This window comes from Actinomadura syzygii, from assembly GCF_008085905.1.
Lineage (GTDB): Bacteria > Actinomycetota > Actinomycetes > Streptosporangiales > Streptosporangiaceae > Spirillospora > Spirillospora syzygii.
Map to the genome: position 1 here is coordinate 172,551 of NZ_VSFF01000007.1, position 225,896 is coordinate 398,446.

Annotated in this window: 213 protein-coding genes, 2 tRNA genes and 2 pseudogenes (2 of these 217 cut by a window edge); 113 read left to right on the forward strand and 104 right to left on the reverse strand. The window is 72.5% G+C overall.

The features are described 5' to 3' along the window. The 4 genes from FXF65_RS18655 to FXF65_RS18670 form a co-directional block, all read right to left on the reverse strand. A protein-coding gene (locus tag FXF65_RS18655; RefSeq protein ID WP_148351247.1) for a hypothetical protein crosses the window boundary here: on the reverse strand, window positions 1-279 show its start. The gene continues 1,200 nt to the left of window position 1, outside the view; only the first 279 of its 1,479 coding nucleotides appear in the window; the start codon lies at window positions 277-279; its stop codon lies off the left edge, out of view. 140 nt (window positions 280-419) lie between these two features. Beyond that, window positions 420-2,165, reverse strand: a complete 1,746-nt coding sequence (locus FXF65_RS18660) for a serine/threonine-protein kinase (RefSeq protein WP_187412377.1) — start codon at window positions 2,163-2,165, stop codon at window positions 420-422. Continuing rightward, the gene (locus tag FXF65_RS43810) at window positions 2,162-2,929 is read right to left on the reverse strand and encodes a hypothetical protein (RefSeq protein ID WP_187412378.1); all 768 of its coding nucleotides are present in this window, start codon (window positions 2,927-2,929) and stop codon (window positions 2,162-2,164) included. The genes FXF65_RS18660 and FXF65_RS43810 overlap by 4 nt, the downstream gene beginning before the upstream one ends. Before the next feature lie 23 nt (window positions 2,930-2,952). Beyond that, window positions 2,953-3,549 (reverse strand): hypothetical protein, encoded by a 597-nt coding sequence (locus FXF65_RS18670; protein ID WP_148351250.1) that lies wholly within the window; start codon window positions 3,547-3,549, stop codon window positions 2,953-2,955. Between the two features lie 157 nt (window positions 3,550-3,706). Here FXF65_RS18670 and FXF65_RS18675 point away from each other — a divergent pair, with 157 nt between their 5' ends. Beyond that, complete coding sequence (locus FXF65_RS18675) at window positions 3,707-4,663, forward strand: zinc-binding dehydrogenase (RefSeq protein WP_148351251.1); 957 nt, start codon at window positions 3,707-3,709, stop codon at window positions 4,661-4,663. Here FXF65_RS18675 and FXF65_RS18680 read toward each other — a convergent pair. Continuing rightward, window positions 4,647-5,747, reverse strand: a complete 1,101-nt coding sequence (locus FXF65_RS18680; RefSeq protein WP_148351252.1) for an alpha/beta hydrolase family protein — start codon at window positions 5,745-5,747, stop codon at window positions 4,647-4,649. The genes FXF65_RS18675 and FXF65_RS18680 overlap by 17 nt on opposite strands. A gap of 260 nt (window positions 5,748-6,007) precedes the next feature. Here FXF65_RS18680 and FXF65_RS18685 point away from each other — a divergent pair, with 260 nt between their 5' ends. Next, window positions 6,008-7,951: a TNT domain-containing protein gene (locus tag FXF65_RS18685; protein ID WP_246198920.1), complete on the forward strand. Its 1,944-nt coding sequence runs from the start codon at window positions 6,008-6,010 to the stop codon at window positions 7,949-7,951. On the opposite strand, the gene FXF65_RS18690 is transcribed toward FXF65_RS18685, so the two are convergent. After that, window positions 7,952-8,620, reverse strand: coding sequence for a hypothetical protein (locus FXF65_RS18690; RefSeq protein ID WP_148351253.1), 669 nt, complete (start codon window positions 8,618-8,620; stop codon window positions 7,952-7,954). 43 nt (window positions 8,621-8,663) lie between these two features. Then, entirely contained in the window at window positions 8,664-9,470 is an 807-nt protein-coding gene (locus FXF65_RS18695) for a class I SAM-dependent methyltransferase (protein ID WP_148351254.1), read from the reverse strand. 190 nt (window positions 9,471-9,660) lie between these two features. Here FXF65_RS18695 and FXF65_RS18700 point away from each other — a divergent pair, with 190 nt between their 5' ends. Together FXF65_RS18700 and FXF65_RS18705 are read left to right on the forward strand one after the other, a co-directional pair. Beyond that, on the forward strand, window positions 9,661-10,488 hold the full coding sequence (locus FXF65_RS18700; RefSeq protein ID WP_148351255.1) for a polysaccharide deacetylase family protein: 828 nt from the start codon (window positions 9,661-9,663) through the stop codon (window positions 10,486-10,488). 112 nt (window positions 10,489-10,600) lie between these two features. Then, window positions 10,601-11,401: a hypothetical protein gene (locus FXF65_RS18705; protein ID WP_148351256.1), complete on the forward strand. Its 801-nt coding sequence runs from the start codon at window positions 10,601-10,603 to the stop codon at window positions 11,399-11,401. A 24-nt stretch (window positions 11,402-11,425) separates the two neighbouring features. Here FXF65_RS18705 and FXF65_RS18710 read toward each other — a convergent pair whose 3' ends face one another. After that, window positions 11,426-11,683 carry a putative acetyltransferase gene (locus FXF65_RS18710; RefSeq protein WP_187412379.1) on the reverse strand — a complete coding sequence of 86 codons (258 nt, stop codon included), beginning with the start codon at window positions 11,681-11,683 and terminating at the stop codon, window positions 11,426-11,428. Window positions 11,684-11,792: 109 nt separating this feature from the next. On the opposite strand from FXF65_RS18710, the gene fdxA reads away from it, so the two are divergent. From fdxA to FXF65_RS18745, 7 genes are all read left to right on the forward strand, one after another. Then, window positions 11,793-12,119: a ferredoxin gene (gene fdxA, locus FXF65_RS18715; protein ID WP_067890974.1), complete on the forward strand. Its 327-nt coding sequence runs from the start codon at window positions 11,793-11,795 to the stop codon at window positions 12,117-12,119. 145 nt (window positions 12,120-12,264) lie between these two features. Further along, complete coding sequence (gene dapC / locus FXF65_RS18720) at window positions 12,265-13,350, forward strand: succinyldiaminopimelate transaminase (protein ID WP_148351257.1); 1,086 nt, start codon at window positions 12,265-12,267, stop codon at window positions 13,348-13,350. Between the two features lie 170 nt (window positions 13,351-13,520). After that, window positions 13,521-14,147 carry a DUF4178 domain-containing protein gene (locus tag FXF65_RS18725; protein ID WP_148351258.1) on the forward strand — a complete coding sequence of 209 codons (627 nt, stop codon included), beginning with the start codon at window positions 13,521-13,523 and terminating at the stop codon, window positions 14,145-14,147. Window positions 14,148-14,149: 2 nt separating this feature from the next. Next, on the forward strand, window positions 14,150-14,704 hold the full coding sequence (locus FXF65_RS18730) for a DUF2617 family protein (RefSeq protein WP_148351259.1): 555 nt from the start codon (window positions 14,150-14,152) through the stop codon (window positions 14,702-14,704). Further along, complete coding sequence (locus tag FXF65_RS18735) at window positions 14,694-15,128, forward strand: DUF4247 domain-containing protein (protein WP_148351260.1); 435 nt, start codon at window positions 14,694-14,696, stop codon at window positions 15,126-15,128. The genes FXF65_RS18730 and FXF65_RS18735 overlap by 11 nt, the downstream gene beginning before the upstream one ends. A gap of 10 nt (window positions 15,129-15,138) precedes the next feature. Next, entirely contained in the window at window positions 15,139-15,576 is a 438-nt protein-coding gene (locus FXF65_RS18740) for a DUF350 domain-containing protein (protein ID WP_148351261.1), read from the forward strand. Continuing rightward, window positions 15,573-17,189, forward strand: coding sequence for a polyamine aminopropyltransferase (locus tag FXF65_RS18745; protein ID WP_148351262.1), 1,617 nt, complete (start codon window positions 15,573-15,575; stop codon window positions 17,187-17,189). Before FXF65_RS18740 ends, FXF65_RS18745 begins: the two co-directional genes overlap by 4 nt. Before the next feature lie 12 nt (window positions 17,190-17,201). On the opposite strand, the gene FXF65_RS18750 is transcribed toward FXF65_RS18745, so the two are convergent. Further along, window positions 17,202-17,903, reverse strand: coding sequence for a MerR family transcriptional regulator (locus FXF65_RS18750; RefSeq protein ID WP_148351263.1), 702 nt, complete (start codon window positions 17,901-17,903; stop codon window positions 17,202-17,204). Between the two features lie 78 nt (window positions 17,904-17,981). On the opposite strand from FXF65_RS18750, the gene FXF65_RS18755 reads away from it, so the two are divergent. After that, window positions 17,982-19,124 carry an acyl-CoA dehydrogenase family protein gene (locus FXF65_RS18755; RefSeq protein WP_148351264.1) on the forward strand — a complete coding sequence of 381 codons (1,143 nt, stop codon included), beginning with the start codon at window positions 17,982-17,984 and terminating at the stop codon, window positions 19,122-19,124. Window positions 19,125-19,247: 123 nt separating this feature from the next. Here FXF65_RS18755 and FXF65_RS18760 read toward each other — a convergent pair whose 3' ends face one another. Continuing rightward, window positions 19,248-20,189, reverse strand: a complete 942-nt coding sequence (locus tag FXF65_RS18760) for a helix-turn-helix transcriptional regulator (protein ID WP_148351265.1) — start codon at window positions 20,187-20,189, stop codon at window positions 19,248-19,250. Window positions 20,190-20,275: 86 nt separating this feature from the next. On the opposite strand from FXF65_RS18760, the gene FXF65_RS18765 reads away from it, so the two are divergent. The 4 genes from FXF65_RS18765 (at window position 20,276) to FXF65_RS18780 (ending at window position 25,115) form a co-directional block, all read left to right on the forward strand. After that, complete coding sequence (locus FXF65_RS18765) at window positions 20,276-20,974, forward strand: alpha/beta fold hydrolase (RefSeq protein ID WP_187412380.1); 699 nt, start codon at window positions 20,276-20,278, stop codon at window positions 20,972-20,974. After that, window positions 20,971-22,038 carry an epoxide hydrolase family protein gene (locus FXF65_RS18770; protein ID WP_148351267.1) on the forward strand — a complete coding sequence of 356 codons (1,068 nt, stop codon included), beginning with the start codon at window positions 20,971-20,973 and terminating at the stop codon, window positions 22,036-22,038. Before FXF65_RS18765 ends, FXF65_RS18770 begins: the two co-directional genes overlap by 4 nt. Before the next feature lie 66 nt (window positions 22,039-22,104). Beyond that, window positions 22,105-22,821: an ABC transporter ATP-binding protein gene (locus tag FXF65_RS18775; protein WP_246198922.1), complete on the forward strand. Its 717-nt coding sequence runs from the start codon at window positions 22,105-22,107 to the stop codon at window positions 22,819-22,821. Next, window positions 22,818-25,115: an ABC transporter permease gene (locus FXF65_RS18780; RefSeq protein WP_222868633.1), complete on the forward strand. Its 2,298-nt coding sequence runs from the start codon at window positions 22,818-22,820 to the stop codon at window positions 25,113-25,115. The genes FXF65_RS18775 and FXF65_RS18780 overlap by 4 nt, the downstream gene beginning before the upstream one ends. 3 nt (window positions 25,116-25,118) lie before the next feature. Here FXF65_RS18780 and FXF65_RS18785 read toward each other — a convergent pair whose 3' ends face one another. From FXF65_RS18785 to FXF65_RS18795, 3 genes are read right to left on the reverse strand one after another with little or no spacing between them, the layout of a single operon-like run. Further along, window positions 25,119-26,390: a sensor histidine kinase gene (locus FXF65_RS18785; protein ID WP_246198924.1), complete on the reverse strand. Its 1,272-nt coding sequence runs from the start codon at window positions 26,388-26,390 to the stop codon at window positions 25,119-25,121. Further along, window positions 26,387-27,040 carry a response regulator transcription factor gene (locus tag FXF65_RS18790; RefSeq protein WP_148351269.1) on the reverse strand — a complete coding sequence of 218 codons (654 nt, stop codon included), beginning with the start codon at window positions 27,038-27,040 and terminating at the stop codon, window positions 26,387-26,389. The genes FXF65_RS18785 and FXF65_RS18790 overlap by 4 nt, the downstream gene beginning before the upstream one ends. Before the next feature lie 49 nt (window positions 27,041-27,089). Further along, window positions 27,090-27,455, reverse strand: a complete 366-nt coding sequence (locus tag FXF65_RS18795) for a glyoxalase superfamily protein (RefSeq protein WP_148351270.1) — start codon at window positions 27,453-27,455, stop codon at window positions 27,090-27,092. Window positions 27,456-27,801: 346 nt separating this feature from the next. On the opposite strand from FXF65_RS18795, the gene FXF65_RS18800 reads away from it, so the two are divergent. Genes FXF65_RS18800 through FXF65_RS18805 form a run of 3 tightly spaced genes read left to right on the forward strand, consistent with a single transcriptional unit; the run spans window position 27,802 to window position 29,472 of the window. Continuing rightward, a complete protein-coding gene (locus FXF65_RS18800; protein WP_246198925.1) occupies window positions 27,802-28,011 on the forward strand; it encodes a hypothetical protein in 210 nt (69 codons plus the stop codon). A gap of 55 nt (window positions 28,012-28,066) precedes the next feature. Beyond that, window positions 28,067-28,666 carry a DUF6879 family protein gene (locus FXF65_RS43815; RefSeq protein WP_187412381.1) on the forward strand — a complete coding sequence of 200 codons (600 nt, stop codon included), beginning with the start codon at window positions 28,067-28,069 and terminating at the stop codon, window positions 28,664-28,666. Next, entirely contained in the window at window positions 28,636-29,472 is an 837-nt protein-coding gene (locus FXF65_RS18805) for a phytanoyl-CoA dioxygenase family protein (RefSeq protein ID WP_187412382.1), read from the forward strand. The genes FXF65_RS43815 and FXF65_RS18805 overlap by 31 nt, the downstream gene beginning before the upstream one ends. A 21-nt stretch (window positions 29,473-29,493) precedes the next feature. Here the strand turns inward: FXF65_RS18805 and FXF65_RS18810 are convergent, their stop codons facing one another. Beyond that, on the reverse strand, window positions 29,494-31,935 hold the full coding sequence (locus FXF65_RS18810) for an ATP-binding protein (protein WP_222868634.1): 2,442 nt from the start codon (window positions 31,933-31,935) through the stop codon (window positions 29,494-29,496). Window positions 31,936-32,271: 336 nt separating this feature from the next. Next, the gene (locus FXF65_RS18815) at window positions 32,272-32,487 is read right to left on the reverse strand and encodes a hypothetical protein (RefSeq protein ID WP_148351272.1); all 216 of its coding nucleotides are present in this window, start codon (window positions 32,485-32,487) and stop codon (window positions 32,272-32,274) included. Window positions 32,488-32,727: 240 nt separating this feature from the next. Between FXF65_RS18815 and FXF65_RS46265 the strand changes: the two are divergent. Together FXF65_RS46265 and FXF65_RS18820 are read left to right on the forward strand one after the other, a co-directional pair. Beyond that, window positions 32,728-33,033: pseudogene (locus FXF65_RS46265) on the forward strand (Scr1 family TA system antitoxin-like transcriptional regulator); the annotation flags it as partial. After that, the gene (locus tag FXF65_RS18820; RefSeq protein WP_148351273.1) at window positions 33,030-33,236 is read left to right on the forward strand and encodes a DUF397 domain-containing protein; all 207 of its coding nucleotides are present in this window, start codon (window positions 33,030-33,032) and stop codon (window positions 33,234-33,236) included. The pseudogene FXF65_RS46265 and the gene FXF65_RS18820, both read left to right, overlap by 4 nt. Before the next feature lie 50 nt (window positions 33,237-33,286). Here FXF65_RS18820 and FXF65_RS18825 read toward each other — a convergent pair whose 3' ends face one another. From FXF65_RS18825 to FXF65_RS18840, 4 genes are all read right to left on the reverse strand, one after another. Next, entirely contained in the window at window positions 33,287-34,933 is a 1,647-nt protein-coding gene (locus tag FXF65_RS18825; RefSeq protein ID WP_148351274.1) for a serine/threonine-protein kinase, read from the reverse strand. Between the two features lie 240 nt (window positions 34,934-35,173). Beyond that, window positions 35,174-36,463, reverse strand: a complete 1,290-nt coding sequence (locus FXF65_RS18830) for an MFS transporter (RefSeq protein WP_148351275.1) — start codon at window positions 36,461-36,463, stop codon at window positions 35,174-35,176. Then, window positions 36,442-37,623 (reverse strand): glycosyltransferase family 4 protein, encoded by a 1,182-nt coding sequence (locus tag FXF65_RS18835; protein WP_222868635.1) that lies wholly within the window; start codon window positions 37,621-37,623, stop codon window positions 36,442-36,444. The genes FXF65_RS18830 and FXF65_RS18835 overlap by 22 nt, the downstream gene beginning before the upstream one ends. Window positions 37,624-37,710: 87 nt before the next feature. Then, a complete protein-coding gene (locus FXF65_RS18840) occupies window positions 37,711-39,333 on the reverse strand; it encodes a GMC oxidoreductase (protein ID WP_148351276.1) in 1,623 nt (540 codons plus the stop codon). Window positions 39,334-39,482: 149 nt separating this feature from the next. Here FXF65_RS18840 and FXF65_RS18845 point away from each other — a divergent pair, with 149 nt between their 5' ends. Both FXF65_RS18845 and FXF65_RS18850 read left to right on the forward strand, forming a co-directional pair. Beyond that, a complete protein-coding gene (locus tag FXF65_RS18845) occupies window positions 39,483-40,562 on the forward strand; it encodes an NAD(P)H-dependent amine dehydrogenase family protein (RefSeq protein ID WP_148351277.1) in 1,080 nt (359 codons plus the stop codon). Continuing rightward, window positions 40,559-41,041 (forward strand): carboxymuconolactone decarboxylase family protein, encoded by a 483-nt coding sequence (locus tag FXF65_RS18850; protein WP_148351278.1) that lies wholly within the window; start codon window positions 40,559-40,561, stop codon window positions 41,039-41,041. The genes FXF65_RS18845 and FXF65_RS18850 overlap by 4 nt, the downstream gene beginning before the upstream one ends. Window positions 41,042-41,140: 99 nt before the next feature. On the opposite strand, the gene FXF65_RS18855 is transcribed toward FXF65_RS18850, so the two are convergent. After that, a complete protein-coding gene (locus FXF65_RS18855; RefSeq protein WP_148351279.1) occupies window positions 41,141-42,049 on the reverse strand; it encodes a TauD/TfdA dioxygenase family protein in 909 nt (302 codons plus the stop codon). Window positions 42,050-42,234: 185 nt separating this feature from the next. Between FXF65_RS18855 and FXF65_RS18860 the strand changes: the two genes are divergently transcribed. Genes FXF65_RS18860 through FXF65_RS18870 form a run of 3 tightly spaced genes read left to right on the forward strand, consistent with a single transcriptional unit; the run spans window position 42,235 to window position 44,917 of the window. Continuing rightward, window positions 42,235-43,278 (forward strand): ABC transporter substrate-binding protein, encoded by a 1,044-nt coding sequence (locus tag FXF65_RS18860; protein ID WP_148351280.1) that lies wholly within the window; start codon window positions 42,235-42,237, stop codon window positions 43,276-43,278. Next, a complete protein-coding gene (locus FXF65_RS18865; protein ID WP_148351281.1) occupies window positions 43,275-44,075 on the forward strand; it encodes an ABC transporter ATP-binding protein in 801 nt (266 codons plus the stop codon). The genes FXF65_RS18860 and FXF65_RS18865 overlap by 4 nt, the downstream gene beginning before the upstream one ends. Further along, entirely contained in the window at window positions 44,072-44,917 is an 846-nt protein-coding gene (locus FXF65_RS18870; RefSeq protein WP_148351282.1) for an ABC transporter permease, read from the forward strand. The genes FXF65_RS18865 and FXF65_RS18870 overlap by 4 nt, the downstream gene beginning before the upstream one ends. 7 nt (window positions 44,918-44,924) lie before the next feature. On the opposite strand, the gene FXF65_RS44720 is transcribed toward FXF65_RS18870, so the two are convergent. Beyond that, window positions 44,925-45,140, reverse strand: a complete 216-nt coding sequence (locus FXF65_RS44720; RefSeq protein ID WP_222868636.1) for a hypothetical protein — start codon at window positions 45,138-45,140, stop codon at window positions 44,925-44,927. Window positions 45,141-45,252: 112 nt separating this feature from the next. After that, window positions 45,253-45,489: pseudogene (locus tag FXF65_RS44725) on the reverse strand (sigma factor-like helix-turn-helix DNA-binding protein); the annotation flags it as partial. A gap of 169 nt (window positions 45,490-45,658) precedes the next feature. Between FXF65_RS44725 and FXF65_RS18880 the strand changes: the two are divergent. Further along, complete coding sequence (locus FXF65_RS18880; protein ID WP_148351283.1) at window positions 45,659-47,125, forward strand: MFS transporter; 1,467 nt, start codon at window positions 45,659-45,661, stop codon at window positions 47,123-47,125. 46 nt (window positions 47,126-47,171) lie between these two features. On the opposite strand, the gene FXF65_RS18885 is transcribed toward FXF65_RS18880, so the two are convergent. From FXF65_RS18885 to FXF65_RS18900, 4 genes are all read right to left on the reverse strand, one after another. Next, complete coding sequence (locus FXF65_RS18885) at window positions 47,172-47,534, reverse strand: hypothetical protein (RefSeq protein ID WP_148351284.1); 363 nt, start codon at window positions 47,532-47,534, stop codon at window positions 47,172-47,174. Window positions 47,535-47,656: 122 nt separating this feature from the next. Continuing rightward, on the reverse strand, window positions 47,657-48,418 hold the full coding sequence (locus FXF65_RS18890; RefSeq protein WP_148351285.1) for a nucleotidyl transferase AbiEii/AbiGii toxin family protein: 762 nt from the start codon (window positions 48,416-48,418) through the stop codon (window positions 47,657-47,659). Then, the gene (locus tag FXF65_RS18895) at window positions 48,415-49,017 is read right to left on the reverse strand and encodes a type IV toxin-antitoxin system AbiEi family antitoxin domain-containing protein (RefSeq protein WP_148351286.1); all 603 of its coding nucleotides are present in this window, start codon (window positions 49,015-49,017) and stop codon (window positions 48,415-48,417) included. Before FXF65_RS18895 ends, FXF65_RS18890 begins: the two co-directional genes overlap by 4 nt. Before the next feature lie 118 nt (window positions 49,018-49,135). Continuing rightward, complete coding sequence (locus FXF65_RS18900) at window positions 49,136-50,053, reverse strand: hypothetical protein (protein ID WP_246198927.1); 918 nt, start codon at window positions 50,051-50,053, stop codon at window positions 49,136-49,138. Window positions 50,054-50,097: 44 nt separating this feature from the next. Between FXF65_RS18900 and FXF65_RS18905 the strand changes: the two genes are divergently transcribed. Continuing rightward, window positions 50,098-50,934: a 2,3,4,5-tetrahydropyridine-2,6-dicarboxylate N-succinyltransferase gene (locus FXF65_RS18905; protein WP_148351287.1), complete on the forward strand. Its 837-nt coding sequence runs from the start codon at window positions 50,098-50,100 to the stop codon at window positions 50,932-50,934. Here FXF65_RS18905 and FXF65_RS18910 read toward each other — a convergent pair. Next, window positions 50,924-51,601 carry a 4'-phosphopantetheinyl transferase family protein gene (locus FXF65_RS18910; RefSeq protein ID WP_148351582.1) on the reverse strand — a complete coding sequence of 226 codons (678 nt, stop codon included), beginning with the start codon at window positions 51,599-51,601 and terminating at the stop codon, window positions 50,924-50,926. The genes FXF65_RS18905 and FXF65_RS18910 overlap by 11 nt on opposite strands. Before the next feature lie 29 nt (window positions 51,602-51,630). On the opposite strand from FXF65_RS18910, the gene dapE reads away from it, so the two are divergent. Further along, window positions 51,631-52,707, forward strand: coding sequence for a succinyl-diaminopimelate desuccinylase (gene dapE / locus FXF65_RS18915; protein ID WP_148351288.1), 1,077 nt, complete (start codon window positions 51,631-51,633; stop codon window positions 52,705-52,707). 28 nt (window positions 52,708-52,735) lie between these two features. After that, window positions 52,736-53,539, forward strand: coding sequence for an LOG family protein (locus FXF65_RS18920; protein WP_187412383.1), 804 nt, complete (start codon window positions 52,736-52,738; stop codon window positions 53,537-53,539). A 66-nt stretch (window positions 53,540-53,605) separates the two neighbouring features. Here the strand turns inward: FXF65_RS18920 and FXF65_RS18925 are convergent, their stop codons facing one another. After that, the gene (locus FXF65_RS18925; RefSeq protein WP_148351289.1) at window positions 53,606-54,505 is read right to left on the reverse strand and encodes an NAD(P)-dependent oxidoreductase; all 900 of its coding nucleotides are present in this window, start codon (window positions 54,503-54,505) and stop codon (window positions 53,606-53,608) included. 83 nt (window positions 54,506-54,588) lie between these two features. On the opposite strand from FXF65_RS18925, the gene FXF65_RS18930 reads away from it, so the two are divergent. From FXF65_RS18930 to FXF65_RS18975, 10 genes are all read left to right on the forward strand, one after another. Continuing rightward, window positions 54,589-55,176: a TetR/AcrR family transcriptional regulator gene (locus tag FXF65_RS18930; RefSeq protein WP_222868637.1), complete on the forward strand. Its 588-nt coding sequence runs from the start codon at window positions 54,589-54,591 to the stop codon at window positions 55,174-55,176. Between the two features lie 139 nt (window positions 55,177-55,315). Next, on the forward strand, window positions 55,316-57,856 hold the full coding sequence (locus FXF65_RS18935) for a sensor histidine kinase (RefSeq protein WP_148351290.1): 2,541 nt from the start codon (window positions 55,316-55,318) through the stop codon (window positions 57,854-57,856). Continuing rightward, window positions 57,853-58,548, forward strand: coding sequence for a response regulator (locus FXF65_RS18940; RefSeq protein WP_148351291.1), 696 nt, complete (start codon window positions 57,853-57,855; stop codon window positions 58,546-58,548). Before FXF65_RS18935 ends, FXF65_RS18940 begins: the two co-directional genes overlap by 4 nt. A 69-nt stretch (window positions 58,549-58,617) precedes the next feature. Next, entirely contained in the window at window positions 58,618-59,682 is a 1,065-nt protein-coding gene (locus FXF65_RS18945; RefSeq protein ID WP_187412384.1) for a S1C family serine protease, read from the forward strand. 88 nt (window positions 59,683-59,770) lie between these two features. After that, window positions 59,771-60,433: a TetR/AcrR family transcriptional regulator gene (locus FXF65_RS18950; RefSeq protein WP_148351292.1), complete on the forward strand. Its 663-nt coding sequence runs from the start codon at window positions 59,771-59,773 to the stop codon at window positions 60,431-60,433. A gap of 2 nt (window positions 60,434-60,435) precedes the next feature. Next, the gene (locus FXF65_RS18955; protein WP_148351293.1) at window positions 60,436-61,344 is read left to right on the forward strand and encodes an ABC transporter ATP-binding protein; all 909 of its coding nucleotides are present in this window, start codon (window positions 60,436-60,438) and stop codon (window positions 61,342-61,344) included. Next, window positions 61,341-62,942 (forward strand): ABC transporter permease, encoded by a 1,602-nt coding sequence (locus FXF65_RS18960; RefSeq protein WP_148351294.1) that lies wholly within the window; start codon window positions 61,341-61,343, stop codon window positions 62,940-62,942. Before FXF65_RS18955 ends, FXF65_RS18960 begins: the two co-directional genes overlap by 4 nt. 66 nt (window positions 62,943-63,008) lie before the next feature. Then, entirely contained in the window at window positions 63,009-63,611 is a 603-nt protein-coding gene (locus FXF65_RS18965; protein WP_148351295.1) for an LOG family protein, read from the forward strand. A 44-nt stretch (window positions 63,612-63,655) separates the two neighbouring features. Next, window positions 63,656-64,507 (forward strand): inositol monophosphatase family protein, encoded by an 852-nt coding sequence (locus FXF65_RS18970; RefSeq protein WP_148351296.1) that lies wholly within the window; start codon window positions 63,656-63,658, stop codon window positions 64,505-64,507. Continuing rightward, window positions 64,504-65,322: an HAD hydrolase family protein gene (locus tag FXF65_RS18975; protein ID WP_148351297.1), complete on the forward strand. Its 819-nt coding sequence runs from the start codon at window positions 64,504-64,506 to the stop codon at window positions 65,320-65,322. The genes FXF65_RS18970 and FXF65_RS18975 overlap by 4 nt, the downstream gene beginning before the upstream one ends. A gap of 12 nt (window positions 65,323-65,334) precedes the next feature. On the opposite strand, the gene FXF65_RS18980 is transcribed toward FXF65_RS18975, so the two are convergent. Continuing rightward, entirely contained in the window at window positions 65,335-66,072 is a 738-nt protein-coding gene (locus tag FXF65_RS18980) for a GntR family transcriptional regulator (RefSeq protein WP_246198929.1), read from the reverse strand. A gap of 98 nt (window positions 66,073-66,170) precedes the next feature. On the opposite strand from FXF65_RS18980, the gene FXF65_RS18985 reads away from it, so the two are divergent. The 6 genes from FXF65_RS18985 (at window position 66,171) to FXF65_RS19010 (ending at window position 73,197) form a co-directional block, all read left to right on the forward strand. Then, complete coding sequence (locus FXF65_RS18985) at window positions 66,171-67,079, forward strand: TIM barrel protein (RefSeq protein ID WP_148351299.1); 909 nt, start codon at window positions 66,171-66,173, stop codon at window positions 67,077-67,079. Then, entirely contained in the window at window positions 67,076-68,059 is a 984-nt protein-coding gene (gene iolC / locus FXF65_RS18990) for a 5-dehydro-2-deoxygluconokinase (protein ID WP_246198930.1), read from the forward strand. Before FXF65_RS18985 ends, iolC begins: the two co-directional genes overlap by 4 nt. Continuing rightward, window positions 68,056-68,973, forward strand: coding sequence for a Cgl0159 family (beta/alpha)8-fold protein (locus FXF65_RS18995; RefSeq protein WP_342787406.1), 918 nt, complete (start codon window positions 68,056-68,058; stop codon window positions 68,971-68,973). Before iolC ends, FXF65_RS18995 begins: the two co-directional genes overlap by 4 nt. Next, entirely contained in the window at window positions 68,970-69,833 is an 864-nt protein-coding gene (gene iolB, locus FXF65_RS19000) for a 5-deoxy-glucuronate isomerase (RefSeq protein ID WP_148351300.1), read from the forward strand. The genes FXF65_RS18995 and iolB overlap by 4 nt, the downstream gene beginning before the upstream one ends. Then, window positions 69,830-71,680, forward strand: coding sequence for a 3D-(3,5/4)-trihydroxycyclohexane-1,2-dione acylhydrolase (decyclizing) (iolD, locus tag FXF65_RS19005; RefSeq protein ID WP_148351301.1), 1,851 nt, complete (start codon window positions 69,830-69,832; stop codon window positions 71,678-71,680). The genes iolB and iolD overlap by 4 nt, the downstream gene beginning before the upstream one ends. 173 nt (window positions 71,681-71,853) lie before the next feature. Continuing rightward, a complete protein-coding gene (locus tag FXF65_RS19010; RefSeq protein ID WP_148351302.1) occupies window positions 71,854-73,197 on the forward strand; it encodes an alkaline phosphatase PhoX in 1,344 nt (447 codons plus the stop codon). Between the two features lie 4 nt (window positions 73,198-73,201). Here FXF65_RS19010 and FXF65_RS19015 read toward each other — a convergent pair whose 3' ends face one another. Continuing rightward, window positions 73,202-73,519, reverse strand: a complete 318-nt coding sequence (locus FXF65_RS19015) for a hypothetical protein (RefSeq protein ID WP_148351303.1) — start codon at window positions 73,517-73,519, stop codon at window positions 73,202-73,204. A 72-nt stretch (window positions 73,520-73,591) separates the two neighbouring features. Here FXF65_RS19015 and FXF65_RS19020 point away from each other — a divergent pair, with 72 nt between their 5' ends. The 3 genes from FXF65_RS19020 to FXF65_RS19030 are packed head-to-tail and all read left to right on the forward strand — an operon-like array spanning window position 73,592 to window position 75,121. Continuing rightward, entirely contained in the window at window positions 73,592-74,077 is a 486-nt protein-coding gene (locus FXF65_RS19020) for a hypothetical protein (protein ID WP_148351304.1), read from the forward strand. After that, window positions 74,074-74,532, forward strand: a complete 459-nt coding sequence (locus FXF65_RS19025; RefSeq protein ID WP_148351305.1) for an SRPBCC family protein — start codon at window positions 74,074-74,076, stop codon at window positions 74,530-74,532. Before FXF65_RS19020 ends, FXF65_RS19025 begins: the two co-directional genes overlap by 4 nt. 10 nt (window positions 74,533-74,542) lie before the next feature. Next, window positions 74,543-75,121, forward strand: coding sequence for a DNA-3-methyladenine glycosylase I (locus FXF65_RS19030; RefSeq protein WP_148351306.1), 579 nt, complete (start codon window positions 74,543-74,545; stop codon window positions 75,119-75,121). Between the two features lie 68 nt (window positions 75,122-75,189). On the opposite strand, the gene FXF65_RS19035 is transcribed toward FXF65_RS19030, so the two are convergent. The 3 genes from FXF65_RS19035 to FXF65_RS19045 form a co-directional block, all read right to left on the reverse strand. After that, on the reverse strand, window positions 75,190-77,775 hold the full coding sequence (locus tag FXF65_RS19035) for an FtsX-like permease family protein (protein WP_148351307.1): 2,586 nt from the start codon (window positions 77,773-77,775) through the stop codon (window positions 75,190-75,192). A gap of 5 nt (window positions 77,776-77,780) precedes the next feature. Next, window positions 77,781-78,545, reverse strand: a complete 765-nt coding sequence (locus tag FXF65_RS19040) for an ABC transporter ATP-binding protein (RefSeq protein ID WP_148351308.1) — start codon at window positions 78,543-78,545, stop codon at window positions 77,781-77,783. 90 nt (window positions 78,546-78,635) lie between these two features. Continuing rightward, entirely contained in the window at window positions 78,636-79,421 is a 786-nt protein-coding gene (locus FXF65_RS19045) for an enoyl-CoA hydratase-related protein (protein WP_148351309.1), read from the reverse strand. 305 nt (window positions 79,422-79,726) lie between these two features. Here FXF65_RS19045 and FXF65_RS19050 point away from each other — a divergent pair, with 305 nt between their 5' ends. Both FXF65_RS19050 and FXF65_RS19055 read left to right on the forward strand, forming a co-directional pair. Continuing rightward, window positions 79,727-79,894, forward strand: a complete 168-nt coding sequence (locus tag FXF65_RS19050) for a DUF3117 domain-containing protein (protein ID WP_148351310.1) — start codon at window positions 79,727-79,729, stop codon at window positions 79,892-79,894. Window positions 79,895-80,078: 184 nt separating this feature from the next. Beyond that, complete coding sequence (locus FXF65_RS19055) at window positions 80,079-81,539, forward strand: leucyl aminopeptidase (protein WP_148351311.1); 1,461 nt, start codon at window positions 80,079-80,081, stop codon at window positions 81,537-81,539. A 9-nt stretch (window positions 81,540-81,548) separates the two neighbouring features. On the opposite strand, the gene FXF65_RS19060 is transcribed toward FXF65_RS19055, so the two are convergent. Both FXF65_RS19060 and FXF65_RS19065 read right to left on the reverse strand, forming a co-directional pair. Beyond that, window positions 81,549-82,133 carry a hypothetical protein gene (locus FXF65_RS19060; protein ID WP_246198931.1) on the reverse strand — a complete coding sequence of 195 codons (585 nt, stop codon included), beginning with the start codon at window positions 82,131-82,133 and terminating at the stop codon, window positions 81,549-81,551. A 41-nt stretch (window positions 82,134-82,174) separates the two neighbouring features. Further along, complete coding sequence (locus FXF65_RS19065) at window positions 82,175-82,777, reverse strand: O-methyltransferase (protein ID WP_246198932.1); 603 nt, start codon at window positions 82,775-82,777, stop codon at window positions 82,175-82,177. A gap of 252 nt (window positions 82,778-83,029) precedes the next feature. On the opposite strand from FXF65_RS19065, the gene sigE reads away from it, so the two are divergent. The 5 genes from sigE (at window position 83,030) to FXF65_RS19090 (ending at window position 88,438) form a co-directional block, all read left to right on the forward strand. After that, window positions 83,030-83,788: an RNA polymerase sigma factor SigE gene (gene sigE / locus FXF65_RS19070; RefSeq protein ID WP_378232116.1), complete on the forward strand. Its 759-nt coding sequence runs from the start codon at window positions 83,030-83,032 to the stop codon at window positions 83,786-83,788. 222 nt (window positions 83,789-84,010) lie between these two features. Next, a complete protein-coding gene (locus FXF65_RS43820; protein ID WP_222868638.1) occupies window positions 84,011-84,616 on the forward strand; it encodes an anti-sigma factor family protein in 606 nt (201 codons plus the stop codon). Then, window positions 84,613-85,770, forward strand: a complete 1,158-nt coding sequence (locus tag FXF65_RS19080; RefSeq protein WP_148351314.1) for a sigma-E factor regulatory protein RseB domain-containing protein — start codon at window positions 84,613-84,615, stop codon at window positions 85,768-85,770. The genes FXF65_RS43820 and FXF65_RS19080 overlap by 4 nt, the downstream gene beginning before the upstream one ends. A 125-nt stretch (window positions 85,771-85,895) precedes the next feature. After that, entirely contained in the window at window positions 85,896-87,803 is a 1,908-nt protein-coding gene (locus FXF65_RS19085; protein WP_148351315.1) for a trypsin-like peptidase domain-containing protein, read from the forward strand. 275 nt (window positions 87,804-88,078) lie between these two features. Next, window positions 88,079-88,438: a sec-independent translocase gene (locus tag FXF65_RS19090; RefSeq protein ID WP_148351316.1), complete on the forward strand. Its 360-nt coding sequence runs from the start codon at window positions 88,079-88,081 to the stop codon at window positions 88,436-88,438. A 168-nt stretch (window positions 88,439-88,606) separates the two neighbouring features. Here FXF65_RS19090 and FXF65_RS19095 read toward each other — a convergent pair whose 3' ends face one another. Then, on the reverse strand, window positions 88,607-89,746 hold the full coding sequence (locus FXF65_RS19095) for an Mrp/NBP35 family ATP-binding protein (protein ID WP_148351317.1): 1,140 nt from the start codon (window positions 89,744-89,746) through the stop codon (window positions 88,607-88,609). A 64-nt stretch (window positions 89,747-89,810) separates the two neighbouring features. Between FXF65_RS19095 and FXF65_RS19100 the strand changes: the two genes are divergently transcribed. Next, on the forward strand, window positions 89,811-90,272 hold the full coding sequence (locus FXF65_RS19100) for a MarR family winged helix-turn-helix transcriptional regulator (protein WP_246198933.1): 462 nt from the start codon (window positions 89,811-89,813) through the stop codon (window positions 90,270-90,272). A 38-nt stretch (window positions 90,273-90,310) separates the two neighbouring features. Here FXF65_RS19100 and FXF65_RS19105 read toward each other — a convergent pair whose 3' ends face one another. Both FXF65_RS19105 and FXF65_RS19110 read right to left on the reverse strand, forming a co-directional pair. Further along, window positions 90,311-90,808: a DUF1003 domain-containing protein gene (locus FXF65_RS19105; protein WP_148351318.1), complete on the reverse strand. Its 498-nt coding sequence runs from the start codon at window positions 90,806-90,808 to the stop codon at window positions 90,311-90,313. Beyond that, window positions 90,808-92,106 (reverse strand): magnesium transporter MgtE N-terminal domain-containing protein, encoded by a 1,299-nt coding sequence (locus FXF65_RS19110; RefSeq protein WP_148351319.1) that lies wholly within the window; start codon window positions 92,104-92,106, stop codon window positions 90,808-90,810. Before FXF65_RS19110 ends, FXF65_RS19105 begins: the two co-directional genes overlap by 1 nt. 87 nt (window positions 92,107-92,193) lie before the next feature. Here FXF65_RS19110 and FXF65_RS19115 point away from each other — a divergent pair, with 87 nt between their 5' ends. Then, complete coding sequence (locus FXF65_RS19115) at window positions 92,194-93,093, forward strand: RNA polymerase sigma-70 factor (RefSeq protein ID WP_148351320.1); 900 nt, start codon at window positions 92,194-92,196, stop codon at window positions 93,091-93,093. Between the two features lie 21 nt (window positions 93,094-93,114). Here FXF65_RS19115 and FXF65_RS19120 read toward each other — a convergent pair whose 3' ends face one another. Next, window positions 93,115-93,618, reverse strand: coding sequence for a hypothetical protein (locus FXF65_RS19120; RefSeq protein WP_148351321.1), 504 nt, complete (start codon window positions 93,616-93,618; stop codon window positions 93,115-93,117). A 39-nt stretch (window positions 93,619-93,657) separates the two neighbouring features. Here FXF65_RS19120 and FXF65_RS19125 point away from each other — a divergent pair, with 39 nt between their 5' ends. Both FXF65_RS19125 and FXF65_RS19130 read left to right on the forward strand, forming a co-directional pair. Next, complete coding sequence (locus tag FXF65_RS19125; RefSeq protein ID WP_148351322.1) at window positions 93,658-94,581, forward strand: HpcH/HpaI aldolase/citrate lyase family protein; 924 nt, start codon at window positions 93,658-93,660, stop codon at window positions 94,579-94,581. Window positions 94,582-94,681: 100 nt separating this feature from the next. Then, window positions 94,682-95,962: a CPBP family glutamic-type intramembrane protease gene (locus tag FXF65_RS19130; protein WP_148351323.1), complete on the forward strand. Its 1,281-nt coding sequence runs from the start codon at window positions 94,682-94,684 to the stop codon at window positions 95,960-95,962. 28 nt (window positions 95,963-95,990) lie between these two features. Here the strand turns inward: FXF65_RS19130 and FXF65_RS19135 are convergent, their stop codons facing one another. After that, a complete protein-coding gene (locus FXF65_RS19135) occupies window positions 95,991-96,380 on the reverse strand; it encodes an NUDIX hydrolase (protein WP_148351324.1) in 390 nt (129 codons plus the stop codon). An 84-nt stretch (window positions 96,381-96,464) separates the two neighbouring features. On the opposite strand from FXF65_RS19135, the gene FXF65_RS19140 reads away from it, so the two are divergent. The 4 genes from FXF65_RS19140 to FXF65_RS19155 are packed head-to-tail and all read left to right on the forward strand — an operon-like array spanning window position 96,465 to window position 99,590. Further along, window positions 96,465-97,112 (forward strand): DUF6758 family protein, encoded by a 648-nt coding sequence (locus tag FXF65_RS19140; RefSeq protein ID WP_148351325.1) that lies wholly within the window; start codon window positions 96,465-96,467, stop codon window positions 97,110-97,112. Between the two features lie 16 nt (window positions 97,113-97,128). Beyond that, the gene (locus tag FXF65_RS19145) at window positions 97,129-97,995 is read left to right on the forward strand and encodes a PHP domain-containing protein (protein ID WP_148351326.1); all 867 of its coding nucleotides are present in this window, start codon (window positions 97,129-97,131) and stop codon (window positions 97,993-97,995) included. Between the two features lie 10 nt (window positions 97,996-98,005). Then, window positions 98,006-98,713, forward strand: coding sequence for an MBL fold metallo-hydrolase (locus FXF65_RS19150; protein ID WP_148351327.1), 708 nt, complete (start codon window positions 98,006-98,008; stop codon window positions 98,711-98,713). Between the two features lies 1 nt (window position 98,714). Then, complete coding sequence (locus FXF65_RS19155; RefSeq protein ID WP_148351328.1) at window positions 98,715-99,590, forward strand: RecB family exonuclease; 876 nt, start codon at window positions 98,715-98,717, stop codon at window positions 99,588-99,590. A 6-nt stretch (window positions 99,591-99,596) separates the two neighbouring features. Here the strand turns inward: FXF65_RS19155 and FXF65_RS19160 are convergent, their stop codons facing one another. The 7 genes from FXF65_RS19160 to FXF65_RS19190 all read right to left on the reverse strand — a co-directional run bounded on the left by FXF65_RS19160 (window position 99,597) and on the right by FXF65_RS19190 (window position 105,520). Then, a complete protein-coding gene (locus FXF65_RS19160) occupies window positions 99,597-100,505 on the reverse strand; it encodes an oxygenase MpaB family protein (protein WP_148351329.1) in 909 nt (302 codons plus the stop codon). Window positions 100,506-100,617: 112 nt separating this feature from the next. Continuing rightward, window positions 100,618-101,436: an alpha/beta fold hydrolase gene (locus FXF65_RS19165; RefSeq protein ID WP_148351330.1), complete on the reverse strand. Its 819-nt coding sequence runs from the start codon at window positions 101,434-101,436 to the stop codon at window positions 100,618-100,620. A 130-nt stretch (window positions 101,437-101,566) separates the two neighbouring features. Beyond that, a complete protein-coding gene (locus FXF65_RS19170) occupies window positions 101,567-102,208 on the reverse strand; it encodes a class I SAM-dependent methyltransferase (RefSeq protein ID WP_148351331.1) in 642 nt (213 codons plus the stop codon). 68 nt (window positions 102,209-102,276) lie between these two features. Next, window positions 102,277-102,468, reverse strand: coding sequence for a DUF1059 domain-containing protein (locus FXF65_RS19175; protein WP_148351332.1), 192 nt, complete (start codon window positions 102,466-102,468; stop codon window positions 102,277-102,279). Window positions 102,469-102,652: 184 nt separating this feature from the next. Then, a complete protein-coding gene (locus FXF65_RS19180) occupies window positions 102,653-103,489 on the reverse strand; it encodes a S1 family peptidase (RefSeq protein WP_187412387.1) in 837 nt (278 codons plus the stop codon). Window positions 103,490-103,684: 195 nt separating this feature from the next. After that, window positions 103,685-104,515, reverse strand: coding sequence for a helix-turn-helix domain-containing protein (locus FXF65_RS19185; protein ID WP_148351334.1), 831 nt, complete (start codon window positions 104,513-104,515; stop codon window positions 103,685-103,687). Between the two features lie 123 nt (window positions 104,516-104,638). After that, complete coding sequence (locus tag FXF65_RS19190; protein WP_148351335.1) at window positions 104,639-105,520, reverse strand: alpha/beta fold hydrolase; 882 nt, start codon at window positions 105,518-105,520, stop codon at window positions 104,639-104,641. A 68-nt stretch (window positions 105,521-105,588) separates the two neighbouring features. Between FXF65_RS19190 and FXF65_RS19195 the strand changes: the two genes are divergently transcribed. Next, window positions 105,589-106,275: a glycerophosphodiester phosphodiesterase gene (locus FXF65_RS19195; RefSeq protein WP_148351336.1), complete on the forward strand. Its 687-nt coding sequence runs from the start codon at window positions 105,589-105,591 to the stop codon at window positions 106,273-106,275. Between the two features lie 146 nt (window positions 106,276-106,421). Here FXF65_RS19195 and FXF65_RS19200 read toward each other — a convergent pair whose 3' ends face one another. The 8 genes from FXF65_RS19200 to ligD (FXF65_RS19235) all read right to left on the reverse strand — a co-directional run bounded on the left by FXF65_RS19200 (window position 106,422) and on the right by ligD (FXF65_RS19235) (window position 113,723). Beyond that, window positions 106,422-108,032: a DEAD/DEAH box helicase gene (locus FXF65_RS19200; RefSeq protein ID WP_148351337.1), complete on the reverse strand. Its 1,611-nt coding sequence runs from the start codon at window positions 108,030-108,032 to the stop codon at window positions 106,422-106,424. Window positions 108,033-108,415: 383 nt separating this feature from the next. Next, on the reverse strand, window positions 108,416-108,709 hold the full coding sequence (locus tag FXF65_RS19205) for a GlsB/YeaQ/YmgE family stress response membrane protein (protein ID WP_187412388.1): 294 nt from the start codon (window positions 108,707-108,709) through the stop codon (window positions 108,416-108,418). A gap of 166 nt (window positions 108,710-108,875) precedes the next feature. Then, complete coding sequence (locus FXF65_RS19210) at window positions 108,876-109,109, reverse strand: DUF3107 domain-containing protein (RefSeq protein WP_148351338.1); 234 nt, start codon at window positions 109,107-109,109, stop codon at window positions 108,876-108,878. Between the two features lie 113 nt (window positions 109,110-109,222). Further along, window positions 109,223-109,849, reverse strand: a complete 627-nt coding sequence (locus FXF65_RS19215; RefSeq protein WP_148351339.1) for a TetR/AcrR family transcriptional regulator — start codon at window positions 109,847-109,849, stop codon at window positions 109,223-109,225. A gap of 229 nt (window positions 109,850-110,078) precedes the next feature. Next, window positions 110,079-110,303 (reverse strand): hypothetical protein, encoded by a 225-nt coding sequence (locus FXF65_RS19220; RefSeq protein WP_148351340.1) that lies wholly within the window; start codon window positions 110,301-110,303, stop codon window positions 110,079-110,081. Continuing rightward, window positions 110,303-111,667: a dihydrolipoyl dehydrogenase family protein gene (locus FXF65_RS19225; protein ID WP_246198935.1), complete on the reverse strand. Its 1,365-nt coding sequence runs from the start codon at window positions 111,665-111,667 to the stop codon at window positions 110,303-110,305. Before FXF65_RS19225 ends, FXF65_RS19220 begins: the two co-directional genes overlap by 1 nt. 109 nt (window positions 111,668-111,776) lie before the next feature. Further along, window positions 111,777-112,685 (reverse strand): non-homologous end-joining DNA ligase, encoded by a 909-nt coding sequence (gene ligD / locus FXF65_RS19230; protein ID WP_148351341.1) that lies wholly within the window; start codon window positions 112,683-112,685, stop codon window positions 111,777-111,779. Between the two features lie 63 nt (window positions 112,686-112,748). Next, the gene (ligD, locus tag FXF65_RS19235) at window positions 112,749-113,723 is read right to left on the reverse strand and encodes a non-homologous end-joining DNA ligase (protein WP_148351342.1); all 975 of its coding nucleotides are present in this window, start codon (window positions 113,721-113,723) and stop codon (window positions 112,749-112,751) included. 112 nt (window positions 113,724-113,835) lie between these two features. On the opposite strand from ligD (FXF65_RS19235), the gene ku reads away from it, so the two are divergent. Beyond that, window positions 113,836-114,714 carry a non-homologous end joining protein Ku gene (gene ku, locus FXF65_RS19240; protein ID WP_148351343.1) on the forward strand — a complete coding sequence of 293 codons (879 nt, stop codon included), beginning with the start codon at window positions 113,836-113,838 and terminating at the stop codon, window positions 114,712-114,714. 37 nt (window positions 114,715-114,751) lie between these two features. Here the strand turns inward: ku and FXF65_RS19245 are convergent, their stop codons facing one another. Both FXF65_RS19245 and FXF65_RS19250 read right to left on the reverse strand, forming a co-directional pair. Further along, window positions 114,752-115,270: a superoxide dismutase family protein gene (locus FXF65_RS19245; protein ID WP_187412389.1), complete on the reverse strand. Its 519-nt coding sequence runs from the start codon at window positions 115,268-115,270 to the stop codon at window positions 114,752-114,754. Between the two features lie 294 nt (window positions 115,271-115,564). After that, window positions 115,565-117,745, reverse strand: coding sequence for an MMPL family transporter (locus FXF65_RS19250; RefSeq protein WP_148351345.1), 2,181 nt, complete (start codon window positions 117,743-117,745; stop codon window positions 115,565-115,567). A 156-nt stretch (window positions 117,746-117,901) separates the two neighbouring features. Here FXF65_RS19250 and FXF65_RS19255 point away from each other — a divergent pair, with 156 nt between their 5' ends. After that, window positions 117,902-118,636, forward strand: a complete 735-nt coding sequence (locus tag FXF65_RS19255; RefSeq protein WP_148351346.1) for a TetR/AcrR family transcriptional regulator — start codon at window positions 117,902-117,904, stop codon at window positions 118,634-118,636. Window positions 118,637-118,647: 11 nt separating this feature from the next. Here FXF65_RS19255 and FXF65_RS19260 read toward each other — a convergent pair whose 3' ends face one another. The 7 genes from FXF65_RS19260 to FXF65_RS19290 all read right to left on the reverse strand — a co-directional run bounded on the left by FXF65_RS19260 (window position 118,648) and on the right by FXF65_RS19290 (window position 127,402). Then, window positions 118,648-119,673, reverse strand: coding sequence for a sensor histidine kinase (locus tag FXF65_RS19260; protein WP_148351347.1), 1,026 nt, complete (start codon window positions 119,671-119,673; stop codon window positions 118,648-118,650). Continuing rightward, on the reverse strand, window positions 119,670-120,356 hold the full coding sequence (locus FXF65_RS19265; RefSeq protein WP_246178703.1) for a response regulator transcription factor: 687 nt from the start codon (window positions 120,354-120,356) through the stop codon (window positions 119,670-119,672). The genes FXF65_RS19260 and FXF65_RS19265 overlap by 4 nt, the downstream gene beginning before the upstream one ends. Before the next feature lie 132 nt (window positions 120,357-120,488). Continuing rightward, window positions 120,489-121,796, reverse strand: coding sequence for a cation:proton antiporter (locus FXF65_RS19270; protein ID WP_148351348.1), 1,308 nt, complete (start codon window positions 121,794-121,796; stop codon window positions 120,489-120,491). Further along, window positions 121,768-123,150, reverse strand: coding sequence for a cytochrome P450 (locus FXF65_RS19275; protein WP_148351349.1), 1,383 nt, complete (start codon window positions 123,148-123,150; stop codon window positions 121,768-121,770). Before FXF65_RS19275 ends, FXF65_RS19270 begins: the two co-directional genes overlap by 29 nt. Continuing rightward, the gene (locus FXF65_RS19280) at window positions 123,144-124,193 is read right to left on the reverse strand and encodes an alpha-hydroxy acid oxidase (RefSeq protein ID WP_148351350.1); all 1,050 of its coding nucleotides are present in this window, start codon (window positions 124,191-124,193) and stop codon (window positions 123,144-123,146) included. Before FXF65_RS19280 ends, FXF65_RS19275 begins: the two co-directional genes overlap by 7 nt. A 1-nt stretch (window position 124,194) precedes the next feature. Continuing rightward, a complete protein-coding gene (locus FXF65_RS19285; RefSeq protein ID WP_222868639.1) occupies window positions 124,195-125,787 on the reverse strand; it encodes an NAD(P)-binding domain-containing protein in 1,593 nt (530 codons plus the stop codon). An 82-nt stretch (window positions 125,788-125,869) separates the two neighbouring features. Then, window positions 125,870-127,402: a class I adenylate-forming enzyme family protein gene (locus tag FXF65_RS19290; RefSeq protein ID WP_148351351.1), complete on the reverse strand. Its 1,533-nt coding sequence runs from the start codon at window positions 127,400-127,402 to the stop codon at window positions 125,870-125,872. 98 nt (window positions 127,403-127,500) lie between these two features. Here FXF65_RS19290 and FXF65_RS19295 point away from each other — a divergent pair, with 98 nt between their 5' ends. After that, complete coding sequence (locus FXF65_RS19295; protein WP_148351352.1) at window positions 127,501-128,190, forward strand: sulfotransferase family protein; 690 nt, start codon at window positions 127,501-127,503, stop codon at window positions 128,188-128,190. Window positions 128,191-128,196: 6 nt separating this feature from the next. Here FXF65_RS19295 and FXF65_RS19300 read toward each other — a convergent pair whose 3' ends face one another. Both FXF65_RS19300 and FXF65_RS19305 read right to left on the reverse strand, forming a co-directional pair. After that, complete coding sequence (locus FXF65_RS19300; RefSeq protein WP_148351353.1) at window positions 128,197-129,609, reverse strand: APC family permease; 1,413 nt, start codon at window positions 129,607-129,609, stop codon at window positions 128,197-128,199. Window positions 129,610-129,708: 99 nt separating this feature from the next. Then, a complete protein-coding gene (locus FXF65_RS19305) occupies window positions 129,709-130,890 on the reverse strand; it encodes an ABC transporter substrate-binding protein (RefSeq protein WP_148351354.1) in 1,182 nt (393 codons plus the stop codon). 49 nt (window positions 130,891-130,939) lie between these two features. Here FXF65_RS19305 and FXF65_RS19310 point away from each other — a divergent pair, with 49 nt between their 5' ends. Beyond that, complete coding sequence (locus tag FXF65_RS19310; RefSeq protein WP_222868640.1) at window positions 130,940-131,401, forward strand: MarR family winged helix-turn-helix transcriptional regulator; 462 nt, start codon at window positions 130,940-130,942, stop codon at window positions 131,399-131,401. Window positions 131,402-131,497: 96 nt separating this feature from the next. On the opposite strand, the gene moeZ is transcribed toward FXF65_RS19310, so the two are convergent. After that, a complete protein-coding gene (gene moeZ / locus FXF65_RS19315) occupies window positions 131,498-132,679 on the reverse strand; it encodes an adenylyltransferase/sulfurtransferase MoeZ (protein WP_148351355.1) in 1,182 nt (393 codons plus the stop codon). A 222-nt stretch (window positions 132,680-132,901) separates the two neighbouring features. Here moeZ and FXF65_RS19325 point away from each other — a divergent pair, with 222 nt between their 5' ends. From FXF65_RS19325 to FXF65_RS19335, 3 genes are read left to right on the forward strand one after another with little or no spacing between them, the layout of a single operon-like run. Next, window positions 132,902-133,825, forward strand: a complete 924-nt coding sequence (locus FXF65_RS19325; protein ID WP_187412391.1) for a hypothetical protein — start codon at window positions 132,902-132,904, stop codon at window positions 133,823-133,825. Next, complete coding sequence (locus FXF65_RS19330) at window positions 133,825-135,222, forward strand: S8 family peptidase (RefSeq protein ID WP_187412392.1); 1,398 nt, start codon at window positions 133,825-133,827, stop codon at window positions 135,220-135,222. Before FXF65_RS19325 ends, FXF65_RS19330 begins: the two co-directional genes overlap by 1 nt. Next, window positions 135,222-135,530, forward strand: coding sequence for an MGMT family protein (locus FXF65_RS19335; protein ID WP_148351357.1), 309 nt, complete (start codon window positions 135,222-135,224; stop codon window positions 135,528-135,530). The genes FXF65_RS19330 and FXF65_RS19335 overlap by 1 nt, the downstream gene beginning before the upstream one ends. An 11-nt stretch (window positions 135,531-135,541) precedes the next feature. Here FXF65_RS19335 and FXF65_RS45900 read toward each other — a convergent pair whose 3' ends face one another. Beyond that, window positions 135,542-135,667 carry a hypothetical protein gene (locus FXF65_RS45900; RefSeq protein WP_281288920.1) on the reverse strand — a complete coding sequence of 42 codons (126 nt, stop codon included), beginning with the start codon at window positions 135,665-135,667 and terminating at the stop codon, window positions 135,542-135,544. A gap of 131 nt (window positions 135,668-135,798) precedes the next feature. On the opposite strand from FXF65_RS45900, the gene FXF65_RS19340 reads away from it, so the two are divergent. From FXF65_RS19340 to FXF65_RS19355, 4 genes are all read left to right on the forward strand, one after another. Beyond that, window positions 135,799-138,972, forward strand: coding sequence for an ATP-dependent helicase (locus FXF65_RS19340; RefSeq protein ID WP_246198936.1), 3,174 nt, complete (start codon window positions 135,799-135,801; stop codon window positions 138,970-138,972). A gap of 27 nt (window positions 138,973-138,999) precedes the next feature. Continuing rightward, window positions 139,000-142,380, forward strand: coding sequence for an ATP-dependent helicase (locus FXF65_RS19345; RefSeq protein ID WP_148351359.1), 3,381 nt, complete (start codon window positions 139,000-139,002; stop codon window positions 142,378-142,380). 92 nt (window positions 142,381-142,472) lie between these two features. Then, entirely contained in the window at window positions 142,473-143,252 is a 780-nt protein-coding gene (locus FXF65_RS19350) for a class I SAM-dependent methyltransferase (RefSeq protein ID WP_148351360.1), read from the forward strand. A 111-nt stretch (window positions 143,253-143,363) separates the two neighbouring features. Next, window positions 143,364-143,669, forward strand: coding sequence for a hypothetical protein (locus FXF65_RS19355; protein WP_148351361.1), 306 nt, complete (start codon window positions 143,364-143,366; stop codon window positions 143,667-143,669). 10 nt (window positions 143,670-143,679) lie between these two features. Here the strand turns inward: FXF65_RS19355 and FXF65_RS19360 are convergent, their stop codons facing one another. Next, a complete protein-coding gene (locus FXF65_RS19360; RefSeq protein ID WP_246198937.1) occupies window positions 143,680-145,248 on the reverse strand; it encodes an AMP-binding protein in 1,569 nt (522 codons plus the stop codon). Between the two features lie 359 nt (window positions 145,249-145,607). Here FXF65_RS19360 and FXF65_RS19365 point away from each other — a divergent pair, with 359 nt between their 5' ends. Both FXF65_RS19365 and FXF65_RS19370 read left to right on the forward strand, forming a co-directional pair. Continuing rightward, a complete protein-coding gene (locus tag FXF65_RS19365) occupies window positions 145,608-146,870 on the forward strand; it encodes an HNH endonuclease signature motif containing protein (protein ID WP_281288924.1) in 1,263 nt (420 codons plus the stop codon). A gap of 169 nt (window positions 146,871-147,039) precedes the next feature. Then, entirely contained in the window at window positions 147,040-147,537 is a 498-nt protein-coding gene (locus tag FXF65_RS19370) for a hypothetical protein (protein WP_246198938.1), read from the forward strand. 30 nt (window positions 147,538-147,567) lie between these two features. On the opposite strand, the gene FXF65_RS19375 is transcribed toward FXF65_RS19370, so the two are convergent. The 6 genes from FXF65_RS19375 to FXF65_RS19400 all read right to left on the reverse strand — a co-directional run bounded on the left by FXF65_RS19375 (window position 147,568) and on the right by FXF65_RS19400 (window position 154,319). Next, a complete protein-coding gene (locus FXF65_RS19375) occupies window positions 147,568-148,425 on the reverse strand; it encodes a TIGR03620 family F420-dependent LLM class oxidoreductase (RefSeq protein ID WP_148351364.1) in 858 nt (285 codons plus the stop codon). Between the two features lie 101 nt (window positions 148,426-148,526). After that, window positions 148,527-148,856: an ArsR/SmtB family transcription factor gene (locus FXF65_RS19380; protein WP_148351365.1), complete on the reverse strand. Its 330-nt coding sequence runs from the start codon at window positions 148,854-148,856 to the stop codon at window positions 148,527-148,529. 63 nt (window positions 148,857-148,919) lie between these two features. Next, window positions 148,920-149,996: a type III PLP-dependent enzyme gene (locus FXF65_RS19385; RefSeq protein ID WP_187412394.1), complete on the reverse strand. Its 1,077-nt coding sequence runs from the start codon at window positions 149,994-149,996 to the stop codon at window positions 148,920-148,922. Further along, complete coding sequence (locus FXF65_RS19390) at window positions 149,993-151,603, reverse strand: IucA/IucC family protein (RefSeq protein ID WP_148351367.1); 1,611 nt, start codon at window positions 151,601-151,603, stop codon at window positions 149,993-149,995. The genes FXF65_RS19385 and FXF65_RS19390 overlap by 4 nt, the downstream gene beginning before the upstream one ends. Beyond that, window positions 151,594-153,177 carry an IucA/IucC family protein gene (locus FXF65_RS19395; protein ID WP_148351368.1) on the reverse strand — a complete coding sequence of 528 codons (1,584 nt, stop codon included), beginning with the start codon at window positions 153,175-153,177 and terminating at the stop codon, window positions 151,594-151,596. Before FXF65_RS19395 ends, FXF65_RS19390 begins: the two co-directional genes overlap by 10 nt. Beyond that, window positions 153,174-154,319, reverse strand: coding sequence for an ATP-grasp domain-containing protein (locus FXF65_RS19400; protein WP_148351369.1), 1,146 nt, complete (start codon window positions 154,317-154,319; stop codon window positions 153,174-153,176). The genes FXF65_RS19395 and FXF65_RS19400 overlap by 4 nt, the downstream gene beginning before the upstream one ends. 161 nt (window positions 154,320-154,480) lie before the next feature. On the opposite strand from FXF65_RS19400, the gene FXF65_RS19405 reads away from it, so the two are divergent. Beyond that, complete coding sequence (locus tag FXF65_RS19405; RefSeq protein ID WP_148351370.1) at window positions 154,481-155,089, forward strand: HD domain-containing protein; 609 nt, start codon at window positions 154,481-154,483, stop codon at window positions 155,087-155,089. Between the two features lie 25 nt (window positions 155,090-155,114). Here the strand turns inward: FXF65_RS19405 and FXF65_RS19410 are convergent, their stop codons facing one another. Beyond that, window positions 155,115-155,402 (reverse strand): DUF4031 domain-containing protein, encoded by a 288-nt coding sequence (locus FXF65_RS19410; RefSeq protein ID WP_148351371.1) that lies wholly within the window; start codon window positions 155,400-155,402, stop codon window positions 155,115-155,117. A gap of 147 nt (window positions 155,403-155,549) precedes the next feature. Between FXF65_RS19410 and FXF65_RS19415 the strand changes: the two genes are divergently transcribed. Both FXF65_RS19415 and nudC read left to right on the forward strand, forming a co-directional pair. After that, entirely contained in the window at window positions 155,550-156,935 is a 1,386-nt protein-coding gene (locus FXF65_RS19415) for a dipeptidase (RefSeq protein WP_246198939.1), read from the forward strand. A gap of 50 nt (window positions 156,936-156,985) precedes the next feature. Further along, the gene (gene nudC, locus FXF65_RS19420; protein WP_148351373.1) at window positions 156,986-157,900 is read left to right on the forward strand and encodes an NAD(+) diphosphatase; all 915 of its coding nucleotides are present in this window, start codon (window positions 156,986-156,988) and stop codon (window positions 157,898-157,900) included. Between the two features lie 23 nt (window positions 157,901-157,923). Here the strand turns inward: nudC and FXF65_RS19425 are convergent, their stop codons facing one another. Further along, the gene (locus FXF65_RS19425) at window positions 157,924-158,205 is read right to left on the reverse strand and encodes a mycoredoxin (RefSeq protein WP_148351374.1); all 282 of its coding nucleotides are present in this window, start codon (window positions 158,203-158,205) and stop codon (window positions 157,924-157,926) included. A gap of 192 nt (window positions 158,206-158,397) precedes the next feature. On the opposite strand from FXF65_RS19425, the gene FXF65_RS19430 reads away from it, so the two are divergent. The 5 genes from FXF65_RS19430 to FXF65_RS19450 all read left to right on the forward strand — a co-directional run bounded on the left by FXF65_RS19430 (window position 158,398) and on the right by FXF65_RS19450 (window position 162,653). Beyond that, on the forward strand, window positions 158,398-160,464 hold the full coding sequence (locus FXF65_RS19430; protein WP_148351375.1) for an ATP-dependent DNA helicase UvrD2: 2,067 nt from the start codon (window positions 158,398-158,400) through the stop codon (window positions 160,462-160,464). Between the two features lie 67 nt (window positions 160,465-160,531). Continuing rightward, window positions 160,532-161,416, forward strand: a complete 885-nt coding sequence (gene tesB, locus FXF65_RS19435) for an acyl-CoA thioesterase II (RefSeq protein ID WP_148351376.1) — start codon at window positions 160,532-160,534, stop codon at window positions 161,414-161,416. Between the two features lie 257 nt (window positions 161,417-161,673). Beyond that, window positions 161,674-162,033 carry a hypothetical protein gene (locus tag FXF65_RS19440; RefSeq protein WP_148351377.1) on the forward strand — a complete coding sequence of 120 codons (360 nt, stop codon included), beginning with the start codon at window positions 161,674-161,676 and terminating at the stop codon, window positions 162,031-162,033. Between the two features lie 119 nt (window positions 162,034-162,152). Beyond that, complete coding sequence (locus FXF65_RS19445) at window positions 162,153-162,431, forward strand: WhiB family transcriptional regulator (protein ID WP_067891475.1); 279 nt, start codon at window positions 162,153-162,155, stop codon at window positions 162,429-162,431. A 6-nt stretch (window positions 162,432-162,437) separates the two neighbouring features. Continuing rightward, entirely contained in the window at window positions 162,438-162,653 is a 216-nt protein-coding gene (locus FXF65_RS19450) for a hypothetical protein (RefSeq protein ID WP_148351378.1), read from the forward strand. A gap of 212 nt (window positions 162,654-162,865) precedes the next feature. On the opposite strand, the gene FXF65_RS19455 is transcribed toward FXF65_RS19450, so the two are convergent. Further along, entirely contained in the window at window positions 162,866-164,221 is a 1,356-nt protein-coding gene (locus tag FXF65_RS19455) for an ABC1 kinase family protein (protein WP_246198940.1), read from the reverse strand. A 179-nt stretch (window positions 164,222-164,400) separates the two neighbouring features. Between FXF65_RS19455 and FXF65_RS19460 the strand changes: the two genes are divergently transcribed. The 3 genes from FXF65_RS19460 (at window position 164,401) to FXF65_RS19470 (ending at window position 166,582) form a co-directional block, all read left to right on the forward strand. Next, window positions 164,401-165,201 (forward strand): enoyl-CoA hydratase/isomerase family protein, encoded by an 801-nt coding sequence (locus FXF65_RS19460; RefSeq protein ID WP_148351380.1) that lies wholly within the window; start codon window positions 164,401-164,403, stop codon window positions 165,199-165,201. A 194-nt stretch (window positions 165,202-165,395) separates the two neighbouring features. Next, a complete protein-coding gene (locus FXF65_RS19465) occupies window positions 165,396-165,929 on the forward strand; it encodes a M48 metallopeptidase family protein (protein ID WP_148351594.1) in 534 nt (177 codons plus the stop codon). After that, a complete protein-coding gene (locus tag FXF65_RS19470) occupies window positions 165,926-166,582 on the forward strand; it encodes a nucleotidyltransferase family protein (protein ID WP_246198941.1) in 657 nt (218 codons plus the stop codon). Before FXF65_RS19465 ends, FXF65_RS19470 begins: the two co-directional genes overlap by 4 nt. Here the strand turns inward: FXF65_RS19470 and FXF65_RS19475 are convergent. Genes FXF65_RS19475 through FXF65_RS19485 form a run of 3 tightly spaced genes read right to left on the reverse strand, consistent with a single transcriptional unit; the run spans window position 166,564 to window position 168,736 of the window. Further along, on the reverse strand, window positions 166,564-167,127 hold the full coding sequence (locus FXF65_RS19475; RefSeq protein ID WP_148351381.1) for an NUDIX hydrolase: 564 nt from the start codon (window positions 167,125-167,127) through the stop codon (window positions 166,564-166,566). The genes FXF65_RS19470 and FXF65_RS19475 overlap by 19 nt on opposite strands. Continuing rightward, window positions 167,124-167,309, reverse strand: a complete 186-nt coding sequence (locus FXF65_RS19480; protein WP_148351382.1) for a hypothetical protein — start codon at window positions 167,307-167,309, stop codon at window positions 167,124-167,126. The genes FXF65_RS19475 and FXF65_RS19480 overlap by 4 nt, the downstream gene beginning before the upstream one ends. Beyond that, on the reverse strand, window positions 167,306-168,736 hold the full coding sequence (locus FXF65_RS19485) for a zinc-dependent metalloprotease (protein WP_148351383.1): 1,431 nt from the start codon (window positions 168,734-168,736) through the stop codon (window positions 167,306-167,308). Before FXF65_RS19485 ends, FXF65_RS19480 begins: the two co-directional genes overlap by 4 nt. A gap of 89 nt (window positions 168,737-168,825) precedes the next feature. On the opposite strand from FXF65_RS19485, the gene FXF65_RS19490 reads away from it, so the two are divergent. Beyond that, window positions 168,826-169,908 carry an NAD-dependent epimerase/dehydratase family protein gene (locus FXF65_RS19490; RefSeq protein WP_148351384.1) on the forward strand — a complete coding sequence of 361 codons (1,083 nt, stop codon included), beginning with the start codon at window positions 168,826-168,828 and terminating at the stop codon, window positions 169,906-169,908. Between the two features lie 7 nt (window positions 169,909-169,915). Here the strand turns inward: FXF65_RS19490 and FXF65_RS19495 are convergent, their stop codons facing one another. Beyond that, window positions 169,916-172,819 (reverse strand): UPF0182 family membrane protein, encoded by a 2,904-nt coding sequence (locus tag FXF65_RS19495; protein ID WP_148351385.1) that lies wholly within the window; start codon window positions 172,817-172,819, stop codon window positions 169,916-169,918. A 112-nt stretch (window positions 172,820-172,931) separates the two neighbouring features. Here FXF65_RS19495 and FXF65_RS19500 point away from each other — a divergent pair, with 112 nt between their 5' ends. The 4 genes from FXF65_RS19500 to FXF65_RS19515 all read left to right on the forward strand — a co-directional run bounded on the left by FXF65_RS19500 (window position 172,932) and on the right by FXF65_RS19515 (window position 175,126). Then, complete coding sequence (locus tag FXF65_RS19500) at window positions 172,932-173,471, forward strand: PPA1309 family protein (protein ID WP_148351386.1); 540 nt, start codon at window positions 172,932-172,934, stop codon at window positions 173,469-173,471. Between the two features lie 10 nt (window positions 173,472-173,481). Next, on the forward strand, window positions 173,482-173,922 hold the full coding sequence (locus tag FXF65_RS19505; RefSeq protein WP_281288921.1) for a molybdenum cofactor biosynthesis protein MoaE: 441 nt from the start codon (window positions 173,482-173,484) through the stop codon (window positions 173,920-173,922). 27 nt (window positions 173,923-173,949) lie between these two features. Then, window positions 173,950-174,999 (forward strand): YlbL family protein, encoded by a 1,050-nt coding sequence (locus FXF65_RS19510; RefSeq protein WP_148351387.1) that lies wholly within the window; start codon window positions 173,950-173,952, stop codon window positions 174,997-174,999. Window positions 175,000-175,049: 50 nt separating this feature from the next. Next, window positions 175,050-175,126 (forward strand) — tRNA-Met (locus tag FXF65_RS19515). A gap of 263 nt (window positions 175,127-175,389) precedes the next feature. Here FXF65_RS19515 and FXF65_RS19520 read toward each other — a convergent pair. Then, a complete protein-coding gene (locus FXF65_RS19520; protein WP_148351388.1) occupies window positions 175,390-176,280 on the reverse strand; it encodes a hypothetical protein in 891 nt (296 codons plus the stop codon). Beyond that, window positions 176,277-177,701, reverse strand: a complete 1,425-nt coding sequence (locus FXF65_RS19525; protein ID WP_187412395.1) for an AMP-binding protein — start codon at window positions 177,699-177,701, stop codon at window positions 176,277-176,279. Before FXF65_RS19525 ends, FXF65_RS19520 begins: the two co-directional genes overlap by 4 nt. Window positions 177,702-178,507: 806 nt before the next feature. Here FXF65_RS19525 and FXF65_RS19530 point away from each other — a divergent pair. Continuing rightward, a complete protein-coding gene (locus FXF65_RS19530) occupies window positions 178,508-178,918 on the forward strand; it encodes an SgcJ/EcaC family oxidoreductase (RefSeq protein WP_148351390.1) in 411 nt (136 codons plus the stop codon). A 12-nt stretch (window positions 178,919-178,930) separates the two neighbouring features. On the opposite strand, the gene FXF65_RS19535 is transcribed toward FXF65_RS19530, so the two are convergent. From FXF65_RS19535 to FXF65_RS19550, 4 genes are all read right to left on the reverse strand, one after another. Next, entirely contained in the window at window positions 178,931-180,052 is a 1,122-nt protein-coding gene (locus tag FXF65_RS19535; RefSeq protein ID WP_222868642.1) for a sensor histidine kinase, read from the reverse strand. A 128-nt stretch (window positions 180,053-180,180) separates the two neighbouring features. Then, entirely contained in the window at window positions 180,181-181,167 is a 987-nt protein-coding gene (locus FXF65_RS19540) for a D-alanine--D-alanine ligase family protein (RefSeq protein WP_148351391.1), read from the reverse strand. Window positions 181,168-181,231: 64 nt separating this feature from the next. Next, complete coding sequence (gene alr / locus FXF65_RS19545) at window positions 181,232-182,365, reverse strand: alanine racemase (protein ID WP_148351392.1); 1,134 nt, start codon at window positions 182,363-182,365, stop codon at window positions 181,232-181,234. After that, a complete protein-coding gene (locus tag FXF65_RS19550; protein ID WP_246198943.1) occupies window positions 182,362-182,754 on the reverse strand; it encodes a M15 family metallopeptidase in 393 nt (130 codons plus the stop codon). The genes alr and FXF65_RS19550 overlap by 4 nt, the downstream gene beginning before the upstream one ends. 295 nt (window positions 182,755-183,049) lie before the next feature. Here FXF65_RS19550 and FXF65_RS19555 point away from each other — a divergent pair, with 295 nt between their 5' ends. Next, complete coding sequence (locus tag FXF65_RS19555; RefSeq protein ID WP_246198944.1) at window positions 183,050-184,621, forward strand: acyl-CoA synthetase; 1,572 nt, start codon at window positions 183,050-183,052, stop codon at window positions 184,619-184,621. Here the strand turns inward: FXF65_RS19555 and FXF65_RS19560 are convergent. Then, a complete protein-coding gene (locus FXF65_RS19560) occupies window positions 184,618-185,709 on the reverse strand; it encodes a PucR family transcriptional regulator (RefSeq protein WP_148351395.1) in 1,092 nt (363 codons plus the stop codon). The two genes, FXF65_RS19555 and FXF65_RS19560, sit on opposite strands and share 4 nt — an antisense overlap. Before the next feature lie 118 nt (window positions 185,710-185,827). On the opposite strand from FXF65_RS19560, the gene FXF65_RS19565 reads away from it, so the two are divergent. Further along, window positions 185,828-186,736 carry a proline dehydrogenase family protein gene (locus FXF65_RS19565; RefSeq protein ID WP_148351396.1) on the forward strand — a complete coding sequence of 303 codons (909 nt, stop codon included), beginning with the start codon at window positions 185,828-185,830 and terminating at the stop codon, window positions 186,734-186,736. Between the two features lie 50 nt (window positions 186,737-186,786). Beyond that, window positions 186,787-188,418, forward strand: a complete 1,632-nt coding sequence (gene pruA / locus FXF65_RS19570) for an L-glutamate gamma-semialdehyde dehydrogenase (RefSeq protein ID WP_148351397.1) — start codon at window positions 186,787-186,789, stop codon at window positions 188,416-188,418. On the opposite strand, the gene FXF65_RS43825 is transcribed toward pruA, so the two are convergent. Further along, window positions 188,400-188,564: a hypothetical protein gene (locus FXF65_RS43825; RefSeq protein ID WP_187412396.1), complete on the reverse strand. Its 165-nt coding sequence runs from the start codon at window positions 188,562-188,564 to the stop codon at window positions 188,400-188,402. The two genes, pruA and FXF65_RS43825, sit on opposite strands and share 19 nt — an antisense overlap. Window positions 188,565-188,652: 88 nt before the next feature. Between FXF65_RS43825 and FXF65_RS19575 the strand changes: the two genes are divergently transcribed. Continuing rightward, window positions 188,653-188,729 (forward strand) — tRNA-Met (locus tag FXF65_RS19575). A 127-nt stretch (window positions 188,730-188,856) separates the two neighbouring features. On the opposite strand, the gene FXF65_RS19580 is transcribed toward FXF65_RS19575, so the two are convergent. Both FXF65_RS19580 and FXF65_RS19585 read right to left on the reverse strand, forming a co-directional pair. After that, window positions 188,857-191,136: a hypothetical protein gene (locus FXF65_RS19580; protein WP_148351398.1), complete on the reverse strand. Its 2,280-nt coding sequence runs from the start codon at window positions 191,134-191,136 to the stop codon at window positions 188,857-188,859. Then, on the reverse strand, window positions 191,133-192,095 hold the full coding sequence (locus FXF65_RS19585; RefSeq protein WP_148351399.1) for an AfsR/SARP family transcriptional regulator: 963 nt from the start codon (window positions 192,093-192,095) through the stop codon (window positions 191,133-191,135). The genes FXF65_RS19580 and FXF65_RS19585 overlap by 4 nt, the downstream gene beginning before the upstream one ends. A gap of 108 nt (window positions 192,096-192,203) precedes the next feature. Between FXF65_RS19585 and FXF65_RS19590 the strand changes: the two genes are divergently transcribed. Continuing rightward, a complete protein-coding gene (locus tag FXF65_RS19590; protein WP_148351400.1) occupies window positions 192,204-192,479 on the forward strand; it encodes a DUF397 domain-containing protein in 276 nt (91 codons plus the stop codon). A gap of 70 nt (window positions 192,480-192,549) precedes the next feature. Here the strand turns inward: FXF65_RS19590 and FXF65_RS19595 are convergent, their stop codons facing one another. Continuing rightward, the gene (locus FXF65_RS19595) at window positions 192,550-193,431 is read right to left on the reverse strand and encodes a helix-turn-helix domain-containing protein (RefSeq protein WP_246198945.1); all 882 of its coding nucleotides are present in this window, start codon (window positions 193,429-193,431) and stop codon (window positions 192,550-192,552) included. 554 nt (window positions 193,432-193,985) lie between these two features. Between FXF65_RS19595 and FXF65_RS19600 the strand changes: the two genes are divergently transcribed. The 4 genes from FXF65_RS19600 to FXF65_RS19610 all read left to right on the forward strand — a co-directional run bounded on the left by FXF65_RS19600 (window position 193,986) and on the right by FXF65_RS19610 (window position 200,372). Then, window positions 193,986-195,200: a cation:proton antiporter gene (locus FXF65_RS19600; protein ID WP_148351401.1), complete on the forward strand. Its 1,215-nt coding sequence runs from the start codon at window positions 193,986-193,988 to the stop codon at window positions 195,198-195,200. A gap of 100 nt (window positions 195,201-195,300) precedes the next feature. Further along, entirely contained in the window at window positions 195,301-195,471 is a 171-nt protein-coding gene (locus FXF65_RS43830; protein ID WP_187412397.1) for a hypothetical protein, read from the forward strand. Between the two features lie 25 nt (window positions 195,472-195,496). Further along, the gene (gene fxsT / locus FXF65_RS19605) at window positions 195,497-199,372 is read left to right on the forward strand and encodes an FxSxx-COOH system tetratricopeptide repeat protein (RefSeq protein ID WP_246198969.1); all 3,876 of its coding nucleotides are present in this window, start codon (window positions 195,497-195,499) and stop codon (window positions 199,370-199,372) included. 34 nt (window positions 199,373-199,406) lie between these two features. Continuing rightward, the gene (locus FXF65_RS19610; protein WP_148351403.1) at window positions 199,407-200,372 is read left to right on the forward strand and encodes a hypothetical protein; all 966 of its coding nucleotides are present in this window, start codon (window positions 199,407-199,409) and stop codon (window positions 200,370-200,372) included. Here the strand turns inward: FXF65_RS19610 and FXF65_RS19615 are convergent. The 3 genes from FXF65_RS19615 to FXF65_RS19625 are packed head-to-tail and all read right to left on the reverse strand — an operon-like array spanning window position 200,369 to window position 204,340. Then, the gene (locus FXF65_RS19615; RefSeq protein ID WP_148351404.1) at window positions 200,369-202,792 is read right to left on the reverse strand and encodes an ATP-binding protein; all 2,424 of its coding nucleotides are present in this window, start codon (window positions 202,790-202,792) and stop codon (window positions 200,369-200,371) included. The genes FXF65_RS19610 and FXF65_RS19615 overlap by 4 nt on opposite strands. Continuing rightward, the gene (locus FXF65_RS19620) at window positions 202,782-203,792 is read right to left on the reverse strand and encodes an ATP-binding protein (protein ID WP_148351405.1); all 1,011 of its coding nucleotides are present in this window, start codon (window positions 203,790-203,792) and stop codon (window positions 202,782-202,784) included. Before FXF65_RS19620 ends, FXF65_RS19615 begins: the two co-directional genes overlap by 11 nt. Beyond that, window positions 203,789-204,340 carry a hypothetical protein gene (locus tag FXF65_RS19625; protein ID WP_148351406.1) on the reverse strand — a complete coding sequence of 184 codons (552 nt, stop codon included), beginning with the start codon at window positions 204,338-204,340 and terminating at the stop codon, window positions 203,789-203,791. The genes FXF65_RS19620 and FXF65_RS19625 overlap by 4 nt, the downstream gene beginning before the upstream one ends. 632 nt (window positions 204,341-204,972) lie before the next feature. On the opposite strand from FXF65_RS19625, the gene FXF65_RS19630 reads away from it, so the two are divergent. Both FXF65_RS19630 and FXF65_RS19635 read left to right on the forward strand, forming a co-directional pair. After that, entirely contained in the window at window positions 204,973-206,310 is a 1,338-nt protein-coding gene (locus FXF65_RS19630) for an HEXXH motif domain-containing protein (RefSeq protein ID WP_187412398.1), read from the forward strand. Beyond that, window positions 206,307-207,527: an FxsB family cyclophane-forming radical SAM/SPASM peptide maturase gene (locus FXF65_RS19635; protein WP_148351408.1), complete on the forward strand. Its 1,221-nt coding sequence runs from the start codon at window positions 206,307-206,309 to the stop codon at window positions 207,525-207,527. Before FXF65_RS19630 ends, FXF65_RS19635 begins: the two co-directional genes overlap by 4 nt. Before the next feature lie 79 nt (window positions 207,528-207,606). On the opposite strand, the gene FXF65_RS19640 is transcribed toward FXF65_RS19635, so the two are convergent. Then, complete coding sequence (locus FXF65_RS19640) at window positions 207,607-207,966, reverse strand: hypothetical protein (RefSeq protein ID WP_148351409.1); 360 nt, start codon at window positions 207,964-207,966, stop codon at window positions 207,607-207,609. A 240-nt stretch (window positions 207,967-208,206) separates the two neighbouring features. Here FXF65_RS19640 and FXF65_RS19645 point away from each other — a divergent pair, with 240 nt between their 5' ends. The 6 genes from FXF65_RS19645 to FXF65_RS19670 all read left to right on the forward strand — a co-directional run bounded on the left by FXF65_RS19645 (window position 208,207) and on the right by FXF65_RS19670 (window position 217,338). After that, window positions 208,207-208,575 (forward strand): DUF3054 domain-containing protein, encoded by a 369-nt coding sequence (locus FXF65_RS19645; RefSeq protein WP_148351410.1) that lies wholly within the window; start codon window positions 208,207-208,209, stop codon window positions 208,573-208,575. Between the two features lie 138 nt (window positions 208,576-208,713). Continuing rightward, window positions 208,714-210,366 (forward strand): AMP-binding protein, encoded by a 1,653-nt coding sequence (locus tag FXF65_RS19650; protein ID WP_148351411.1) that lies wholly within the window; start codon window positions 208,714-208,716, stop codon window positions 210,364-210,366. Window positions 210,367-210,469: 103 nt separating this feature from the next. After that, entirely contained in the window at window positions 210,470-213,424 is a 2,955-nt protein-coding gene (locus FXF65_RS19655) for an AMP-binding protein (protein WP_148351412.1), read from the forward strand. Between the two features lie 121 nt (window positions 213,425-213,545). Continuing rightward, on the forward strand, window positions 213,546-214,904 hold the full coding sequence (locus tag FXF65_RS19660; protein WP_148351413.1) for a cytochrome P450: 1,359 nt from the start codon (window positions 213,546-213,548) through the stop codon (window positions 214,902-214,904). Between the two features lie 56 nt (window positions 214,905-214,960). Next, a complete protein-coding gene (locus tag FXF65_RS19665) occupies window positions 214,961-215,773 on the forward strand; it encodes an SDR family oxidoreductase (RefSeq protein ID WP_148351414.1) in 813 nt (270 codons plus the stop codon). A gap of 98 nt (window positions 215,774-215,871) precedes the next feature. Further along, window positions 215,872-217,338, forward strand: coding sequence for a carboxylesterase/lipase family protein (locus FXF65_RS19670; RefSeq protein ID WP_148351415.1), 1,467 nt, complete (start codon window positions 215,872-215,874; stop codon window positions 217,336-217,338). Window positions 217,339-217,359: 21 nt separating this feature from the next. Here the strand turns inward: FXF65_RS19670 and lhgO are convergent, their stop codons facing one another. The 3 genes from lhgO to hisN form a co-directional block, all read right to left on the reverse strand. Further along, window positions 217,360-218,547: an L-2-hydroxyglutarate oxidase gene (gene lhgO / locus FXF65_RS19675; protein WP_187412399.1), complete on the reverse strand. Its 1,188-nt coding sequence runs from the start codon at window positions 218,545-218,547 to the stop codon at window positions 217,360-217,362. Window positions 218,548-218,592: 45 nt separating this feature from the next. Then, complete coding sequence (locus FXF65_RS19680) at window positions 218,593-218,784, reverse strand: hypothetical protein (protein ID WP_148351416.1); 192 nt, start codon at window positions 218,782-218,784, stop codon at window positions 218,593-218,595. Window positions 218,785-218,953: 169 nt separating this feature from the next. Beyond that, complete coding sequence (gene hisN, locus FXF65_RS19685) at window positions 218,954-219,757, reverse strand: histidinol-phosphatase (RefSeq protein ID WP_148351417.1); 804 nt, start codon at window positions 219,755-219,757, stop codon at window positions 218,954-218,956. Between the two features lie 133 nt (window positions 219,758-219,890). Between hisN and FXF65_RS19690 the strand changes: the two genes are divergently transcribed. Continuing rightward, window positions 219,891-220,742: a hypothetical protein gene (locus tag FXF65_RS19690; RefSeq protein ID WP_148351418.1), complete on the forward strand. Its 852-nt coding sequence runs from the start codon at window positions 219,891-219,893 to the stop codon at window positions 220,740-220,742. On the opposite strand, the gene FXF65_RS19695 is transcribed toward FXF65_RS19690, so the two are convergent. The 4 genes in view from FXF65_RS19695 to aroA are tightly spaced (at most 51 nt apart) and all read right to left on the reverse strand, a layout consistent with a single transcriptional unit that may run on beyond the window. Beyond that, window positions 220,739-222,250, reverse strand: a complete 1,512-nt coding sequence (locus tag FXF65_RS19695) for an FAD-binding oxidoreductase (RefSeq protein WP_148351419.1) — start codon at window positions 222,248-222,250, stop codon at window positions 220,739-220,741. The two genes, FXF65_RS19690 and FXF65_RS19695, sit on opposite strands and share 4 nt — an antisense overlap. Before the next feature lie 25 nt (window positions 222,251-222,275). Further along, on the reverse strand, window positions 222,276-223,817 hold the full coding sequence (locus FXF65_RS19700; protein ID WP_148351420.1) for a serine/threonine-protein kinase: 1,542 nt from the start codon (window positions 223,815-223,817) through the stop codon (window positions 222,276-222,278). Between the two features lie 51 nt (window positions 223,818-223,868). Beyond that, a complete protein-coding gene (rsgA, locus tag FXF65_RS19705) occupies window positions 223,869-224,921 on the reverse strand; it encodes a ribosome small subunit-dependent GTPase A (protein WP_148351600.1) in 1,053 nt (350 codons plus the stop codon). Window positions 224,922-224,938: 17 nt separating this feature from the next. After that, window positions 224,939-225,896 carry the 3' portion of a 3-phosphoshikimate 1-carboxyvinyltransferase gene (gene aroA, locus FXF65_RS19710; protein ID WP_148351421.1) on the reverse strand. The gene runs 317 nt beyond the window's last position, so only the last 958 of its 1,275 coding nucleotides appear in the window; its start codon lies beyond the right edge, outside the window — the gene reads right to left on this strand; its stop codon occupies window positions 224,939-224,941.

Genomic DNA, 225,896 nt, shown 5'->3' on the forward strand with positions numbered 1-225,896 from the left:
CTGCAGCGCCGTGATCAGCGCCAGGCTGTGGAACGGCTTGAGCGTCCACAGGAAGATCCCGTAACCGGACGGGCGCAGCGGGTGCGGGAACGGGTCGTCCGCGATCCGCACGAAGTCGTAGCTGTCGTTGAACCACAGGACCCCGCGGAACCCCAGCATCGTGAGGACGCGCAGCACCACGCCCGCGACGAGCACCGCGGTGAACAGCCGGTTCCCCTTGACGGCGGCCAGCACGGACCCGGCCGTGGGACGGCGGACGGCCAGCGGGAAGAACGGCACCGGGGACCCTAACTGTGGACGTGCGGGCGGACAGGATCCTGCGCCGACCTGGGATCGGCCGCGTCACGCCGGGGGCGGGGAGCGGCCACTACCACCGCCCACGCATCGGCCGCGATCCTACCAGCGCCCCACCCGCCCCCTCAGCTCTCCAACACCTGGAGCACGGGCAGCGTCCCCTCGATGACGGCCCCCGCCGACTCCGGCGGGATCGGGGTCTTCTCCCGCACCGTCGTCGTTATCTTCATGGGGACGCGCGGGGTCACCAGGTACCCGCCCGGCCGCAGGAGGCGGCGCTCCGGGAGGGTCATGACGTACGTCGTCGTCCAGCGGCTCATGATGGCGCACTCCGCCTGGACGAACGGCTGCTGCTCGCCCTTCGTCTCGCTCGTGACGGGGAGGACGGCCGCGTCCCCGGTCCGCTGCGGGAGGTCCTTCCGCTTCGTCGGAGGCATCCGGTAGAAGCCCAGGAACGCCGAGCCGTCGACGCCGAGCTGTTCGTCGTCGAGGCCGATGCCCCACTTGTACCAGTGGGTCTTGGGCGGTTTCGCCTTCTCGCCCAGGCACTGGCGTCCGCCGCCCGGCGGGTAGTAGACGCCGCCGGGCGTCCGCGCCCGGAACTCCTCGACGAGCCGCACCTCCGTCCCGGGCGTGGCCCGCGCCGGGGCGAGCGTGTACTTGAGGTCGATGTACGGGGTCTCGGCCGGGGGCAGGGCGGCCTGGCCGAGGAGGACGCCGGGCTTCGTGAAGTAGGCGTGGACGCCGGCGTGGCTCGTCCCGCCGACGCCGGAGCCGGGATCGGGCAAGAAGAACCAGGCCGCGATGGCGGCGGACCCGGCCCCGGCGGCGATGCGGGTCGCGCCCTTCGCGCCGCCGAGCTTGCCGAGGAAGCCCTTGGCCGTGTCGGCGGCCGCTCCCTGCGCGAGGCCCCCGGAGGCGTGGCCCGCCGCTCCCGCGACGGCGCCGCCCATCGCGGTGGAGGAGGCGCCGGGGGCGAGGAGCGCCGCCCCCAGCATCCCGAACGGAATCGCCGTCGCGACCGCCGCCGCGACCGCGCCGAGGGCGACCAGTCCGCGCCGCTCCCAGTCGGGGCCGTACGCGCGGACGGCGGCGGCGTCGACCTCGCTCACGAACTCGTGGGCGCTCGGCGTCCGCTCGGACGGGTTCTTGGCGAGCCCGCGCAGCACCAGCGGCCGGAGCGCGTCCGGGACGCGCTCCAACGGCGCCGGGCCCTCGGTGTGCGCGGCCCTCAACTCGGCGAGCGTCGTGCCGCGGAAGGGCTTCTCACCCGTGACGCACTCGACGAAGACGCAGGTCGCCGCGTAGAGGTCGGTGGCCGGGGTGGCGGGGCCGCCCGCCCATTGCTCGGGCGACATGTACGCGGGCGTCCCGGCCAGGCCGCCGCGACCGGCGAGGACGGCGATGCCGAAGTCGATGAGCCTGCTCCGCCCGTCGTCCTGGACGAGGACGTTCCCCGGCTTGTAGTCGCGATGGACGACGCCGACCGCGTGCGCCGCCGCCAGTCCGAGCAGCGAGCCCTTCAGCGTCGCGAGCGCGGCCTCGGGGGTGAGCGGGTCCGCGCGCTCGTCCAGGATCTTGCGGAGCGGCCGTCCCGGCACCGCCTCGAGGATGATCGCCGCGCCCCAGGGCGACTCCCGGTAGTCCAGGAAGCGCGCCACATGCGGGTCGACGACGCGGCGGAGGATCTGCGCCTCGTCCCGGAACGTCGTGCGCGCCGCCGCGTCTCCGAGTAACTCGACAGCGAGATATTTGATCGCGACCGGCGGGCCGCCCGACTCGTGCCGTGCGAGCACGACCACGCCCTGCGCGCCCGTCCCCAGCTCCGCCAACTCGACGAATCCGGGGAGCCGGCGCTTGGGCGGGATCACTGGCCGGTGTTCGTCTGGATCTCGCTCACGACGAGCGCCGAGGGAACCGAGGTCATGGTCTGGTCGTCGAGGGCGCCCCCGGCCGCGTCGCAGCCGGCGCCGTCGCACTTCCAGCTCACCGTCCACCTGATGGTCGCGGTGATCTGGTACTTGCCGCCCGGCTGGCCGGCGGACGACCGGGTGTACGCGTAGTGGCAGGTCTTGCCGTCCTCGGTGCCGCCGTCCTTGCACTGGATCTGCTTCTCGCCCAGATTCCAGACCACTTCCTGGACCTTCCCCGTCAACTGGACGGCCTGCGCGCCCTCCTTGATCGGCTCGGTCTCGACGTCGTGGTAGCCGTCCACCCACAGGGACGTCTTCAGAGCGACGTAGGTCTTGTCCTTCGGAGCGGTGTGCACGACGGGCACGGGGAACTCGGTCGCCGCGCGGGCACGCAGGACGAGGTCGGCCGTGGTGGTGGGCGCCGCCTGGAGCGGCGCGGGACCGCCGGGCGCGGGCACGAAGCCCTGCGCCTCGTCCGGGGTCAGCCCCTCGGGCGGCGGGGGCAGGACGGGACCGCCGCCGCCCGAGTTGCCGCCGGTTCCGCCGCCACCGCCGCCGCCCGAGCCGGGCACGCGGATGACCACGTTGCAGGTGCCGCCGGTGCCCGTCTTGTGGCAGGGCGCGGCCTGCGCGGGAACGGCGGTCGACAAGGGGATGGCCAACGCGGTCGCCGTGATGGTGGCGGCGGCCGCGCGGCGCCGGAAGCGGGGGTGCGGAGGCATCGCGTGTCCTTCCCTGCCGGTCGTCAGCATGGACGGTCCTTGACGTTCGCGGCGACCTTCCAGACGCCGGAGTCGTACTGGACCGTGGCCCGGTACGCATAGGTCCCGCCCGGGAGCTCGCCCGTCCGTTTGCCGGTCTTCGCGGAGAAGCGGTAGGCGGCGAGGGTGCGGACGCAGTCGATGACGTAGACCTTGGTGTTGTCCGTGGCGCGTGCGTACACGCGGGGGTTGAACGTGTTGGTGAAGCGCCAGATCTCGCCCTTGGCCTTGGTGGCCTCGACGTCCCGGGTGACCTCGCTGAGGAGGGGGTCCATGGCGACGGCGGGGAGGGCTGTGGGGTCGTTCGTCTCGTACGCCTTCTTGTAGGCGGCCTGGTACTCGCGGTAGCGCTTCAGGGCGGTCTTGAAGAGGCGTTCCGTGGGGATCGCGGACGGCGCCGCAGCCGCCTGGGACGGAGCAGCGCCCGTGTCGAAGGAGCCGTTCGGGGCGAGTTCGCCGCCGGACGACGAGTTCGACGAGCCACACCCCGCGACCGCGAGGACGCAGACGGCGAGGACGACGGGCAGCCGGGCGGCGCGGTGGGATCCCAGTCGAGGGGGGAGAACCAACCGGGCGCGCATCGCCATCCCTGAGGGGCAGCCGACAACGGGGCGGAATACGCGCGAAAGCTTACAGAGATGCGTGTGACGAGAAAAGGGATTCGTTGGGAACGGCTTGACCTCTACCAGGCTTGAGGTACCACGCTGCCCTTGGAAAGAGTGAACGAAGGGGTTCCTAATGCGTGCTGTGTGGTTGAGGGAGTTCGGCGGGCCCGAGGTGCTGGAGGCGGGCGACGCGCCCGATCCGGCGCCGGGCGAGGGGCAGGCGTTGGTGGCGGTCGAGTTCGCCAACATCACGTTCGTGGAGACGCAGGTCCGGTCGGGGACGAGCCCGATACCGATGCGGTGGGAGCCGCCGGTCGTCCCGGGCAACGGGGTCGGCGGCGTCGTCACGGCGGTCGGGCCGGGCGTGGACGAAGGGCTGGTCGGACGGCGGGTCGTGACGTCCACCGGCGGCACGGGCGGATATGCGGAGATGGCCGCCGTCGACGCGGCCGGGGTGTTCGAGGTGCCGGACGGCCTGCCGCTCGACGACGCGGTGGCCCTGCTCGCGGACGGCCGGACGGCGACGATGATGCTGCGCGCCGCCCAGCCCAAGCCAGGAGAAAGGGTGCTGGTGGAGGCCGCGGCGGGCGGGGTGGGGACGCTGCTCGTCCAGTTGGCGAAGGCGGCGGGCGCGACGGTCGTCGCGGCGGCCGGGGGACCCGGCAAGACGGAGGTGGCGGCGCGGCTGGGCGCGGACGAGACCGCCGACTACCGCGAGCCGGGCTGGGCCGGGAAGGTCGGCGCGGTGGACGTGGTGTTCGACGGCGTCGGCGGGGACGTGGCGCGCGAGGCGTTCACGCTGCTCAGGCGCGGCGGCCGGATGGTCAGCTTCGGGCTGGCGAGCGGCGAGTGGGCGGGCGTCGGGGAGGAGGACGCGGCGGAGCGCGGGGTGACGCTGGTCCGTCCGGCGGCCACGCCCGAGGAACTGCGGGAGTTCACGGAGAGCGTGCTCGCCGAGGCCGCCGCCGGGCGGCTCAAGCCGGTGATCGGGCAGCGCTTCCCGCTGGACGCCGCGGCCGCCGCGCACGCCGCCATCGAGGCGCGGACGACCGTCGGCAAGACGCTGCTGGAGGTCACCCGACCGTCTTGAGGAAGGCAGTGAGGGCGCGTTCGTAGGCGGCGGGGTCGACGTTCCACGCCTCGGTGTGGCCGCCGTCCGCCTTGACGTGGGTGACCATGCCTGGTGGGGCCGTCCTGGCGAAGGTGAAGGCGGGGCCGTTCGCGACGGTCCCGTCGTCCTTCGCGGTGTAGAGCAGGACGGGTGTCCGCAGTTTCGGCGCGTACCGGACCTGGTCGTAGTCCGACAGGTCGATCCCGATCCGCCATTGCAGGACGTGTTTCGCCACGTCCGTGAGGAAGGGCGGCAGGCTGCGCGCGGAGCCCTGCTTGTCGAGTGTGGCGTTCCAGTCCATGACGGGGGAGTCGAGGACGACACCGCGCACGAACGACGGGTCCTTGCGTAGGGCCGTCATGACCATCGCGCCGCCCATCGACCACCCGTACAGGACGACACCGGTCGCGCCGTGTGCGCGCGCGTAGCCCATCGCGGAGACGACCTCGTTCCATTCCGTGTCGCCGAGATGGTTCTTCCGGTCGGGGGACGGCGGTGCGCCCACATCGTTCCGGTACGCGATGGACAGCATGGGAAGTCCGAGTGCGTGCACTGCGCGCATGGCGCGCATCGTCTCGAGCTTGTCCGCGTTCCGTCCGTGGACGCCGATGACCCATGTGCCCTGGGTCGACCCACCCGGCACCAACCACGCGGGCATCGGGCCGAGCTTCGACTGATAGGTGACGTTCTGGAAGTCGAGACCGAGTGACTTCTTGGGGTCGTCACCCCACACCCAGTGGTCGATGTTCGCGTGCGTCCCCTTGGTCAGGGTTCCCTGCGTCACTGACGCGACCTTGCGGACGACGTGGTCGCCGTCCCGGCTGACGACGGGGCCGAGGAGGGCGCGGCCGTCCTTCCAGGCGAGCGCCCACGTCCCCGGACGCTCCGTCGACGTCTCGCGCGGCAGCGTGACGGTGCCGTTCGCGACGTCCGCCACGGTGAGCGGATACTCGTCGGAATGGTCCACCTGGGTCGCGACGCCCGCGAAATACCAGCCGATCCCGCCGACGACCGCGCACAGCAGGACCGCGATCGCGACGGCGGCCGCGATCAGGGCGCGCACGCGGCGGCGTCGGCGCCGTCGCGCCGGGGACGGCGGTTCGGGCGTCCCAGGGGCAGGTGACTCTGAGGCTACGGTCGACACGACACGAACGTTAACCCCCGCTGATCGTCGCCAACGCCCCGGTCAACCCCCAATATCTGGATTCATACGGCTAATCTGCCCGGCAGGTGCCATCGGACGGGTCACGGGACGCAGGGAGGGCGCACGGCGTGACGGGACACAGCGCGTGATGGGGCATGGCGCGTGACGGGACACAGCGCGTGACGGGGCAGAACGAGCGCATCGCGGACGCGGAGGGCCGGGTCGTCGAGTTCGCGCGGCGGACCGCGCCGCCCGGCTGGCGACGGATCGACCTGCACTGCATCGCCACCGTCGCCGTCAACGACGTCGCCCTGACCGTGCTCACCGGGGAGGGCGAGAAGGTGACGGCGGAGACCGTCCCGCAGGAGCTGACCGCCCTTCTGATGGACCTCCGCCGGGCGCACTACCTGTCCGAGCAGGGGACGTGGTTCTCGATGGTGGCCATCATCGAGCCCGATTCCGCGTGCGCGCTCTACAACTACGACTTCGACCCGATGTGGGACCCGCCCATCCCGGCGGACTGCTGGCGGCGCGACCAGATCGTCCTGCCAAGGGACGGCGCGAACATGCCGCCCTGGCTCCGCGACCGGCTGGACGGACGCGCACCCACGGAACGTCCCGCGCCCGACCCGGGACCGATGAATCCGGTCGAGCAGATGGAGTTGCTGTCCAACCAGGTCACGATCGTGGTCGCCGACCATGCGCCGCCGCTGTGGCGGAAGGTGTTCGGCTACTACCAGTCGGTCGGCGGGCACGTGGAATTCCCCGCGATGATGTGCGGCCGGGCGGACGGCACCATGACCACGTGGACGCCTCCCGCCGCCGCCGGGGCCCTCCTCGACCGGCTTCGCGCGGGCACTCACGCATTCCAAGGGTCCACCTGGTTCCGTATCGACTTCGAGGTCGTGTACGAGGACGGGGCCGTGCGGTGCAGGGCGAGTTTCACCAACGACGACGAACCGCGCTGGAATTCGGACCCGTCGCCGGACGACATCCGGCGGGAACTCGACCGGTTCCCCCGCGACGACGTCCCGGAGTGGATGACGCGGCGGCTCGGCGGCCCGCCGCCGCGCACCATCGCCGACCGCCCGCCGCCGCCCGCCACGACCGCGCAGCCGCGTACCGACCCCGGCACCGGCCTCCGGCGTGCGCGCATCTTCGACCATGCCGCACCGGACGGCGGACGTCCCGCCGTGTCGCGCCCGCCCGTCCCGCCGGGCGAGGTCGAGCGCGTCACCGAGTATCTGCGTCGAGGCCCGGTCGTCATGGCGGCACGGTCGAAAGCGCCCGACAGGCTGGACCCGGCCAGGGGCGATGCCGTCCCGCTGACATTCCACACGGACGGGACGTGGGTCTGGTCAGGCGCGGTGGCCTATTACCTGAAGGAACACGACATCCCGCCAGAGGCCGAATTGGTGGCGCACATACGCGCCAACGGGTTCGAGTTGCCCGCCGTCGACGACGACACCATGGACACCGCGAACGCCGCCGTGACGGGGCGGTCCGTCCTAGAGCGCGTCCGGACGGAAGCAGAGCCCGACTGGACGCACACCCTTCAACACCGTCTCGACCAGCTCCGCGTGGATCGAGCCACGTACCGAATCAAGGAGACGGCAGAAGGAGTCTGGTGCCTCGTCCCAGACGGCGAACGGTGGGCGGTGTTCCAGACGCGGGACGGCGAACGCCGCAAGGAGGTCGCGTTCGACGACACCGAGCAGGCCGCCGCCCACCTCCTGGGACGCCTCCTCCTCGACCCGCGCCACACCGTCGAGGACGGTCCGTTCGAGCCGCTCAAGGGCGAACCGCCGCTCGCCCTACTGCGTGACCGTCACGTCGTGGAACTCCCCGCAGGGACGGAGGTCGACCGTTACGGAGGATCGGACGGCAACGTGACCTACTCGGCGCGCACCCCGTATCCGTACCGGTCATTGCCCGCCGAGTGGCAGGACCGTCCGTACCGCGTGTACCGGCTGCTACGCCCGGTGGAGACGCTGACCGGGACGGCCGTCCCGTGGTTCGGCCAGCCCGGCGGCGGGACGGCCCACATCTTCCGCCGCTCGATCGCCGACCTGCTCGCCGAAGGCGCCGTCACCGACATCACCGAGAACCAGACCGACGTCTGATCAGGCGCTTCCGATCGCGGACACGAGCCCCAGCGCCAGCACCAGGTCGACGTGGATGAACGTCTCCAGCTTCGCGCCCGGCGGCACGTCCGGGTCGGCGGCGAGCCGGTCGAGGACGGCGAGCGCGCCCGGCGCGTCGAGATCGTCCGCCAGCGCCGCCTCCGCCTCGGTCGCGTAGGCGCGGTTCATCGGACGTCCCGGCGACGTCGCCCACTCGGCGACCTGCCCGCGCCACCGGTCGAGCCGCTCGGCGGCCCGCGCCAGCCGCGCCTCGGACAACTCCAGCGGCTCCCGATACGGGACCTCCAGCACCGCCAGCCGCACCGTCAGCGCGTCACCGAAAGATCCGCCGCCCATCGTCTCCGGCGGCACGTCCAGCCAAAGCCCCGCCTGCCCACCGGCGCCGCCCACATAGACATCGGCGTCCGGGAGCGGCACATCGACCACCTCGAACGGCGCGATGCCGTGGTCGGCCCAAAGATCCGAGACCGACGACGGAACGCTCGCCACCCGGACGCCCCGGCGCCCGGCCCGTTCCGCCACCCGGCGCAGCAGGTCGGCGATCACCGGGGCGCGGAGCCCGCCGCCGTCCAGCACCTGGACGCGCAGCCCGGGACCGCCGGGCAGCGGCTCGGCCTGCCCGGTGCGCGCGTCGTTCAGCCGCAGCATGCCTCAAACCCTAGGCGGCCGGCGCGGCGCTCAGAACGGCGGGTCAGAGCGGCGGGTCGGACGGCATCGCCCCGATCGGCATCACCGTGGCCCCGTCCGGCTTGCGGACGGCGGCGAACCGCAGCCGCACGTAGTCCGCGACCCAGCCGGACTCGCGGCGCAGCGCCGGGGCGGCCAGGTCGTTCACCCGGGAGAGCAGCGGGTCGACGAGCTCCGGCGGGACGTCCGCGAGCGCCCGCGCCGCGTACGCGCGGACCCAGTCGGCGGCGCCGTTCGGCCCCTCGGTCATCCGGGTCGGACGGTCCGCGTGCTCAAGCAGCCGCAGCGTGAACCCGGCGTCCTCCAGCTTCACCGCGTACTCGGCCGGGCTCGGGAAGTACCAGGGCAGCTCGGGCTCGCCGAGGCCGAACACGCGCCAGGCGGTCTGCATCGCGACGACCAGCTCCGCGCAGTTCCCCGCGCCGCCGAGCTCGCCGACGAACCGTCCGCCGGGACGCAGCGCGGCGTGCACGCGGCCGATCACCGCGTCCGGGTCGCGGGTCATCCAGTGCAGGGCCGCGTTCGAGGCGACCGCGTCGAAGGAGTCCCCGACGATGAAGTCGTGGGCGTCCCCGACGACGAACGACAGCCCGGGGTGCATCGTGGTCGCCTGCGCGACCATCTCGGCGCTGCCGTCGATGCCCAGCACCTCGGCGCCCCGCTCGGCTATCTCCGCGCTGAACGCCCCGGTGCCGCACCCGAGGTCGATCACCCGTTCGCCGGGCTGCGGATCGAGCAGGTCGACCAGGGGGGCGCCGTGCGCGGAGACGTACCCGAAGGCGGAGTCGTACGTCGTCACGGCCCAGTTCACTGTCACAATTTATCGGACATCTCCCTAACCCCGGCGGGCTTCCCCCGTCACTCCACGTTCCGGAATCCCATTCAGCGGACCTTCCGCCCGGGGGCGCCCGTCCGGCCGCCAACCGGACCATGACGACGTGTGTCACCACTGTTACGCAGGGTAGGAAGCCGCCCGAGGCAACACGTTTCGGGGGTGCGTGGTGCGAAACAGGAAATTCATCATCATCGGCGCGGGACTCCTGCTCATCGCCGGCTGCGGCCACGCGGACAAGAAGCAGGCGCGGACGGCCGGGCAGCACGCCGAGCTGAAGCATCGGAAACCGGCGGCTCCGGCACCGCCGCCGCCGCGCAAGATCGACTGCCTGCGGACCAGGTGCGTATCGCTGACGTTCGACGACGGTCCGGGCCCGTACACGGCGCGGCTGCTCGACACGCTCAAGGGGCGCGGCGTCCGCGCGACGTTCTTCATGCTGGGCGAGAACGTCGGCGCCCACCCTGACCTGGTGAAGCGGATGTCGCTGGAGGGCCACGAACTGGCCAACCACAGCTGGTCCCATCCCGACCTGACCTCGGTGTCGTCCGGGGAGCTGCGGTCGCAGATCCAGCGGACGCAGGCGGCGATCAAGGGCGCCTCGGGGGTGACGCCGACGCTCATGCGGCCCCCGTACGGGGCGACGAACAAGCAGGTCGGACGCGGCATCGGGATGCCGCTGATCCTCTGGAGCGTGGACACGCTCGACTGGCGGTACCGCAGCGTCGCCCGCGACACCAGGGTCGGCGTCAAGGAGCCCGCGAGCGGCGGGATCGTCCTCTTCCACGACATCCACAAGCCGAGCGTCGACTCCATCCCGAAGGTCGTGGACGGTCTGAAGAAGCGCGGCTTCACGTTCGTCACCGTGTCGGAGATGTTCCAGGGGCAGCCGCTCCAGCCCGGCCAGACCTACACCCAGCGGAGCCAACCGGCCAAGGCCGTGACGGCGCCTTCCGGCTCGCCTTCCGCGTCGCCCGCCGCTTCGGCGAGTCCGTGACATAGCGGGCCGTACGCGGACACCGGACGCCTGAATCGCGCTTTCCGGTGGAGCGTCTCAGGGGCTTTGCGCGAACCTGGCTCCCTGGCTCCCGACCCCCCTGGAGACGCGCATGGCAGCCCCGCCCGCCGACCACGGCACGACCGACCACAGCAAGACCGAGGACGAGACGGGCGGGGCCGCGCGGCCGCGGCCGCTGTCGCTGCGGCCGTCGCGCCGCCCGCTGGTGTGGGCCGTCCCGCTGGTGGTCCTCGCCGCCGTCATCGAGGTGCGCATCTTCGGCGAGTTCCACCTCTTCCTCCTCAGCAACGGCCTGGTCGTGGGGCTGCTCCTGCTCGTGGCGATGGTGCTCAAGCTGGCGCGCGGATATACCGACGCGGACGGGGGCGGCATTCAGAACCGGCTCGTGGGGAAGACGCGGCGCATCGCGTGGTCGGAGATCGACGAGATGACCGTGACGCCGACCCTGTTCGGCCGCGTCGTGACGGCGCGCGGCCGCGCCGTGAAGCGGACCATGCTGGCCGCGCCCCGCGAGGGCCTCCTCGCCCGCGACCCGTCCTTCGACGAGACGCTGCGCACGATGCGGGCCCTCGCCGCGCCCCGCGAGATGCGGTTGACCGACAACGTCCACCGCTCCGCCCGCGTCACCTACTGGGCAATGATCGCGGTGTTCGCGGGCGCCGGGGTGTTCCTCTGGCGGCCCTGGCTGGACACGTGGTGGCCGGGGGTCGACGAGGCGACCGAGCTGCCGCGCGCCTGCGCCGTCGCCGACCCCGCGACCGCGGCGCGGCTGCTGTCGTCCGCCCCCGGACGGCCCGCAGCCCGCGACCACGACCTGACGTACTCGGCCTCGTCCGAGTCGGACGCCGCCGCGCTCGCCCGCAGGGCGTTCGACCGGACCGAGTTCCGCTGAGGAGCAGAGCGTCCGCGCCGGGGGTCAGCCGTCGGCGCGCGGACGGCGGCGCGGCGGCGGCCGGGGCGGCACGACCTTCGCCGCGACCATGATCGTCTCCGGGACGTCGACCACCTCGCCGTCCCGCCGCCGGACGCGCAGCGTCCCGCCGGACCACGATTCGAGGACGCCCACGACGTCGCTGTACTCTCCCGTTGGCAGCCGGCGGCGCAGCGAGATCCGCTGACCCACGTCCGCGACGCTGATCGTCACGACCAGTCGTGCGGCGAAGCGCCCGGACAAGTGACCCCCATGTCGAATCGACGACGCCGTGGCCGCCATACTATTCACAGCGAGCTTGCGGTGAGCCGTGACGTGCGGCGGGGCCGGAAATCCGAGAGGAGTCACCGACGTGACCTACGTCATCGCGCAGCCCTGCGTGGACCTGCTCGACAAGGCATGCATCGAGGAGTGCCCGGTCGACTGCATCTACGAGGGCAAGCGCATGCTCTACATCCACCCGGACGAGTGCGTCGACTGCGGTGCGTGCGAGCCGGTCTGCCCCGTGGAGGCGATCTACTACGAGGACGACACGCCTGACCAGTGGAAGGACTTCTACAAGGCCAACGTGGAGTTCTTCGACGACCTGGGCTCGCCGGGCGGCGCCTCCAAGGTCGGCAAGATCGACAAGGACCACCCGATCGTCGCCGCGCTGCCGCCGCAGAGCCAGGACGACTGACCGGCGGGCCTGCGGGCCCGGAGCGCCCCGCGGGGCGCGTCCGTAGGGCGAAGTGCGTCGAAATCCGGGCCGTGGTCTCCATGTGGAGCCACGGCCCGGCGGGTTTCTCCGGAAGCCCGATCTCCCGGACGAAAAGGTGAGGGCTTTGTTCACGTTGCCGGACTTCCCGTGGGATCGGCTCGCCCCGTACAAGGAGCGGGCGCTCGCCCACCCGGACGGCATCGTCGACCTCTCGGTCGGGACGCCCGTCGACCCGACCCCCGAGCCGATCCGCGCCGCCCTCGCCGGAGCCGCCGACGCGCCCGGCTACCCGCAGACCTACGGGACGCCCGCGCTGCGCGAGTCGGTCGCGGGCTGGCTGCGCCGCCGCGCCGGGGTGAGCGGCGCCGACCCAGCCGCGGTGCTCCCCGTCATCGGCACGAAAGAACTGGTCGCCCTGCTGCCGACGCTGCTCGGCGCGGGCCCAGGCGACACGGTCGTGTTCCCCGAACTGGCCTACCCGACCTACGACGTGGGCACCCGGCTGTCCGGCGCCACGCCCGTCGCGACCGACGGCCTGCTCTCCCTCGGCCCCGTCGCGCCCAAGATCGTGTGGGTGAACTCGCCGTCCAACCCGACCGGCAAGGTGCTGCCCGCCGAGCACCTGCGCAAGGTCGTCGCGTGGGCGCGCGGGCGCGGCGCGCTCGTCGTCAGCGACGAGTGCTACCTGGAGTTCGGCTGGGACGCGGAGCGCCCGCCCGTCTCGATCCTGCACCCGGACGTCTGCGAGGGCTCCCACGAGGGCCTGCTCGCGGTGAACTCGCTGTCCAAGCGGTCGAACATGGCGGGCTACCGCGCCGGGTTCGTCACCGGCGACCTCGCGCTCGTCAAGCGGCTGCTGGAGGTCCGCAAGCACGCCGGGATGATCGTCCCTGCCCCGGTGCAGGCGGCGATGGCGGTGGCGTTCGCCGACGACGCGCACGTCGACGAGCAGCGCGCCCGGTACGCGCGGCGGCGCGCCGTCCTGCGCGAGGCGTTCGAGCGGCACGGGTTCCGCGTCGACCACTCCGAGGCGTCCCTGTACCTGTGGGCCACGCGGGACGAGCCGTGCTGGGACACCGTCGCCCACCTCGCGTCCCTCGGCGTCCTCGTCGGCCCCGGCGAGTTCTACGGACCCGCCGGGGCGCGGCACGTCCGGATCGCCTTCACGGCCACGGACGAGCGCGTCGCCGCCGCGTCCGCGCGCCTCTGACGCGTCTCTGACACGCCTCTGACCTGTCCCGGCCGGGCCTCGGTCCGATTTCGGTTCCGTCGTTTTCGCGTGAAACCGCTGCGCCTTTTGGTACGTCTGAACGCGGTATGGGCTTAAGAGACCACAGTCGGTAGGATCCGCAGGTCTGTGCCCGTGTCATGGACGATTCGATGGAGGTGCCCGTGGGCGGAACAGCGATCGTGATCCTGCTCGCGCTGATCCTGGTCGCCTTGGTGGTGCTGATCGTCGTCCTGCTGCGGCGTCGTTCGGGACCGGCCCCGGCCGCGCCCGCCCCGCCCCGCGACCCGTTCGCCGCCGAGGACCAGGCGGCGGGCGACCCGCGGACGCTCAAGGCGGGCGACATGGTCGAGTACCTCGGCACCCGCTATTTCGTGCGCGGCTCGCTGCGGCTCCGCGAGGGCGGCTTCACCTGGAGCGAGCACCTCCTCGACGCCGACACCGCCGAGGGCGGGAAGGTCTGGGTCTCCGTCGAGGAGGACCCCGATCTCGAAGTCGTCTGGTGGACGGAGTACGACATCGGCGACCTCACCCCCGGCGAGCGGACGGTCGTCGTCGAGGGCGTCGAGTACCGCCGCGACGAGCACGGCACCGCCGACTACACGAGCGAGGGGACGACCGGCGTCGGCGTCCAGGGCCGGGTCGAGTACGTCGACTACGAGGGCCCGCGCGGGAAGTACCTGTCGTTCGAGCAGTACGGCGGCGGGCCGTGGGAGGCGGGGCTCGGCGAGCGCGTCCCCACCGGGTCGATGACGATCTACCCGGGCAGCGGTGGCTGACGTTGCGCGCCACGCTCGACACCCCCTTCGAAGACGCGCGCGCGGACGCGCTGTCGTTCGCGCTCGGCCTGCCGCCGCTGGACGCCCTCGCCGTGCTGCCGGTCGAGCACGCCGGGCTGACCGTGGAACTGCGCCTGCTCGGCGCGTCCCACCAGGTCATCGCCGGTCCGCTGAGCGAGACGGTGGCGTGCCTGCCGGGCGTCGCCGAGCCGCTGCCCGGCCTCGCCCGCACCGACCTGCCCGGCTGGGCGTACGACTTCGCCGCGACGACCGCCGCGCACAGCGACGCGACGGCGTTCGGCCGCGCGGTGGAGGCGGTGTGCGCGCGGCTCGACGGCCGCGGCGACGCCCTGACCGGGGACTTCCCCGGCTCCCGGCACGCCGTGACGGCCCTCGCGCTGGAGCACCCGCCGGTACGGAGCGCGGGCGCCGCGAGACCCGCACTGGACCCCGCAGTGGAGGAGACCGGGATCGGCTGGCGGACATGGCACGCCTACCCGCAGACCCGGGAGATCGTGATGACGCGGAGCCGGCTGGTGAGACAACGTGAACAGTAGACACCGGGTGATCGGCGGCGCGGCGGCCGCCGTCCTGACCGTCCTGGCGCTCGGGGGCTGCGGCACCTCGCAGTCGTCCTGGATCGCCGACAAGTACAGCAGGGCGGGGGCGGGTACCTACCGCTCCCCGAAGTCGCCGCCGATCGTCGCCGGGGAGATCAACCGGAAGTTCAAGTCGATCGACCGGGTGGACGACATGGCGCTGCGCGGGGCCGCGGGCGGCATCTTCCTGCGCTACCCCAAGCTCGTCGTCGGCGTCCTGCCGGACGGGACGGGCAGCCGCATCACGGTCGACCAGCCGCGCGGCGGCTACAACCGCTACTACTCCCACGTCGGCGGACGCTGGGCCAGCCCCGGCACCAACGGCTGGACCAGCGGCGGCATCGCGTCCTTCCGCGGCGGCGGACCAGGGTCGGGGAAATAAGGAGCAACGCATGGACGGCCTCTTGGACGAGATCGGCGGCACCCTCGCCTACGGCGCGGTCGGCATCGCGCTGATGGCGCTCGGCTACCTGGTGGTGGAGGTGACGACCCCCGGCCGCCTCGGCAAGCAGATCTGGACGGACGGCAACCGCGGCGCGGCGCTGCTCCTGTCGGCGAAGCTCGTCGGCATCGCCGCGATCGTCACGACCGCGATCGTCACGAGCGACAGCGACCTCGGCGACGGACTGGTCGACACGGCGGTGTTCGGCGGCCTCGGCGTCCTGCTGATGGTCGTCGCGTTCTTCCTGCTGGACGTGATCACGCCGGGCAAGCTCGGCGCGACCCTCGTCGACGTGGAGGGGAGCGGGGCGCGCATCCACCCGGCGGGCTGGGTGGTCGCCGCGGCCGACCTGGGCGTCGCCGCGATCGTGGCCGGGGCGGTCTCCTGACAGCCCGTCCCGCCCCGCCGGACGTCGCCGAGGCGCCGTCCGACGCCGCAGACGGGCACCCGAAGCCGCCCGTCCCGGCGCGGGTCGCGCGGGCGCTGGTCCTCGCGGCCGTGTTCGCCTGCGCGGCCTGCGGCCTGGTGTACGAACTCGCGCTGGTCGCGCTCGGCAGCTACCTCGTCGGCAACTCCGTCACGCAGGCGTCGATCGTCCTGTCGGTGATGGTGTTCGCGATGGGCGTCGGGTCGCTCGCGGCGAAGCCGCTGCAGGGCCGTCCGGTCGTGGCGTTCGCCGTTGTGGAGGGCGCGCTCGCGCTGACCGGCGGCCTGTCGGTGCTGGCGCTGTACGCGGCGTTCGCGTGGCTCGACCTGTACGTCCCGGCGCTGGTCGTGGTGTCGTTCGCGGTCGGTGCGCTGATCGGCGCGGAGATCCCGCTGCTGATGACGCTGCTGCAGCGGATCCGGAAGCAGGACGCGGGCAGCGCCGTCGCCGACCTGTTCGCCGCCGACTACGTCGGGGCGCTGATCGGCGGACTGGCGTTCCCGTTCCTGCTGCTGCCCACGTTCGGGCACATCAAGGGCGCGCTGCTCGTCGGCGTCGTGAACGCGGTCGCCGGGGTCGCGGTCGTGCTGTGGCTGTTCCGCCGCCAGATAGGACGGCTGGCGCGGGTCGGGCTCGCCCTCGGAATGGTGGCCGTCCTCGCCGTCCTCGCCGGGACGTACGCGCTGGCGGACGGTTTCGAGGTGTCGGCGCGCCAAGCCCTCTACGCCGACCCGATCGCCTTCTCCAAGCGCACCAAATATCAAGAGATCGTCATCACGAGAAGGGTCGCGCTGTCGGGAGGCTCCTCCGACGTACGGCTGTTCCTGAACGGCGACCTCCAGTTCTCGTCGGCCGACGAATACCGCTATCACGAGTCGCTCGTCCATCCGCTGATGGCGGGGCCGCACCGCAAGGTGCTGATCCTCGGCGGCGGGGACGGCCTCGCCCTCCGCGAAGTGCTGCGCTACAAGGACGTCGAGAGCGCGACGCTCGTCGAACTCGACCCGGAGATGCTGCACCTAGCCCGGACGTACGCGCCGCTCTCGTCCCTCAACCGCCATTCGCTGGACGACCCGCGCGCGCACGTGAAGGCCGCCGACGCCTTCTCCTGGCTGCGCGGCCTGAAAGAGCAGTTCGACGCCATCATCGTGGACATGCCCGACCCGGACGACGTCTCCACCGCGAAGCTGTACTCGGTCGAGTTCTACGGAATGGTGAAGCGGATCCTGGCCCCGGACGGGCGGATGGTCGTCCAGTCGGGTTCGCCGTATTTCGCGCCGAAGTCGTTCTGGAGCATCGAGAAGTCGATCGCCGCCGCCGGTTTCGCCGGGACTCCGTACCACGTGGACGTCCCGAGCTTCGGCGACTGGGGCTACGTCCTCGCGTCGCCGGGCGGAAAGGCACCGGACCTGAGACTGTCGCGCGACGTTCCCGACCTCCGTTTCCTGGACGAGTCGCTGCTCCGCGCGTCCACCGTCTTCCCGAAAGACCGCCGGGAACGCGACGTCGAGGTCAACACGCTCGTCCACCCGCGCCTCGTCGAATATGAGGGCGAAGAATGGCGCGACTCGTAGTCGAGCGCGTGGTCAGTCGGGCACGGACTGCCTGATCGCCTTGTCGACGGCCCGCTGGAACGACGTCACCACCGACTGGATCATCAACGGCTTGAGCTTGCCCGCCATTTCCAGCAGCCGCTCCCGCTCTTCAGGTGATCGTCCGCCTTCCCGGTAGGGCCGGACGACGGTGTCCTGGAAGGCGCCCTGGAGTTCGGCGGCCAGCGCGGTCGTGTGCCGTTCGACGGCCTCGTGCGAGGCGACGAGCGTGTCCAGGGGGAGCGGCAGCGCGGCCATCTCGGCGCTGACGCCGAGCAGCGCCGGGCTGACGACCCGCACCCTCCCCTCGCCGAGATGCTCGACGACCCCGAGCGCCTCCAGGCGTTTGAGGAGGTCGTCGTCGAGATGGCGGCCGACGCGCCGGTCCAGCTCGTGCCGGTCGAGGTCCTCGGGACGCTCCGGCGCCCACGGCGACAGCAGCGCCCGCTGCAACACGAGGTCCTCGGCGGGCGCGTCGAGCGGGATCCGCCGCAGATGCTTTTCGATCGCGGCCAGCGTCAGCCCCAGCGACTGGAGTTCCCGGACGAGTTCCAGCCGCGCCAGGTGGTCCGGGCCGTAGAGGCCCGTCCGGCCGCGCAGCCGCGGCGGCGGGAGCAGCCCGCGCCCGGCGTAGAACCGGACGGTCCGCACGGTGACCCCGGCGCGCGCGGCCAGCTCGTCGACGGTCAGCTCCATCCCGCCTCCCTCTATGTGACAGTGCCAGTGTTACATTAATCCTGTATCAGGAGGCGCTTACCAAGGGAGACCGCCGGGATGGGACGGGACATCTACACCGACGAGCACGAGGCGTTCCGCGACATGGTGCGCTCCTTCATCGAGAAGGAGGCCGCGCCCTACCACGAGCAGTGGGAGAAGGACGGGATCGTCTCGCGCGAGGTGTGGCTGGCCGCGGGCCGCGCGGGCCTGCTCGGCATCGACATGCCCGAGGAGCACGGGGGCGGCGGCGACGACGACTACCGCTACTACGTGATCTTCAACGAGGAGCTGGCGAAGGCCGGGATCCACGGGCCGGCGTTCGCCGTCCACAACGACATCAACGGCGCCTACCTGCGCCAGTTGTGCACTCCCGAGCAGCAGGCGCGGTGGTTCCCCGGCTACTGCTCCGGCGAGCTGATCACCGGCATCGCGATGACCGAGCCCGCCGCCGGGTCCGACCTCCAGGGCATCAAGACCACCGCGGTCAGGGACGGCGACCACTACGTCCTGAACGGCTCCAAGACGTTCATCTCCAACGGCATCCTGGCCGACCTCGTCATCGTCGTCGCGAAGACCGACCCGTCCGCGGGCTCGAAGGGCGTGAGCCTCCTCGCCGTCGAGCGCGGAATGGACGGCTTCGAACGCGGCCGCAACCTCGAAAAGGTCGGCCTGCACGCGCAGGACACGGCGGAACTGTTCTTCGACAACGTCCGCGTCCCCGCGTCGAACCTCCTCGGCGAGGAGGGCATGGGCTTCGTCTACCTGATGCAGAACCTCGCTCGCGAACGCCTCTCCATCGGCGCGACCGCGCAGGCCGCCGCCGAGACCGCGTTCGAGCAGACCCTCGAATACTGCAAGACGCGCGAGGCGTTCGGCCGTCCGATCGGCAAGTTCCAGCACAACCGCTTCACGCTCGCCGAGATGAAGACCGAGCTGACCGTCGCCCGCGCCTTCACCGACGACTGCATCGTCAAGGAGAGCGAGGGCGAGCTGACCGCCGACGAGGCGGCGATGCTCAAATGGTGGAACACCGAACTGCTGAAGCGGGTCGTCGACCGCTGCGTCCAACTCCACGGCGGCTACGGCTACATGACCGAATACCCGATCGCCAAGGCGTACCAGGACGTCCGCATCCAGACCATCTTCGGCGGCACCACCGAAATCATGAAAGAAATAATCGGCCGCGGCCTCGGCGTCTAACCCCCGACCAGCGCGTCAGCGCTGTAGCGACCAACGTGTCAGCGATCGACCGACCAGCGTGTCAGCTACCCCGCGACCAGCGGGACAGCCTTATGAGCGCCCTCCGGCACTGCGCCCAACCCGCTACGGGTGGGAGCGGGAGACGGCCCGGGTGAGTGCGGCGACGTGGTCGGCGAGGGCGGTGACCAGTTCGGGTGGGCTGCGGACGGTGAAGGGCCAGGGCAGGCCGCTGAGGATGCGCGCCATGCCGGGCAGGTTCTCCGCGCCGCTCACCAGGAGCACGCCGCCGTCGGGGCAGGCGCGCAGGTCGCCGAAGGTGGACGGCAGGCGGTCGCGGGCGGTCCGCAGGTCGGTGTCGAGCCATACCTCGGTGCGGTGGGTCCAGGCGCCGAGCGTCAGCGCGCGCAGGACGTGGGTGACCGGGTCGAAGTCCTCCGGCGGGGTGAACCGGCCGGGCAGTTCGGCGGCGCCGCTGATCCTGTCCAGGCGGTACATGCGGACGGCGGCGCGGAGCCGGTCGTGTCCGACCAGGTACCAGCGGCGGGCGTGCACGACGAGCCCGTAGGGGTCCACCTCGCGCGCGCCGCGGGCGTGCTCGATCCGGACGGTGTGCCGCGTGTGGACGGCCGCCGCCAGCGTCAGCGCCAGCTGCGGTTCGGGGGTCAGCGGTCCCGCCGTCGCCGAGGTGGCGGCGATCAGCGCGGCGACCCGTCGGCGCAGGTGCGCGGGAAGGACGCGGTTGAGCTTGACCAGCGCCCGGTCGGTCGGGCCGGGCTCGCCCGCCTCTTCGCGCTGCCGGCCGGTGGCCAGCGCGACCGCGACGGCGACCGCCTCGTCGTCGGCGAGCATCAGCGGCGGGAGGCGCACGCCGCGGGCCAGCCGGTAGCCGCCGTAGCGTCCGCGGACGGACTCGACGGGGATGTCCATGTCGCGCAGTGCGGTGACGTAGCGGCGGACGGCACGGGCGTCGACGTCCAGCCGCCTGGCCAGTTCGTCGGCGGGCACCAGGCCGCGGTCTTGCAGGATCTCCAGCAGTGCGAGGACGCGGGCCGCGGGACGGGACACGACCGCCATCCTAATCAGGGCAGAAAACGTCCACAATGCTCCCTAGCCTCGGGCCGTCAGGAGATCTATCGAAAGGAGACGACCCGGTGTCGACCATCGTTCTCGTCGGCGGTTCGTTCCTCGGCGCGTGGGCCTGGGAGCGGGTCGCGCCGCCGCTGACCGCGTACGGCCACCAGGTGCATCCGCTGACGCTCACCGGTTTCGGCGACCGCGCGCACCTGGGCTCGCCGGACACGACGCTCACCACCCACGCCCGCGACATCACCGCCGCGATCGAGTACGCGGGCCTGCGCGAGGTGGTGCTCGTGGCGCACTCCTACGCCGGGGCCCCGGCCACCATCGCCGCCGGCGCGATCCCCGAGCGGATCGCCCGGCTGGTCTACCTCGCCGCGGTGCTTCCCGAGCCGGGACGGAGCCTGTTCGACGCCACGCCCGCGCCCGTCGTCGACGCGATCATGGAGACCGTCCGGGACGGGCGGATCCCCGTGATGAGCGACGAGGTCCTCGACGCGAACTTCGGCGAGCACGGGCTCACCCCCGAGGACCGGGCCTGGCTGCGCGCACGCGGCGTCGGCCAGCCGATCGGCACCTACCAGGATCCGGCGCCCGCCGACCTCGGCGCGGTGCGGGGGCTGCCCCGCACCTACATCGCCTGCGCGGGCGACCCGGGCGACCCGCCGCGTCCGCCGGGCGCCGACGTGGTCGCGCTCGACGCCGGGCACTGGCCGATGATCACCGAGCCGGAGCCGCTGGCCCGGCTGCTGGACGAGGTGGCCCGGTCATGACGCGCCCGTACCGGGTGGCGGTCCGGCAGGAGAGCCTCGACGACCTGGCGGCCCGGCTGGCCGCGACCCGCTTCACCCGCCCGCTGCCCGGTGACGGGCTCGGCGTGCCCGCCGACCGCGTCCGGCGCCTGGTCGAGTACTGGCGGGACGGCTACGACTGGCGCGCCTGGGAGCGGCGGATCAACGTCCACCCGCAGTTCGTGACGGAGATCGACGGGCTCGACGTGCACTTCCTGCACGTCAGGTCGCCCCGGCCGGACGCCCTGCCGCTCATCCTCACCCACGGCTGGCCGATGTCGGTGGTGGAGTTCCTGCCGCTGATCGACCGGCTGAACGACGCCTTCCACCTCGTCGTCCCCTCGGTGCCCGGCTTCGGGTTCTCCGGCGCGCCGCGCGAGCCGGGCTGGGACCGCCGCCGCGTCGCCGCGGCGTGGGCGGAGCTGATGCGCCGGCTCGGTTACGAGCGGTACGGCGCGCACGGCAACGACGTCGGCTCGCTGATCTCCATCGAGCTCGGCCGCCTGGTCCCGGACCGCGTCGTCGCGGTGCACGTCACCCAGGTCTTCTCGCTGCCGTCCGGCGACCCGGCCGAGCGCGCCCGGCTGGGACCGGACGACCGGGCGAGACTGGCCGTCCTGGAACGCTTCATGACGGAGCGGGGCGCCTACCTCGGCCTCCAGTCCACCCAGCCGCAGACCCTGGCGCACGCGCTCGCCGACTCCCCGGCCGGGCAGCTCGCCTGGAACCTGCAACTGTTCGGCGGCGCGGTGAGCGACGACTACATCCTCACCAACGCCACCGTCTACTGGCTGACCGACACCGCCGGCAGTTCGGCCCTGGTCGGCTACCACGGCGGCGGTCCACCCGCCGGGCCGTCATCGGCGCCGCTGGGCGTGGCCTGTTTCGCCGACGACTTCTTCCCCTCCATCCGTCCGCTCGCCGAACGCGACCACAGCGCCATCGTGCAGTGGAACACCTACGAAAAGGGCGGGCACCATTCCGCGCAGGAGGAACCCGACCTCCTCGCCGACGACCTCCGCGCGTTCTTCACCGCCCTCCGCTGACGCCCCCGCGAGCGCGACGGTCAATGGTCACCGGGGCGAAACCTCTCCGGTGTCAGGTTTGGGCGCGTGGAGATACAAGAAGCGGAAATGGTCGTGCGGCTTGAGGTCGTGCGGAAGACGTATGGCGGGGTCGCGGCGCTGGACGGGGTGTCGCTGAGCGTGCGGGCCGGGGAGGCCGTGGCCGTCATGGGGCCCTCGGGCAGTGGGAAGTCGACGCTGCTCAACATGGTCGCCGGGCTGGACAAGCCGAGTTCCGGGAAGGTCGTGGTCGGGGGCGACGACGTGTCCGGGATGGGCGAGGCGGCGCTCGCGCGGTTCCGGCGGCGCCGGGTCGGGATGGTGTTCCAGTTCTTCAACCTGCTCGACGACCTGCCCGCGCTCGACAACGTGGCGCTCGCCGGGCGGCTCGTCGGGGTCCCGGCGCGCAAGGCGCGGGCGCGGGCGGCGGAGCTGCTGGAGGAGCTCGGCCTCGCCGACCGGCGGGACGCCTACCCGGCCGTGCTGAGCGGCGGGGAGCGGCAGCGGGTCGGGGTGGCGCGGGCGCTGATGAACCGTCCGGCGCTGCTGCTCGCGGACGAGCCGACCGGCGCGCTCGACAGCGCGACCGGCGAGCAGGTCGCCGAACTGCTGCTCGACCTCAACCGCAAGGGGCAGACGCTGCTGCTCGTCACCCATGACGAGGCGCTCGCCACGCGGTGCGCGACCCGGGTCGTCGAGTTCGTGGACGGACGGATCGTCCGCGAGGCGGAGCTGGAGCGGGGCGGATCATGGGGCGTCCGGTGAGCGCGGTGTGGGCCGCCTCGCGGGCGGGCGTCCGGCGGCGCAGGATGCAGACGGGCAGCATCGGGCTGGTGGTCGCGCTGGCCACCGCGACGCTGGTGTTCGGGCTCGGCCTGCTGTCGGCGTCGCACTCGATGTTCGACGACGCCTTCGCCAAAGCGCGCGGCGCGCACGCGGCGGCGGACTTCGACGCGGCGAGGACGACGGAGGCGCAGGTCGCGGCGACGGCGCACGGCTCGGGCGTGACCGCGGCGGCGGGCCCGTTCCGGACGGTGACGCTCGCCCGTCCGGACGGCCCGTCCGAAGTCCCGATGCAGTCCGAGGGCCTCACCGTCGCGGGACGCGCCGACCCCGGCGGCCCGGTGGACCGGCTCAGCCTCACCGCCGGGCGCTGGGTCCGGGGACCGGGCGAGATCGTCCTGCGGGGCAAGCCGATGGGGCCGTTCCGGCTCGGCGGCAAGGTGACCTCGCCGGGACGTCCGGAGCTGACCGTCGTCGGGTTCGCCGTCTCGGCGACGGGCGGAGTGGACGGCTGGGTCACGCCCGCGCAGGTCGCCGCGCTGCGCCCGGACGGGTTCCTGATGGAGTACCGGTTCGCGCGGGCCGGGGACCCGGCGGAGGTGCGGCGGAGCCTGAACGCGGCGGCGGCCGGGCTGCCGGTGCGCGGCTACGACTCGTACATGACCGCCAAGCGGGAGTTCGAAGGCAGGTTCAACCAGCTCGTCCCGTTCATCACGGTGTTCGGGATCCTCGCGCTGACGGTGTCGGTGTTCATCATCGGCAACGTCGTCAGCGGGGCGGTGATCTCCGGGTTCCGGCACATCGGCGTCATGAAGGCGCTCGGCTTCACACCCGGGCAGGTGACGTCGGTGTACGTCGGGATGGTCGCCGTCCCGACGGCGGCCGGGTGCGCGGTGGGGCTCGCGGTCGGGCATCTGCTCGCCGGGAGGATGGTGGCGAACCTGTCCGAGAACTTCGAGTTGCCGTCCGCGGGGGGAGTGTCGCTGCCGCTGGAGGCGGCGGCGGGCGGCGGGGTGCTCGCGCTCGCGGCGCTCGCCGCGCTGGTCCCGGCGCTGCGGGCCGGACGGCTCCCGGCCGTCCAGGCGATCAGCGCCGGGACGGTGTCGCGCCGCGGCCGCGGGCGGCGGGTGCAGCGGTGGCTCGTCCGGACGCGGCTGCCCCTGCCGGTCGGGCTCGGCCTCGGCCTGCCGGTCGCGCGTCCGGCCAGGGCGGCGGTCACGCTCGCCGGGCTCTGCCTCGGCGTGACCGCGGTGACCATGGGGCTCGGGCTGCACCAGACCGTCACCAAGATCATGACGGCGGACACCGAGAGCCGCACGTCGGTGCGGGTCGGCGTCGACCCGCGGAACCCGGCGGGGAGCATGTCCGCCGACCGGCTGGCCGCGACGGTGCGGGCCCAGCCGGGCACCGCGCACGTGACGGCGTCCGTTCAGCGGCCGATGCGGGTGCCGGGGCTCGCCACGGGGGCGTCGGCCGAGACCTACAGCGGGGACTACCGGCCGTTCCTCGGGGACAACCTCGTTCGCGGGCGGTGGTTCACCGGTCCGGGCGAGGTCGTGCCGAGCGAGGCGTTCATGCGGCTCCAGGGCCTGCACGTCGGCGATCCCCTCTCCGTCCAGGTGGACGGGACGCGGCTCACGCTCAAGATCGTCGGCGCGTTCTCGCACCCCGACACCGACCGGTTCATGCTCGACGCCGCGTCCCTGCCCGCCGCGAAGGGCAGGCCCGAACCGCCGCTGCTTCTGGTGATCGTGAAGGACGGGACCGACCCGGCCGCGTATGCCGCGCAGCTCAACAAGACGGGGGCGTCGGCCGGGCTGTTCGCCGAGACGGCCGCGCCCGACCTCGCGGACCGCGCCCTGTTCAGCGGCCTGTTCCTGGTGTTCTCGCTGATCATCTGCACGGCGGCGGCGCTCGGCGTGCTCAACAGCGTGCTGCTCGGCGCGCGGGAGCGGGCCCGGGACCTCGGCGTGCTGAAGGCCGTCGGGATGCCGCCGCGGCGGGTCGTGCTGATGATGGTGACGTCCATGGCCGCGCTCGGGGTCGCGGGCGGCGCGATCGGCGTCCCGCTCGGGGTGCTCGCGCACCACGGCGTCGTCGAGCTGACCGGCGACCTGCTCGGCAGCGGGATGGCCGCGCCGTGGATCCACGTCTACGGCTGGGCGCTGCTGCTCCTGCCCGCCTGCGTCGGGCTCGCGGTCGCCGTCCTCGGCGCGTGGCCGCCCGCCGTGCGCGCCGCCGCCGTCCGGACCGCGACCGTCCTGCGCAGCGAGTGACCCTCACCGCGCGGGAACCGGCGCGCTGACCGGGAGGGCCACGGCGACGGTGAGGCCGCCGTCCGCACCCGCCGTGGCCCGCACGGTCCCGCCGTGCGCGTGGACGATCGCCGCGACGATCGACAGCCCCAGCCCGGCGCCGTCCGCCGACCCGGTCCGGTCGGCGTGCAGGCGGCGGAACGGCTCGAACAGCTCGTGCACCCGCTCGGGCGGGACCTGCGGCCCGGTGTTGCGGACGGTGAGCCCGCCGTCCGCCGACACCTCCACCTCGACCCGCCCGCCGGGATGGTTGTGCCGGATCGCGTTCTGCACCAGGTTCGCGGCCATCCGGGTGAGCAGCACCTCGTCGCCCGCGACCGTCACCGGCCGGACGTCCGCGGACACGGACACGGACACGCCGCCCCGCGCGGCGAGCGCCGCGTGGTCGTCGACGACCTGCTCGGCCACCGACGCGAGGTCCACGGGGGCCCGCGCGTCGAGGCCGCGCTCGCCCTGCGCGAGGACGAGCAGCCCCTCGATCAGCCGCTCCGACCGGCGCGTGTTGCGCAGCATCTCGTCCCGGACCTCGGCGAGCCGCGCCGGATCGGGGTCGGCGAGGCCGACCTCGATCGCCGTCCGCTGGATGGCGAGGGGCGTCCGCAGCTCGTGCGAGGCGTTCGCGACGAACCGGCGCTGGCTGTCGATCGCCTGTTCCAGCCGGTCGAGCATGGCGTCGAAGGTGTCGGCGAGCTCCTTCAGCTCGTCGTCGGGGCCGGTCAGCGCGATGCGCTCGTGCAGCGTCGACAGCGACAGGAGGCGGGCGGTCGCGGTGATCCGGGTCAGCGGCCGCAGCAGCCGTCCGGTGAGCCACCAGCTCACCGCGAACGCCAGCACGATGATCACCGCGATGGCGACCAGGGTGACCAGCCGCTGCGAGCCCGCCAGGCTGTCGTGGAACTCCTTCGGGCCGACGACGTCCCGCCCCGTCCCGTCCCGCGGGCCGAGCGCGTCCGGCGGGAGGGGCGCGTCCGGCGGGACGGGCCTTTTGGGCATGTCGCGGCCGACCGGATCGAAGGGGACCTCCGAGCACGGCGGCCCCGCGCCCCGCTGGTCGCACGGGACGTCCCGGGCCGGGATGATGAAGGGCCCGTCCGACACCTGGTCGTCCAGGATCCGCTTCTGGATCCACACGACGGCCCCGAGGACGCTCAGCGTGATCACGGTGAACAGCCCGCCGTAGAGCAGCGTCATCCGGGCCCGCACCGACCCGCGCACCGCCTGCCTGGGCGACCTCACAGCCGGTACCCGTGCCCGGGGACGGTCACGATCACGGCCGGTTCGCCGAGCTTCGACCGGAGCTTGCTCATGGTCACCTTCACGACGGTGGTGAACGGGTCGGTGTGCTCGTCCCAGGCCCGCTCCAGCAGCGTCTCCGTGCTGACGACCGTGCCGCGCGCCTGCATGAGCACCTCCAGCACGGCGTACTCCTTGCGGGACAGCCGCAGGTCGTGGCCGTCCCGCCGGGCCTGCCGCCGCGCCGTGTCGAGCGTGATCCCGCCGTGCTCCAGCACCGGCGGCAGCGGCGGGACGTTCCGCCGCGCAAGCGCCCCGATCCGCGCGACCAGCTCGTCGAACGCGAACGGCTTGGCCAGGTAGTCGTCCGCCCCGAGGTTCAGCCCCGAGACCCGGTCGTGCACCGCGCCCGACGCGGTCAGCATCAGGATGCGCACGTTCTCCCCGCGCTGCGCCAGCTCCCGGCAGATCTCGTCGCCGTGCACGTGCGGCAGGTCGCGGTCGAGCACGAGGACGTCGTACTCGTTGACCGCGAGCCGCTCCAGCGCCCCCGCCCCGTCGTAGGCGACGTCCACGGCCATCGCGCGCTTGCGCAGTCCCTCGGCCACCAGATCGGCGAGGAACCGCTCGTCCTCGGCCACGAGTATCCGCATCGTCCCATTGCCGCAGACCAGGGATAAGGCGGCGGTTAACGTCGGCGGGTCAGACGATCTGCTGGATGTTCCACTTGTTGCCGTCAGGGTCGGTGAAGTACACGAACCGCCCCCACGGATACTCGTGGACGTCGCTCACCTCGACCCCCCGCCCGGCCAGCTCCGCCCGCGCCGCGTCCGCGTCGGCGACGACGAGCTGCAGCCCCTTCAACGACCCGGGCGCCATGTCGGGCTCAAGCCCCGTCCCGATGGCGATCGAGCAAGCCGACCCCGGCGGCGTCAACTGCACGAACCGGATCTGCTCGTTCACCTGATGGTCGTGATCCGCATTGAACCCGACCTTGTCGACATAGAACGCCTTGGCCCGATCCACATCCGAAACCGGCACCGCCACAAGCTCCAACCTGAAATCCATGCCCCCATCCTTCCAGTCCGCTCCGCGAGGCGGTCCGGCCGGGATCATGCCCGGCGATCCGCGGGCCACTCCTCCCGCGCACCCGGACGTGCCGCTTCGGCGGCCGCCGCATTTCGATGGGTCGCGTGACGCTGATCCTTTCATGAGTAGAGATTGCCGAGCACAGATATCAAGTATGGTGATTATTGACCACTGTGTCAGATGAGATTGGACATGGCGGATTATGGCCACATGAAATCCGCGATCAGGTCAGTGGTCGCCGAGAATCTCTGATACCCCAATTCCGCTATCGCTTGACTCGTTCATGGAACTCGTTATATAACTGCGAACAAATAAAAAAGGCAAGGTGAAGGTCCACGTCATGGCGCTCAGGCTGATCGGGGGATCCGGCTGCGGGAACGGGCCGTGCCCCGCGGTGTACGAGACGGACAACGGCACGATCGTGGTGCAGGGATTCGTCGTCGACCCGGAGAGGGCGGAGCTCGTGCTGCCGCCCGGAGAAGGGGCGGTGGAGATCCCGCGCTACATCCTGGAGCGCGCGCTCGCCGCCGGATGACGGTGCCCGACGGCGGATCCGCCCTCAGTTCGGGAGATCTATCATCATTCTCAACATGGATCAGTTCGGCCGTTTATTCACCGAATTCCGGGAGTCCGCGAGCCGCATCGAGACGCTCCCCGTCTACCGCGTGGACGACGAGCGCGAGAATTTCGAACACTACCTGGCCGGGGCGCCGCTCCCGCCGGGACGGAACGAGGAATGGGCGCAGAACATCCGTGAATGCGTCGCCGGCGGGAAGTACATGGGCCGGGTCCACATCATCGACCGCGTCCTCACGCCGTACCTCCAATTCGAGATCGACTGGTACTACGCGGTCAACGGCGCCGCGGGCGAGGACATCCGGTTCATATTCCGCGACGACGTCCCCGACGGCCCGTTCACCGACACCTGGATCTTCGACGACGAGATCGTGGTCGACCTGAGCTACGACGACGACGGCCGCTTGCTGTACGTCAACCGGAACGAGGCCCCGGCGCGGCTGGAGCAGGCACGGACCGCCTGGCGGGAGTTCCACGCCCGGTCCTTCCCGCTCGCCGAGCTCCTGGCGGCGATCCGCGGCGCCGACCTGCCGGTGCCGGGCCGGACGTCCCGCCACGGTTCCGTCCCCGCGGAGGTGGACGCATGCGCCGGTCCGACGACGGGCGGCACCTGAGCACCGAGTTCGTGATCAACGACCAGGCGGCCGGGTATCCCCGCCGGACCGTCGAGACCACCGCGACCCCGGAGGAACTGGACGGTCTCGTCGGCTCCGGCTACCTGGTCCTCCGGGGCGTGCTCGACCGCGAGACCGCCGGCGCCCTCGCGGAGGCCGTGCTGCGGCTCGCCGAGTCCGAGGCCGACAGGCCCGAGGCCGAGAGCCTCCCCGGCGACAGCATCTACATCCGGTCGCTGCTCGACAAGGACCCGGTGTTCCATCCGCTGCTCCGCTTCGAGCCCCCGCTCTCCATCGCGCGGACCCTGCTCGGCCCGCAGGTCTGGATCGACCTGGAGGCCCGGCTGAACCACGCGGGCCGTCCGGGCGTCTCGGTGCCCTGGCACGCGCACCTGCCGGTGATCCCCGATCCCGTGCCCGCCCTGTTCAGCCACCCGCACCAGATCCACTGCCTCCTTTACCTTGACCACATCACCGAACGGGAAGGGGCCCTCTGCCTCATCCCCGGGTCGCACAGCAGGGGCGACCTGCGGATACCCCTCGGTGACCAGAGCGACCGGCCCGGACAGGTCGAGCTCTACTTCGAGCCGGGTGACGCGGTGCTCATCCACGCCAACTTGTGGCACCGGACCGTCCCGTCCAAGGCGGACGCCGGATATCGGCGGCTGCTGCTGCTCGGGTTCGTCCCGTCGTGGGTGAGGTCGGACGTGGGGCGTGGAGTGGCGGCCGAGCGTCCGCTGACGGTGGAACTGGCGCGTAGCGGGGACGCCGAGACCCGCGAGCTTCTCGGCGAGTTCCAGTGGTGACGGCCGTCGCGGTCGATTGATCTACTCGCCGCCCGTCGACTGCCCCAGGGCCGCGCTGAGGGCGTCCCGGAGTGCCGCCGACAGCACGTCGTCGTAGTCGGCCAGGATCGTCAGGGCCTCCCGCCGGTACCGCGCCGCCTCCTCCGCGCCGGTGCCGTCGTCGGACGCCGACGAGGCGTCCGCCAGGTGGGCGAGGCTCTTCGCGCGCTTCCACCGGTCCCCGACCTGCTGATGGACGGCGGCCGCCCGCCGGTGGAAGTCGGCGGCGTCGGACGGCCTGGCCAGCGCGAGGTAGGCGCGGCCCGTGCCGTCCAGGGCCATCGCCTCGCGGCTCGGATCGCCCTCCCGGCGGAAGATCACGGCGGCGCGCTGGGTGGAGCCGAGCGCGTCCTCGGGCAGTCCGGCGGCGAGCTGCGCCTTGCCCAGGTAGAGCAGGGCCGTGCCCTCCCACAGCGGGTTGTCCATCTCCCGCGCGATCGCCACCGCGGCGGCCGCCGCGGACAGGGCCCCGTCCGGCTCGCCCCGCCTCCGCCGCAGCAGGCTGAACCCGGTGAGGACCATCGACTCGTACAGGCGGTCGTCGAGCGCGCGGAAGGAGCCAAGCGCCTCGGTGAGGAGTCCCCGCGCCTCGTCGGGCCGGTCCAGTTGGAGGAGTGCGTAGCCGAGGCTGTAGCGGACGGTCGCCGACCATCTCGGATCGTCCAGGTACCGGACGATCGACAGCGCTTCCTCCAGCTCCGCGCGGGCCCGCTCCGGACGGTGCGCGAACAGCTCCACCCAGCCGAGCCCGTTGAGCGCCTTCACCGTGCTGAGCCGGTCGCCCAGCTCCCGGTGGATCGCGATCGCCGCCCGGTGGTGGCGGGCGGCCTCGTCCAGCCGCAGCGTCATCCGGCAGAGACGGCCGAGACCGTCGCGCAGGACCGCCTCGCCCTCCAGATCGCCGAGCCGCCGCACCGCGTCCAGACCCGCGAGGGACGTGACCTGCCAATCCTGGAAATGGTTGTAGGTCGCGTAGATCCGCTCCAGTACCGCCGTCAGCTTCCAGGCGAGGTCCAGCCGCTCGGTCTCGGACGCGGCCCGCACCGCGCCCACCAGGTTCAGCTTCTCCTCGGCATACCACCGGGCGGCCTGGTCCCGGTCGGTGAAGGGGACCGGCGGGAAGTCCGGCGACGGCTCGACCGCGAACAGCAGCGTCGTGTCATGGGAGATCAGGAGGACGCACTGGTACGCGCAGTGCAGGTACCAGGCGCACACCCGCTCGACCGCCTCCAGTTGCTCCGGCTGCGGGATCTCGGCTCCGGCCCTGTCCACCGCGTAGGCGCGCAGCAGGTCGTGGAACCGGTAGCGGCCCGGCGTCCCGCTTTCCAGCAGATACGCGCCGGTGAGGACGTCGAGGGAGGTGCGGACCCGGTCATCCTCGGGACCTGCCAGCACCATCGCCGCCGTCACGCCGAAGTCGCCCCCGGGGTGCAGGCCCAGGAGGCAGAACAGCCGGGCCGCGTCCGCCGGGAGCGCGCGGTAGGACCACGCGAAGACCGTCCGGACCGCGTCGGCCTCGCCCTCGTCGCCCGTGGACAGCGCGTCCCAGAGCGACGACTCGTCCCGCAGGTCCGCGATCAGCTCGCCGAGCGGCATGCCGGGACGGCTGGCCGCGCGCTCCGCCGCGATGCGCAGCGCCAGGGGAAGGTGGGCGCACAGCCGGGCCAGTTCGGCGATGTCCGCCGGGTCGTCACCGGTCCGGTAACCCGCCGTGGTCTCGGTGAGCAGGGCGACCGACTCCCGCTCGGTGAGCGTGCCGAGGATCGTGCGCTGCGCGCCGTCCCGGACGAGGAGGCCCGACAGCCTGCTGCGGCTCGTCACGATCGCCAGGCTGGGCCCGGTGCCCGGGACCAGCGGCCTGACCTGCGCCGTCGTTCCGGCATTGTCGAGAATGACGAGCATTCGCCGATCCGCGAGAATCGACCGGTACAGGCTGGACTTGGCCTCCACGTCGTTCGGGACGGCCGACGCGGGAACGCCGAGCGCGATCAGAAAGCGCTCCAGCGCCTGGCCGGGCAGCACGGGAAGGCCCGGATCATATCCGCGAAGATCGATATAAAGCTGCCCATCCGGGAATTCTTCGCGGACGCCGTGCGCCCAATGCAGGGCCAACGACGTCTTTCCCACTCCCGCCGTTCCGGCGATCACGTAGACGACCGTTCCGGCGCCGGTCCTCAGCCCGGTCCGCCGCGCGGCGACCAGCTCGTCCAGCCGTTCCATGTCGTCCAGGCGGTTGACGAAGACCCTGACGCCGCGGGGGAGCTGCCACGGCGCGGAATGCGTCCCGCGTCCGTAGTGGAAATGTATGTCGCCACGGATATCTCGGGCTTGTACGACGTCACCGGCTCGTCCCGACATGGTGGAGCGGATGCCTTGGGCGGCGTCATCATGCTGGTTCTCCGACATGCGATCACCCGTCGTCAACGACGACTCCACCCTACGCTTCCCGTCCATCTCGGGAAATGCGTCCCCAGGGCCAGGTAGGGCCAGCTCAGACGGCCAAAGACCCAGACTTCGCCGCTACCGTACGAGCATTCACGGGCAGGGCCGAAAAGACCCGGAGCGGCCGCCGTCCAGGGGGCGCGGCGGCCTGCTCTTCCTGGGGCGGGGGAGAGCCACCGCACGCGGCGGCCGCTCCGGGAGTTCAGCGGTGTCTGCCCACGTAGCCCGTCTCGGAGACGGCCAGGCCGACGAAGAAGACCAGTGCCCACGCCGCGATGCCGGTCAGCAGGGCCAGCCCTATGATCACGAGAGCGGAGATCACAGGTTCTCCTCGATCTTGCGCTGGGCGGCCAGCGCCTCGCTGAGCAGCTCGTACGAGTCCTCGATGAGGGTCGCCCTCATGCCGAAATACAGCTCTCTCCGCGTGAGCGGACGGCCGAGGCGAGTGGCGATGAGGCATTCCATCGTCGGCGGACGGCGGATGTGCCAACCGGGATATTGCTCCTGAAGACATGCGCGTTCTTGATCGTTCACGGGTCGGGTTCCCCTCGCCGCGGCGCTGGGCTGCACTCCGCAATGGATCGCGAAGGTCGAGACCTACGAAAAGCCGCCATCCGAGGGCCTCGCCGACGACCTCGACACCTTCTTCGAGGCTGGCGGTACGTTCCGCCGCATGTGGGACAGGCTCCAGGAGGCTCGGAAGCGCGGCCTCATCCCGACCGGTTTTCGGCCGTTGATGGACGCTGAAAAGGAGGCGGCACAGAGTCCGTTCTCCGGGACGTCCCGCCGGAGGTTCGCGCCGGGCAGTGCAAGCGCCTATTGGATTTGGCTCAACTGCCAAATATAGCGATCCAGGTACTTCCAGCTTGCGCTTGCGTCTTCGAGACCGGATTCCAAGTTCTCACCTTCGAGAAGTCGGTCGATCTCGCCTACATCGAGGGTGCGGGTGGAAATGGCCAGATGCTCGCTGACCCGGCCGCGGTCCTCAGCCTTGCCGTCCTGTTCAATGTGGCAAGATCTGAGGCGTTGTCGGCGAACGAATCCGCCGCACGGATACAGACCCTCATGGAGGGCACGTGAGCACCCCCCGCTCGTCGTCCAAAAACTGGCGCAAGAGTACGTACAGCGACTCTTCAGGGGGCAACTGCGTCGAGGTTGCCGCACTTCCCTTGGTCGTGGGCGTTCGGGACTCGAAGGATCCGGATGGTCCGGTACTGGCGTTCGGGCGCGCGGCCTTCGGGGAGTTGGTGAGCGGCATCCGGGGTGGACAGTACGACCGGTAGTACACCGGGGCCGTTGGCGGCGGCACGGTTGTGTCCGAGCCGCCGATGGATCAGTTGCCTGGGGTTGGTGGGGTGCCCTGGTAGACCGTCAGGTCGAACATGATGTAGGAGGTGGGCTCGGAGCCCGTCTCCTTTATCTTGATGAGGCCGACCAGGCCGCTATCGGTGGTGGCGCAGATCAGCTTGCCTTTGATCAAGTATTCCGAGCCGAGGCGGGAGGCGTAGCGGGTGTTGTCGAGGCAGTTCGCGTAGTTGCCGGACTGGCCCGGAGGCAGCACTGACAGTTTGTTCGCGTTGATGGCGTAGCCGTCGTAGGAAAGATCGCTCTCTCCTACCTTGTCCGTGGGGTGCTTGGGGTCGTCGGCGAAGGTCACCGAGTAGCCGCTGCTCAGGTTGATGCTGGTGTAGTGGCCGAGTTGGCTGCCTATGCCTTTGCCGTCCTCCGTGCCACCGCCGCTGTTCGTGCCACCGCCGCTGTTCGTGGCGGCGCCGGATGGGGCCGCGCCGAGTGGGGGCTGCCGCTCGCTTCTGCTTCTGTGTGCCGCGGTGACCCCGACGGTGATGATCAGCGCGAAGAGGAGCAGCGCGGCCACCCCGCCGATGACGATCTTGGTAGCGGCTGAGCCGGAGGACGCGGGCGGGCGGGGTCCCGGCGAGATTGGGGAGCCCGGAGGCGGGACGGGGAACACACGTCCAGGAGGCGGGCCGGGGTACGGGCGTGGCGGCGCGCCTATGGGCGTCGTCCCGGCCGTCGCCATGTGCGGGGCCGTGCCGGGATGGGGTGGTGGGGGAGGGGTGGTGGCGTAGGCGGGGAGGCGGCGGGTTACGTCGTCCGGGAGCCATCCGGCGGACGGCGCGTCCGCGTCGGCGTCGGCGGTCAGTTCGGCGCGGATCGCGGTGGCGTTCGGACGGGCTTCCGGGTCCTTGTCGAGGCAGCGCCGGAGCAGGTCGCGGAGCGACTCCGGGCAGCCGTCCAGGTTCGGCTCCTCGTGCGCGATGCGGAACAGGACGGCGGTGTCGGGGCCGTCGCCGAACGGGGTGCGGCCGGTGGCCGCGAAGAAGATCACGCTGCCGAGGGCGAAGTAGTCGACGGCCGTCGTGCAGTCGCGGCCGAGGGCCTGCTCGGGGGCCATGAACTGCGGTGATCCGATGCGCATCCCGGTCCGGGTGAGCGGCGTGGTGTCGGCGGCGCGGGCGATGCCGAAGTCGATGACGCGCGGGCCGTCCCCGGCGAGCAGCACGTTGGACGGCTTCAAGTCGCGATGCACGACCCGGGAGCCGTGGATCGCCTGGAGCGCCTCGGCCATGCCGGTGAGCAGCGCCCGGACGGTCTCCTCCGGCATCGGGCCGTTCGCCGTCACGGCCTGCGCGAGCGAGGGGCCGGGCACGTACGCCGTCGCCATCCACGGGCGTGGACCGTCCACCTGCGCGTCGATGACGGCCGCCGTGTAGCGGCTCTGCACCCGCTGCGCCGCGGTGACCTCCTGGCCGAACCGGCGGCGGAACTCGGGGTCGTCGGCGAACTCCGGGCGGATGACCTTGACGGCCAGCCGCCGTCCGCTCTGCGTGGTGGCCAGGTAGACGCGCCCCATCCCGCCCGCGCCCAGCCGGGCCAGCACCCGGTAGCCGCCGATGTCCGGCGGGTCGCCGGCCTCAAGGGGCGTGAACGGCGGGTCGGACCAGGCGGGGGGATGCATGCGTCCTCCTTGACCGGCACCTTCCGCCCGGATCGGCGAGCCTGCCGGAAACGTCTGTACCGTCCATGCTCGGTACCGAACTTTATCGTCGGCAGACCCGCGCGTCCCTCGCATTTGCGATCAAATCGCCAGGCGGCGGTACCGCTTCCGCCGCGATGTTTTTCAGGCGTGGGGCGATCATGCTGCGGCCTTTTGGGTGACCGTTATGGACATTCTTGCAAGCGTCTTGAGGAGAGACGATCAAGAGCTCGGAGGGTCGGCGTCGCGGGGCGAGCCGGGGACGCTTTCGTTGCGGATCAAGAATGTTCCGGCTATCACCACTAGGCCGGATAGGGCTAGGACCAGGCGGGGTGGGGTTACGCCCAGGGGGCTCACGTTCCATTCTTCGAGGGCGTCGGAGGCGGCGCCCGAGACGAGGGCGGCCAAGGCCAGGCCGAAGCGGAGGGTGGCGTGGAAGGCCGTCAAAGCCAGGTTGCGGCGGTAGCCGTCGAGGCTTTCCTGCATGTAGGTGATGCCGCCGACGAGGGCGGCGGTGGCGGCGCCGCCGAACAGGACGGCGCCGACGAACGACCAGGTCAGCGACGCGATGATGCCCATCATGGCGATCGTGACGCCCTGGATCGCGGTGGCCGTGCGGATCTGCGTCATGAGGTGCCAGTCGCCCTTGCGGACGATCACCAGCCCGCTCACCGCCCCGACCCCGAACAGGGCGACGAGGACGCCGAAGCCGATCGGGCCCGCGTGGACGACGTCCTGCACGAACACCACGCCGAGTGAGAACAGCGCGCCGAGTCCGAGCGCGACGACCGCGACGCCGGGGAGGACGCCGCGCACCACGGGCAGGCGGAGCGCGTCCAGGAATCCGCCCTGCTTCGGCTCGTCCTGCTCGGTCGACCAGCGTTCGCCGCGCCGCGGGCCGAGGTCGGGAATGGAGCGGATCGCGAAATAGGAGACGAGGTAGGTCAGCGCGTCCAGCCAGAACACGACGACGTAGCGCCAGTGGCCCTCCCAGCCGGCGTTGTTCGACAGCCAGAGGATGAGGCCGAACGCGCCCGCGCCGACCGGGATCATGCCGTAGGACGTGGCCATCGTGATGCCGTTGGCGACCTCCAGCGTGCCGGTGTCGTGCTCGTCCTGGTCGGGGCCCTCGATGAGCCAGGGGATGGCGGCGTCGCGGGCGGGCAGGAAGCACAGGCCGACGACCTCGATCGCGAACGCCCAGAAGTAGACCCACCAGAGGTGGGGCAGGACGGGCAGCGCCACCGCCATCCCGACGCGGATCAGGTCGGACGTCAGCATCACGCTCCGCCGCCGCCACCGGGTGACGACCCGCGCGGCGAGCGGGGCGCCGAGCGCGGACGGCAGCAGCCGCAGCACGAGGACGCCGCCGACCGCCGTGGTGGACTCGCTCAGTTCCAGGACGAAGTACATGAGGGCGAGCGTCCCCATCCAGTCGCCGAGGGAGGAGACGGTCTGGCCCAGCATAAGCCGCCGGAAGTCGCGGCGGTTCAGCTGGTCCTTGAGTCCCATGCGGGCTCGACCCCCCGTGCCGCGTCCCAGGGCCGTGGCGGCTCGACGGGTGGTGCGCCGCGCAGCAGGGCGGCGAGGCGGGCGGCGGCGCGGTCCCAGCTCCACTGCTCGCACACCCAGCGGCGGCCGTTCGCGCCGAGGGCGCGGGCCCGGTCCGGGTCGGAGAGCAGCTCGTGCAGGACGCCGGAGAGCGCGTCCGGCCGCGCCGCGTCGAGCAGGACGCCGGTCCGCCCGTCCTGGACGGATTCGGGGCTGCCCCCGGAGCGTCCGACGACGACCGGGAGCCCGGCCGCCGACGCCTCCAGCACCGACAGCCCGAGGCCCTCGACCTGGAGGCCGCCGCGCTCGTCCCGGCACGGCAGGACGAACACGTCGGCTGCGGCGTAGTAGCGCGGCAGGTCGGCGGGGGACACCGGGCCGGTGATCGTGACCGTGCCGGGCGCCGTGCGGGCCGCCTGGTCGGTGAGGCGGGCGCGGGTCGGGCCGTCGCCGACGATGACGAGCCGGGCGTCCGGGCGCCGTTGGACGACGTCCGGCCAGGCGTCCAGCAGCCGGTCGTGGCCCTTGCGCCGGACGAGCCGCGACACGCTCAGCACGACGGGGCCGTCCCCGAGCCCGTGCCGCCGCCGGACCGGGGCGCCGTCCAGGCCCGGCCGAAACCGGACCGGGTCGACGGCCCCGGCGAGCTGGACGAGGCGGGTCCGGTCGCCGAGGACGCGGGCCAGCTCCGCGCGCGTCCCGGCGCTGAGGAAGGTGAGGGCGTCGAACGCGGGCGCCACGGCGCGCAGCGCGGCGCGGGTCGGCGCGGCGCGGAACCAGCCGATCTCCTGCCCGTGCGTGGAGCCGATCAGACGGGGGAGCCCCGCGAGCTTCGCGAAGGGCGCGTACATGCCGAACGGCGCGGCGGCGGTGATCCAGGCGGCTTCGGCGCGGTGCCGGGCGGTGAGCCGCCGCAGTCCGCGGAACAGCAGGTAGGCGTGCCGCCGGACGACCGGGAAGTCGAGCCGGGCGTCGAACCGGGCGGCCCCCGGCCGGGCGGGCGCGATCACGAGCAGCCGGTCGGCGGGCAGCCTGCGCACGAGTTCCCAGGTGAACGTCTGCACCCCGCCCGGCTCCGGTGGGAAGTGCCCGGTGATCACGATCGTCCGGGGTATCTCCATGGGAAGCCGTTTCCCCGGCAGGCGGGAGCCATTCGCCGGGCACCGGCCGCACCCGCCCGCGACCGGTGCCCGAGCCCCCGCCCGCGGTCACAGGTCGGTGGCGATGACCTCCTCGATGTTCCGTTCGGCGAGTGCCGTGATGGTGACGAACGGGTTGACGCTGGTGTTACCGGGGATGAGCGATCCGTCGATGGCGTAGAGGCCGGGATGCCCGCGCAGGCGGCCGTAGTTGTCGGTGGCCCTGTTGAGGACGGCCCCGCCGAGCGGGTGGTAGGTGAGGTGGTCGCCCCAGATCTTGTACGCGCCGAAGAGGTCGGTGCGGTAGATCGTGCCCTCCTTCTGGTTGATCTTGTCGAAGATGGTCTTGGCCCGGTCGACGCTGGCCTGCTTCCAGGCGGTCTGCCAGTTCAGGTCGACGCGTCCGGCCGCCGCGTTCCAGGCGAACTCGGCGCGGTGCGGGGTGTTCGTGATCGACAGGTAGAACGAGGCGTAGGTCTCGATTCCGGTGGGGATCGGCGCGACCTCGGCGAACGCGCCGCCCGCGTCCCAGTTGTCGATCCCGCCGGTCGGCATGGCCGACTGGACCTTGCCGGTCGGGTCCCAGAGGTGGTTGGCCCGGCCGCACATGACGTTGCCGTTGTCGCCCCAGCCCTTGCCGATCTCGCCGTTCAGGTTGGGAAGCCCCCCGGTCGCCTTCATCTGGACGAGCAGTTTGCTGGTGCCGACGCTGCCCGCCGCGAAGAACACCCTGTCCGCGGTGACGGTCTTGGTGGCGGTGACGGCTCCGGACGTGTCGAGCTGGTCGATCACGACCGTGTACCCGCCGTTGGACGCGGGCGACACCGACGTCACCTTGTGCAGCGGCGAGATCGCGACCCGTCCGGTGGCCTTCGCCTGGGCCAGGTAAGTCTTCTGCAAGGACTTCTTGCCGTAGTTGTTGCCGTACAGGATCTCGGCCGCGAGCGCCGACTGCGGGACGGTTCCCGCCGCCTCACGCTTCATGTAGTCGAAGTCGTACACGTTCGGGACGTAGACGAACTCGAACCCGGAGCGCTGGGCGTGCTTCCGTCCGACGCGGGCGTACTGGTAGCAGTCGGTGGTGTCGAACCAGGCCCGGTCGATCTCGTTGACGCCGAGCCCGGCGTTGGCGCGCGGGTAGTAGACGCCGTACATCTCGTCCGCGTCGACGGACGGCAGGACGGCCCCGAACCGCGACCGCTTCGGCGTCACGGCCATCCCGCCGTTGACGAGCGAGCCGCCGCCGACGCCGCGCCCCTGGTAGACGAGGATGCCGCCGAAGTCCTCGGCGTCGAGGATGCCGGTGTAGCGCGGGACGTCCTTGTCGAGCGGGAAGCCCAGGAAGTTGCTGATCGGCTGCTTGGTGCGGGTGCGGAGCCAGTAGGAGCGGTAGTCGGGCGTCCGGGTGTTGGGGAAGAGCTTGCCGTCCGGGCCGGGGGCGTCCCAGGCCATGCCCATCTCGACCATGTGCACGTCGACGCCCGCCTGGGCGAGCCGGAGCGCGGCGACCGAGCCGCCGTAGCCGGTGCCGATGATCAGTGCCGGGACGCGGGCGCCGTCGCCGATCGGGCCCGCGGCGCCCGCGGCCGCCGCAGCGCGTTCCGGCAGGCCCAGCATGCCGAGCCCGACGATAGAACCGGTTCCAGCGAGGAACCTTCGCCGCGACAACCCGCCAGTGGTGGAGTCAGTCATGTGACCTCCCTCATTCGGGATGAGATTGAAACGGGTTCTACCTCCGCGCGGACGGGCGCGTCACGGGGTTACGTGAAAGTAACTCATGTCCACATGCGGCTACCAAGCATTTGCTTGGCTAGGACGCGAAACTCTGTTACGTTCCGGCCATGATCTCCGTGATCGTCTGGGGCACCGGCAATGTCGGACGGGCCGCGATCCGCGCCGTGGCGGCGCATCCGGCGCTGCGGCTCGCGGGGGTGATCGTCCATGATCCGGGCAAGGTCGGACGCGACGCGGGCGACCTCGCGGGCCTCGGCCGCGACCTCGGCGTCCCGGCGACCGGCGACGTCGGGGCGGTGCTGGCGGAGCGTCCGCAGGCCGTGGTGTACGCGGCGTCCGGCGACATCCGGCCCGACGACGCGCTCGCCGACGTCGTGTCCGCGATCCGGGTCGGGGCGGTCGTCGTCACGCCCGCCCTGTACGCGCTCTACGACCAGCGCGGCGCCCCGCCCGAGACGCGGCGGGCGGTACTGGACGCGGTCGCCGAAGGCGGCGGCTCGCTGTTCGTGTCGGGCATCGACCCGGGCTGGGGCAATGACGTCCTGCCGCTGCTGGTCAGCGGGCTCGGCGGCGTCGTGGACGCGATCCGCTGCCAGGAGATCTTCGACTACTCGGCCTACGACCAGCCGGACGCCGTCCGGTACCTGGTCGGCATGGGGCAGCCGATGGACTACGAGCCGCCGATGGTCGCGCCGTCCGTCCCGACGATGGTGTGGGGCGGGCAGATCCGGCTGATGGCGCGGGCGCTCGGCGCCGAACTGGACGAGATCCGCGAGACCGTCGAACGCCGTCCGCTGGACGCCGCCGTGGCCACCGCCGCCATGGGCGAGTTCGAGAAGGGGACGCAGGGCGCGCTCCGGTTCGAGGTGCAGGGGATCGTCGGCGGCGAACCGCGCATCGTGATCGAGCACGTCACGCGGATCGACCCGTCCTGCGCGCCCGACTGGCCGTCCCCGCCGGACGGGGACGGCGCGCACCGCGTGATCATCGGGGGCGCGCCGCGCATCGAGGTCACCGTCGAGGCGACCGACGAGGGCGGCAACCGCGCGGCGGGCGGCAACGCGACGGCGGCCGGACGGCTCGTCGGCGCGATCGACTGGCTGGTGGACGCCGAACCGGGGCTCTACGACGCGCTCGACGTCCCGTTGCGTCCCGCCGCCGGAAAGCTCGGGAGGGAGGCCGGATGAACATCGACGTCCCGGACGGCAAGGATCCGATCGGCTACGTGTGGGGCGAGATGGTGCCCGGCATCGGCCCGGCGGCGGCGAACCTGTCCCTCGCCGTGTACGAGCACACGACGCTCGGGCTGCGCGAGTTCGAGGCGGCCCGGCTGCGCGTCGCGCAGCTCAACGGGTGCCTGTTCTGCCTCGACTGGCGCACCGAGCGCGACGGGCGGAAGGTCGAGGAGGGCTTCGCGGACGCGGTGGCCGAGTGGCGTACCACTGGTGCGTTCGATGAGCGAACCCGCCTCGCCGCCGAGTACGCCGAGCGGTACGCCCTCGACCACCACGCGCTGGACGAGGAGTTCTGGGAGCGGATGACCGCGCACTACGACCAGCGCGAGATCGTGGAGCTGACGATGTGCGTCGGCTCCTGGCTCGCGTTCGGCCGGCTGAACCACGTGCTCGGCCTGGACTCCAGGTGCGTCCTTCCCCGCTCCCGGTGATCCGCGTCCTGTCCCCGGTCACGCCGTTCCGGGGGACGCCTTTCCGAACGACGCCGTTCCGGGCCCGGTGCCAGCCCAACACCAGGCCCGGATGTCTCGTCAGGCGGCCGACGCCGCCGGGGTGTAGTGGGAGGCGTCGTCGCCCTCGACGATGTAGGAGCGCCGTCCGTCCACGGCCTTCGGGACGTCGCCCGCGACGGTGACCCGGTGCAGCAGGCGGGGGAGGTCGCCGTAGTCGTCGGGCGCGTAGTGCTGGGTGATCCGGTTGTCGAACACGACGAGGTCGCCCGGCGCCCACACCCACCGCAGGACGTTCTCCGGCCGCGTCACGTACGCCTGGAGGAGGTCGAGGATCGCGCGCCCCTCGCGCGAGGACGTCAGCCCGACGACGCTCTGCGCGAACCCGCCGATGTACAGGTTCCGCTCACCCGACTCGGGGTGCACCCGCACCACCGGATGCGCGGTCTTCCACGTCTGGGACAGGAACGCGCGGCGGTGCTCGGCCGCCTTCGCGGGATCGACGCTGCCCTTCTGCGGCTTCACGTAGTCGTAGTCGTTGGAGTGGACGGCCCACAGCCGGTCGGCCAGCTCGCGCAGCTCGGCGGGCAGGTCGCGGTAGGCGGCGCCGGTGTTGGCGATCAGGGTGTTGCCGCCGTAGGGCGGGATGACGAGGCCGCGCAGGGTGCTGATCTTGGGCGGCGTCTGGATGAACGTGACGTCGGTATGCCACTGGTTCGCCCGGCCTGACTCGCTGTCGACCGGCAGGATCTCCGGATTCCCGTCCAGGGCGGGGACGGTCGGATGGGCGCCGGTGAGCGGGCCGAACCGGGACGCGAACGAGATCTGGTCGTCATCGGTCAGCTCCTGCCCGCGAAACCCCAGGACCTTGAACTCCAGCAGCGCGTCGTGCAGCTCGTCGAACAGTTTGTCGGAAAGGTCGCGCACGTCGAGGCCGACGACCTCGGCGCCGACCCGGCCGCCGATCCGGCGGATGTCGAACCCGGTCATGTGATCTACCCCTTCTCTGGTGACTCGGCTCAGGGTGGCTCGGCTCAGGCGGGTTGCGGGACGGGGAACGCGGGGCGGAACAGCACCGCTGCGCCTCAGCGAATCACGGCGTCCAGCCATAGTCAACTATTCCTACTGTTAAAGTAGGAAATCCCCCGAAACCCCAGCCACCGAAGGAGACCACGGTGAGCACACCCGCCCCCACGGGCCTGACCCGACGACGACTCATCTCCGCGCTCACGATCGCGGCGGCCGCCGGTCCCGCCGCGGCGGCCTGCGGGACCGCGGCGGGCGGCGCGCGGCGCACCGCCACCCTGCGCTACCAGGGCTGGACCGGGCAGGTCATCCTGCCGGAGCTCGCCGCCGACCTCGGCCACCTCGGCGACGTGAAGCTGAAGTGGGTCGGCAACACGATCAGCGGGCCGCAGGACGTCCAGTCCGCGGCGACCGGGCAGGTCGACTTCGGCGGCGCGTTCAACGGCGCGATCGTCAAGCTCCAGGAGGCGGGCGCGCCGATCACGTCCGTCATCGGCTACTACGGCACCGACGACAGGTACTACAACGGGTTCTTCGTCCTGAACGGCAGCCCGATCAAGAGCCCGCGCGACCTCATCGGCAAGAAGATCGGGATGAACACGCTGGGCGGGCACTCGCAGGCCGTCCTCGACCTCTACCTGCGGCGCAACGGGCTCACCTCGGCGGACATCGCGAAGGTCGAGCCGCTCGCCCTCCCGCCGGTCACCACCGAGCAGTCGCTGCGCCGGGGGCAGATCGACGTCGCCGCGCTCAGCGGGATCTTCCAGGACAAGGCGGTCGCCACGGGCGGCATCCGCCCGCTGTTCAAGGACCACGACTTCCTCGGCTCGTTCACCGCCGGGTCCTACGTCTTCCGCGACGACTTCATCAAGCGGAACCCCGACACCGTGCGGGCGTTCACGGCGGGCATCGCCAGGACCATCGAGTGGTCGCGGGGCCGGCCGCGCGCCGAGATCATCGCCCGGCTCACCAGGATCCTCCAGGCGCGCGGGCGGAACGAGAACGCCGACGCGCTCAAGTACTGGAAGTCCTGGGGCGTCGCGGAGAAGGGCGGCGTGCTGACCGACCGGGAGTTCGACACCTGGCGGACCTGGCTGGAGGACGTCGGCCAGATCCCGAAGGGCCGGATCAAGGCCGCCGACCTCTACACCAACAGGTTCAACCCGTACCGGCAGGGAGGAAGCGGACGATGACGGCGAAGATCAGCGTCTCCGGACTCGGGAAGACGTTCCCCGTCCGGGGCGGCGACGAGGTCACGGCCCTCCACGACGTCTCCCTGGACGTCGCGGAGGGCGAGTTCCTGGTGGTGGTCGGGCCGTCCGGCTGCGGCAAGTCCACGTTGCTCGACCTGATCGGCGGGCTGGCGGCGCCGACGTCCGGGCGCGTCCTGATCGACGGCGCGGAGGTGACCGGACCGGCGCTGGACCGCGGCATCGTGTTCCAGCAGTACGCCCTGCTGCCCTGGCGGACGGCGCTGCGCAACGTCGAGTTCGGCCTGGAGGCCAAGGGCCTCGGCCGCCGCGAGCGCGTCGAGACCGCCCGGCGCCACCTGGACCTGGTGGGCCTGTCGGGGTTCGCGGACCGCTACCCGCACGAGCTGTCCGGCGGCATGAAGCAGCGGGTCGCGATCGCCCGCAGCCTCGCCTACGACCCGGACGTCCTGCTCATGGACGAGCCGTTCGCCGCCCTCGACGCGCAGACCCGCGACTCCCTCCAGGAGGAGTTGCTGCGCATCTGGTCGAAGACCGGCAAGACCGTCGTGTTCATCACCCACGGCATCGACGAGGCCGTTTACCTGGGCGGGCGCGTCGCCGTCATGACCGCGCGGCCCGGCACCGTGAAGGAGGTCGTGGACATCGACCTCGGCCCCCGCGACGCCGACCGCGACCCGCGCTCCACTCCCGAGTTCGCCGCGCACCGGCACCGGGTCTGGTCCCTGCTGCGCGACGAGGTGCGCGCCGTCGCCGTCCAGAAGGGCGGGACGTCATGACGAGCACCGCTGAGGCCCCGGTCGCCGTCGAGGTCGGGCGGACGGCGGCCCCGCCGTCCGCGAAGGCGTCCCGGCGGGGGCTGGCGAAGGCGGGCGTGCTGCTGCGGCGGACCGTCGCGCTCGCCGCGTTCCTCGCCGTCTGGGAGCTGGCCCCGCGCGCGGGCCTGGTCGACCGGATCTTCCTGCCGCCGGTGTCGGAGATCGTCCCGGCGCTGTGGGACCTGGCCGGAAGCGGACGGCTGTGGCAGGACGCGGAGGCGAGCCTCGTCCGCTCGCTGTCCGGATTCGGCCTGTCGATCGTCGTCGCGGTGCCGCTCGGCCTGCTGATCGGCTGGTACCGGCCGGTCGCGGAGCTGCTGAACCCGCTGCTCGAACTGTTCCGCAACACCGCCGCGATCGCGCTGCTGCCGGTGTTCGTGCTGATCCTCGGCATCGGCGAGACGTCGAAGGTCGCGATCGTCCTGTACGCCTGCACGTGGCCGATCCTGCTCAACACGATCAGCGCGGTCGGCACCGTGGACCCGACGCTGGTGAAGTCGGCGCGGTCGCTCGGGCTGTCCGCGCCGCGGATCTTCCAGAAGGTGATCCTGCCCGCCGCGGTGCCGGCGGTGTTCACCGGGATCCGGCTGGCCGGGGCCACCGCCGTGCTGGTCGTGATCGTCGCGGAGATGGTCGGGGCCAAGGAGGGGCTCGGGTTCCTGATCAACTCGTCCCAGCAGAACTTCGCGATCGACGACATGTACGCGGGCATCATCGCGATCTCCGCGCTCGGGCTGCTGTTCAACCACCTGCTCGTGCTGGTCGAGCGGAGGTTCACCCGGTGGCGCGCCCCGGTGCGGTGACCTCCGCTCAGTCGTCGTCGACGTGGGCGAGCTTGTCCGGGTTGGTGACGGTGTAGACGCCGCGGACGAGGTCGCCCTCCGGCGCCAGGTCGAGGACCATCACGGCGAACGGGGCGTCCGCGTCGAACAGCACGGCCGACGGGTCGCCGTTGACCGTCCGGTACCTGATGTCCAGGTTCGCGGGCGCGCGGCGGCCCGTCGATGACACGATCGTCCGGGCCACCCTGCCGCTGCACCTTCGGGTCGGCCTGGTAGCGGGGCCGCCGCGCGTGCACGTGCTCGCGCGCCCGGTGCGCGAGCTGCCGCACCGCGGACGGGTTCCGGTCCAGGATCGGGGCGATCTCGGTGTGCGCGTAGCCGAACACCTCGTGCAGGACGAACACCGCCCGCTCCAGCGGCGTCAGCGTCTCCAGCACGACGAGCAGCGCCATCGAGACGGCCTCGGTCCGCTCGGCGGGATCGCTCGCGTCCGGCGGCCCGACGAGCGGCTCCGGCAGCCACGACCCGACGTAGGTCTCGCGGCGGTGGTTCGGCTCGGCCTGCCGGGCGAGGGCCGTCGCGGTCTCGGGCATGGCTCGACCTCCTCGCGCGCTCCTCCCTCAGAGGGACGCGGGACCCCCGAACGTGACATCCCGGCCGCGATTGTGATGTGAGCCTCATCCGGCCTCGCGGCTGTCACATACCGCCCCGCCGATCCGCTCATGGGACGCGACAGTTTCGGAATTCGGAGGTCATCGACCCATGACGGACACACGGCCGTCCTTCCTCGCGACCGGACGCGGCAAGCTCACCCTCACGCTGCTGTGCGCGATCGCGTTCCTGGACTTCATCGACGCCTCGATCGTCAACGTTGCGCTGCCCGCCATCCGCGCGGACCTGGACTTCTCCGTCCAGGACCTCCAGTGGGTGCCGAGCGGCTACCTGCTCACCTACGGCGGGCTCATGCTGCTCGGCGGCAGGCTCGCCGACCTGCTCGGCCGCCGCCGCGTCGTGGTGGCCGGGACGGTGCTGTTCTCGCTGTCGTCCCTCGCCGGGGGCCTCGCGGTGAACTCGGGCATGCTCGTCGGGGCGCGGCTCGCGCAGGGCGTCGGCGCCGCGATCATGCTGCCCGGCACCCTGTCCATCCTGACGACGACCTTCAAGGAGGGCGGCGACCGGGCCAAGGCGCTCGGCGTGTGGGGCGGCGTCGCGGGCGGCGCGAGCGCCGCCGGGGTCCTGCTCGGCGGGCTGCTGACCGACAGCCTCGGCTGGCGCTGGGTGATGCTGGTGAACGCGCCGGTCTGCGTCCTGGTGATCGTCGGCCTGTTCCTGCTGGTGGACGGCGACCGCCGCGCGGCCCGGCTCGCGAGCTTCGACGCCGGCGGGACCGTCCTCGTCACCGGCGGGATGCTGCTGCTCGTCTTCACGCTGGTCAAGGCCCCGGAAGTCGGCTGGGACGCGGCCCGCACCATCGGCGGGCTCGCCGGGACGGCCGCCCTGCTCGCCGCGTTCGCGGTGAACGAGCAGCGGCACCGCAGCCCGCTGCTGCCGCTGTCGATCTTCCGCGTCCGCGGGCTCGCCGTCACCGACGTCGCCTACCTCGTCGCGGTCGCCGGGGTGGCGTCGCTGTTCTTCTTCCTCAGCCTCTACATGGAGAACGTGCTGCACTACTCGCCGATGAAGACGGGCTCGGCTTATCTGCCGCTGTGCTTCGGCGTCGGCGTGGCCGCGTCCATGACCCCGAAACTGGTGGCGCGCGTCGGAACACGCCCGCTGATCGTCGCGAGCCTTCTCGTCACCGGGGCCGGGATCTTCTGGCTCTCCCGCATCCCGGTGGACGGCGCCTACCTGCCCGACCTCCTGCCGGGCCTGCTCGTCACCTCCCTCGGACTCGGCGTGGCGTTCGTCTCCATCACGACCGCCGCGAACGCGAACGTCCCGGCGGACAAGGCGGGCCTCGCCGCCGCCCTCCTCAACGCCTCGCAGCAGATCGGCGGCGCCCTCGGCCTGGCGATCTTCTCGGCGGTGGCCACGTCCCGGACGTCCCACGCCCTGGCCACCGGAAAGCCGGTCCCAGAGGCCCTGACCTCGGGCTTCGCCCGCGCCCTCCTGGTATGCGCGATCTTCGTGGCGGCCGCCGCCCTCGTCTCCGTCCGCGCCGCCCACACCCGAGGCGAAGCGACCGACGCGCACCCGGAACCCGTCCCCGAACCAATCCCGGCCAAGTAACGCCCCGCCCCCGGCCGCACCACACGCGGCCGGGGGCGGCTCATGCTCAGACGGCGACGGAGACGCTCAGCCCCGGCTTGGGCAGATAGCGCAGCGTTTCCTTGGACGAGACCGAGCCGAGGAACTCACCGGTGCAGTCCTTCTCCGAGTAGACCCACATGACGACCGGAAGCAGCCTTCCGACCGTGTTGGAGACCGAGCGGAGCGGCACCGGCGAGTTCTGGCAAGGAGTCCAGTCGAAGTCGGCCTCCACCCCTTTGAAGTCGCCTTCACTCCACCCGCACAGCCAGCGATAGTCCGTCTGGCAGGTATCCGGAGGACCGGCGGCCGCCGCAGCGGCGGCAGGCACCACGGCCAGCGCCGCGACAACGGAAGCGGTAAACGAGATGTGACCAAGCGTTCGCCACATGGGAGCACTCCTTTCCTGAGTGCCCCCCATCGACCCACGAAGCGCATTAATGATCAACAAGCAATAATTCAATCCCCACACCCGGACGCCTCACCCAGCGGCGGCCCTCGTAGCGGACTTCGTCAGGTTTCCGTTTCCGTGGTTAGGGCTTGTGCCCAAAACTTGCGCAGCAGATCGAGTGCGGTGGTGAGGTCGGGATCGGCGAGGGTCAGATCTTCGGCGAGCATCGGGTAGTCCTTCGCCCAGACGGGTGGCGGATCGAGAATGGCCGTCGGCACTGGGTGGGTGGCGCGGACGGCGAACACGTGATTCACCACGTCCAGTAAGGGTTTGTCCGCAGTGAGACCGTCCTCGATGAGCAGGACTATGTCAACGAGGTCTTTTACCCGAGTGTTCGGGCGGGAGCCGTAGTCGCGGGTGAGCGCGTGCAGTTTCTCTGCGAAGTGCTGGCGTTCGACGACGACGGCGAACGATTTGCCGGCGAGCCTGCTGTCGACGGAGAAGCGCCAGCCGGGACGTCCCGCCGCATCGGGTTCCAGGGGCGTCGGAGGCTTCACGGAGTACGCGAAGCCGTCGCCGTCGACGTCCAGAGCGAGCGTTTCGATCAGCTCCTCGCGCAGCGCCTCGCCGTCGTACGTCGGGCCGTCCGGCAGCGCAAGGTCGAGGTCTTTGGTGGCGCGTGCCCGGCCGCCCAGACGGAACTCAAGGGAAGTTCCACCCTTGAGGATCCACCGACGCTCTGCTGCCGACAGCCGGGCGGCGATCCGGTCGAACACCGCGACGCGGCGCAGGCGGCCGAGGTCCGTGCCCGTCTCGTCCGCCCGCTGCTTCAGTCGGGCCTCCAGCGCGCGGCGAAGGTCCACCGCGTTCGCGTACCGCCTCATGCGCGTTCTGTGTGGAGGGCTCGCTCCACTGCGAGTTCCGCGCGTGTGCCCAGGTGTTGCGCGGCCCGGATGAGTTGCCCCTTGGTCGCGGTTCCCCGGGCGAGCAGTTCGGCGACGGCCGAGTCGATCGCGTCCTGGTCAAGCCGGTCGGCGGCGGACTCCGCGATGGCGCGGACGGGAGTGGTCACCCGGAACCCTTCATGTTCTTCGATCTCGTCAGGGGAAAGCTCGGCGTGGTGGACGACGACCGCCGGGTCTCGTCGTCGGAACCCCGGCGGTACCGTCAGATGGATCTCGGCGGGGTTGGCGGTGCCGAGGTCGTGTACGCCGAGTGCCGTGCCGTGCGACACCACCGCCAGGTCCCGGCTCCACAGCGTCCAGCGGACGAGGTGATCGTTCTCGCCGGTCGGCAGGTCGTCGAACTCGCGAAAGCGGTAGACGCCGCGGTCGACGCGGATCCAGTTGCCGCGTCGCACGTGGAAGTGCTGCGCCTGGTAGGAGTAGCCGTCCTCCAGGGCTTGCGCGGCGGTGAAGTATCCGCGCTGACGGGCCGCCCGGCGCCACAGCCGGGCGCGTGGCTCCTCGTCCCGCTGCCGCATGCGGGGACACTACCGCCGCCCTACCTACAAGTCACTTTTAGTTTTGTGCATGCTGGGTGCTTCAAACTAAAAGTCACTTGAAGGTTGTGGTCTCGCGGACGTCGCCACAGCAGGGGCGTTACTGGATGATTACGGCGGTGGTGGGGGCTGGTTTGTCGGCCGTCCAGCCGTCGTGGCCTGCGTCGGCGCGCCAGTGGCGGCCTGCGTAGCGGATTTCGGTCAGGCCGTAGACCTGGGCGTGGGTTACGGCCCAGGCGGCCACCGCCCAGCCTGCTCGGGCGTTCGTGACCCTCACCGCGTTCCAGGCGCTGGGGCGTGACGGGGCGTTGTAGGCGAGCGGGCTCGGGCCGGTGACCTGGAGGCGGCCGCCGAAGGCGCGGCGCATCTCGCGGACGGCCTCGGGGCGGCGGGACGCGGTCCGCTTGTCGGGCGGGAACCAGCAGCGGGCGGTGCCCGGCTCGCGGCCGGTGAAGGCGCGTGCGAGGAGGACGCCGTCGTCCTCGTGCTGGGCGTAGGCGCGGCCGTCCGCGCTGCGCTGCACCCGCTGGGCGGCGTCGTGGAGGTCGCGGTCGAGGTAGTCCTTCACCTTGACCAGGGCGTCGAAGAACTTGCTGGTGGCCTGGACGGGGTCGCGCAGCTTGTCCGGCGAGCCCCAGCCCTGCGAGGGGCGCTGCTGGAACATTCCGACGGAGTCGCGGTCGCCGCCCGCCAGGTTGCGGATGTGCGACTCCTGGATCGCGGTCGCGTAGGCGATCACCGCGGCCCGCTCGGGCAGCTGCTTGCGGAACGCGACGGCCGCGATCGTGGCGGCGTTCGCGCCCTGCTCCAGGTCGAGCGGCATCTTGCCGGTGCTCGTGTTCACCTCGCAGCCCGAGCCGTGCAGGTAGGGACGGGCCTTCTGGAACAGCACGTAGGCGCCGACGCCGAGCAGCAGCACGACGACCGACACGCCCGCCGCCCAGTGCCGCCCCCGGCGGCCCCGCCCGCCGCCGCCCCCCGTCTCGGGGCGCGCCCGCAACCTCGCCCAAACAGCCACGCGAAGACGGTACCGGCAGACGGCCCCCACTAAGCTCAAGGACCATGACCGAAACGTTCACCAGCCCGATCTCCGGCGGCATCGACGAGTTGTGGGAGCGGCGCGCCGAGCTCACGCCCGACGACGCCGACGCTCGGGCCGCCATCGTCGCCGCCGTCGACCAGCTCGACACGGGCGAGGCCCGCGTCGCCCGCATCGACCCCGGCACCGACGAGGTGATCGTCGACGAGCGGGCCAAGCGGGCGATCCTGCTGAGCTTCAAGGTCCTCGGCATGGTGCGCTCGCAGGTCGGAGACTTCCGGTACCACGACCGGATCCCGCTGAAGAGCACGCTGGACGGCGTCCGCGTCGTCCCGGGCGCGATCGCCCGCTGGGGCGCCTACCTCGCGCCCGGCGTCGTGCTGATGCCGTCGTTCACCAACATCGGCGCCTACGTCGACTCGGGGACGATGGTCGACACGTGGGCGACCGTGGGCTCGTGCGCGCAGGTCGGCAAGAACGTCCACCTGTCCGGCGGGGTGGGCATCGGCGGGGTGCTGGAGCCGCCGAACGCCAAGCCGGTGATCATCGAGGACGACGCCATGATCGGCAGCCGCTCCATGATCGTGGAGGGCGCGCGGGTGGGGCGCGGCGCGGTCATCGGCTCCGGGACGAACCTGTCCGCGTCCATGCCGGTCATCGACGTCGAGACGGGCGAGGAGGTCGCGCGCGGCCGCGTCCCCGACTGGTGCGTCGCGGTCGGCGGCACCCGCACCAAGGAGTTCAAGGGCGGCACGTTCGGCCTGCCCGCCGTGCTGATCCTCAAGCGCCTCGAAGAGGGCCAGCGCCACGACAAGGCGTCCCTCAACGAGATCCTGCGCGACCACGGCATCAACACGTGACCTCGGTGATTTTCAGGGGGCGGGCGGTGCGGACGGCGGCTGCGGCGGCGTAGCCGGGGCCGGGGGTCAGGTCGGCGAGGCGGACCGGGGAGACGGCCGCCTCGCCCGTCCAGGAGACGACCTCGGCGGGCTCGTCCGGGGCGGAGACGTGGATGTCCGACATCGGCGCCGCGAGGCCGTGGCCGGTGGATTTCAGCAGGGCCTCCTTGCGGCTCCAGTAGGCGTGGAAGCCGCGGACCTTGTCGTCCATGGCGGCGAGGGCCGCGCGCTCGGCCTCGGTGAGGACCATGTCGGCGAGCCGGTCGAGGTCGCGGTCGCGCTCCTGCTCCACGTCCACGCCGACTTCCGCGCCTTCGGCGAGGACGAGCACGACCCGGTCGCCCGAGTGGGAGAGTGAGAAGTCGACCCCGGAGTCGGGCAGGCGCGGCTTGCCGTGGGGGCCGCCGCAGTGCGGGCAGTCGGTCGTGAAGCGGATGCTCTTCGGGTCGAGGCCGACCGCCTCGGCGAGGGCGGTTCGGGCGAGGAAGCGGCCGGTGACGAAGCGGGCCTTGTCCTCGGCGCGGCGGAACCGCTCGTAGCGGTCGCGCTCGGCTTCGTCCAGCAGGTCGCGCATGTCGGGATCGTCGGCGGGCAGCGCCCACCGGACGGCGCACTCCAGCACAGGCATGTCCACGATCGCAATGGTAGGACTTGAACATGGGCCTTGATCTGTTCTCGCACGTGACGGACCTGACCGCCGCCGTCGTGGACGTCGAGTCGGTGAGCGGCGGGGAGCGGGCCCTCGCTGACGCCGTCGAGGAGGCGCTGCGGGCCGTGCCGCACCTGGAGGTGGTCCGCGACGGGAACAGCGTCGTCGCCCGCACCGGGCTCGGACGCGCCGAGCGGGTCGTCCTCGCCGGGCACCTCGACACCGTCCCGCTGAACGGCAACCTGCCGTCGCGGGTCGAGGGCGACCGCCTCTACGGCTGCGGGACGACCGACATGAAGAGCGGCGTCGCGGTCGCGCTGCGGCTGGCCGCGACCGTCCCGGAGCCGACCCGCGACGTCACCTACGTCTTCTACGACTGCGAGGAGATCGAGGCGGAGCGGAACGGGCTGCGCAAGCTGGCCGTCAACCGTCCTGATCTGCTTACCGGCGACTTCGCCGTGCTGATGGAGCCGACGGGCGGGCTGATCGAGGGCGGCTGCCAGGGCACCCTGCGCGCGGAGGTCACGGCGGAGGGGGAGCGGGCGCACAGCGCGCGCGCTTGGATGGGGTCCAACGCGATCCACTCGGCCGGACGGATCCTGGACGTTCTGCGCGCGTACGAGCCGTCCCGTCCGATGGTGGACGGCTTGGAGTACCACGAGGGCCTCAACGCGGTGTTCATCAGCGGCGGCGTCGCGGGCAACGTCATCCCGGACGAGTGCGTCGTCACGGTCAACTACCGGTTCGCGCCCGACAAGTCCGTCGCCGACGCGGAGGAGTACGTCCGGGGAATCTTCGCCGGCTTCCCGGTGAAGATCACCGACAGCGCGGCGGCGGCTCGACCTGGGCTGACGCACCCGGCGGCGGCCGCGTTCGTGGCGGCCAGCGGGGCGGGCGTCCGCGCCAAGCTCGGCTGGACGGACGTCGCCCGCTTCGCGGAATTGGGCGTTCCGGCCGTCAACTACGGGCCCGGCGAGCCCACGCTCGCCCACACGAGGGACGAGTACGTCGAGATCCCGCTGATCGCCGACTGCGAGCGGCGCATGCGGACCTGGCTCGAAGGCCCCGTCACAGTGGCCCCATAACGGTCGGGGCGCGCACTAACGTGGGCCCATGACATCGGAATCCACCTCCCACTCGCGCCGGCAGGGCCCGGCGATGCTGCGGGGACGGGCCGTCCCCCCGACCACCACCGACCAGCGCCTCCTCGACGGGCGCGGCCCGGCCGACTGGGTGCACGCCGACCCGTGGCGGGTGCTGCGGATCCAGGCGGAGTTCGTGGAGGGTTTCGGGCTCCTCGCCGAGCTGCCGAAGGCGGTCAGCGTGTTCGGCAGCGCCCGCACCAAGCCGGACAGCGCCGAGTACAAGCTCGGCGTCGAGATCGGCGCGCGGCTGCACGAGGCGGGCTACGCGGTGATCACCGGCGGCGGTCCGGGGATCATGGAGGCGGCGAACAAGGGCTGCGACGAGAGCGGCGGCCTGTCGGTCGGGCTCGGCATCGAGCTGCCGTTCGAGCAGCGGCTCAACGACTACCTCGACATCGGGCTCGAGTTCCGGTACTTCTTCGTCCGCAAGACGATGTTCGTCAAGTACTCGCAGGCGTTCGTGGTGCTGCCCGGGGGGTTCGGGACGCTGGACGAGCTGTTCGAGGCGATCACCCTCGTCCAGACCAAGAAGATCACCCGGTTCCCGATCGTCCTGGTCGGCACCGAGTTCTGGGGCGGGCTGCTCGAGTGGGTCGAGAAGACCATGCTGCCCAGCGGCAAGATCTCGCCGAACGACATGGACCTCATCCACCTCACCGACGACCCGGACGAGGTCGTCCAGATCATCATCGACGGTCACACCCGCGCGGAGCAGGAGATCATCGAGCGGCGGTCCGTGGAGGCGGAGGCGCGGGAGGCCGGGACCGACTGATCCCGTTTCAGGCCGCCTCTGGGCGGTAGTGGCGGCCGCCCGTCCGTGACCGGCGCCGGGCCGGGGTCAGCCGCCGTCGGTGCGGGACTCGATCGCGTGCAGGACGGCCGCCATGTCGGCGTCGCCGTGGCCGAGCGCGAGGGTCTCGCCGTAGAGGGCGTGGCAGACGTCCAGCAGCGGCGAGGCGACGCCGGACGCGCGGGCCGCCTCCGCGACCAGGCGGTTGTTGTCCAGCACGTTGACGATCGACGCCTGGACGCCGAAGTCGCGGTCGGCGAGCTTGCCCGCCTTCGCGCGGGACACGGTGCTCGCCATCGGACCGGCGTCGAGCACGTCCCGGAGGCGGCGCTCGTCCAGGCCGTGCCGGGCGGCGAAGTGGAACGCCTCCACCAGCCCGGTCACCATCGTGATCAGGTACAGGTTGACCGACAGCTTCATGAGCAGGGCGTTCGGGACCGTCCCGCACTCGAACGTCTCGTGGCACATCGGGGCGAGCAGCGGGCGGACGGCGGCCACCGCCGCCGGGTCGCCCGCGAGCAGCGCCACCAGCCGTCCGGCCTCGGCGGGGCCGCGCGAGCCGGACACCGGGGCCTCGGCGTAGCGGCCCCCGGCGGCGCGCACGTCGGCTTCGAGGCCGCGCGAGTAGCCGGGCGACGTCGTTCCCATGTGGACGATCACGCGCCCGGCGACGTTCGCGGCGAAGGCGGCCGTGCCGCGCCCGAGGACGGCGTCGATCGCGGGGCCGTCCGCCAGCATGAGGAGCACGACGCGCGACCGGCGGCACACGTCGGCGGGGCTCGCCGCGACGTCCGCCCCGGCGGCGCGGAGCGGCTCGCAGCGCGCGGCCGTGCGGTTCCAGACGACGAGCCCGGGGTGGGCGCGGGCGAGGTTGAGGGCCATGGGCTGCCCCATGACGCCGAGTCCGATGAAACCGAGTCCGAGGGAACCAGGGTCCGATCGCACCATCGCCTCCGGCCGGGGGTCGCGGCTTGCGGGTTATGACAACGGTCATGATAATGGCCCAGGTGAAAGCCGCAAGAGGGGAATCGATGTCCTCCGAGTACGGGCCGCGGGAGCGGATGGTGTTCAGCGCGGCGCAGCTCATCCGCCGCGACGGGGTCACCGCGACGGGCCTGCGCGACGTCGCCGAGCACGCCGGGGCGCCGCGCGGCTCGCTCCAGCACTACTTCCCCGGCGGCAAGGAGCAGCTCGTCAACGAGGCCGTCGAGTGGGCCGGGCGCTACGCGAGCAAGCGCGTCGCGAAGTTCATGGCGGGGATGTCGCGCCCGACTCCGGGACGCCTGTTCGAGGCCATGGTCCGCCAGTGGACGGACGAGTTCCGCACGGCGGGCTTCGCGAAGGGCTGCCCGGTCGCGGCGGCGACGGTCGACTGCGCCGACTCGACCGGCCCGACGCGGGACGCGGCCGCCGCCGCGTTCGCGAGCTGGCGGCGCCCGGTCGCGCGGGAGCTGGCCGGGATGGGCGTCCCGGACGGGCGCGCGGACGCCCTCGCCACGCTGATGATCGGCGCGCTGGAGGGCGCGATCCTGATGGCGCGGGCGGAGCGGAGCGTCCGGCCGCTGCGGGCCGTCGCCCGCGAGCTGGCCCCCTACCTGGACTCCCGCGTCGAGACCTGATGCTCCGCCGCACGCGTATGGAAGGCGTGAAGATCGCGTGCGCGGGCGTAAGGAACCCGTCAAGAAGGGCAGGGGACGGCCGGAACGGGTGTTTTATGCAGGTGTGAACGGTGCCGCCCGGACTGGGAGGATGGGCGCCATGGCGAGGGGGCAGCTCCGCATCTACCTCGGCGCCGCGCCGGGGGTGGGGAAGACCTACGCCATGCTGTCGGAGGCGCGGCGCAGGCTGGAGCGCGGCACGGACGTCGTCGTCGGCTACGTCGAGACGCACGGCCGCGCCCGCACCGCCGCGCTCCTCGACGGGCTTGAGGTCCTCCCGCGCGCCACGCGGACCCATCGCGGCGCGGAGTTCACCGAGCTGGACGTCGAGGCCGTGCTGCGCCGCGCGCCCGACGTCGTCCTGGTGGACGAGCTGGCGCACACGAACGTCCCCGGCGGCAAGCACGCCAAGCGGTGGCGGGACGTCGAGGAGATCCTGGACGCGGGCATCGACGTGATCTCGACGGTGAACGTCCAGCACCTGGAGTCGGTCAACGACGTCGTGGAGAACATCACGGGCGTGCCGCAGCGGGAGACCGTCCCGGACGAGGTGGTCCGCAGCGCCGGGCAGGTCGAGCTGATCGACATGGCGCCGGAGGCGCTGCGCCGCCGGATGGCGCACGGCAACATCTACACGCCGGAGAAGGTCGACGCCGCCCTGTCCAACTACTTCCGCATAGGGAACCTGACCGCGCTGCGCGAGCTGGCCCTGCTGTGGCTCGCGGGCAAGGTGGACGACCAGCTCGACCGCTACCGCAGCGAGCACGGCATCGGCGGCACCTGGGAGGCGCGGGAGCGGATCGTCGTCGCGCTGACCGGCGGCCCGGAGGGCGAGACGCTGCTGCGCCGCGCGACCCGGATCGCCGCCCGCTCCAAGGGCGCCGACCTGCTCGCCGTGCACGTCACCCGCGGCGACGCGCTGCGCGGCGCGCGGCCCCGCGACCTCGCCCGGCAGCGGGAGATCGTGGAGGGCCTCGGCGGGACGTTCCACCAGGTCGTCGGCGACGACATCCCGCGCGCCCTGCTGGAGTTCGCGGGTGCCGTGAACGCGACGCAGCTCGTCCTCGGGGTGTCCCGGCGGGGACGGCTCGCGCAGCTGCTGCGGCCCGGGATCGGGGTGACGACGACCGCCCGGTCCGGCGGCATCGACGTGCACATGGTCACCCACGACCAGGCGCATCGCGGCGTCGCGCGCCCGGTGCGCGACCAGGGGCTGTCGCTCAACCGCCGGCTCGGCGGGTTCCTGCTCGCCGCGGGCGGGCTGCCGCTGCTGACGTTCGGGCTGGTGAGCGCGCGTCCGACGCTGTCGCTGCCGTCCGACATCCTGTTCTTCCTCGCCGCCGTCGTCGGGATCGCGCTGGTCGGCGGGATGTGGCCCGCGCTGTTCACGGCGGTCGCCGGGTTCCTGCTGCTCAACTGGTACTTCACGCCGCCGATCAACCGGTTCACCGTCGCCGAGCAGGAGAACCTCGTCGCGCTCGCGGTGTTCGTGCTGGTCGGCATAGGCGTCAGCGTCGTCGTGGACGACGCCGCCCGGCGCTCGCGGGAGGCGGCGAAGCTCGGCGGCGAGGCGGGCCTGCTGTCCGCGCTCGCCGGGAACGTGCTGCGCGGCGAGCGCGCCCTCGACACCCTCCTCGGCCGGATGCGGGAGACGTTCGGACTGACGTCGGTCACGCTGCTGGAGCGTCCCGTCCCGGCGACGCCGGACAGCCACGACGACCCGGCCGACTGGCGGATCGTCGCGACCGTCGGCGGGCGGCCGTGCACCGCGCCCGGCGAGGGCGACACCGAGATCCCCGCCGGGGACGGCCTCACCCTCGCGATCCGGGGCCGTCCGCTCCCGGCGGGGGACCGGCGGGTGCTGGAGGCGTTCGCCGTGCAGGCGGCGGGCGCGCTGCGGCAGCAGCGGCTGGAGGCGGAGGCCGAGCGGGCCCGCCCGCTGGAGGCCGCCGACCGGATGCGGACCGCCCTGCTCAACGCGGTCAGCCACGACCTGCGCACGCCGCTGGCCTCGGCGAAGGCGGCGGTCGACAGCCTCGGCACGACGTCCGTCGACTGGACGCCGGAGGAGCGCGCCGAACTGCTCGACACCGCCCGCCAGTCCCTCGACCGGCTCGACCGGCTGGTTGCCAACCTGCTCGACATGAGCCGGTTGCAGGCCGGGGTCCTCGGCATCGCGGCGCGGCCGCTGGCGCTGGACGAGGTCGTCCCGCGTGCGCTGGACGACGTGGGGGAGGGGGAGCGGGTGAGCGTCCGGCTGGATCCCGAGCTGCCCGAGGTGGCGGCCGACCCGGCGCTGCTGGAGCGCGTCCTCGTCAACCTGATCGGGAACGCGGTGCGGCACAGCCCGTCCGGCGAGCCCGTCCTCCTCACGGCGGGCGCCATCCAGGACAGGGTGGAGCTGCGGATCGCCGACCGCGGGCCGGGCGTCCGGCCCGCCGACCGGGAGCGGATCTTCCAGCCGTTCCAGCGGCTGGACGACCGCGACAACCACACCGGTGTCGGGCTCGGCCTCGCGCTCGCCCGCGGGCTGACCGAGGCGATGGGCGGCGAGCTCGTCCCCGAGGACACGCCGGGCGGCGGCCTCACCATGATCGTCGCCCTGCCCGTCCATTCGCCCGAGCACGGGCGGACGGCATGAGCCGGGTCCTGGTGGTGGACGACGAGCCGCAGCTCCTGCGGGCGCTGCGGATCAACCTGCGCGCCCGCGGCTACGACGTGGACGTCGCCGCCGACGGCACCGCCGCGCTCCGCCAGGCCGGGGCGACGCCGCCGGACCTCGTCGTCCTCGACCTCGGGCTGCCGGACATCCCGGGCGTGGACGTCATCCACGGGCTGCGCGGCTGGACGCGCGTCCCGATCATCGTCCTGTCCGGGCGGGCGGGCAGCCAGGACAAGGTGGAGGCGCTGGAGGCGGGCGCCGACGACTACGTGACGAAGCCGTTCGACATCGAGGAGCTGGTCGCCCGGATCCGCGCGGTGGCACGGCGCGTGTCGGTGGCGGGCGAGGTCGCGCGGGCGGACGTCGGCGAGCACGTCGTCGACCTGGTGGGCAAGACGGTGTCCGGCGGCGTCCGGCTGACGCCGACCGAGTGGCGGCTGCTGGAGATCCTCGTCCGCAACCCGGGGAAGCTGATCAGCCAGCGGCAGCTCCTCACCAGCGTGTGGGGGCCGTCCTACCAGCGCGAGACCCACTACCTGCGGCAGTACATGGCGCAGCTCCGCCGGAAGCTGGAGAAGGACCCGGCGCATCCCCGGCACCTGCTCACCGAGCCCGGAATGGGCTACCGCTTCCAACCCTGGACAGCTCTGGACAGCTCTGAACAGCCCTGAACAGCTCTGACGTGCCTTCATGCCTGATCTCCGTGAGGAGGGAAGGAATCCGTCCTGGAGGTGGGGGGAGTGGACAGGAACACCAGGCTCAGGACGGGGGCGGTGGCGGCGGCCGGGGTGCTGGCGCTCGCCGGGTGCAGCTCGGACGGCGGCGAGGCCGAGTCGACGGTCGCCCGGACGTCCGCGCCGGTCGGCGACTCGGGGACGCAGTTGCAGCAGCAGTACGAGCAGGTCGTGGACGCCGTCCTGCCGTCCGTCGTGAAGATCCAGACGGACCAGGGCGAGGGCTCGGGGGTCGTCTTCGACGGGAACGGCAACATCGTCACGAACGCGCACGTGGTGGCGGGGGCGAAGCGGATCCAGGTGACGGCCGCGAGCGGCGGGGCCACCCTGAGCGCCCAGCCGGTCGGCGCGTTCGCCGCCGACGACCTCGCCGTGGTCAGGGTAAAGGGCGGGACGCTCAAGCCCGCGTCGTGGGGCGAGTCGGGGAAGGCGGAGGTCGGGCAGATCGTCCTCGCGATGGGCAACCCGCTGGGGCTCTCCGGGAGCGTGACGAACGGGATCGTCTCCGCGCTGCACCGGACGGTCTCGACCAAGGGCGAGGGCGCGTTCCAGGGCTCGACGATCGCGGACGCCATCCAGACCAGCGCGGCGATCAACCCGGGCAACAGCGGCGGCGCGCTCGTCTCGCTGTCCGGGCAGGTGATCGGGGTGCCGACCGCCGCCGCGTCGGACCCGGCGATCGGCGGCGCGGCGGCCGGGATCGGCTTCGCGACGCCGAGCGACACGGTGAAGCGGATCGTCCCGCAGCTGATCCAGAGCGGCAAGGTCTCGAACTCGGGGCGGGCGGCGCTCGGCGTGACGGTGCGGACGCTCGTCGACCCGGAGAGCGGGCGGCGGACGGCGGTCGCCGTCGTGCAGGTCCAGCGCAACAGCGGCGCGGCCAAGGCGGGCATCGCGGAGGGCGACCTGATCCTCTCGGTGAACGGGACGGCGACCCCCGACCAGACGGCGCTGTCGTCGGTGCTCGCGGGCCTCAAGCCGGGCGACACGGTGAAGGTCGAGGTCCAGAAGTCGGACGGGTCGAAGCAGCAGGTCCAGGTCAAGCTGGGCCAACTCCCCGGCGGCTCCTGACCTCTCCCGAACCGCTGGACGCCGGTGCCTGTACGTCAGTACAGTGTACGTGTGTACAGTCCGCTGAACGCTCGTACAGGGGTCTCGGATGCCGGGGAGTGACCGCGCCGAGGACCTGACCGGCCGCGCCCGCATCCGCGACGCGGCCCTCGCCCAGTTCGCCGAGCTGGGCGAGAAGGGCGCGACGATCCGCGGCATCGCGAAGGCCGCCGGGGTGTCGCCCGCGCTCGTCCAGCACCACTACGGGACGAAGGAGGCGCTGCGGCACACCTGCGACGAGTACGTCATCCAGGTCATCCGCGAGACGAAGGAGGAGGTGCTCGCGGGCGGGATGGGCGACTCGGGGTTCCTTGCCGTCGCCATGCGGACGGCGCTGCCCGTCCAGCGCTACCTGGCCCGCGTGCTCGCCGACGACTCCCCGGCGGCGCGCACCCTGTTCGACGACGCCGTCGCCTACAGCGAGGACATCCTCGCGCGCGGCGCGCCCGGGATCGCCGCGCCGCGCACCGACGACCCGCACGCCTACGCGTCCGTGATGACCGCGATGAGCTTCGGCCTGATCGTCCTGCACGAGCACCTGTCGCGCGCCCTCGGCGGCGACGTCCTGATGGGCGACGGCTATCCGCGGATGGCGCTCGCGATGCTGGACGTCCTCGACGACCGGCTGCTCTCCCCGGAGCTGTCGGCGCAGGCCCGCGACGCCCTGAAAGCCCTCCGCGCCGCCGGAGGGCGGCCCCCTGCCGAGGAGTGACGGTGACCGAGACGAAGCCCCCCGTCCAGATATCCGGCCTGGTCAAGACATTCGGCCGGACGCGCGCCCTCGACGGCCTGGACCTCACCGTCCGGTCCGGGGAGGTGCACGGCTTCCTCGGTCCGAACGGGGCCGGGAAGTCGACCGCGATCAGAGTCCTGCTCGGCCTGCTCCGCGCCGACGCGGGCACGGCCCGGCTGCTCGGCGGCGACCCGTGGCGGGACGCGACCGAGCTGCACCGGCGGCTCGCCTACGTCCCGGGCGACGTGACGCTGTGGCCGAACCTGTCCGGCGGCGAGGTCATCGACCTGCTCGGCCGGATGCGCGGCGGGACGAACCCGCACCGCCGCGCCGAGCTGCTCGACCGCTTCGAGTTGGACCCGCGCAAGAAGGGCCGCGCCTACTCCAAGGGCAACCGGCAGAAGGTCGGGCTGATCGCCGCGCTGGCGTCCGACGCCGAGCTGCTCCTGCTGGACGAGCCGACCTCCGGCCTCGATCCGCTGATGGAGGAGGTCTTCCAGGAGTGCGTCCGGGAGGAGCGCGAGGCGGGCCGGACGGTGCTGCTGTCGAGCCACATCCTGTCCGAGGTCGAGGCGCTCTGCGACCGGGTGACGATCATCCGGAACGGCGTCGCGGTGGAGACCGGCACGCTGGACGATCTGCGCCACCTCAGCCGCACCTCGATCCGCGCGGAGCTGGCCGGGCCGCCGGACGGGCTGCCGCTGCCCGGCGCGCACGACGTCCGGATCGACGGCACGACGATCACCTTCGAGGTTGACAATCCCCGGCTGGACGACGTCCTGCGGCAGCTCGCCGAGGTGGGCGTGCGCAGCCTGACGAGCCGTCCGCCGACGCTGGAAGAGCTGTTCCTGCGGCATTACAAGGACGAGTTGCAGGAGGCCGCCAAATGAGCGGGCTCGTCGGGACGGGCGGGCTGATCAGGCTGATCCTGCGGCGGGACCGGTTCCTGCTTCCCGGCTGGGTCGTCGTGATCGCGCTGATCCCGGTCAACTTCGTCGCGGCGACCGACAAGCTCTACCCGGACGCCGTCGACCGGCTCCACTACGCGCGGACGACCGGCACGAACCCCACCTTCCTCGCCCTTTACGGGCGGCTGTTCAGCACCGACCTCGGCGGCATCGTCGCGCAGCGCTCCGGGTTCATCCCGGTCGTGGTCGGGCTGATCAGCGCGCTGACGGTCGTCCGGCACACCCGGGCCGAGGAGGAGGCCGGACGCCGCGAGCTGCTCGGCGCGACCGTGACCGGGCGAGGCGCCGGGCTCGCCGCCGCGCTGATCGTGACGATGGCGGCGAACCTCGTCCTCGCCGCGCTGCTCACCGCCGGGACGACCGCCCAGGGCCTCCCGTTCGCCGGGTCACTCGCCTTCGGCCTGCAGCTCGCGGCGGGCGGCTGCGTGTTCGCGGCGGTCGCGGGCGTCACGGCGCAGCTCGGCGAGAGCGCGGGCGCGGCGCGCGGCGCGGCGATCGCCGCGCTCGGCGGCGCGTTCGCGGTGCGGATGGCCGCCGACGTCGGCGGCGCGGGCAACTCCCTGTCCTGGCTCGGCTGGCTGTCCCCGTTCGGCTGGACCAACCGGGCACGCGCCTACGGCGGCGAGCGCTGGTGGACGTTCGCCCTGGTCGTCGCCCTGATCACCGTCCTGGTCGCGGCGGCCGGGGCGCTGTCGGCGCGGCGGGACGTGGGCGCGGGCATCCTGCCGCCCCGACTCGGCCCGGCCGAGGCCCCGGCCCGGCTGTCCGGCGCGTTCGGGCTCGGCTGGCGGCTGCAGAGCCGCGCGCTGTACGGGTGGCTCGCGGGGTTCCTCGCGCTGGGCGTCGTCTTCGGCGCCCTCGCCGGGGGCGTGGAGGACATGGTCAAGGACAACCCCGACCTCAAGGAGATATTCACCCGGCTCGGCGGCCAGTCCGCCATCACCGACGCCTACTTCGCCTCCGTGCTGAGCATCGTCGGGCTGATCGTCGCCGCGTACTCGGTGACGGCCGCGCTCCGGCTGCGCACGGAGGAGGCGGCGCAGCGCGCCGAGCCGCTGCTCGCCACCGCGACCGGACGGCTCAGATGGGCGTCGGGGCACCTGGTCTTCGCGGCGCTCGGGCCCGCCGCCGCGCTCGCCGTGGCGGGCGCCGCCGCCGGGATCACGCACGGCCTGAACAGCGGCGACGTCGGCGGCCAGCTCCCGCGCGTGCTCGGCGCCGCGATGGCGCAGCTGCCCGCCGTGTGGCTGGCCGGGGCGATCGCGGTCGCGCTGTTCGGGGCCGTCCCGCGGCTCGCGCCCGCCGCCTGGGCGGCGGTCGGGCTGTTCACGCTGATCACGATGTTCGGGGCGGGGCTCGACCTCAGCCGATGGGCGCTGGACGTGTCGCCGTTCACGCACGTCCCGAAGCTCGGGCAGGACTTCACGATCGCGCCGCTCGCGTGGCTGACGGCGATCGCCGCCGCGCTGTCCGCCGTGGGGCTGGCCGGCCTGCGCCGCCGCGACCTGGCCGGGCACTGACGCCAGGCACTGACACGGGGCACTGACGCCGGGAGGGTGCGTTCACCGGGTCGTAGAATCGGCCCGGTGAACGCACCGAAACCCCTCGCCGTCTGCGTCTTCTGCTCCTCCAGCGGGACGATCGACCGCCGCCACGTCGACCTCGCCGCCGAGGCCGGGGCCGAGCTGGCCCGCCGCGGGCACAGCCTGGTCAGCGGCGGCGCCCAGGTGTCGTGCATGGGTGCCGTCGCCCGCGCGGCGCGGGAGGGCGGGGCCCGCACCGTCGGCGTGATCCCGGAGGGCCTCGTCGCCGTCGAGATCTCCGACGAGGACAACGACGAGCTGATCGTCACCCCCGACATGCGCGCCCGCAAGGGCGAGATGGACCGCCGCAGCGACGCGTTCCTCATCCTCCCCGGCGGCATCGGCACGCTGGAGGAGCTGTTCGAGGTGTGGACGGCCCGCGTCCTCGCCATGCACGAGAAGCCCGTCGTGATCCTCGACCCGACCGGCGTGTACGACCCGCTCCGCGAGCTGATGCGCGGCCTCACCGAGCAGCACTTCGCCCGTCCGAAGATCTGGGACGCCATCGGCTGGACATCGTCCGTTCCGGAGGCGTTCGACCTGCTGGAGCGGTCCCAGCCGAGGATCGAGTTCTCCCCGGGCGACTACGCCGAAGCGGAACTCTGACCCGGGCCCCGCCCGAGGCCCGCCAACGTGACCGAAGGAGACGAATGAACGCCGACGTGCCCGCCTCGCGGGAACTCGCCGGGATCGCCGAGCTCGCCGCCCGCACCGCCGGCGGCCCGCTGCGGACCGCGTTCCGGTCCCGCCCGGAGGTCGACGTCAAGCGCGACTTCCACGACCCGGTCACCGAGCACGACCGGGCGGCGGAGGAGACCATCCGCGCGGTGCTCGCCGAGCACACGCCCGGCAGCGTCGTCGTGGGCGAGGAGGGCGGCGCTCGCGGCGGCCGGGGGGCGAACGGGCACCCGGACGTCCGCTGGTACGTCGACCCGATCGACGGCACCGCCAACTTCGCCGTCGGGCTGCCGTTCTTCTGCGTCTCGATCGCCGCCGTCGCGGACGGCGAGCTGGTCGCCGGAGTCGTCTACGACCCGGTCAGGGACGACATGTTCACCGCCTCCCTGGACGGCGCGACCTGCAACGGCGAGCCGATCCAGAGCCGGGGCGCGACCGGCGACGCGACCGCCGTCGCCGCGTCGTCCTACCCCAGCGCGGCCGACCTGAGCGGCGGCGACCGCGACGAGACGCTCCGCCGCTTCGGCCGGATGGTGGACGCGTTCGCCACCCTCCGCAGGCCCGGCAGCGCCGCGCTCACCCTCGCCCACGTGGCCGCCGGATGGACGGACGTGGCGTTCGACCCGTCCATCAACGCCTGGGACGTCGCCGCCGCGCTCCTCCTCGTCCGGCAGGCGGGCGGCACCTACCTGCCGCTCGGCGGGCGGGACGGCGACCCCGACTGGGACGCCCCCGGCTACCTGGCCTGCGTCGCCGGGTTCGACCTCGCGGGGTCGGTGATGACCGAGGTCGCCGGGCTGACCGCGATGGGCGCGGGCAGGTGACCCGCGCCGTCGACTGGATCGTCACCGACCTCGACGGCACGCTCGTCGAGCGCGACGGGACGATCGTGGCGGCGAGCCACGCCGCGCTGCGCCGGTTCATGGACGCGGGCGGCACGGTCGTCATCGCCACCGGACGCGGCGAGGAGTCCGCGCTGCCGTACTACCGGGCGCTCGGCCCCGGCACCCCGTCGATCCTCTACAACGGCGCCCGCGTCGTGGACCTCGGCACCGGGGACGTCCTGCACCGGCGGACCCTCGGCGCGGCGGCGTGGGCGAAGCTGGCGGACGGGTTCGGCGACCTGCCCGGCGGCGTCTGGCCTGTCCCGTTCAGCGGCGGCCGCGCCTACGCCCGCCCGGCGGACGTGGCGGCGGCGCCCGCGCTGCGCGACTACGCCCGCCGCGACGGCCTCGGCCTGCTGCCCGTCGGGTCCTGGGACGAGCTGCCGCCCGCCGACGTCATCAAGGTCATGCTGATCTGCGACGGCCCCGGGCTGATGGACGCGGCCGAACGCGCCGTGACCCGGACGGTCTCCGGCGTCACGCTCGTCCACTCCGAGGCCAACTACCTGGAGGTCCTCCCGGAGGGCTCGTCCAAGGGCGCGGCGCTGCGGGAGCTGGCCGCCGCGCGCGGCGTGCCGCTGGACCGGGTCGCGGCGATCGGCGACAACCCCAACGACCTGGACATGATCCGCGCGGCCGGGCTCGGCGCGGCGGTCGGCGACGCGGCGGAGGCGGTGAGGGCCGCCGCCGACGTCGTGGTCGGGACGTGCGCGGACGGCGGCGTCGCCGACCTCGTCGCCCGCGTCCTGCCCTAGCCGCCGCCGGGTTCAGCGCTCGACGAGGGTGAGCGCGAACGAGTAGCGGCTCGCGCGGTAGACGTGCGTGCCGTACTCGATCGCGGCGCCCTTGTCGTCGTAGGCGGTGCGGGTCATGGTCAGCAGCGGGACGCCGCGCCGCTCGTCCAGCAGCCGCGCCTCGGCGGCCGTCGCGCCGCGCGCCCCGATCGTCTGGTTGGCGATGCGCAGGTTGACGCCCGTGCCGCGGAGCAGCTCGTAGAGGCCGTGCTCGGTGAGGTCGTCCGCGGTGAGCGCGATCAGGTCGCGCGGCAGGTAGTTGGTGAGCAGCGCGAGCGGCTCGTCGCCGGTGCGGCGGAGCCGCCGGATCCGGACCACCTCGGCGCCCGCCGGGACCCCGAGCTCCTTCGCGACCCGCTCGTCGGCCGTCGCCGGGCCGAGTTCGAGGACGGACGTGCGCGGCTCCCGCCCGGCGGCGAGGAGGTCGTCGTGCAGGCTGGTCAGCTCGATCGGGCGGCGGATCTCCGACTGCACCACCTGCGTGCCGACGCCGCGCTTGCGGACCAGGAGCCCGCGGTCCACGAGATGCTGGATCGCCTGCCGTACCGTGGGGCGCGACAGCCCGCAGCGGTCCGCCAGCTCGACCTCGTTCTCCAGCCGGGTGCCGGGGGTCAGCTCGCCCGCCCGGATCGCCGCCTCCAACTGCTGGGCGAGCTGGTAGTACAGCGGCACGGGGCTGGTCCGGTCCACGGCCACCCGGGGTCGGTACACGCGGCGGCCTCCTCTCGTCCGGGACGATCGTACCGCCGTCCGTGTGCTTAACTTATTACCTCCTAATGTCATGACAAAGCCGCCTGGGGAGTGAGCAGATGATCAGAGATCGCGTCGCGGCCGCCCCGATCTCGTGGGGAGTGTGCGAGGTGCCCGGCTGGGGGCACCAGATGGAGCCGGGACGGGTGCTCGCGGAGATGCGCGACCTCGGCCTCGCCGCCGCCGAGTTCGGCCCCGACGGCTTCCTCCCGGCGGACGCCGCCGAGCGCGCCGCGCTGCTGGCCGCGCACGGGCTCCGTCCGGTGGGCGGCTTCGCGCCGGTCGTGCTGCACGACCCGGAGCGCGACCCGCTGCCGGAGGTGCGGCGCGTCCTGTCCGGGTTCGGCGCGGAAGGCGTGGAAAGCGCGGGAGGTGTGGAACGTTCCAATCCGGGGTTGACGCTCGTGCTGGCGGCCGCCCACGGCCTGGACGGCTACGACGAGCGCCCCGCGCTCGACGCCGCCGGATGGACGGCCCTGCTCGCCAACCTCGACCGGATCGCCGCGCTCGCCGCCGACGCGGGCGTCCGCGCCGTCCTGCACCCGCACGTCGGGACGATGGTGGAGCGCGCGGACGAGGTCGAGCGCGTCCTCGACGGCTCCGGCGTCCCGCTGTGCCTGGACACCGGGCACCTCCTGATCGGCGGCGTCGACCCGGTGGCGCTCGCCGCCCGCGCCGCCGGCCGCGTCGCGCACGTCCACCTCAAGGACGTCGACGCCGCGCTCGCCGACGAGGTGCAGCGCGGCGAGGTGCGCTACACCGACGCCGTCCGGACCGGGATCTACCGGCCGCTCGGCGCGGGCGACATCGACATCGCGGCGATCATCGGCTCGCTCGAAGGCGCCGGGTACGACGGCTGGTACGTCCTGGAGCAGGACACCGTCATCGACCACGAGCCCGCCCCCGGCGCGGGACCGGCGGGCGACGTGCGAGCCTGCGTCGACTACCTCGCCGGGATACCGGCATGAGCGACGGGAGCCGGATGAGCGCGGGAAGCACCGTGTTCGACGTCATCACGATGGGACGGGTCGGCGTCGACCTGTATCCGCTCCAGTCCGGGGTGGGGCTGGACGAGGTCGAGTCGTTCGGGAAGTTCCTCGGCGGCAGCGCGACCAACGTCGCGGTGGCCGCCGCCCGGTACGGCCGCCGCTCCGCCGTCGTCACCCGCACCGGCGCGGACCCGTTCGGACGTTTCGTCCGCCGCGCGCTCGGCGAGTTCGGGGTGGACGACCGGTTCGTCGCGGACGTCCCCGGCCTGCCGACGCCCGTCACGTTCTGCGAGCTGTTCCCGCCGGACGACTTCCCGCTGTACTTCTACCGCTTCCCGAAGGCCCCCGACCTGGAGATCCGGGCCGAGGAGCTGGACCGTCCGGCGATCGAGTCGGCCCGCGTGCTGTGGACGACGATGACCGGGCTGTGCGCCGAGCCGTCCAGGACGGCGACGCTCGCCGCCCTCGGCCTGCGCCGCGGCGCCGACATCACCGTCGTCGACCTCGACTACCGGCCCATGTTCTGGGAGTCGGCGGACGAGGCGCGGCGCTGGGCGGGCGAGGCGCTCGGGCACGCCACGGTCGCCGTCGGCAACCTCGCCGAATGCGAGGTCGCGGTCGGGGAGCGCGACCCGGAGCGGGCGGCGCGGGCGCTGCTCGACCGGGGCTTGCGGCTCGCCGTCGTCAAGCGCGGCCCGGAGGGCGTCCTCGCCGTCGCGGCGGACGGCGCGACGGCCGAGTCGCCGCCGGTGCCGGTCGAGGTCGTGAACGGGCTCGGCGCGGGCGACGCGTTCGGCGGGGCGCTGTGCCACGGGCTGCTGTCCGGCTGGGACCTGCCGCGGATCATGTCGTTCGCGAACACGGCCGGGGCGATCGTCGCGTCCCGCCTCTCCTGCGCGGACGCCATGCCGGACGAGGCCGAGGTCACCGCGCTGATGGGACGGGGGACCCCCGCGTGAACCCCGACACGAAGGCCCCCCACACGAAGACCCTCGCCAAGAACGCGGACCGGGTCGCCGGGCTCGCCGAGACCCGCGCGCTCCGTCCCGGCGCCATCGCCGAGGCGGCCGGACAACGCACGAAGCGCGCCGAGCTGCTCGGCTCGTCCGGGCGGCTCATGCTCGTCGCCGCCGACCATCCGGCCCGCGGCGCGCTCGCCGCCGGGTCCGACCCGCTGGCCATGGCCGACCGCGGCGAGCTGCTCGAACGGCTGTGCGTGGCGCTGGAGCGCCCCGGTGTGGACGGTGTGCTGGGCACGCCGGACGTGATCGAGGATCTGCTGCTGCTGGGCGTCCTGGACGGCAAGGTCGTGATCGGCTCGATGAACCGGGGCGGCCTGGCCGGGACGTCGTTCGAGATCGACGACCGCTTCACCGCCTACGACGCCGACGCGATCGCCGCGTCCCGCCTGGACGGCGGCAAGATGCTCCTCCGCGTCGACGACTCCGACCCCGCCACCGCGCGAACGCTGGAAGGCTGCGCGCGGGCCGTGACGGCGCTCGCGGGGTATGGGCTCATGGCCATGGTCGAACCGTTCATCTCGCGCCGCATCGACGGGCGCGTCCGCAACGACCTGTCGCCGGAGGCGATGATCCGGGCCGTGTCGGTCGCGTCCGGGCTCGGCGCGACGTCGGCGCGGACGTGGCTGAAGGTGCCGGTCGTCCAGGACATGGAGCGCGTGATGGCCGCGTCGACGCTTCCGGCGCTGCTGCTCGGCGGCGAGGTGTCCGCCGACCCGCGCGGGACCCTGGACGGCTGGCGCCGCGCGCTGCGGCTGCCGACCGTCCGCGGCCTGGTCGTCGGCCGCTCCCTTCTCTACCCCGCGGACGGCGACGTCGCCGCCGCCGTGGACGCCGCAGTGGAGGTGTTGTGAAGCATTATCTGCCCGCCGGGACGGCGGGCGACGACACGTACGACCTGATCGTGACGCCCGAATCGGCCGGATGGGGCTACTCGGCGCTGCGCGTCCTGACCCTGCCGGACGACGGCGGGGTCCACGAGTTCGACACGGGCGAGTTCGAGACGATCGTGCTGCCGCTGGCCGGGTCGGGGACGGTCGAGTGCGACGGCGAGCGGTTCGCGCTGGCGGGACGCGACAGCGTGTTCAGCCGGGTCACCGACTTCGCCTACGTGCCGCGCGACGCCCGCGTCCGGCTGCGCGGCCGGGGGCGGTTCGCGCTCGCCGGGGCCCGCTGCGAGACGCGCCTCCAGCCACGCCACGTCCCGGCCGAGGACGTCCCCGTCGAACTTCGCGGCGCGGGCGCGGCGAGCCGCCAGGTGAACAACTTCGGCACCCCGGACGGCTTCCCGTTCGCGGAGAAGCTGATCGCGTGCGAGGTCCTGACGCCCGGCGGGTGCTGGTCGTCGTTCCCGCCGCACAAGCACGACGAGGACCGTCCGGGCGAGTCGGTCCTGGAGGAGGTCTACTACTTCGAGGTCGCGGGCGACGCGGGCATGGCGTACCAGCGCGTCTACGGGACGGCGGAGCGCCCGATCGACGTGCTCGCCGAGGTGCGCGGCGGCGACGCCGTCCTGATCCCGCACGGCTGGCACGGCCCGTCGATGGCCGCGCCGGGGCACGACCTGTACTACCTGAACGTGATGGCCGGGCCGGGGACCGAGCGGGCGTGGCGGATCTGCGACGATCCCGCGCACGCCTGGATCCGCGGCACCTGGGACGGGCAGCCGGTCGACCCCCGGCTGCCCCTGACGTCGGCGGAGGGACGATCATGAGGTTGACGGTCGGGCAGGCCGTGGTGCGGTTCCTGGCGGCGCAGCACTCCGAACGGGACGGGGAGCGCCGCCGCTTCTTCGCGGGCTGCTTCGGGATCTTCGGGCACGGCAACGTCGCCGGGCTGGGCCAGGCGCTGCTGGAGCGCTCCGCCGACCTCCCGTACCTGATGGCGCGCAACGAGCAGGCGATGGTGCACGCCGCCGCCGGATACGCCCGCATGCACGACCGGCTGGAGACGTTCGCCTGCACGACGTCCATCGGCCCCGGCGCGACGAACATGGTCACCGGGGCGGCGCTGGCGACGATCAACCGGCTGCCCGTCCTGCTGCTGCCGGGCGACGTCTTCGCGACGCGCCGCGCCAACCCGGTGCTCCAGGAGCTGGAGGACGCCCGCTCCTACGACGTCTCGGTCAACGACTCCTTCAAGCCGGTGTCGAAGTACTGGGACCGCGTGAACCGTCCGGAGCAGCTGCCCGGCGCGCTCATGGCGGCCATGCGCGTGCTCACCGACCCGGCCGAGACCGGCGCGGTGACCCTGGCGCTGCCGCAGGACGTGCAGGCCGAGGCGTACGACTGGCCGGACGAGCTGTTCGAGCCCCGCGTGTGGCGGATCGCGCGTCCGGTCCCGGAACCGGCCGCGCTGGACGAGGCGGCCGCCGTCCTGCAGACGGCGCGGCGCCCGCTGATCGTGGCGGGCGGCGGGGTGATCTACTCGCGGGCGACCGACGAGCTGCGCGCCTTCGCCGAGCGCACCGGGATCCCGGTCGCGGAGACGCAGGCGGGCAAGGGCGCGCTGCCCTGGGACCACGACCGCGCGGTCGGCGCGGTCGGCGCGACGGGCTCCACGGCCGCGAACGCGCTGGCCCGCGACGCGGACGTCGTGATCGGCATCGGCACCCGGTACAGCGACTTCACGACCGCGTCCCACAGCCTGTTCGCCGACCCGGACGTGAAGTTCGTGAACGTGAACGTCGCCCGTCCGGACGCGGTGAAGCTCGGCGGCGTCTCCGTCGTCGCGGACGCCCGCGAGGGCATCCGGGCGCTCAACGCGGCCCTGAGCGGCTACGAGGTCCCGGTCGAGCACCGGGACAGGACCCGCGTCCTCGCGGCCGACTGGAACGCCGTCGTGGACGACGCCTACGCCCCCGGCCACGGCGTCCCGCCCGCCCAGGCGGAGATCATCGGGATCGTCAACGCCGAGTCGGGGCCCCGGGACGTGGTCGTCTGCGCCGCCGGGTCCATGCCCGGCGACCTGCACAAACTGTGGCGCGCCCGCGACCCCAAGGGCTACCACGTCGAGTACGGCTTCTCCTGCATGGGCTACGAGATCGCCGGTGGGCTCGGGGTGAAGATGGCCGCGCCCGACCGCGAGGTGTTCGTCCTGGTCGGCGACGGCTCGTACCTGATGATGGCGCAGGAGCTCGCCACCGCCGTCGCCGAGGGCGTGAAGCTCGTCGTCGTCCTGGTGCAGAACCACGGCTACGCCTCGATCGGGAACCTGTCGGAGTCGGTCGGCGCGCAGCGGTTCGGCACCCGCTACCGGGCCCGCACCGCCACCGGGCTGGACGGCGACGTCCTCCCGATCGACCTCGCCGCCAACGCCGCCAGCCTGGGCGCGGACGTCCTCCGCGCGGACGACGCCGAGAGCTTCCGCGAGGCGCTGCGGACGGCGATCGCCTCGTCCCGGACGACGGTCGTGCACGTGGAGACCGACCCGCTCGTCCCCGCGCCGGACAGCGAGGCGTGGTGGGACGTCCCCGTCGCCGAGGTCGCGGAGCTGGACGACACCCGCGCGGCCCGCGCCCGCTACGACGACGCCCGGAAGTCCCAGCGCCGCTACCTGTGAGCAGACCGCCGAGTGGACCGCGCGGGCCGTCCGAAAACGCTGGGATCGCGGTTCCATTTGTCCGTTGAATCAAGATTGTCCTGGGGGTTTGCCGCCCCGCCGGTGCTCGTTCACCGCCGGTTCAGGGGCGGCGACCAGGCTCCCGCGTGATGTCCTCACGTGAAGGAGTGCCCATGTCCGTGACCCGTCGCGGAGTCGTCAAGGGCGGCGCGGCCGGCGCGCTGTCCATCGCGCTCGCCGGAAGCCTGGACGGAATCTTCCAGACCTCCGCGGGCGCCGACACCGGAGAGGCGTACGGCTACGGCCCGCTGATCCCCGACCCGAAGGGCGTCCTGGACCTGCCCAAGGGCTTCTCGTACAAGACCCTGTCGGTGGAGGGCGACCCGATCTCCGACGGCGTGGTCGTCCCCGGGCACCACGACGGGACGGCGACGTTCCCCGTGCAGGGCGGTCACGGCCACGGGCACGGCGGCAAGCACGGGAGCTCGCTGCTCGTCCGCAACCACGAGCAGAGCAACAACGGCACCCGCGCCGTCGCGCCCGCCGCGCTGACCTACGACCCGGCCGCCAACGGCGGCACCACCACGCTGGAGGTCGACCGCGACGGCAACCTCGTCTCGCAGTACGTCAGCCTCGCCGGGACGGCCACCAACTGCGCCGGCGGCCGCACCCCCTGGGGGACGTGGCTGACCTGCGAGGAGACCGAGGGCTTCACCGGCCAGACCAAGAGCCACGGCTGGGTCTTCGAGGTCGACCCGTACGGGAAGAAGACGAAGCCGGTGCCGCTGACCGCGCTCGGCCGCTTCGCGCACGAGGCCGTCGCCGTGGACCCGCACACGCTCACCGCCTACCTCACCGAGGACGCGTCCAAGCCGTTCGGGCTGCTCTACCGGTTCACCCCGCGCGCCCACCGCGGCGCCCACCACGCCTACCAGGAGGGCGGGAAGCTGGAGGCGCTGAACGTCCAGGGCGTGCCCGACCTGTCGCTCGTCACCGAGCCCGGCACGCGGTTGCGCGCCCAGTGGCTGCCCGTCCCGGACCCGTCCGCGGCGGCGACGTCCACCCGCAAGCAGTTCGACACGGTCACGCGCAGCCAGAAGCTCGAAGGCGCCTGGTGGGGCCACGGCAAGGCGTACTTCGTGTGCAGCTACTCGAAGAAGTCCGACGGCGCGGCGGGCGACCACGCGGGCCAGGTCTGGACGTACGACCCGCGCCGCAACGAGATCGAGCTCCAGCTCATCTTCAAGCCGGGCGGCCGCTTCGACGGACCGGACAACATCACCGTCTCCCCGTACGGCGGCGGCGTGATCCTCGCCGAGGACGGCGACGGCGAGCAGTACCTCATCGGCACCACGCGGAAGAACAAGCCGTTCGCGATGGCCCGCAACGCCCTCAACGACAGCGAGTTCACCGGCGTCACGTTCTCGCCGGACGGCCGCATCCTGTTCGCCAACCGGCAGTCCGACCCGGGCGCCACGTTCGCGATCACCGGCCCCTGGCACCGCCTCCGGGGTTAGCGGGTCAGGCGAGCCCCCGGCGCGCGACGGCCGGGGGCCGCACGCCCTGGATGGACGCCACCATGTCCAGTACCTGGCGCACGCCGTCCGCCTGCGACTCCGGCACGCGGAACAGCGCCGCGCCCAGCCACGCGTAGACGGACACGGCGGCGAGCAGCCCCGGATCGGGCTCCCGCGCGTCCGTCTCCAGCGTGACGAGGACCTCCGCGCCGGTGGCGGCGAGCCGCTCCACCTCGCCCGCCGGGGGCGCCGTCCCCGCGTCCGCGACACCGTCCGGGACGGGCGCGTCCGACGCCACGACCTTCCGCTCTCGCAACCCCATGCCGCCAAGCGTGGCACGATCGGGGTCCGGGAATCGTCCTCGGGTAGGGGACACGGGGAGAAGGAGCTGATCGTGGTCGTGGTTCTCGTCCTGGCCGGCCTGGCCGTGCTGGGGGCGGTCGTCGCCCTCGCGATGGGCCGGGGCGGCGAGCTGGCCGGGACCCATCCCGACCATCCGCCGCTGCCGCTCGGCGCGGACGGCCGTCCCGTCACCGGGCCGGACGTCGTCCGGCTCCGCCTGCCCCGCACCGTCTGGGGCTACCAGCCGCAGGTGACGGACGAGGCGCTGCGGCGGCTCGCGTCCGCGCTGTCCGAGCGCGACGCCCGCGTGGCCTCGCTCGAACGGCGCCTGCACGACATGCGCCACCGCGCGGGCGGCGGCGCCGCCGAGCCGATCGGCGCCCTGCACGGCCTTGAGGACCCCGCTCCGCGCGGCCCCGCCGTCCCGAACGGCACGCAGCCCGCGCCGCACGACGAGACGCGGGACGAGACGCGCGACGAGACCTGGAACGAGACGTCCGGCGAGCAGGTCGGCGGGCCGGGGGAGGAGCGGTCTTGAGCACGGTCGCCGTCCACGCGGAGGCCGTCGCGGCGGCCCCGGCCGACCGTCTCTTCGCCGTCCTGACCGACTGGCCCCGGCACGCCGACTGGATGCCCTTCACCCGCGCCGAGGGCGGCGACCAGGTCGGGGACGAGCTGCGGGCGTTCACTGGCGTGGGCCCGGTCGGCTTCCTCGACACCATGGTGATCACCGACTGGCGGCCCGGCCGCCGGGTCGCGGTGAAGCACACCGGGCGCGTCGTGCGCGGCGAGGCGTGGTTCAAGGTCGTCCCCGAGGGGGCGGGCAGCCGCATCGTGTGGGCCGAGCGCGTCGATCTGCCGCTCGGGCCGCTCGGCCGCGCCGGATGGCTGGCGGCCGGTCCCGTCGTGCGGGCGTTCATGCGGCTCGGGCTCCGCCGCCTCGCCGCCCTGGCGGAGGAGCCGGACGCCCGTCCTGTCGGAGGCGTGGGGTAGAACGGGACGGATGAGCACCGCGATCCAGGGCGACGACGGGCTGGCCCGCTGCCCGTGGGGCCTGTCCGCCCCCGACTACGTCGCCTACCACGATGACGAGTGGGGCCGTCCCGTCCGCGACGACGCGGGCCTCTACGAGAAGCTGTGCCTGGAGGCGTTCCAGTCGGGGCTGTCCTGGCTGACGATCCTGCGCAAGCGGGAGGCGTTCCGCGCCGCCTTCCACGGGTTCGACCCGGAGAAGGTCGCCTCGTTCGGGCCCGGCGACGTCGAGCGGCTGATGGACGACGCGGGCATCGTCCGCAACCGCGCCAAGATCGACGCCACGATCGCGAACGCCCGCGCCGCCCTCGACCTGCCCGGCGGCCTCGCCGAGACCGCCTGGCGGTACGCCGACCCGGCCTCGCCCGCCTACACCGACATGGACGACGTGCCCGCCCACACCGAGGCGTCCAAGGCCCTGGCCAAGGAGCTGAAGAAGAACGGGTTCCGCTTCGTCGGCCCCACCACCGCCTACGCCCTCATGCAGGCGTGCGGCCTCGTCGACGACCACCTGACCGGCTGCCACCGCCACGGCGCCTACCGCCCCTGACCCCGCGCGGCCCGTGCTTGCGTGCCCGGCCCGGGTCTCGCCCGGGCCGGTCGCTCGGCCGACGCAGGTCACTCGGCCTTGGCCGCTTCCAGGACGGGGATCCCGGCGGCGCGCCGCGCGGGCAGCGCGGACGTCGCCAGCGTGACCGCCGCCGCGCCCGCCGTGACCAGCGCGACCAGCCACCACGGCGGGGCGACCGAGAAGAACGAGCTGCCCGTCGCGAGCTGCATCAGCAGGACGGTCCCGAGCGCCGAGCCGAACCCGAGCAGGACGCCGAGCAGCACGACCGTCGCCGCCTCCCACCGGACGATCGACCGGATCTGCGTCATCGTCGCGCCGACCGCGCCGAGCAGGCCGAACTCGCGGGTCCGCTCGCCGACGCTCATCGACACGGTCGTCGCCATCCCGAACAGGGCGAGGACGAGCGCCATCCCGATGAAGCCGTAGATGACGCGGAGGCCCTTCGTCATCCCGCTCGCGGCCGTCTTCACGTAGCCGGCCCTGTCGAGCACCTCCACGCCGGGGACGCCCGCGACCGCGCGGGTCAGGCCCGCCTTCGTCCCGCCGCTCACGAGGACCGCCTGCGTGGCCGCGCCGGGGTCGAGGCCGTCCATGGTGGCGGACGACACCAGCGCCTGGTCGGCGAACAGGTGCGACGGGTCGTGGTAGGCCCCCGCCACGGTCAGCGCGACCTTCCCGCGCGTGCCGCGCACGACGATCCGCTGCCCCTTCCTGATCTTCTGCGCCTTCATGACGGACGAGGCGAGCCCGATTTCGCCGGGCCGCAGCGGGCGCAGGTTCCCGCCGAGGTCGAGCACGGACGGCAGCGCCGCCGGGTCGGCCCCCGTCACCATCAGGTAGTACGGCTCCGGCTCCTCGTCCGGCAGCGGCTTCGGCGGCGGGTCGACGAGCCTCGTCTCGGTGGCCGTGAGCGCCATCGCGTGCGACACGCCCGGCGCGGCCGCGGCCCTGTCCGCCATGTCGCGGGGCAGCGGCGCCGGTCCGGACGCCGTCATCCCGGTCGCGGCGATCGCGTGGTCGGCCCGCATGACCTGCGTCCCCGCCTCCTCGAACCGGTCGTTCACCGACAGGACCATGAGCGCGGTCGTGGAGACCAGGGCGACGCCCACCATCAGGGACGACGCCGCCGACGACACCCGGCGCGGGCTGCGGGTGATCGTGGCGCGGGCGAGCCGCCCGGCCTCGCCGCTGACCGCCGTGCCGATCCGCCCGACGAGGCCGCCGAGCGGGCCGACGAAGAACGGGGCGAGGACGGCGAGCGCCGCCACCACCGTCATGCACCCCATCAGCACCAGCATCGACGTGCCGACGGTGCGGTCCGGTCCCGGCGGCTCCTCGGACCGGATCGCGAAGATCGCCCCGAAGAACAGCCCGGAGCACGCGAACACCGACAGCGCGCCCAGCACCCGGGGCAGGCGGCGCCCGGCCGTGTCGGCGCTCGCGGCGCGCAGCGCCTGCATCGGCGAGATCCGCGCGGCGCGGCGGGCGGCCCGCCACGCGGCGAGCTGGGTGACGAGGACACCGGCGGCCGCGGGCGCGGCGAGCGCGATCCAGCCGAACTGGACGTCGGCCGCGCTGATGTCGAAGCCGTCCTGCGCGAACAGCTTCGTGAGCAGACCCGCCACCGGGTAGCCGGCGAGCACCCCGCCCGCGGACGCGACCAGGCCGAGCGCCAGCGCCTCCAGCCGGATCAGCCGCTTGATCTGCCGCGGCGTCGCGCCGATCGCGCTGAGCAGGGCGAGCCGCCGGGTCCGCTGCCGGACGAGCGTCCCGAACGTGTTCGCCACGACGAACAGCCCGACGAACACCGCCACCGACGACATCATCCCGATCACGCCGCCCAGCGACGCCCCCGCGGACGCCAGGTCGGCGGACTGGGCGTGCCGCACGCCGGCCGCGGTCCTTACGGTGACGTCCTTCCCGCGCAGGTCGCGGGCCAGGTCGGCGCGCAGTTTCGCGGGCGCGACGCCCGGCGCGGCCTTCACCCAGACGCCCTGCCACGTCCCGGCGGGCAGCCCGGCCGCCTGCCGGACGGTCTCCGGCGGCGCGAGCAGCAGGTCCCCGCTCGCGACCGCGCTGCGGCCCTCCACGGTGGCGACGCCGACGACCTTCCACGTCCGGCTCTGCTTCGGCAGCGTCACCTGGACGGGGTCGCCCACGTCGAGCTTCCCGGCGCGGGCGACGTGCCGCGTGACGACGACCTCGCCCTCCGCGGCGGGCGCGCGTCCCGACTCCAGGTGGTAGGCGTTGAGGCGGGTGTCGGACGTCCAGGGGCGCAGGGTCGTCCCGGCCCCGGCCGGAGGCGTGATCGCCTTCCCGCCCTTCCCGGCCGCGGTGACCGGGACCATGGCGTCCCCGGCCGTCCCGGCGACGCCCGGGCGCCCGGCGACGTCGGCCAGCCGGACCCGGCCGTCCGGGACGATGCCCGCGTCGCCCCCGTCGGACGTCCCGCCGAGGACGAGCACGTCCGACCGGGCGTACTCGCTGGCGTCGCTGCCCGACACCGCCTCCTGCGCCCGCAGCGTGAACTGCAGCGAGCCCGCCATCAGGCCGATCGAGAACAGCGCCGCCAGCAGCGTGGCGAGCAGCCGGACCCAGCCCTCGGCGAACGAGCGGCGCGCGATGAGCCACATGCCGCTCAGCCCTCCATCCGCCGCATGGCGGCGTGGACCTGGTCGATGGTCGGCGCGTGCAGCTCCCGGACGATCATCCCGTCGGCGAGGAACAGCACCCGGTCGGCGTGCGCGGCGGCGACCGGGTCGTGCGTCACCATGATCACCGTCTGCCGGTAGGCGTCCACCGCGCCGCGCAGGAACCCGAGCACCTCGGCGCCCGAGCGGGAGTCGAGGTTGCCGGTCGGCTCGTCCGCGAACAGCACCTCGGGGCGCGTCAGCAGGGCCCGCGCGACCGCGACCCGCTGCTGCTGCCCGCCGGACAGCTCGCTCGGCCGGTGCGACAGGCGTTCGCGCAGGCCGAGCGCGTCGATGATCTCGTTGAACCACTGCCGGTCGGCGCGGCGGTTGCCGAGCCGTCCGGTGAGGCGGATGTTCTCCTCCGCCGTCAGCATCGGCAGCAGGTTGAACGACTGGAACACGAACCCGAGCCGGTCGCGGCGCAGCTTCGTCAGCCGCGTCCTGGACAGCTTGGTGATGTCGACGTCGCCGATGAACACCGAGCCGGAGGACACGGTGTCCAACCCGGCCAAGCAGTGCAGGAACGTCGACTTGCCGGAGCCCGACGGCCCCATGATCGCGGTGAACCGGCCCCTCGGGAACGCCGCCGAGACGCCGCGCAGCGCGGTGACCGCGCCGTCGCCCGTCCCGTACGACTTGACCACGTCGCGGGCGGCGGCCACGAGGTCGTGGACGTGCCCGGCAGGGGGTGCGGCGGTCGTGTGTGTCATGCCGTCCAGCCAACCGCCCGGCACCCCTGCTCCACACTGGCGCACGCTCCCCACCCGCTGGTGGGGAAGGCCCCACCCGGCGGCGTGGGGCTAGCGGCCCTCGAAGACCGGCTTCGCCTTGTTCAGGAAGGCGTCGGTGGCGTTGTGGTGGTCGCCGGTCTTCTCGCACTCGTCCTGGAGCTCGGCCTCCCGCTCCAGCGCGGCCGCCAGATCGTGCGTCGCCGCGAAGTCGAGCGCCGCCTTGACCGCGCCGTAGGCGGCCGTCGGACCGGCCGCGAGCCGCCGCGCCAGCTCCACCGCCGCCGGGGCCAGCTCGTCCGCCGGGACGACCCGGTTCGCGAGCCCCAGCTCCAGCGCCTGCGGAGCCGTCAGCGGCTCGCCGAGCAGGAGCAGCTCGGCGGCCTTCGCGCGGCCGACGAGGCGCTGCAGCGTCCACGACATGCCCGAGTCCGGGGCGAGGCCGATCCCGGTGAACGCGGTCGCGAACCGCGCCTTGTCCGACGCCACGACCAGGTCGCAGGCCCACGCCAGCGACGCGCCCGCGCCCGCCGCCACCCCGTTCACGGCCGCCACCACCGGCTTCCGCATCCCGGCGAGCGCCAGCACGATCGGGTTGTAGTGCCTGCGGACGGTGTCGTCCAGCCCCTTCCCGGCGGCGAGGTTCGCGGCGTGCTCGCGCAGGTCCTGCCCGGCGCAGAAGGCCCGGCCCGCGCCGGTGAGGATCACCGCGCGGGCGGCCGGGTCGGCGGCGGCGCGCACCACGGTGGCGCGCAGCAGCTCCTTCATCTCGGCCGTCAGCGAGTTCATCCCGTCGGGCCGGTTCAGGGTGATCGTCCCCACGCCGTCGGTCACGTCGTACAGCACGGTCTCAGCCATCGGCGGCCACCTTCACGCGTCGTCCCGGATCCTCTGGAGATCTTCCCAGGCGGCCGCCGCCGAACCCGGCGGCGGGGGCCTGGAGAGGGGGCGCGGCGGTGTCCCGAAAGGCCCGTGGAAAGGCGCCGAAACACGTGTCCGCGGGCCCTGTGAACGCCCCGGACTTCTGATCTGGAGGCTGATCGTTACCACTTCGCGCCCGGAAGACGAGATAATGGACCACTACTGATGACGCGGATGCGACACGCGGCCACGCGGCCAACGGTGTGCGAGGCCGCGGCCCTACCCAGGAAGGGGATGTACGCATGGCGGCGATGAAGCCGCGGACGGGAGACGGTCCGCTTGAGGTGACCAAGGAGGGACGCGGAATCGTCATGCGGGTCCCCCTCGAAGGCGGCGGCCGCCTCGTGGTCGAGCTCTCCGCCGACGAGGCGAGGGAACTGGGCGAGGCCCTCAAGGACGTCGTGGGCTGAGACGTCGCGGGGGCGACGCCCTCCGCCGTTCCCGGTCTGGTCGGCGACGGTCCCGGCGGCTCCGCCGGGGCCCTTGCCGTCCCCGGGCCCGGCCCCGCCCGCTCGCCGCCCGTTCCGAGCTTCACCCGACCACCGAGTTTCACCGACCACGGAGCTTCACCGACCACGGGGGGAATCCGCCGCCATGCCCATCGAGACCCGCATCCACGGCGCCTCCGGCACCGTGTCGCAGACCGCGGCCGACCTCGGGGCCGAGGCGGTCGCGGTACCCGTCCGGCAGGGCCCGGTCGCGCCCGCCGCCGAGGTCGCGGAGTCGCTGCCCTTCACGCTGGACGAGCTGCTCGAACTGCACCGCGCCAAGGGCGAGCCCGGCGAGATCACCGCCACCCAGGTCCGCGTCGGCGACCGGGTGCGCGAGCTGCTGCTGTACGGGGTGGGCGCCGCCTCCCCGGCCGACCTGCGCAAGGCGGGCGCCGCGCTCGCCCGCCGGGGCCGCGGCCGGACGGCGCTGGTCGCCGGGGTCCCCGCGGGCGACCTCGCCGCCTTCGTCGAGGGCGCGCTGCTCGCGTCCTACGAGTTCAAGATCGGCGCGCCGCCCGCCCGGCGGGCGCTCGGCACGCTCGCCGTGCTGACCGAGGCCGGGCCGGAGTCCGACGCGCCCGCGATCGAGCTGGGCGCCGCCCGCGCCCGCGCCGCCGGGCTCGCCCGCGACCTCGCCAACACGCCGTCCCGCGAGAAGGACCCGTCCTGGCTCGCCGCGCAGGCCGAGCGGGTCGCCGCCGACGCGGGCCTCGCCGTCCGCGTGCGCGGCGAGAAGGAGCTGCTGGACGAGGGCTTCGGCGGCATCCTCGCGGTCGGCGCCGGATCGGCCCGCCCGCCCCGGCTGATCGAGCTGTCCTACGTCCCGGACGGCACGCCCGAGCGGCACGTCGTGCTGGTCGGCAAGGGCATCACGTTCGACAGCGGCGGCCTGTCGCTCAAGCCGAACGACAACATGAAGACGATGAAGACCGACATGGCGGGCGGCGCGGCGGTCATCGCCGCGATGAGCGCGCTGCGCGGCCTCGGCGTCCGCGCCCGGGTGACGGGGCTGGTCGCCGCCGCGGAGAACATGCCGTCCGGGTCGGCGATGCGGCCGAGCGACGTGATCACGCACTACGGCGGGACGACCTCCGAGGTCCTGAACACCGACGCCGAGGGACGCCTCGTCCTCGCCGACGCGATCGCCTACGCCGCCGCCGAGCTGGCCCCGGACGCGATCGTCGACGTCGCGACGCTGACCGGCGCGGCCAAGGTCGCCCTCGGCCTCCGGCACGGCGCGCTGTTCGCCACCGACGACGACCTCGCCCGCGCGCTCACCGACGCGGGCGCGGCGGCGGGCGAGCCGGTGTGGCGGCTGCCGCTCGTCGCCGACTACCGGGCCGCGATCGACTCCGACGTCGCCGACATCAACAACATCGGACGCGGCGGCTACGGCGGCGGGGCGATCACGGCGGCGCTGTTCCTGCGCGAGTTCGCGGGCGGCGCCGCCTGGGCGCACCTCGACATCGCCGGGCCCGGCCGCGCCACGTCCGACGACGCCGAGATCAGCCGGGGCGCGACGGGCTTCGGGGCCCGGCTGCTGCTCCGCTGGCTGACCGCCTGAACCGGCCGCCTACTCGGTGCGGCGGTCGATCACCGGGACGCGGCGGAACCGCTTCGCCCGCTTGACGACCTGCGCGAGCGTCGCGTCCCAGCCCTCGTCGACCGCGAAGCACCACGGGACGGCGGCGGCCGTGGCCGGGACGTCCCGCATGGTCAGCGCCACGAGACGCGGCCGCTCCGACGTCCGCGCCAGCTCGGCCAGCTCCTCGGTGGGCAGGAAGACGAGGTAGTCCTGCTCGCCGCGGCGGGTGCCGCCGACGCCGCGCCGCAGCGCCGCGATCGCCGCCACCTCGGGCCAGGGAAGCGTGTGGCCGGACCTGCGGGGGAGCGGCCAGCGCGCCGGGCGGCGCACCCCGTCGACGGCGAGTTCCAGGACGGGACGCCGCGTCAGCATCCCCCCGGCGGACACGGCGAGCCCCGCCCCGAACATCGCGAGCCCGGCCACGCCGAGCACCGTGATCGTGACGCTGCCCACCCCGGCGCCCCGGACGATCCCGCCCGCGACCCCGCCCGCGACGAACGCCACCGACGCGAGGAACAGGATCAGGAACGCGACGAGCCGCCACGTCCCGCGCCAGGTCACCCGCTGCCGCACCGCGAAGACCTCGGCCGGCGCCGAGGCCGGGGAACGGGTGGTCAATCGCGCTTGACGGCGCACAGCAGGCCGTCGCCCACCGGGACCAGCAGCGGGACGAGCCGGTCGTCGTCCCGGATCATCCGGTGCACCTCGCGGATCGCCTCGACGTCCGGGTCGCGGTGGTCGAGGTCGGCGACCCAGCCGCCCCACAGCGCGTTGTCGAACGCGACGACGCCGCCCGGCCGCAGCAGCCGCAGCGCGTCCAGGAGGTACTCGGGGTACTCGCGCTTCTGCGCGTCGCAGAACACCATGTCGTAGGCGCCGTCGGTGAGCCGCGGCAGCACTTCGAGCGCCGGGCCGACGATCATCCGGGTGCGGAACGCGCCGAGCCCCGCCTCCCGGTACGCCTGCTTGGCGAGGCGCTGGTTCTCGGGGTCGATGTCGACGCTCGTGAGCACCGCGTCCTTCGGCATGCCGCGCATCAGCCAGACGCCGGACACGCCGCAGCCGGAGCCGACCTCCACGACCGTCCGGGCGCCGAGCAGGGTCGCGAGGAAGCGCAGCGCGGCGCCGCCCGCCGGGCCGATCGGGGACGCCCCGACCTCCTCGCCGCGGCGCCGCGCGGCGAGCAGCGGCTCGTCTTCCGGGAGGAACCCCTCCACAAAGGCCCGGGTGGCCTGATCGGCGTCGATGGCTGCCTCCTCAAGGGACCCCCGCCTGGCTCCTGCTGGAAAGACCATATCGTTGACGGGGAACCAACCGTGGGTCCAGCGCGTTGTAGCCGCTGAAGGGACCTGTCCGCCGGACGGGTCGAAGCCACGAGATCCGAGTCGGTCCAGCACCGCCCCAGCCCAGGCGAGACCGTGCCGTTCCAAGGCGAGACCTTGGCTACGAGAGAGGAACAGCCCGGCACCATGGGAGTCGCAGCACTCAGTTTCAGAAGCGCTGTGGGGGTCGGCCCCGGGCAGGGGATCGGTGGCGCCGCGCGCTCGCGCGAGAACGCGCCGGAAGCCGACTGGGCGCCGCCGTCCTGGGACGAGGTCGTCCGCGAGCACGGCGCCCGCGTGTACCGGCTCGCCTACCGGCTGACCGGCAACCAGCACGACGCGGAAGACCTCACGCAGGAGGTCTTCGTCCGCGTGTTCAGGTCCCTGTCGAACTACACGCCGGGGACGTTCGAGGGCTGGCTGCACCGGATCACCACGAACCTGTTCCTCGACATGGCGCGGCGCCGCCAGCGCATCCGCTTCGAGGGACTCGCCGACGACGCCGCCGAGCGCCTCCAGGGCCGCGAGCCGACCCCGGCGCAGGCGTTCGACGACAGCAACTTCGACGCCGACGTCCAGGCCGCGCTCGACGCGCTGGCCCCCGAGTACCGCGCGGCCGTCGTGCTGTGCGACATCGAGGGCCTGTCGTACGAGGAGATCTCGGCCACGCTCGGCGTCAAGCTCGGGACCGTGCGCAGCCGCATCCACCGCGGCCGGGCCCAGTTGCGGGCCGCCCTGGAGCACCGCGCGCCGACGCGTCGGCGCCCCGGGACGCGCAACGAGTTCCAGCCCGTGGACGCGGTGGAGGCCGTCGCCGACCTCGGCCCGGCCGAAGACGGCGAGACCTCGCATGTGGCGGGCCCGGCCCTGCCTCAGCCGGTCCGGCCACAGCCGGAGGGCGTGTAAAAAAGCTGTGCTTGCCGCGCGGGGCGGGACCGCGCGGGTGTGTTCGGACGGGAACCACGGAGGGCGGCATGACCGCAGCGAAGCGAGGATCATGGCGTCCGACCCTCGGGGGTCTGGGGGGCGTCCCCCAGAAAGGAAGGGCGGCATGACCGCAGCGAAGCGAGGATCATGGCGGCCCCCCCTCGGGGGTCTGGGGGGCGCCCCCCGGAAAGGAAGGGCCGCGTGAGTTGTCTGGGGGAGCGTCTGACCGCTCTGGTCGACGGTGAGCTGGGGCACGAGGAGCGCGACCGCGCGCTCGCCCATCTCGCGTGCTGCGACCGGTGCAGGGAAGAGGTCGCCTCGCTGCGCAGGCTCAAGGGCCGGCTGCGGGGCCTCTCGGAGACCCCGGCGACCGACGGCGCCGACGACGTGCCGTCTCCCGACTTCCTCCTCCGGCTGCAGTCGCTGCCCGCGTCCGGCGGCGTCCCGGCCGAGCCGGTGCCGCCGCCCGCGCCGTCCACGGCGCGGCACCCCGCCCGGCCCCTTCGATCATCGACCCGCCCGGCCCGGCCGCCGGCCGGCGGGCGGCCGCGCGACAACCGCCCCGGCGGGCACGCCGCCGCGCTGCGCGTCCATCCCCGGCGCCGCTACCTGGTCATGGGCGCCGCGACCCTGTTCATCGGGCTCGGCGCCGCGTCCTACGTGGCGGGCGGCGGGCAGGACGCCCCCGCCGTCACCCCCGCGTTCGACCGGTTCGCCGTCGAGCACGCGCTGACCTCCGGCGACGCGCCGATGACCGACCCGCTCACCGACCCGGTCAACCAGGTCCAGGTCTCCCCGGGGCCGTGAGCGCCCAGACCCTGACCCGGCCGGGACGGCGCACCACCGTCCTGGCCTGCGGGCTCGCCTGCGGGCTCGCGCTCGCCGGGGCCCTCGCGGGCGACCCGGCCGCGGTCCGCCGCGTGCGCAGCGACCCGGGTGCGGTCGGCCTGCTGCGCGCCGCCGCCGACGCGGCGCGGCGCGTCCCGTACGAGGGCCGCCGGTTCCTGACGACGTGGAGCCGCAACCGGTCGAGCACGTCCCTGGTCGCGGTGTCGCACACGCCCGGCGAGGGCGTCCGCTACCACCGCTCGGGGCCGAGCGGCTCCACCGGTTCGGCGAGTTCGACCGGGGAGGTGTTCCGGCCCGACCCGGCGGGCGGCGGCGACGCCGGGCTCACGTCCGCAACGCTCGCCCTGCTGACCCGCAACTACTCGGTGGTCCGCGCCGCCGACACGACGGTCTGCGGGCGGCGCGCCCGCGTCGTCGAGGCCCGCCGCGCGGACGGCACCGCCGCCGGGCGCTTCTGGCTCGACGCCCAGACCGGCCTCGTCCTGCACCGCGAGCTGATCGACGCGACCGGCCGCCCGGTGGTCGTCAGCGGCTTCACCGAGATCAGCTACACCGTCCAGGCGAAGGTCGCCGTGCCCTACGGCCTCGGCGGCACCCGCGGCGGGATCTCCCGCTTCCCCGGCACCGGCACCGACGGCTCCGCCGCGGCCCGTGGCGGCGGGCACGTCGCGGCCCTGTGGGGCGACCGGTTGGACCGCGCCGACCTCGCGGGGCTCCGCGAGCGCGGCTGGCCCGTCCCGAAGGACCTGCCCGGCCACCTCACCCTCTACGAGGCGCGCCGCGAGACGGGCGGCGACGGGCCCGTCCACCTCAGCTACTCCGACGGGCTCGCGTCGGTGTCGGTGTTCGTCCAGCGCGGACGCCTGGACGAGCGCGCCATGACCGGCTGGCGGCGCGGCGTCCGGAGCGGCCGGACGGTGTTCCGCCGCGAGGAGCTGCGGCGCTGGGCCGTCTCCGCGGGCAGGGGCTACGTCTACACCGTCCTCACCGACGCCCCGCAGAGCACCGCCGTGGCCGTCGCGGCGAGCATGCCGGGCGGCTCCACCCCGTTCTGGACGCGGGTGTCGCGGGGCGCGCACCGCCTCGCGAGCTCGGTGAACCCGTTCGACTGATTCCGCGTCGAAACGAAAGATCACGCGGGCCGGGACCGCTGCCCTAAGGTCTTATGCTCGCCACATGCCATTCGGGGCACGATGAGCACGGATGACGAGAACCATGCTCGGTAGGAGAGATGGGGATGACGGAAGACAACCGCGGGCCAGTCGGGGCGCCGTCGGGGGACGACGAGCTCGCCCCCGGCCGGGAGCCTGAACGGCAGGAGGCGGCGGCTCCTCCCGAGACGGTGACCGACCAGGAGCTCCCCCTGGACCAGCCGGTGGACGACCCCGAGCCCGGCCAGGCGCCCGGCGCGGAGGCGGCCTCCGAGCACGGTTCCGAACCGGCCTCCGCGGCCGCCGACGACGACCCGGAGCCCGGCCGCGACCGCGCGGCCGAGAACGGCTCCGACCGGCTCGTCGCGGGCGGGTTCGCCCCGCCGGACCCGGGCCCGTCCGGCCCGCCGGACACCAGCGAGGACGTCCTGTCCAACGGCTCCACCGCCTCGACCGGCTCCCGGGGACCGCAGGGTTCCCCCGGCTCCCCGTCCGACCTCGGACCGCAGGAGGTGCCGGTGCAGGACGCCCCGCCGCACGACATGCCGCAGCCCCCGCCGCCCGTCCCGCTCGACAAGCCCGTCGCCGACGCGCCCGGCGAGCGCGGGCGGCCCGGGTTCGTCCCCTACGACCAGGACCCGCGGGCCGCGCAGCACGGCCAGCCCTACGGCGGCTGGCCGCAGCAGTCCCACCACGCGCCGCCCCCGTCCGGGGGAGGGCCCGGCGGCCCGCCGATGGGCCCGCCGCCCGCTCCGATGGGCCCGCCGCCCGGACCCGGTGGTCCCGGAGGGCCGCCGCCGGGCGGTCCCGGGCCGCGTCCGATGGCCGGGTACGGGATGCCGCCCGGCGGTCCGAACTGGGCGCCGGTGCCCGCGCCTCCGTCCGCGTCGCGCGGGGGGCCGGGGCTCGGCCTGTTCGCCGTCGTCGCGCTGATCATCGCGCTGGTGGCGGGCGCGGTCGGCGCCGGGGTCGGCGTGATCGCGACCGGCGACGACGGCGGCGGCTCGGTCAGCCTCGGCGGCAGCGACAGCAACGACACGAAGGTGCAGGCCCGTCCGCCGGACTCGGTCGCCGGGGTGGCGCAGCGGGTGCTGCCGAGCGTCGTGATGATCCGCGTGCAGTCCTCGCAGGGCGAGGTCGGCGGGACGGGCTTCATCGTCAACGGCGGCTACGTCGTGACCAACAACCACGTCGTCGCGGGCGCCAACGGCGGGCAGATCCAGATGGTCTTCAACGACAAGAAGACGCTGCCCGCGACGGTCAAGGGCGCCGACCCGAGCTCGGACGTCGCCGTCCTCAAGCCCGAGGGCCAGCACTCGCTGCCCGCGCTCGCCGTCGGCGACTCCAGCCGGATCGCCGTCGGCGACCCGGTGATCGCGATCGGCTCGCCGCTCGGCCTCCAGGGCTCGGTCACGACCGGCATCGTCAGCTCGCTGAACCGCGCCGTGCCGACGCAGGGCGAGGGCGGCGGCGACGCCTCCTACCTGAACGCCATCCAGACCGACGCGGCGATCAACCCCGGCAACTCGGGCGGCCCGCTGGTGGACGCCAAGGGCCGCGTGATCGGGATCAACACCGCGATCGCGACGCTCGGCGGCCAGAGCCTCGGCGGCGAGCAGCAGAGCGGCAGCATCGGCCTCGGCTTCGCGATCCCGATCAACCAGGGCAAGCGCATCGCCGAAGAGATCATCCGGAACGGCAGCGTGAAGCAGGCCAAGCTCGGCGTGCTCCCCGACCCTCGGTACCAGGACGGCGGCGCCCGCATCATGCCGCAGCCGGTCAACAACCAGGACCCGGTCACCAAGGGCGGCCCGGCGGACAAGGCGGGCCTCAAGCCCGGCGACGTGATCACGGCCATCGACGACCGTCCGATCGAGGACGCGACCGACCTGATCGCGCAGATCCGCAGCCGCGCCCCCGGTGACAAGATCAAGGTGACGTACCAGCGAGGCGGCAAGGAGAACACCGTCGAGGTGACCCTCAGCGCCGACTGACCTGCCCATCTGGGTGGCGACCCCCAGACCCCCGAGGGGGAGATAGGTGATCCTCGCTTCGCTCCGGTCACCTACTCCCCATCTGGGTGGCGACCCCCAGACCCCCGAGGGGGAGTAGGTGATCCTCGCTTCGCTCCGGTCACCTACTCCTGGGGTGATTCGCCCCCGGAAATGGCGTGGACGTTGTTCAGATCCGGTTCATCCGGGCGCGGGATACGCTGTGGGGACCGGTGCGGCTGCGCGACCGGTCCCCTTCGGCGGTGTGTGGAGGACGCGTGTTCGACGTCGGACTCGGTGAGATGGCGGTGCTGGTCGTCCTCGCCCTGCTCATCTTCGGAGACAAGCTGCCTCAGGTCGCCGGGCAGGCGGGCCGGATGCTGCGGCAGTTCCGGGAGATGGCGAACAGCGCCAAGGCCGACCTGCAGGAAGGTCTCGGCCCGGAGTTCAAGGACTTCGACATCACCGAGCTGCATCCGAAGACGTTCGTCCGGAAGCACCTGTTCGAGGACGAGAACGACTTCGTGAACGGTAAGGACGGCGGCCTCTTCGCCAACGAGCCCTCCTACGCGGCGGCGGCGAACGGCTCGGAGCTGGACTTCGGCGAACTGCCGCCATTCGACAACGAGGCCACCTGAGCCGACCGTCAGAAGGCCAAAGCGAAGCCCCGCCGGGCGGACCCGGCGGGGCTTTCGCATTGTCGGCCTTCGCTTTGCGTGCCTTCTCTTTTGACCTTCCCTGCCCGATTCCCCGCCGATTCCCGCCCTGATTCCCGGGGCCTGATTCCGCGGGCCCGGTTCTTCGGGTCAGCGCTTCTTCGGGGCGATGCCGAGCGACATGCCGGCGAGGCCGCGGGAGCGTCCCGCGAGCTTGTCGGCGATGGTGCGCAGCTCCTTGGCCGCGCCCGCGTCCGGGTCGGACAGGACCAGCGGGACGCCCTCGTCGCCGCCCTCCCGCAGCCGCGGGTCGATCTCGACCTGGCCGAGCATCGGGACGCGGGTGCCGAGCGTCTTCGTCAGCGCGTCCGCGACCGTCTGGCCGCCGCCCTCGCCGAAGATGTTCTGCCGCTCCCCGCAGTGCGCGCAGGTCAGGTAGGCCATGTTCTCGATCACGCCGACGACCTGCTGGTGGGTCTGCGCGGCGATCGCGCCCGCCCGCTCGGCGACCTCGGCGGCCGCCGCCTGCGGAGTGGTGACGACGAGGATCTCCGCGGACGGCAGCAGCTGCGCGACGGAGATCGCGATGTCGCCGGTGCCGGGCGGCAGGTCCATCAGCAGGATGTCGAGGTCGCCCCAGTAGACGTCCGCGAGGAACTGCTGGAGCGCCCGGTGCAGCATCGGCCCGCGCCACACGACCGGCTGGTTCCCGGCGGTGAACATGCCGACGGAGATGACCTTCACGTCGTGCGCGGACGGCGGCATGATCATGTCCTGGACCTTGGTGGGCGGCGCGTCCACCCCCAGCATCCGGGGCACCGAGTGGCCGTAGATGTCGGCGTCGACGACGCCGACCTTGCGGCCCTGCGCGGCGAGCGCGGCGGCCAGGTTCACGGTGACCGACGACTTGCCGACGCCGCCCTTGCCGCTCGCCACCGCGTACACCTTGGTCAGCGAGTTCGGCTTCGCGAACGGGATCTCCTTGGCGGGCTCGCCGCCGCGGAGCTTGGTCTGCAGGTCCTTGCGCTGCTCCTCGCTCATCACGTCGAGGTCGACCCGCACGGACGTGACGCCCGCGAGCTTCGACACGGCCTCGGTGACGTTCTTCGTGATCGTGTCCTTCATCGGACACCCCGCCACGGTCAGGAAGACGCCCACGGCGACGGCGCCGTCCGCGGCGATGTCGACGTCCTTGACCATGTCGAGCTCGGTGATCGGCTTGCGGATCTCAGGATCGAGCACCGTGGCGAGCGCCGCGGTCACCTGCTCGGTCGTCAACTGGGAGGCCATGCACCCATGGTATGAACCCGGACGGCCTCCCTGTTAATCAGGGGGTCCGGCGTACGATCGACCCGTGACCAACGGCACCCTGCCCGCCACCGAGCTGACCGTCTGGCGCGCCATGCTGCGCGCCCACGCGCGGATCGCCCGCCGGCTGCAGGCCGACCTGCTGGCCCGGCACGGTCTCGCGCCGGGCTCCTACGACGTGCTCACCAACCTCGGCGAGGCCCCCGGGGGACGGCTCCGGATGAACGACCTCGCCGACCGCGTCCTGCTGTCCCGCAGCGGCCTGACCAGGCTCGTCGACCGGATGGAACGGGCCGGGCTGGTCGTCCGGCAGTCCTGCCCGAGCGACGCCCGCGGCCTCTACGCCGTGCTGACCGCCGCCGGCCGGGACCGGCTCGACGAGGCCACCCCGACCTACCGGCGGGGCGTCCGCGACTACCTGCTCAGCCACCTGGACGAACCCGACCTGCGCGCCCTCGGGCACCTCCTCGACCGGCTCACCGACGACGAGGTCCCCGCCCGCGCCTGACCGCGAAGGGCGGCGAAGCCCTGACCGCGAAGCCCGGGTCAGGGCGGCGGGTGGTCCTTGGCGTCCAGCTCGCGCATGATCTGCTGGAGCTCGGAGCGGAGGAAGTCGCGGGTGACGACCTCGTTCAGCGCCACCCGCAGCCCGGCGATCTCCCGGGTCAGGTACTCGGTGTCGGCGATGGTGCGCTCGTTCCGCGACCTGTCCTGCTCGTACTGGACGCGGTCCCGGTCGTCCTGCCGGTTCTGCGCGAGCAGGATCAGCGGCGCCGCGTAGGACGCCTGCAACGACAGCATCAGCGTCAGGAAGATGAACGGGTACGGGTCGAACCTCAGGGAGGCGGGCGCGAGGAAGTTCCAGCCGAGCCAGACGGCGACGAACACCGTCATGTAGACGAGGAAACGCGCCGTCCCGAGGAACCGCGCGATGCGCTCGGACAGCCGCCCGAACGACTCGGGGTCGTAGTGCACCTGCGGCACGAGCGTCCGGCGGACCTCCCTCGGCTGGTCCAGGCGGGACGTCAGCTGGCGTGTCGTCATCACGTCTCCCCCCGCAGGGCCTCTTCCTCGGGATCCGAGGACTCCTCGGCGGCGGCGTCCATCGCCGCCTCCCGCCAGTCCTCGGGCAGCAGGTGGTCGAGGACGTCGTCGATCGTCACCGCGCCGAGCAGGTGGCCGTTCTCGTCCACCACGGCGCCCGCGACGAGGTTGTAGGTGGCGAGGAACATCGCCACCGCCTCCAGCGACATGATCGGCCGCAGCGGGTCGAGCACGGCGTCCACGATGCCGCTGACCAGCGTCGGCGGCGGCTCGCGCAGCAGCCGCTGGAAGTGCACGGTGCCGAGGAAGCGGCCGGTCGGCGTCGCGGTCGGCGGCCGGCACACGTACACCTGCGCGGCGAGCGCCGGGTTCAGGTCGGGGCGGCGGATCAGCGCGAGCGCCTCCGCGACCGTCGCGTCCGGCGCGACGATCACCGGGTCGGTGGTCATCAGCCCGCCCGCCGACTGGTCGGGGTAGGTGAGCAGGCGGCGGACGGGCGCCGCGTCCTGCGGCTCCATCAGCATCAGCAGCCGCTCCCGCTGCTCCGTCGGCAGCTCGCCGAGCAGGTCGGCGGCGTCGTCCGGGCCCATCGCCTCCAGGACGTCGGCGGCCCGCTCCACGCCGAGCTTGCCGAGGATCTCGATCTGGTCGTCCTCGGGGAGTTCCTCCAGGATGTCGGCGAGCCGCTCGTCGTCCAGCGCCAGCGCGACCTCCGTCCGCCGCTTCTCCGGCAGCTCGTGGACGATGTTCGCGAGGTCGGCGGGCTTCATCCGCTCGAACGCGGCGATCAGCCCGGCCGCGCCCTGGCCGTGCTCGACGGCGGAGAAGCCCTCCAGCTCGTCCCAGTCGACGACCAGGCTCTCGCCGCGCTTGCGCAGGCCGCGCCCGGTGCGGCGGCGGACGGCGACCTTCCCGACCAGCCAGTCGCGGGTGCGGGTCGGCTCCATCGCCACGTCCACGACGGAGACGTCCTCGCCGCCCTCGCGGAACCGGACCGTCCGGTCGAGCATCTCGGCGAGGACGAGCGTCTCGGACTCGCGCTTCTGGAACCGCCGCACGTTCAGCCGCCCGTCGAAGATCACCGCGTCCGCCTCGATCACGGTGACCCGGGTGATCGGCAGGAACACGGTGCGGCGCGTCGCCAGCTCCACCACCAGCCCGAGCACCCGCGGCGGGCGCGGCGCGAGGCGCAGCGCGACCACGACATCGCGGACCCTGCCGACCTGGTCGCCGGACGGGTCGAACACCGCGATGCCCGCGAGCCGGGCGATGAACACCCGCGTCGGAGCTCCGCTCATGGCCTGGACACTACCCATGATCCACGCGCCGACCCGGACGCCCGGGGGTGATCGGGGACCCCGCGGGACGCATGAGAAGGTGACGTCATGACCGACGTCCTGGTGGAGGATTTCGAGGAGCATCGGGGCCTGCTGTTCGCGGTGGCGTACCGGATGCTGGGCACGGCCGCCGACGCCGAGGACGCCGTCCAGGACGCCTGGCTGCGCTGGTCCGGCGCCGACCGGTCCGGGGTCGAGGACCCGAAGGCGTACCTCGTCCGGGTCACCACCAACGTCGCGCTCGACCGGCTCAGGTCGGCGCAGAGCCGCCGCGAGACCTACGTCGGGCCGTGGCTGCCGGAACCCATGCTGACCTCCCCGGACGTCGCCGAGGACGCCGAGCTGTCGGAGTCGGTGTCGATGGCGATGCTCGTCGTCCTGGAGACGCTGAGCCCGCTGGAGCGGGCCGTGTTCGTCCTCAAGGACGTGTTCGGGTTCCCGTACGCGGAGATAGCGGCGGCGCTGGATCGGTCCGAGGTGTCCGTGCGGCAGCTCGGCACCCGCGCCCGCAAGCACGTGGAGGCGCGGCGGCCCCGCTACCAGGCCGGGGGCGCGGAGCGGCGCGCCGCCACCGAGCGGTTCCTCGACGTCGTCCTCGGCGGCGACATCAACCGGCTCATGGAGGTGCTCGCCCCCGACGTGACGCTGTGGACGGACGGCGGCGGCAAGGTCAGGGCGGCCCTGCGGACCATCACCGGCGCGGAGAAGGTCAGCCGCTGGCTGGCCGGGATCGTCGGGCGGCCGTACGTGGGCGTCGAGCCCGCCGAGATGAGCTTCCGCCGCGTGGACCTCAACGGCGAGCCCGCCCTGATCGTGGACGGCCCGCACGGCCCGATCAGCGCCGCCACCGTCGAGATCGACGACGCGGGACGGATCCACGCGATCCACCTCGTCGCGAACCCCGACAAGCTCCAGGCGATCGCGGAGGGCCGCAGCCTGCCGATGTGACGGGCGCGACCGGCCGCCGGGCTAGCGGTCGGCGGCGCGGCGCTTGCGGCCGAGCAGCCGGGGCGGCGCGCCCGCCGTCGTCGCCGGGGTCGGGACGGGACGCACCGCCGCGTACCCGTCCGCCGCCGTCACGACCTCCTCGACCGGGGTCAGCCGGACGATCCACGACTCGGCCGCCCAGCGCTCCACCTGCCCCTCGTGGGACGTCGCGTTCAGCCGCTCCTTGGCGAGCAGGGGCGCCACGGCTTCCCAGGGCTCGGAGCCCGGCTCGACCGGCTCGGCGTCGGCGCTGAACGAGATCAGCCGCCCGCCCTTGTCCTTGCTCCGCAGGATCACGGTGACCTGCGCCGACTCCGGCAGGCCGGGCAGCGGCTGCTCGCCCTCCCCGCCGGTCAGCACGTAGGCGGACCCCTCGTGCCACACGTGCCAGGCGGCCCTCGGCTGCGGCAGGCCGGGAAGATCCAGCCACATCAGCCCGGATTTCTTGGCCGCCTCCTCCACCAGCGCCGCGTTCAGCTCACCCATGCCGAAAGCGTCTCACACCAGGTCGATAGCATCCGGGCCATGCGCGTTCGACGTACCACCCTCGCCGTCCCGGCCAGCAATCCCCGTTTCGTCGAGAAGGCCCAGGGCCTTCCCGCGGATGAGATCCTCCTCGACCTGGAGGACGCGGTAGCCCCGTCCGCGAAGGAGGACGCCCGCCAGACGGTCGTCGCCGCGCTCAACGAGGGCGACTGGTCCGGCAGGACGCGGGCCGTGCGCATCAACGACCTCGACACCCACTGGGCCTACCGGGACGTGATCGACGTCGTGGAGGGCGCGGGCGCGAACCTCGACGTCGTCATGCTGCCCAAGGCGGAGAACGCGTCCTACGTCCAGTGGCTCGACCGGCTCCTCACCCAGATCGAGCGGGCGAAGGGCCTGCCGGTCGGGCGCATCGGCATCGAGGCGCAGGTCGAGACCGCCCGGAGCATGGTCGAGATCGACGCGATCGCCGCGTCGTCGCCGCGCCTGGAGTCGCTCGTCCTCGGGCCGGGCGACCTGATGGCGTCCCTGAACATGAAGACGCTCGTCGTGGGCGAGCAGCCGCCCGGATACACCGAGGGCGACGCCTACCACTACATCCTCATGAAGATCCTGACGGCGGCCCGCGCCAACGACCTCCAGGCCATCGACGGGCCGTACTTCAACGTCCGGGACGCGGAGGCGTTCACCCGGGTCGCGCGGCGCTCCGCCGCGCTCGGGTTCGACGGGAAGTGGGTGCTGCACCCGACCCAGATCGAGGCCGGGAACGCCGTCTTCTCGCCGGAGCAGGACGACTACGACCACGCCGAGCTGATCCTGGAGGCATACCAGCGCGCCGTCGACGAGGGGCGCGGCGCCGCCACCCTCGGCGACGAGATGATCGACGAGGCGTCCCGCAAGATGGCGCTCGTCGTCGCCGCGAAGGGCCGCGCCGCCGGGATGACCCGCACCCGGAAGGAGTGAGCGGCCCCGCGCGGGGGTGAGCCGCGCGACCGGCCCCTCCGGGAACTGGGGCACCGTACGATTCGTCCCACGTACGCGAAGGCTCACGGGGAGGTCGGACGTGTCAGAACCAGGGGGCTCGGACGGTTGGGCGCCGCTGGATCCCGACCTCAACGGCGCCGCGCACCGACCACAACGCCCTGAGCCGCCGCCACAGGCCCCGCACGCACCGGAGCCGCGCCCCTATCAGGGTCCGTACGCGCCGGGCCCCTACGGGCAATACGGGCAGCACGAGCAGTACGGCCAGTACGGGGAGCAGGGGCCGTACGGGCCGTACGGCCGGTACGGGCAGCCGTACGGCGGCGGGTACGCGCCGCCCGCGCCGTTCACGACGTCCCGGACGGAGGACGCGCCGCCCGGCGCCCCGTTCCACCGGCTGGCCCGCAACCCGCCGCACCGGTGGTGGCGCCCGCTGGCCGGGTCGCTGGTGATCGTCGCCGGGGGCATGGGCCTCGCCGTCGTCGTCATGATCATCGGGATGATCGTCCGGACGGTGGTCGAGGGCGGCGTGCCGGACACCGACTCCGACTCCGTCTTCGGCAACGACACGGCCGACCTCGCCTTCGACCTGGGCTCGCTCGCCCTCTTCCTGCCGGTGGCCCTGTTCGCCGCCTGGGGGTTGCAGCGGCGGCGGCCCGGCACGCTGTCGTCCGTCGCGGGCCGGCTGCGCTGGCGCTGGATGCTGGCCTGCTGCGGCCTGGCCGTCCTGTTCTGCATCGTGTCGTTCGGAGCGTCCATCGTCGCGGGCGCCGCCGTGGACGACCAGTCGTCCGGCGACGAGCACTGGGTCGGCTGGGGACGCTTCCTCGCCCCCGCGATCGTCATCCTCCTGCTGGTGCCGTTCCAGTCGGCGGCCGAGGAGTACGTGTTCCGCGGCTGGCTGCTCCAGGCCGTCGGCGCGTGCACCCTGGAGGACGTCAAGGGGCGCGTCGGACGCGCCTTCAGCGTCGTCTTCCGCACTCCGTGGCCCGGCATCGTCGTCGGGTCGGCCCTGTTCACCTCGGGGCACGGCTACACCGGCTGGGGCATCCTCGACATCTTCTTCTTCGGCGCGGTGGCGGCGTGGCTGGCGGTGAAGACGGGCGGGCTGGAGTCCAGCATCGCGCTGCACGTGTTCAACAACCTGATGGCGTTCCTCCTCCCGGCCGCGGTCGGCGAGCTGGACATCGAGCAGGGCGGCGTGCCGTGGCAGGTCGTCGCCGCCGACATCGCGCCCATGGCGCTCTACGCGGCGACCGTCGTGTGGCTGGCGCGGCGGATGAAGATCCAGACGGTCACCGCCGGCCCGGAGGACGACGACGTCCCGGTCACGCCGCCCCCGCACCCCACGCCGGTGTCATAGCAGGCCCCGTCGATTCCAGAGCGTCGGTTCAGAGCAGGCCCCACAGCACGAGGGCGTCGACGAGGCCGGGCGTGACGGGCAGCTCGGGGATGCGCTCGGGCGGGATCCAGCCCGCTTCCGCCGCGTCGTCGCCCGCGCGGAGCGTCCCTCCGGTGACCGCGGCCGTGTAGTCGTGGATCTCGTAGGTGACGCCGCCGGGGCCGGGCCGCTCCACCGTCCCGGCGAGGGCGAGGGGCTCCACGTCGAGGCCGGTCTCCTCGCGCAGCTCCCGGGCGAGGGCGGCGGCGTCGTCCTCGCCCGGCTCGACCCGTCCGCCGGGGATGGACCAGAGGCCCTCGCCGGGCGGGCGCCCGCGCCGCACCATCAGCAGCCGTCCGCGGTCGTCCCGGACGACCGCTCCCACGCAGCGCACTCGCATGACCCCATTTTGACGCCCCCTTTTCCGCGCGTCCGCCCGCCCCGGCTTGACGATCCGGGACGTGGCCGCGCAGGGTGGGTAGTCATGAGGGCGGAGCCCACCTGCCCGCGCTGCGCGGGCCCGCTGCACGATCCGGGCCTCTGGTCGAGCGACTGGACCTGCGACGTGCACGGCGCCGTCCTGCCGAGGCAGCCGGCCAGGCGACCCGGCCCGGACGGGCTGGCCGCCGTGCTGCGCGAGACGCGGGTCCCCGTCTGGACGCCCTGGCCCCTTCCGCAGGGCTGGCTCGTCACGGGGTTCGCCACGGTCGGGGACGACCGCACGGGCGCGCGCGCGACGGCCGTCGCCGTGTCCGGGCCGGGCCTGCTCAGCGGCCCCGCCGACATGGTGCTGATCGCCGAGGAGCCCGGCGTCGGGTTCGGCGCGTACTTCGCCGGGCTGGCGGGCGCCGACCCCGGCGAGGTGTTCGACGGCAGCCCGCCGCACGTGAAGCTCGACGTCAGCGGCCCGGCCGCGACCTACGGCCACTCGCTGCCGATGTGGGCGGTCGACGGCCGTCCGGACCGCGCCGTCTACGTCGGCGAGGCGATGGGGAACTGGCTGTGGGCGGTGCTCTGGCCCGCCGACGCGGGCGTCCTGATGCTCGACAAGCAGAACCTCCTCGACCTCCGGGAGCCGGGCATGGAGATCGACCTTCCCTACGGCGCGTTCAGCCCCCGGCTCGACGACTGACGGCGGGGGCCGACCGATGCGCATCGACCTGCACAGCCACAGCGCCATGTCCGACGGGACGCGCCCGCCCGCCGAGGTCGTCCGGCGGGCCCGGGAGCGGGGCCTGGACGTCCTCGCGCTCACCGACCACGACACCGTCGCCGGATGGGACGAGGCCGCCGCCGCGCTCCCGGACGGCCTGACGTTCGTCCCCGGCATCGAGCTGTCCTGCAAGCTGGACGGCCACAGCCTGCACATGCTCGGCTACCTGTTCGACCCGTCCGAGCCCGTGCTCGCCGCCGAACTGGCCCGGATCCGCGACGACCGGGTGATCCGCGCGCAGGGCATGGTCGAGCGTCTCCGCGCGCTGGGCGTGGACGTCACCTGGGACATGGTCCGCGGCCTGGCGGGCGGCGAGGCCATCGGACGCCCGCACATCGCCCGCGCCATGATCGACGCGGGCGCGGTCCGGACGGCCGACGAGGCGTTCACCGACGACTGGATCGCCCAGGGCGGCCGCGCCTACGTCGAGCGGTACGCGCTCGACCCGGACGAGGCGATCGGGCTCGTCCGCGCGGCGGGGGGAGTGTGCGTCCTCGCGCATCCGCGGGCCCGCCGCCGCGGCTACACGGTCGGGGACGACGCCGTCGAGCGCCTCGCCGCCGACGGCCTCGCCGGAATCGAGGTCGACCATCCCGACCACGCCCCGGACGACCGCGCCCGGCTGCGCGATCTCGCCGCCGCGCTCGGCCTCGCCGCGACCGGGTCCAGCGACGACCACGGCGCGCTGACCGGCGACCGGCTCGGCGCCGAGACCACCGACCCGGACGCCTTCGCGCAGCTAGCGGAGGCGGCGTCCGGTGATGATCTCCGCAACCCCTACCGGGGGCCCGAAGCACGGTAGGGTGCGAGGCGTGGAAGCGCGCATCGAACAGGTGGTGACGTCGGGCACGCTGTCCCTTGACGACACCGACCACGACGTCGAGAACAACACCTACATCGTCGGCGACGACGACGAGGTCATCGTCATCGACCCGGCGAACGACGCCGAGGCCATCCTCAAGGAGGTCGGCGACCGCGAGGTCATGGCCGTCCTCCTCACCGACGGCAACGAACACCGTCTGAGCGTGGTGCTCGAAGTCGCCGCGGCCGGGGAGGAGGACGAGGAGAACTGGGCCCCGATCGCGCTGCACCGCGCGGACCGGCTGCTCTGGCGTGACTACTTCGGCCGCCTCGCCAAGGAGGAGGAGGACGAGGACGACGCCAAGGCGCTGCGCTCCCTCGAACCCGACATCTGGCTCGAGGACGGCGGCATCTTCGAGATCGCCGACGCCCAGCTGGAGATCGTCCACACGCCGGGCCACACCCCCGGCAGCGTGTGCGTGATCAGCGAGCAGATCGGCGTGCTGTTCGCGGGCGACACGCTGCACCGGGGCCGTCCGGGCTCGGTCGGCGGCGTCTACGAGGACCTGCGCAAGCAGCTCAACTCGATCGGCGCCCTGCTCACCCCGCTGCCGAAGGACCTGCGGATCCTGCCCGCCCAGGGCGAGGAGACCACGGTCGGCGAAGAGGACTCCCGCTGGGAGACGTGGGGCGCGCTGGCGCAGGAGTCCGACGACTAGCGTGGAGCAGCTCGGCTTCGAGGGCATGCCGCGGCGGCTCTACACCTGCACGCCGTCGAGGCTGAACACCTGGCTCGACTGTCCCCGGCGGTACCGGATGACCTACCTCGATCGTCCGATGCCGCCGAAGGGCCCGCCGTGGGCGCACAACAGCGTGGGCGCGAGCGTCCACAACGCCCTGGCGGGCTGGTGGCGGCTGCCGCCGCGCGAGCGCACCCCCGAGTCGGCCGGGCGGCTCCTCGTCCGCGGCTGGCTGACCGACGGCTTCCGCGACGACGCGCAGTCCGCCGAGTGGCGGGAGCGGGCCCGCGAGATGACCGAGCGGTACGCGGCCGGGCTCGACCCGTCCGACGAGCCGCTCGGCGTGGAGCGGACCGTCGCGACCCGCACCGACCGCATCGCCGTGTCCGGGCGCATCGACCGGCTGGACGGCCGCGGCGCCGAGCTCGTCGTCGTCGACTACAAGACGGGGCGGCACGTCCTCACCGCCGACGACGCCCGCGGCTCGCTGGCCCTCGCCCTGTACGCGATCGCCGCCGCGCGGGTGCTGCGGCGCCCGTGCCACCGGGTGGAGCTGCACCACCTGCCGTCCGGCGAGGTCGCCGCGTGGGACCACACCGACGAGTCGCTGGCCCGGCACCTGCGCCGCGCCGAGTCGATCGCCGGGGAGGCCGCCGACGCCGACGAGGGGTACCGGGCCCGCGTCCCGAAGCCCCGCCCGGCGGGCGACGTCGACCACGCCCAGCACGACGACCTTTTCCCGCCGCGTCCCGGCAATCTCTGCTCGTGGTGCGACTTCGCCCGGCACTGCCCTGAAGGCCAGCGGGCGGCCCCGCGCAAGGAGCCCTGGGCGGCCCTGCCCGTGGACGCCTCCTGAGCCCGTCTAGGCCGGCGTGAGGGCCCTGCGGTCCGGCCAGCGGCGCGGGTCGCGGAGGCCGTAGAGGCCCTTGCCGACGTCGTAGCCCTCGGCGCCGAGCCGCTGCCTGGCACGTTCCAGCATGTCCCTCGTGTTCTTGGCGAAGGCGTAGTCGTGCACCCGCTCCGGCAGCGAGTTCATCGTCAGCCGGAACGACCGCAGCGCCGCCGTCACCACCGGACGGGGAAGCTCGGGCAGCGCCCCGTACATCTCGCGGGCCCAGTCCGGCAGCGAGTAGTAGCAGAGCGCGCCGAACGGGAAGTACCCGGGCTTCCCCGGCGCGAGGAATCTGAGGTTCTCCGGCATCGTCGGCCACATCAGGAACCGCACCGTGGCCGCCGCCTCCTCGGTGACCCGCAGCCTCGGCCGCGTCTCGGCGAGGTACGCCTCCATCTCGGCGACGCTGCCGGGGACGTCCTCCGCGTGCAGCCCGACGTAGGTCGCGGTGTGGCGCTGCTCGTCCAGGTAGCGGTCGGCCATGGCGGGGGTCAGCGGCAGCCCGGCCCGCCGCGCCACGTCCAGGTACGAGGACACCTCGGCGCAGTGCACCCAGCGGAGGAACTCGGGCTGGTCGAGCCGCTCCCTCCTGCCCGTGTCGTGGTTGAGGATGCGCAGGCTCCGGTGGATCTGCCGGACGCGGTAGGCCAGCTCGTCGATCTCCTCGTGCGTCCCGAACGTGGAGACGCCGACGAAGTCGGCGGTGCGCTGGAGCCGCCCGAACGGGTCCTCCTGGAAGTTCGAGTTCTGCCAGACGCCCCACATCGCCATGGGGTGCAGCGCCTGGAGCATGAGACCGCGCACACCGCCGATCCACATGGTCCGGTCGAGGTGGACGCGCCACGTGACGCTCTCGGGGGGCTGGACGGTCGCGGGCATCCTGCGGCACACCTCCATGAGACAGACTCAAGTAAGTGTGTCATTACTTGCCCGCGACCGCGACATGGGGGTCCGGTGAGGCCCGTCACCCTCCCCGGCGGACGCGGGCCGGCTAGACGGACGTCCGGTCGAGCAGCGCCCGCAGGTGGTCGGCGAACCGGCCGGGGTCGTCGGTGAAGCCGACGTGGTCGCCCGGGAACAGCGTCGGCTCGATCCCGAGGTGGGCGGCGAGCGCCCGCGACGCCCGGTCGCAGAGCTGCCCCGCCGACGCCTCGCCGATCCCGATGACCAGCCGCTCCCGGACGGCGCGCAGCGCGTCGAGGTCGGGCGTCCAGCGGACGGTCTCGAGCATCTCGTGCGCGAACCAGCGCCGCTCGTCCGCCACCTGCCGGGGGTCGCGCTCCCCGCCGAACATCTGCTCCAGCACCGGGTCGGGCAGGTCGATTCCGGACGTCGCCATGAACTTCCGCCACGCCCCGATGACGTCGCCGTCGAGGTAGGTGGCGACCAGGTCGTCCGTGGCCTTCAGCAGCGCCTCGGCGTCCGGCAGGATCTGGTCGAGCGGCGGCTCGTGCGCGATCACCGTGCTGACCCGCTCGGGGTGCGACTGCGCCAGCGCCAGGACGGTGCAGGCGCCGCCGCTCGTCCCGAAGACGGTCGCCGGGCCCGCGCCCACCTCCGCGATCAGCCGGGCCAGGTCGTCCGCGCGCAGCGGCGGCGTCGAGTCCTGCTCCGGGTCGTCGACGGGGCTGCGGCCGATGCCGCGCGGGTCGGTCGTGAGGACGGTGCGGTCGGCGGCGAGCAGGTCGGCCAGCGGCTCGAACGCCGCGGCGTCCATGGGCGCGCCGACGAGCGCGACGAGCGGGCCGCTGCCGCGCAGCTCGTAGTGCAGGCGGGCGTCGGGAACGCGCAGGGTACGGACGGACGTCATCGGGTCTCCTCCAGGCTTCGGCCGTTTGGAGGTGCAGACCTTCGGCCTGGCCGGAACTCATCGCCCGACCGGAGATCCGTTCGACCGGAGACACCGTTCGGTCGTCCCCGCTCAGCTCGGTCATCTCCGCTCAGCGGACGGCGGTTCCCGCGATGAAGGCCGTCCCGACCGTCCGGACGCGCGCCGTCCAGCCCCAGCCCGCGAGGTCGCGGACGAGCCGCTCCGGCTCGTGGAAGACCTTCACGACGCGGTGCACGCTGCCGTCGTCCAGTGTCCGCCGGACGGCGGGCACGGGCTCCCCGTCGAGGACCTCCTCGTACACGGCCTCGCCCGGCCCGTTGTCGAGGAACACGGCGGCGCCACCAGGCGCCAGGGCGTCCGCGACGGTCTGCCAGAACCCCGCGAGCCGTCCGGGCGGGACGTGCGACAGCCAGAACGCGAAGAAGACCGTGTCGTAACGCCGTTCCGGCCGCCACTCGAACAGGTCGGCGCACGCGAACGCGACTTTCGGCGACGCCGCCCGCTCCCGCGCGATGGCGAGCGCCTCGGGCGCGGCGTCGAGCGCGGTCACGGACCTCGCCCGCGCGGCGAGGGAGCCCGTCCACTGGCCGGTTCCGCAGGCCAGTTCCAGCACGTCCCCGCCGACCGGCAGTTCCTCGAACACCGGCCGCAGTTCCGCGATGTCGTCGCGCTCCTCGTACTCCCTGTCGTACTCGGGCGCGCGGGCCCGGTAGTACGCGATCTGCTCCTGGACCATGGCGTCCGCGTCCATGCCGACACGGTAACCCGATCATGGACGTCCGGCCATGGCCCCCGGGCGGACGGCGTCAGTGGGCGGCGTCAGTGGGCGCTCAGGTGCTCCTCCTTGAGCCAGCCCCGGATCTCCTCGCGGAGCTCAGGCGTGTCGGCGTGCCCGTGGACGGAGGCCGCGTGCTCGGCGGCGGCGCGGACCACCTCGTCCTCCTCGCCGCTGATCGTGAGCGTGCAGCCGGACTCGCTCGGCATGTCCCGGCAGTCGGCGACCTTCCGCATCGTTCCTCCTCCCGCACCGCATCGCCAGATTTCCCACTCTTCCTGTCAAGCGTTACATATCCCCAGGTGAGCGGGAAGCGAGGCGGGGGCACGTCCCGGCCAAGTCTCGGTCACCCGGGCAAAGGAGCGCCCCGGCGCGCTGTCGGTCGCACCGGGGCGGACGGCTCGGGTCAGGCGGCTCGGGTCAGGCGGCGGAGACCACGCTCTCGATCCAGTCCCGCTGGACGGTCACGTCCGTGTAGATGCCCTTGCCCGTGCTGCAGTCGGGCAGCTGCGGGGACGGCTTGTCCGGGTCGTACGGCAGCGCCTCGACCCGGCTGAACGCGCCGATGAGCCGCCACCCGGCCGGGGTGCCGCGCAGCAGCGGCCCGCCGGAGTCGCCGAAGCAGGCGCCGGACCTGGTGTCCGGGTTGCCGGTGCAGACCTCGAAGGCCGCGTCGATCGGCGCGACGATGTTCACGCAGGCCGACGGCTCGCGGATCGCGGAGTCGAGCTGCTGCAGGACGTCGGGCGCGTCGGCGCATCCGGTGTTCGGACCGGGCGAGGCGCATCCCCAGCCGATCAGCCGGGTCGGGGCGCCGGCGGGCTGCCGCGCGTCCAGCGGGACGGGCGCGTTCGCGACCGGCTGGTCGAGCCGGACCAGCGCCGCGTCGAACGTCGTCTCGGTGCGGTCCGGGTGGACGACGATCCGGTCGACGCCCCGGACGCTGCCGCCCTCGTCCTTGCGCAGGCTCCCGATGCGGAGCCGGAGGTCGCCGGGCCGCAGGGTCTCCACGCAGTGGGCGGCGGTGACGACCCACCGGTCGGTGATCAGGCTGCCGCCGCAGAAGTGCCCGCGCGGGTCGTCCTGCAGCGACACCATGAACGAGTACGGTTCGGTGGCGTCCTCGCCGCCGATGATGTTGGTGGTGACGTCGCCCGGTCCGGGCGGGTCGGGGTCGGCCAGCGCGCTCGGCGCGACCGGTCCGAGACAGAGCGCCGCCACGGCCGACGCGATCAGCGCCAGGCGAAGTTTGCGCACGGTAGGGGTCCTTCCGGTACGTCCGGGCGGCGCGGCCGAGGGGCTCGTCCGGCGCCGCGGGACCATCCGATGATGATCTTGCACCCGACGCTAGGGCCCGCCCGCGTCGCGGACGATCCAGCGGGCGCACCCTTTCAAGGTGCAGCGGGCACTACCGGCTGGAGGGACGCCACCGGCTAGAAGGGGCGCCACCGGCTAGAGGGCGGCGCGGTGGTCTTCGAGGAGGGCGCGGGAGTCGGCGGGGGAGAGGGTGACGTCTTCGAGGAGTTTCCAGGTGTCCCAGAGGTCGGCCTGGGCGGCGTCGATGCCGAGCGCGGTGTGGACGAGCGAGATCCGGTCGGTGACGCCCGGGAACTCCAGGACGTCGAAGGGCCCGTTGAGCCCCGCGTGGACGCCGTTGGCCGTCGGGATCACCCGGACGGTCGACCGTTCGTCGGCGGCGAGGTCGAGCAGGTACGTGAACTGGGCGCGCATGACGTCGGCGGGGCCGCCGTGGTGCTCCAGCATGTAGCCGTCGAGGATGACGTCCAGGGTGCGGGGCCTGCCGGACGGGGCGTGCTGCTGCCGGTTGCGCAGGAGGTCGAGCTCCTCCTCGACGTTCAGCCGGGGGACGTGGTGCTGGAAGAGCAGCCGGGCGTACTCCTCGCAGCGGACGAGCTCCGGCATCCGCGCGATGCCGAACGTGTGGATGATCGGGGACTCCGACTCGACGGTGTAGATGTCGCGGACGAGGGCCTTCAGCCGTCCGACGTGCCGCGCGAGCCACGGCGGGCCGGCCGGGCGGGACGCGAGGTCGACGAGGACGTCCCGGACCCGCGGCGGCGCGCCGTAGGCGTCCAGGATCTCGCCGACCTGCTCGGGCGTGGCCTCGCCGAAGCCCGTCTCGACGCGGGCGAGCCAGTTGGCGTCGCGGCCGAGCAGGGACGCGGCCTCCGGATAGGACAGTTCGAGGATCTCCCGGATCTTCCGCAGGTGCTGCCCCAGGCTCCGGGCGTTGATGTTGGGGGCTCGGTAATCCACCGGCATACACCCAGCCTAGGCCGAACTCGGCTCCGGTGCGCACACTTCTCGTCGCCCAGCGTGCACATCTCGGATGTCCGTCTGGTGGACGTTCGGTGGCCTGGACGCCACCCCGGGCTCGCTCCGGGCTCAGCCGAGCCCGGTGCGCTCCGCCTGCGCCCAGAAGTCGCGGAGGGCGGTGGCCGTGGTCTCCGGGGCGTCCCAGGCGGGGGAGTGCGCGGCGCTCGGGATCACGACCTTGGACGAGCCGAGCCGCTCGGCCATCTCCGCCTGCGCGGGCGGCAGCCAGACGTCGTCGTTCTCCCCGTAGAGGACGAGCACCCGCAGCCCGGTGTCGGCGCAGTGCTTGACCAGCTCGTCGATCCGGTCGGGCGCGCTGAGGATCTCGTCGGACATCCGGACGAGGCCCGTCTCGGAGTTGCCGAGCGTGCGCGCCTTGATGAAGGCGATGATCTCCTCGGGGACGCCGCGCGAGGAGTAGTCGGGCTCCAGCGCGATCTCCCAGATCGTCGGCATGCCGAGCTCGGGGATCGCGTCGCGCAGGGACTGCGCCCTGGTCGCGGCCTTCCCGGTGACGGCGGACGGCCCGGAGCTCATCAGCGTGAACGACGCGGGGCGCACCCGGTCGGCGAGCACCGCCTCCCGGCACACCAGGCCGCCGAACGAGTGCCCGACGAGGTGCGCCGGGTCGGGGCCGAGCGCTTCGAGCAGGGCGGTGACGTCCTCGCCGAGGGCGGCGCGGCCGTAGGCGGCCTCGTCGTCCGGCCCGGCGGACTCGTACTGCCCGCGCATGTCGATCGAGAGGACGCGCCGGCCGGACGCCGCGAGGCTGTGCAGGACGGCGAGGAAGTCCTCCTTGCTGCCCGTCAGGCCGGGGACGAGGAGCGCGGGGCGGCGTTCGGGCACGCCGGATCCGGGGAGGGCCTCCAGGGCGGCGAACGAGCCGCGGGGGGTCTCGACGTTCGTCCGGCGCACGCCGGGGGGCAAGGTCAGGAACCGGGGCGTACTCACGGGGGACCACCATACTCAATGCCGGATGCTCACCGTTGGTGAGAAAGCGTCGGTGGTAGCGTCGCAGAGTGCGTCCGAAGCCTGCGATCTCCGCGCACCGCCGTGACGAGGCGGGCCTCTCGGGGCTCACCGAGGCCGTCGAGTCCGGGGCCGAGTACGTCGAGATCGACATCCGCCGGACGGGGGACGGGCGGCTCGTCGTCCACCACGACGCCGAGGTCGGCGGCCTGGCGCTGAAACGGCTCACCTACGAGCGCGTGCAGGACCTGTCGCCGCGTCCCGTCCCGCTGGTCAGCGACGCCATGCAGATCATCGCGGGCCGCGCGCAGGGCCACCTCGACCTCAAGGAACGCGGCTGCGAGCACGAAACGGTCGAGCTCGCGATGGACGCCTTCGGGCCCGACGACTTCGTCGTCACCACCCGCGAGGTGGTCTCCCTCGTCCAGATCAAGAAGAGCTTCCCGCGCGCGCGGACGGCCCTGTCGGTGGGCCGCAACCTGTGGGAGCGCGGCGTCGCGCACGACTTCGCGCCGCTGCGGCTGATCCGCAAGGCGGGCGCCGACATGGTCGCGGTGAACCACCGGCTCGCCCGCGTCGGCGTGCTGCGCCAGTGCGCCCGCGCCGGGATCCCCGCCATGGTCTGGACGGTCAACGCCGAGCCCGTGATGCGCCGGTTCCTGCGCGACCCGCGGGTCGCCGTCCTCGTCACCGACCGTCCCGCCACCGCGCTGGAGCTCCGCGACCAGCCGAACTGACCCCCGGCCAGGCACGGGCATCCGGGAGCAGAGACGGAAGAACCGCGAGACCGGGGCTCCGGTCTCGCGGTTCGGCGCTCTCTTGCTGTGTGCCGGTCAGACCGTGTGCTGGTCAGACCTTGTGCTTGTCAGACCTTGGGTGCGGGTCAGGCCGTCTGGGACTCGGCCTCGGCCGCCCCGGACGCCTGCGCCGCCGGCTTGCCCGCGCGGGTGCGGCGGCGGCTCCGGCTGCGCTTGCGCTCGGTGGCCACGGCGTCGACGACGTTGTCGTCCGCCGGGGCGCCGGCCTTGTGCGCGGCGGTCTCGGCCTCCGCCGCGGCGGCCTCGACCGGCTTGCCGGCGCGGGTCCGGGCCCGGTTGCGCTTGCGGCGGCGGGGCCGCGGACGTTCCCGCTCGCGCTCCCGCTCCCGGTCGCGCCCGTGGGTGCGGACCTTGCCGGTCTCGCCGATGTCCTCCAGCTCCTCGGCGTCCAGCCCGGCGCGCCCGCCGCGCAGCTCCGTGGGCAGCGTGCCCGTCGTCCCCGCGGGAATGCCGAGCGACTCGAAGAAGTGCGGGGACGTGGAGTAGGTCTCCTCCGGGGCGGCGAACGGCAGGTCGAGCGTGCCGTTGATCAGCTTCCACCGGGTGAGGTCGGACCAGTCGACGAAGGTGACGGCGACGCCCTTCTTGCCCGCGCGGCCGGTCCGGCCGATGCGGTGCACGTAGGTGTCGGCGCTGTCCGGGCACTCGTAGTTGACGACGTGGGTGACGTCGTCGACGTCGAGGCCGCGGGCCGCCACGTCGGTGGCCACGAGGACCCCGATCTTGCCGTTGCGGAACGCGCGCAGCGCGCGCTCCCGCTGGCTCTGCCCGAGGTCGCCGTGCACGGCGGCGGCGTCGAAGCCCCGCTTGGCGAGGTCGGCGGCCACCCGGTCGCAGGCCCGCTTGGTCTGGCAGAAGATCATCGTCAGCCCGCGGCCCTCGGCCTGCAGCAGCCGCGCGACCATCTCCGGCTTGTCCATCTGGTGGGCCTGGAAGACGTGCTGGACGACCTGCGGCGTCGCCTCCGACTCGGTGTGCGACTCGGCCCGCACGTTGGTGGGCCTGGTCAGGTACCGGCGCGACAGCGCGACGATCTCGCCCGGCATCGTCGCCGAGAACATCATCGTCTGGCGCTTGGCCGGGACGCGCTCGATGATCCGCTCGATGTCGGGCAGGAACCCGAGGTCGAGCATGCGGTCGGCCTCGTCCAGCACCAGGACGCCGACCTTCGACAGGTCGAGGTGCTTCTGCTTGACGAGGTCGAGCAGCCGGCCCGGCGTGCCGACGACCACGTCGACGCCCTCGCGGAGCGCGTCGATCTGCGGCTCGTAGGCCCGGCCGCCGTAGACGGACAGGACGCGCGTGCCGAGCTTGCCGCCCGCCACGAGCAGGTCGTCGGTGACCTGGAGGGCCAGCTCGCGGGTCGGCGCCACGACGAGCGCGCGCGGCTCGCGGCCGCCGTGCTCGATGCGCTGCAGCAGCGCCGCGCCGAAGGCGAGGGTCTTGCCGGTGCCGGTGCGGGCCTGGCCGATGATGTCGTGCCCGCCCAGGGCGATCGGCAGGGCGAGCTCCTGGATGGGGAACGCTTCGACGATGCCCTCCGCTTCAAGGGCATCTGCTATCTCGGGGACGACCCCGAGTTCACGAAAGGTAGTCAGGGCTTTCAGCCTCCAATATGCGGGGTCTCCGCTCCCGGGTGCGGCGCGGCACGACCGAGGGCGTCGGCGTAGGGACATGCCCGCCGCTCGTTTCCTGTGGCCGCGCGCTCGCGCGGGAGGGACCAGCCGTTGCTCAAAATCTCTCGGCGACCGCAGTCAGGGGTTGAAAGCAGTCACTCGCTGTGGCTGCGTGCGGTCACACTCCGCGACGCAGTGTACCGACCGTTGATTCCATACACCAATAGCCGTTCACCGCACCCAACGTTTCCACGGTTTCGTCTATTCCATGCCCCGCCCGCCAGGGACTATCCGCCGCGGGAAGATCGGCGCGGCGGGCCCGCCGCGCCGTCCCCGCGACGGCCACATCCGGACACGCCGGTTCCGCCGGGAATGGGGGAAGGCCCCCGCCGTGGGGGGCGGGGGCCTTCGGGCAGCGCATCGTCGGCGCCCTCTCCGGACGGTCAGAACGTGCGGCGGCGGGCGCGCAGGCCGTGCCGCCTGCCGCCGCCGATGCCGCGCGTGTTCGCGGACGTGAGCACCGCCACACCGAGCGCGGCGACCAGCACCGAGAATATGAACGCGATGATCGCGCCCGCGCCGAGCGCGTTCGCGACGACCCCGCCGACTATCGCGCCGACGATCCCGGCGAGGATCGTGAGCGGGATGCCGATCGGGTTGCGCCCGGGGAGGAGGAGCCGTGCCAGAGCTCCGATGACGGCACCGACGACGATGAACCAGAGAATCGTCGTGAGCATGTCGATCATCCTTCGTGTTCCGAGGGCCGCGAGGTGCGGCCCGTGGTCGGAGATCGATGTGCCCACTCAGCCAGAATCAAACAAAGCCCAGGTCAAAAGCTATCTACCAGGGCGAAGGCGTCCCGGGCGCGGCTCACCCGCCACCGGCGCCTCGCGCCCCCGCGGCTCAGGTGTACTGGCCGCCGAAGCCGACGCTGCGCTGCTCGTCCTCGGAGATCTCCAGGTAGGCGAGCCGCGCGGCGGGGACGACGACCCGCCCGGCGCGGCGGTCGCGGAGCACGAGCACCCCGTTCGGCTCGGCGAGCGCGGCGGCCAGCGCGGCCTGCACCTCGTCGGCCGACTGACCGGTGTCGACCTCGAGCTCCCTCGGAACGTTCTGCACGCCGATGCGGACCTGCACGCGTTGCTCCCGTCGTCCGTCGCGTCCCGCCGACCTCCGGCGGTCCCGTCTCCGATGGTCGCATGTGGATCACCGGATGCGCCGCCGCCGGGTTCGGCTGTGGGTGAAACCCGTCAGGACGCGTCGGCGCGCGGGAAGCCGGAGATGCCGCGCCAGGCCAGCCGGGCGATGATCTTCTCGGCGGTGTCCTTCGGGATCGCGCGCTGCTGCGACAGCCAGTAGCGGGCGCTGACCTCGGCCATCCCGACGAGGCCCATGCCGAGCAGGTACGCCTCGTCGTTCGGGGCGTCGGTGTCCTCGGCGATGACCTGGGCGATCATCTCGGCGCACTGCTGGTTGGCGCGGTCGACGCGGGCCCGGACGGGCGCCACGTTGCGCAGGTCGGACTCGAACACCAGCCGGTACGCCTCGCCGTCGCCCGCGACGAAGTCGTAGAACGCCCCGATGCTCGCCTGGACGCGGAGCTTGTTGTCCGAGGTGGACTCCAGCGCGTCGCGGACGGTGTTCACCAACGCCTCGGCGTGCTCGTCCAGCAGCGCGAGGTAGAGCTCAAGCTTGCCCGGGAAGTGCTGGTAGAGCACGGGCTTGCTGACGCCTGCGCGCTCGGCGATCTCGTCCATCGCAGCGGCGTGGTACCCCTGCGCGACGAACACCTCCTGGGCCGCGCCGAGCAGTTGCCTGCGGCGCGCCAGCCGCGGCAGCCTGGTGCCACGGGGGCGTGCGTCCGGGGTCGCTGTCACCACCATCTCCGATCAGCGGTCGTCGCGGCGGATCCGGGGTCGTCCGCCGCGCGGGAACAATCACCTCATCGTACGCGGGAGTAACTCCGCCGGTCACGACTAACGGCCGTCGGAGCTCCTTCGCGCAGGTCAGTGTATTTCCGGGGACGGCCTCCGGGCATCCCCGCCCCGGTTTTCGGGAAACCTTCTTTTCAATGCGCCGCCGCGCCGGAAGGCGCGCCGCGCGCGGTCAGCGGTACTCGTCCTCGTCCAGCCGGACCTCGCGCCGCTGCTCCGCCGCGTCGGCCTCGTTCGCCTCGTCCGGCAACTGCGCGGACCACTCGCGGGGGGCGTCGTCGTCCAGCGCGGCGCGCTGCTCGGCGGCGTCGGCCTCGTTCGCCTCCGCCACGGCGGCGTCCTCGGCGGTGTCCTCCACCGCGTCGGACGGCGGTTCCAGGTCGTCGGTCTCGCTCATCACGGGTCCTCCTCGCGCGTGCTCTCGTCGCGGGCCGCCGCGCACGCCGCCGCCAGCTCGCGCAGCGGCGCCTCCACCGACTCGCCGTACGTCGGAAAGGCGTGGACGACGTCGGCGAGCAGGCTCAGCGGCGTCTCCGCGCGGATGGCGAGGGCGATCTCGCTCATCCACTCCTCGGCGCCGAGCCCGGCCGCGGCGGCGCCGACCAGCAGCCCACGGGCGCGGTCGGCGTACAGCTCGACCCGGCCGCGCTCGTCCGCCCCGACCGCCGCCCGGGCGGTCGCGGCCAGGTCGTACCCGGCGGTGCGGAGGTCTATGCCGAGTTCGGCCGCCCGCCTCGGCGAGATCCCCACCGAGTAGACGGTGGGGTTCGTGTAGACGACGCGCGGGATCGCGCGGTAGTCGGCCTCGCGGCGGCGCCCGAGGAGGTTGGAGAGGACCACCCGCGCCTGGTAGCGGGCCGCGTGCGTGGTGCGCGCGACGCCGGTGACGTCGCCCGCCGCCCACACGCTCCCGGTCGCGGACGGCACCCGGCACGTCTCGTCCACCGGCAGGCCGTGGCCCGGCGCGACCGCGACGCCGAGGTGTTCGAGCCCGAGGCCCTCGACGCGCGGACGGCGCCCGGCCGCGACGAGGACCCGGTCGGCGTCGAGCGTGCCGCCGTCCGACAGCCAGAGGCGGAGCCCGGTGTCCTTGCGCTCGATGTCGCCGAGCCCCGCGCCGAGCCGCAGGTCGACGCCCATCCGGCGGAGCTCGTCGGCGAGCACCTCGCCCGCGAACGGCGCCTCCGCGGGGAGCAGCCGCCCGGACGCCTCGACCACCGCGACCTGCGACCCGAACGCCGCGTAGACCTGCGCCAGCTCGCAGCCGACCGGGCCGCCGCCGAGGATCACGAGGCGGCGCGGCAGGTCGGGCACGGACAGCGCCTCGTCGCTCGTCCACAGCGGGACGTCGGCGAGCCCGTCCGCCGCCGGGACGACCGGCTCGCTGCCGGTGCAGACCACGAGGTCGGCGAACCCGTGCTCGACACCGTCCACCTCGACCCGGCCGGGGGCGGCGACGCGCCCTTTGCCCCGCAGGACGGTCACGCCCGCCTCGGCCATCCGCGCGACCGCGGGGTCGTCGGACCGGCGGCCGGTCAGCTCGTCCCGCCGGGCGAGCGCCATCTCCCAGGTCTCGCCGCGCCGCGCCGACAGCAGCAGGCTCTTGGACGGCACGCACGCGAAGTACGGCGACTCGCCGCCGACCAGGCGGTTCTCGACGAGCGCGACGTCCCGTCCGGCGCGGGCGAGGCCGGCGGCCACCAGTTCGCCCGCCGTCCCCCCGCCCAGCACCACGGCGTCGTAATGGTGGTTGCGCGCCACTTGCCCTTCCTTCCGCCCGGTGGATCCCCGGCGACCATGGTGGCGGAATCCGGCGCCGGAGAGTGCCGGTTCGACCACATAGGGCACGTGAATCGCGGACGGCGGCCGCTCAGGGAAGCGGTTGCCTGTCGTTCAGCAGCGGTTCCAGGAGATCGCCGTGCTCGTCCAGGCGGGCGAGGACGTCGGCCGGGGAGAACACCAGGTCGGCGGCGTCCTCGCAGGAGTCCAGCTCGTCCCAGGTGATCGGCGTCGACACCGACGGGCTGCGCGCGGCGCGCAGCGAGTAGGGCGCGACGGTGGTCTTGGCCGGGTTGTTCTGCGACCAGTCGACGAAGATCCTGCCCTTGCGGAGCCGCTTCTCCATCTTCGCGACGACGAGCTTCGGATGCTCCTCGGCGAGGCGCCGCGCCGCCGCCTTGGCGTATTCGGACGTCCGCTCCGCGTCCTTCGGCTCCTTCACCGGGACGTACAGGTGCAGGCCCTTCTTGCCGCTCGTCTTCGGGTACGACTCCAGGCCGTCCTCGGCGAGCAGGTCGCGGAGCAGCCGCGCCACCTCGCACGCCTCCACGATCGTGGCGGGGTCGCCCGGGTCCAGGTCGAAGACGATCAGGTCGGGGGTGTGGACCTTGCCGCGCGGCCCGACCTTCCACTGCGGGACGTGCAGCTCCAGCGCCGCGAGGTTGGCGCACCAGACGAGGGTGGCCAGGTCGTCCACGACGACGAAGTCGAGCGTGTCGCGGCCGGTCGAGCTGCCGGGCGTCGGGATCGTCGCCGTCCGCACCCAGTCGGGCGTGTGGGACGGCGCGTTCTTCTCGAAGAACTTGCCGCCGTCGACGCCGTCCGGCCAGCGGATGCGGGTGGCGGCGCGGTCCCTCAGGTGGGGCAGCATCGCGGGGGCGACGCGGGCGTAGTAGTCGATGACCTCGCCCTTGGTGAACTCGGGGTACATGTCCTTGTCGAGGTTGGACAGGGACAGGCGCCGCCCGTCCACCTCGACGCTGGTTCGCTCAGGACTCACGGATGCTCCGGTGCGGGCGGTGCCAGGGCGTGCGGGGCGTGCGGGGCGTGCGGGGCGTGCCGGTCACTCTGCACTGGTGACCTCCAGGGGGTCCTTGTCGTCGCGCAGGCCGCGCCAGGACGGGAAGCGCAGCCGCCCGTCGCGCGTCCGGGCGCTGTAGGCGACCTCGCCCACGAGCCGGGGCTCGACCCACTGGGCGTCGCGGGCGAACTCGCGCGGGACGGGCTCGTCGTACGGGCTGGTGGGGCGGCGCAGCGGCCAGAGCGTCTCGTACAGCTCGTCCAGGGCGCGGTCGGTGAAGCCGGTGCCGACGTGCCCGACGAAGCCGAGCAGCCCCTTGACGTCGTACTCGCCGAGCAGCAGCGACCCGACCCCGCCCTCGCGGCGGCCCTTGCCGGGCTTCCAGCCGCAGACGATGACCTCGCGCGTCAGGAAGTTCTTCACCTTGCGCCAGAAGTCGACGCGGCGGCCGGGGCGGTAAGGCGAGTCGAGCCGCTTGGCGAGCAGCCCCTCCAAATGTTGTTCGCGGGTGAAGGCGAGTAACTCGTCCACTTGGTCGGTGTCGCCGCCGTGCAGGTACGGGGGGACCTCGACCGGCCCGGTGCCCGCCAGGTCGAGGTCGGCGAGGAGGGCGCGGCGCTCCGCGTAGGGCATGTCGTAGAGGAGGTGGCCGTCGAGGAACAGGACGTCGAACACCACGTACCTGACGGGTACCTCGCGGATCAGCCGGGGGTCGGGGTGCGTCACGTGCATGCGGCGCTGGAGGCGCTCGAAGCTCGGCCGTCCGTGGTCGAAGGCGACGACCTCGCCGTCCAGGAGGACGTCGTGGTCGGGGAGGAGGTCGGCCAGCGCGGACAGTTCCGGGTAGCGGCCGGTGACGTCGCCGCCGCGCCGCCCGCCGGCGCGGACGCCGTCCGCGGACACGTGCGCGAGCACGCGGACGCCGTCCCATTTCAACTCGAGCCCCCACCGGTCTCCGTCCGGGGGCAGCTCTCCGGTCGCGGCCATCATCGGCTCAACGGGCCACGGCATCGTCATACCGGCGTCTTACCCTGTCCCGCCCGACGGAAAAGGATCAAGGGCGCGCTGTGGCGCAAATCGAACGGGATTGCGACGCTAGGGGCAAGAACCCGCTGGGTAAGGACGGGATATGCGCAGTATCTGGAAGGGCTCCATCTCCTTCGGGCTGGTCACGATCCCCGTGAAGCTGTACTCGGCGACCGAGCAGAGGGACGTCAGCTTCCACCAGGTCCACCGCGAGGACGGTGCGCGCATCAAGTACAAGCGGGTCTGCACAGCGGACGGCGAGGAGGTGTCCTACTCCGAAATCGCTAAGGGGTACGAGCTGCCGTCCGGCGAGATGGTCGTGCTGACCGACGAGGACTTCGCCGAGCTGCCGCTGTCGTCCAGCCGCCGGATCGACGTCCTGCAGTTCGTGGAGCGCGAGGAGGTCGACCCGATCTACTTCGCGAAGTCGTACTACCTGGAGCCGGACGCGCAGGGCGCCAAGCCGTACGTGCTCCTGCGGGACGCGCTGGAGAGCTCGGGCCAGGTCGCCATCGTCAAGATCGCGCTGCGGCAGCGGGAGTCGCTCGCGACGCTGCGGGTGCGCGGCGGCGTGTTCGTGCTGGAGACGATGCTCTGGCCGGACGAGGTCCGCGAGGCCGACTTCCCCTTCCTGGACGAGGACATCGAGGTCCGCAAGCAGGAGCTGACGATGGCGACCTCGCTGATCGAGTCGATGGAGGGCGAGTTCGACCCGACCGAGTACAAGGACGCCTACCGCGAGGCGCTGCAGGCCGTGATCGACGCGAAGGTCGAGGGGCGGGAGGTCGCGCGTCCCGCCGAGGAGGCCGCGGAGGCGCCCGCCGCCGACCTGCTCAGCGCGCTGCGCGCGAGCGTCGAGGCGGCGAAGAAGAGCCGCGGCGAGAAGGACGGGAAGGCCGCGTCCGGCAAGGACGGCGCGGCGAAGAAGCCCGCCGCGCGCAAGAAGGAGCCGGCGAAGGGCCGGAGCCGCAAGTCGGCCTGACGGCCCGCCGCCGGCTCGTCCCGCTGGTGGGAACGGGCTAGAACGGGACGGTCGTGCAGATGTTCCGCGCTCCCGCGTCACCGGTGTCGTGGTTCGTGGGCTTGGCGTGGATGACCAGGGCGCCCGCGGCGCCCTTCGCGACCCGCCAGTTCACGATCGACCCGGACTTGCTGACGCCGTCCTCGTTCACGGTGGCGTCGAGCCAGATCTCCTTGCTGTGCATCGGCTCGTCGGGCTTGGCGTCCGGGTTCTGGTAGTGCGGCCCGGCGTCGGCGGGGGCCGGCCCGCACTTGTTGACGTGGACGTGCACGCCGAACGTCTTGCCGACGGCGTCCTTCGGGAAGCCCGAGGCGTACAGCCGTACCTCGGTCTTGTTCTCCGCCCGGACGACGGTGATCCTGGTCTTGACGTCCTTGTAAGCCTGGTCGTACACGTAGGACGGGCCCTTGACGACGATCCTGTCCGGGCAGCCGTGGGCCAGGGCCGGGTTGGCGAGCGCGATGACGGCGGCGCCTGCGACGGCCAGCGGGGCGGCGGCGCGCACGGATGGGCGCATGACGTTCCTCTCCCATACGACGGGGTTTGCGACTGGGCGTGATCGACCCACCGGTGCCCGGGACCGGTGGCTCACGATCATGCCGGGGAGCCGGGGGAGTCATCCCGAGCGCCGTCGCGGGGGTCGACGAGAGGCGCGAGCCGCGCGCCGAGCGGTCGGGTTCTCCCGGCGGACGGTCGGCGCGGGGGCGGCGAGGGGGGCGGCGCGGGGTTCGGCGCGGGCGCGTGAACGCCGACGGCCGGCGCCTCTGACGAGACACCGGCCATCGGGGGAGGGGGAGGGGGAGGGGGAGGGTCAGCTCACGGGCTCCAGCGGAGCCGACGGGGGAGCGGACGGCGACGCGGGTGCGGGCGCGTCGCCCTCGCGGATGCCGTACCGGCGGTAGAGCCGGGCCAGCGGGCCGGGCGCCCACCAGTTCGCGCGTCCGAGCAGCCGCATCGTCGCGGGCACGAGCAGCGCCCGGACGACGGTGGCGTCCAGCAGGATCGCGACGGCCATCCCGACCCCGACCATCTTGATGAACGAGACGCCGGAGGTGGAGAACGCGCCGATGACGACGATGAACAGCAGCGCCGCGCTCGTGATGATGGAGCCGGTGCGCTGCACGCCCGCCGCGACGGCGGTCGTGGTGTCGCCGGTCAGGTCGTACTGCTCGCGGACCCGGGACAGCAGGAACACCTCGTAGTCCATGGAGATCCCGAACAGCATGGCCAGCATCAGGATCGGCATGGCGGGGGATATCGCGCCGGTCGCGGTGAAGTCCAGCAGGCCGGACAGGTGGCCGTCCAGGAAGATCCACGCGACCACGCCGAACGTCGCCGACAGCGACAGCATGTTCATCGCGATCGCCTTCAGCGGCAGCACCACCGACCCGAACGCGAGGAACAGCAGGATGAACGTCGCGCCGCCGACGAACAGCGCGAGCCACGGCAGCGTCGAGCCGATCCCGCCGAGCTGGTCGACGACCTCGGCGGTGACGCCGCCGACGTGGGACTGCGCGCCGGGCGGCGGCGGGACGTCCCGCACCGACTTGACGAGCGAGCGGGCCCTGTCGGAGTTCGGGTCGGCGTCGTGGCGCAGCGCGATCCGCGTGGTGTCGCCCTTGGAGCCGGTCACGGTCGCGGAGGTGATGCCGGGCACCGCGGCCAGGCGGGCCCCGTACGCCTGGACCGCGGCCTGGTCGGCCGTCCCCGTCACGATGGCCTCGATGGGGCTCGTCCCGTTGCGCGGGAACTGCGACTCCAGGGTCTCGGAGACGACCCGCGCGTCGGCGCCCTTCGGGAGCGCGTTGGCGTCCACGCCGCCCCAGTTGATGTGCAGCAGCGGCGAGCCGAGCGCGAGGAGCAGCGCGACGGTCGCGACGACGTAGCCGATCGGGCGCCGCATGACGCTGTGCGCGAGCCGTCCCCACAGCCGGCCCTGCTCGCGGGCCGCGGACCTCTTGCGCCGCCGGACCGACAACGCGTCGACCTTCGGGCCGAGGACGGCGAGCAGCGCGGGCAGCACGGTCAGCGCGCCGGCCATGCAGACGAGCACGGTCGCGATGCCGCCGTAGCCCATCGAGACGAGGAAGTTCTGGTTGAACAGCAGCAGTCCGGACAGCGACACGGCGACGGTCACGCCGGAGACGGCGACGGTGCGCCCGGCGGTGGCCATGGTGGCGGCGAGGGCATCCTCGACGGACGCGCCCTCCCGGCGCACCTCCTCACGGAAGCGGCTCACCATGAACAGCCCGTAGTCGATGGCGAGGCCGAGCCCGAGGAACGTGGTGATGTTCACCGCGAAGATCGACACGTCGGTGACGTAGGTGAGCGCGTGCAGGGCGGTGAACGAGCCGAGGATCGCGAAGCCGCCGATCAGCAGCGGCAGGCTCGCCGACACCAGCCCGCCGAAGATCAGCACGAGCAGGATCAGCAGTACCGGCATCGCCAGGCCCTCGGCGCGCGCGATGTCGGACGAGACCCGCGAGTTGATCGCGTTGCCGGTGCCGACGTTGCCGCCGACCTTGGCGGTGAGCCCGCCGCCGACCTTGGTCAGGTCGTCTTTGATCAACTTGTAGTTGTCGCTGCGGGCGCCGTCGTCGGCGCCCGCGAGCTGGAGGACGGCGTAGGTGGCGGTGCGGTCCTTGCTGACGAGCTGCGGCGAGTGCGTCGTCCAGAAGGTGGCGGTCCCGGCGATCTTGTCCTTCGGGAGGCCGGCGAGCGCCTGCTCGACGGCCGTCCGGTAACCGGGGTCGTCGACGGACGTGCGCCCCTGGTAGAGGATCACGACGTCGGCGGCGTCCCGGCCGAGGTCCCGCTCGACGACCTGCGCGGCCTTCGCGCTCTCGCTGCCCGCCTCGTCGAAGCCCCCGCCGCCGCCGAGGGCGCCGAACACGGCCGTGCCCCAGACGCCGCCGAAGACCAGGGCGGCCCCGGCGATCGCGAGGACCCAGCGGCGGCGCCGGTGGACCCATCGTCCCCATCGATCGAACATCGTCTGCTCCCGCTCAGTGACGCCGTGTAAGTTTGGTGAACGCTGTAAACTGCGAACAGCGTTAACTTTGCATACGCCGTTCGCTTTCGTCAAGGGCGTTCTTGGGGAATCATCGGAGGGCGGCCGGACGGCGGGCCGCGGACCAGGGAGGACGACGTGGGAACCCGACGCGACCGGTTGCGCGCGGCTACGGTCAAGGAGATCTCCGAGACCGCCCGGTGGATCCTCGTCGAGCAGGGGTCCGAGGCGGTGACGCTGCGGGCCATCGCCCGCGAGATGGGCATGACGGCCCCCGCGCTCTACCGCTACTTCGACAGCCACGGAGAGCTGCTCAGGCACCTCGTCGGGGAGCTGTTCAACGAGCTGACCGACGAGCTGCACGCGGCCATGCACGCGGTGCCCGCGGGCGACATGAGCGGCAAGTTCCTCGCGGTGTCCCGCCAGTTCAGGTACTGGGCGCTGGCGCATCCCCGCGAGTACGCGCTGCTGTTCGGCGCGCCCGTGCGCGGCGCGGACAGCGAGGAGGTCGACTTCGCCGACGAGTGCGCCCGCCGGTTCGGCTGGACGTTCATGACCCTGTTCCTGGAGCTGTGGAGGAAGAGCCCGTTCCCCGTCCCGCCGGACGAGGACATCGACCCCGCCCTGCTCCCGCAGTTGCGCCGCTACCGCGACGAGGTCGTGGAGGTGGAGCTCCCGCTCGGCGTGATCCAGGAGTTCCTGCGGTGCTGGATCAGGCTGCAGGGCGGCGTCAGCCTCGACGTCTTCGGGCACCTCGACTTCGCGCTGGAGGACGCCGAGCCCATGTTCGAGCTGATGCTCAGGGAGACCGGCGAGACGCTGGGCCTGAAGTACACCCCGCCCAGCCCGTCAGCCCCGCCCGATCAGGTCTGAGCCCCGCCCGGTCAGAGCTGGGCGGCGGCGGGGAGCCGGACGGTGAACGCCGCCCCCGCGCCCGGACGGCCGTGCGCGGTGAGCGTGCCGCCGTGGCCGTCCACCACCTCGCGGGCGAGGGCCAGACCGAGCCCGAGGCCCCGTGTCTCGACGGCGTGCGCTCCGGCGGCCGGGCGGACCGGCGGCGCGCCCGCGAGCAGCCGGGACGCGTCGCGCGGGTCGAACCCCGCGCCGTCGTCGCGGACGGTCAGCTCCACCGTCCCCGGCGTCCCGGACAGCGTCAGCCGGATGTGTCCGCCCGGACTCGTGTGCCCGAGCGCGTTGTCGACCAGCGCGGACAGCACCCGACGCAGCGCGGGCTCCGACCCCCGCACGACGCCGTCGCACCGCCCGCGGTCGGGCGCGCCGACCTCGATCGTCACACCGCGCTCGCGGGCGCGGGGCGACTCGGCGGCGGCCAGTTCGGCGGCCAGCGCGCCGAGGTCGACCGGGCCGAGCGCGGCGGGCCGCCGCCCGATCCGCGCGGACGTCATCAGGTCCTCGACGACCTCGCCGAGCTGCCGCGTCCCGGCGACCAGGCTGTCCAGCTCGGCGGCGAGGCCGGCGGTCATGTCCGCGCCCGCGTCGGTGTGCAGGCGGTGGGCGGCGAGCTGCGCGCGGGTGTGCAGCCGGGTCAGCGGGGCGCGCAGCTCGTGGCCGACATCGGCCGCGAAGCGGCGGCGCCGGGCGAGGGCCTCGTCGAGCGGGGCGAGCGTCCGGTCCGCGACGGCGCGGCCGAGCAGCAGCGCGGCGGGCAGGCCCGCGATCTCGGCGGCGGCGAGCGCGCGGCGCAACCGGCGGCGGGCGGCGGCGTCCAGGCCGGGCGCGGCGGCGGCGTAGACGGCCGGGCCGAGCGCGGCGAGCAGCAGCGCGGCGCTCCCCGCCGCCCCGGCGGCGGCGCGGCGGCGGGCCCGGTCGAGGAGCGGCCGGTCCGGATCCGGGACGCGCCGGTCCGGGACGCGCCGGTCCGGGGCCCGCCGTCCGCGGTGGCCGTTCAAAGCTCGCCCAGCCGGTAGCCGACGCCGCGGACGGTCCGGACGACGTCCGCGCCGAGCTTGGCCCGCAGGTAGTAGACGTAGGTGTCCACGATCGACTCCGTCCGCGCCTCGTCGAACACGCGCTGCCGCAGCGACGCTCGGGTGTGCACCTGCCCGGGCCGGGTCGCGAGCGCCATCAGCAGCCGCGCCTCCTGCCCGGACAGCGCCACGTGCTGCCCGGTCGGCAGCCGGACGAGCCGCGACCGCGGGTCGAGCCGTCCGGCGCCGAGCGGCAGCACCTGCGCCCGGTCGAGGTGCCGCCGGTGCAGCGCCCGCACCCGGGCGAGCAGCTCGTCGATCTCGAACGGCTTGACCAGGTAGTCCTCGGCGCCCGCGTCGAGCCCGGCGACCCGGTCGGCGACCGAGCCGAACGCGGTCAGCACCAGCGCGGGCGCGGTGACGGCCCGGCCGCGCAGCCGCCGGACCAGCTCCACGCCGTCCAGGACGGGCAGGCCCCGGTCGATCACCATCGCGTCGTAGTCGCGGCTCAGCCCGAGGTGCAGCCCGCGCTGGCCCTCGGCGGCGAGGTCCACGGCGTATCCGTGCTCGGCGAACAGAGCGGCCAGCATCCGCGCGAGCTCATGGTCGTCCTCGACGATCAACAGCCGGCGTGGCGGGCCGCCGGGTTCCGTTGAATCGGCCACGCCACAACGCTCCCACCGCCGCCGCCGGGGGGCCATAGGTCCGGGCAATACTGGACAACTTTCTTTAAAATTTGAACCGATTCCCCCGGCGGCCCGTCTTCTCTTGATCAACTTCGCGCCCGCGGGTCGCCGTCAGGCCGCCTCCGCGACGGTCTCCGGCTCCACCGGGACGCGGGTGCGCTCCAGCCGCTCGGGCAGCGCCAGCCGGTACAGCGGGACGGCGCTCGCCGTGGTGATCACCGCGACCAGCACCAGCATCGCGAACAGCTCCCGCGTGATCATCCCCTGCGCCAGCCCGATGTTGATGAAGATCAGGATCATCAGCCCGCGCGCGTTCATCAGCCCGCCGACCGCGTAGGAGTCGCGCCGGTCGAAGCCGAGCCCGCGCATCGCGAGCGCGCAGCCGAAGTACTTCCCGCAGAACCCGGCGGCGATGATCGCGAGGAACGCGAGCAGCATGGTCCCGCCGGTGATGCCGCCGAGCTCGGTGTTCAGGCCGGAGAAGGCGAAGAACACGGGCAGCAGCAGCGTCGAGACGACGCCCATCATCCGGGCGTGCAGCACCCGGCGGAACGCCGGGTCGCGGGGCATGGCGAGCCCGGCGACGAACCCGCCGAACACCGAGTAGACGCCGATCCAGTCGGTGATCCAGCCCGCCGTGAGCGGGACGAGCACGACCACGTACAGCGCCGTCGGGCCGAGCGAGCCGGTCCGGCCGACGTCCCGGCCGAGCGGGCGGAGCAGCCGCGCGACCGGCAGCAGCATCACGGCGCCGAACACGGCGGCGAGCAGGATGGTGCGCAGCGCGCCGTCCAGGCCCGTGCCGAGGTGCCACGCCGACAGGACCGCGAGCAGGCACCACGCCGCCGCGTCGTCGATGGACGCGGCGAGCAGCGACAGCCGGCCGAGCGGGGAGTTCTCCAGGCCCCGCTCGTACAGGATCCGGGCCAGCATCGGGAACGCGGTCAGCGACAGCGCGCCGCCGACGAACAGGGCGAAGTGCCAGCGGCTGACGTCCGGCCGCGACAGCGGCCCGTACAGCGCCGCGCCGACCGCGAAGCCGAGGGCGAGCGACGGCACGATCCCCGACAGCGCGAGGACGGACGCGCGGCGGCCCTCGCCCGGCGTCCGGGAGCCGTGGTCGAGGCCCGCGCCGACGAGGAACATGTAGAGCGTCAGCCCGATGGTGCTCAGCACGTACAGGATCGGCCTGACCTGCGGCGGGAACACGGCCTCCTGGCCGTCCGGCCACACCTGGCCGAACAGCGTCGGGCCGAGCAGGACGCCCGCGACCATCTCGCCGAGGACGCGCGGCTGCCCGACCGTGAGGGCGAGCCGCCCGCACGCCCACGCGGCGAGCAGGATGACGACGAGCGCGGGCAGGACGTCGAGGACGAGCGCGAGGTTGGGGTCAGCGGGAGCCGCTGCGATCGGGAGCATGGCCGGCCTCCTGGGCGAAATGGCGTTCGCAGAGCCGCTGCCGGCGCGCGTCCCAGACCATGTAGGTGCCGAGGACGAGCTGGACGAGGCTGCGCCACACGTCCTCCACCCGGTCGCGCGACCGGATGAACAGGAGCGCGGCGCGGCGCGTCCGGGCCCGTGCCGCTCGCGGGACGAGCAGGCACGGCCCCCGGTTGGGCAGCGAGCGGGTGTGCGCCGCCGCCGTCGCGAGCGCGTACCGGCGGACGGTCTCGCGGGCCGCGGCCCGCATGGTGAGGGGAGCGAGCCGCCAGGCCGGGCAGGGCCGGTTGGCGGGCATGCCGAACGGGATGTGGTTGACCTCGCGGGCGGCCGGGCCGTCCCGGAACCGCTCCGGGCAGAACCGGTCTGGCTCCGCGAACCCGGCGCGGTGGAACTCGGGGTAGCCGAAGCAGAGCACCGAGCCCTCGGGGAGGGTGGTCCCGCCGCCGAGGTCGATGTCGCCGGTGGTGATGCGGTGCGCGACGCCGAACAGCGGGTAGAGCCGCAGCGTCTCCTGCAGCACGCGGTCGAAGGCGCGGTCGTCGCCGGTGAGGGCGGTGGCGGCGGCGTCCGGGTGGCGCGCGAGCACCATCAGCAGGTGCGCCATCGCCTCCGACATCTGCACGACGGCCGTGTTGAAGAACGTTCCTTGCAGGTAGTACGCCTGTTCCTCGGGGGAGAGGCCGTCCGGGAGCGGGTGCCGGACGTCGTCCAGCCGCCCGCGCAGGTAGCGGGTGAGGCGCTCCCGCCGGGCCATGTGGCGGAGCCCGCAGCACTTCAACGCGGTGACGACGTCGTCGGCGTTGCCGACGATCAGGTCGCGGGCGGGGCGCGGGCACGGCTCGCCGAACACGATTTCGTAGTAGAACTCGGCCCAGACCGGCATCATCAGGTCGCGCAGCCGGACGAGCCGCGCCCGTTCCCCGACGCCCCCGGCCCCGACCTCCTCGTCGAGCACGCGGGCGACGCACCGCCGGGTCAGCTCTTCCGCCTCCCCGCGCGGGACGGCGAGGAACCGCCGCGTCGCCCGCGCGACCTCGTCGTACCGCTCGCCCGCCTCCAGGTGCTCCTGGTGGACGTGCGCGCCCGGCGACAGCCAGTACCAGAACAGGTCCGACAGGACGGCGCCCCGGCTCCGCCCGCCCGCCGCCGGGTGCGAGTACACGTCCCGGAACAGGCCGACGCCGACGAGGTCGCCGGGCACCGGGACGCCCTCGTCGCCGTTGATCCGGGCGAACACCCGGCCGCGCAGCGCGACGACCCGGCCGGGCAGCCACCACGGCAGGCTCACCAGGACGGCGAGCACCGCGAGCACGACGAGCACGGTCAGCATGGCCGCAGCACCAGGTCCGCCCCGAGGTCGTCGACGGACCGCGCCCCGCACAGCGTGAGCGCGTCCTCCACCTCGGTCCGCAGCAGGTCGAGGACGCGCCGGACGCCACGCTCGCCGTCCGCCGCGAGGCCCCACACCACCGGCCGCCCGACCCCGGCGGCGGACGCCCCGAGCGCCATCGCCTTCAGCACGTCGGTGCCGCGCCGGACGCCGCCGTCCAGCAGCACCGGCACGGTCCCGGCCACCGCCTCCACGACGTCCGGCAGCGCCTCGACCGCCGCCGGGACGGTGTCGAGCTGCCGCCCGCCGTGGTTGGAGACGATCAGCGCGGAGACGCCGTGGCCGAGCGCCCGCCGCGCGTCCGCCGGGTGCAGGACGCCCTTGAGCACGATCGGCAGCGACGTCATGTCGCGGAGCCGGTCGACGTGCTCCCACGAGATGGCGGGGGAGAACTCGATCGGGCGGACGCGGCCGGTCTCGTCCCGCATGTTCTCGCAGCACAGCCCGGCGGGCAGGTCGTGGAAGCCGTGCCGCCCGTCCCGGTCGCGGCGGCCCCGGACGGGCGAGTCGGCGGTGACGACGAGCGCGCCGCACCCCGCGTCCTCGGCCCGCCGGACGAGCAGCTCGGTGAACGCCAGGTCCGGCTGGACGTAGAGCTGGAACCACAGCCGGGCGCCGGGCGCGGCGGCGGCGACGTCCCCGACCGCGACCGTCGACGCCATGCTCACGATCATGATCGTCTCGGCGGCGGCCGCCGCCCGCGCGGTGGCCTTCTCGCCCTCGGGGTGGGCGAGCCGGTGGAACGCGGTCGGCGCGACCAGCACCGGCGCGGCGGCGCGGTCGCCGAGCAGGGTCACGCCGAGTTCCGGCTTCTCCGCGCCGCCGAGCACGCGGGGGAGCAGCGCGAGCCGTCCGAACGCGGCCTCGTTGGCGCGCAGCGTCACCTCGTCGCCCGCGCCGCCCGCGAAGTAGTCGTAGTGCGCCGGGTCGAGCCGCGCGCGGGCGGCGGCCTCGAACTCCCGGACCGACGACGGCGGCCGCACGTCACACCGCCGCCGCCGCGGCCTGGCGGGCGAAGAACGCGCGCAGCGGCTCGACGTGGACGTCTTCCGACGTCCACTCGTTCTCCAGGTTCTCCGTCACGTGGTGGACGGCCACGACCGCGCCGTCCACGTGGTGCCGGACGATCGGGTGCAGGTAGTGCCCCTCGTGCGCCCGTGCGGGATCGCTCTGGCGGATCCGCGTGACCGTGATGTCGAACGGGTCGACCTTGTCGTGGTCGGGCCCGTAGTCGAGCGTGATCGTGAAGTGCCCGCGCGGACGCCCCGGCACGGCCGTCGCGACCGGCTCGTCCAGGTCGGCGGGGACCTCCTCCAGGTAGCGGGCGCCGCCCGCGTGGTCCAGGACGATCATGTCCGCGAGCACGCCGAACTGCTGCCACAGCCCGGAGCTGCGGTTGACGCGGGCGAGCACCGCCGCCGCGAGCTCCGCCGGGTCGGCGGAGAGCGCGGCGCCCGGCCACGCGGCCCCGTGGTAGCGGGACTCAAGGACGCGGTGCAGCGCCCGCGTCCCGTACCGGAACCCGTGGATGAACCCGCTGGTGCCGTGCTTGAAGTCGCGCGACTGGGTGAGCGTCCCGGCGAAGTACATGCCGGGGACGTCCACCGACTCGTAGGCGGCGGTGAGCGCGGGGAACCGGCCGTTGATGGTCGTCGCCGGACGGCAGCGCGGCGTGAAGATCGAGGCGTCCAGCGCGAAGCCGGTGCAGACGATCACGTGGTCGTAGGGGATGTCCTTGGTGACCTCGTCCGCGCGGGCGAACGCGACCGTGGCGAGGTAGCCGCCGCCGGGCCGCCGCTCGATCCGCCTGACCTCGCCGTCCAGGATCGCGTTCTGCGACTTGAGCTGGTAGGTGTCGAGGAAGTTGTTGTTCACGGCGCGCAGGTGGCCGACGAAGTGCGTCCGCCACGCGAGCTTCACCGAGTGCGGCCCGGCGACGTGGATCACCGCCGCCGTCTCGATCAGGTTCTCCGCCGTCTCGAACGCCGAGTTGCCCTTGCCGAGGACGAGGACGCGCTTGTCCACGTAGTCGCGCGGGTCGGTGGAGTGGTCCCCGTACAGCTCGGCCGTCTCGATGCCCGGGATCGGCGGGACGTTCGGCCGCCCGAACCCGGTCGCGACGACCAGCCGCTCCGCGACGTGGACGCCGCCCCGGTCGTCGGTGACCTGGAAGCGGCCCTCGGGGTCCTTCGCCACCTCGACCGCGCGGGTGCCGTAGGCGATGTCCAGCCCCCGGCGCTCGGCGAAGTCCGCCAGGTAGCGGACCATCTCGTCGGCCGGGGGGAAGTACCGGTCGGAGTAGCGGGTGAACAGCAGCTCCGGGTCGTCCGAGAGCAGCGAGTTCCAGTCCATCCGCAGGTTCAGCTCCGGGTCGGCGGTCCCGGTGTGCTTCTTGTTGTTGGAGATCAGCGTCCGGTGCCGCGGGTACGTCCGGAAGAAGGTGCCCGGTGCGGGCCCCGCCTCCAGGATCAGGTACGCGCGGCGCGCCTCGGCCAGGAAGTGGCCCAGCTGCAGGCCCGCCGGCCCGGCGCCGATCACCAGGTAGTCCAGGGGTTGGTCCACGGGTTGGTTCGCCACGACACCCTCCGCCACGACGATGTGATTGAACGGTCAACCCAAGTGAAAACGCCGAATCTCAGAGGTTGATCAGAAACGTTCGTCAAGAAGGCAGGGGGCGCGGACGGGGCCGGAGGTGGGAGCGGTGCGCGGTGAGGAGGGCGCGTTTGTCGGGCTTTCCGCTCGGCGCTGCGGGCACGCCGGGAACGACCGTGATCGTCCGGGGGACGTTGTCGTCGCCCAGCTCGTCCCGGACCAGCGCCGCCATCTCCGCCAGCGCCGCGTCGTCCGGGGTCCGGCCGCGTGCCGGGACGACGAACGCGTGCACGGCCTCGCCGGTCTCCTCGTCCGGCGCGCCCGCGACGTACGCCTCGGCGACGTCCCGATGCCCGGCGAGGACCCGCTCGATCGGGCCCGCGTACACGACCATTGCGTTCACCATGACCGCGTCGCGGGTGCGGCCGTCCAGGTGGAGGTGGCCGTCGGCGTCGAGATGGCCGAGGTCGCGGGTGCGGAGGCGGCCGTACCGGAGGACGTCGCTGGTCTCGTCGGGGTCGTCCCAGTAGCCCGTCATCAGGTACGGGCTGCGGACGTGGATCTCGCCCGTCACGCCGGTGGGCGTCGCGCGGCGGTGCTCGTCCCGGACGCTCACCTCGACGCCCGGATGCGGGCGGCCGACCGACGTCAGCCGTCCGGCCGCGATGTCGGCGGGGGTGAGCATCGACACCGAGCCCGCCTCCGTCTGCCCGTACCCGTTGTAGACGACCGGGCCGAGCCGCTCCGCCGCCTCCGCCAGCCGGTTCGGGCCGAGCGGCGACCCGGACACCATCAGCGCCCGCAGGGACCGGACGTCCGGCGCGTCGTCGCCGCGCAGCAGGTCGAGCATCCGCCCGAACCTCGGGACGGTCACGATCGCCCCGGTGATCGCGTACCGCTCGACGGCGTACGGGAACAGCGGGCGGCCGTCGTCCTCGGGGATCACGGCGGTGCCGCCGCCGAGCAGGCACGGCGCGAGGAACTCCAGCACGACCATGCTGGCCAGCGTCCCGAACAGCAGGTAGCGCTCGAACGCGTCCGCGAACCCGGCGGCGACCGGGCCCCACACGTCCGGCTGCCACGCCCAGTGCGCGCTCAGCGCCCGGTAGGTGACGGCGCAGCCCTTCGGCCGCCCGGTGCTGCCGCTCGTGTAGGCGAGCAGGGCCGCGTCGTCCGGCCGGGCCAGCACGTCGAGCGTCGGACGGTGCGACGCGGCCAGCTCGTCCAGCCGCAGCACCTTGACCGGCCCGGCCGCCGCGAGCAGGCCCGGCGTCTCGGTCGAGCGGTCGACGACGAGGGCGTCGACGCCCGCCCGCAGCACGTGCGCGAGCTGGCCCGGCGGGTAGCCGGGCCGCACGCCCACGACCCGGCAGCCGCGGACGTGCGCGGCGAGGTGCGCGGCGAACGCCTCCGGCGACACGCCGGTGCGCACCGCGACGCCGTCCCCCGGCCCGAGCCCCGCGTCGCGCAGCGCGCCCGCCATCGTCCCGGCGAGCTCCAGCAGCTCGCCCCGGGTCACGAGCCGGTCGCCGTGCTCGAACGCCGCCGTGCGGGGCGACTCCAGGAGCGCGCCGAGAAGGGGACGCGGGAAAAGGCTCATTGTCCGGCTCCCTGATTCCACGCAGAATGCATGAGCACCGGAGAAACTACGCGGCACGGATCAGAACCGGATCAGAGGCGGACCGAAGGCGGACCGAAGTGCTGGAAGTGATCGGCGCGGGATTCGGGCGGACGGGCACGGCCTCGCTGAAGGCCGCCCTCGACCGGCTCGGCCACGGCCCCTGCCACCACATGTCCACGATCATCGCCGAGCCGCGCCGCGTCCGGCAGTGGCTCGACGTGGGGGAGGGCCGCGCGGCCGACTGGGACGCGCTGTTCGACGGCTTCCGCGCCGCGATCGACTGGCCCGCCGCGTCCTACTGGCGGGAGCTCGCCGCGCACTACCCGGACGCGAAGGTGATCCTGACCGTCCGCGACCCGGAGCGCTGGTACGGCAGCGTCAGCTCGACGATCTTCGCCCGCGCGCTCGCCGAACGGCGGCTGCCGCTGCGGCGGCGGATCGTCCGGTGGCTGGTCGCGCGGCGGTCCCCGGACTTCGCCCTCTACCCGCGGATGGCCCGCGCGACGGTCTTCGACCGGGTGTTCGGCGGGCGCATCGACGACCGGGAGCACGTCCTCGGCGTGTTCGAGCGGCACATCGCCGAGGTCAAGGAGGCGATCCCGGCCGAACGCCTGCTCGTCTTCGACGTCCGGGACGGCTGGGAGCCGCTGTGCGCGTTCCTCGGCGTCCCCGTCCCGGACGAGCCGTTCCCCGAGTCGAACGAGCGCGCCGCCTGGCACCGCAAGCGTCCGCGCAGGCTGGCACGCCTGATCCTGCGCGGACGCTGACGCGCTTCACTCCTCGTCGTCGCCCGCCTCGCCCGAGATGCCGGACAGCGTCGGACGCCGCCGCATCACGAGCAGCCCGATCAGCACGACGACGCCGATGCCGAGCCAGACGAAGCCCAGCTCCTGCGCCGCGACGTCCGCGTTGTAGACGACGTAGCCGAGGATCGCGAACCCGGCGGCGGGCGCGATCAGGTGGCGCCCCCAGTCCCGGCTCCCGGACCGGACGACGTAGTGCACGACGACCGACACGTGCAGCACCAGGAACGCCGTCATCGCGCCGAAGTTGACCAGCGAGCTGAGCAGCGTGATGCCGTCGTCGCGCTGCTCCATGTAGAGGCCGAGCGCGAGCGAGACCGCCGCGACGAGCAGCGTCGCGTTGACCGGGACCTGCCGCCTCGGGTCCACCTTGGCGAGGAAGCGGGGGAGCTGCCGGTCCCGCGCCATCGCGTACAGCAGCCGGGACGTCGCGGCCTGCGCGACGAGCGAGTTCGCGAAGCCCCACGCGATCGCGGTGGCCGCCGCCGTGAGCTTGGCGAGCCAGACGCCGCCCGCGACGTCGGCCGCGTCGTAGAACGCGGTGCCCTCCGCGTCGCCGTTCTTGATCAGCCCGTCCGGGTCGGCGACCAGCAGCGACGCCACCCACGTCTGGACGATGAACAGCACGCCGACGAGCAGCAGCGCCGCGACCATGGACCGTCCGATGGCGCGGGCCGACTCGCGGTTCTCCTCCGCGAGCGTCGAGATCCCGTCGAAGCCGAGGAAGCTCAGCACGGCGATCGACACCGCGCCGAACACGAGGCTCCACGAGAACGTCGCGTCGTTGTAGATCGGATGGAACCCGCCGCCGCCGTGGCCCTTGCCCTGGGCCAGCGCCACGACGCCGATCACCAGGAAGACGGCCAGCACGATCAGCTCCGCGACCAGCATGATCCGGTTGATCCGCGCGGTCATCTCGATGCCGAAGTAGTTCACGGCGGTGTTGAGCAGGACGAACGCGACCAGCCAGAGCCACACCGGGACGTCCGGCACGAGCGAGTTCATCGCCACGCTGGCGATCAGGTACAGCAGGCTCGGGACCAGCACGTAGTCGAGCAGGATCATCCAGCCGGACAGGAACCCGACCGGCGCGTTGAGGCCGCGTCCCGCGTAGGTGTAGACGGAGCCCGCCATCGGGAACGCCCGCGACATCTGCGCGTACGACCCGGCGGTGAACAGCATGGCGAGCATCCCGATCGCGTAGGCGAGCGCGACCATGCCGCCCGACCCCTGGAAGACGCTGCCGAAGATGCCGAACGGCGCGATCGGCACCATGAAGATCAGCCCGTAGACCACCAGGTCACGGAAGCCGAGCGAGCGCCGGAGCTCCTGGGTGTACCCGTAGCGCTCGATGCCCTCGGGCTGCGCTGAATCGACGGCCATTGGCGGTCCTTCCTCCGGCGCGGCCCTGATCGGCCCGCCGGTCCAGCGCGCAGCCTAGAGACATTCCTTTCAAATGGAAAGCTTTAACGAACAAGCAGTTCACAAGCGCGCGATGACGGTGAGGTCGAGGCCGTCCGCCCTGGCCAGATACCCCTGCGCGGACGGCGGTCCGAGCGGCGCGGCCGACCACGCCCGCCGCACCGCCGGGTCGCCCGCGCCCGCGAGCAGCCGGGCCGCCGCGGCCCGCGCCCGGCCCGGGGTCAGCGCGCCCGCCGCGGCGAGCGCCGCCAGCAGGTGCACGCCGTCGTAGCAGCCCTCCGCGTACGTGTCGAGGACGGGTCCGGTGGCGCCGAACGCCGTCCGGTAGCGCTCCGCGAGCGCGAGCCGCCGCTCGTCGCCCTGCCCGGCGAACGACCGCATCACCGAGTACAGCTCCCCGGTGTCGTCGCCGCCGCCGGCGAGCAGGACGTTCTCCTCCAGCGCCCCCGACAGCCGCACCACCTCGGCCGCCAGCCGCGACGCGGCGAACACCCGGTTGAACACCGCCAGGTCGCGTCCGACCAGGTTCACCAGGACGGCCTGCGCGCGCGCCAGCGCTAGGGCGTCCACCAGCTCCTCGAAGCCCGCCTCGCCCGCCGCCCAGGGGAAGGGGAGCAGCCGGTCGAGGACGACCGTGCCGCCGAGCGAGCGGACCGTCCGGGAGGCGACCCGGTGCACCGACTGCGGCCAGATGTAGTCGCTGCCGACCAGCGCCCACCGCCGCAGGCCGCGCCGCTCGGCGAGCCGCAGCATCGCGGGCGTGAACTGCCGTCCGGGCGAGTCGCCGAGCAGCACCACACCGGCGCCGCGCGGGCCGCCCTCGTGCGGGGGCGTGAACACGTAGGGGGCGCGCCCGGCGAGCGCCGCCTCCAAGGCCCGGTGGACGTCGCTGGTGTGGAACCCGACGAACGCGTCGACGAGGCCCGCGTCGGCGAGCAGCCGGGCGTCGCCCGCGACCGCGCCGGGCGCGCGCCCGGCGTCCACCGGCACCAGCTCAACCCGTCGTTTCGGGGGGTGTGGGGGGTCGTCCTCCCACAGGGGCGTGCGCCGCTCCAGCGCCGCCGCCGTGTTCACCTCGGTCGCGGCGAGGCAGGCGGCGCTCAGCCCGGACGGCCCCGTCAGCCCGAGCGACCCGGACAGCGGGAGCAGCAGCCCGATCCGCAGCGCCGTCGGGTCCGGCCCGGCGACCAGCAGTTCCATGCTGTCCCTGACGACTGTGCGCACGACCGCCGAACTGTTCATGACCCGGCAAGTATGCTCTGCACGGGGCCTGGACGGCGAGGGAGGAACAGTGGCGGAGCGGCACGAGACGACCCTGGACCGGACGACCGGCGCCGACCTGGCCGAACTGGTCGACCTGCTGACCCGCACGCAGCGCGCCCTGGCCCGCGGCCTCGGCGCCCTCCTCGACGAGGAGGGCATGTCCGTCGAGCAGTGGCGGGTGCTGCGCGCCCTCGCCCACGCCGACGACGTCTCGATGGGCGAGCTCGCGGTCGTCGTCGAGATCCCGCACCCCACGCTGACCCGGCTCGTCGACTCCCTGGTCGACTCCGCCTACCTCTACCGCACCCACTCCGCCCGCGACCGCCGCCGGGTGTCGGTGCACGTGTCCGACCTCGGCCGCGCGAAGCTCACCCGCCTGGACGCGCTGGCCCGCGCGCACGAGCGCTCCCTCGCCGAGCGGTACGGGTTCGAGACCGTCCACGACCTGTCCGTCCTGCTCAGCCGCCTCTGGAACGAGCCACAAATCTGACGCTCCAAGCCGGACCGAGACCATGCCACGGGAAAGGCCCCCGGACCTTCCCTTTTCGGGAGTCCCGGGGGCCTTGCCGCGTGCTCGGTGCCGTGGTCAGTAGCTGGGCTGGGACGGGTCGATCTGGTTGACCCAGGCGAGGATGCCGCCGCCGACGTGGACGGCGTCGGCGAAGCCCGCGTTCTTGACGACCGCGAGGGCCTCGGCGGAGCGGACGCCCGACTTGCAGTGCAGGACGATCTTCTTGTCCTGCGGCAGCCGCTCCAGCGCCGACCCGTTCAGGAAGTCGCCCTTCGGGATCAGTGTCGCGCCCGGGATCGAGACGATCTCGTACTCGTTGGGCTCGCGGACGTCGACGAGGAAGATGTCGTCGCCGCGGTCCTGCATGCCCTTGAGGTCGATGACGGTGATCGTGGAGTCCTGGGCGGCCTCGGCGGCCTCCTCGGAGACCGCGCCGCAGAACGCCTCGTAGTCCTCAAGGAGCTCGGTCTGCGTCGGGTTCTTGCCGCACAGCGGGCACTCCGGGTCCTTGCGGACCTTGACCGACCGGTACGTCATCTCCAGCGCGTCGTAGATCATCAGGCGGCCGACGAGCGGCTCGCCGATCCCGGCGAGGAGCTTGATCGCCTCGTTCACCTGGATGGAGCCGATCGACGCGCAGAGCACGCCGAGCACCCCGCCCTCGGCGCAGGACGGGACCATGCCGGGCGGCGGCGGCTCCGGGTAGAGGCAGCGGTAGCAGGGGCCGTGCTCGGCCCAGAACACCGACGCCTGGCCGTCGAACCGGTAGATCGACCCCCACACGTACGGCTTGCCGAGCAGGACGGCCGCGTCGTTCACCATGTAGCGGGTGGCGAAGTTGTCGGTGCCGTCGACGATCAGGTCGTAGCCGGAGAAGATGTCCATGATGTTGTCGCGGTCGAGCGCGGTGTTGTGCACGACCACGTCGATCAGCGGGTTGATCTCACGGACGGTCTCGGCCGCCGACTCGACCTTCGGCTTCCCGAGGGACGACTGCCGGTGGATGATCTGCCGCTGCAGGTTGGACTCGTCCACCACGTCGAAGTCGATGACGCCGAGCGTGCCGACTCCGGCCGCGGCGAGGTACAGCAGGGCCGGAGAGCCGAGCCCGCCCGCGCCGACGACCAGGACCTTGGCGTTCTTGAGGCGCTTCTGCCCGGACATGCCCACGTCGGGGATGATCAGGTGCCGCGAGTAGCGGTTGACCTCGTCGCGGGTGAGCTCCGCTGCGGGCTCTACCAGAGGTGGCAACGACACGGTGGACGCTCCTGTGCTGGGCTCGTTCGAAGGGCGGGGTCGGACGGCGGTGTCACCGTCCTCCCACCCGACAACCTTGCCATGCGCCGCCGCATTCCCGGATGTCGCCCAGGCTGCATCCCGGTTGGGGACGCCCCCTGCGCTCCCTGAACCGGCTCTGGACGTCCCCCTCACCGCGATGTCAGGGCGGAATGTCGTGAAGCACAGTTAATCTTGACTGTTGTGGCGTTCCTGCCCCCCTCCGAGCAGCCGCATCCGCCGCGGCCCCCGCAGCAGCCCGGCATGCCCGCCGGTCCGTCCGGCGTGCCCTTCGCCGGGGGCCCGCCGGGGCCTCCGCCGTGGGCGCCGCCCGGCCCGCTGGGGCCGCCGCGTCCGCCCGCTCCGCCGGGCCCGCCGCCGCTGACCGTCCTCGGGCTCCGCGCCCGGCAGTGGATGGTCGTCGCGCTCGTCGTGGGGTGCACCTACCTGCTCACCACCGGCGTGTCCCTCACCGCCGCGTGGACGACGCTCAACCGCCCGCCGACCAGCGCCGAGCTGCAGATCGCCGCGAACAAGGAGGTCGCGCGCCGCTGGGAGGCGTGGCCCGCGGAGCGCATCTTCCCCGACCGGATCACCTACCAGCCCATCGCCGGGCACAGCGAGTACGCGACGCGGACGGGCATCGTCCCCGACACGGCCTGCGCGGAGGGCGTGGACGACGTGATCGCGAACACGATCCGCAGGCACGAGTGCCGGGCCGTCCTGCGCGCCACCTACGTCGACCAGCTCCAGGGCATCGTCGTCACCGTGGGCGTCGTCGCGTTCCCCGATCCGTGGAAGGCCGACCGCGCCTACAAGGAGCTGCCCGGCGCGCAGGGCCCGGAAGGGACGGGCGGCGTCAGCCCCGCCCTGCACGCCGCGCCGTTCGCGGGCACCGCGTCCGCGCGGTTCACCGACGACGCCCGCCAGGACCGGACGATCGACCGCGGCGGCCCCTACGTAGTGCTGACGACGTCCGGCCAGGTCGACGGGCGGCCCGCCGCCGCGGTCAAGAAGGAGCGGCCGGGCGAGCCGTTCGCGCTGGCGCCGCAGCTCGGGCACACGATCGCGCGGTCGCTGTCCGCGAAGTCCCTGCCGGACTGCGACGACCCCCTGTGGCGGTGCTGATGCCGTCCCCGAGACGCAGGGTCAGGGCGGCGGCCGCCGTCGGCGCGGTTGCGCTGGCCGGGACGTGGCTCGCGCCCGTCCCCGCGCGCGCCGACGAGGTCCGCGACCGGCAGCGGCCCGTCCTGAACCTGCTCGGCATGAACGCCGCCTGGAAGATCACCAAGGGCCGGAACGTGACCGTCGCGGTCGTCGACTCCGGCGTGGACGCCCGCCAGGCCGACCTCACCGGGTCCGTCATCACCGGCCCGAACATGCTCGCCGACATCGACGCGGGCACGAAGCCGAAGCGGCTGCACGGCACCGGGATGGCGTCGCTGATCGCCGGGCACGGGCACGGCCCCGGCGGCGGGGCCGGGATGATCGGCATCGCGCCGGAGGCCCGCGTGCTGGCGATCCGCGCGATCGGCGAGCCGGAGGACAAGAGCTACCTCAGCTACCGGACGTCCGACAAGGCCGAGGGCGCGGTCGCGCGCGGCATCCGCTACGCGACCGACCACGGCGCCGACGTGATCAACCTGTCGCTCGGCAAGGACGAGGAGGTCGCCGACGAGCGCGCCGCCATCGGCTACGCGATCGGGCGGGGCGTCGTGGTCGTGTCGGCGGTCGGCAACGACGGCGACGAAAAGCGCAACCTCGACGGGGACGGCTTCGCGCCCTACTCCTACCCGGCGTCCTTCCCCGGCGTGATCGCGGTCGCGGCGACGCGGCCGGGGCACGATCGCGCGCCGTTCTCCAACCGCAACTACTCGGTGGTCGTGTCGGCGCCGGGCGACGGCCTGCCCGTCGCCGCGCCCGGCGGCCAGTACTTTTTGAGCAGCGGGACGAGCGACTCCAGCGCGATCGTGTCGGGGATCGCCGCGCTGATCCGGGCGAAGCACCCGAAGATGGCCCCGGCGCTGGTCGCGCAGTCGCTGATCCAGAGTGTGAAGAACGCGCCGTCCGGGCGCTACGACGCCAACGTCGGGTTCGGCGAGGTGCACGCGGCGCGGGCGCTCGCCGCCGCCGACTCGCTGGCCTCCGCCCAGGGCGGCGGGACGCCCGGCAAGCCCGAGGGACGGCGGTTCGGCGCCGCCGACCCGGGACCCGTGGAGATCATCGAGCGGCCCGGCTGGGTGCGTCCGCTGATCTTCGGGCTGCTGCTCGGCGGGGTCGGCGGGACGGTCGCGGCGGGGGCGATCGCGCTGGCGTTCCGGCGCCGCCATCCCCGTCCGGCCGACGAGCCGCCGTTCGGGGGGCCGGGGGCGTCGCCGTTCCCGCCGCGAACAGGGGCGCAACCGCCGTATCCGCCGCGGCCCGGGTCCCCTCCGCCGTACCCGCAGCGGTTCGGCCCGCCCGGCCCGCCCGGCCCGCCGCCTCCGCTCGGCCGGCCGGGCCCGCCGCCGCTAGGGTCGTCGTGATGTTCGCGGATCCCGACGAGTACGCCGAGGCCGTCCTGGACGCGGTGGAGCAGATCCCGCCGGGCCGCGTCCTCGCCTACGGCGACATCGCCGAACTGGTCGGACGCGGCGGCCCGCGCCAGGTCGGGCGGGTGATGTCCCTGTACGGCGGCGGCGTCTCGTGGTGGCGGGTCGTCCGCGCGGACGGCAGGCCGCCGGACGGTCACGAGATCGAGGCGCACGAGCAGTACCGCGTGGAGGGCACGCCCCTGCGCCCGGACGGCCGCCGCGTCGACATGACCCGCGCCCGCTGGGCGGGCGCCGCCTAGACCGCCTGCCCCTAGCCCGTCCGCGCGCCGTGCAGGCGGGACGCGCAGCCGATGACGGCCGCGAGCACGAGCGGGCTGAGCGCGGCGGCGGCGACCAGGACAAGGCCGTCGGCGGGGCCGCCCTCCGCGCCTTCCAAGAGAAGATCGCCGTGTGAGCCGACAGTGGGGGCCGACAGTGGGGGCCGACAGTGTGAGCTCGGCGGTTTCTTGGGCGACATGAGTGCGTTGTGGTCAGAACCGTCTCGGTGATCTGTTCCAATGAACTGTTGTGCCGCCCGCTTCCTACCGTCTCGTGCGCCGCGCGGGTCCCGCGCGGGCCGTCCCGCCCGTGCTCGACGACCAGCAGCGGCGGGTGGTCGAGCATGCCGGCGGGCCGATGCTCGTGCTCGCCGGGCCGGGCACGGGGAAGACGACGACGATCGTCGAGGCGGTCGTCGACCGCATCGAGAACCGCGGGACCGACCCGGAGCGGGTGCTCGTCCTGACGTTCAGCCGCAAGGCGGCGGGCGAGCTGCGCGAGCGGATCACCGGACGACTCCGCCGGACGACGCGGACGCCCCTCGCGCTCACCTTCCACAGCTACGCCTACGCCCTGCTCCGCCGGGACGCCGTCCTGAACGAGGAGCCCGCGCCGCGCCTGCTGTCCGGGCCGGAGCAGCTGCTGGAGGTGCGGCGGCTCCTCGAAGGCGAACTGGCGGACGGCGCCCGCGAATGGCCGGAACGGCTGCGGGCCGCCCTGGCGACGCGCGGTTTCGCCGAGGAACTGCGCGACTTTTCTCTGCGCGCGGTCGAGCGCGCTTACGGCGCGGAGGACCTCGCCGCCCTGGGACGCCTGCGCGGCCGTGACGACTGGCCCGCCATCGGCGAATTCATGGACCGGTATGTGAACCGTTTCCTGCTCGACCCGGTCCCCACCTACGACTACGGCGAGCTGATCCACCTCGCCGCCGGAATGCTCACGGACGAAGAGGTCCGGTTCCGTGAGCAGGACGCCTACGACATCGTGTTCGTGGACGAATACCAGGACACCGACCCCGCGCAGGAAGCCCTACTCCAACACCTCGCCGGAGCCGGACGCGACCTCATCGTCGTCGGCGACCCCGACCAGTCGATCTACGGATTCCGGGGCGCGGACGTGCGCGGCATCCAGGAATTCCCCGACCGTTTCCGCACCCTGGACGGCGACCCCGCGCCCGTCGTGGCACTGCGCACCTGCCGCCGGATGGGCCCGCAGATCCTCGCGGCGTCGCGGCGGATAGCGCGCCGCCTTCCCGCCGGTGCGGCGGGCGCCGCCGAACACCGCGCCCTCCGCCCCCTGGAAGAATTGGACGACGGCGAAGTCCGCGCCGTGATAGCCGACTCCGAAAGCCAGGAATCGGCCCTCGTCGCAGACGAACTGCGCCGCGCGCATCTGCTCGACGGCGTCCCGTGGTCGCGAATGGCGGTCCTGGTGCGGAGCGCGGTGCGGCAGGTCCCGGTATTGCGGCGGGCGCTGGCCCAGGCCGGTGTGCCGGTGGTCGTGGCGGGCGACGAGGTTCCGCTGATCGGTGAGCCTGCCGTCCGTCCATTCCTGATCCTGCTGAACGCGGCGCTCAAGAAGGGCTTCCTGGACGAGGTCGTCGCCGAAGACCTCCTCACCGGGCCGCTGGGCGGCGCCGACGCGCTCGCCATGCGCCGCCTCAAACGGGCCCTGCGGGATTCGGAGGAATTGTCGGGCGGGCAGCGTCCGCTCGGAGAACTCCTCGTCGCTGCCGTGAACGACCCACGCGAATTGGTCCTCGTCCACGAAAGGGTGCGGGCGCCGGCCGAAAAGGTCGCGCACCTCATCGACGTGGCGCGGCGCGGCGTCCACGACGGCGACACCGCCGAGGACGTCCTCTGGTCCGTGTGGAAGGAGAGCGGGCAGGCGGACGTCCTGCTCCAGCAGAGCGCCAAGGGCGGGACGCGCGGCGCCGCCGCCGACCGCGACCTCGACGCCGTCGTCGCCCTGTTCGACCACGCCGCCCGGTTCGTCGACCGGCTGCCGCAGGCGGGCGCCGACCTGTTCGTAGACACCATCGCGGCCCAGGAGATCGCCGGGGACACCCTCGCCGAGCAGGCCCCGCAGGGCGAGGCCGTCCGCATCCTCACCGCGCACCGCGCCAAGGGCCTGGAATGGGACGTGGTCATCGTCGCCGGAGTCCAGGAGGGCGTCTGGCCCGACCTGCGGTTGCGCGGCTCGCTCCTCGGCGTCGAGGAACTTGTCGAGCACGCCGCCGGGGCCGAGCCGGACGGCGACGTCGCGGCGGGCGCGTCCATGGCCGCCAAGATGCTGGACGAGGAACGCCGCCTCTTCTACGTCGCCGTCACCCGCGCCCGGAAACGGCTCGTCGTCACCGCCGTCGGCGGCGACGACACCGAGGAGCGGCCGTCCCGGTTCCTGAACGAACTGCTCCCCGGCGCGATCGAGCAGTCCCAGTTGGACGAGAAGACGCGGTGGCTGTCGCTGTCCGCGCTGGTCGCCGACCTGCGCTCGGTCGTCTCCGACCCGGCACGGCCGGAGCCGCTGCGCCGCGCCGCCGCCGGGCACCTGGCACGGCTCGCGCGCGCGGGCGTGCGCGGCGCGAAACCGGAGAACTGGTACGCCATCACCGCGCTCTCCGACGTGGGTCCCGCGTTCGCCGAGGACGAGCAGATCACGATCTCCCCGTCCCAGGTCGAGGCGTTCACCACGTGCGGGCTCCGCTGGCTGCTCGCCTCGGCGGTCGGCGCGCAGGACGGCGGCCCCAACGAGTACAGCACGATGGGCAAGGTCGTCCACGCCGTCGCCGAGATGGCGGGCGCGGACGACGGGATCGACGAGGTCCACGTCGCCGAACGGCTCAACGAGATCTGGAACGACCTCGAATTCCGCAGCGCCTGGTACTCCGAGAAGCAACGTGAGCAGGCCACCCGGATGGTCGACAAATTCCTCACCTGGCACCGGGACAACCCCAACGAGGTCGTCGCGCTCGAAGAATCGTTCAAGGTCGACCTGGGTCGCGTCGTCATCAAGGGCCGCATCGACCGTGCCGAGCGCGACGAGCAGGGGCGCGCGGTCATCATCGACATCAAGACGTCGTCGGCGGTCGTCCCCAAGGACGACCTGACCCGCCACCCGCAACTCGGCGTCTACCAGTACGCGGTCATGCTCGGCGCGTTCGAGCGGCACGGGCTGATCGAGCCCGGCGGGGCGAAGCTCGTCCAGGTCGGCAAGGCCGCGTTCGCCGCGAAGGCGCGCGAGCAGGAACAGCCCGCCCCGTCGGAGGACTCCGACCCGGAATGGCCCAAGAAGCTGGTCGAGATCGTCGCGAACGGCATGGCGAGCGATGTGTTCCAGGCGCGGGCGAACGACAAGTGTCGCACCTGTCCCGTACGCTCCTGCTGCCCCGTCCATGACGAGGGCGGGCAGGTTGGCGAGTAGGTCGGCGAGTGGCTCGGGGGGAGCGAGGTGATCACGCCGGAGGAGCTCGCCCGGCTGCTGGAGATCCCGGAGCCGACGGACGAGCAGGCGCGGGTGATCGAGGCGCCGATGGCCCCGATGGCGGTCATCGCCGGGGCCGGGTCGGGCAAGAGCGAGACGATGGCCGCGCGGGTGGTGTGGCTGGTCGCGAACGGGTTCGTCCGGCCCGAGCGCGTCCTCGGGCTGACCTTCACCCGCAAGGCGGCCGCCGAACTCGGCGTCCGCGTGCGCAAACGGCTCGACCGGCTCCGCGAGGTGCTGCCCGGCGACGAGCTGGAACGCCTCGGCGGCGAGGCGCTCTTCGACGGCGAGCCGATGGTGTCGACCTACCATTCCTACGCCGCGCGGCTCTTCGGCGACCACGCGCTGCGCGAAGCGCTCGAACCGACGATGCGGCTCATCTCACCGGCCGTCGCCTGGCAGATCTGCTCGCGCGTCGTCGACTCCTACAACGGCCCGATGGACCAGATCGAATGGCAGCCCGACACGGTCACCAAGGCCGTCATGGAATTGTCGGGAGACCTCTCCGAACATCTGCGGACCGCCGACGACGTCCGCAAGGTCGGCTCCTGGCTGGACGAGCGGTTCGCCGTGCTCAAGAAACCGCTGAAACCGCAGCGCGACATCCTCGCGAAACAGGCCGTCCGCGAGCAGCTCATGCCTCTCATCGAGGCGTACGGGCGGGCCAAGGCCGACCGCGAGGTCATCGACCACGGCGACCAGATGGCCCTCGCGGCACGGATCGCCTACAAGCACCCTGAAGTTGGGATGATCGAGCGCTCGCGGTTCTCGGTCGTCCTGCTGGACGAATACCAGGACACGTCGCAAGCACAGCTCGTCCTGCTCAAATCGCTTTTCGCGGGCGGTCACGCGGTGACGGCCGTGGGCGACCCGTGCCAGTCCATTTACGGGTGGCGCGGCGCGAGCGCCGGGAACCTGCTGCGGTTCGCCTACGACTTTCCTTCGCAGCCGGGAGTGGGGGGCGGGCGTCCGGTGCCCGCGCCGGTGGTCCAGCTCAGCCGGTCGTTCCGGAACGGCGAGCACATCCTGGAGGCGGCGGCCAAAATCCAGGAGGAACTGCGCGCCGAGACCCAGGCCGTTCCCCGGCTCGTCCCGGGCGCGGGCCGGGAAAAGCGCGGACGGGTCGAATGCGCGTTGTTCGACACCGTCGAGGACGAGGCCGAACGGATCGCCGCGCGCATCGCCGGGCTCATGGCCGACGGCTCAGGACTCGCGCCCGACGGCGGATGGTCGGAATCGGAGCTCGCGTATTCCGATATCGCCGTGCTCGCTCGGAAACGGTCGCAGTTCCCGCTCATCCGGCGGGCACTGGAAGGGCGCGGCATTCCGGTGGAGGTCGTCGGGCTCGGCGGGCTGCTCACCGTCCCCGAAGTGCAGGACGTCGTCGCGACCCTGCGCGTCATGCACGACCCGTCCGCGGGGGCGTCGCTCGCCCGGCTCCTCACCGGGCCGCGCTGGCGCCTCGGGCCGCGCGACCTCGTCGCCCTCGGACGCCGCGCCCGCGTCCTCGCCCAGGACGCGGCCCGCGACGTCACCCCACCGGAAACCGCCGAGCCGCCGGAGACGGCCCCCGACGTCGTTGAGGACGGGGTTGAAGACGGGGTTGAAGAGGCGCCCGACGATCCGCTCCGGCAGCTCGTCAGCGAGCTGAACCAGGAGACCGGCAGCCTCGTCGACGCGCTCGACGACCTCGGGCCGCCGGACGCCTACTCGCCCGAGGGCCACGGCCGCCTCCGGCGGCTCCGCGACGAGCTGCGCGGCCTGCGCGCCCAGGTCGGTTTGCCGCTTCCCGACCTGGTCAACGAGGTCGAACGGGCCCTCGGGCTCGACATCGAGGTCGCCGCGCGGTCCGGGCTCGACCCCGTCACCGCCCGCGCCGACCTCGACGCCTTCATCGACGCCGCCGCCACCTTCGCGGGGGACGCCGAAGACCCCACGCTCGGCGCGTTCCTCGCCTACCTCAAGGCCGCCGAGTCGGAGGAATTCGGCCTGGAAGCGGGGCGCGTCGGCGAGACCAACAGCGTCAAACTCCTCACCGTGCACGCGTCCAAAGGGCTGGAATGGCCGGTCGTCGTCGTTCCCGGCCTGTCCTCCGTGCCGCAGAAGAACGGCGCGCCCGCCAAGGGCTCGATATTCCCGTCGCCGCCGCAGAACGCCACCCGCTGGACGGCGAACCCGCGCGTCCTGCCGTTCATGCTGCGCGGCGACCGCGCCGACCTGCCGTCCCTGACCGGTCTGGAGAAGGACGACCTCGCCGCGTTCGACCAGGCGTGCTCCGAACGCGATCTGCGAGAGGAAAGGCGGCTCGCCTATGTCGCGGTCACGCGCGCTTCGAGCCTCCTCATCGCGACCGGATACTGGTGGGGAGCCTCGGGACGTCCGCTCGGCCCCTCGCCATTCCTGGAAGAGGTGCGGTTCGTCTGCATGACGGGCGAAGGCGTCGTCGGGATATGGGCCGACGCGCCCGAAGAAGGCGACGCCAACCCGCTGCTGGACGACCCCGACGAAGCGCAGTGGCCCATCGCGCCGGGCGAACGCGGATGGTCCGACATCGCGGCGCGGGAACGGTATGAGGCCGTGGTCGAGGCGGCCCGCATGGTCGAGGACGAAATGGCTGGCCGGACACGCCACTGGGCCGGAATCGACGGGCTTTCCGTCACCGACCGCGCCCGGATGACGGCCTGGGCCCGGGACGTCGAACTCCTCCTCGCCGAACGCGACCGCGGACGCGGCGGGGACGGCATGCAGGTCCAGTTGCCCGCCCATCTTTCGGTGTCGTCGCTGGTGTCGCTCGCACGCGATCCGGCGGGGCTGGCGCGGCAGATCCGTCGTCCGATGCCGCGCCCGCCCGCGCCATACGCGCGGCGTGGCACGGCGTTTCACGCATGGCTGGAAAGCAGATGGGGCCAACAGCGGCTTCTCGATCCCGACGAACTGCCCGGCGCCGCCGACGAAGGCGCCGCCGAGGACGCGCAACTCGCCCATCTCCAGGCCCGGTTCGAGGAATCGGAATGGGCGTCGCGGGAGCCGCTCGACATCGAGGTGCCGTTCGAGACGGTCATCGGCGACCGGCTGATACGCGGACGCATGGACGCCGTCTTCCGGACCGGCGACGGGTACGAAATCGTCGACTGGAAGACCGGGGCGCCGCCCGCCGGGGACGAGGCCCGCTTCGCCGCCGTCCAGTTGGCCGCCTACCGGCTCGCCTGGGCCGAACTGAACGGTGTCGAGGTGGGGCGGGTCAGCGCCGCGTTCCATTACGTCGGGGCCAACGTGACCGTCCGCCCAGCGGACCTCCTGGACGCCGACGGCCTCGCCGCGCTGCTGGACAGCGTGCCCGCCGCCTGATTCCTGAGGGTTTCCGGTGATGAGTCTCACTCACCCCTGTTCACCGTGCGTGGTTTCGGGGATGATCCGGGCAACCGTTCGAGGGAGGCGACGTGGCGGTCACGCATGACGAGAAGGTCGTACAGGAGTTCTCCAAGCAGGCGCCCGGTTTCACCGATCCCCGGCTGAACGTCGCGCTCACCCGCCACCTGGACCGGCTCGTCCGGTTCATGGAACCCGAACTCGACCTGGAGGACGTCGTCCTGGAGGTCGCCGCGGGGACCGGACTCGTGTCCCGCGCGATCGCGCGGCGCGTCCGGCACGTGACGGCCTTCGACCTCACCCCGGCGATGCTCGCCGAAGGCAAGCGTGACGCCGACCAGGCGGGGCTAACCAATGTGACGTTCACGCACGGGGACGCTACTGCGCTGCCCTACGTCGACCGGTCGTTCACGCTCGTCGTCACCCGCTTCTCCCTGCATCAGGTCGCCGACCCGGAGAGCGTCGTCCGGGAGATGGTTCGCGTCAGTCGGCCCGGTGCCGCCCTGATCATCGCTGACCTGGTCCGGCCGGACGGGGTCACGGGCGATCCCGATCGGATTGAGCGGCTCCGCGACCCCTCGCACGGCGCCCTGCTCACCGAGGCGCGGATCGCGGAGCTGGTCACGGAGGCTGGGGCGCAGGTCAAACGGGTCGAACGGATCGAATACGTGCGGCCGCTCGATCCCTGGCTCGAACTCTCCCAGACGCCCTCGGACGTCGCGGACGGAATCAGGCGGGAGCTGCGGGACGAGCTGGCGGGCGGCCCCGCGACGGGCATGCGTCCCAGCGAGGTGGACGGCGTCCTGCATTTCACGCACTCCTACGTCTTCCAGCAGGCCATCGCCGATTAGTCGGCGGTCGGTTGGTCGGCCGGTTCTCTGGTCGGGGTGCGTGCTGCTTTCCGGTAACGAGTTCGACCAAATGTTCGACGGGTGTCGCTCGTTTGTTCTAGGGTGTCGAACATGGGTTCTAGCAATGTGCGTTCCCTCGACCGCGAGCCGGCCGCGCTGGCGATGCGCATCGGCGTCGTCGCCGCCGAGGCCGCCCTCGCCACGTTCGCGCGCAACCTCGACGTGGACGACCTTGAGGACGGCGTCGACTTCCAGGGCGTCATCGGCCCCGCCGAATGGCCGGTGTTCTCCCTGGTCATCGACACGCTCGCCGAGGCCGGGCCCGGCGACCGCCGGTCGCTGGACGAGCGCCGCGCCGACGCCCTCAACGACCTCGCCCGCATCTGCATGGCCGCCAAGAACCGCGGCGCCGCCTGATCGAGGTCGGTCAGGTTTTCAGGGCTCGGGATTTGACCTTGCCCGTGCTGGTGCGGGGGAGCTCGGTCACGAAGTGGACGTCCCTCGGGGTCTTGAATCTGGCCAGATGCTCTCTGACATGGGCTTTGACCTCGTCCGCGGTGAGGTTCGATTCCGGTTTCCGGACTATGTGGGCGGCCAGGCGGTGGCCGAAGTCCTTGTCCTCCACGCCGGTCACGGACACTTCCGCGATGTCGGGGTGAGCGTCCAGGAGCGTTTCGACTTCGCCCGGGAAGACGTTCTCTCCGCCTGAGACGATCATGTCGTCGGCGCGGCCGTCGATGAAAAGGCGTCCTTGGTCGTCGAAATGGCCCAGGTCGCCGGTGCTCGTCAGGTTCTCGTGGTGGTTTCCGCGCTTGTCGTCGTCGCCTGTGTATCCCGCGAAGCGCAGGCCGCCGCTGGTGTAGATCTCGCCGGTCTCGCCCGGTGGGAGTTCTCGGTTGTTCTCGTCCAGGATCTTGATGGTCAGGCGGAAGGACGGTCTTCCTACTGTGCCGGGGGCCTTTCGCAGGTCGTCGGGGGTGGCGATCGTGGCCCAGCCCGTCTCGGTCGCGCCGTAGACGTTGACGAGGACATCGCCGAAATGGTCCATGAAGGCGGTGGACAGATGAGGGTGCAGGGCCGCGCCGCCGCAGACCACCGTGCGGAGGGTTTCGGGGCGGGGTTTCTCCTCGTCCAGGATGCGTTGGAGCATCACGGGGACGGCCACCAGTGTTTCCGCTCGGTGCTTTTCGATGGCCTCCAGGGTTTCGCGTGCGTCGAAACGCTTGTTGAGGATCAGGGGCATTCCCATGCCCAGCGCGACTGTGGTGTAAGCGAAACCGAGGATGTGGAACAGCGGGGGAGCGACCACGATCGGCGCGCCTGAGTGGACGGGAACTCGGTTCAGGTGGCTTAGCGCGGCCGGAAGGACGGATCTTATGGAGAGGTCGTGGCTTGCGCCTTTCGGGGTCCCGGTCGTGCCGGAGGTCATCACAATTATCTTGCTGGGTCGGGTGGGGTGGACTGGTCGGGGTGGTGGTGTCTCGGTCGTTTGTGGTTGGAGTGTTTGGTTCTTGTAGCCGGATTTTTGGATGGTATGGGTGAACTCGTCGTCGTGGAGTAGGAGGCCGATTTTCTCGCGTTCGGCTACTTGTCCTAGCTGGGTGGGAGCGAAGTCCGTGTTGAGGAGGACGACGTCATTGCCGAGGCGGGACGCGGCCAGGACTGCCTCCACGAAGCCTCGGTGGTTGCGGCAGAGGATTCCGATTTCCTGGGTGGTGAGGGGTTGGATTTTGGTGGCGAGTGATGCTGCTCGATGTTCCAGTTCCGCGTAGGTGAGTGCGCCTTGTTCGTCGATCAGTGCTGTTCGGGTGGGGAAGCGTAGGGCCGACATGGCGCCTAGCGTGGCCGGGGTCGGGCCGTAGCGGGCGTAGGTGAGGAAGAGGCGGGCTGCCCTGTCTGGACGGACGGGGTGCATTACGCCTGCGTCGCGGATCGCTCGTGTTGCGTGTAGTCCGAGGGCGGTCAGGTCGCGGATCTGGTCCAGGGGGCGCAACACTCTCTCTCCTCCGGGCTGTGGTGGTGTGTGTGGGCGTACCCCATGTTCTTCTGAATATTGCGGTCACTAGCGGTGGCTGAGGTCTGGTGCTTTTCTCTCCGACGTGCGCATGGGTTTTTATCGGGTTTGGTGTGGTTGCTTTTGGTGCACGGCTGAGCTGCCTTCCGAAGGTTTGTGATTGGCTGCGGGTTGTCGCGGATTGCTGTCACGTTGGTTGCTGTTGTGGGCTTGGGTTAAGTGTTCTTGTGTCGGGTGGGCGCGGGGTTCTCCTTCGGTGAGAGTGTTGTGTCCTGTCTGAATTGCCCGCTTTATTGCCCTCCTCTTCTCCTATAATTGTGAGTGGAATTTGGGAGGTGCGGGTGGCCGTTTGTGAGTTTGGTGAGCGGGGTCGGTTGAGTGGGCTGACCGATTCTGAGCTTCTTCAGGTTGCGGCCGCCGCTCGTCGACAGACCTCGTGGGCCCAGGCTCGTGAATTGGCCGCCATTGCGGAACTTGCTCGTCGTCGTGGTGAGGACGACCCTGCGGTTGGGTATCGGGGGTTGTCGGCGCATGAGGCGGTTGTCGAAGAGGTGGGCGCTGCCTTGACCGTCACCGGGAATGCCGCCGCTACTTTGGTTCATCTCGCTGAACGTCTCACCGGGCCGCTAACGGAAACCTTGGGGGCCCTGGAAGCCGGGCATATAGACCTGGCCACGGCTCGCGCCATCTCCGATGGTACGGAGAACCTGCCGGACGATGTCGTTGGCCGTGTACAGGTGGCGGCACTGGAGAAGGCGTCCGGGCAGACCAGCGGGCAGGTGCGTCGCCGTATCAAGCGGCTCGCCGAACGGCTTGCCCCGCAATGTGTCGAGGAGCGGCGGCGCGAGGCGATTCGGCAGCGGCGGCTCGAACTGTGGGAGAGCCCGGCCGGAACTGCTGATTTGGGCCTGTGTGACCTGCCGCCCGAGGACGCCCACGCCATCTACAACAAGATCTCTGCCGCCGCGCGTGGCGTTCGGGCTGATGGCGACACCCGTTCGTTGCAGTGCATCCGTGCCGACCTGGCGACTCAGCTCCTCAACGGCCACCCTCTGCCCGACGCTATTCAGGCACTCCTCGCCCAAGCGCCCCCAACTGCTGTTGCCGCGATTCCCGATGCGGTAGGGGAGCAGGGTGAGGAGCACGATGAGGTCATCGGTGAATTGGCGGGGATGGCTGATCGGCAGCTTGGACAGGTGTGTGACCGTGTCCCGGCTCGCGCCCGGTCCGCGGCCGTCGCTCATGCGGTTGCGCGCATTGACCTTCGCCTAGGCGCGCGACGCGACACGTTCTGCCGAGGCGGCGACGATACGCACGGCCACCCCGGATACCGGGCCCCGGCCGCGCTACGGCGCGAGATTCAGGTCCGCCATTCCACGTGCGTGTTCCCGACATGCAATCAGCCGTCGCACCGCTGCGACCTCGACCACACCACGCCGTGGCGGCCCGGAATCACCTGCCGCTGCAATCTCGCGCCGCTCTGCCGAAGTCACCACCGCCTCAAACAGACTCGCGGCTGGAAACTGCATCAGCCCTGGCCCGGCCTGCTCATCTGGGTCACTCCGGCCGGAGCCTGGTACATCGTCCGGCCCGACCGGCAGTGAGTCAGAGGCTGGATAGTGTCGGGGCATGAAGCGCTCGGCTGATGATGTAGTCACTGCGGACGACCTCGAAACGTCCGTCCGTCTTGCCGTTGCCACCATGCGGCAAGCGCCGTCCGAGCGGGCATGGGACGCCAAAGCAGGAACCCTTGAGTGGACCTGCTGGGAAACCGTGGAACACCTGAGCGACGACCTTTTCGCGTACGCCGCGCAGTTGGGCCCGCAGACCCCGCCCATGGACGGCGAAGTGCCGTTCGTGTGGGAGAGCCGAAGGCCCGGCGGTCCGGCGAACGTCATCCACGCCGACCGGAAAGCAGGGCCCGCCGGACTTCTCCAGGTGCTGGACGCATGCGGCGGCCTGCTCGTCGCCATGGTGCGCGGCACATCGTCCGACGTCCGCGCCCACCACGGGTACGGGGCGTCGGACCCCGAAGGGTTCGCCGCGATGGGAATGGTCGAGACCTTCGTCCACACGCACGATGTGGCGGAGGGCCTGGACCTGACCTGGGAGCCGCCCGCCGAATTGTGCACCCGCGTTCTCACCCGCCTTTTCCCGGACGCTCCGCACGACACCGACCCGTGGCAGACACTGCTCGGGGCGACGGGACGCGCAGAACTCCCAGGGCGCCCGCGCCTGACCTCCTGGCGCTGGCAAGGCACCCCACGCTGATCGTCCCTGTAGGCGAAATGAGCGTGGCGGTTAGAGGAGTGCCTCGCCGAGGTGTCGCCAGTGGGACATGGATTCGCCTGGAGCCGTTCCGATCACCTGCACGGTGACGTGGTCCGCGCCCGCGTCGACGTGGTCGCGGAGTTTCTTCACGATGGTGTCCAGGTCGCCCCAGAAGACCAAGTCGTCGACAAGGCGGTCGGCGCCGTGTGTGATCTCGTCCTCGGTGTAGCCCAGACGGCGGAACTTCTCGATGTTGAACGGCGTGTTCAGGTAGGGGTGCAGGTGCTCGCGAGCTATCGCGCGTGCCTTGGTCGCGTCTGACTCGAACAGCACGGGGTGTTCCACGCCGAGGAATGCGTCCGGCCCTAGGGTCTCTCGGGCCTGCACCGTGTGCGCGACGGTGACGTGGTACGTGTGCGCCCCCGCGGCCCGGTCCCGGGACAGTTCCAGCATTTTCGGCCCGTACGCGGCCAGGACCCGTCGAATCGGGGTCTCGGCGCCCGGCGCGTCTGGGTCGTCCAGCGCGTCGAGGTATTCGCGCATGGCTGCCAAGGGTTTGACCCCCGGTCGCCTCTGCCCGCCGTACCCCAACCCGAGGACGTGCCGTCCCGGATAAGCGTCCGCGAGGAGTGCGCTGCCGCCGCGTGCCGAACGCGCGTCCCGCGCCCAGATCTGCGCGATGGCGTTGACGGCCCGTATCCGTTCGGTCGACGAGAGGATGAGGCTCGCGAGTGAGAACGCCTCGCGTCCGCCCACCTCCGGGAACCAGAACGACCGCCAGCCCTGCTCCTCCAGTTCCTGTACCGACTCCCGGATCCTCGCCGCCGGCAACTGCTCGAACTCGAAGCTGTAGAGCCCGAACGTGCCGAGATCGTCGAACGCGCCCATCGGATCGCCCCTTCGCGTGTCAGCATCCATCTACGAATCGGAATATCGCAGATCTTCGATGTGACTGTCAAAGTGGTCTAGGGGCTGGGTGGGCGTTGGCGTTAGAGCGTTCGGCCGAGCGTGGCGACGAGTTGGGCGATGCGCTCCTCGTCGCGCTTGTAGTGGGTCCACTTGCCCACTCGCGTCGCCCTGACCAGTCCTGCCCGCTGTAGTTCGGCCATGTACGCCGACACGGTCGACTGGGCCAGACCCGCCTTCGCCTGGAGGTGGCTCACGCACACCCCGACTTCGACAGGGTCCGCGACGGGCTCCTGGGTGAAGTGGCGTTCCGGGTCGCGCAGCCAGTAGAGCAGTTGAAGACGCACCGGGTTCGCCAGCGCACGCAGCGCTGTGACCAGGTCGAGGTCGGTTGAACCGGCGCTTTCTGCCATGAACGCGAGTATAGGTCGGCATCGACGTTTCGCATCACGTCGATATGGGGTGGACGCTCGCGCTCAGCGGAGGTAGTGGAACGCGGGCTTGGGGTGCATCAGGAAATCGTGGTGGGAGATGTTCCAGGCGTAGGCCCCGGCCATGGTGAAGGCGATGACGTCGCCACGGGAGAGGGGTGGGACGGGCACGTTGCGGGCGAAGACGTCCTTGGGAGTGCACAACTGGCCCACCAGCGTGGCCGGGCTCTCCAGGCCGCTTGCGGTGAGGACCGTGAAGGGTTGATTGTGCCCCTTGGTCACGGGTGTTCTCAGGTGGTGGGTGCCGCCGCGCAGGATCACGTAGGTGTCGCCATGGGTCGTCTTCACGTCCAGGACGTCGGTGACGTACCAGCCGTGGTAGGCGGTCATCGCGCGTCCGGGCTCTATCCGAACCGTGGCGGGGATGTGAGTCAGGCCCGTTCCGTACAGGGTCCAGTCGAAGCGGCTTTGGGGGGACGTGTAGTCGACGGCCATGCCGCCGCCCACGTTCAGCTCGGGATCGTCCACTCCTAGGGATTTCAGCCAGGGGAGCGCCCAATCCGCTATTTGGTGCGCCAGGTCGAGCATGGTGGGTGCGTCCAGGCCGGAGGCCAGGTGTGCGTGGACGCCTCGGAGGGTGATGTGCGGATTGTCCTCCAGTAGGCGGGCGCATTCGGTGAGGGCGTCCTCGTCCATGCCGAAAGGGCCGCTCATGGCGAGGGCGGCGTTCGGGGTGCTGAGGGGGAGGTTCGCGCGCAGCAGGATGTCGGCGGAGCCCAGTGCGGCGAGGCGGGCCAGTTCGCTTGGGCTTTCGACGTGGATTCGGTCGACTTTGATGGCCTGGGACAGTTCTTCGTCCGTCTTGCCTGGGCCGCCGAAGGCGATGCGGGCATCGAACAGGGTTTCTTGGACATGGGCCAGTTCGCCACCGGACGCGACCTCGATGCCGTCCACGTGTGGCGCGAGCGTCCGGAGGATCTCGGCGTCCGGGTTGGCCTTGGCCGCATAGAACAGTTCTGTGCCGTCGAGAGTGGCGCGGATCTGCCTGATGTGGGTTTCGAGGCCGGAAAGGTCGTAGAGGTAGGCGGGATACCGGTCCAGGTTGACGGCTTGTTCGTTCATAGCGGTCTGGAGGCGGCGAGTGGGTTGGGGACGGGGACGTAGGTCGCGCCACGGTCGGCCGTCCGGGACCATCGGGTGCGAAGGTTCGCCTTGGCAGGCAGCGGCACCCCGGCCAGCAGCGCCCTGATGTGCGGCTGGTCGTCGTAGGCGGCGAAATGTTTTCTCGCTGTCGGCCACAGTTCGTCTTGCAGGAATGGGTGCAGGTCCGCGACCGCCGCCGCTATTTCGGTGAGGTGGTTGACGAGCAGGCAGTAGACGACGCGGTTCCATCCCTGGGCGGGTGCGTAGGTGAGGCTCTCGGCGACGCGGGATGGCACGTGGTTCAGGTTCCAGCGGCCCGTGGTCAGTTTCGTGCCTTCCAGGTCACGGAATGCGGCGTGAATGGGCATGCCGTCGTGGTCTACGCAGATGAGGACGTTCTGAAGGTGCGGTTCGAGGACGACGCCATGGTCCAGATAGGCACCGAGGACTGGTGGAGCCACGTGCCTGACGTAGGCGTCCCACCAGGCTTGTGCGCCTTCTGGCGTCGATAGGGCGGGCAAGTCGGAGAGGAACGTGCTGTAAGGGTCGGCCAAGGCGCCCGCTAGCAGCGGTGTGCCGGGGAGGGCCTTCACTCCTTGTCGCAGGATCACGCCCAAGCCCTCATACAGGCGTCGGTCGGCGAACGCGATGGTGCGGTAGGCGGGCTCTGCGAGAAGTGTGGAATTCAGCTTCTCGAACAAGGGCGGCAGCAGCTCGTTGAGCGCCATGGCACTGGCCAGTTCGTACCAGGCGTTCTTGCGGACGCAGTTGGTGATGCGCACGTCCAGGCTGAACTTGCAGAACACATCGGCGTCCGGCAGATACGCCGTGCGGACGGACGACGTGGGCACCGCCTCCACATCGGACGGTCCGAGGTCCAGGAGCGACCCGTCCGCCAAGGCTTTGCGCAACATGTCGTTGTCGGTTAGAAGGTTGAACTGCCACGGGTGGACGGGAAGCAGCCCATACCCAGCGGGAGCGCCGGGCCCGTACGTCTCCAGGCTTCTGAACGCCTCTGGGTCGCCTTCCTCGGCGATGAGGTGGGCCGGAACGCCCAGCCAACGTGGGCGGAAGCGCGCTCTGGTCTCCGGCGCGTATTGCAGCCAGTCGGCGGGTGATCCCTGGCGCGCCTTGGGAGCCGGATGAAACCGGTGGCCCGCCACTAATGACTGCTCGGAGTCGAGGTAGGCCGATTCTGTGTGGTGTTCACCGCGTGCGGTGAGGATGGCCGCCAGGGCGTTGTGGCTGTCGCGCACCTGGTGGAGGAATTCGGGGTTCGGGTGGCCCGTCGCCAGTTCCAGTTCACCGGCGACCAGGTTCGCGAGCCTGTCCCAAGGGGCGGGGATCCATTCGTCCCCGCGACGTTCCTCGAACGGTGGGACGAGACGGTAAGTCGCTCCGGACGGTGGACGGCTCAGCCCCGTCCGCAGCAGGACGCCCGCTCGCGGCAGCCGGACGACCAGCCGCGCACCGTCCTGCCACACCTGCTGCTCTGGCGCGCACACCTCCCGGACGAGGCAGTTGAGCAGCGCGGTCGAGGTGGTGTCCTCAGCTTGGGCGGCTTGGGTGAGTTGGCTCAGCGGCACGTCTCGTCCAGTAGGTAGTTGGGGCCTGGCGGGCCGTAGTGCTTGTTGATGTCGGCCGCGCCGGTCCGCGCCTTGTCGACGAGGGTTCCGGCGGTGACCATCGCCTTGCCCGGCAGCGTTCCGGCGTCCAGCGTGCGGGAGCGCAGGAACGCCTGGTCCGGTCCGAGGGCGGCGTCCAGGCGCTCGCGGATCATCCGGCGGCCGTCGCGCCAGGGGAGCAGGCCGCGCTCGGCCAGGCCCAGGGCGGGCGCCGCCGCGCACAGGTGCAGCGTGATGGTGACGAAAACCTTGGCGAGCGCCTCGTCGTCGGTCGTCGTCATGCGCTGGTCGATGAGGTCGCGGGGATCGGTGCCGGGCGTCGGGGGGAGCCGCTCACGGAGTCGGGACGTGTTGATGAGCGCGCCGTCGTTGTCCTTGATGAGGAGCTGTGGCGGTGTGTCGTCGTTCAAGACGAGCGCCACGTTCTGCTGGTGCGCCTCTAGCGCGATCCCGTATCGGAACAGCGTGACGTTCCACGAGAACAGGGCCGACAGGTAATCGCCGAACAGCGACTCCACGTCCCAGCGTTCGATCACGTAACCGTTGTCGGGAGACTCCGCGAGCAGTGCCGCTATCGGGACGACGTGCGCGCGCGCCGTCCCGGGTGGGAAATACCGCACGAGATAGGCGAGCAGCGGATCCTGCGCGTGCCCGTAGGTCTGTTCGTCTGCGAGGAGGACGGGAAGCGCGGGTTCCCGTGTGAGGACGCGGTGCAGGACGCGTTCGACGAGCGCTCCGTCCGGCAGCGTCCCCGGCATGATCGTGCGGCGGTTGCGCCGTCCCAGCGTGCTGGTCGGCAGCGGCATCTTCAGGTGCGCCAGCGGCGCGGCCACCACCGTCCGCATCGACAGCGTGGGCATGACCTGCAGATACGGCTCGGGCGCGAGGACGGCCGCCGGGTGCCCGCGCACCTGTTCGAACGCGAGCGGGTGGACGGGGAACAGCGCGTCGGCCGAGGTCAGCCCCACGTCGGACGCGGCGGGCCACCAGTCGGGGAGCGTCCCGGCGAGCTCCGGCTCCCGCACCGCCGCCCACCGCAGCGCGAACGCGGGCGCGAACTCCGGCGCGTAACGGCTCAGATCCGCCATGGACAGCCCCGCGCGGCTCGCCCCCGCCGGATGCACCGGATGCCCGTCGTAAGCCGCCAGCGTCTCGTAGAACGCCCCCGGCCCCCTCCTCAGCCCGTCCGGCATCCGCGCCAGCCGCCGCAGCACCGCCGGACGCGCGTCGCCGTGCAGCTTGATCGTCGCGAGCGCCTCCCGGCATTCGCGCTCGAACGCGGCCGTGTCGTCGCGCGGGTCCGCCAGCACGCGGACGGCGGCGAAGACGTCGCTCAGCCTCAGGTTCTGCTCCGGATCCACGACGAGTTCGGACAGGAACGCGGGACGCGCCTCAAGCAGCCGCACGCCCCGTCCGGGCAGTTCCAACGTCCCGTTCCGGAGGCGGTCGCGTAGGCCCGCGTAGTTCTCTCGTAAGAGGGCGTCCAGGACACGGGCGGCTAGCCGACCTTCCGCGCTGTCCGCGTCGGAGGTCACGCGATCGTCCAGTCGTGGGCGGCGCGGAAGCGTGCCAGTGCGGCGTTCACCTCGTCCGGGCCGGGCCCGATCGCTCGGACCGTCCCCAAGTAGTCGCGGTTGGTGCGGGTGACGGCGACGGAATCGCCCACCGAGCGTTGGGGACGGTAGGAAAGGCGCACGGGGCCGTCGTCCAGGCGCAGTGGCCCAGGGGCGGACGTGAGCGTGCCGGAACGTTCGGCGATGACCGGCTCAGCAATCGCGTGCCGCGGCGGGGGAGTCTGGAAATCCGCCAGAGGCTCACCCAGATGGACCCTCAGAATCTGCTCGAACAACGGGACGCCCAGCAGGTCGGCCAACAGGAAGTCGCAATGGTCACCGATCAGCCGGTAATTGACCTCGATGATGCGGGCTCGCCCCTCATGGACGACGAACTCCGTGTGACAAGCCCCGAACCCGATGCCCAGCGCGTCGAGCTGCCGCAGAACCTGTGGTGTCTCCGGGGGCGGCTCCGTCCACTCAAGGCGCTCTTCGACGAAGAACGGCGGCGGCGAGACCGTCGTACGGAACGAACCCAGTGCGCGTAGCTCCCGCCCGTCACCGAGCGTCTCCAGCGTGTGGAGCCGTCCTGGCAGATACTCCTCGGCCACTAGCGGATCGTCCCGCCGCGCGGAAATCTCCTCAACGCGCGTGGACAATTCCAGGGCGTTCTGGACGAGGAACACGTCCTCGCTGGCGACGCCCTCCCGAGGCTTCACGACGAGCGGGTACGGAGCGTCTTCGGGCACGCGCCGGGCGTCAGCAGAGAAGACCGGGTCGACCGGCGCTAGGTGCCGCCGCATGAGCGCCTTGTTCTTCGCCCGCGTCGCCGCCCGCCAGTCCTTGGCGGGGAGTCCGAAGTAGGCGGCGGCCAGCGCGGTGGGCGCCTGGAGGAAGTCGCTGTTGGAGAACACGGCGGCGGGCTCGTCCTCGACGGCCGCGACGATCTCCCGGAAGTCGGTGACGTCGCATTCGACGACCGGCCCGTCGTACGACTGGGAATGGACGGACGGACGGTCGGTGAGCAACGTCACGTCCAGACCCAGGCGGGCGGCGGCGGGCAGGAACCCGTGCGTCACGGAATCGGTCGCCTTCCCGGCGACGAGATAGAGCGAGGCGGCCACAAGCGGCCTTTCCAGTGCGTGGGACGAGCCTGTTCCAAGACGAGCCTGGCTGAGCCGCAGTGAGGTAAGGCTTGCCTAACTCGCAGTCACCATAGTGGCGGGGCGGGAACGCGGGGGCAAGAACGGCGACATGGCGTGTCCCGGGCCGCCAGGATGGGGCCATGGACCTTGTCGAACGGTGGGTCGCGCTGGCGGGACCACACACCCGCCGCATCGGCGCGGAACTCGACCAGCGCTACGGCGAACCCCATCGCCGCTACCACACGCGCGAGCACCTGACCGCCGTCCTCGACCTCGTGGACGACCTGGCGGCACACGCGGCGAACCCCGACAACGTCCGTCTCGCGGCCTGGTTCCACGACGCCGTCTACGACCCGGAACGCGCCGACAACGAGGAGCGCAGCGCCCGCCTAGCCGCACGCATGCTCGCCGACACCGACCTCCCCGGACCGGACGTGGAGGAGGTCGTCCGGCTCGTCGAGTTGACCGCGTCGCACGCCCCAGAGGACGACGACCCGGACGGCCAAGTCCTGTGCGACGCCGACCTCGCCATCCTCGGAGCGGACCCCGACCGGTACGCCGCCTACGCCGCCGCCGTCCGCGAGGAGTACGCGTTCGTCCCCGACGAGTTCTTCAAAGCCGGACGGGCCGAAGTGCTCAACGGCCTACTGGCCCTCCCCAAGCTCTTCCACACGCCCATCGCCCGGGAACGCTACGAAGAACACGCGCGCCACAACATCCGAACAGAACTGCTGCTCCTCAACGCCTGACCACGACTCCAACGCCCGACCCGCCTCAGCCCGTGACTCTGGGACGCGACACCTTGCGCTGACGCAGGCCCGCCGCCGTCAAGCGGAGAAGCAATTCCTGGCAGCCCACCGGTTTCGCCCCCTGCCGGAGCGCGGCCTCGTAAAGTTCGGACGGGACGTCGTAGTGGTCACGCTCGAACGCCCGCGGCGGCATCCCGAGTTCCGCGGCGAACGCATGCAACTCCTCGTACGAGACATCGCTCACCATGTGCGACCACACCCGGCCGCGCGCCGGCCACAGCGGCGGGTCGATGAGGATCAAAACCGCTCCCATGAACCGGTCGACGGCGGCCGAGAACCCGGCAACGGCATCCCTTACTGTGAGTTTCCGCCCGTCTGCGATCCAGACGGCGCGACGAGTTCGGGAGCCCCAAGGTGAAGGCGCCCGGCCCGACAGTACGACATGCGAAGGGGCATGCAGGTGAACGAGGTAGTGGCCTACATCCAGGCCCGTAAGGACCGGTTCGTCGCCGACCTCAGGGAGTGGCTGGCGATCCCGTCCATCTCCGGGGACCCCGCCTACGCCGGCGACGTGCGGCGGTCGGCGGAATGGCTCGCCGGACACCTGAGCGAGCAGGGCTTCCCGACCGTCGAGATCTGGGAGACCCAAGGGCACCCCGCCGTCTACGCCGAATGGCCCGCCGAAGACCCCGACGCCCCGGCGGTCGTCGTCTACGGGCACCACGACGTCCAGCCCGTCGAGCCGCTGGAGGAGTGGGACACCGACCCGTTCAAGCCCGTCGAGAAGGGCGACCGCCTCATCGGCCGGGGCGCGTCCGACGACAAGGGCCAGGTCTTCTTCCACACGCTGGGCCTGCGCGCGGGGCTCGCCGCGTCCGGGCGGGCGGCCCCGCCCGTCACGATCAAGCTGCTGGTCGAGGGCGAGGAGGAGTCGGGGTCGGTGCATTTCGCCGACCTCCTGCACGCGCACCGCGACCGCCTCGCCTGCGACGCCGTCGTCATCAGCGACACGACGATGTGGTCGGCGGACGTCCCGTCCATGTGCACGGGCATGCGCGGGCTCACCGAAGCGGAGGTAACGCTGCGCGGCCCTTCGCGCGACCTCCATTCCGGGTCGTTCGGCGGGGCCGTGCCGAACCCGCTCCAGGCGATGGCGGTGCTGATGTCCGCACTGCACGACGCCGACGGACGGGTCACCCTTCCCGGCTTCTACGACGACGTCGTCCCACTGACGGACGAGGAACGCGACCTGTTCGCGCGCCTTCCGTTCAACGAGGACGAGTGGCTCCAGAGCGCCGGTGACAGCCGCGCCGCGCACGGCGAAAAGGGCTACACCACCCTGGAACGCATCTGGGCGCGGCCCACAGCCGAGATCAACGGGATGTGGGGCGGGCACACCGGGCCGGGCGGGAAGACCATCGTCCCCCACGAGGCGCACGCCAAAGTGTCGTTCCGGCTCGTCGCGGGGCAGGATCCGCGCAAAGTCCAGCAGGCGTTCGAGGCGTGGGTCGAAGAACACACCCCGAATGGGGTCGAGGCAGAGGTACGCATGCAGCCCGGCGGTGTCCGTCCGTGCTTCTCGCCGATCGACTCTCCCAGCGTCAAGGCCGCGCGGCGCGCGATGGAACGCGCCTTCGGCACCGAGGTCCTGTTCACCCGCGAAGGCGGCAGCGGACCGGAGGCCGACCTCGCCGACGTCCTGGAGGCGCCGCTCGTCTTCGTCGCGGTCGGGCTGAACGGCGACCGCATCCACGCCACCAACGAGAAGGTCGAGATCCCGCTCCTCCTCAAGGGAGCGGAGGCCGCCGCCTACCTTTGGGAAGAACTCGCCGTCGCCCTGCGCTAGAAAGTGCTGCGGGAGAGGGCCGCGCTGGACGGGCCCCGGGGGAGGAGTACATGGTGACGGACGGGCCGCTGGAATGGCTCGCGCTCGCGCGCGGCACGCTCGACCGGGTGGCGCTGAAACGCCGCGACGACGCCTGGCTGGACGCCGCCTGGGACGATCCCGGGACGCGGGTCGTCGTCGTCCAGGACGGCCAGGTGCCCGTCACGTTCGAGCCCAGTCCGGCGCTCGTGTTCGTCCCGCCGGGGCAGGCGCCGGACGGCGACCGGTGGCTCCTCGGCGTGGACGACGACGAAACCGCATACTTCGGCGCGTCCGGCCCGCTCCCCGCCATCGAGGGCGCGCAGCCCGCCGGGCTGCGCCGCGTCGGCGCGCTCCTCGGCGACCGCGACTCGGGCCTGCTCACGCACGTCGTCGCGCTGGAGCACTGGCACCGCGACAACCGGCACTGCCCGCGCTGCGGCGCGCGGACGCGGGTGGAGTCCGGCGGGCACGTCCGGGTCTGCCCCGACGACGGCTCGCAGCACTTCCCGCGCGTCGACCCGGCCGTGATCATGCTGGTGACGGACGAGACCGACCGGATCCTGCTCGCCCGCGGCCCGCAGTGGCCCGCCGACCGCCGCTCGATCCTCGCCGGGTTCGTCGAACCCGGCGAGTCCCTCGAACAGGCGGTCGCGCGGGAGGTGGAGGAGGAGGTCGGGCTGCCCGTCCGGGACGTCCGCTACCTGGGCAGCCAGCCGTGGCCGCTGCCGCGGAGCCTCATGCTCGGCTTCACCGCCCGGACGGACGGCGACGTGCCGCTCCGCCCCGACCCGGAGGAGATCCTCGACGCCGCCTGGTACACCCGCGAGGAGCTCCGCGCCGCGATCGACGCGGGCGACGTCGTCGCGCCGGGCCCGCTGTCCATCGCCGCCCAGCTCATCATGCGCTGGTACGGCGGTGAACTGCCCAACATGCCCGCCTTCTAGCCTTCGTCGGCCAGGGGCGGGGGTCAGGCCAGGGAGGCGAGCTTCGCCTTGACCGCCTTGGCGCTGGGGTTGGTCACGGCCGTGCCGTCCGGGAACACGACGGTGGGGACGGTCTGGTTCCCGCCGTTGACGCTCATGACGAACTCGGCGGCGTCGGGGTCGCGCTCGATGTCGACCTCCACCATCTCGATGCCGTCCCGGGCGAGCTGGCGCTTGAGCCGCCGGCAGAACCCGCACCAGGTCGTCGTGTACATGGTGAGCTGGCCGGCCTGACCCTCGGTCCGGTCGGTCGTCGGCGTCGCCATCGCTGCGTCGTCTCCCTCGCTCGTCTGTGCTCGTCACCACGATCGGCTCGTCACTGCGACTCGTCACTACGATCGGCCTTCCCGAGAACAGTAGACAGGTCGCCCGCATTCCTGCGGTCGTCCGGGGGCGGCGGTTATCCACAGGCGGCGGAGTTGGGTGATGCCGGTGGGGCGGGCTGCGAGTATGGGTGCATGTCGACTGAGGCGGTGCTGGAGGGACTCGACCCCGAGCAGCGGGAGGTCGCCGAGGCGGTGCAGGGCCCGGTGTGCGTGCTCGCGGGCGCCGGGACGGGCAAGACCAGGGCCATCACGCACCGCATCGCGTACGCGACGCTGACCGGCGTCGTCACGCCGCAGCGGGTGCTCGCCGTGACGTTCACCACACGCGCGGCGGGCGAACTGCGCAGCAGGCTCCGGCAGCTCGGCGCGCCCGGCGTGCAGGCGCGCACCTTCCACGCGGCGGCGCTGCGCCAGCTCAGCTACTTCTGGCCGCGGGTCGTCGGCGGCGAGCCGCCCAAGATCATCGAGTCGAAGATCGCGGTGGTCGCGGACGCGGCCAAGGCGTGCCGGCTGTCCCTCGGCCGGTCCGAGCTGCGCGACGTCGCCAGCGAGATCGAATGGGCGAAGGTCACCCAGAACCGTCCCGAGGACTACCCCGCCGCCGTCGTCAAGGCCGGACGCAAACCGTCCACCGACGTCGTCGACGTCGCGCGCCTCTACGCCATGTACGAGCAGCTCAGGCGCGAACGCAACCTGCTCGACTTCGAGGGCATGCTGGAGCTGACCGCGGCCGTCCTCACCGAGCACCGGGAGGTCGCGAACCAGGTCCGCGAGCAGTACCGGTACTTCGTCGTCGACGAGTTCCAGGACGTCAACCCCCTGCAGAAGCTCCTGCTCGACACCTGGCTCGGCGACCGCGACGACCTGTGCGTCGTCGGCGACCCCAACCAGACGATCTACTCCTTCACCGGCGCGTCGCCGTCCCACCTGCTCGACTTCACCCGCGAGCATCCGGCCGCGAAGGTCGTCAGGCTCGTCCGCGACTACCGGTCGACGCCGCAGGTCGTCCGGCTCGCGAACGGAGTGATCGGGCAGGCCCGCGGCGCGCGGCACGGGCTGGAGCTGATCGCCCAGCGCGAGTCCGGCCCCGAGCCGGTGTTCAACGAGTACGACGACGAGATCGCCGAGGCCGACGACGCCGCCCGCCGGGCCCGCAAGCTGATCGACGAGGGCGTCCCGGCGCGCGAGATCGCGATCCTCTACCGCGTGAACGCGCAGTCGGAGGCGTACGAGTCGGCGCTCGCGGCGGCGGGCGTCCCGTACGTGCTGCGCGGCGCGGAGCGGTTCTTCGAGCGGCCCGAGGTCAAACAGGCCGTGATCATGCTGCGCGCCGCCACCCGGGTCGGCGCCGACGCCGAGACCGACGGGACGGGGCTGATCCACACCGTCCGGCACGTGCTGTCCGGGGCCGGGTTCTCCGACCGCGCGCCCGAGGGCGCCGGCGCGGCCCGCGCGCGCTGGGAGTCGCTCGCCGCGCTGGCCCAGCTCGCCGAGGACATGGCCGCCGACAACCCCAGGGCCGCCCTGCCCGACTTCGTCGCCGAGCTGGAGGAGCGCGCCGCCGCGCAGCACGCGCCGCCGCTGGAGGGCGTCACGCTCGCGTCGCTGCACGCCGCCAAGGGCCTGGAATGGGACGCGGTGTTCCTCGTCGGGCTCGTCGAGGGCACCCTGCCGATCGTCTACGCGGAGACGCCCGTCCAGGTCGAGGAGGAGCGGCGGCTCCTGTACGTGGGGGTGACGCGGGCGCGCGTCCACCTCTCGCTGTCGTGGGCGCTGTCCCGGTCGCCCGGCGGGGCGCGGCGCCGCCGCCCGTCCCGGTTCCTGGACGGCCTGACCGGCAAGACCACCACCCACACCCCGGCCCGCGCCGACCGGTCGAAACGCCGTCCGGCCAGGGGCCCGCAGCCGTGCCGGGTGTGCGGCCGCCCGCTGACCGCCGCCGTCGAACGCAAGCTCGGCCGCTGTGAAGACTGCCCGTCCGAGCTGAACGAGGAGCTGCTGATCGCCCTCAAGGAATGGCGCGCCCAGGTGTCGGCCGAGCAGAAGGTCCCCGCCTACGTCGTCTTCACCGACGCCACCCTCCAGGCGATCGCCGAACACGACCCCGACTCCCTCGAAGACCTCGCCCGCATCCCGGGCGTCGGCAAGGTGAAACTCGACCGCTACGGCGAAGCGCTCCTGAGCCTGTGCGGCCCATGAGCCCGCAGGACGGGGCCACGCGGGGCGTGACCCCGCTCACGCGGGCTGATGCGGAAGACTGGCCGTTGTGAAGGACTCCCTGAAGGCGCTGCTCGATCTGCTCGACCTCGAACAGATCGAGAACGACATCTTTCGCGGCCGGACGTCCGATGAGCGGCGGCAGCGCGTCTTCGGCGGGCAGGTCGCCGGGCAGGCGCTGGTCGCCGCCGGGCGGACCGTCCCGGTCAACCGGCCGGTGCACTCGCTGCACGCCTACTTCATCCGGCCGGGCGACCCGCTCGTCCCGATCGTCTACACCGTGGACCGGGTCCGGGACGGGCGCTCCTTCACGACGCGGCGGGTCACGGCCGTCCAGCACGGCAAGGCGATCTTCACGCTGTCGGCGTCGTTCCAGATCGCCGAGGGCGGCCCGACCCACCAGGCGCCGATGCCGGACGCCCCCGACCCCGAGACGCTCCCGGACGGCCTGACCCGGCTGACGCCGCAGTTCGGCGAGGTCGGCGCCCGCGAGTTCATCGCGCGGAGGCCCTTCGACATCCGGCACGCGACTCCGCTGACCTGGGAGGCCGCGAAGGACCCGGCGCTGATCAGCCCCGAGTCGAAGGTCTGGCTGAAGGTCGACGGCGACCTCCCGGACGACCCGCTCCTGCACGTGTGCCTGATGACCTACGCCTCCGACATGACGCTGCTCGACACCGTCCTGCTGAACCACGGCCTCGCCTGGGGCGACAAGCGGACGATGGGCGCCAGCCTCGACCACGCGATGTGGTTCCACCGCCCGTTCCGCGCCGACGACTGGCTGCTCTACTACCAGGACTCCCCGTTCGCGGGCGGCGCCCGGGGCCTCGCCCGCGGCCAGGTGTTCACCCGCGCGGGGGACCTGGTCGTGTCGGTGATGCAGGAGGGCCTGATCCGCGTCTCCGACCAGGCCCACTCCGGTCAGGAGCGCTGACGGGGTGGGTGCTTACGTGTAGGATGATCGTTTGGTATGGGGTCCCGTGTGGGCTCCGGCGTCCGGCGGGGCGTCGAGGGCTCCCGGGGTTCTGCGGGAAAAGGGTGAAGCGACCCACAGAACCGCAGGTCAAAAATACCTTGATTGATTTGGCGGAAGCCCCGTACGCTCTAACGCGAGCAAAGAACAGGCCCGTCGGAGAGGACCCAGCGTCCCCCGGTGCGGCCCGAGGAGCCAGGAAGGTGGTGTGCAGTCCGGTGAGCAACACGTTGATGAAATCCGCGTCGTCCTGGACCGCATGGCCTGGCGCCTCGATTCCCGGCATCCCAGTCGCCTATCCGGTCGCTGTCGACCAGCGAGCGCGCGACCAGCGCACCCTGCGCGGCCTGAAGCCGAGCGACCTGAAACTGCGTGGCATGGAGCTGCGCGGCATGAAGGTCCGCGGCGCCAATTCGTGTGATCTGCGCGTCGACCAGCGATTCCAGGACGGCCAAGGGCGGAGTGTCTCCGAACACCTTCTCGGCGGCATGTCCGTTCAGGCTCCGGCCACGGCCCACGTGGGCGTCACCGTCACGGGTGACGAGTCGGGTCCGTACCCCTGGAGGCCACCGGTTTAGAACAACCGGCAAGCCCCCAGGCCGCGGATCCAGACACCGGATCCGCGGCCTTCTCTTTTGCCCAGACAACCCACCGAAACGCCCGTTGAGATCCAACGAGAGGAACAAGGGTGACTGTGATGCAGGGGGCTCTCGCAGTAAGCGAGGAGGACCTCACTCTTCCGTGCCGGACCGACCCGGAGCTGTTCTTCGCCGAGTCTCCCGCCGACGTCGAGCTCGCGAAGGCCCTGTGCCAGGAGTGCCCGCTCCGCCGCGAGTGTCTCGCCGGTGCGCTTGAGCGCAAGGAGCCCTGGGGCGTCTGGGGCGGCGAGCTGTTCGTCCGCGGTGTGATCGTGCCGCGCAAGCGGCCGCGCGGCCGCCCGCGCAAGCACCCGCGGCCCGACGAACTGACCGTGTGAGGCGACATGCCCACCACGCTCCACCGGCCCGATGCCGAGGGCGCGGCGCCCACCGCGGCGCCGCGCCCGCGGCCCGACGAGCTGGCAGTCCGCGTCCACGCGCTGCGGCGGGCGCGCCGCGACGCGCGGACGCGGGCGTCCCGCGTGCGCCGCGTGCTGCTCGCGCCGACCCCGGCCGGCGACACGTACGCGCAGGCGCCGGAGACCCGGCGCCAGCACTGAAAAGAACTGCCCGGACCACCACCGACGAGAATGCCCGCCGGGTCGCAGGCACCCACTCACCTCCGCCCTTCTCGGATGGTTTGGCGGACGGGAGCGCCTCCCCGCGGGCGGATGGAGCGCGACCGGCGGCCCACTCGCCGGACGCGCGAGAAGCGGGGCCCCGCACGTCTCATCAACGTGCGAGGCCCCGCTTAGCTTTTGAGAGGAACCGTTCAGCCGGTGACGAGTTCGCCGTCCTCGTCGCCGGCCGCTTCCTCGGCGGAGTCGTCGGCGAATCCGGGGACCCATTTCAGGGATTCCGCGCGTGCCGGGATCTCGCATTCGAGTTGGCACAGCACGCCCGTCCCGGCGGACAGGACCCGGTGGATGATGACGTACTCCGGCGGCAGGTTGAGCTGCCGGACGACGTTCGACGGCCGCAGGTCCGTGACCTTCGCGGCCATGTCGCGCAGCCATTCCCGGCTGAACCTGAAGGTCTCCGTGACGAACGGCTCGGTGATCGGGGCGAGGAAGGCTTGGAGCGAGTCGGCGTCGACGTCCACGCCCTCGCGGATGAAGTCCTCCCGGCGGAGGGCCTCCTCGATCTCGGCGATGTCGGCCATCGTGCCGATGCGGAGCAGCAGGCCGAGCCGCCGCTGGAAGCCGCCGGGGATGCGGTCGACGGCGCCGAAGTCGAGGACGCCGAGCCGCCCGTCCGCCAGCAGCCGGAAATTGCCGGGATGCGGGTCGCCGTGCAGCATTCCGCACCGCTTCGGCCCGGACAGCAGGAAACGGCAGTACAGCAGCGCCGCGTGGTTCCGCGTCTCCTGGTCCCCCTCGCTGATGATCTTCGAGAGCGGGGTGCCGTCCATCCACTCGGAGATCAGGATGTTGCCGGACTGCGCGACGACCTCGGGAACGAGGAAGTCGGGGTCGTCGTCGTAGGCGTCCCGGAAGATGGTCTGGGACTCGGCCTCGATCGTGTAGTCGAGCTCCTCGACGACCCGTTCCTTCAGCTCGGTGAGCATCGACTTGACGTCCAGGCCGGGCATCAGCACGCCGAACAGGCGGCCGAGCCGCGCGAGCTGGTTGAAGTCGCTGATCAGCGCCTTGCCCGCGCCCGGGTACTGGACCTTCACCGCGACGGCCCGGCCGTCGTGCCACACGGCCCGGTGCACCTGCCCGATGGACGCGGCGGCGGCGGGCTCGTCGTCGAACGAGTCGAAGTAGTCGCGCCAGTCGTCCCCGAGGAACTCGGCGAGCACCTTGTGGACGGTCGCGGCGGGCAGCGGGGGAGCGGCCTCCTGCAGCCGGGTCAGCGTGGCGCGGTAGGGTCCGGCGATCTCCGGCGGCAGCGCCGCCTCGAAGATCGACAGCATCTGGCCGAGCTTCATCGCCCCGCCCTTGAGCTCGCCGAGCACCTTGAAGAGCTGCTCGGCGGTGCGGGTCTGGATCTCCATCGCGACGGCCTCGGCGGGCCGGCCGAACGTCCGCTTCCCCATGCCGAGGGCGGTGCGCCCCGCGAAGCCGATGGGGAGGGACGCCAGCTTTGCTGACCGCGTCACCGCGCGGCGGGGAAGATCGCTCACGCGGACCATTCTCGGTGATCGGCTGTGCATCCCGCCACAACGATCCGCAACAATCGCCCGCTCTTGGCCGAGGGCGGCACGATGACCTGCCCGGATGTGGTAAGTGTGCGCTTTCTCACGCCCACCGGGCGGGCGGGCCCGGTGTGCCGGGGGCGGTACCGCTCGGGTACGGTGCCGCCATGCCCGAGGAGATCGCGGACGTCCTGCGCGTCGAGCGCCGCCCCGGCGGGGTCGTCGTCCTGACGCTGAACGACCCGTCCCGCCGCAACGCGATGTCGGACGCGATGACCGCCGCCTGGACGGCGGCCATGGACGGTCTCCGCGCCGACCGCGACGTGCGGTGCGTCGTGCTGACCGGCGCCGGGAGCGCGTTCAGCTCCGGCGGCGACCTGCCCTGGCTCGCCGATGCGAACGCCGTCCCCGTCCCCGCGCTGCGCGACCGGATGCTCGCCTTCTACCGGACGTGGCTCGCGATCCGCGACCTGGAGGTCCCGACGATCGCCGCCGTCAACGGGCACGCCGTCGGCGCCGGGCTGTGCCTCGCGCTCGCCTGCGACCTGCGGTACGCGGCGGCCGGGGCGAAGCTCCTCGCGCCGTTCACCGCGCTCGGCCTGCACCCCGGCATGGCCGCGACCTGGCTGCTCCCCGAGGTGGCGGGGCTTCCGCTGGCCCGCGAGATGCTGCTCGCCGGACGGGTCGTCACCGGCACGGAGGCGGAGCGGCACGGCCTCGTCAACCGCGCCGTCGAAGACGGAAAGGTGCTCGACGAGGCCCTCGCCGTCGCCGACCGGGTGGCCGCGCAGGCGCCGATCGCGACCAGGCTCACCAAGGTCGCGCTCGCGGGCGGCGGGCACCCCGACCAGGAGTCGGCGCTGCGCTGGGAGTCGCTCGCGCAGCCCGTCACGATGGCGTCCAAGGACATGCTGGAGGGGCTCGCGGCGCAACGGGAGAGACGCGGCCCGCGCTTCACCGGCGAGTGAACGCGCTTCACCGGAAGGTGAACCCCGGGCGGCACGCCGCGGACCATTGTGGTAAACCACTGAGGTTCGTAAAAACATAGGCTCTGACCTGCGCCTACGTCAAACACCCCCTTTGGGGCCCGCAAAATTTCGAGTACGGTTCAGGCGTGCCCCCTAACGTTGAGGTCCGCCGCAGCGCCAGGCGCAGGCGAACCGTGTCCGCCTACCGCGACGGCGACAAGGTGGTGGTGATGGTTCCGTCCAGGCTCAGCAAGGCCGAAGAGGAACAGTGGATCGCGACCATCCTTGAGCGGCTCGAGGAGCGGGAGCGCCGCCGCCGACCCACCGACGCCGACCTCCAGTCGCGCGCCCGGGACCTGTCCAGGCGCTACCTCGCCGGACGCGCCGACCCCGTCAGCGTCCGCTGGGTCGCGAACCAGCGCGCCCGCTGGGGATCGTGCACCCCCGACGACGGCACGATCAGGCTGTCCACCCGGCTGCGCGGCATGCCGTCCTGGGTGGTCGACTACGTGCTCGTCCACGAGCTGGCGCACCTTCTCATACCCGGGCACGGCGCCGACTTCTGGGAGCTGGTCGGCAACTATCCGAAGGCCGACCGGGCCCGCGGCTACCTGGAGGGCGTCGCCGCCGCCGCGCACCTGCCGCTGGAGGCCGACACCCTGGACGACGAGATCGTCACCGAGGGGGTCCGGCACGGGGACGACTTCCCGCACGAGGCCGCCGGGTGACCCTGGCCCGCTTCGCCGCAGTCCTCTCCCTGCTCGACCGTTCGCAGCCCGACCGTGGTTCCGCCGTGCCCGCGGGCGTCGACGCGGACGAATTCCGCCTCGCCCTGCTCGAAGACGCCTGCGAGGTCGTCGCCGGGCTCGAACTCGTGACGCCCGCCCTCGTCCTCGACCCGCCGGACCAGCCGGACGCGGAGGCCGCGACCTGGCCGGGCACCCCGATCGTCCGCGAGCCGACGCTCGCCGGCGCGTTCGCCGCGCTGCACGCGCTCGGCGCCGAGACCGCCGTGCTCGTCGCGCCGGACGCCCCCGACCTGCCGCCGCTGCTGATCGGCAAGCTGTTCCGCGCCCTCGGGAACGCGCCGTCCGCGGCCTGCGCGGCCCGCTCCGGCGGCGGGCTCGTCGCGCTCGCCGCCCGGCTGCCATTGCCCGGCTGGCTCGCCGCCGCCCTGGACGGCAGCGACAACGCGGTCGATCTCGACACCCCGGACGCGCTGGCCAGGCTCCGCGCCGCCGCGCCGCGACCCGGGCTCGTCCCGCAGGGACCGCCCTGGCATCGCCTCCGCACCACCGCCGACCTGCGGTTCCTCGACCCGGGGCTGGAAGGCTGGGAGAACACCCGGGCGCTGCTCGAAGGTCATCCGCTCGGCTCGTGACCCGCGTCCCGCGCCCGTGCCACCAGGCGGCGGACGGCGTCGTCGGTCGGCTCGGGCAGCTCGTCCACGGGGAACCAGCCGAGCGCGTCGGACTCGTCGCTGACCGTGTGCCGGGCGCCGTCCGGCGCGATCACCGTGTACTGGACGTCCAGATGCCAGGTCTCCCGATCCCGGCAGCGGACGGCGTGCCGGTCGAGCTGGACGGGCCCCGGCACCAGCCGCAGCCCGCCGATCCCGGACTCCTCGGTCGCCTCCCGCAGCGCCGCGCCCGCGAGCGTCGCGTCGCGCGGCTCGCAGTGCCCGCCCAGCTGGAACCACGCCTTGAACTTGGCGTGCAGGGTCAGCAGCACGCGCGACCTGGACGGATCGAGCACCGCCGCGCTGGCCGTGATGTGCCCGGCCGCGCACTCCCGCCACAGGCCGTCCACCGGATGCTCCTCCAGGTGGCGGAGGAACTCCAGGCGGGCCTTCTCCTGGCCGGGGTCGGGCGCCGTCCACGACGACAGGACCCGGACGGCGTCGTCGTGCAGGACGCTTCGCGTCACGTGCGGCCCACGCGCGGATACCGGGAGTTGACCGGGTGGCGGCGGCGCCGCTCCTGGTCGATCGGGCGGTGCCAGCACAGGCTCGCGCGGGCGACCCGCCGCCGGACCGCGTTCGCCGACGACCCCGGCGCGTACCCGCAGCCGTGCACGTGCGGCACGCGCGACTCGCGCGGGCGGCTCATGCGCGGGGCCCGCCGTCGCCGGAGCCGTCGCCCTCGTCGTCGGGCTTCTCGTCGGGCGCGTCGGGCTTCTCGCCGGGCTTCTCGTCGGACGCGCCGGGCTTGTCGTCGGGCTTCTCGTCGTGTTCGTCCGCCGGCTTGGTGAGCTTCGACAGGTCGAGGTCCGACAGGCCCTCCAGCTCGTCGCGGCCGTGGACGAACCCCTCCGGGTCGTCGAGGTCGTCGGACGTCGGGAGCAGGTCGGGGTGGTCCCAGAGGGCGTCCCGGCCCTGGGAGCCGCGCACCTCGGTGAGCGTCCGCCACAGGGTGGCCGCCTCGCGCAGCCGCCGGGGCCGCAGTTCGAGGCCGACCAGCGTCGCGAACGTCCGCTCCGCGGGGCCGCCGGTCGCGCGCCGCCGCCGGACCGCCTCGGCCAGCTTCACCGAGCCGGGCAGCCGCTCCTTCGCGGCCTCGTTCACGACCGTGTCGACCCAGCCCTCGACCAGCGCGAGCGCCGTCTCCAGGCGGGCGAGCGCCGCCTTCTGCCGCGGCGTCTCCTCCGGCTGGAGCTGGAGCTCGTTGCCGAGCGCCTCCTGCAGCGCCTCCGGGTTCGACAGGTCGAGCCCCTGGACGGCCTGCTCGATGCCCGACAGGTCGACCGTGATGCCGCGCGCGTACTCCTCGACCGCGCCCAGCAGGTGCGACCGCAGCCACGGGACGTGGGTGAACAGCCGCTGGTGCGCGGCCTCGCGCAGCGCCAGGTAGAGCCGGACCTCGTCGCCGGAGACCTCGAGCCCGGAGCCGAACGCCTCGACGCCCGCGGGCAGCAGCGCGCCGACCCCGTCCGGGGCGAGCGGCAGGCCCACGTCGGCGGAGCCGGTGACCTCGCGGGCCAGCGCGCCGAGCGCCTGCCCGGCCTGGCCGCCGACCATCGCGCCCGCCATCTGCTTGACCATCCCGATCAGCGGACCGGCCATCGCCTGCACGTCCGCCGGGATCTCGCCCGCGCCGAGCGCCCCGCCCATGGAGTCGACCATGCGGGCCGCGATCGGGTCGCACACCTTCGCCCAGACGGGGAGCGTCTGCTCGATCCACTCGGAGCGGCTCCACGCCTGCGGCGTGCGGATGCCCGCGGGCAGCGTCGTGGCGCCGTCCAGCCACAGCTCGGCGAGGCGCAGCGCCTCCTCGACCTGGCGGCGCTCGGCGTCGACGACCGACGGGTCGCCCTGCTCCACCACGCTGTGCCGCGCGATGTTCTTGGCCAGATCCCAGTTGAGGGGGCCGCCGCCCGCGCCGCCGGCCGCACCCTGGCCGCCGATCATGTCGGCGAACCGGTGCAGCATGTCGGCGAACTGCGCCATGTCGCCGCCCATGCCCTTGAATGGATCCTGGGACCGGTCGTCGTCGTCGCCGTCGCCTGGACGGTTGAAGCCGAAGGGAGTGTTGCTCATCGGTTCGCCCCTGGGATGCATGATGGGCTCATATCCGCAACGTTAGCCGGTCTGGGCAAGGTCGCGTACACAAGGAAGGGGGCACCCCCGTGGCAACGGGCAAGGTTCGCCCTCGGCGTAGCAAGGGCCCGGTCGTCGCCGTCACCGGCGCGGCCACCGGGGCGGGACGGCTGCTCGCCGCCCGGCTCGCCGAACGGGAGGAGATCCGCAAGGTCGTCGCCATCGACGCGCATCGTGGCGACGTGCCCGGCGTCACCTGGCGTGTCGTCGACATCCGCGACCCGCTGCTGTCCAACCGGCTGTCGGACGTCGACGTGATCGTCAACCTGGACGTCGAGCACTCCCCGGACGTGGACCCGCGCGAGCGCCGCACCCACAACGTCCGCGGGGCGCAGACCGTCGTCACCGCCGCGGCCGCGGCCCGGGTCCGCCGGGTCGTGTTGGTCACGTCCGCGATGGTGTACGGGGCCGAGCCCGGCAACGAGGTGCCCCTGCCCGAGGACTCCCCGCTCCTCGCCGAGGCCAGCACCAGCATCGCGGGCGACCACCTGGAGATCGAAGAGCTGGCCGCGACCGCGCCGATCACGCACCCCGGGCTGGAGGTCACGGTCGTCCGTCCGGCGGCGCTCGCCGGGCCCGGCGTCGACACGGTCGTCACCCGGCACTTCGAGGCGCCCCGGCTGCTGACGGTCAAGGGCAGCACGCCCGGCTGGCAGTTCTGCCACCTCGAAGACCTGGCGTCCGCCCTGGAGGTCGTCGTCACCGAGGAGCTCACCGGGCCGCTCGCGGTCGGCTGCGAGGGCTGGCTCGGCCCCGAGGAGGTCACCGAGATCACCGGCAAGCGCAGCTTCGAGCTGCCCGCCGCCCTCACGTTCGGGATGGCGCAGCGCCTCCACCGGCTCGGCATGACGCCCGCGCCCGCCACCGACCTGCACTACGTCGCCTACCCGTGGGTCGTCGACTGCGCGCGGCTGCGGGCCGCCGGGTGGAAGCCGATGTACGACAACGCCGCCGCGCTCCGCGCCGTGATGGACGAGACCGCCGGACGGCACGCCGTCGTCGGCCGCCGCGTTGGCGGCAAGGAGGCCACCATGGCGACGGCGGCGGGCGCCACCGTCGCCGCGATCGGCGCCGCCGCCGCGATCCGCCGCGCCCGCAAGCGCCGCCGCTGAGACCGGGCTAGCTCGGGGACGGCGTGCTGGACGGCGTCCCCGAGGGGCTCGGCGACGGGCTCCCGGACGGCGGCGTGGTGGGCTTGGCCTCGCTCGCCGCCGCCAGCGCGGCCTGCGCGTCCTTGATCCGCTTCCAGGCGTCGCCCATGCCCGGGTAGTCGCCCTTCTTCTGCGCGTTCTCGTAGTCCTGGACGGCCGTCCGCAGGTCGTTGATCGCCTTCTGCGCCTGCGCGCTGAGCTGCCCGCCCGGCGCGGTCGTCGTCGGCGGCGGCGGCCCGGCGCCCGCGCCGCCGAGGACCTGTTCGAGCGCGTCGTCGAGGGTGTCGGCGGCGGCGATGCTCTCCCCGAACCGGACGAGGATCTTGCCCAGGATCGGGTACGGCTGCTGCTCCTTGCCGCCCGCCGCCTTCGTGTACATCGGCTCGACGTAGAGCAGGCTCCCGCCGAACGGGATCGTGAGCAGGTTGCCGGGGACGGTCTTCGTCCCACCCTGTCTCAGCGCGAACAGGTCGTTCTTCACCTTCGCGTCGGTCTCGAACGAGTTCTGCACCTGGCCGGGGCCTGTCGGCTGCGCGTTGCGCGGCATCTGCAGGATCTCGATCTGCCCGTAGTCCTGCCCCGGGGTCGACCCGACCGCCATGAACGCGGCGAGCTGAGCGTTGCCGCGCGGGTTGAACACCGTGGTCAGCGAGAACGACTCGGCGGCACGGCCCGGCATCCGCAGGCTCTGGTAGTAGGGCGGCTGGCGCTTGTCCTTGGCGGACGGGTCCTCCGGCACCTCCCAGAAGCCCTCGCCGTTGTAGAACGCCGACGGGTCGGTCACGTGGTACTTGGTGAGGATCTTCCGCTGCACCTTGAACAGGTCCTGCGGGTAGCGGAAGTGCGCCTCAAGCTCCGGCGGGATGGACGACCGAGGCTGGACGGTGTGGTCGAACACCTTCATCCACGTCTTGGTGATCGGGTCGTTCTCGTCCCACTGGTACAGGTGGACGCTGCCGTCGTAGGCGTCCACCGTGGCCTTGACGGAGTTCCGCATGTAGTTGATGTGGTCGTCGGCCTGCCGCGCCACCGCCGACCGGGTGTCGGTGATCGTGTCGCGGGTCGCCTCGCCGAGGCTCGTCTCCTCCGCGTACGGGTAGCCGTTGGACGTGGTGTAGCCGTCCACGATCCACAGGATGCGGCCGTTGACGACGGCCGGGTACGGGTCGCCGTCGAGGGTGAGCCAGGGCGCGGCCTTCTGCACCCGCTCGCGCGGCGACCGGTCGTACATGATCTTGGCGTTCTTGTTGATCGCGCCGGACAGCAGGAGGTTCTTGTCCTGGAACTTCGCCGAGTAGAGCAGCTTGTTGAGGAACGAGTCGATCGGGACGCCGCCCTCGCCGTCGTAGGTGCTGCTCTGCTGGCCCGACTCGCTGTTGTCGGGGTAGTTCAGCTCCTGCTGGCCGCGTCCGCCGACCACCGAGTAGCGCGGCGAGCGCTCGCCGAAGTAGATCTCCGGCTTCCCGACCTTGATCTTCTGGGCCGGGTCGGCGGGCATGTTCTTGGTGATGAAGTCGGGCACCCGTCCCGCGTCGAACCGGTCGCCGTACGCGGACACGAACCCGTAGCCGTGGGTGTAGACCATGTGGTCCTTCACCCAGCTCCGCTGCCCGGCGGGCGCCCCGGACAGCTCCCGCAGCGCGACGATCGTGTCGACGGGCTTGCCGTCCACCTGGTAGCGGTCGACGTCCAGCGTGTCGGGGAACCGGTAGAACGGGCGGATCCGCTGGAGCTGCTGGTACGTCTCGCCCACCACGGCCGGGTCGAGGACGCGAACCCCGCCCAGCTCGTCGGCCTCCTTCTGGAGGGCCTTCTTGTCGGTCACCGGCTGCGACCCGTACGGGACGACCCGCGCCCCGTCCACGCCGTACGCCTTGCGGGTGAACTCGATGTTGCGCTGGATGTAGTCGCGTTCCTTGGCCAGCTCGTCCGGCTTCACCTGGAACTGCTGGATCAGCAGCGGGTAGACGCCGCCGAGCAGGATCGCCGACAGGACGAGGAGCGTGAACCCGACGCCGGGCAGCATCATCCCGCGCCGCAGCAGGTTGCTGAAGAACATCACCATGCAGAGCACCGCGATGATCATGAGGATGGTCTTGGCGGGCAGCAGGGCGTTCACGTCGGTGTAGGACGCGCCGGTCGTCACCCCGCGCTCGGAGTGCACCAGCCCGTACCGGTCGAACCAGTACGCGACGGCCTTCAGCAGGATGAACACCCCGAAGAGCACGGACAGGTGCGCCCGCGCGGGCGGGCTCGCCTTGTCGCCCGGTCCCTGCAACCGCAGCCCGCCGTACAGGTAGTGCACCATCACGGCGGCCAGGATCGACAGGATCACCGTGGCGAACACCACGCCCAGCACGAGCCGCAGGAACGGGTACGTGAAGACGTAGAACGACACGTCCTTGTGGAACTGCGGGTCCTTCACGTTGAACGGCGTGCGGTTCAGGAACGCCAGCCACACCGGCCACTGGCCCGCCACCGACGAGCCCGTCAGGATCCCGAGCAGGCCCAGCAGCGTCCAGGAGATGATCCTGCGGCGCGGGTCGATCACCGCGCGGTAGCGCTCCAGCCCCTGCTGTTCCACCGACAGCGGCCGGTACGCCGGACGCAGCCGGTACGCGATCGCCACGTTCGCGCCGACCACCAGCGTCATCAGCAGCCCGGCGCCGAGGAACAGGACCACCTTCGCCTGCAGCTGGGTCGTGTAGACCTCGGAGAAGCCGATGGAGTCGTACCACAGCACGTTCGTGTAGACGGCCGTGAAGACCATGAACGCGACCAGCAGCACGGCGAGCGCCACCAGCGCCGGCAGCAGCAGCCGCGTCCGCCCTGTACCGAGCCGGCGCCCGAATCCGGGAGTCCGGAAGGTCACTGGCCCCTCCGATCGAGAACTTCGCCCCCACCGGCCGGGGGCCGGTGCTGTAGAAGCAACTTACCGACTGGGGCGGGGGTTCCCGCATGTCCCCGAGCCCAAAGGGGGAAAGATGGGCGTTGTGAGTCTTCTGGAAGAAGTCGTACGCGACCTCGAACGCCACTCGGCCCAGGCGGGCTGGGACGCCGCCCCCCGGCTGTACGCGCTCGTCCGGAGCGGCGAGCTGCGCCGCGCCGAGCCGGGCATCGCCGACCAGCTCCCGGACGACGCCGAGGCCCTCGTCCCCGTCGAGCAGGAGGCCCTCCCGGACCAGGACGACCTGGAGAAGGCCCTGGCCGCGATCGTCTGGCCCGACGCCGTGGACGGCTGCGCGCTCGTCATCGAGCGCGTCATCCTCCCGTCCGACGTGGAGGCCGACATCCCCGAGGACGCCGCCGAGGCGCAGGCGTTCATCGGAGCGCACCCGGCGCGCGAGGACGTCCGCATGGTGGTCGGCGTGCTCCGCGACGGCGCGCGGGCCGCCGCGATCCGGATGCGCAGCCACGACACCGAGGACGAGGTGCTGGCCGGGCCCGACCTCGTCCGCAGCATCCCGGACGCCCTCATCGCGACCTTCGAACCGGACGAACCCGGCGCCGCATCGGAAAGGTAGCCTGCGGGACGTGAGCCACGACAGCCCCGCCGCCGTCATCCGGCTGATCGGCGTCCGCGACGCCCCGCTCTCCATGGACGAGGTGTACGCCGCCGTCGCCGACCCCGGCGCCGGCGGCATCGCCGTCTTCGTCGGCGCGGTCCGCGACCACGACCACGCGCGGGCCGTCAGCGCCCTGTCCTACAGCGCGCACCCGACCGCAGAGCAGCGGCTCCGCGCGATCATGGAGAAGGTCGCGGCGGACCACCCGGTGATCGGGCTCGCGGCCGTCCACCGGGTCGGCGACCTGCGGGTCGGCGATCTCGCCGTCGTCGTCGCCGCGTCCAGCGCCCACCGCGCCGACGCGTTCGACGCCTGCCGCAGGCTCATCGACGACCTCAAGGAGCACGTCCCGATCTGGAAGCGGCAGACCTTCGCCGACGGCGGGGACGAGTGGGTCGGGATCTGCTGACCCCCTTGACGGCATAGAGTTCCGACCATGTCTCGTCGTGCCGCCACGCTCACCGCCGCGAGCGTGCTCGTCCTCGTGCTCGCCCTCATCGGCTCCGTCATGCCGGTCCCGTATGTCGCGCTGATGCCAGGGCCCACGAGCAACACCCTCGGCACCAACGACAAGGGGCAGCCCCTCATCAGGATCGACGGGCGCACCACCTATCCCGACGAGGGCCACCTCAACTTCACCACCGTCACCTACCGCGGCGGGCCCGGCGGGCGCATCGACCTCCTCACCGCGCTGCGCGGCTGGCTCGCGAAGGACACCGCGATCGTCCCCGAGGAGACGATCTTCCCGGACGACGAGTCGCAGAAGCAGATCGACGAGGAGAACACCCGCCAGATGCAGGACTCCCAGCAGAGCGCCGAGGCCGCCGCCCTGCACGAGCTCGGCATCTCGGTGTCCACCCAGGTCGTCATCGAGGGCATCCAGAAGGGGCGTCCGGCGGACGGCGTCCTCAAGCCCGGCGACGAGATCACCGCGCTGGACGGCGCCAAGGTCACCAGCGTCTCCCAGGTCACCGGCACGATGGCCAAGCGCAAGATCGGCGACACCGTCACCCTCACCTACAACCGCGCGGGCAAGGAGGGCAGGGCGACCCTCAAGACCGTCGGCGACCCGGAGGGCAAGCGCGCCGTCGTCGGCGTCGTCCTCGGCGACCAGTACAAGTTCCCGTTCAAGATCGACATCAGCATCGGGGACATCGGCGGCCCCTCCGCGGGCCTGATGTTCTCCCTCGCCATCTACGACAAGCTGACGCCCGGCCCCCTCACCCAGGGCAGGTTCTTCGCGGGCACCGGCACGATCACGCCCGAGGGCGAGGTCGGCCCGATCGGCGGCATCCAGCAGAAGATGATCGCGGCCCGCAAGGCCGGGGCCACGGTCTTCCTCACCCCCAAGGACAACTGCGCGGACGCCCTCTCCGCCCGGCCCGACGGGCTCCGCCTCGTCCGCGCCGACACGCTGCACGGCGCCGTCCAGTCCATCAACGCGATCACGTCCGGCAAGGGGAGCGTCCCGGCCTGCAGCAAATGACGCCGAACGTTCAGACCACGCCCACGCATGCAATACACTGGAGACATCGCCGCGGGGTGGAGCAGTTCGGTAGCTCGCTGGGCTCATAACCCAGAGGTCGCAGGTTCAAATCCTGCCCCCGCTACCAAGTAGTCACAGGTCAAGGCCCGGTTCTCGACATCGAGAACGCGGGCCTTCGATCGTTTTGCCGGTCGCCCGTGGGGGCGACGGCTTGATGTCGTGCCCGAAAGGGAGTGTCCTAGTGGGAGGACACCGGCCGCCACGGTTGGCGCGCGGCGGCCGGTGCCTGTTCTCACTTCACCCGATCGGATCAGGTGGACCCGTGCGCGCCGAAGCCGACCGCCGCGAGCGTCGACACCGCGTACCGCAGGTAGCGCATGTTCGCCTTGATCATCTCTGTTCACCTCCTTCCGCCGCCGTGACGAGTGTGGGCGTCCGCGCCGGGAGCGGATCGGCCCGCAGGTACTGCCGGGTCGATCGCTCGCCGCCGCGGGCGAGTCGCCAGTACAGGTACTGGGCGACGATCAGGGGGCCTAGGAAGACCATGGCCGGGATGGTGTGGCCGATGACGTCGTTGAGGACGAGCGCGAACACGAGGCCCAGCGCCGCCAGTCCGGCGACGAGCGCGCACAGCCCGGCGGTCCGCCCGTACGCCTTGCGCATCACCAGCGGGAACAGGGCCACGAACAGCAGGTCGCCGAGGCCGACGAGGTAGGACGTCGAGACGCGGGTCAGTCCCCATCCGACGAGCGGGAACAGGGGCGCCTTCGTGAGCTTGACGAACAGGTCCAGGGTGACGGTGAACGACCACGTGGTGACGGCGTCGTAGACGACGAGGGCGGCGGCGAACAGCGCCGTGTGGGAGGCGCGCAGCCCGCTCTGCGCCCACAGGTTGGCGACGCCGACCACGACGATCACCACGATCAGGTTGTTCACGACCAGGAACGCCGGGCCCTTGACGCTGACGACGAGGCCGAGCGCGAGGTCGAGGCCGAGCAGCGTGGCGCAGAGGCCCCACAGGACCGCCCCGCGGATCACGGGCTCCAGGGTGATCTGCAGCGCGCTGAGCGTGATGGCCGCGACCAGGACGACGACGACCGGCAGCGGCAGCCAGAGGTAGAGGAACGGCACGAGGAGGATGCCGGTCATCGCGATCGCCACGTCACTGAGGTTCATCACCCCGAACGGCGGGCGGGCGATCCGCCTGGTGCGGAAGTAGGTCCAGCTCCCGAGCGTCGCGAGGACGGCGAAGCCGTACACGACGATCACCGACAGGGTCATGGCCGCGGCCCTCCCGCCGGGACGAGCGCCCGCCGCGCCGCGAAGTCGCCCTCGCGCAGGTCGCAGCGGAGCGGCAGCGGGGAGCGCAGGTCGTCGGGGTCGGTCACCAGCCGGAGCCCGGCCAGCGGGACGCCCCGATCCGCCAGCGCGGCCTCGACCTTCGCCCTGGCGGCGGCGTCCGCCGAGCGGACCACCGCCTCCACGGCGACCCCGCCGGTGGTGGCGCGCATGCCGTACCGGGCGGGCAGCGGGACGGCGTCGAGCGCCTCGAGCGCCTCGGCCACGGGACGGGCGAACGTCCACCCGTGCTCGTGCCGGACGGCGTGCCGCCGCTTGCCCAGCAGCTCGGCCACGGCGGGGAGGTTGCCCATCGCGCAGTCGGCCGGTCCGTCGAGGAGCCGCACCACGTCCTCGGTGTCGTACCTCAGCAGGACGGTGGTGTCGCGGAAGGGCGGCAGCGGGGTGCCGACCAGGGTCCCCGGCGCGCCGCCGGCCGCGGGCCGCCCGTCGTCCAGGTCGAGCGCCTCCACCAGGCAGGTCGCCGGCTCGAAGTGGTAGTGGCTCCGCTCGCAGCGGCCCGCGGCGAACGGCACCAGCTCGGTCAGGGCGTAGTTCTCCAGGATCTCGGCGTCGCCGAAGAGCCGCGCCGCGCGGCGGCGCAGCCCCGTGGTGAGGAGCTCCCCGCCGACGATCACGCGTTCCAGCCCGAAGTCGGCGGGGGTGCGGCCGAGGGCTTCCGCGGTCTCCACCAGCGCCGCCAGGTAGGACGGATGGGCGGTCAGCACGCTGGTCCGCGGCTTGTGCCCGGGGATCGGCTGGACGGCGGACAGCCGCGCCAGCATCGCCTCCGGCTCGACCATCCCGGTGACGTCCACGCTCGCGCCCACGGCGGTCGCGGCGAAGGCGGTGGCGTGCACGGCGATCCGGTTCCGGGGGCTGACGGCGATCAGCACCCGGTCGTCGGGCCGGACCATGTGGGACTGGAAGTACGTGATCGCGGACAGCGACGCGATCAGGTGCAGTTCGTCGTCGGACAGCCAGATCATGGTGGACCGGCCGGTCGTGCCGGTCGTCCCGCACTGGTGGACCGGGTCGCCGCCGCGCCGCACGAACGCGCTCGGGTCCTCCCGCAGCGTGTCCTTCGCCGTGACGGGGATCGTCGCGATGCTCTCCGCCGTCAGCTCACCCGGGTCCAGGCCGAGCCGGTCGAACAGCCGGCCGTAGTAGGGGGTCTCCAGCGCCCGGACGGCCTGCGCCCGCAGCCGCCGCCCCTGGACAAGCCGCCTGGTCCCGGGGTCGAGGGCCGCTCCGGCGAGCACGTTGTCGTCGTCGCGGATCTCCCCGAACTCCTCCAGCGCCGCCCGCATGCCCTCGATCAGGCGGTCCAGCGACCGGCGGTGGAACGGCCTGCCCAGCGTCATCGACATTCCGAATCTGGCGGCGGCTATCGCGTTGATGAACATCGCTCGCTACCGATCCGCCATTCCGGCGCCCGCCGAAGCACCGCGGACGTGCCGATACATATTACGGCGCGACCTATCCGTATCGGGTGCAGGCCGGAATGCTCCGCCAATATCCATCACGAGACCTTCCCATGTGCAGCCCGCGGTACGGGCTTCGGGACCGCAGTTCCATCCGCAATGTTCACGAGTGCAATTCGGAACTGAATGATGACCGCCGGTAATACGGATCATGAGAATCCACATTGGACCGGTGTCATGATTCGGTGCGTCGGAATTGGTTGTCTCGGTCCGCCTGCAACAAGGGGCCGCCGGTGGCATCGTGACCGATCGAGTGCGCTGACCTGGTCTAGCGCGGTTTCGCCGAGGTGCCGGGACCCGGGCCTCCGCCCTGGTCTGCTCGGCGCCTTCGGTTTCACTCCGGCTGACGAACCCTCATTCTCGCCGTCCGCGGGCTTCCCCGGCGGGCGGCGTCTCGCGCCGCAGGCCAGAGGAATATCCGCTCGATTTCGAGGATTGTCGGCCGGTGTCCCCTACCGTGCCCCCTATGGTTTGTCTTCGACCCGACCCCGTCCGGGCGGGTGGTTGAGCAAGACAGTAGAACCGACTTCCCGAACCGTCCAGTCTTTTCGCGAACCGCTGTCATTTCTGGCAAATTCCGGCCGCCCATGAAAACGTTTCGCATCCGGCCGGAGGCCAGGTCAGGGTGCTTCACCGCGCCGCGCGGGCTTGACCTCAAGCGATCTTGAGGTACGAGCATGGGGCCCATGAGCACGCAGACCATCGACGACCGGGCACGGCAGAGCGACATCGCGGCGATCAGGCAGGTGGTCGCGGCCGTCGAGCACTCCCAGAACAACGAGCTCCCCGACGAGTTCGTCGGCCTCTTCCGGGCGGACGCGATCTGGACGACGGGCGGCGGCAAGCGCCTCTTCGGCCGCGACGCGATCTCCGCCTTCACCCACAAGGTGCTTCCCGGCGGGATGAAGGGGTCGACGGTCACCTTCGAGGTGGAGCACGTGCTGTTCATCCGTCCCGACGTCGCTGCCGTCAAAGTCCGGCAGGTTTACCGGTCGTCCGAGGGCCAGGAGGTGGGCACTCCGATGTTCGTGATGTCCAAGGAGGACGGGCAGTGGCGCCTGACCGCCTGCCAGAACACGAGCGTGCTCGACGAGTGATCGCTGCCGGCGTCAGGGCCCGGTTCTCGTCATCGAGAGCACGGGCCCTTGGTTCTGCGTGCTGGGAAGCCGGACCGTCACGATCAGGCCGCCGCCTGAGCGCGGCGTGAGGTCCAGGGTGCCGTGGTGGGCGTGGACGATGCTCTGCACGATGGCCAGTCCGAGCCCGACGCCCGCGTGCTCGGTGGTGCGGATGCGTTGGGTGCCGCGCTGGAAGGGCTCGGTGAGGGTCTGCACCAGTTCGGGCCGGAGCCGGGGCCCGGTGTTGTGGATCTGGAGGACGCTCGCGCCGTGATGCGTCGCGGTGTGGACGGTGACGGTGCCGCCCGTGGCGATGTTGTGGACGATGGCGTTCTGGACGAGGTTGGTCACCATCCGCAGGAGGAGTTCGGCGGAGCCGGTCGTCTGGGTCGGTTCGCCGGTGACTTCGAGGGTGATCTGGCGCTGCTCGGCGAGCGGGAGCAGCGTCTCGGACGCTTCTTCGGCGATGAGGGACAGGTCGACGGGTTCGCGGGCCAGGCCCTGGCCCTTGCTGCGCGACAGCAGCAGGAGGGCCTCGGTCAGGTCGATGGCGCGGGTGTTGACCTTGTGAAGGCGTTCGAGATGCTCGCGTTTGTCGCGGGTGGGGTCGGTGCGGGCGACGTCGAGGATCGCGCGGGTGATCGCCAGGGGAGTGCGCAGCTCGTGGGACGCGTTGGCGGCGAACCGCTGCTGCTCCGCGAGGTGGGCCTCGTGCTGGTGGAGCATGGCGTCGAACACGTCGGCGAGTTCGCGGAACTCGTCCGCGGGGCCCTGCATGCCGATCCGGTGCGAGAGCGACCCGCCGGCGGCCAGCCGCGCGGCGTGGGTGATCTGTGTGAGCGGAGCGAGCATCCGTCCGGCCAGGATCCACCCGCCCGCGAGGCCGAACAGCAGCAGGAAGAACATCGCCGTGGCCGCGCGGGGAAGGAAGGCGCGCAGCAGGTCGCCGCGGTTCGGGATGTAGCCGCCGGGGCCGTACAGCGTGTTGACCGGGACGTACCGCAGCAGGAACAGCCACACCACGGCCAGCAGGAGAGCACCGGCGAGCATGAGGAACCCGGCGTAGCTGATGGTGAGTTTCAGCCGGACGCTGAGCCCGGGGCGCCTACCCACGGGCGCCGCCGATGCCGGTTCGGTGGGCGGAGCCCGCCGGGCAGGGCTCGTCGTTCACGGTCAGCACGCACATACCCGCAGGTTAGGTGGGACGGCGTATCGCTGACATATCAAAATCGGGCGCGCCCTTACCCGGGCCGGTTCGCGGCGCGGCCGGGGACGGCGGCGGCGTCGACCAGGCGCGCGACCAGGTCCTCGTAGGACACCCCGGCGGCGGCGAACATCCTCGGCACCTGGGATTCGGCCGTCATCCCCGGCATGGTGTTGACCTCGTTGAGGACGGGCCCGTGCTCGGTGAGGAAGAAGTCGATGCGGGCGACACCGGCACAGCCCAGCGCGTCGAACATCCGCAGGGCCGCGTCGGTCAGGGACTTCCGGTCCGCGTCGGCGAGGTCGGCGGGCACGCTGAACCGGGCCGATCCGTCGTACTTCGACTTGGTGTCGAACACGCCGTCCGCGTGGATCTCCAGTGGCGGCGCCGCCCAGCTCCGGCCGTCGGCCTCCCGCAGGACGGCCACGTCGATCTCCCGGCCCACCACGACGTCCTCGACCAGGATCCGGTGGTCGAAGCGCGCCGCCTCGCGCAGGGCCTCGCGTAGTTGGACGGCGTCGCGCGCCAGGGCGACGCCGAAACTCGATCCGGCCGAGACCGGCTTCACCACCACATCGATCTTGAACTCGATGGCGGGGCGGTCGGTCGTCACCAGGCGGGCGGGGGCGGTGTCGATCCCGATGGCCTCCGCCACGAGCTTGGTCGCCCATTTGTCCATGCCGAGTGCTCCGGCGCGCAGGCCGGAGCCGACCATCGGCGTGTGCGCGAGGGCGCACAGGGCCGCGAGCGTCCCGTCCTCGCCGACCGGGCCGTGGACGGCGGGGAACACGGCGTCGGCGCGGTCGACGACGTCCAGCGCGGCCGCCAGGGAACCGGCGGGCCGCGGGCGGAGCGCGCTCGACCCGCGCCGCCACGTCCCGTCGCGGCCGATGGTCAGCTCCTCGACGTCGAAGCCGCCGGACCGCAGCGCCGCCGCGATCGCCGCCGCCGTGGCCAGGGAGACGTCGTGTTCGGCGTTCTCCCCGCCGCCGATCACCACGACCCGCCGTGTGGTCCTGCTCAAGTGGTCCTCCTGTGCATGGGGTGCTTCTGCGCACGCGGCGCTTCTGCTCACGCGGTGCTCCTGCTCACGCGGTGCTCCTGCTCACGCGGGGGCCGATGCCGGTGACGATGGTGTGCGGGATGGTCCCGGCCCACCGGGCCCAGTCGTGGACGGACGGGGTCGCGCCCCCGTCTGGGCCGAACACGGTGGCGGACGTGCCGACCGGGAATGACTCGGCGCCTGTGTCGATCACGATCTGGTCCATGGAGACCCGTCCGACGACCGGGAAGCGGTGCCCGTAGATCTCGACCCCGGCTTGCGGCGACAGCTCTCGCGGGATCCCGTCGGCGTAGCCGAGGGGGAGGACGCTCAGATGGGTGGCGCGGTCGGTGACGTACGCGCCGTCGTAGCCGACCGGCGTCCCGGCCCCGACCGGGGCGGTGTGCACGATCGGCGCGGTCAGCCGGGACGCGCCGTGCATCTCCACGCTCCCGGACGGATCGATGCCGACCAGCCCGGCCCCGACGCGGACCAGGCCGAAGTGCGTCGCCGGGTCGGTCAGCGTCCCGGACGTGGCCGCGAGATGGGTGAGCGGCGAACCGAACCCCGCCGCCCGCACCATCCGGACCGCCTCGCGCATACCGGCGACCGCCCCCGTGTTCGCCACCGGATCAGCGCGGTCGGCCAGCGGGAGATGCCCCATGACGCCCGTGACGCGGACCCGTCTGGCCTGCTGTCCGCGCCGGGCGAGGGTGAGCAGCTCGTCCCACTGCGCGCGGGGGCAGCCGCCACGGGACATGCCGGTGTCCATGTGGAGGTGAATCCGCACCGTCGTCGGCGCGGTCTGCGCTAGGAGCCTGGCGAGTTCGTCCACCGACCCGACCGCGACGTCGACCTTGGCGGTCGCCGCCGCCTCGGCGTCGATCCCGGACGGGTGCAGCCAGGCGAGGATCGGCGCCTCCAACCCGGCGGCGCGGAGCGCGGAAGCCTCCGCGAGGCTGGTCGTCCCGAGCCATCCCGCGCCGGCGGCGACGGCGGCCCGCGCGACCGTGACGGCGCCGTGGCCGTAGCCGTCCGCCTTGACGACGGCCATGATCGTGCTCCGCGTCCGCGCGCGGACCCTCGCCACGTTCGCGGTCACCGCGACGGGCAGCGTTTCCAGGGTGGGCGGGGGAAAGGTCCCCGATCTGTGCTGAACCGCGATGGCGGATCGGCTCACGGCCGCATCCTCGGGTCCTCGGTCGGATCGGCGTACATCGGCGGGCAGCCGTTTCCGACCGCGTCCGGGCGCAGCTCGAAATGCCAGGGCTCGTTCCGGTAGATCTGGCAGAGCCCGTACGCGGCGCCGTGGTCGGAGAGCCAGGCGGCGGCCTCGGGAGGGCCGATGTCGACCGCCTCGCCCGACACGTGGGCGGACGTCTCCGGAGTGGCCACCCAGCGGGCGGCCTCGTCCGGCGAGCCGTGCCTGGCGATGGCGTCCCGCAGCAGCCGCCGCTGATGCTCGGGCGACCGCCAGCCGCTGTTGACCCGGAGCCGGACGCCGTCGGACTCCGCGTCCGCCGCCGCCCGGCGGAGCGCGTCGCGGAGATCCGGGTCGAGCCCTCCCACCGCGGGGGACCCGTCGTCGAAAACCGAGACCGTCGCCCCGCTGGGAACGGCGCCGTCCCTCTCTGAGACTGATGCGCTGTGGTTCATGCCTCCACTGAAGAAGGAAGATCGTTGCGAGGGCGTATGCGGTTTTCGATACGTCCGCGATACACGGCGCCGAGGGACGGCCCCGGCGCGGCGTGCGGGCGCGGTCCCCCCTTTCGGGGGTGGCCAGGGGCATCTGCCAGCGGTTATGTTCGCCGGAATCGGTGGACGGCCGGGCGGACTGGCGGGTGGACGGCGGGCGGAGGCGACGGTGGACGTGGTCGGGCGGGCGAGGCGGCACTCGGTGGGGGACCTGCTGCATCGGACGGCGCGGCGGTATCCGGGGAAACTCGCCGTCGTCGGCGACGCGCGCTTCACCTACGCCGAGTTCGACACCGCCGTGAACCGCGCCGCCCATGCCCTGGCGGGACGCGGCATACGGAAAGGCGACCGGCTCGCGCTGCTCGGCCACAACTGCTGGCAATACGCCGTGACGGTGTTCGCCACCGCGAAACTCGGGGTCGTGCTCGTCCCGATAAATTTCATGTTGAACGCCGACGAGGTCGCCTACATCCTCGACCACTCCGGGGCGTCTGGAATGGTCGCCGAGGACGCGCTCGTCCGCACCGCCGAAAATGCGCTCGCCACCGCCGGAATAGAGGGCGGTGTGCGCGGTGCGATAGGCGGCGCTCCCGCCGACGGCTGGGAGGACGTCGACGCCTGGTGGACGTCCGGCCCGGAAACCGCACCCGATGTACTCGTCGAAGACGACGACGCGCTAAGGCTCATGTACACCTCGGGCACCGAATCGCGTCCCAAAGGCGTGATGCTTTCCAGCCGGTCGCTGATCTCCCAGTACGTCAGCTGCGCGATCGACGGCGGCATGACCGAGGACGACGTCGAAGCGCACTCCCTGCCCATGTACCACTGCGCGCAACTCGACTGCTTCTTCTCCGTGGACGTCTACCTGGGGGCGACCAGCGTCATCCTGCCGGGCCCCGACCCCGCCGTCCTGCTGGAGACGATCGAGCGGGAGAAGGTCACCAAACTGTTCTGCCCGCCGACCGTCTGGATCTCTCTCCTACGCCACCCGGATTTCGAGAAGCGCGACCTCTCCAGCCTCCGCAAGGGGTACTACGGCGCTTCGCCGATGCCCGTCGAAGTGCTGCGGGAGCTGATGCGCCGACTGCCGAACGTGCGGCTGTGGAATTTCTACGGGCAGACCGAGATGGCCCCGCTCGCGACCATTCTGCGTCCGCACGAGCAGCTCGAAAGGGCGGGCAGCGCGGGCCGCGCCGCCATCAACGTCGAGACCATTCTCGTCGACGACGACGGAAACCCGGTCCCGGCGGGCGAGGTCGGTGAGATCGTGCACCGCAGCCCGCACGCCGCGCTCGGCTACTACCGGGACGAGGAGAAGACCGCCGACGCCTTCCGCGGCGGCTGGTTCCATTCCGGCGACCTCGGCGTCATGACCGAGGACGGCTACCTCTCGGTCGTCGACCGCAAGAAGGACATGATCAAGACGGGCGGCGAGAACGTCGCCAGCCGCGAGGTCGAAGAGGCGGTCTACGAACTGGACGGCGTGGCCGAGGTCGCGGTGTTCGGCATCGGCCATCCCCGCTGGATCGAGGCGGTCACCGCGGTCGTCGTCCCGAAGCCGGGCACGTCCCTGACCGCCGACGACGTCCACGCCCACACCCGAACCCGCCTCGCCGGCTACAAACGCCCGAAGTACGTCGTGTTCGCCGAGGCCCTCCCGAAGAACCCCAGCGGCAAAATCCTCAAACGGACCCTCCGCACCGAGCACGCCCACCTCTCGGAGTCGGAGTTGGAGTCCTAGGGGACGTCCGGCTTCAGGTGCGGGGCGAGGGTTAGGGCCAGGTGGAGGGTCAGGCGGTCTTGGCCGTTGGTCAGAGTCAGGGACGTCAGGTCTTCTATGCGGCGCAGGCGGTGGTAGAGGGTCTGGCGGTGGATGTTCAGGGCCTGGGCCGTCTTCTGGACATTGCCCGCTAGGTCCAAGTAGGTGCGGGCCGTCTCGGCCAGGTCCGGGTGTCGGAGGAGGCGTTCGGCGCCTTCGGTCTGCGTGGACTGGGTGAGGGCCTCGTCGCCCGCGGTGCGGAGGAGGCGGAGGGCGCCGAGGGACGTCCAGTCGCGGGTCTCGCCGGGGGCGGCGACCCGGGCGGCGACGCGGGCGCGCAGCCAGCCCTCGTGGACCTGGTCGAGCGCGAGGCAGGGGGAGTAGACGCCCGCCCGGACGGTGACGTTCCGCTCCTCCAGGAGGCGCCGGGCCCGGTCGATCGGCGCGGACGACGTGGACGGGATCACCAGGACGTGGTCGCGCTGCCACACCGTCGCCAGGGCGGAGTGGGGGAGCAGCCACGGGTTGAGGGGCTCGGCGCTCGGGGTGCGCAGGACGGCGACCGTGAAGGGCGGCTCGGCGACGCCCGCGTCGGTCAGCTCGTCCGCCGCCTGGGTGCGGACGTCGAGGTGGGTGGAGAGCAGGTCGGCGACCCGCCAGCCGAGGTCGTCGCGCTCGCGGGCCTGGCGGGCCATGTGCAGGGCCGCGCGCTCGCAGAGGGGCATCGCCTGGGCGGCCTGGGCGGGGGTGATGCGCTCCTGGTCGTCGAGGAGCCAGAGGTAGCCGTAGGTGACGTTGTTCCAGCGGACGGGCAGGCACAGCCGTCCGAGCTGCCCGACGGACGTGTCGGCGGGAATGCGGACGGGCCCCGTCGCGCGGGCGATGCCGTGCCGCTCGAACCGGGTGCGGACGGCGAGCGTGGCGCGGCGGTGGAGGATCGAGTCCATCCGGACGGGGTCGATCGTGTCCCCGTGGGCGGCGTAGGCGACGAGGTGGAAGTCGCGGTCCTCCAGCGTGGCGGGGGCGCGGAGGAGGTCGGCCGCGTGTTCCGCGATCTCCTGAAGGTCCATGAACGCCCATCATACGTCTGTATGAAGAAATCGCGCATTAAAAGTTGCGTTTGGCTATACGGCGAGGTGGCCGGGCGCTCCTAACGTGCGAGGTGTCTCCCAGACGTTGGAGGGTCCGATGCTCAGTCCCCTTCTGCTCGCCGCCGCGCGCAGCCGGCGGATGCGTGGCCTCGTCACGTCCGTCCCCCTGACCAGGGGAGTCGTCGACCGGTTCGTCGCCGGTGAGGACCTCGGCGGCGCCCTGCACGCGGTCGGCGAGCTGGACGCGGCCGGACTGCGCGTCACCCTCGACCACCTCGGCGAGGACACGAGGGACCGGGCTCAGGCGACCGCCACGCGGGACGCCTACCTGGAGCTGTTCACCGCCTTCGCCGACCACGGGTACGCGAACGGCGCGGACGCCTCGGTGAAGCTGTCGGCGCTCGGCCAGGCGCTCCCCGGCGACCTTGCCCTCGACCACGCCCGCGAGATCTGCTCCGCGGCCGGAAGCGTCGGGATGACCGTCACGCTCGACATGGAGGACCACACCACGGTCGACTCCACGCTGGAGATCCTCGGGAAGCTCCGCGTCGACTTCCCTTGGGTCGGTGTCGCCATCCAGTCGATGTTGCGGCGGACGGAAGGCGACCTCAAGGACCTGGTCGGCGAGGGGTCGCGGGTCCGGTTGGTGAAGGGCGCGTACGCGGAGCCCGCGTCGGTGGCCTTCCAGAGCAAGCGCGACGTCGACCGCGCCTACGTACGCGCCCTCCGGACGCTGATGAACGGCGACGGATACCCGATGGTCGGCAGCCACGACCCGCGGATCATCGAGATCGCGCTGTCGCTGGCCGCGGGAAGAAGCCCGTCGACCTACGAGTTCCAGATGCTGTACGGGATCAGGACGGCCGAGCAGCGGCGCCTCTCCGAAGGCCACCAGATGCGCGTCTACGTCCCCTACGGGGCCGACTGGTACGGCTACTTCATGCGGCGGCTGGCCGAGCGCCCCGCCAACCTCGTGTTCTTCCTCCGCTCCTTCACCTCCCGCTGACCCGCCCCGCTCACCCGCTCAGTCCGCCGACTCCACAGGAGGTTCCTTCCATGGACGCCGTGACCACCGTTCCGACGCCGGCGAACGAGCCGGTGCGGGGCTACGCCCCGGGCAGCGCCGAGCGGGCCCGGCTGGAGGCGAGGCTCGCCGAGCTGACCGCCGAGGCCCCGATCGACCTGCCCATGACGATCGGCGGCGAGCGCCGGCTCGGGGCGGGCGCGAAGGTCGCGGTGGTGCAGCCGCACAAGCACGCGTCCGTCCTCGGGACGTTCGGCACGGCCACCGAGGACGACGCCCGCGACGCCGTCGCAGCCGCGCTGAAGGCCGCCCCCGGCTGGCGGGCGCTGTCCTTCGACGACCGGGCCGCGATCTTCCTGCGGGCCGCGGACCTGCTGGCCGGGCCGTGGCGCGAGACGGTGCTCGCCGCGACGATGCTCGGGCAGTCCAAGACCGTCCAGCAGGCGGAGATCGACAGCCCGTGCGAGCTGGTCGACTTCTGGCGGTTCAACGTGCACTTCGCGCGGCAGGTCCTCGCGGAGCAGCCGATCAACAGCCCCGGGGTGTGGAACCGGTTCGACCACCGGCCGCTGGAGGGGTTCGTCTACGCGATCACGCCGTTCAACTTCACCGCGATCGCCGGGAACCTGCCGACCGCGCCCGCGCTGATGGGCAACGTCGTGGTGTGGAAGCCGTCGCCGACGCAGACCTACTCGGCCGTCCTGCTCATGCGCCTGCTGGAGGAGGCGGGACTGCCGCCCGGCGTGATCAACCTCGTGACCGGGGACGGGATCGCCGTGTCGAGCGTGGCGCTGGAGCACCGCGACCTCGCCGGGATCCACTTCACCGGGTCCACCGCGACCTTCCGGCACCTGTGGCGGACGGTCGGCGACAACATCGAGAAGTTCCGCGGCTACCCGCGGCTCGTCGGGGAGACGGGCGGCAAGGACTTCGTCGTCGCGCACCCGTCCGCCGACCCGGCCGTGCTCAAGACGGCGCTCGTGCGCGGCGCGTTCGAGTACCAGGGGCAGAAGTGCTCGGCCGCGTCCCGCGCGTACGTTCCGCGGTCCATCTGGGACGGCGGCCTCAAGGACGCCCTGGCGGCCGAGGCCGACGGGCTCACCATGGGGGACGTCGCCGACCTGTCCAACTTCATGGGCGCGCTGATCGACGAGCGGGCCTTCGCCAAGAGCAAGGCCGCCATCGACCGCGCCCACGACGACCCGGACGTCGAGATCGTCGCGGGCGGGACCTACGACGACTCGGTCGGGTACTTCGTCCGGCCGACCGTCCTCGTGTCGGACGACCCGGACAACGAGATCTTCCGCACCGAGTACTTCGGGCCGATCCTCGGCGTCCACGTGTACGAGGACGACCGCTACGAGGAAATGCTCGCGCAGATGGAGTCGATCGCCGACTACGCGCTGACCGGCGCCGTCATCGCGAACGACCGGGAGGCCGCCGCGCACGCCGCCGAGGTGCTCCGCTACGCGGCCGGGAACTTCTACATCAACGACAAGCCCACCGGCGCCGTCGTCGGACAGCAGCCGTTCGGCGGGGCGCGGGCCTCCGGCACCAACGACAAGGCCGGATCGGTGTTCAACCTGCTCCGCTGGACGTCGCCGCGCTCCATCAAGGAGACGTTCGTCCCGCCGACCGACTACCGCTACCCGCACATGGGCTGAGCGGCCCGTGTCAGGCGGCCCCGATGCCCGTGGCTGGGAGGCTCTTCCAGCCACGGGTGAACGGCGACGAACTCGCGGTCGTCGCGGTCGGCGGCGGCGAACAGCATCATCACCACCGCCGGACAGGCCAACGACTCCGCCGTCACCTACCACGCTCCCCGCCGCCCTCCAGGCCCCCGCTCCGCCAAACCCGTTTGCCTAAGCACCCCGAGCCCCATAGAGTTAAGCCATCGCCGCGGGGTGGAGCAGTTCGGTAGCTCGCTGGGCTCATAACCCAGAGGTCGCAGGTTCAAATCCTGCCCCCGCTACCAAGTAGCACGGCACCAGGGCCCGGTTCTCAACCTAGAGAACACGGGCCCTTTGTCATTCGTCCCTCCATTCGTCCGCGGCACTGAGCGCTGGGGCTAACCTCTTGCCCGGCCAACCCCACTTTTCTTTTCAGGTAACGGCGGGAACCCCGCCCCCGCTGTCGTCGCCGGTGTCCCAGGGGAGTTCGCGGCGCGTGTCGATCTGGCGCTTGAAGTCGAACATCCGCCGGGTGCGGCGCTTGCGCTCCTGGCCCAGCCACTCTCGGCCCTCGGCGGCCACCGATTCCAGAACACGCAGCGCGCCCCGCACGCCCGAGTTGTCCAGCGCCAGTTCGAAGAGGCTGTCGACGTTCTCCCGCAACCGGTCGAGGAAGCCCTCGTCGAAATGCTCGACCACTATCTCGATCGGCGGGCCGCCCGTCAGGGAGAGCCGGAAGGCCTGGCTGGAGATCAGCGACTCGACGTTCTTCTTGTCCTTGTCCTTCTTCGCCTTGTCGGCCTCCTCCATGAGGATCACGCTGCGGCGGCCGGCGTCGAACCGCACCCCGACCTCCAGCACCCGTGCGGAAGCGATGGCGTCGTAGCGGAAGTTGTTGCGCTGCTGGTTGCTGACGGTGCCGGTGAGGAAGTCGAGGTCCACGCTGATCTGCCGGACCCCGGCCTCGGTCAGCAGGAAGACGATCACCCGGTAGCGGGAGTACCGGGGCGGGCCGAACACCACGCGCGCCTTCATGCAGGGCGCGAGGTACTCGGTGAGGATGGCATGGGCGACGATGTCGCGATTGGCCAGACCACAGGTGTTCATCGCCAGGTTCTTGATGTAGAACTTGTCATGGTCCAGCCAGCGGGCTATCTCCGCGTCGCTCGGCCGGTCGGCGAGTTCCGCCTGGCAGGCCTCGAACGCGGCCTTCTCCGCGGCCTCCTCGGCGGCGATCCACTCCGCCTCGGCGCGGTTGATCCGCTGCTTCACGACCTGGACGCGAAAGCCGCCGGCCCAGCCGATCGCGGCGCCGGCGCCGACGAGCAGGATGAGCAGCAGCCCGAACCCGAGGCTCGCGCGGAACAGGCCGATCACGCCGCAGAGCAGCCCGAACCCGAGCGCGAACCGTCCAAGAACGGCCATCCCGTCGGGCGACTGGGCGCGCAGGCCATCGCGGTGCTCGCGCAGCGTCCCCTTCTCCCAGCGTTCCTTGGCCCGCTCGGCGTGCCAGGTGATGAGCCAGTCGAGCTCGTTGATCATCAAGTCGGGTTCGGTGTAGCGGCGCCGGATGTCGTCGGCCAGCGCGTCGCGCAGACCTTTGGTGGCCTCCCACCAGTCCTTCCGTTTGTTGGCGCCGTCGGGGTTCTCCAGGACGAAGCAGATGTCGACGAACGGCGCGACGACGGAGCGGAACGCATCACGGCGCCGCAGGAAGCTCCGGTGCTCCCGGTCGGCCCGGTCGCTCTCGCCCCATTCGTGGTCGTCGTCTTCTTCGTCCTCCTGCGGCTTTGCGGGCGTGTATGCGGTGGGCGTCTCCGGGTACTTGCCGTGCCGGGAGTCGTCGGCGGCGATACGGCCCTGGATCACCAGCCATTCGATGCCCTTGGTGGCCAGCAGGTAGCCGCCGCCGCCCACTCCGGTCGCGAACAGCAGGGCGGTCAGCGGAGCCGCCGGAATGATCACGAAGAACGCGGTGAGCAGGGACATGCCCGCGATGACCGCGCCCAGGGCGGCCCCCACCCGCGCACCCGTGGTGATCGCGGACTCGGTCGGCTCACGCGGGATCGGCGGGTACGGGATCGGCGTGAAGAACTTCTTGGCGCGGTTCTCCCGATCACCCGCCATCCGGTATTCCCTGATCTTGGCCGCGTAGGTCGCCTCCAGCCGATCCTGGAGCGCGCCGGTCATGATGAACTCCAGGTGCCGGCGCAGTTCCTCTCGCCGGACTTCCGGAAGAGCGTCGTGTAACCGGAGGGAGAGCTCGTACTCCTGCTCGTTCATCATGCCGACGCGCTCCTGCTGGAGCAGGCAGTTGACGAAACGAGTGATCACGTTCAGTGCTTCGACCCACTCGTCCGGGTTGTTCGGGTCGACGAGCGCCGAGGCGTGGCGCAGCGACTCGAACTCCGGGTTGTCGAGGTGGTCGAAGGAGCGCCCGCTGAGAACCGCCAGCGCCCAGTAATAGGCGACCTTGTGAGACTGGTAGCCCCCTTCGACGGCCTCCTGGATCAGCTGCTCCGCGCGCCGGGGCATGGCGCCGTCGAGCAGGTTGAGCGCCTTGTCGAACCGTTCCTCGGGTGGCGCGGACTCGCCCACGTCGTAGATGTGGACGTTGCCGTACATGTAGGCGAACTGGCCGCCGATCTTCGCGTTGTCGTGAGCGTTGAACGTCGCGTTGTGCTCACCCTCGGAGTGCCGGGACGCGTTCACGCCTCCGGCTCCTCTTCGCCTTGGACCTTCACCGAGACATCCTTGGCGGGCATGTTGACCGTGAAGCTCCCGGAGGCCTGCGCGGTCTGCACGCCCACCGCGGTGTCGTCGTAGTTGTTGAACACGACCGTGCCGTCGCTGTTTCCGTCCGTGCCTTCTCTTTTCCTGCCTCGGTCGATCATCGCTCTCCCACGGGTAGAGGTGGAATCGGTTCGGATCCGCTCGGCGAGTTCCCGGAGGCGGCCGTCGAGCGGGCGTTGGAGATGGCGCCGGACCGAGTCCTCGGCGAGCCGGAGGATCTGGTCGGCCCGGCCGGGAAGTCCTGTGTTGTGCGCCGCGGTCACCCACAGGTGGACGAAGTCGGAGTCGTGGAGCGTGTCGGGTTCGTCGGCGAGTCGCTCGCACTCCCGGACGAGCCGGTCATAGCGCTCGTCGCGCAGGTCCTGCTCCAGGCAGTGGATGACCGCGTCGCGGTGCTCCAGACGGAGCGCCGTCCGGCGTGCGTCGGCCCAATGGCCCGGCAGCCCACCCAGCGGCCGTCCGCCGTAGAGGCCCGTGGCCTCCGGCCCCCACTCCTCCAGAGCCGCACGCATGAGTTCGGTCGATCGCGGCCCGGTGGCCCTTCGAGCCTCGGCCGACTTGGCCCGGAACCTCAGGACGTCCGCCTGGTCGCTCGCGATGCGGAGCCTGTAGGTGTCACTCGCACCGGGGATCGGGTCGCCAACGCCGCGGAAGGCCGGCTCCAGCCGCGCGCGGAGTTCGGAGACCACCCGTTTCACACCCCCCTCCGGGGAGTGGAGCTGCTCGTCCCAGAGCGCCGTCTCCAGGCTCGGGCGGTCGACGGGACTGCCGCCCGCCAGGACGAGGACGGAGAGAAGGTGCTGCTGTTGGCGGGCGAGGCTCGCGACCCAGTCGCCCTGTGAGGCCGTGACCCGGCCGAGAATCCCGAAGTTGATCACCGTACTCCTAACGCACCGAGGGCGAACCGGGGACGGACTTCACGCGCACCGGCCTGACCGAAGGTCGTCTCACCGCGCGATGGCGCGGAGGACGAGGGAAGGATCGGAATGTTCGAGAGCGACGACTGGCCGGAGACGAACTTCCGGTGCAACGGCGGAGGCGGCTGCGTGATCGTCGAGAAGATCGCCGGTGCCGTGGTCATCAGGGACAGCAAGAACCCGTACCAGCCGGGGCTGGTGTTCAGCCGGAAGGAGTACGCCCAGTTCCGGCGCCGCGTGCGGGGCGGGGCATCGGCGCGAGTCCTGCTCACCGCCGGGGCGGACATCACGGTCCGGCTCCTGGTGGAGCCGGTCGCGCGATTCGTCCGGTGGCTGACGAACTGATCGGGGCGCGCCTCCAGGGCCGGGCACCCGGCGGACGAGCGTCCGCCGGGTGCCCGGACCCGCTCCGGCCTCATCGGACGCTCTCCGGCGGCAGCGCTCTCAGCTCGGCGGCGAGGTCGCGGAGCAACCCGCTGGCGGAGCCGCCGAACGTGGCCGACCCCTGGAGGAGCGACCACTGCCTCTTGTAGAGCTCGACGTCGCCGGGATCGGCGACGGTCAGATTGGCGTGCACGGTCTCGACCATGACCAGTGTGTCGGCCTCGTCGTCCGCCGGTTCGAAGACGACGAAACCGTGCGGCACGTGGGTGACGGCGGGGGCGGACTGCGGGATGAGCCCGATCGACACGTTCTCCAGGGTGCTCAGCGACTCGATACGGTCGAGTTGGGCGAGCATGACGTCGACGGGCGCGATCCGAAAGCGCAGCGCCGCCTCGGCTACCACGAACTCGAACCGACGTGCCGGATCGAAGAGCGCGACCTGGCGGTCGAGTCGGCCCGCGACGGCGGCCGGCACGTCAACCGCGGGATAGGCCGGCTCGAACTGCGTGAACACGCGCCGCGCGTACTCGGCGATCTGCAGCAGCCCGGGGACGATCGACGGCTCGTAGACGAGTTTGACCCCGGTCGCGTTCTCGATCTCCTGGATATCGTGCTGGAGATGAACACGCTCCTGGAGTGCGCTTTTCCAGGGGTGGAACTCGGTGTAGGCGGCGTCGACGAGCGTCCTCAGCTTCTCGGCCGCGCTCGCGGAGAGGCCGGTGGCGTCCGCCCACGCGGCCACTTCGGCGTGGGTCGGGATCGTCGCGCAGGACTCGATCCGTGACACCTTCGACTGGCTGATGCCGACGCGTTCCGCGAGCCGACGTCCGGACAGGTCGGCTTGCTCGCGGAGCCTCCGCAACTCGCGCGCCAGCCGCCACCGGTTCGCGAGCAGCTTCTCTTCATCGGGCACGCGCCGTTCGCTCCCTCGGCGTGAATCATCGTGAATCAATCGGACGCGGCTCGGTTCTACGGCCAGCGTCGCTCCGCTTCTGGACCGGTTTACCTGCTCTACAAGCCCTGATGCAAGGGATGAATCAGATTCGGCATGATTCACGTCTGACCGGGAACGGCCGATGGCGATCGGCGATCCGGTCGGCCGGACGTGGGTGGCCGTACGCATCGGTCGCGTCGCTAAAGGTCGCGATGGCCTTGCCACCGGGTCGGTAGGCCTGGATAAAACCCCTTTTCGGGGCGTGCGTACGTCGTTTCGCGGGAGTCGGGTGGGCTCGTTTCGTTGCGTTTTCGCTGACGGTTCGTCGACGGACTTTGTCCATGGAAACGATGGAATCTCCGGCTTCACGGAGGTAGCCGGATTCGGTCAGGAGGTAAGTCGACTGGTATCGCGGTGGCCTTTCGGGGGGTGGAGATCGTTTCTTATGATGTCCGTGCTCGCAGGCATCGGCGGGTCCGGCCGCCGGTGGTCCGCCGAAGGGCTGGAGTCGGCCCCTGGAACGGAGTGTGCCGTTGGGCGCGCGCTTATCGTGGAGACGGCTGTCGCGGATCGTCCCGCTCATCGTGGTCGGGGCGGTGCTCGCCACGACGGCCGGGCTCGGCGCGGGCGCGCTCGTCCATCCGCATGACCTGGCGGGGTCGGCCCGGTACTCGCTGCTCGCCGGGTTCCTGCTCGCGGTCGGGCTGTACGGGAGCACCCACGCGATCGAGCTCGGGGCGCTCAGGCGGGACGTCCGGGGCGTTCTCGTGGCCGTCACGCTGGGCGTGGTCCTCAAGGCGACCCTGATCGCCGGGGTGATGCTCCTGGCGTTCCACGAGGCCCGCTACCTGGTGCTCGGCATCGCCGTCGCGCAGATCGACCCGCTGTCGGTGGCCGCGATGCGGGCGGGCAGCCGGATGTCGGAGCGGGCTAAGGCGCTCCTGTTCGCCTGGGCCTCGTTCGACGACCCCGTGACGGTGCTCCTCGCCCTCTACTTCTCGATCCTCGCCTTCCGGCTGTCGGGACGGGACGGCTCGCCGCGGGCCGGTCCGTCCGGCAGCGGGCTAAGCGCTTATCTGGTCGATCTGGGATGGAACGTCGTGCTGGTGGCGGGGGCGCTGCTGGTGTTCCTCGCGCTGCGGGCCCTGCGGAGGCGGGTGGGGTCGGACGGCGAAGGGGGCGGGCGCGGCGTCGACCTGCTCTCCCTGGTGGCGCTGGCGGCCATCTTCCTGGTCGCCGCCGACTCGATGCTGATGCTGGCCGTGGCCGTGACCGGCCTGTTCTTCCGCGTGGGCGCGTACGCCGGGTTGATCGACCGCGCCGTGTCGGTCGCGTTCCTCATCGCCTCCTTCGCCCTCGGGCTGCTGCTCGTGGACGGCGTCGACCCGCTCCCCGCGCTCGTGCTGGGCTGCGCGGCGTTCGGCGCGCAGGCGCTCATCTCGCTGCTCGTGGTGCCCGTGCTCAAGCACGGGCTGAGCCGCCGCGACCGCGTCCACCTGGCGCTCGGCCAGCAGAACGGGATCACCGCGATCATCCTGGCGCTGGCGCTGGAACCAGACTTCCGGGGCACGGTCGGGATCGTCGCGCCCGCGATCCTCGTCGTGAACGTCCTGCACTACGCCTCCAACGGGATTCTTAACCGGTTCGCCGACCGGCCGCCGGACCCCGGCGAAGAGGCCCTCATCAGTCCTTGGCCGGACGTGGAAAAAGCGGCAGACGACGCAGTCGCCATTGCGGATCGGGACTAGCCTGACCCTGCCCATGCGGGATGGCGGAAGTGGCCTTGACATGTGCGGCCGAATTCGGTCAACCCCAAAGAACTCCCGTGTCAGCCGAATAGAGTGATCGATGGACGAGGCGAGCGAGGATCTTCCCACCACCATCATCGACGTGACCGACTTCGATCTCGACCAAATGGACGCGCTGCCGAGCGAGGCACTCCGCAGAGCCGTCAGCCGCATCTATTGGGAGAACCTCGAAGAGTCGGCTTTGTACCTGACGTTCAAGGCGCGAATATGAGCCCGAAGGAGCCGCGTTGGTCCCCGTGCCCGACGTCCCGCCGCGCAGCGGCCCCCCGGACGTCATCGCCCTGACCTCCCCGGAGCGCGGCGCGGGCTGCACCACCGCCCTCGCGAACCTCGCCTGGATGCTCGCGCTCGCCGGCCGCGCCGTGCTCCTCGTCGACGGCGACCTGGCGTCGCCCGACCTGGAGGACCACGCGGAGACGTTCGCCGCCGGCGGCCCCGGCGAGGCAGGGCTGGTCGACCTCGCCCGCGGCTTCGACGCCGGCGCCCCGGACGGGCTCGATCTGCAGCCCGCCCTGCGGCGCCGGCGACCGCCCGGCCCGCCGATCGGCGGCCGGGTGGACTTCCTCCCCGCGCTCGGCCGCGGCGGCGCCCGCGGGCACTGGACCGGGCCGGACATCCCCGACCCGGTCGGATTCGCCGAGGCCCTCCGCACGAGCCTGCGCCGCACCGAGTACGACCACGTGCTCGTCGACGCGGTCGGCCTCCCGGCGGAGGCGCTGGCGAAGCTCGCCGACACCGTGGCCATCGGGGTCAGGGCCGACCGCGGCGGCATCGCGGCCGGTGAGCGGCTCGCCCGGGGGCTCAGCGCCGCCGACGTCCCCCGGATCGTCCCGCTGCTCATGCAGGTCGATGACCCGGCGTGGCAGGACGAGGCGCGGGTGCGTTTCGCGTGGCTGTTCCCCGGCACGACGCCGCCCGCCGCGCGCGACGGCTACTGGCGGCGGATGGCGATCCCCAAGGTCTCCGACGCCGGCTCCGAATCCGGCTCCGACGCAGACGCCGGGGCCGCCGGAAGGCTCGCCGTGTTCGGCGGCGACCCGGTCGCCGCCCGGCTCCTGCCCGCCTACCGGGACGCGCTCCGCGAGATCCTCGGCGACCCCGGGTTCGACCCGCCGCGGGCCACGGCCGAGACGGTGGAGGCGTACCGGTTGCGCGTCGGCGCGGACGGCGCCTCGCGGACGCGCCGGTACCGCGTGGTCTACGCGCCCGCCCAGCGCGCCTGGGCCGACTGGCTCGCCGTCCAGCTCCGCTCGACGCCCTTCCGCCCGGTCGGGGAGGGCCCGCCCCGCGATGACGACCTCGTCATCGTCATCGGGCCCGAAGGCGCCGCCACCTCGGCGGCGGCGGTGTCCGACGGCGGCTGGTATCTCAGGCTGTCGCCCGAGGACCCGGCCGACGACGTCCCGGACTCCGTGCGGATCGACCTGTTCGCCCTCGACGAGCGGGACTCCCGCCAGGAGCTGTTCCGGCGGCTGTTACCCGCGCGGAAGCCGCCCGAACACCGGGACGTGCTGGGCGAACCCCGCTTCCCCCGCCGCCCGCCGGCCGCCCGCCGCCTGCCCCCGCCCGCGGGGCCCTTCGTCGAACGGGGCGACGAGATCGAGCGGATGCGCGACGCGCTGCTCGGCTCCGACCGCGACGGCATCTACACGATCGACGGCCCGGCGGGCACCGGCAAGAGCAGGCTCGCCATGGAGTACGCGCACCGGTTCTCCGGCGACTACGACGTGATCTGGTGGATCACCGCGGCGTCGGCGCCGAGCGTGCGGGCCGGGCTCACCGCCATGCGCGACGCCGTCGACGCGCGCGGCGACGGCCGCAAGCCCGCGTCCGCCGCGGGCGACCCCGTCGCGCAGTTCGTCAAGGAGGAGGTCGACCGCGCGGGCACCTGGCTGCTGGTCTACGACAACGTCGAGCGCGCCGAGGAACTGGACGACCTCGTGCCCGAGACCACCCGCGGCCGCCACGTCGTCATCACCGGCGGGAACGTCGAGGCGCTCCGCAACGGCGTGCTGGTCCGCCGGGTCGAGAAGGCCACCCGCGCGGGGGCGTTCACCCGGGCCGAGAGCCGGGAGCTGCTCCACGGAACGGTCCCCGCCCTCTCCGAGGAGCACATCGACCGGCTCGCCGAGCACATGCGCGACCTCCCGCTCAACGTCGCGCTGGCCGCAGCGTGGGTGGAGCGCCACGCCGACCGGGCCCAGCGCGGCGCCACCCTTCCCGAGGCGCCGGGCCCCGTCCGGCCGGAGGCGGCCGCGTTCCGCGAGCTCCAGGCCGTCGAGGACGCGGCCGACACGTTCCTGAGCCTGTTCGCCGACCGCTTCGCCGCCGCGCCGACCGCGTCCGGGCCGCAGGACGCCGACCTGGTGACCGCCCGGATCGTCCTCGGGCTGACGCTGGAGTCCCTGCGCCAGGCCGACTCCGGCGACGCCGCCGTGCGGCTGATGCGGATGGCGGCCTTCCTGTCGCCCGACGGCGTGGGCCGCAGGCTGCTGTTCTCGCCCGCCATGCTCGCCGCGCTGGAGAAGCGCTGGCCCGACCTCGCCGAGGACTCCGTGCGGCTGGAGGCGCTGCTCATCCGGCTGGCCCGGTACGGCCTCGCCGAGGTGGACTACGAGCTCGGCGGGGAGCTGCGCGTCCACCGGATGGTCCAGAAGATCATCCGGGAGTCGCTGGCGGAGGACGAGCATGCCGAGGTGGTCGCCGAGGTGCACGGCGTCCTCGCCGCGTTCGCGCCCGCCGACGCCGAGGTCGACCAGCCCTACCACGCCGCGACGTTCGCCGAGCTGCGCCGGCACCTGGTCGTCAGCGAGGCGTTCGCGAGCCGGGAGCGGCCCGTCCGCCGCTGGCTGGCCTGCCACCTGCGCCACCTGTACGTGGCCGGGGACAGACACGACCGCTCGCTCGGCCTCGCCGCCGCCGAGCGGCTCGCGGCCGACTGGCGCGGCCACTGGGGGCCCGACGACCCGCTGCTGCTGCGCGTCGAGGTGCAGCGCGCCAACCTGCTGCGGGCGCTCGGCCACTTCGACGCGGCGGCCGTCCTGTCCGCGGACGCGCTCAACCGGCAGATGCGCCTCGGCCGCACCGACATCCGGACGCTGATGAGCGCGCGGGGGTACGCGGCCGACCTGCGCCTGTCCGGCGACTTCGCCGAGGCGCTCAACCGCGACCGCGCGACGCTGCTCGGGCTGCGCCGCGAGCTGGGCGACGACCACGAGCTGACCAGGACCGCCGCGAAGAACCTCACGCTGTCGCTGACGCTGGAGGGGCTCGACTCGTCCGTCCGGGAGGCGCTGGAGCTCGAACGGCGCAACCGGGAGCGGCAGCACCGGGTCGACCCCGGCGACCGGCTGGAGGTCGCCGTCTCCACGTACCGGATCGGCGCGCTGCTGCGCCACCTCGGCCAGTACGAGGAGTCGGCGCGGGAGCTGACCGTCGCGGTCGCCGACCTCCGCGAGCTGTACCGGGAGGACGCCGCGAACCCCCACCTGCTGTGCGCCCAGCGGCACCAGCGCATCACCCGCCGGCACCGGCCGGGCGACCCCGACGCGCGGCACACCGACCTGCGGGAGCTGCGCCGGCTGCTGGGCCTCCACCTGGACGTCCACCCCGGCGAGAACTACGAGACGCTGGCCTGCCGGCTGGCCCTCGCCGCGGCCGAGCACGCCTGCGGCGCGCACGACGCCGCGCGCGGCGGGGCGGGCCACGCGGTGCTCGGCTACCTCGGCCTGTACGACGAGGGGCACCCGTTCGTCCAGCTCGCCCGCTGCAACCTGTCGGTCTACGCGCTGGCCTGCGGCGACGCCGAGTTCGCCGGGGAGCAGAGCGAGACCGCGCTGGACGCGCTGCGCGAGAAGCTCGACGACGACCACCCGTACGTGGTGGGGGCGCTGGTCGACCGGGCCAACGCGCTGATGGCCCTCGGCCGCCCCGAAGAGGCCCTGGCCCTCGACGAGCAGGCCGAGGAGCGGCTCGCGTCCTGCTATCCCGACGACGACCACCCGTGGGCCCTCGCGGTGCGCGGGAACCTCGCCCACACCCGGGCGCGGCTGCGGGACGAGGCGCCCGGCACCGAGCGCCGCGCGTTCGAATGGGACGCCCCGCAGATCTGAGACCGGCCCGGAACCCCCTGGAGAGGAGACCGAGGTGACCGAGACCGCGAGGCTCACCACGCGGCGTGCCGAGCACGTCGGCGGCAGCCCCGGAACGCTGTTACTGGAGCACACCGTCGAGGAGGAGTTCGAGCGGGCCGCCGGGCTGGTCCACACGGCGAACTTCATCGACGGCATGTTCCGCTTCGCGGTGGAGGACCCCGGCCTGACGCCGAAGGACCGCAAGCTCCACACCCGCATCGGCTGCAGGCTCGGCCCGACGTTCGACAAGTGCGACGCCTGGACGGCCCCGCTGGACAGCGGGCGTCTCATCCGCATGGTCCTGTCCTGCGCCTCCGGCGCCGTCTACTACATCTCGCTCCGCCCGGGGGAGACCCAGTTCGGCGTCGCGCGGGAGGGCGAGCCCGCCGAATTGGGCGACCAGCAGATGGCGTGGATCTCCGACCGGGTCCGCGCCCTCTACTCGCTGGGGCCGGAGAACCTGGGCGGCTACAGCACGTACGCGCCGGCGCTCCCGGACGTCCCCGAACCGGCGCCCGTCGTGTTCGAGGCCCCCGGCGCCGACGCCCGCCTCCTCGACCTCAGCCGCCGCCGGGTCTCGCCGCTCGACCTGCACTACGTCTCGGCCCATCGCGGCGGCGAGCACCTCTTCACCACCGACGTCCTCGCCGACGACGCCCTCGGGCAGTACTTCCGCAGGGTGTCGGTCGCCGAGCGCAGGAAGCGCTACGAGGAGATCAGCCTCTCCGCGCGGCAGCTCGTGCGGTCCCTGTCGTACCAGCTCGAACCGGTCCTGCGGGGACGCTTGGACCGCCTCGTCATGGACGTCGAGCAGGGCGCGCTGTACTACCGGAGCCTGCCCGACGGCCTCGTGCTGTTCGGGGTGACGCTGCGCCAGTCGAGCGTGTGGGACGCCGACCGGCGTCTGGAGACGATCATCGACGAGCACGCCCGCGACATCGACGAGCACGCCCGCGACCGGGAAGCGGGCCCGGCCTAGACGGGCGGCGGTCCGGGGTCGCGGTCCATGGTCTCGGCGGCGCTGAGCACGTTGTGCCGGACGCGGCCGCTCAGCCCGTCCAGGCTCTCGGCGATCGCGACCTGGGCGACCGATCCGCTGAGGCCGGGCACCGCGTCGTCGGACAGGGCGTCGAGCTGGCTGAGCGACGACAGCGGGACGGCGTCGTAGCTCGCGTCGAACGCCTCGCACAGCCGGTCGAGCCGCGCACGGTCGTCGGCGGTGGGACCCGGACCGAGGCCCGAACCGGGGCCGGACCGGGAGCGCACGTCGGCCAGCCAGGAGGCGACCGACCGCTCGAACGAGGTGACGAGCCGCCGCAGCACCATGCTCACCCCGATCGCCTCGAAGATCTCGTAGCGGCGTAACCGGTAGTTGAGCATCGCGCCGGTGGTGGCCGCGTCGTCCCGGGACAGGTCGAAGGCGCGGCCGATGTAGGCGTCGACGTCGTCGATCGCGGCGAGGGAGTCGAGCGCCAGCGTGAACAGCCGGACGACGGCCTCCGGCAGCTCCCGTCCCGGATCCTCCGGCTCCTGCCCGGCCGCGGCCGGGAGGTGCGCCAGGTCGCTCTTGATCGCCTGGAGCTGCCGGTCGGTGTGCCGCCGGATCTGCTCGACCTGGTTCTGCAGGTCGAGGACGCGGTCGTGGGAGGCGGTGACCTGCCGCCGGATCCGGTCCACCGAGTCGCGCATCAGCGCGATGTCGCCGCCCGCGGCGGGACCGGGGCCGGGACGGCGGCCGAGGATCTCGCGGTTCAACTCGTCCAGGCGGGACGTGAGGACCTCGTGGAACCGGTCGGCGGCGTACACGATCGGCGGCGCCCCGCACGCCTGGGTCAGGGCGGGGCGGATCTCCTCGCTGAGGAACCCGGTCACCACGACCACGCGGCGCTCGGGGCTGTCGCGGCGCAGCGTCTCGACGCGCTCGATCAGCGGCTCGGCGTCCGTGGGCAGCACGAGCCGGCCGCTCACCACGATCGCGCAGCCCGCGCCGTCCTGCCCGGTGGGCATCGCGATCCAGAAGTCGGGACGCTCGCCGCCGGGCCGCAGCGGGTGCCGCGTCTCGGCGTCCCAGCCCCGCCCGGTGAGGATCTCCGAGACCTGCGAGCGGATGTCGTCCAGCGACGCGACGTACCCGAGGTTCTCCCGCCGCGCCGCCTCGTGGACGGCGGGGACGTCGACCTTGGCGGGCGGCTCGGTGAGCTGGAAGCTGCGGTAGCAGAGCCGGACGACCTGCCGGGGACGGCCGCCGGTGAGCCGGTGGATCGCGTCGCAGGCCGACTGCTCGAACGGGTCGAGCACGCCGCCCTGGCGGCGCCTGACGTACTCGGCGATCTGCTCGCCGTCCAGCGGGGACGGCGAGATCAGGGTGCGTATCCGGGAGCGGACCTCGGCGGGGATCTGGTCGACGTACTCGGGCAGGCCGCCGAGGACGAGCAGCGCCCCGCTCTCCACGAACGTGCGCAGCAGCTTGTGGAACGACTTCGGGGTGTCGGCGGGAGGCTGGTCGGGGCGGCCCAAGAGTCTCTCGATGTCGTCGACGAGGAGCGCGAAGTGCAGGCCCTGCCGTCCGTAGAGGCTGGTCAGCGCGCCCATGCAGTCGAGCATCTGGGCGTCGGACGACAGCTCCCCGGTGACCCCCTGCTCCTGGAGGCGGGCGTCCGGCGGGACGCCGCCGGCCAGCCAGTCCATCACCGCGAGCGCGAGCTGCACGTCGGCGAGCAGCGCGAACGCGGTGCCGAACTGCTTGCTCCCGGTCACCTGCCAGAGCCGCTCCTGGAGCTGCCGCGGCACCCGGGCCGCGAGCCCGGTCTGCCGGGCGAGGGTCCGGGGGTCGACGGAGGGGTCGCGCCGCTCCAGCGCCCGCGCCTGCTCGGTCAGCTGCGGGAAGTCGGTCCTGAGTCGTTCGGCGACCACGTCGGCGTAGTAGCCGAGGACGACGCTCTTGAGCTCGTCGGGATGGAACCTGGGGATGAACGAGGTCCGGTAGAGGGTGCCGAAGTCGGACGCCTGGGCGGACAGATAGACGATCTTGCGGGGGATCGCGGCCCCGGGCGCCGGATGGCGCAGCCGGTGGATCAGCGTGTTGAGCAGGTGCGTCTTGCCGGTGCCCGCCTCCCCGAAGACGGCGATGACCTCGCCGCTCGCGCCGGTGGAGGACGCCCGCACCGCCTCGTCGTCGGTCAACTCCCGCGGGTCGGCGACGGGGCCCGGTCTGGCGCGCGTGTCCCGCCAGGGCCGCAGGCCGCGCGCCAGGTACTCGTCGACCACGTGCCGCGCGGTGCGGATCGCCCGGGTGTCGAGGCCCGCCACCTCGTCCGGGAGTTCGCCCAGCATCGCGGAGGCGCCGGGGGGAAAGGGGTTGGGCCGTGCCGCCGCCGACGGCTCATGATCATCGGTCATGAGGAGCCCGTTCCCTCGATCCGCGAGCCACGATGAATTGGGACTCCAAGTCACTGTAACTCACATCTCGCGAACTGTCAGTACCAATGATCTGCTCAAAAAGATCCACAAGTCCGTCCACCAGCATCCTTATCGTCATGCGACCCTCATAGGCGGTCATAATTCTCTTGATATCGTCTGCCTGAATCTTCCAGGATTCTTGGCCGTCCATTTTTCCGGAGAGGCGCTGCTGGATGAATGCCCAGCCGTCCTCGACCTCCAGGGAGCGGGTGCGCAGCTGGATGACGGAGATGTTGCCGTGGAACGGGGGTTCGCCCTCGTCGAGGTCCTCGTCCTGGATCTCCGTGAAGAACAGCATGCAGGGCTGGACGACGTCGGCGTAGAAGCACACGTCCGCGAGGTTGCTGGAACGCGGGAGGATGACCACGACCAGCGGGCCGTCCCGGACGGAGGCGAGGTCGATCTCGAACAACATGGTGCTGATCTCGGTTCGGATCGTGTCCGGCGTGAGGCTCCTGTCCGCCTTCAGCCGCTCGATGTCGCTGATCACATTCTGGACCTGCTGTTTTCGGTTCTGGTCGTCCCGGAAATGCTGGCTCGCCAGCAGTTCCCAGCAGATCCTGAGGGCCAGCCCGAGCATTCGCCGCTGCGGTGTCCCGGTGGGGCCGACCAGTGACCTCGCATCGACCACGCACACTTCTGCCTGAGTGGGAAGCTCCTTGAGGTAGTAGGCGCACCTGCAGATAAGAGACGTCTTCCCGGTGCCGTGCGCGCCGTGGACGTAGACGAGATGTCCACGGTCGCGGATCATTTCGAGATCGCTGATTTCCTCTTTGAACTCGTCGAAGCACGTCGTGAACGATCGGGTTTCCACATAGTGTTCCTTGTGCTCTTTCACCCGATGCGGCTCCAGGGCCAGCGGCGGCCTGTCGGCGTACCGCTTCAACCGGAGCGGGTTCTTCGCGGAGAGACGACCGCTCTGCGGCCTCGGCTCGTTCATCGCGAGGGGACCTTCTGCCAGAGCACGAACCAGCGGAGGAGCGGCGGGCGCCAGGGGTGCTCCAGAGCGCGCGCGGTGCCGCCGACCTGTGCGTCGATGCGGCGGACGGCGTCCATGACCGCGGTGTGCCTGGCCTTCCTGTCGTCCTCGCCCAGCTCGGTCCAGCCCGTGAGCACGGTCTCGTCCAGCCGGTCCGGGACGAGCGCGGCGAGCACGGGCGAGACGGTGCGCCACCAGGTGCGGCGTGCCTTGACCTCCTCCAGGCGGAGCGCCAGCGCGTGTCCGGCGGTCTGCACGGGCTGCGCGGGCGGCTGGTCGGCCTGCTTGCGCCGCTCGGCGTAATCGTCGGCGGCGGCGCGGAATTCCCGGCCCAGCCGCCGGAGTTCCAGAGCCTCCTTGCGGCCGCGGTCGATGGCCGCCCGCCATTCGGTGGTGAAGAGTGTGAGGAGCGCGCCCAAGAGGAGCGGACCGAGAATCTTTCCAGCGGACACCCACGCCGACGAGCCCTTCTTCTCCTTGTCGCGCGAAACGGACTGGGATCCGATCAAGGCGTCGCACGCGCGATTGAATTCCCCGCTGTTATGCACGGCCCAGGCGCGCAGTTCGGACGGGGTGGGAGCGCGTTCGGCCACAGTCGGCCACGGCGAGGGGGAGGGCGGGGCGGAAGTGCCGGGGGACGCGCTCGGGCCCGGCGTGGCCGGTGCACCGGGCGCGGCTCCGGGGACGGGAAGCCCCAGCGCCAGGAGGGCGACGGCCATCTGGCTCGGGTGGGACAGGCAGTAGACGGTGGCGGCCTCCCGCTGCGACGCGGGGGCCTGGGACGGCGCTGCGTCGGATAATGCGGACGGGTTTTCCGCCGCCTCGGCTAAGGGCTGCCCCAGGCACGCTAAGAGGGCCGGACAGACAAGACAGAAGAGCAGCCTGCGAACGCCCATTGATCGCCCTCCGTGGTCAGAATAGCGTGCCGGGGCCGCCGCGCCGGGGACGAGCCGGGAACTCGCGACCAGGCGGGAAGCCGCAATCGAACGTACGGCGGACGCGGCGCGGACGATATCGGCGTGTAACGATCTCGGGAGTCGGACTAAAATCCAGATGGATGTCCGTTCGCCGAAGGCGGGGCGTTATGGCGTGGCTGAATCACTCCTTTTCCGGTGGCGATTTCGATTCGCTCGCCGCGGGAATGGCGACATCCGGTGCGATCGAATCGCTTGCAGCGATCCAGCACAGCCGGAATCTGCTGCTGCTGCGCTCGGTCGTCGACGCCGCCCGCCGGTCCGGCCACCCGGAGGCCGCGGCCGCTCGGCGCGGCTTCGAGCAGTTGATGGAGGTGAAGCGGCGCGCCCCGGACGCCGCCGCGGCCGTGATCAGGCACCCCTCGACCGGCGGGTGGGGGCTGCACGCGCTGCGCGCCCTGCGGGGCGGCGCGTCGCCCGGCGACCCGCCCGGGGTCCGTCCCGCGCAGCTCGCCGGGCTGGCAGCGGCGGCGGCGGTGCGCGGACGGAGCGCGGGAGCGTTCACCGTCCCCGTTTCCCACGGCGTCGCGTGCCTGCCGTCCGTCGGCGTCCTCGCCCCGCCCGGAGACGCCGACTCGGTGCGGATCGTCCACGACGGCCGGGAGGTCGTCGCCACGGTCGGAAGGACGACCACACCGATTCCCTCCGAAGGCGGCGAGGACGCGCCGGGCTGGCGAGCGCTGCGCACCCTCCGTGCGCTGGGCCCGCAGATGGCGGCACCGGAGATCGAGCTCCTCCTCGACGATGTGGACCCGTTCCGCTTCCCTGGCGCCGCGTCCGGTGGAGACGGCGGAGCCGAGCGGCTCTCCGGCGCCGCCGTCGCCGAGCTGGAGCGCACGCTCGCCGAAACCTGGGACCTGCTGTCCCGCCACCACCGGTCGAGCGCGCGCGAACTCTCCGGCATGGTGTCCACCCTGACGCCCCTGGACGCGGCGGGCGGCGCGTTCCGCAGCGCCACCTCGCGGGAGCACCACGGCTGTGTCGCGCTGTCCCTGCCGGTCGACCCGACGCAGCTCGCGGTCACGCTCGTCCACGAGGTCCAGCACGGCAAGCTCGCGGCGGTCACGGACGCGGTGCGGCTGCTGCCGAGGGAGGACGGCCGCCTGTACTACGCGCCCTGGCGCCCCGACCCGAGGCCGTTCGCCGGACTGCTGCACGGCACCTACGCCTTCCTCGGCGTCGGCCGGTTCTGGCGGCGGCAGCGCTGGCTGGAGCGCGGCGAGCGCGCCCTTGCGGCGCACCTGGAGTACGCGCACTGGCGCGACGCGGTGCGGCTCGGGCTCGTCCAGCTCTGCTCGCACGACCGGCTGCCCGCGCTCACCGTGCGGTTCGTCCGGGGGATGCGGCGGGTGCTGGACCAGTGGTGCGCCGAGCCCGTCCCGGGGCCCGCCGCCGCGCTCGCGGCCGAGCGGTTCAACGCGCACCGCGAGCGCTGGATCGCCGCCAACGGGCCGCTGCCCGGCTGCCTGCGCGGCGGCCGCGACCTGACGGGCCCGGTCGGATGAGCCGGGCCGCGCGCCCCGGGCCGCTGCCCTTCCGGGAGTTCATCCTCAAGATCCACAGCCGCTGCGACCTGGCCTGCGACTACTGCTACGTGTACGAGATGGGCGACCGGAGCTGGCGCGACCGGCCGGTCGCGATGCCGCCCGAGGTGGCCGACGCCGCCGCCCGGCGCATCGGCGACCACGCCCGCGCGCACGCGATCACCGAGGTGGACGTCGTGCTGCACGGCGGCGAGCCGCTGCTGGCCGCGCCGCCCCTCATCGAACGGGTCGTGCGGGCCGTGCGCGCCGAGGGCGTGTCCGCGTCGTTCTCCGTGCAGACGAACGGCACGCGCCTGGACGCGGTCCGCCTCGCCCTGCTCGACCGGCTCGGCGTCCGGATCGGCGTCAGCGTGGACGGCGGCGCCGCCGCGCAGGACAGGCACCGCCGCCTGCCGAACGGCCGGGGGAGCCACGCCGCGGTGTCCGCCGGGCTGCGGGCGCTGGCGGACGGCCCGTACCGGCACCTGTTCTCCGGCCTCCTCTGCACGGTCGACACCCGCAACGACCCGGTGGCGACGTACGAGGCGCTGCTGCGCCACCGCCCGCCCCGCGTCGACTTCCTCCTGCCGCACGGCACCTGGTCCGCGCCGCCGCCGGGACGCGCCGAGGGGTCGCCCGCCACGCCGTACGCCGACTGGCTCATCGAGATCTTCGACCGCTGGTACGGCGCCGCCGAGCCGCCGACGGACGTCCGGACGTTCAGCGACCTGCTGACCCTGCTGCTCGGCGGGAAGGTCGGCAGCGAGGGGCTCGGGCTCGGCCCCGTGCGGTACGCCGTCATCGAGACCGACGGCGCGATCGAGCACTCCGACCTGTTCCGCCCGCTGACCGCCGCGTCCATCGGCACGTCGGCGGGCACGTCCGCAGGCACGTCCGCGGGCACGTCGGCCGGGACGGGGCTGAACGTCCTGCGCGACCCGCTCGACGCGGCGCTCGTCCTGCCGGAAGCGATCGAGCGGCAGCGCGGCGCGGCGGCGCTGTGCGGGCGGTGCCGGGCCTGCCGGTTCGTCGCCGTGTGCGGGGCGGGGCTCCAGGCCCACCGGTACCGGGCCGGGACGGGCTTCGACAACCCCACCGTCTACTGCCCGGACATGATCCGCCTCATTGAGCACGTGCGCGGCCGCGTGGTCGACGACCTGGCGGTCGCGTCCCGCCGCTCCGGCCGCGACCGCGCGTGACGGCGCGTGGCCGGGCCCGCGCATGGGACCGGTCCCGGCCGCCAAGGGCGGCGCGGGACCGGCGGGAGGTGCGGATGCGTCAGTCGGCGCAGACCGCGTAGACGCTGATGCCGACGTCGTTGTAGCCGATCTGGCGGCCGAGCGCGATCCAGCCGCGGCCGTCCGGGGTGGGGAACGAGCCGACGAGGATGGCGCCGTTGCCCTGCGCCTCGCCGCCGCCGCCGAGGACGTGCTTGGTGCCGGGGCAGAGCACGGTGCGGCGCTGGAAGTTCGGGACGTTGGCGTTCGGCAGGTTGACGATCTGGTAGCCCGGCGGGACGTGGACGGCCGGCTTGGCGGGGGCCTGGGCGCCCTGGGCGCTGGCCACCCCGGCCGTCGCCAGGCAGGTGGCGGCGGTGACCGTGGCCAGGGCCAGGGCGGTGGTCTTCATCGACGGCATGGCGTTCTCCTTCGTAGAGGGCCAATGAGGCCGGACACGAAAAGTATTAGGGCAATCACAGCCGGTTTCCATTCGCTCTATGTGTCGAAAAGATTACGGAGAGTGCCTGAAAGTGATTACGGAGGGTGTTCATTTGGGAGTGGAGCTTGGGGCCTGCGGAAATGCTGAACAAAACGGTGCGTGACCGTCCGGATACGGTCAATGGCGGGGACGGTCTCCGGGCTGCATAGGGTTGGCCATATGCGGAGAGTGGTGGCGCCGGCCCTTGACGTGGCCTGTGTGCTCGTGTTCGTGGCGATCGGGCGGGCCTCGCATGACGAGGCGGGCGGCGTTTCCGGTTTCGCCGCCACGGCTTGGCCGTTCGTCGTCGGGCTCGCGGCTGGGTGGGTCGTCGGGCGCGGGTGGCGGCGGCCGGAGGGCCTCGTGCCCGCCGGGGTCGTCGTGTGGGTCTCCTGCGTCGCGCTCGGGATGGCGCTGCGGGCCGTGTCCGGGCAGGGGACGGCCTTCGCGTTCGTCGTCGTGGCCACCGTCTTCCTCGGGGTGACGCTGCTCGGATGGCGCGGCGGCGCCCGCGTCGCGGGGGTGCGGAGCGCGTCCCGCCAAGGGTGACTTCCCGTCCCGCCGGGAGCGCGCCCCTTGTGGGACGTCTCCAAATGGCCGGCCGGTCTCTTTGCTGATGGGCGCGGTTGACTGAACCGTGGCGCCCTGATGAAGTTACCGGCGAGTCACCCAGGCGAAAGGGACACGATGGCATCTGCGCTGCGCGACTGGCTGGACAAGCCGAACACCGGACGTGGCGTGCACCTGGCGGCCGACGACGGAGGCTGGGAGTACCGCGACTACGGTGAGCTGGCGTCCGCCGCGCGCCGCACCGCCGGGGCGCTGATCGAGGAGGGCGTCCGGCCGGGGGACGTCGTGTGCCTGATCCTCCCCACCGACTACACCTGCGTCGAGACCTACTTCGCGGTGTGGGCCGCCGGGGCGACCGTGTGCCTGATCACGCCGCCGCTGTTCCAGGACGGCGACGACTACGTCGCGCACGTCGCGGCGATCCTGCGGCAGGCCGCGCCCGCGCTGGTCGCCGCGTCCAAGGACCTGGACGACTACGCCCGCCGCGCGATGGAGCGGGCGGGCATGGACGGCGAGCCGTGGCTGCCCCGCCAGGCCGACGGGGAGGCGGACGTCCAGGCCGCCGGGGAGCTGGCGCTGCTCCAGTTCACGTCCGGGTCCAGCGGCGCGCCGCGCGGCGTCATGGTGACCTGGGAGAACCTCGAGTTCAACATCGAGCTCATCGCGCGCGCGGCCGGGTTCGCCGACGACGACTCCGTCGCGTCCTGGCTGCCGCTCTACCACGACATGGGGCTGATCGGCTGCTTCCTGACGCCGATCACCCGGCAGGCGACGCTGCGGCTGATGCGTCCCGACCACTTCATCCGCGATCCCGCCCGGTGGATCCGCTGCTTCGCCGAGGCCGCGCACACGGCCGCGCCGCCGTTCGCGTACGCGTACTGCGCGCGGCGCGTCAAGCCCGAGCAGCTGGAGGGCCTCGACCTGTCCGGCTGGCGGACGGTGATCGTCGGCGCGGAGCCCATCGACCCGCACGCGCTGGAGGGGTTCGCGCGGCTCGTCGAGCCGTTCGGGTTCTCGCGGACGGCGTTCAAGGCCGCCTACGGCATGGCCGAGACGACCCTGCTCGTCACGATGGACCAGGTGGCGCGCGACCCGCTCGCCGTCCGGCCCGACCCGGAGGCGCTGACGACCGGCGAGCCAGTGCGGATCCTGGAGCAGCACACGCTCGGGGACGAGTCGGTCGGCGCGAAGGCCGGCTGGGTCGTCGGGTGCGGCACCCCCGAGAGCGAGGTGCCCGTCGCGATCGTCGACGACGCCGGGCGCGAACTGGAGGAGGGCCTGCTCGGCGAGATCGTCGTCGGCGGGCCGTCGGCGTGCCCCGGCTACTACGCGGGCGCCGAGGCCAAGTCGACGCGGTTCCTTGACGGAAAGGTCTACACGGGCGACGCCGGGTTCTTCCACGAGGGGCAGTTGTTCGTCCTCGGGCGGATGGGCGACAGCATCAAGGTCCGCGGGCGGTCCGTCTACGTCGAGGACCTCGAATCGAAGATCGCCGAGGTGAGCGGGCTCGGGAAGGGCCGCGTCGTGGTCGTCGGCGTGCCGGGCGCCGGGCGCAAGGGGCTCGCCCTGTTCGCCGAGACGCAGGACGAGGCGTGGACCGGCGGCGTCCGCGAGATGCTCCGCCGCCGCGTCGGCGACGACGTGGAGCTGACGATCGTCGTCGGGACCGGGCTGATCCAGCGGACGTCCAGCGGCAAGCCGCGCCGCCGCTACATGTGGGAGCGGCTGCGCGGCGGGCACATGGAGGGGGCGCGGGTCGTCGCCCCCTGACCGGCCCGGCGGCGCGTTGCCGTCCGCCCGTCCCCGTGATCGCGCGATTGCGGAAGCGGGCGGCGGCGCGCCACGATGACGTTGACGCCGTGAAAGGTCGACGATGCCGGCTGTTGCCAGAACGATCCTCCGCCTGGGCGCACGCCTGGGCTCCACCGCCCAGAACGCCCTGGAGGTCGCCCGGTTCGGCGGCCTCGACACCGGCGAGGACGCGTCCCCCTGCGAGGTGGTGGCCGAGCAGCGGGTGTACCGGCTGCGGCACTACTTCCCGGGCGCCGGGGACGGGCCCGCCGTGCTGCTCGTCCCGCCGCTGATGATCACGGCGGAGGTGTACGACATCTCGTCGCGGGTCAGCGCGGTGCGGGTGCTGCGCGACCGCGGCGTCGACCCGTGGGTGGTCGACTTCGGCGCGCCCGAGCGGGAGCCCGGCGGGCTGGAGCGGACGGTCACCGACCACGTCCTCGCCGTCAGCGACGCCGTCGACCGCGTCCGGAAGGCCACCGGGCGGGACGTCCACCTCGCCGGGTACTCGCAGGGCGGGATGTTCGTCTACCAGGCCGCCGCGTACCGGCGCAGCGAGGGCGTCGAGTCGGTGGTGACGTTCGGGAGCCCGTCCGACACGAGCGTGGGGCTCCCGTTCGGGCTGCCGGGGTGGCTCGCGTCCGAGGGCGTCGAGCGGATCCCCGACCGGGTGCTGGGCGGGTTCGCCGTCCCGGGGTGGGTGACGCGGCTCGGGTTCCAGATGCTCAGCCCGGTGAAGTCGGTGAGATCGCGCGTCGATTTCATTCTGCAATTGCACGACCGGGAGCGGCTCGCGTCCCGCGAGCGGCAGCGGCGGTTCCTGGAGCGGGAGGGCTGGGTGTCGTGGCCGGGGCCCGCGCTGGCCGAGTTCCTGCGCCAGTTCATCCAGCACAACCGCATGCTGACCGGCGGGTTCGTGATCGGCGACCGGCTCGTCACGCTCGCCGACATCACCTGCCCGGTGCTCACCTTCGTCGGCGAGGTGGACGAGATCGCGGCGCCGCCGATGGTCCGCGGGATCCGGCGGGCCGCGCCGCGCGCCCAGGTGTACGAGGTGTCCCTGCGCGCCGGGCACTTCGGGCTGGTCGTCGGCAGCCTCGCGCTCGCGCGGACCTGGCCTGCCGTCGCCGAGTGGGCGCGGTGGCGCGCGGGCGAGGGCGGGCTGCCGGACATCGTCGCGCCCGTCGCCGGGGACGAGGAGGCGGCCCCCGCCGACCTGCCCGGCGGCCCCGCCGGGTACGGGCTCCAGCTCGCGATGGGCGTCGGGACGAGCGCCGCCCGCTCCGCCTACCGGACGGCGTCGAGCGTCCTGCACGGGACCCGGCAGCTCTCCGGCGAGGCCGCGCGGAACCTGCCCCGGCTGGCCCGGCTGGAGCGCATCCAGTCCGACACCCGCATGTCCATGGGGCTCCTCCTCGACGAGCAGGCGCAGCACAGGCCCGGCGAGGTGTTCTTCCTCTACCGGGGCCGCCCGTACACGCACGAGGCCGCGAAGAGCCGCGTCGACGCCGTCGTCCGCGGGCTGATCAGCATCGGGGTGCGGCGCGGCGAGGCGGTCGGCGTGCTGATGGACACGCGCCCCACCGCGCTCGCGCTGGTCGCCGCGCTCAGCAGGCTCGGCGCCGTCGCCGTGCTGCTGCGCCCGGACGGCGACCCGGCCGCCGAGGCGCGGCTCGGCCGGGTGTCGCGGGTGATCGCCGACCCCGAGCACGCGGCCCTCGCCGCGCGGCTGGACGGCGTCGAGGCGCACCTGCTCGGCGCCGCGGGCCGGGGCGAGCGGGGCCCGCTGCCGGACATGGAGGCCATCGACCCCGGCGAGGTCGAGCTGCCCGGCTGGTACCGGCCGAACCCGGGCCGGGCGGGCGACCTGGCCTTCGTCGTGTTCAGCGGGGACGGCGAGCACCTGCGCGCGAACCGGGTCACGAACCGGCGGTGGGCGCTGTCGGCGTTCGGGACGGCGTCGTCCGCCGCGCTGTCGTCGTCCGACACCGTGTACAGCATCACGCCGCTCCAGCATCCGTCGGCGCTGCTGATGAGCCTCGGCGGCGCGGTCGCCGGGGGCGCGCGGCTCGCCCTCGCCAGCGCCTACGACCCGGAGACGTTCTGGGACGAGGCCCGCCGCTACGGCGTCACCGTCGCGTCCTACACCTGGACGCTGCTCCGCGACCTCGTCAACGCGCCGCCGGACCCGGCCGAGCGGCACCACGCCGTCCGGCTGTTCATCGGCTCCGGCATGCCGCGCGGGCTGTGGCGGCGCGTCGAGGAGCGGTTCGCGCCCGCTCGCGTGCTGGAGTTCTACGCGGCCACGGAGGGCGAGTCGGTGCTGGTGAACCTGAGCGGCAAGAAGCCCGGGTCGCTCGGACGTCCGCTGCCCGGCAGCGCCGAGGTGCGGCTCGCCCGCTACGACCTGGAGGAGGGCCGCCTCGCCGAAGGCCCGGACGGTCTCGCGATCGAGTGCGAACCGGGCGAGTTCGGCATGCTGCTCGCCCGCGTCCGGCTAGCCGCCGCCGCGACCGCGCCGCGCTGCGTCCGCGGCGTGTTCGCCCCCGAGGACGCCTGGACGATCACCGGCGACCTGTTCCGCCGCGACGCCGACGGCGACTTCTGGCTGGTCGGCCGGGACGCCGAGCTGATCCGCACGGCGGACGGGATCGTCCCGCCCGGCCCGATCAGGGACGCGCTCGGCGACCTCCCGTGCGTCGACGCGGTCGCCGTCTACGGGATCCCGGTGGGCGGCGCCGAGCTGACCGCCGCCGCCGTGACCCTGCGCGACTCCGCCGACCTCAGGCCGGTGGACCTGTCGGAGGCGCTGCTGCGGGTCGAGCCGGGGCTGCGGCCCGCGATCGTCCGGGTCGTGGACGAGGTGCCCGTCACCGCGGGCCGCCGCCTGCTGACCGCGCCGCTGCGCGCCGAAGGCGTGCCCGCGGCCGGTGACGGCCCGGCCTACTACCGCGACAGGGCGGGCGCGTACCGGCCGCTGACCGACGCGGCGCGCCGCCGCCTGCTCAAGGCCCCGGCCGCGCGGGAGGCCCGCTGACCGAGGGTTGATCGAGGGGCGTGCTGGCGGGGCCCGAGGTACGGGTGATAAGTATGGACTTACCGGGCATTGGCCGATCATCCGCCGCGTGCCGCCGCCCGTCCTTTCGTTCGGAGGGATCATGACGAGCGTGCTCGCTCCGCCGCCGCCGGGCAGCGGCCTGAAAGCGGTTCCCGGGGTCAAGGGCGTCCCGTACATCGGCAGCACGATCGCCGTCATGCGGGACCCGATCGGGATGGCGCGCAAGCGGTACGCCGCGCACGGGCCCGTCTCCTGGGGCTGGCTGCTCGGCCAGCGGACGGTCACCGTCCACGGACCGGAGGCGGCCGAGGTCGTCCTGGTCAACAGGGACAAGGCCTTCGCGAACGGGCCCGCGTGGAGCTACTTCATCGGCCCGTTCTTCAACCGCGGCATCATGCTCCTCGACTTCGAGGAGCACCTGCACCACCGCCGCATCATGCAGCAGGCGTTCACCCGGCCGCGGCTGCTCGCCTACCTGGACGCGATGGCGCCCGGCATCGTCAAGGGCGTCGAGGCGTGGTCGCCTGGCGAGGGCTTCAAGGTGTACGACCACGTCAAGCAGCTCACGCTCGACCTCGCCGCCGACGTGTTCATGGGCGTCGCGCTGGGCGGCGCCGAACGTGCCCGGGTGAACGGCGCGTTCATCGACGCCGTCCGCGCGGGGACGGCCTACCTCCGCTTCCCCGTCCCCGGCCTGCGCTGGCATCGCGGCCTGCGCGCCCGCAGGGCGCTGGAGGAGTTCTTCCACCGCCACCTGCCCGCCAAGCGCCGCGACGGCGGCGACGACCTGTTCGCCGCGCTGTGCGCGGCGGAGACCGACGACGGCGAGCGGTTCACCGACGAGGACGTCGTCAACCACATGATCTTCGCGCTGATGGCGGCGCACGACACGACCACCATCACGCTGACGAGCATGGCGTACCACCTCGCCAAGTTCCCCGAGTGGCAGGAGCGGCTCCGGGACGAGTCGCTCGCCCTCGGCAGGGCGGAGCTCGGCTACGAGGATCTCGACGCCCTGCCCGCCATGGACATGGCGATGAGGGAGTCCATGCGGATGATCGCGCCCGTCCCGGCGCTGCCGCGCAAGGTCGTCAAGGACACCTCCGTCCTCGGCTTCCACATCCCCGCCGGGACGACCGTCGTCATCCCGATGCTGAGCAACCACCGGATGGCCGACTGGTGGCCCGACCCCGACACGTTCGACCCGGGCCGGTTCTCCCTGGAGCGGCGCGAGGACAAGGTCCACAAGTTCGCGTGGTCGCCGTTCGGCGGGGGAGCTCACAAGTGCATCGGGATGTACTTCGCGGGGATGCAGGTGAAGGCGGTCCTGCACCAGATCCTGCTGAGGTACCGGTGGAGCGTCCCCGGACGGTACGAGATGCCGCTCGACACCACGTCCCTGCCGTCGCCGAAGGACGGGCTGCCCGTGCGCCTGGCCCGGCTGGAGGAGAACCCCTGAGCCCGGAGCGGAGCGGATGAGTCCGGAGTGGAGTGCATGAGGCTGGAGCGGAGCGCATGAGCAAGGTCATCGCGGTAACCGGGGCGGCGCGGGGCATCGGCCTCGCCACCGCCCGCGCCCTCAAGGCGAAGGGCGCGACCGTCGTCATCGGCGACGTCGACGAGGCGGCGGTCAAGGAGGCGGCCGAGTCGCTCGGCGTCGCCGGGCTCGTCGTGGACGTCACGTCCCGCGAGTCGTTCACCGCCTTCCTGGACGAGGCCGAGCGGTCCGCCGGACCGCTCGACGTCCTGGTCAACAACGCCGGGATCATGCCGATCGGTCCCGTCACGGACGAGAGCGACGCCGACGCCCGCCGCTGCATCGACATCAACGTCCACGGCGTGATGCTCGGCACGAAGCTCGCCCTCGGCCGGATGCTGCCGCGCGGGAAGGGCCACATCGTCAACATCGCGTCGCTGGCGGGCGTCACGTTCACGCCGGGCCTCGCGCTCTACAGCGCCAGCAAGGCGGCCGTCGTCGCGTTCACCGAGGCGACCCGGCTGGAGGTGCAGGACAGGGGCGTGCACGTCGGCGCGGTCCTGCCGACGTTCACCAACACCGAACTGGTCGCCGGGACGCGCAGCCCCAAGGGCCAGCGGAACCGCGAGCCCGAGGACATCGCGGCGGCGGTCGTGGAGCTGATCGGACGGCCCCGCCCGCAGACCGTCGTCCCGAGAAAGCTCGGCCGGCAGGTCAGGATCGGCGCGCTGCTCCCGGACCGGGTCAAGCAGTCGATCGCGCGCCGATACGGGCTCGACAAGATCTTCCTGGAGTTCGATCCGGAGGCGCGGAAGGGCTACGACGCGCGCATCCGCACGGCTCCGGAATGACCGGCCCGGACTGATCCGCCCCGGAACGACCGGCGACGGTGCCCCGGCCGTCCCGTAGGCTCTGGACGTCGAACTTCGTTCTAGAATCGGAGGCGCGCATGGACGCCGTCGTTCGAACGGCCCACGGGAGCGTCCGCGGGACCACCGGGGACGGCGTCACCGCCTTCCTCGGCGTCCCCTACGCCGCGCCTCCCTTCGGGGCGAACCGGTTCCGCGCGCCGCGCCCGCCGGAGCCCTGGGACGGCGTGCGCGACGCCGTCGCGTACGGGCCGACCGCGCCCAAGCCCGCCTACGCCCGTCCCTACGACCGCCTGCTCGACGACCCCGCGATCCCGGGCGACGACTGCCTCAACCTCAACGTCTGGACGCCCGACCCGGGCGCGGCGGGCCTTCCCGTGATGGTGTGGATCCACGGCGGGGCGTTCCGGAACGGGACCGGCGCCATTCCCGTCTACTCCGGGCGCAATTTCGCCCGCGACGGCGTCGTCTGCGTGACGATCAACTACCGGCTCGGCGTGGAGGGCTTCGCGCATCTGCCCGGCGCCCCGTCCAACCGGGGGCTGCTCGACCAGATCGCGGCGCTGGAATGGGTCCGCGACAACATCGCGGCCTTCGGCGGCGACCCGGGACGGGTCACCGTGTTCGGCGAGTCGGCGGGCGGGATGAGCGTCACCACCCTGCTCTCCCTCGACCTCGGGCTGTTCGGACGGGCGATCGCGCAGAGCGGGGCGGGCGGCATCGCCCAGGACCCGGACGACGCCCTCCTCGTCACCCGCGAGATGGCCGCGCGGCTCGGCGTCGCGCCGACCGCCGAGGGGTTCGCCGCGATCGACCCGGCCGCGATCATCCCGGTCCAGGCGGCGGTCGCGGCCGAGGTCGCCGCGATGCCCGACCCGGGACGCTGGGGCGCCACCACGGCGGCGGGCGCCATGTCGCTGACGCCCGTCCTGGACGGCGAGCTGCTGACCCGCCGTCCCGAGGACGCCCTCGCCGCAGGCGTCGGACGCGGCACGGACCTGCTGATCGGCTACACCGCCGAGGAGTTCCGGCTCTTCCTGATGCCGTCCGGGATCGCCGCCGTGCTGACCGAGGACCTGGTCGGCCTCGTGACGGCGGGGATGGGCGTCCCGCCCGGGATCCCCGCCGCCTACCGCGACCGGCATCCCGGCCAGGGGCCCGGCGAGCTGCTGTCGACGATCATCACCGACTCGCTGTTCCGCGTCCCCGCGCACCGGGCCGCCGCCGGGCACGCCGCGTCCGGCGGGCGGACCTGGATGTACGAGTTCGCGTGGCCGTCGCCGAACCACGACCTCGGCGCCTGCCACGCGCTGGAACTGGGCTTCGTGTTCGACAACCTGTCCGGCGACCCGGGCGGGCTGTCCGGGCCGAACCCGCCCCAGGCGCTCGCCGACCGGATGCACCGCGCGTGGGTCGGCTTCGCCGCCGACGGCGACCCCGGCTGGGCGCGGTTCGACCCGTCGTCGCGCCTGGTGAACGTCTTCGACGACCCCTCCGACGAGGTGGTCGCCGACCCGCGCGGCGACGACCGCAAGCTCTGGGACTAGCCAGGCGTTCGAGCTACTCGGCTAGAGGCTCGCGACGACGTGCTCGGCGATGGCGAGCGCGGACGTCGCCGCCGGGGACGGGGCGTTCCGGACGGTCGTGACCGGCCCGACACGGCCGAGGCGGAAGTCGTCGACGAGCGAGCCGTCCGCGTCCACCGCCTGCGCGCGGACCCCGGCGGGCGCGGGCACGACGTCGGCCGCGGTCAGCTCCGGGACGAACCCGCGCGCCTGCGCGACGAACGCCCGCTTCACCGCCGAGCCGTACAGCTCCCGCGCGCCCGTCCGCCAGTGCTCGCGGGCGAGGCGCCGGAAACCGGGCCAGCGGAGGGTCTCCCACACGTCCGCCGGGCGGACGTCGCGCCACCGGTACCCCTCCCTGGCCAGGGCCAGGACGGCGTTGGGGCCGACGTCCACGCCGCCGTCCACGCGGCGCGTGAAGTGGACGCCGAGGAACGGGTAGCGCGGGTCGGGCACCGGGTAGATCAGGCCGCGGACGAGATCCGTGCGGGACGGCGCCAGCCGGTAGTACTCGCCGCGGAACGGGACGATCGCGGGCGCACGCGCGTCGCCCGCCAGCCGCGCCACCCGGTCGGACTGCAACCCGGCGCACACCACCAGCCGGTCGAACACCAGCTCCGCGCCGGGCGAGGCGACGGTGACGCGGTCCCCGGCCCGGCCCAGCCGGACGACCTCGAAGCCGAGCCTGACCTCGCCGCCGCCGTCCGCCACGTCGCGGGCGAACGCGCGGGCCACCGCCGGGAAGTCGACGATCGCGGTCGTCGGGGAGTGGAGCGCCGCGATCCCGGCCGCGTGGGGCTCGATCTCGCGCAGCCCGGCGCCGGTCAGCCGCCGCAGCCCGGGGACGCCGTTGGCGAGCGCGCGGCGCTCGATCTCGTCCAGGGCGGCGAGCTCCGCCGCGTCGCGGGCCACGACGACCTTGCCGCACTCCTCGTAGGGCAGGTTCCGGTCTTCGCAATATTCCTTGAGGAGGCCGACGCCGCGCCTGCACAGCGTCGCCTTCAGCGAGCCGGGCGCGTAGTAGAGGCCCGCGTGCGCGACGCCGCTGTTGCGGCCCGTCTGGTGGGCCGCGACGCGGTCCTCCTTGTCGAGGACGGTGACCGTCGCGTCCGGGCGCGTCTCCGCCAGGCGGCGCGCGACCGCCAGCCCGAGGATGCCCGCGCCCACCACCCCGACCCGCACGTCCGCCACGTGCCGAACCCTAGCGGGACGGTCCCGCCGGGCCGCCGGGGCGGGTCAGCTCCCGAGGCGCTTGCGCCCCTGCGCGCGGACGCGCCTGCGCTGCGACGGGTCGAGCATCATGTACCCGACGACGGGCAGCGCCACGATGCCGAGGACGATCAGCAGGCCGATCAGCGGACCGAGGATCTTGAGCGCGATGATCGAGACCACCACGCCGCCGACGACGTAGACGACTTTCTTTCCCATTCCCGACACCTCCGAGGCTGCTAACGGGAAAACGCCTGCCGGCGGACGGTGGTTCCGCGGCGCCGGTCGCAATCCACGATATATCTCGTATGGCCGAGTGGGCACTCCCCGCCTCCGACCTGCGGTGAGACGCGGTCGGACGCGCCTCGCGGCCGGCCCCGCCCCATGATCAGATGCGGAGGGTGAGCTGGCCGCCGCCGAGCGTGCGCAGGACCTCCGCGTGCAGCTTGCCGTTCGTGCAGACGACGCTGCCGCCGTCCGGCCCCGGCGCCCCGGACAGGTCGGTGAACATCCCGCCCGCCTCCTCCACGATGACCTGCAGCGCGGCGAGGTCCCACAGCGAGACCTCCGGCTCGGCGGAGATGTCGACCGCGCCCTCCGCGACCATCATGTGGGACCAGAAGTCGCCGAACGCGCGCGTCCGCCACACCTCGCGGGTCAGGTCGATGAACCGGGGGAGGCGGCCCTCCTCCTCCCAGCCGCTCAGGCTGGAGAACGACAGCGAGGCGTCCGCCAGGTCGGACACCGCGGAGACGTTCATCCGGGTGGCGCGGGTCAGGCTGCGGCCCGTCCAGGCGCCGCCGCCGCGCGCCGCCCACCAGCGCCGGTTCAGCGCGGGCGCGGACACCACCCCGACGACGATCTGGTCGTTCTCCATCAGCGCGATCAGCGTCGCCCACACCGGCACGCCGCGGACGAAGTTCTTCGTCGCGTCGATCGGGTCGATGATCCAGCAGCGGTTGCCGTAGCCGGTCTTGCCGAACTCCTCGCCGAGCACCGCGTCCCGTGGGCGGGCGCGCTTCAGCGTGCCGCGGATCTGCTCCTCGACGCTGCGGTCGGCGTCGCTGACCGGGGTCAGGTCCGGCTTCGTCTCGATGTCGAGATCGAGGGCGCGGAAACGCCTTGTCGTGATGTCGTCGGCTCCGTCCGCCAGCACATGCGCGAGACGAAGGTCATCGGAATAGCCCGCCACGGCGAGCACGCTACCCTGCTCACGCCGAGACCAGACACACTTACCCGGCCGATCCGGCGTTTCGGTCGGACCTTCGGGGGCGCGCCGGGGCGTTGCGGACCGGTTCCCCGGACGTTGGTGGCAGCATGGGCGCATGCCGCACGACCTTCCCGCGTGGGTGGCCGAGCTGACCGACCCCCGCCGGGCCGAGACGCTCGACCAGCTCGCCGACCGCCTCGTCCCCCTGGCCGAGCACGCCATCGACGTGTCCCGGCGGCTGCAGGCGCAGCTCAACGAGCTCAACGACCCGTTCAAGCGCGAGGCGCTCTACGGGCGCGTGGAGCGGCTCAAGGCCCGGGTCGGCGAGGCCCTCGACGAGATCACGGCGGAGATCGCCGCGTCCGGGGAGGAGCGCATCGCGCGGATCGTGGCCGACTGGGCGGGCCGCGCCGCCCCGGGCGACCGCGGCGCCCGCGAGCGCGAGCTGCGGCGGCGGCTCGACCTCGCCGTCGTCCCCGACCTGTCGGAGCGGCAGCGGGACGTCGCCGAGCGGGTCGCCGAGCGCACCTCCACCGCGCTTGAGGAGGCGACGCGGCTGCTGCTGAACCGGGTCGAGGAACTCGCCCGCGCGGTCACCGACCTCGTCCACGACGTGCTGCCGCTGGCCCGCGAGGGGCTGGCGCTCGCGAGCCGGATCTCCACGCTGTCCGGCTCCGCGCGGAAGGCGGGCCGCGGGCCGGTCCCGGCCGAGCTGAGGGACGCGGGCGAGGCCACGTCCCGGGCGTTCGACGAGGCCGTCGCCCGGCTCGAACTGGAGTGGGCGGCGCTCGGGGCGCGGTCGGCGTCCGTCCGGGCGGCGCTGCGCGGCGCGGAGGAGAGCGCTTTCAGCAGCGTCACCGAGGAGATGACCCGCTGCGTGGAGGAGCTCGCGCCCGGGCACGTCAAGGCTCTCAACGAGGCCGAGGCCAGGGCGCGCCGCCTGTTCGAGGAGCCCTCCAAGGGCTAGGACGGCGGCTGGACGGCCTGGGGGAAGCGGAAGAGCTTCTCCGGGTCGTAGGCGGCCTTCACCTTGCGGAGCCGGTCGACGTTCGGGCCGTAGTAGGCGCGGGCCCAGTCCTTGAGGTCGGGGTCGATGTAGTTCACGTAGGCGGCGCCGCCCAAGTAGGGCTCCATGGCGGCGTGGGTGGCGCGGAGCCAGGCGGCGTCCGGCGCGAGGTACTGGACGGCGAACAGCCCCTTGCGGTGCGGGAACGCGGTGTCGCCCGGCCCTACGCGGGAGATCGCGCCGCCCATGGCGTCCATTAACAGCGACCGGTCCCGGACGCCGTTGCCCTGGACGAACCGGTCGAGCAGGGCGCTGACGGCGTCGTCGGGCAGCGGCTTGTAGGCGATGTGCGACTTCCCGGCGTAGTCGGTGCGGGGAAAGGCTCCGGCGGGGCTCTGCCCGGGAAGGGCGCCCTGCTGGTGGCACTGCTCGACGGACTGGCCGGAGCATCCGCCCAGGAACTTCATCGCGTCCATGTAGGGACGGCTCCGCGCGCTGGACGACACCGGTTCGGCCCCGATCGCCGCCGTGAGCCGGGCGACGTGGCCGTCCGCGCCGGCGAGGGCGACGCCCGCGACCTCGACGCTCGGCGTGCCCTGGCCCGGCTCGGTGTCGAGGTGGAGGGTCGTCCACACGTCGTCGGGCGCGGACGGCGCCCACCGCTGCCAGCCGCGGATCACCTCGGCGGCGCGCGTCCAGGGCCAGCGCAGGCTGAACGGCGTGACGTCGCCCACCTCGTGCGTGCGGAACGTGAACGCCACCGCGACGCCGAAGTTGCCGCCGCCCCCGCCCCGGCACGCCCAGAACAGGTCGGGGTTCCGCTTCGCGTCGCAGGTCAGGACGCGCCCGTCGGCGGTCACGACCTGGACCGACTCCAGCACGTCGCAGGACAGCCCGTACGCGCGGGACGTCACGCCGAGCCCGCCGCCGAGCGTCAGCCCCGCGACGCCGACCGTGGGGCAGGTGCCCGCCGGGACGCCGACGCCGTCGGCGGCGAGCGTCCCGTACAGGTCGATCAGCCGGGTGCCCGCGCCGACGACCGCGCGTCCGCCGTCGCGCCGGACCGCGTCCATCGGCGATACGTCGATGACGAGGCCCGTCCCCGTCGACCAGCCCGCGTAGCTGTGCCCGCCGCAGCGGACCGCGACCGGCATGCGCTGGAGGGTCGCGAACGCGATGCACTCGGACACGTCCTGCGGCGTCTCGCAGTACGCGATCCCCGCCGGCCGTATGCGGTCGTAGCGGGGGATGTAGAGCCGCCGCGCCTGCGCGTACGCCGCGTCGGACGGGCGGACGAGCCTGCCGTCCAGGCCGCGCTGCAACGCCGCCCAGTCGGCGGGACCGGTCGGACGCGGCGCGGCGTAGGGGGAGCGGCCGGGCTTCCCGGACGCCGTCCCGCCGGAGCACCCGGCGGCCGCCGCCGTCATGGCGCCGAGGGCCGCCGCCTTCAGCACCGAACGCCGATCCATGCGCGCCTTCCAGGGGGTCGGGAGGTCAGGACGTGCTCTGCAACGTGTCGAGGAACGTCTCCAAGTACGGGACGCCCTGGTCCCAGTGGTCCCGGTCGGCGGCCATGATGGCCTGGTACAGGGCGCCGTCGAACCGGAACACCCGAACCCGGCAGCGGGCCGGGATGCCGTTCTGGGTGAACGCGAACTGCACCTCGGCCGCGTTCTGCCCCTTGTAGGGCACGTTCCGGTCGAAGCTCTCCTGTTTGAAGTCGGGATAGTCCCCGCTGGACTTCATCTTCCCGACCGCGTCGGACAGGCCGTCGCCCGGATCGCCGAAGGCCGCGACGCGCTGGATGGCGATCCCGCGCTTCACGCCCTGGGTCTGGTCGGTGAAGGTCGCGTCGTCCCCTTCGGTCTCGGTCTTCCATCCCTGCGGGACGGCCGCGGTGAACGCCGACCCGCGGAACAGCGTGTATCCGGCGGGGGCGGCCGTGCCCGTTCCCGTGGACGACGCCGTCACGGGCGGCGAGGAGCGCGTGTTGCCCGCCCGGTCGCGGTCGTCGCCGTTCCTGGTGAACACCAGTACGGCGACGACGGCGACGACGAGTGCGACCGCGAAGATCCCCGCCGGGACCAGCAGAGCCCACGGCGGCCGCCGCACCGGACCGGGCGCGGGACCGACCGGAGGCCCGGCCGGGGGCAGCGTCGGCGACGGCGGCAGCGTCACGTTGTGCGGCGGGACGGGCGGCGGGAACGCGGCGGCCACCGCGCCCGGAGCCGCCTGGTAGGCCGCCTGGTGGAGGAGCCGTCCGGCCTCGTCGGGGCTCAGCCGCTCGCCGGGGTCCTTGCGCAGCAGCCCGTGCAGGACGGGCGTGAGCGGCCCCGCGAGCCGCACCGGGTCCGGATCGTCGGACAGGACGGCGGCCATCACGCCCCACACGTCCGGCCGCTGGTACGGCGGACGTCCCTCCACGGCCGCGTACAGCGTCGCGCCCAGCGACCACAGGTCCGACGCCGGGGTGGCCTTCTGGTGGCGCGCCTGCTCGGGCGCCAGGTAGGCGGGCGACCCGACGATGGCGCCCGCCTGGGTGAGGGTCTCGTCGCCCGCCACGGTCGCGATGCCGAAGTCGGTCAGGACGGCCCGTTCCGCCGTGAGCAGCACGTTGCCGGGCTTGACGTCGCGGTGGACGACCCCGGCCGCGTGCGCGGCGCGCAGCGCGTCGAGCAGGTCGAGGCCGATCGCCGCGACCCGTCCCGGCGGCAGCGGGCCCTCCCGCGCGATGACCTTGTCGAGCCCGTCGGCCCGGACGAGCTGCATCACGATCCAGGGACGGCCGTCCTCCTCGACGACGTCGTGCACCGTCACGATGCCGGGGTGGTCGAGCCGCGCGGCGGACCGCGCCTCCCGGAACGTCCGCGCGTAGGTGCGCGCGACCTGCGCCTCGTCCAGGCCGGGCGGCAGCGACACCTCCTTGATCGCCACCTCGCGGTCGAGCGTGCGGTCGCGGGCCCGCCAGACGGCGCCCATCCCGCCGCGCCCGAGCACCTCCACCAGCTCGTAGCGCGCTGCGATCGTCTGCGGCATACACGTGACCTTACCGACCCGAGCCGGGCGCGGTCCCGGACTCCCGGTCGGCTACTCGGCGTCGCCCTCGCGGCTCGCCAGCAGCCGCCGCAAGGAGTCGAGGCGCGCCTGGCTCGCGTGGCCCTCGGCGACCCACCCGTCCAGCCCGCAGCTCTGCCCCGCCTCGCTGGGGGGGCGACCCCCCAGACCCCCCGGCTCCTTCGGGAGGTGGTCGCACAGCGGCGGGCAGCGTTCGGCAGCACCCTCCGCCAGGTCGTCGAAGGCGTTGATCACGTTCTCGGGTTCGACGTGCGCCAGCCCGAAGCTCCGCACGCCGGGCGTGTCGATGATCCAGCCGTCCCCGCCGGGCAGCTCCAGCGCGATCGCGGACGACGAGGTGTGCCGCCCCCGCCCGGTGACCGCGTTGACGTGGCTGACGGCGCGCTCCGCGTCCGGGACGAGGGCGTTCACCAGCGTCGACTTGCCGACGCCCGAGTGCCCGACGAGGACGCTCGTCCGCCCGGCGAGGTGGGCGCGCAGCGCGTCCAGGTCGCCGCCGCGGCTCGTCACCACGTACCGGACGCCGAGCGGTGCGTACTCGGAGATCAGCGCCTCCGGGTCGGCGAGGTCGGCCTTGGTGAGGCACAGCAGCGGCTCCATGCCCGCGTCGTAGGCGGCGACGAGCTGCCGGTCGATCATCCGGGGCCGCGGCTCCGGGTCGGCCAGCGCGGTCACGATCACGAGCTGGTCGGCGTTCGCGACGACGATCCGCTCGAACGGGTCGGTGTCGTCGGCGGTGCGGCGCAGCGACGACGTCCGCGGCTCGACCCGGACGATGCGGGCCAGCGTGTCCGCGTCGCCGGACACGTCCCCGACGAGCGCGACCCGGTCGCCGACGACGACGCCCTTGCGGCCGAGCTCGCGGGCGCGCATGGCGGTGACGCCGCGCTCGTCGCCCGTGCCCGGGTCGGCGAGGCAGCGGTAGCGGCCCCGGTCGACGGCGGTGACGAAGCCGGGCGTCGCGTCGTCGTGCGCCGGACGGCGGCGGGTGCGCGGCCGCGACCCGCGCCGCCCGGGTCGCACCCGGACGTCGTCCTCGTCGTAGTCCTGCGTTCGTCGTGCCAGCGGTCCGTCCCCTGCTCTCAGGCGGGCGCCGTCATGGACGCCCACAGGTCGGTGAAGTTCGGAAGAGTCTTGCCCACGGTGCCCGGGTTCTCCACATCGACGCCGGGAACGGCCAGTCCGAGCACGGCCGCCGCCATCACCAGCCGGTGGTCGTCGTAGGTGTGGAACACGCCGCCGCGCAGCGGGCGCGGGCGGATCTCCAGGCCGTCGGGCAGCTCGACGGCGTCGCCGCCGAGCCCGTTGATCTCGTTGACGAGGGCCGCGAGCCGGTCGGTCTCGTGGCCGCGCAGGTGCGCGACGCCCGTCAGCCGGGACGGCGACCCGGCGAGCGCCGCGAGCGCGGCGAGCACCGGGGTCAGCTCGCCGACCTCGTGGAGGTCGGCGTCCAGGCCGTGGAACTCGCCGGTGCCGCGGACGGTCAGCCCGGCCGGGCCGAGGGACACCTCCGCGCCCATCTCGGCGAGCAGGCCGCGGAGCGCGTCGCCCGGCTGCGTCGTGCCGGACGGCCAGCCCGGCACCGTGACGCGCCCGCCCGTGACCAGCGCGGCGCCGAGGAACGGCGCCGCGTTCGACAGGTCGGGCTCGATGGCCCGTTCGCCGCCGCGCAGCGGCCCCGGCGCGACGCGCCAGACGTTCTCCTCGGTCTCGACGGCGGCGCCCGCGTCCCGCAGCATCCGGACCGTCATCTCCAGATGCGGCGCGGACGGCACCGGCGGCCCCTCGTGCCTGACCTCGACGCCCTTCTCGAAACGCGGCGCGGCGAGCAGCAGCCCCGACACGAGCTGCGACGACCCCGAGGCGTCGATCACGACCTCGCCGCCGTTCACCGAGCCAGTCCCGCGCACGGTGAACGGGAGCGCGCCGCGCCCGCCGTCGTCGACCGCCGCGCCGAGCGCCCGCAGCGCCGTGATGATCGGGCCCATCGGACGCTCCCGCGCGCGCGGGTCGCCGTCCACGGCCACCTCGCCGGACGCC

Excerpts from the sequence above, each read along its gene's own strand:
- FXF65_RS18755 (WP_148351264.1), top strand. The coding sequence starts at position 17,982 with ATGGGACGGGACATCTACACCGACGAGCACGAGGCGTTCCGCGACATG.
- FXF65_RS18805 (WP_187412382.1), top strand. The coding sequence starts at position 28,636 with ATGCGCCGGTCCGACGACGGGCGGCACCTGAGCACCGAGTTCGTGATC.
- FXF65_RS19590 (WP_148351400.1), top strand. The coding sequence starts at position 192,204 with ATGTTCGAGAGCGACGACTGGCCGGAGACGAACTTCCGGTGCAACGGC.
- FXF65_RS19655 (WP_148351412.1), top strand. The coding sequence starts at position 210,470 with ATGCCGGCTGTTGCCAGAACGATCCTCCGCCTGGGCGCACGCCTGGGC.
- FXF65_RS19250 (WP_148351345.1), bottom strand. The coding sequence starts at position 117,745 with ATGTTCGATCGATGGGGACGATGGGTCCACCGGCGCCGCCGCTGGGTC.
- FXF65_RS19635 (WP_148351408.1), top strand. The coding sequence starts at position 206,307 with ATGAGCCGGGCCGCGCGCCCCGGGCCGCTGCCCTTCCGGGAGTTCATC.
- FXF65_RS19630 (WP_187412398.1), top strand. The coding sequence starts at position 204,973 with ATGGCGACATCCGGTGCGATCGAATCGCTTGCAGCGATCCAGCACAGC.
- FXF65_RS18910 (WP_148351582.1), bottom strand. The coding sequence starts at position 51,601 with ATGCCTGTGCTGGAGTGCGCCGTCCGGTGGGCGCTGCCCGCCGACGAT.
- FXF65_RS19330 (WP_187412392.1), top strand. The coding sequence starts at position 133,825 with ATGCCGTCCCCGAGACGCAGGGTCAGGGCGGCGGCCGCCGTCGGCGCG.
- FXF65_RS18725 (WP_148351258.1), top strand. The coding sequence starts at position 13,521 with ATGGAGGTGCCCGTGGGCGGAACAGCGATCGTGATCCTGCTCGCGCTG.
- FXF65_RS19305 (WP_148351354.1), bottom strand. The coding sequence starts at position 130,890 with ATGAACAGTTCGGCGGTCGTGCGCACAGTCGTCAGGGACAGCATGGAA.
- FXF65_RS19175 (WP_148351332.1), bottom strand. The coding sequence starts at position 102,468 with ATGCGGAAGGTCGCCGACTGCCGGGACATGCCGAGCGAGTCCGGCTGC.
- FXF65_RS43830 (WP_187412397.1), top strand. The coding sequence starts at position 195,301 with ATGGACGAGGCGAGCGAGGATCTTCCCACCACCATCATCGACGTGACC.
- FXF65_RS18675 (WP_148351251.1), top strand. The coding sequence starts at position 3,707 with ATGCGTGCTGTGTGGTTGAGGGAGTTCGGCGGGCCCGAGGTGCTGGAG.
- FXF65_RS19050 (WP_148351310.1), top strand. The coding sequence starts at position 79,727 with ATGGCGGCGATGAAGCCGCGGACGGGAGACGGTCCGCTTGAGGTGACC.
- FXF65_RS19135 (WP_148351324.1), bottom strand. The coding sequence starts at position 96,380 with ATGCGAGTGCGCTGCGTGGGAGCGGTCGTCCGGGACGACCGCGGACGG.
- FXF65_RS18870 (WP_148351282.1), top strand. The coding sequence starts at position 44,072 with ATGACGAGCACCGCTGAGGCCCCGGTCGCCGTCGAGGTCGGGCGGACG.
- FXF65_RS19375 (WP_148351364.1), bottom strand. The coding sequence starts at position 148,425 with ATGGGCGCGTTCGACGATCTCGGCACGTTCGGGCTCTACAGCTTCGAG.
- FXF65_RS19660 (WP_148351413.1), top strand. The coding sequence starts at position 213,546 with ATGACGAGCGTGCTCGCTCCGCCGCCGCCGGGCAGCGGCCTGAAAGCG.
- FXF65_RS19085 (WP_148351315.1), top strand. The coding sequence starts at position 85,896 with ATGACGGAAGACAACCGCGGGCCAGTCGGGGCGCCGTCGGGGGACGAC.
- FXF65_RS18880 (WP_148351283.1), top strand. The coding sequence starts at position 45,659 with ATGACGGACACACGGCCGTCCTTCCTCGCGACCGGACGCGGCAAGCTC.
- FXF65_RS18795 (WP_148351270.1), bottom strand. The coding sequence starts at position 27,455 with ATGGATTTCAGGTTGGAGCTTGTGGCGGTGCCGGTTTCGGATGTGGAT.
- FXF65_RS19120 (WP_148351321.1), bottom strand. The coding sequence starts at position 93,618 with ATGGGTGAGCTGAACGCGGCGCTGGTGGAGGAGGCGGCCAAGAAATCC.
- FXF65_RS19665 (WP_148351414.1), top strand. The coding sequence starts at position 214,961 with ATGAGCAAGGTCATCGCGGTAACCGGGGCGGCGCGGGGCATCGGCCTC.
- FXF65_RS19405 (WP_148351370.1), top strand. The coding sequence starts at position 154,481 with ATGGACCTTGTCGAACGGTGGGTCGCGCTGGCGGGACCACACACCCGC.
- FXF65_RS19245 (WP_187412389.1), bottom strand. The coding sequence starts at position 115,270 with ATGCGCCCATCCGTGCGCGCCGCCGCCCCGCTGGCCGTCGCAGGCGCC.
- FXF65_RS18935 (WP_148351290.1), top strand. The coding sequence starts at position 55,316 with ATGGCGAGGGGGCAGCTCCGCATCTACCTCGGCGCCGCGCCGGGGGTG.
- FXF65_RS19520 (WP_148351388.1), bottom strand. The coding sequence starts at position 176,280 with ATGACCCTGTCGGTGATCGTCGTGTACGGCTTCGCCGTCCTCGCGACG.
- FXF65_RS19290 (WP_148351351.1), bottom strand. The coding sequence starts at position 127,402 with ATGAGCCTTTTCCCGCGTCCCCTTCTCGGCGCGCTCCTGGAGTCGCCC.
- FXF65_RS19680 (WP_148351416.1), bottom strand. The coding sequence starts at position 218,784 with ATGGGAAAGAAAGTCGTCTACGTCGTCGGCGGCGTGGTGGTCTCGATC.
- nudC (WP_148351373.1), top strand. The coding sequence starts at position 156,986 with ATGGTGACGGACGGGCCGCTGGAATGGCTCGCGCTCGCGCGCGGCACG.
- FXF65_RS18905 (WP_148351287.1), top strand. The coding sequence starts at position 50,098 with ATGACCGAAACGTTCACCAGCCCGATCTCCGGCGGCATCGACGAGTTG.
- FXF65_RS19205 (WP_187412388.1), bottom strand. The coding sequence starts at position 108,709 with ATGCTCACGACGATTCTCTGGTTCATCGTCGTCGGTGCCGTCATCGGA.
- FXF65_RS19560 (WP_148351395.1), bottom strand. The coding sequence starts at position 185,709 with ATGGACCTTCAGGAGATCGCGGAACACGCGGCCGACCTCCTCCGCGCC.
- FXF65_RS19185 (WP_148351334.1), bottom strand. The coding sequence starts at position 104,515 with ATGCCGGTGGATTACCGAGCCCCCAACATCAACGCCCGGAGCCTGGGG.
- pruA (WP_148351397.1), top strand. The coding sequence starts at position 186,787 with ATGGACGCCGTGACCACCGTTCCGACGCCGGCGAACGAGCCGGTGCGG.
- FXF65_RS19695 (WP_148351419.1), bottom strand. The coding sequence starts at position 222,250 with ATGGATCGGCGTTCGGTGCTGAAGGCGGCGGCCCTCGGCGCCATGACG.
- FXF65_RS18970 (WP_148351296.1), top strand. The coding sequence starts at position 63,656 with ATGAACGCCGACGTGCCCGCCTCGCGGGAACTCGCCGGGATCGCCGAG.
- FXF65_RS18950 (WP_148351292.1), top strand. The coding sequence starts at position 59,771 with ATGCCGGGGAGTGACCGCGCCGAGGACCTGACCGGCCGCGCCCGCATC.
- FXF65_RS19105 (WP_148351318.1), bottom strand. The coding sequence starts at position 90,808 with ATGACGACACGCCAGCTGACGTCCCGCCTGGACCAGCCGAGGGAGGTC.
- FXF65_RS19335 (WP_148351357.1), top strand. The coding sequence starts at position 135,222 with ATGTTCGCGGATCCCGACGAGTACGCCGAGGCCGTCCTGGACGCGGTG.
- FXF65_RS19030 (WP_148351306.1), top strand. The coding sequence starts at position 74,543 with ATGAGCACCGCGATCCAGGGCGACGACGGGCTGGCCCGCTGCCCGTGG.
- FXF65_RS19565 (WP_148351396.1), top strand. The coding sequence starts at position 185,828 with ATGCTCAGTCCCCTTCTGCTCGCCGCCGCGCGCAGCCGGCGGATGCGT.
- FXF65_RS19640 (WP_148351409.1), bottom strand. The coding sequence starts at position 207,966 with ATGCCGTCGATGAAGACCACCGCCCTGGCCCTGGCCACGGTCACCGCC.
- FXF65_RS43815 (WP_187412381.1), top strand. The coding sequence starts at position 28,067 with ATGGATCAGTTCGGCCGTTTATTCACCGAATTCCGGGAGTCCGCGAGC.
- FXF65_RS19480 (WP_148351382.1), bottom strand. The coding sequence starts at position 167,309 with ATGAGCCGCCCGCGCGAGTCGCGCGTGCCGCACGTGCACGGCTGCGGG.
- FXF65_RS18790 (WP_148351269.1), bottom strand. The coding sequence starts at position 27,040 with ATGCGGATACTCGTGGCCGAGGACGAGCGGTTCCTCGCCGATCTGGTG.
- FXF65_RS18830 (WP_148351275.1), bottom strand. The coding sequence starts at position 36,463 with ATGGGACTCAAGGACCAGCTGAACCGCCGCGACTTCCGGCGGCTTATG.
- FXF65_RS18845 (WP_148351277.1), top strand. The coding sequence starts at position 39,483 with ATGATCTCCGTGATCGTCTGGGGCACCGGCAATGTCGGACGGGCCGCG.
- FXF65_RS19200 (WP_148351337.1), bottom strand. The coding sequence starts at position 108,032 with ATGTCCCTACGCCGACGCCCTCGGTCGTGCCGCGCCGCACCCGGGAGC.
- sigE (WP_378232116.1), top strand. The coding sequence starts at position 83,030 with ATGGGAGTCGCAGCACTCAGTTTCAGAAGCGCTGTGGGGGTCGGCCCC.
- FXF65_RS18690 (WP_148351253.1), bottom strand. The coding sequence starts at position 8,620 with ATGCTGCGGCTGAACGACGCGCGCACCGGGCAGGCCGAGCCGCTGCCC.
- FXF65_RS18960 (WP_148351294.1), top strand. The coding sequence starts at position 61,341 with ATGAGCGGGCTCGTCGGGACGGGCGGGCTGATCAGGCTGATCCTGCGG.
- FXF65_RS19165 (WP_148351330.1), bottom strand. The coding sequence starts at position 101,436 with ATGACGTCCGTCCGTACCCTGCGCGTTCCCGACGCCCGCCTGCACTAC.
- FXF65_RS19500 (WP_148351386.1), top strand. The coding sequence starts at position 172,932 with ATGGGCGTTGTGAGTCTTCTGGAAGAAGTCGTACGCGACCTCGAACGC.
- dapE (WP_148351288.1), top strand. The coding sequence starts at position 51,631 with ATGGGCCTTGATCTGTTCTCGCACGTGACGGACCTGACCGCCGCCGTC.
- FXF65_RS19645 (WP_148351410.1), top strand. The coding sequence starts at position 208,207 with ATGCGGAGAGTGGTGGCGCCGGCCCTTGACGTGGCCTGTGTGCTCGTG.
- FXF65_RS18930 (WP_222868637.1), top strand. The coding sequence starts at position 54,589 with ATGTCCTCCGAGTACGGGCCGCGGGAGCGGATGGTGTTCAGCGCGGCG.
- FXF65_RS19355 (WP_148351361.1), top strand. The coding sequence starts at position 143,364 with ATGGGTTCTAGCAATGTGCGTTCCCTCGACCGCGAGCCGGCCGCGCTG.
- FXF65_RS18825 (WP_148351274.1), bottom strand. The coding sequence starts at position 34,933 with ATGCATCCCCCCGCCTGGTCCGACCCGCCGTTCACGCCCCTTGAGGCC.
- FXF65_RS19380 (WP_148351365.1), bottom strand. The coding sequence starts at position 148,856 with ATGGCAGAAAGCGCCGGTTCAACCGACCTCGACCTGGTCACAGCGCTG.
- FXF65_RS19300 (WP_148351353.1), bottom strand. The coding sequence starts at position 129,609 with ATGGCCGTCGATTCAGCGCAGCCCGAGGGCATCGAGCGCTACGGGTAC.
- FXF65_RS19035 (WP_148351307.1), bottom strand. The coding sequence starts at position 77,775 with ATGTGGCTCATCGCGCGCCGCTCGTTCGCCGAGGGCTGGGTCCGGCTG.
- FXF65_RS19425 (WP_148351374.1), bottom strand. The coding sequence starts at position 158,205 with ATGGCGACGCCGACGACCGACCGGACCGAGGGTCAGGCCGGCCAGCTC.
- FXF65_RS19140 (WP_148351325.1), top strand. The coding sequence starts at position 96,465 with ATGAGGGCGGAGCCCACCTGCCCGCGCTGCGCGGGCCCGCTGCACGAT.
- FXF65_RS18855 (WP_148351279.1), bottom strand. The coding sequence starts at position 42,049 with ATGACCGGGTTCGACATCCGCCGGATCGGCGGCCGGGTCGGCGCCGAG.
- FXF65_RS18835 (WP_222868635.1), bottom strand. The coding sequence starts at position 37,623 with ATGGAGATACCCCGGACGATCGTGATCACCGGGCACTTCCCACCGGAG.
- FXF65_RS18770 (WP_148351267.1), top strand. The coding sequence starts at position 20,971 with ATGACGCGCCCGTACCGGGTGGCGGTCCGGCAGGAGAGCCTCGACGAC.
- FXF65_RS19270 (WP_148351348.1), bottom strand. The coding sequence starts at position 121,796 with ATGCTCCCGATCGCAGCGGCTCCCGCTGACCCCAACCTCGCGCTCGTC.
- FXF65_RS19410 (WP_148351371.1), bottom strand. The coding sequence starts at position 155,402 with ATGGGAGCGGTTTTGATCCTCATCGACCCGCCGCTGTGGCCGGCGCGC.
- FXF65_RS19525 (WP_187412395.1), bottom strand. The coding sequence starts at position 177,701 with ATGACGCTGGGCAGGCCGTTCCACCGCCGGTCGCTGGACCGCCTGATC.
- FXF65_RS19445 (WP_067891475.1), top strand. The coding sequence starts at position 162,153 with ATGCAGGGGGCTCTCGCAGTAAGCGAGGAGGACCTCACTCTTCCGTGC.
- FXF65_RS19430 (WP_148351375.1), top strand. The coding sequence starts at position 158,398 with ATGTCGACTGAGGCGGTGCTGGAGGGACTCGACCCCGAGCAGCGGGAG.
- FXF65_RS18850 (WP_148351278.1), top strand. The coding sequence starts at position 40,559 with ATGAACATCGACGTCCCGGACGGCAAGGATCCGATCGGCTACGTGTGG.
- FXF65_RS19160 (WP_148351329.1), bottom strand. The coding sequence starts at position 100,505 with ATGCCCGCGACCGTCCAGCCCCCCGAGAGCGTCACGTGGCGCGTCCAC.
- FXF65_RS19055 (WP_148351311.1), top strand. The coding sequence starts at position 80,079 with ATGCCCATCGAGACCCGCATCCACGGCGCCTCCGGCACCGTGTCGCAG.
- FXF65_RS19015 (WP_148351303.1), bottom strand. The coding sequence starts at position 73,519 with ATGGGGTTGCGAGAGCGGAAGGTCGTGGCGTCGGACGCGCCCGTCCCG.
- FXF65_RS19670 (WP_148351415.1), top strand. The coding sequence starts at position 215,872 with ATGGACGCCGTCGTTCGAACGGCCCACGGGAGCGTCCGCGGGACCACC.
- FXF65_RS18895 (WP_148351286.1), bottom strand. The coding sequence starts at position 49,017 with ATGCGGCAGCGGGACGAGGAGCCACGCGCCCGGCTGTGGCGCCGGGCG.
- FXF65_RS18840 (WP_148351276.1), bottom strand. The coding sequence starts at position 39,333 with ATGACTGACTCCACCACTGGCGGGTTGTCGCGGCGAAGGTTCCTCGCT.
- FXF65_RS18670 (WP_148351250.1), bottom strand. The coding sequence starts at position 3,549 with ATGCGCGCCCGGTTGGTTCTCCCCCCTCGACTGGGATCCCACCGCGCC.
- FXF65_RS18705 (WP_148351256.1), top strand. The coding sequence starts at position 10,601 with ATGGCAGCCCCGCCCGCCGACCACGGCACGACCGACCACAGCAAGACC.
- FXF65_RS18885 (WP_148351284.1), bottom strand. The coding sequence starts at position 47,534 with ATGTGGCGAACGCTTGGTCACATCTCGTTTACCGCTTCCGTTGTCGCG.
- FXF65_RS19485 (WP_148351383.1), bottom strand. The coding sequence starts at position 168,736 with ATGAGCAACACTCCCTTCGGCTTCAACCGTCCAGGCGACGGCGACGAC.
- FXF65_RS19125 (WP_148351322.1), top strand. The coding sequence starts at position 93,658 with ATGCGCGTTCGACGTACCACCCTCGCCGTCCCGGCCAGCAATCCCCGT.
- FXF65_RS19615 (WP_148351404.1), bottom strand. The coding sequence starts at position 202,792 with ATGACCGATGATCATGAGCCGTCGGCGGCGGCACGGCCCAACCCCTTT.
- FXF65_RS19040 (WP_148351308.1), bottom strand. The coding sequence starts at position 78,545 with ATGACACACACGACCGCCGCACCCCCTGCCGGGCACGTCCACGACCTC.
- FXF65_RS19650 (WP_148351411.1), top strand. The coding sequence starts at position 208,714 with ATGGCATCTGCGCTGCGCGACTGGCTGGACAAGCCGAACACCGGACGT.
- FXF65_RS19620 (WP_148351405.1), bottom strand. The coding sequence starts at position 203,792 with ATGAACGAGCCGAGGCCGCAGAGCGGTCGTCTCTCCGCGAAGAACCCG.
- FXF65_RS19385 (WP_187412394.1), bottom strand. The coding sequence starts at position 149,996 with ATGAACGAACAAGCCGTCAACCTGGACCGGTATCCCGCCTACCTCTAC.
- FXF65_RS43810 (WP_187412378.1), bottom strand. The coding sequence starts at position 2,929 with ATGCCTCCGCACCCCCGCTTCCGGCGCCGCGCGGCCGCCGCCACCATC.
- FXF65_RS19460 (WP_148351380.1), top strand. The coding sequence starts at position 164,401 with ATGCCCGAGGAGATCGCGGACGTCCTGCGCGTCGAGCGCCGCCCCGGC.
- FXF65_RS19275 (WP_148351349.1), bottom strand. The coding sequence starts at position 123,150 with ATGCTGACCGTGCTCGTCGTGCTCGCGGTGCTCGCCGTCCTGGTGAGC.
- FXF65_RS19045 (WP_148351309.1), bottom strand. The coding sequence starts at position 79,421 with ATGGCTGAGACCGTGCTGTACGACGTGACCGACGGCGTGGGGACGATC.
- FXF65_RS19690 (WP_148351418.1), top strand. The coding sequence starts at position 219,891 with ATGCCGCACGACCTTCCCGCGTGGGTGGCCGAGCTGACCGACCCCCGC.
- FXF65_RS18940 (WP_148351291.1), top strand. The coding sequence starts at position 57,853 with ATGAGCCGGGTCCTGGTGGTGGACGACGAGCCGCAGCTCCTGCGGGCG.
- FXF65_RS18740 (WP_148351261.1), top strand. The coding sequence starts at position 15,139 with ATGGACGGCCTCTTGGACGAGATCGGCGGCACCCTCGCCTACGGCGCG.
- ligD (WP_148351342.1), bottom strand. The coding sequence starts at position 113,723 with ATGACGATGCCGTGGCCCGTTGAGCCGATGATGGCCGCGACCGGAGAG.
- FXF65_RS18920 (WP_187412383.1), top strand. The coding sequence starts at position 52,736 with ATGACATCGGAATCCACCTCCCACTCGCGCCGGCAGGGCCCGGCGATG.
- FXF65_RS19450 (WP_148351378.1), top strand. The coding sequence starts at position 162,438 with ATGCCCACCACGCTCCACCGGCCCGATGCCGAGGGCGCGGCGCCCACC.
- FXF65_RS18890 (WP_148351285.1), bottom strand. The coding sequence starts at position 48,418 with ATGAGGCGGTACGCGAACGCGGTGGACCTTCGCCGCGCGCTGGAGGCC.
- ku (WP_148351343.1), top strand. The coding sequence starts at position 113,836 with ATGCGCAGTATCTGGAAGGGCTCCATCTCCTTCGGGCTGGTCACGATC.
- FXF65_RS19220 (WP_148351340.1), bottom strand. The coding sequence starts at position 110,303 with ATGAGCGAGACCGACGACCTGGAACCGCCGTCCGACGCGGTGGAGGAC.
- FXF65_RS19110 (WP_148351319.1), bottom strand. The coding sequence starts at position 92,106 with ATGAGCGGAGCTCCGACGCGGGTGTTCATCGCCCGGCTCGCGGGCATC.
- FXF65_RS18865 (WP_148351281.1), top strand. The coding sequence starts at position 43,275 with ATGACGGCGAAGATCAGCGTCTCCGGACTCGGGAAGACGTTCCCCGTC.
- iolD (WP_148351301.1), top strand. The coding sequence starts at position 69,830 with ATGAGGTTGACGGTCGGGCAGGCCGTGGTGCGGTTCCTGGCGGCGCAG.
- FXF65_RS19145 (WP_148351326.1), top strand. The coding sequence starts at position 97,129 with ATGCGCATCGACCTGCACAGCCACAGCGCCATGTCCGACGGGACGCGC.
- FXF65_RS19010 (WP_148351302.1), top strand. The coding sequence starts at position 71,854 with ATGTCCGTGACCCGTCGCGGAGTCGTCAAGGGCGGCGCGGCCGGCGCG.
- FXF65_RS19095 (WP_148351317.1), bottom strand. The coding sequence starts at position 89,746 with ATGGCCTCCCAGTTGACGACCGAGCAGGTGACCGCGGCGCTCGCCACG.
- FXF65_RS19510 (WP_148351387.1), top strand. The coding sequence starts at position 173,950 with ATGTCTCGTCGTGCCGCCACGCTCACCGCCGCGAGCGTGCTCGTCCTC.
- FXF65_RS19170 (WP_148351331.1), bottom strand. The coding sequence starts at position 102,208 with ATGGACGCGGACGCCATGGTCCAGGAGCAGATCGCGTACTACCGGGCC.
- FXF65_RS19115 (WP_148351320.1), top strand. The coding sequence starts at position 92,194 with ATGACCGACGTCCTGGTGGAGGATTTCGAGGAGCATCGGGGCCTGCTG.
- FXF65_RS18750 (WP_148351263.1), bottom strand. The coding sequence starts at position 17,903 with ATGGAGCTGACCGTCGACGAGCTGGCCGCGCGCGCCGGGGTCACCGTG.
- FXF65_RS19700 (WP_148351420.1), bottom strand. The coding sequence starts at position 223,817 with ATGCCGCAGACGATCGCAGCGCGCTACGAGCTGGTGGAGGTGCTCGGG.
- FXF65_RS18985 (WP_148351299.1), top strand. The coding sequence starts at position 66,171 with ATGATCAGAGATCGCGTCGCGGCCGCCCCGATCTCGTGGGGAGTGTGC.
- FXF65_RS19530 (WP_148351390.1), top strand. The coding sequence starts at position 178,508 with ATGAGCACGCAGACCATCGACGACCGGGCACGGCAGAGCGACATCGCG.
- iolC (WP_246198930.1), top strand. The coding sequence starts at position 67,076 with ATGAGCGACGGGAGCCGGATGAGCGCGGGAAGCACCGTGTTCGACGTC.
- FXF65_RS18925 (WP_148351289.1), bottom strand. The coding sequence starts at position 54,505 with ATGGTGCGATCGGACCCTGGTTCCCTCGGACTCGGTTTCATCGGACTC.